Source organism: Rhizobium laguerreae (genome assembly GCF_002008165.1).
Taxonomy (GTDB): domain Bacteria; phylum Pseudomonadota; class Alphaproteobacteria; order Rhizobiales; family Rhizobiaceae; genus Rhizobium; species Rhizobium laguerreae.
Window position 1 is genome coordinate 171,679 of record NZ_MRDM01000009.1, and the last position, 230,686, is coordinate 402,364.

208 protein-coding genes and 4 pseudogenes (2 of these 212 running past the window's edge) are annotated in these 230,686 nt (G+C 61.0%); 120 read left to right on the plus strand and 92 right to left on the minus strand.

Annotated features, from left to right (window positions below):
- The 5 genes from BS630_RS07095 to BS630_RS07115 all read right to left on the minus strand — a co-directional run.
- Positions 1-815 carry the 5' portion of a GNAT family N-acetyltransferase gene (locus tag BS630_RS07095; protein WP_077976834.1) on the minus strand. 22 nt of this gene lie to the left of the window's left edge, so the window shows 815 of its 837 coding nt (coding positions 1-815); the start codon lies at positions 813-815; its stop codon lies off the left edge, out of view.
- A gap of 155 nt (positions 816-970) precedes the next feature.
- The gene (otnK, locus tag BS630_RS07100) at positions 971-2,257 is read right to left on the minus strand and encodes a 3-oxo-tetronate kinase (RefSeq protein WP_077976835.1); all 1,287 of its coding nucleotides are present in this window, start codon (positions 2,255-2,257) and stop codon (positions 971-973) included.
- Positions 2,258-2,260: 3 nt separating this feature from the next.
- Positions 2,261-3,037: a 2-oxo-tetronate isomerase gene (gene otnI / locus BS630_RS07105; RefSeq protein ID WP_077976836.1), complete on the minus strand. Its 777-nt coding sequence runs from the start codon at positions 3,035-3,037 to the stop codon at positions 2,261-2,263.
- 14 nt (positions 3,038-3,051) lie between these two features.
- On the minus strand, positions 3,052-3,996 hold the full coding sequence (gene ltnD, locus BS630_RS07110) for an L-threonate dehydrogenase (protein WP_077976837.1): 945 nt from the start codon (positions 3,994-3,996) through the stop codon (positions 3,052-3,054).
- 69 nt (positions 3,997-4,065) lie between these two features.
- Positions 4,066-5,382 (minus strand): MFS transporter, encoded by a 1,317-nt coding sequence (locus tag BS630_RS07115; RefSeq protein ID WP_077976838.1) that lies wholly within the window; start codon positions 5,380-5,382, stop codon positions 4,066-4,068.
- A 242-nt stretch (positions 5,383-5,624) separates the two neighbouring features.
- Here BS630_RS07115 and BS630_RS07120 point away from each other — a divergent pair, with 242 nt between their 5' ends.
- From BS630_RS07120 to BS630_RS07135, 4 genes are all read left to right on the plus strand, one after another.
- Positions 5,625-6,623, plus strand: coding sequence for a LacI family DNA-binding transcriptional regulator (locus BS630_RS07120; protein ID WP_077976839.1), 999 nt, complete (start codon positions 5,625-5,627; stop codon positions 6,621-6,623).
- A 16-nt stretch (positions 6,624-6,639) separates the two neighbouring features.
- On the plus strand, positions 6,640-7,308 hold the full coding sequence (gene otnC / locus BS630_RS07125) for a 3-oxo-tetronate 4-phosphate decarboxylase (RefSeq protein WP_077976840.1): 669 nt from the start codon (positions 6,640-6,642) through the stop codon (positions 7,306-7,308).
- 163 nt (positions 7,309-7,471) lie between these two features.
- Positions 7,472-8,140 carry a haloacid dehalogenase type II gene (locus BS630_RS07130; protein ID WP_077976841.1) on the plus strand — a complete coding sequence of 223 codons (669 nt, stop codon included), beginning with the start codon at positions 7,472-7,474 and terminating at the stop codon, positions 8,138-8,140.
- Between the two features lie 13 nt (positions 8,141-8,153).
- The gene (locus BS630_RS07135) at positions 8,154-9,428 is read left to right on the plus strand and encodes an NAD(P)/FAD-dependent oxidoreductase (RefSeq protein WP_077976842.1); all 1,275 of its coding nucleotides are present in this window, start codon (positions 8,154-8,156) and stop codon (positions 9,426-9,428) included.
- 77 nt (positions 9,429-9,505) lie between these two features.
- Here BS630_RS07135 and BS630_RS07140 read toward each other — a convergent pair whose 3' ends face one another.
- The 13 genes from BS630_RS07140 to argE form a co-directional block, all read right to left on the minus strand.
- On the minus strand, positions 9,506-9,811 hold the full coding sequence (locus tag BS630_RS07140; RefSeq protein ID WP_027664660.1) for a DUF982 domain-containing protein: 306 nt from the start codon (positions 9,809-9,811) through the stop codon (positions 9,506-9,508).
- 105 nt (positions 9,812-9,916) lie between these two features.
- On the minus strand, positions 9,917-10,138 hold the full coding sequence (locus tag BS630_RS07145) for a hypothetical protein (RefSeq protein ID WP_003549783.1): 222 nt from the start codon (positions 10,136-10,138) through the stop codon (positions 9,917-9,919).
- Between the two features lie 9 nt (positions 10,139-10,147).
- Complete coding sequence (locus BS630_RS07150) at positions 10,148-11,092, minus strand: ThiF family adenylyltransferase (protein WP_077976843.1); 945 nt, start codon at positions 11,090-11,092, stop codon at positions 10,148-10,150.
- Positions 11,089-12,534 carry an aKG-HExxH-type peptide beta-hydroxylase gene (locus BS630_RS07155; protein ID WP_077976844.1) on the minus strand — a complete coding sequence of 482 codons (1,446 nt, stop codon included), beginning with the start codon at positions 12,532-12,534 and terminating at the stop codon, positions 11,089-11,091. Before BS630_RS07155 ends, BS630_RS07150 begins: the two co-directional genes overlap by 4 nt.
- Positions 12,535-12,772: 238 nt before the next feature.
- Positions 12,773-14,479, minus strand: a complete 1,707-nt coding sequence (locus tag BS630_RS07160; RefSeq protein ID WP_077976845.1) for a S8 family serine peptidase — start codon at positions 14,477-14,479, stop codon at positions 12,773-12,775.
- A 33-nt stretch (positions 14,480-14,512) separates the two neighbouring features.
- On the minus strand, positions 14,513-15,541 hold the full coding sequence (locus BS630_RS07165) for a phosphatase PAP2 family protein (RefSeq protein WP_077976846.1): 1,029 nt from the start codon (positions 15,539-15,541) through the stop codon (positions 14,513-14,515).
- A gap of 40 nt (positions 15,542-15,581) precedes the next feature.
- Positions 15,582-17,537: an SARP family transcriptional regulator gene (locus BS630_RS07170; RefSeq protein WP_077976847.1), complete on the minus strand. Its 1,956-nt coding sequence runs from the start codon at positions 17,535-17,537 to the stop codon at positions 15,582-15,584.
- 226 nt (positions 17,538-17,763) lie between these two features.
- Positions 17,764-19,221: an NAD-dependent succinate-semialdehyde dehydrogenase gene (locus BS630_RS07175; protein ID WP_077976848.1), complete on the minus strand. Its 1,458-nt coding sequence runs from the start codon at positions 19,219-19,221 to the stop codon at positions 17,764-17,766.
- A 15-nt stretch (positions 19,222-19,236) separates the two neighbouring features.
- Positions 19,237-20,280 carry a tartrate dehydrogenase gene (locus tag BS630_RS07180; RefSeq protein ID WP_077976849.1) on the minus strand — a complete coding sequence of 348 codons (1,044 nt, stop codon included), beginning with the start codon at positions 20,278-20,280 and terminating at the stop codon, positions 19,237-19,239.
- Positions 20,281-20,289: 9 nt separating this feature from the next.
- Complete coding sequence (locus tag BS630_RS07185) at positions 20,290-21,753, minus strand: aldehyde dehydrogenase family protein (RefSeq protein ID WP_077976850.1); 1,464 nt, start codon at positions 21,751-21,753, stop codon at positions 20,290-20,292.
- 129 nt (positions 21,754-21,882) lie between these two features.
- Positions 21,883-22,236, minus strand: a complete 354-nt coding sequence (locus BS630_RS07190) for a cupin domain-containing protein (protein WP_018245974.1) — start codon at positions 22,234-22,236, stop codon at positions 21,883-21,885.
- Positions 22,237-22,262: 26 nt separating this feature from the next.
- Positions 22,263-23,186 carry a 2-hydroxyacid dehydrogenase gene (locus tag BS630_RS07195; RefSeq protein ID WP_077977046.1) on the minus strand — a complete coding sequence of 308 codons (924 nt, stop codon included), beginning with the start codon at positions 23,184-23,186 and terminating at the stop codon, positions 22,263-22,265.
- Positions 23,187-23,212: 26 nt separating this feature from the next.
- Positions 23,213-24,334, minus strand: coding sequence for an acetylornithine deacetylase (gene argE, locus BS630_RS07200; RefSeq protein WP_077976851.1), 1,122 nt, complete (start codon positions 24,332-24,334; stop codon positions 23,213-23,215).
- Positions 24,335-24,671: 337 nt separating this feature from the next.
- On the opposite strand from argE, the gene BS630_RS07205 reads away from it, so the two are divergent.
- Positions 24,672-25,574: a GNAT family N-acetyltransferase gene (locus tag BS630_RS07205; protein ID WP_077976852.1), complete on the plus strand. Its 903-nt coding sequence runs from the start codon at positions 24,672-24,674 to the stop codon at positions 25,572-25,574.
- 31 nt (positions 25,575-25,605) lie between these two features.
- Here BS630_RS07205 and BS630_RS37895 read toward each other — a convergent pair whose 3' ends face one another.
- Complete coding sequence (locus BS630_RS37895) at positions 25,606-25,830, minus strand: hypothetical protein (protein ID WP_041472584.1); 225 nt, start codon at positions 25,828-25,830, stop codon at positions 25,606-25,608.
- A 290-nt stretch (positions 25,831-26,120) separates the two neighbouring features.
- Positions 26,121-26,432: a hypothetical protein gene (locus tag BS630_RS07215; RefSeq protein WP_077977047.1), complete on the minus strand. Its 312-nt coding sequence runs from the start codon at positions 26,430-26,432 to the stop codon at positions 26,121-26,123.
- Here BS630_RS07215 and BS630_RS37295 point away from each other — a divergent pair.
- From BS630_RS37295 to BS630_RS07230, 4 genes are read left to right on the plus strand one after another with little or no spacing between them, the layout of a single operon-like run.
- A complete protein-coding gene (locus tag BS630_RS37295; protein ID WP_167383826.1) occupies positions 26,377-26,676 on the plus strand; it encodes a hypothetical protein in 300 nt (99 codons plus the stop codon). The two genes, BS630_RS07215 and BS630_RS37295, sit on opposite strands and share 56 nt — an antisense overlap.
- Before the next feature lie 22 nt (positions 26,677-26,698).
- A complete protein-coding gene (locus tag BS630_RS07220; RefSeq protein WP_077976853.1) occupies positions 26,699-27,604 on the plus strand; it encodes a LysR substrate-binding domain-containing protein in 906 nt (301 codons plus the stop codon).
- A 53-nt stretch (positions 27,605-27,657) separates the two neighbouring features.
- Positions 27,658-28,788 carry an HPP family protein gene (locus BS630_RS07225; protein WP_077976854.1) on the plus strand — a complete coding sequence of 377 codons (1,131 nt, stop codon included), beginning with the start codon at positions 27,658-27,660 and terminating at the stop codon, positions 28,786-28,788.
- A 35-nt stretch (positions 28,789-28,823) separates the two neighbouring features.
- The gene (locus BS630_RS07230) at positions 28,824-29,102 is read left to right on the plus strand and encodes a DUF6522 family protein (RefSeq protein ID WP_077976855.1); all 279 of its coding nucleotides are present in this window, start codon (positions 28,824-28,826) and stop codon (positions 29,100-29,102) included.
- Between the two features lie 56 nt (positions 29,103-29,158).
- Here BS630_RS07230 and BS630_RS07235 read toward each other — a convergent pair whose 3' ends face one another.
- From BS630_RS07235 to BS630_RS07245, 3 genes are all read right to left on the minus strand, one after another.
- Positions 29,159-29,395, minus strand: a complete 237-nt coding sequence (locus BS630_RS07235; protein WP_077976856.1) for a hypothetical protein — start codon at positions 29,393-29,395, stop codon at positions 29,159-29,161.
- 53 nt (positions 29,396-29,448) lie between these two features.
- The gene (gene groL / locus BS630_RS07240) at positions 29,449-31,077 is read right to left on the minus strand and encodes a chaperonin GroEL (protein ID WP_077976857.1); all 1,629 of its coding nucleotides are present in this window, start codon (positions 31,075-31,077) and stop codon (positions 29,449-29,451) included.
- Positions 31,078-31,232: 155 nt separating this feature from the next.
- Positions 31,233-31,547: a co-chaperone GroES gene (locus BS630_RS07245; RefSeq protein WP_027664694.1), complete on the minus strand. Its 315-nt coding sequence runs from the start codon at positions 31,545-31,547 to the stop codon at positions 31,233-31,235.
- A gap of 322 nt (positions 31,548-31,869) precedes the next feature.
- On the opposite strand from BS630_RS07245, the gene BS630_RS07250 reads away from it, so the two are divergent.
- The 4 genes from BS630_RS07250 (at position 31,870) to BS630_RS07265 (ending at position 33,434) form a co-directional block, all read left to right on the plus strand.
- Entirely contained in the window at positions 31,870-32,160 is a 291-nt protein-coding gene (locus BS630_RS07250; protein ID WP_020047251.1) for a hypothetical protein, read from the plus strand.
- 109 nt (positions 32,161-32,269) lie between these two features.
- Positions 32,270-32,626: a hypothetical protein gene (locus BS630_RS07255; RefSeq protein ID WP_077976858.1), complete on the plus strand. Its 357-nt coding sequence runs from the start codon at positions 32,270-32,272 to the stop codon at positions 32,624-32,626.
- A gap of 56 nt (positions 32,627-32,682) precedes the next feature.
- Entirely contained in the window at positions 32,683-33,009 is a 327-nt protein-coding gene (locus tag BS630_RS07260) for a DUF2934 domain-containing protein (RefSeq protein WP_025397142.1), read from the plus strand.
- 5 nt (positions 33,010-33,014) lie between these two features.
- A complete protein-coding gene (locus tag BS630_RS07265; protein WP_077977048.1) occupies positions 33,015-33,434 on the plus strand; it encodes an HD domain-containing protein in 420 nt (139 codons plus the stop codon).
- A gap of 150 nt (positions 33,435-33,584) precedes the next feature.
- Here the strand turns inward: BS630_RS07265 and BS630_RS07270 are convergent, their stop codons facing one another.
- The 4 genes from BS630_RS07270 to BS630_RS07285 form a co-directional block, all read right to left on the minus strand.
- Positions 33,585-33,854 (minus strand): cyclase, encoded by a 270-nt coding sequence (locus BS630_RS07270; RefSeq protein ID WP_077976859.1) that lies wholly within the window; start codon positions 33,852-33,854, stop codon positions 33,585-33,587.
- Positions 33,855-33,900: 46 nt separating this feature from the next.
- Entirely contained in the window at positions 33,901-34,164 is a 264-nt protein-coding gene (locus BS630_RS07275) for a hypothetical protein (RefSeq protein WP_077976860.1), read from the minus strand.
- A 231-nt stretch (positions 34,165-34,395) separates the two neighbouring features.
- Complete coding sequence (locus BS630_RS07280; protein ID WP_077976861.1) at positions 34,396-35,040, minus strand: RES family NAD+ phosphorylase; 645 nt, start codon at positions 35,038-35,040, stop codon at positions 34,396-34,398.
- Positions 35,037-35,864, minus strand: a complete 828-nt coding sequence (locus BS630_RS07285; RefSeq protein ID WP_077977049.1) for a hypothetical protein — start codon at positions 35,862-35,864, stop codon at positions 35,037-35,039. Before BS630_RS07285 ends, BS630_RS07280 begins: the two co-directional genes overlap by 4 nt.
- Before the next feature lie 205 nt (positions 35,865-36,069).
- Here BS630_RS07285 and BS630_RS07290 point away from each other — a divergent pair, with 205 nt between their 5' ends.
- Positions 36,070-36,576 carry an HIT family protein gene (locus BS630_RS07290; protein ID WP_077976862.1) on the plus strand — a complete coding sequence of 169 codons (507 nt, stop codon included), beginning with the start codon at positions 36,070-36,072 and terminating at the stop codon, positions 36,574-36,576.
- 46 nt (positions 36,577-36,622) lie between these two features.
- Here the strand turns inward: BS630_RS07290 and BS630_RS07295 are convergent, their stop codons facing one another.
- The 7 genes from BS630_RS07295 to BS630_RS07325 all read right to left on the minus strand — a co-directional run bounded on the left by BS630_RS07295 (position 36,623) and on the right by BS630_RS07325 (position 44,733).
- Positions 36,623-38,473 carry a DUF2264 domain-containing protein gene (locus tag BS630_RS07295; RefSeq protein WP_077976863.1) on the minus strand — a complete coding sequence of 617 codons (1,851 nt, stop codon included), beginning with the start codon at positions 38,471-38,473 and terminating at the stop codon, positions 36,623-36,625.
- Between the two features lie 77 nt (positions 38,474-38,550).
- Entirely contained in the window at positions 38,551-39,825 is a 1,275-nt protein-coding gene (locus BS630_RS07300) for an ABC transporter substrate-binding protein (RefSeq protein WP_077976864.1), read from the minus strand.
- A 40-nt stretch (positions 39,826-39,865) separates the two neighbouring features.
- On the minus strand, positions 39,866-40,591 hold the full coding sequence (locus BS630_RS07305; RefSeq protein WP_077976865.1) for a DUF624 domain-containing protein: 726 nt from the start codon (positions 40,589-40,591) through the stop codon (positions 39,866-39,868).
- A gap of 20 nt (positions 40,592-40,611) precedes the next feature.
- Complete coding sequence (locus BS630_RS07310; protein ID WP_077976866.1) at positions 40,612-41,721, minus strand: ABC transporter ATP-binding protein; 1,110 nt, start codon at positions 41,719-41,721, stop codon at positions 40,612-40,614.
- Between the two features lie 15 nt (positions 41,722-41,736).
- A complete protein-coding gene (locus BS630_RS07315) occupies positions 41,737-42,909 on the minus strand; it encodes a glycoside hydrolase family 88 protein (RefSeq protein ID WP_077976867.1) in 1,173 nt (390 codons plus the stop codon).
- Between the two features lie 4 nt (positions 42,910-42,913).
- Positions 42,914-43,750, minus strand: a complete 837-nt coding sequence (locus BS630_RS07320) for a carbohydrate ABC transporter permease (RefSeq protein ID WP_077976868.1) — start codon at positions 43,748-43,750, stop codon at positions 42,914-42,916.
- On the minus strand, positions 43,747-44,733 hold the full coding sequence (locus BS630_RS07325) for a carbohydrate ABC transporter permease (protein WP_183594541.1): 987 nt from the start codon (positions 44,731-44,733) through the stop codon (positions 43,747-43,749). The genes BS630_RS07320 and BS630_RS07325 overlap by 4 nt, the downstream gene beginning before the upstream one ends.
- 131 nt (positions 44,734-44,864) lie before the next feature.
- On the opposite strand from BS630_RS07325, the gene BS630_RS07330 reads away from it, so the two are divergent.
- A complete protein-coding gene (locus BS630_RS07330) occupies positions 44,865-46,658 on the plus strand; it encodes a heparinase II/III domain-containing protein (protein ID WP_077976869.1) in 1,794 nt (597 codons plus the stop codon).
- 124 nt (positions 46,659-46,782) lie between these two features.
- A complete protein-coding gene (locus BS630_RS07335; RefSeq protein ID WP_077976870.1) occupies positions 46,783-47,610 on the plus strand; it encodes a carbohydrate-binding protein in 828 nt (275 codons plus the stop codon).
- Here the strand turns inward: BS630_RS07335 and BS630_RS07340 are convergent.
- From BS630_RS07340 to BS630_RS07355, 4 genes are all read right to left on the minus strand, one after another.
- The gene (locus BS630_RS07340; protein WP_077976871.1) at positions 47,605-48,615 is read right to left on the minus strand and encodes a GlxA family transcriptional regulator; all 1,011 of its coding nucleotides are present in this window, start codon (positions 48,613-48,615) and stop codon (positions 47,605-47,607) included. The genes BS630_RS07335 and BS630_RS07340 overlap by 6 nt on opposite strands.
- Complete coding sequence (locus BS630_RS07345) at positions 48,612-49,190, minus strand: isochorismatase family protein (RefSeq protein ID WP_183594543.1); 579 nt, start codon at positions 49,188-49,190, stop codon at positions 48,612-48,614. The genes BS630_RS07340 and BS630_RS07345 overlap by 4 nt, the downstream gene beginning before the upstream one ends.
- A gap of 185 nt (positions 49,191-49,375) precedes the next feature.
- Entirely contained in the window at positions 49,376-50,104 is a 729-nt protein-coding gene (locus BS630_RS07350; RefSeq protein WP_077976873.1) for a FadR/GntR family transcriptional regulator, read from the minus strand.
- A 196-nt stretch (positions 50,105-50,300) separates the two neighbouring features.
- Positions 50,301-51,308 (minus strand): LacI family DNA-binding transcriptional regulator, encoded by a 1,008-nt coding sequence (locus BS630_RS07355; protein WP_077976874.1) that lies wholly within the window; start codon positions 51,306-51,308, stop codon positions 50,301-50,303.
- Between the two features lie 206 nt (positions 51,309-51,514).
- Here BS630_RS07355 and BS630_RS07360 point away from each other — a divergent pair, with 206 nt between their 5' ends.
- The 6 genes from BS630_RS07360 to BS630_RS07385 all read left to right on the plus strand — a co-directional run bounded on the left by BS630_RS07360 (position 51,515) and on the right by BS630_RS07385 (position 59,329).
- On the plus strand, positions 51,515-52,837 hold the full coding sequence (locus BS630_RS07360; protein WP_025397160.1) for an alpha-L-fucosidase: 1,323 nt from the start codon (positions 51,515-51,517) through the stop codon (positions 52,835-52,837).
- 49 nt (positions 52,838-52,886) lie between these two features.
- A complete protein-coding gene (locus tag BS630_RS07365) occupies positions 52,887-54,110 on the plus strand; it encodes an ABC transporter substrate-binding protein (protein ID WP_077976875.1) in 1,224 nt (407 codons plus the stop codon).
- Between the two features lie 81 nt (positions 54,111-54,191).
- A complete protein-coding gene (locus tag BS630_RS07370) occupies positions 54,192-55,166 on the plus strand; it encodes a carbohydrate ABC transporter permease (RefSeq protein WP_183594545.1) in 975 nt (324 codons plus the stop codon).
- Positions 55,156-56,040 (plus strand): carbohydrate ABC transporter permease, encoded by an 885-nt coding sequence (locus tag BS630_RS07375; RefSeq protein WP_077976876.1) that lies wholly within the window; start codon positions 55,156-55,158, stop codon positions 56,038-56,040. Before BS630_RS07370 ends, BS630_RS07375 begins: the two co-directional genes overlap by 11 nt.
- Positions 56,041-56,238: 198 nt before the next feature.
- The gene (locus BS630_RS07380; RefSeq protein ID WP_077976877.1) at positions 56,239-57,168 is read left to right on the plus strand and encodes a substrate-binding domain-containing protein; all 930 of its coding nucleotides are present in this window, start codon (positions 56,239-56,241) and stop codon (positions 57,166-57,168) included.
- Between the two features lie 16 nt (positions 57,169-57,184).
- On the plus strand, positions 57,185-59,329 hold the full coding sequence (locus tag BS630_RS07385; RefSeq protein WP_077977052.1) for a methyl-accepting chemotaxis protein: 2,145 nt from the start codon (positions 57,185-57,187) through the stop codon (positions 59,327-59,329).
- A gap of 75 nt (positions 59,330-59,404) precedes the next feature.
- Here BS630_RS07385 and BS630_RS07390 read toward each other — a convergent pair whose 3' ends face one another.
- Both BS630_RS07390 and BS630_RS07400 read right to left on the minus strand, forming a co-directional pair.
- Positions 59,405-60,667: a DUF3422 domain-containing protein gene (locus tag BS630_RS07390; protein WP_077976878.1), complete on the minus strand. Its 1,263-nt coding sequence runs from the start codon at positions 60,665-60,667 to the stop codon at positions 59,405-59,407.
- Between the two features lie 358 nt (positions 60,668-61,025).
- The gene (locus tag BS630_RS07400; protein WP_077977053.1) at positions 61,026-62,312 is read right to left on the minus strand and encodes an ABC transporter substrate-binding protein; all 1,287 of its coding nucleotides are present in this window, start codon (positions 62,310-62,312) and stop codon (positions 61,026-61,028) included.
- A gap of 191 nt (positions 62,313-62,503) precedes the next feature.
- On the opposite strand from BS630_RS07400, the gene BS630_RS07405 reads away from it, so the two are divergent.
- The 6 genes from BS630_RS07405 to BS630_RS07430 are packed head-to-tail and all read left to right on the plus strand — an operon-like array spanning position 62,504 to position 70,639.
- Positions 62,504-65,026, plus strand: coding sequence for a hypothetical protein (locus tag BS630_RS07405; protein ID WP_077976880.1), 2,523 nt, complete (start codon positions 62,504-62,506; stop codon positions 65,024-65,026).
- Positions 65,027-65,043: 17 nt separating this feature from the next.
- Positions 65,044-66,138: a beta-galactosidase BglB gene (bglB, locus tag BS630_RS07410; RefSeq protein WP_077976881.1), complete on the plus strand. Its 1,095-nt coding sequence runs from the start codon at positions 65,044-65,046 to the stop codon at positions 66,136-66,138.
- Positions 66,135-67,499 carry a polygalacturonase PglB gene (gene pglB / locus BS630_RS07415; protein WP_077976882.1) on the plus strand — a complete coding sequence of 455 codons (1,365 nt, stop codon included), beginning with the start codon at positions 66,135-66,137 and terminating at the stop codon, positions 67,497-67,499. The genes bglB and pglB overlap by 4 nt, the downstream gene beginning before the upstream one ends.
- Positions 67,487-68,593: an ABC transporter ATP-binding protein gene (locus tag BS630_RS07420; protein ID WP_077976883.1), complete on the plus strand. Its 1,107-nt coding sequence runs from the start codon at positions 67,487-67,489 to the stop codon at positions 68,591-68,593. The genes pglB and BS630_RS07420 overlap by 13 nt, the downstream gene beginning before the upstream one ends.
- A 2-nt stretch (positions 68,594-68,595) precedes the next feature.
- Complete coding sequence (locus BS630_RS07425) at positions 68,596-69,591, plus strand: carbohydrate ABC transporter permease (protein WP_077976884.1); 996 nt, start codon at positions 68,596-68,598, stop codon at positions 69,589-69,591.
- Position 69,592: 1 nt separating this feature from the next.
- The gene (locus BS630_RS07430; RefSeq protein ID WP_077976885.1) at positions 69,593-70,639 is read left to right on the plus strand and encodes a carbohydrate ABC transporter permease; all 1,047 of its coding nucleotides are present in this window, start codon (positions 69,593-69,595) and stop codon (positions 70,637-70,639) included.
- 248 nt (positions 70,640-70,887) lie between these two features.
- On the opposite strand, the gene BS630_RS07435 is transcribed toward BS630_RS07430, so the two are convergent.
- Both BS630_RS07435 and BS630_RS07440 read right to left on the minus strand, forming a co-directional pair.
- On the minus strand, positions 70,888-71,964 hold the full coding sequence (locus tag BS630_RS07435; protein ID WP_170269047.1) for a LacI family DNA-binding transcriptional regulator: 1,077 nt from the start codon (positions 71,962-71,964) through the stop codon (positions 70,888-70,890).
- A 75-nt stretch (positions 71,965-72,039) separates the two neighbouring features.
- A complete protein-coding gene (locus BS630_RS07440; RefSeq protein WP_077976886.1) occupies positions 72,040-72,672 on the minus strand; it encodes a TetR/AcrR family transcriptional regulator in 633 nt (210 codons plus the stop codon).
- A gap of 109 nt (positions 72,673-72,781) precedes the next feature.
- On the opposite strand from BS630_RS07440, the gene BS630_RS07445 reads away from it, so the two are divergent.
- The 6 genes from BS630_RS07445 (at position 72,782) to corA (ending at position 82,279) form a co-directional block, all read left to right on the plus strand.
- Complete coding sequence (locus tag BS630_RS07445) at positions 72,782-73,855, plus strand: efflux RND transporter periplasmic adaptor subunit (protein WP_077976887.1); 1,074 nt, start codon at positions 72,782-72,784, stop codon at positions 73,853-73,855.
- Positions 73,852-74,937 (plus strand): efflux RND transporter periplasmic adaptor subunit, encoded by a 1,086-nt coding sequence (locus BS630_RS07450; protein ID WP_077976888.1) that lies wholly within the window; start codon positions 73,852-73,854, stop codon positions 74,935-74,937. The genes BS630_RS07445 and BS630_RS07450 overlap by 4 nt, the downstream gene beginning before the upstream one ends.
- Positions 74,934-78,008, plus strand: a complete 3,075-nt coding sequence (locus BS630_RS07455) for an efflux RND transporter permease subunit (protein ID WP_077976889.1) — start codon at positions 74,934-74,936, stop codon at positions 78,006-78,008. Before BS630_RS07450 ends, BS630_RS07455 begins: the two co-directional genes overlap by 4 nt.
- 263 nt (positions 78,009-78,271) lie before the next feature.
- A complete protein-coding gene (locus tag BS630_RS07460) occupies positions 78,272-79,357 on the plus strand; it encodes an alpha/beta hydrolase (RefSeq protein WP_231285738.1) in 1,086 nt (361 codons plus the stop codon).
- Between the two features lie 146 nt (positions 79,358-79,503).
- On the plus strand, positions 79,504-80,955 hold the full coding sequence (locus tag BS630_RS07465) for an NCS1 family nucleobase:cation symporter-1 (protein WP_077976891.1): 1,452 nt from the start codon (positions 79,504-79,506) through the stop codon (positions 80,953-80,955).
- 280 nt (positions 80,956-81,235) lie between these two features.
- Positions 81,236-82,279, plus strand: a complete 1,044-nt coding sequence (corA, locus tag BS630_RS07470; protein ID WP_077976892.1) for a magnesium/cobalt transporter CorA — start codon at positions 81,236-81,238, stop codon at positions 82,277-82,279.
- Between the two features lie 57 nt (positions 82,280-82,336).
- Here corA and BS630_RS07475 read toward each other — a convergent pair whose 3' ends face one another.
- Complete coding sequence (locus BS630_RS07475) at positions 82,337-83,107, minus strand: phosphotransferase (protein ID WP_077976893.1); 771 nt, start codon at positions 83,105-83,107, stop codon at positions 82,337-82,339.
- Entirely contained in the window at positions 83,104-84,009 is a 906-nt protein-coding gene (locus tag BS630_RS07480; RefSeq protein ID WP_077976894.1) for an MBL fold metallo-hydrolase, read from the minus strand. Before BS630_RS07480 ends, BS630_RS07475 begins: the two co-directional genes overlap by 4 nt.
- A gap of 335 nt (positions 84,010-84,344) precedes the next feature.
- On the opposite strand from BS630_RS07480, the gene BS630_RS07485 reads away from it, so the two are divergent.
- The 3 genes from BS630_RS07485 to glgB are packed head-to-tail and all read left to right on the plus strand — an operon-like array spanning position 84,345 to position 93,058.
- Positions 84,345-87,569 carry an alpha-1,4-glucan--maltose-1-phosphate maltosyltransferase gene (locus tag BS630_RS07485; protein ID WP_077976895.1) on the plus strand — a complete coding sequence of 1,075 codons (3,225 nt, stop codon included), beginning with the start codon at positions 84,345-84,347 and terminating at the stop codon, positions 87,567-87,569.
- On the plus strand, positions 87,570-90,851 hold the full coding sequence (gene treS / locus BS630_RS07490; protein ID WP_077976896.1) for a maltose alpha-D-glucosyltransferase: 3,282 nt from the start codon (positions 87,570-87,572) through the stop codon (positions 90,849-90,851).
- Entirely contained in the window at positions 90,848-93,058 is a 2,211-nt protein-coding gene (glgB, locus tag BS630_RS07495; RefSeq protein ID WP_077976897.1) for a 1,4-alpha-glucan branching protein GlgB, read from the plus strand. Before treS ends, glgB begins: the two co-directional genes overlap by 4 nt.
- Positions 93,059-93,064: 6 nt before the next feature.
- Here the strand turns inward: glgB and BS630_RS07500 are convergent, their stop codons facing one another.
- Together BS630_RS07500 and BS630_RS07505 are read right to left on the minus strand one after the other, a co-directional pair.
- Positions 93,065-94,693 carry a thiamine pyrophosphate-dependent enzyme gene (locus BS630_RS07500; protein WP_077976898.1) on the minus strand — a complete coding sequence of 543 codons (1,629 nt, stop codon included), beginning with the start codon at positions 94,691-94,693 and terminating at the stop codon, positions 93,065-93,067.
- On the minus strand, positions 94,690-95,865 hold the full coding sequence (locus BS630_RS07505) for an amino acid aminotransferase (RefSeq protein ID WP_077976899.1): 1,176 nt from the start codon (positions 95,863-95,865) through the stop codon (positions 94,690-94,692). Before BS630_RS07505 ends, BS630_RS07500 begins: the two co-directional genes overlap by 4 nt.
- Before the next feature lie 152 nt (positions 95,866-96,017).
- On the opposite strand from BS630_RS07505, the gene BS630_RS07510 reads away from it, so the two are divergent.
- On the plus strand, positions 96,018-96,485 hold the full coding sequence (locus BS630_RS07510) for an Lrp/AsnC family transcriptional regulator (protein WP_077976900.1): 468 nt from the start codon (positions 96,018-96,020) through the stop codon (positions 96,483-96,485).
- 9 nt (positions 96,486-96,494) lie between these two features.
- Here BS630_RS07510 and BS630_RS07515 read toward each other — a convergent pair whose 3' ends face one another.
- The 6 genes from BS630_RS07515 to BS630_RS07540 all read right to left on the minus strand — a co-directional run bounded on the left by BS630_RS07515 (position 96,495) and on the right by BS630_RS07540 (position 101,111).
- Positions 96,495-97,256 (minus strand): ABC transporter ATP-binding protein, encoded by a 762-nt coding sequence (locus tag BS630_RS07515; RefSeq protein ID WP_077976901.1) that lies wholly within the window; start codon positions 97,254-97,256, stop codon positions 96,495-96,497.
- Complete coding sequence (locus BS630_RS07520; RefSeq protein ID WP_025397193.1) at positions 97,253-98,293, minus strand: FecCD family ABC transporter permease; 1,041 nt, start codon at positions 98,291-98,293, stop codon at positions 97,253-97,255. Before BS630_RS07520 ends, BS630_RS07515 begins: the two co-directional genes overlap by 4 nt.
- Positions 98,290-99,315, minus strand: coding sequence for an ABC transporter substrate-binding protein (locus BS630_RS07525; RefSeq protein ID WP_025397194.1), 1,026 nt, complete (start codon positions 99,313-99,315; stop codon positions 98,290-98,292). Before BS630_RS07525 ends, BS630_RS07520 begins: the two co-directional genes overlap by 4 nt.
- Positions 99,316-99,470: 155 nt before the next feature.
- Entirely contained in the window at positions 99,471-100,334 is an 864-nt protein-coding gene (locus tag BS630_RS07530; RefSeq protein ID WP_077976902.1) for an alpha/beta fold hydrolase, read from the minus strand.
- Positions 100,335-100,336: 2 nt separating this feature from the next.
- Positions 100,337-100,618 carry a hypothetical protein gene (locus BS630_RS07535; protein WP_025397196.1) on the minus strand — a complete coding sequence of 94 codons (282 nt, stop codon included), beginning with the start codon at positions 100,616-100,618 and terminating at the stop codon, positions 100,337-100,339.
- 28 nt (positions 100,619-100,646) lie between these two features.
- Positions 100,647-101,111 (minus strand): hypothetical protein, encoded by a 465-nt coding sequence (locus BS630_RS07540; protein ID WP_077977055.1) that lies wholly within the window; start codon positions 101,109-101,111, stop codon positions 100,647-100,649.
- 211 nt (positions 101,112-101,322) lie between these two features.
- Between BS630_RS07540 and BS630_RS07545 the strand changes: the two genes are divergently transcribed.
- Both BS630_RS07545 and BS630_RS07550 read left to right on the plus strand, forming a co-directional pair.
- Positions 101,323-107,622, plus strand: a complete 6,300-nt coding sequence (locus BS630_RS07545) for a HAMP domain-containing protein (protein ID WP_077976903.1) — start codon at positions 101,323-101,325, stop codon at positions 107,620-107,622.
- Between the two features lie 10 nt (positions 107,623-107,632).
- On the plus strand, positions 107,633-109,309 hold the full coding sequence (locus BS630_RS07550) for a response regulator (RefSeq protein ID WP_077976904.1): 1,677 nt from the start codon (positions 107,633-107,635) through the stop codon (positions 109,307-109,309).
- 347 nt (positions 109,310-109,656) lie between these two features.
- On the opposite strand, the gene BS630_RS07560 is transcribed toward BS630_RS07550, so the two are convergent.
- Positions 109,657-109,938 (minus strand): type II toxin-antitoxin system ParD family antitoxin, encoded by a 282-nt coding sequence (locus BS630_RS07560; RefSeq protein ID WP_077976905.1) that lies wholly within the window; start codon positions 109,936-109,938, stop codon positions 109,657-109,659.
- Between the two features lie 202 nt (positions 109,939-110,140).
- Between BS630_RS07560 and treZ the strand changes: the two genes are divergently transcribed.
- The 11 genes from treZ (at position 110,141) to BS630_RS07615 (ending at position 117,252) form a co-directional block, all read left to right on the plus strand.
- Positions 110,141-111,910, plus strand: a complete 1,770-nt coding sequence (gene treZ, locus BS630_RS07565; RefSeq protein ID WP_077976906.1) for a malto-oligosyltrehalose trehalohydrolase — start codon at positions 110,141-110,143, stop codon at positions 111,908-111,910.
- Between the two features lie 29 nt (positions 111,911-111,939).
- Positions 111,940-113,853 carry a 4-alpha-glucanotransferase gene (gene malQ / locus BS630_RS07570; RefSeq protein WP_077976907.1) on the plus strand — a complete coding sequence of 638 codons (1,914 nt, stop codon included), beginning with the start codon at positions 111,940-111,942 and terminating at the stop codon, positions 113,851-113,853.
- A gap of 308 nt (positions 113,854-114,161) precedes the next feature.
- Positions 114,162-114,377 (plus strand): hypothetical protein, encoded by a 216-nt coding sequence (locus tag BS630_RS07580; RefSeq protein ID WP_077976908.1) that lies wholly within the window; start codon positions 114,162-114,164, stop codon positions 114,375-114,377.
- Positions 114,378-114,388: 11 nt separating this feature from the next.
- Positions 114,389-114,571, plus strand: coding sequence for a hypothetical protein (locus BS630_RS07585; protein WP_077976909.1), 183 nt, complete (start codon positions 114,389-114,391; stop codon positions 114,569-114,571).
- Positions 114,572-114,580: 9 nt separating this feature from the next.
- Entirely contained in the window at positions 114,581-114,769 is a 189-nt protein-coding gene (locus tag BS630_RS07590; protein WP_077976910.1) for a hypothetical protein, read from the plus strand.
- Between the two features lie 83 nt (positions 114,770-114,852).
- On the plus strand, positions 114,853-115,014 hold the full coding sequence (locus tag BS630_RS37300) for a hypothetical protein (protein WP_165503757.1): 162 nt from the start codon (positions 114,853-114,855) through the stop codon (positions 115,012-115,014).
- A 375-nt stretch (positions 115,015-115,389) separates the two neighbouring features.
- A complete protein-coding gene (locus BS630_RS07595; protein ID WP_077976911.1) occupies positions 115,390-115,680 on the plus strand; it encodes a hypothetical protein in 291 nt (96 codons plus the stop codon).
- A 41-nt stretch (positions 115,681-115,721) separates the two neighbouring features.
- Entirely contained in the window at positions 115,722-116,138 is a 417-nt protein-coding gene (locus BS630_RS07600; protein ID WP_077977056.1) for a hypothetical protein, read from the plus strand.
- Positions 116,139-116,201: 63 nt separating this feature from the next.
- Positions 116,202-116,450: a hypothetical protein gene (locus tag BS630_RS07605; protein WP_077976912.1), complete on the plus strand. Its 249-nt coding sequence runs from the start codon at positions 116,202-116,204 to the stop codon at positions 116,448-116,450.
- A gap of 177 nt (positions 116,451-116,627) precedes the next feature.
- Positions 116,628-116,858 (plus strand): hypothetical protein, encoded by a 231-nt coding sequence (locus tag BS630_RS07610; RefSeq protein WP_025397207.1) that lies wholly within the window; start codon positions 116,628-116,630, stop codon positions 116,856-116,858.
- Positions 116,859-116,991: 133 nt separating this feature from the next.
- Positions 116,992-117,252 carry a hypothetical protein gene (locus tag BS630_RS07615; RefSeq protein ID WP_077976913.1) on the plus strand — a complete coding sequence of 87 codons (261 nt, stop codon included), beginning with the start codon at positions 116,992-116,994 and terminating at the stop codon, positions 117,250-117,252.
- 8 nt (positions 117,253-117,260) lie between these two features.
- On the opposite strand, the gene BS630_RS07620 is transcribed toward BS630_RS07615, so the two are convergent.
- Entirely contained in the window at positions 117,261-118,331 is a 1,071-nt protein-coding gene (locus BS630_RS07620) for a LacI family DNA-binding transcriptional regulator (RefSeq protein ID WP_077976914.1), read from the minus strand.
- 179 nt (positions 118,332-118,510) lie between these two features.
- Between BS630_RS07620 and BS630_RS07625 the strand changes: the two genes are divergently transcribed.
- From BS630_RS07625 to BS630_RS07640, 4 genes are all read left to right on the plus strand, one after another.
- Positions 118,511-119,338 carry an ABC transporter substrate-binding protein gene (locus tag BS630_RS07625; RefSeq protein WP_077976915.1) on the plus strand — a complete coding sequence of 276 codons (828 nt, stop codon included), beginning with the start codon at positions 118,511-118,513 and terminating at the stop codon, positions 119,336-119,338.
- A 99-nt stretch (positions 119,339-119,437) separates the two neighbouring features.
- The gene (locus BS630_RS38405; RefSeq protein ID WP_077977057.1) at positions 119,438-120,973 is read left to right on the plus strand and encodes an amino acid ABC transporter permease/ATP-binding protein; all 1,536 of its coding nucleotides are present in this window, start codon (positions 119,438-119,440) and stop codon (positions 120,971-120,973) included.
- A gap of 95 nt (positions 120,974-121,068) precedes the next feature.
- Positions 121,069-122,205: an NAD(P)/FAD-dependent oxidoreductase gene (locus BS630_RS07635; protein ID WP_077976916.1), complete on the plus strand. Its 1,137-nt coding sequence runs from the start codon at positions 121,069-121,071 to the stop codon at positions 122,203-122,205.
- A gap of 74 nt (positions 122,206-122,279) precedes the next feature.
- Complete coding sequence (locus tag BS630_RS07640) at positions 122,280-122,789, plus strand: hypothetical protein (RefSeq protein ID WP_077976917.1); 510 nt, start codon at positions 122,280-122,282, stop codon at positions 122,787-122,789.
- A gap of 23 nt (positions 122,790-122,812) precedes the next feature.
- Here the strand turns inward: BS630_RS07640 and BS630_RS07645 are convergent, their stop codons facing one another.
- Entirely contained in the window at positions 122,813-123,541 is a 729-nt protein-coding gene (locus tag BS630_RS07645) for an endonuclease/exonuclease/phosphatase family protein (protein ID WP_077976918.1), read from the minus strand.
- Between the two features lie 170 nt (positions 123,542-123,711).
- Here BS630_RS07645 and BS630_RS07650 point away from each other — a divergent pair, with 170 nt between their 5' ends.
- The gene (locus tag BS630_RS07650) at positions 123,712-124,674 is read left to right on the plus strand and encodes a lysylphosphatidylglycerol synthase domain-containing protein (protein ID WP_077976919.1); all 963 of its coding nucleotides are present in this window, start codon (positions 123,712-123,714) and stop codon (positions 124,672-124,674) included.
- On the opposite strand, the gene BS630_RS07655 is transcribed toward BS630_RS07650, so the two are convergent.
- Positions 124,621-126,126 (minus strand): phospholipase D-like domain-containing protein, encoded by a 1,506-nt coding sequence (locus tag BS630_RS07655; RefSeq protein ID WP_077976920.1) that lies wholly within the window; start codon positions 126,124-126,126, stop codon positions 124,621-124,623. The two genes, BS630_RS07650 and BS630_RS07655, sit on opposite strands and share 54 nt — an antisense overlap.
- Positions 126,127-126,237: 111 nt before the next feature.
- On the opposite strand from BS630_RS07655, the gene BS630_RS07660 reads away from it, so the two are divergent.
- On the plus strand, positions 126,238-127,488 hold the full coding sequence (locus tag BS630_RS07660; RefSeq protein ID WP_077976921.1) for a DUF763 domain-containing protein: 1,251 nt from the start codon (positions 126,238-126,240) through the stop codon (positions 127,486-127,488).
- A 3-nt stretch (positions 127,489-127,491) separates the two neighbouring features.
- On the opposite strand, the gene BS630_RS07665 is transcribed toward BS630_RS07660, so the two are convergent.
- Positions 127,492-128,406: a DMT family transporter gene (locus BS630_RS07665; protein WP_077977058.1), complete on the minus strand. Its 915-nt coding sequence runs from the start codon at positions 128,404-128,406 to the stop codon at positions 127,492-127,494.
- A gap of 262 nt (positions 128,407-128,668) precedes the next feature.
- Positions 128,669-129,385: an SDR family oxidoreductase gene (locus BS630_RS07670; RefSeq protein ID WP_077976922.1), complete on the minus strand. Its 717-nt coding sequence runs from the start codon at positions 129,383-129,385 to the stop codon at positions 128,669-128,671.
- A 258-nt stretch (positions 129,386-129,643) separates the two neighbouring features.
- Here BS630_RS07670 and BS630_RS07675 point away from each other — a divergent pair, with 258 nt between their 5' ends.
- A complete protein-coding gene (locus BS630_RS07675) occupies positions 129,644-130,456 on the plus strand; it encodes an AraC family transcriptional regulator (RefSeq protein WP_376774217.1) in 813 nt (270 codons plus the stop codon).
- Positions 130,457-130,501: 45 nt separating this feature from the next.
- Here the strand turns inward: BS630_RS07675 and BS630_RS38630 are convergent.
- Together BS630_RS38630 and BS630_RS07680 are read right to left on the minus strand one after the other, a co-directional pair.
- Positions 130,502-130,587: pseudogene (locus tag BS630_RS38630) on the minus strand (type II toxin-antitoxin system VapC family toxin); the annotation flags it as partial.
- 120 nt (positions 130,588-130,707) lie between these two features.
- Positions 130,708-131,631, minus strand: coding sequence for a LysR family transcriptional regulator (locus BS630_RS07680; RefSeq protein ID WP_077976924.1), 924 nt, complete (start codon positions 131,629-131,631; stop codon positions 130,708-130,710).
- Positions 131,632-131,732: 101 nt separating this feature from the next.
- On the opposite strand from BS630_RS07680, the gene BS630_RS07685 reads away from it, so the two are divergent.
- The 12 genes from BS630_RS07685 to BS630_RS07740 all read left to right on the plus strand — a co-directional run bounded on the left by BS630_RS07685 (position 131,733) and on the right by BS630_RS07740 (position 143,539).
- Positions 131,733-132,758: a YeiH family protein gene (locus BS630_RS07685; protein ID WP_077976925.1), complete on the plus strand. Its 1,026-nt coding sequence runs from the start codon at positions 131,733-131,735 to the stop codon at positions 132,756-132,758.
- A 100-nt stretch (positions 132,759-132,858) separates the two neighbouring features.
- Positions 132,859-134,409 (plus strand): acyl CoA:acetate/3-ketoacid CoA transferase, encoded by a 1,551-nt coding sequence (locus tag BS630_RS07690; protein ID WP_077976926.1) that lies wholly within the window; start codon positions 132,859-132,861, stop codon positions 134,407-134,409.
- Positions 134,406-135,212 carry an SDR family NAD(P)-dependent oxidoreductase gene (locus BS630_RS07695; protein WP_077976927.1) on the plus strand — a complete coding sequence of 269 codons (807 nt, stop codon included), beginning with the start codon at positions 134,406-134,408 and terminating at the stop codon, positions 135,210-135,212. The genes BS630_RS07690 and BS630_RS07695 overlap by 4 nt, the downstream gene beginning before the upstream one ends.
- Positions 135,209-136,057, plus strand: coding sequence for a MaoC family dehydratase (locus BS630_RS07700; protein ID WP_077976928.1), 849 nt, complete (start codon positions 135,209-135,211; stop codon positions 136,055-136,057). The genes BS630_RS07695 and BS630_RS07700 overlap by 4 nt, the downstream gene beginning before the upstream one ends.
- Positions 136,054-136,821, plus strand: a complete 768-nt coding sequence (gene hutC, locus BS630_RS07705) for a histidine utilization transcriptional repressor HutC (RefSeq protein WP_077976929.1) — start codon at positions 136,054-136,056, stop codon at positions 136,819-136,821. Before BS630_RS07700 ends, hutC begins: the two co-directional genes overlap by 4 nt.
- Positions 136,818-138,323 carry an HAL/PAL/TAL family ammonia-lyase gene (locus tag BS630_RS07710; protein ID WP_077976930.1) on the plus strand — a complete coding sequence of 502 codons (1,506 nt, stop codon included), beginning with the start codon at positions 136,818-136,820 and terminating at the stop codon, positions 138,321-138,323. Before hutC ends, BS630_RS07710 begins: the two co-directional genes overlap by 4 nt.
- Positions 138,324-138,437: 114 nt before the next feature.
- Positions 138,438-139,325 carry a glycine betaine ABC transporter substrate-binding protein gene (locus tag BS630_RS07715; protein ID WP_032990827.1) on the plus strand — a complete coding sequence of 296 codons (888 nt, stop codon included), beginning with the start codon at positions 138,438-138,440 and terminating at the stop codon, positions 139,323-139,325.
- 118 nt (positions 139,326-139,443) lie between these two features.
- A complete protein-coding gene (locus tag BS630_RS07720; protein WP_077976931.1) occupies positions 139,444-140,448 on the plus strand; it encodes an ornithine cyclodeaminase family protein in 1,005 nt (334 codons plus the stop codon).
- 6 nt (positions 140,449-140,454) lie between these two features.
- Positions 140,455-141,273, plus strand: coding sequence for a phosphate/phosphite/phosphonate ABC transporter substrate-binding protein (locus BS630_RS07725; protein WP_077976932.1), 819 nt, complete (start codon positions 140,455-140,457; stop codon positions 141,271-141,273).
- Positions 141,274-141,310: 37 nt separating this feature from the next.
- On the plus strand, positions 141,311-141,943 hold the full coding sequence (locus BS630_RS07730; RefSeq protein WP_003550062.1) for an ABC transporter permease: 633 nt from the start codon (positions 141,311-141,313) through the stop codon (positions 141,941-141,943).
- Positions 141,940-142,575, plus strand: coding sequence for an ABC transporter permease (locus tag BS630_RS07735; RefSeq protein WP_077976933.1), 636 nt, complete (start codon positions 141,940-141,942; stop codon positions 142,573-142,575). The genes BS630_RS07730 and BS630_RS07735 overlap by 4 nt, the downstream gene beginning before the upstream one ends.
- A gap of 22 nt (positions 142,576-142,597) precedes the next feature.
- Positions 142,598-143,539: an ABC transporter ATP-binding protein gene (locus tag BS630_RS07740; protein WP_077976934.1), complete on the plus strand. Its 942-nt coding sequence runs from the start codon at positions 142,598-142,600 to the stop codon at positions 143,537-143,539.
- Between the two features lie 97 nt (positions 143,540-143,636).
- On the opposite strand, the gene BS630_RS07745 is transcribed toward BS630_RS07740, so the two are convergent.
- Together BS630_RS07745 and BS630_RS07750 are read right to left on the minus strand one after the other, a co-directional pair.
- Positions 143,637-145,214 carry a PQQ-dependent sugar dehydrogenase gene (locus BS630_RS07745; protein WP_077976935.1) on the minus strand — a complete coding sequence of 526 codons (1,578 nt, stop codon included), beginning with the start codon at positions 145,212-145,214 and terminating at the stop codon, positions 143,637-143,639.
- On the minus strand, positions 145,214-145,648 hold the full coding sequence (locus BS630_RS07750) for a DUF2231 domain-containing protein (protein ID WP_077976936.1): 435 nt from the start codon (positions 145,646-145,648) through the stop codon (positions 145,214-145,216). Before BS630_RS07750 ends, BS630_RS07745 begins: the two co-directional genes overlap by 1 nt.
- A 343-nt stretch (positions 145,649-145,991) precedes the next feature.
- On the opposite strand from BS630_RS07750, the gene BS630_RS07755 reads away from it, so the two are divergent.
- The 9 genes from BS630_RS07755 to BS630_RS07795 all read left to right on the plus strand — a co-directional run bounded on the left by BS630_RS07755 (position 145,992) and on the right by BS630_RS07795 (position 157,400).
- The gene (locus tag BS630_RS07755) at positions 145,992-147,020 is read left to right on the plus strand and encodes a substrate-binding domain-containing protein (RefSeq protein ID WP_077976937.1); all 1,029 of its coding nucleotides are present in this window, start codon (positions 145,992-145,994) and stop codon (positions 147,018-147,020) included.
- A 68-nt stretch (positions 147,021-147,088) separates the two neighbouring features.
- Positions 147,089-148,627, plus strand: coding sequence for a sugar ABC transporter ATP-binding protein (locus tag BS630_RS07760; protein ID WP_077977059.1), 1,539 nt, complete (start codon positions 147,089-147,091; stop codon positions 148,625-148,627).
- 28 nt (positions 148,628-148,655) lie between these two features.
- Complete coding sequence (locus BS630_RS07765) at positions 148,656-149,648, plus strand: ABC transporter permease (protein ID WP_131627437.1); 993 nt, start codon at positions 148,656-148,658, stop codon at positions 149,646-149,648.
- 1 nt (position 149,649) lies between these two features.
- Complete coding sequence (locus BS630_RS07770; RefSeq protein ID WP_077976939.1) at positions 149,650-150,654, plus strand: sugar-binding transcriptional regulator; 1,005 nt, start codon at positions 149,650-149,652, stop codon at positions 150,652-150,654.
- Positions 150,651-151,646, plus strand: a complete 996-nt coding sequence (locus tag BS630_RS07775) for an aldo/keto reductase (protein WP_077977060.1) — start codon at positions 150,651-150,653, stop codon at positions 151,644-151,646. Before BS630_RS07770 ends, BS630_RS07775 begins: the two co-directional genes overlap by 4 nt.
- 12 nt (positions 151,647-151,658) lie before the next feature.
- On the plus strand, positions 151,659-153,404 hold the full coding sequence (locus BS630_RS07780) for a glycerol-3-phosphate dehydrogenase/oxidase (protein WP_077976940.1): 1,746 nt from the start codon (positions 151,659-151,661) through the stop codon (positions 153,402-153,404).
- The gene (locus BS630_RS07785; protein ID WP_077976941.1) at positions 153,377-154,219 is read left to right on the plus strand and encodes a class I fructose-bisphosphate aldolase; all 843 of its coding nucleotides are present in this window, start codon (positions 153,377-153,379) and stop codon (positions 154,217-154,219) included. The genes BS630_RS07780 and BS630_RS07785 overlap by 28 nt, the downstream gene beginning before the upstream one ends.
- Positions 154,220-154,251: 32 nt before the next feature.
- On the plus strand, positions 154,252-155,778 hold the full coding sequence (locus BS630_RS07790) for an FGGY-family carbohydrate kinase (RefSeq protein WP_077976942.1): 1,527 nt from the start codon (positions 154,252-154,254) through the stop codon (positions 155,776-155,778).
- A gap of 2 nt (positions 155,779-155,780) precedes the next feature.
- Positions 155,781-157,400, plus strand: a complete 1,620-nt coding sequence (locus BS630_RS07795) for a GMC family oxidoreductase (protein ID WP_183594548.1) — start codon at positions 155,781-155,783, stop codon at positions 157,398-157,400.
- A 346-nt stretch (positions 157,401-157,746) separates the two neighbouring features.
- Here the strand turns inward: BS630_RS07795 and BS630_RS07800 are convergent, their stop codons facing one another.
- Together BS630_RS07800 and BS630_RS07805 are read right to left on the minus strand one after the other, a co-directional pair.
- Positions 157,747-157,950 (minus strand): cold-shock protein, encoded by a 204-nt coding sequence (locus tag BS630_RS07800; RefSeq protein WP_017956647.1) that lies wholly within the window; start codon positions 157,948-157,950, stop codon positions 157,747-157,749.
- Between the two features lie 112 nt (positions 157,951-158,062).
- Positions 158,063-158,575: a hypothetical protein gene (locus tag BS630_RS07805; protein WP_077976944.1), complete on the minus strand. Its 513-nt coding sequence runs from the start codon at positions 158,573-158,575 to the stop codon at positions 158,063-158,065.
- A 514-nt stretch (positions 158,576-159,089) separates the two neighbouring features.
- Here BS630_RS07805 and BS630_RS07810 point away from each other — a divergent pair.
- Positions 159,090-159,536: a GNAT family N-acetyltransferase gene (locus BS630_RS07810; RefSeq protein WP_077976945.1), complete on the plus strand. Its 447-nt coding sequence runs from the start codon at positions 159,090-159,092 to the stop codon at positions 159,534-159,536.
- Positions 159,537-159,734: 198 nt separating this feature from the next.
- Here BS630_RS07810 and BS630_RS07815 read toward each other — a convergent pair whose 3' ends face one another.
- From BS630_RS07815 to BS630_RS07855, 9 genes are all read right to left on the minus strand, one after another.
- Positions 159,735-160,478, minus strand: coding sequence for an ABC transporter ATP-binding protein (locus BS630_RS07815; RefSeq protein WP_077976946.1), 744 nt, complete (start codon positions 160,476-160,478; stop codon positions 159,735-159,737).
- The gene (locus BS630_RS07820) at positions 160,475-161,329 is read right to left on the minus strand and encodes an ABC transporter ATP-binding protein (RefSeq protein WP_077976947.1); all 855 of its coding nucleotides are present in this window, start codon (positions 161,327-161,329) and stop codon (positions 160,475-160,477) included. The genes BS630_RS07815 and BS630_RS07820 overlap by 4 nt, the downstream gene beginning before the upstream one ends.
- Positions 161,326-162,261 (minus strand): ABC transporter permease, encoded by a 936-nt coding sequence (locus BS630_RS07825; protein WP_077976948.1) that lies wholly within the window; start codon positions 162,259-162,261, stop codon positions 161,326-161,328. Before BS630_RS07825 ends, BS630_RS07820 begins: the two co-directional genes overlap by 4 nt.
- 4 nt (positions 162,262-162,265) lie before the next feature.
- A complete protein-coding gene (locus BS630_RS07830; RefSeq protein ID WP_077976949.1) occupies positions 162,266-163,363 on the minus strand; it encodes an ABC transporter permease in 1,098 nt (365 codons plus the stop codon).
- A 6-nt stretch (positions 163,364-163,369) separates the two neighbouring features.
- The gene (locus tag BS630_RS07835; RefSeq protein WP_077976950.1) at positions 163,370-164,956 is read right to left on the minus strand and encodes an ABC transporter substrate-binding protein; all 1,587 of its coding nucleotides are present in this window, start codon (positions 164,954-164,956) and stop codon (positions 163,370-163,372) included.
- Positions 164,957-164,998: 42 nt separating this feature from the next.
- Complete coding sequence (locus tag BS630_RS07840; protein ID WP_077976951.1) at positions 164,999-165,949, minus strand: dihydrodipicolinate synthase family protein; 951 nt, start codon at positions 165,947-165,949, stop codon at positions 164,999-165,001.
- Positions 165,950-166,031: 82 nt separating this feature from the next.
- The gene (locus BS630_RS07845) at positions 166,032-166,922 is read right to left on the minus strand and encodes an SMP-30/gluconolactonase/LRE family protein (protein ID WP_077976952.1); all 891 of its coding nucleotides are present in this window, start codon (positions 166,920-166,922) and stop codon (positions 166,032-166,034) included.
- On the minus strand, positions 166,919-167,749 hold the full coding sequence (locus tag BS630_RS07850) for an NAD-dependent epimerase/dehydratase family protein (protein ID WP_077976953.1): 831 nt from the start codon (positions 167,747-167,749) through the stop codon (positions 166,919-166,921). The genes BS630_RS07845 and BS630_RS07850 overlap by 4 nt, the downstream gene beginning before the upstream one ends.
- Before the next feature lie 20 nt (positions 167,750-167,769).
- Complete coding sequence (locus BS630_RS07855; protein WP_077977061.1) at positions 167,770-168,483, minus strand: FadR/GntR family transcriptional regulator; 714 nt, start codon at positions 168,481-168,483, stop codon at positions 167,770-167,772.
- A 317-nt stretch (positions 168,484-168,800) separates the two neighbouring features.
- On the opposite strand from BS630_RS07855, the gene BS630_RS07860 reads away from it, so the two are divergent.
- From BS630_RS07860 to BS630_RS07885, 6 genes are all read left to right on the plus strand, one after another.
- Positions 168,801-170,738 carry an ABC transporter substrate-binding protein gene (locus BS630_RS07860; RefSeq protein WP_077976954.1) on the plus strand — a complete coding sequence of 646 codons (1,938 nt, stop codon included), beginning with the start codon at positions 168,801-168,803 and terminating at the stop codon, positions 170,736-170,738.
- Positions 170,739-170,862: 124 nt separating this feature from the next.
- On the plus strand, positions 170,863-171,849 hold the full coding sequence (locus tag BS630_RS07865) for an ABC transporter permease (RefSeq protein WP_027664799.1): 987 nt from the start codon (positions 170,863-170,865) through the stop codon (positions 171,847-171,849).
- 9 nt (positions 171,850-171,858) lie between these two features.
- Complete coding sequence (locus BS630_RS07870; RefSeq protein ID WP_077976955.1) at positions 171,859-172,980, plus strand: ABC transporter permease; 1,122 nt, start codon at positions 171,859-171,861, stop codon at positions 172,978-172,980.
- Between the two features lie 7 nt (positions 172,981-172,987).
- Positions 172,988-174,709, plus strand: a complete 1,722-nt coding sequence (locus BS630_RS07875) for an ABC transporter ATP-binding protein (RefSeq protein ID WP_077976956.1) — start codon at positions 172,988-172,990, stop codon at positions 174,707-174,709.
- Complete coding sequence (locus BS630_RS07880; protein ID WP_077976957.1) at positions 174,706-175,917, plus strand: mandelate racemase/muconate lactonizing enzyme family protein; 1,212 nt, start codon at positions 174,706-174,708, stop codon at positions 175,915-175,917. Before BS630_RS07875 ends, BS630_RS07880 begins: the two co-directional genes overlap by 4 nt.
- Before the next feature lie 12 nt (positions 175,918-175,929).
- A complete protein-coding gene (locus tag BS630_RS07885) occupies positions 175,930-177,117 on the plus strand; it encodes a galactarate dehydratase (RefSeq protein ID WP_077976958.1) in 1,188 nt (395 codons plus the stop codon).
- A gap of 72 nt (positions 177,118-177,189) precedes the next feature.
- Here BS630_RS07885 and BS630_RS07890 read toward each other — a convergent pair whose 3' ends face one another.
- The 7 genes from BS630_RS07890 to BS630_RS07920 form a co-directional block, all read right to left on the minus strand.
- Positions 177,190-177,762: an NADPH-dependent FMN reductase gene (locus BS630_RS07890; RefSeq protein ID WP_028743053.1), complete on the minus strand. Its 573-nt coding sequence runs from the start codon at positions 177,760-177,762 to the stop codon at positions 177,190-177,192.
- 84 nt (positions 177,763-177,846) lie between these two features.
- Positions 177,847-178,512, minus strand: coding sequence for a nitroreductase (locus tag BS630_RS07895; RefSeq protein WP_077976959.1), 666 nt, complete (start codon positions 178,510-178,512; stop codon positions 177,847-177,849).
- Between the two features lie 325 nt (positions 178,513-178,837).
- Positions 178,838-179,188 carry an ArsR/SmtB family transcription factor gene (locus tag BS630_RS07900; RefSeq protein ID WP_077976960.1) on the minus strand — a complete coding sequence of 117 codons (351 nt, stop codon included), beginning with the start codon at positions 179,186-179,188 and terminating at the stop codon, positions 178,838-178,840.
- 194 nt (positions 179,189-179,382) lie between these two features.
- Positions 179,383-180,075, minus strand: coding sequence for a response regulator transcription factor (locus BS630_RS07905; protein WP_077976961.1), 693 nt, complete (start codon positions 180,073-180,075; stop codon positions 179,383-179,385).
- Between the two features lies 1 nt (position 180,076).
- Positions 180,077-180,454, minus strand: a complete 378-nt coding sequence (locus tag BS630_RS07910; protein ID WP_003550117.1) for a response regulator — start codon at positions 180,452-180,454, stop codon at positions 180,077-180,079.
- A 2-nt stretch (positions 180,455-180,456) separates the two neighbouring features.
- Complete coding sequence (locus tag BS630_RS07915; protein WP_077976962.1) at positions 180,457-181,098, minus strand: response regulator transcription factor; 642 nt, start codon at positions 181,096-181,098, stop codon at positions 180,457-180,459.
- Positions 181,095-184,730, minus strand: a complete 3,636-nt coding sequence (locus BS630_RS07920; protein ID WP_077976963.1) for a PAS domain-containing protein — start codon at positions 184,728-184,730, stop codon at positions 181,095-181,097. Before BS630_RS07920 ends, BS630_RS07915 begins: the two co-directional genes overlap by 4 nt.
- A 352-nt stretch (positions 184,731-185,082) precedes the next feature.
- Between BS630_RS07920 and BS630_RS07925 the strand changes: the two genes are divergently transcribed.
- The 11 genes and pseudogenes from BS630_RS07925 to BS630_RS07980 all read left to right on the plus strand — a co-directional run bounded on the left by BS630_RS07925 (position 185,083) and on the right by BS630_RS07980 (position 197,035).
- The gene (locus BS630_RS07925; RefSeq protein WP_077976964.1) at positions 185,083-185,835 is read left to right on the plus strand and encodes an SDR family oxidoreductase; all 753 of its coding nucleotides are present in this window, start codon (positions 185,083-185,085) and stop codon (positions 185,833-185,835) included.
- A gap of 741 nt (positions 185,836-186,576) precedes the next feature.
- A pseudogene (locus tag BS630_RS07935) lies at positions 186,577-187,294 on the plus strand (hypothetical protein).
- Positions 187,295-187,566: 272 nt separating this feature from the next.
- On the plus strand, positions 187,567-188,760 hold the full coding sequence (gene repA, locus BS630_RS07940; RefSeq protein ID WP_003562607.1) for a plasmid partitioning protein RepA: 1,194 nt from the start codon (positions 187,567-187,569) through the stop codon (positions 188,758-188,760).
- A gap of 4 nt (positions 188,761-188,764) precedes the next feature.
- A complete protein-coding gene (gene repB / locus BS630_RS07945; RefSeq protein WP_077976966.1) occupies positions 188,765-189,766 on the plus strand; it encodes a plasmid partitioning protein RepB in 1,002 nt (333 codons plus the stop codon).
- A 154-nt stretch (positions 189,767-189,920) separates the two neighbouring features.
- A complete protein-coding gene (gene repC, locus BS630_RS07950; protein WP_077976967.1) occupies positions 189,921-191,222 on the plus strand; it encodes a plasmid replication protein RepC in 1,302 nt (433 codons plus the stop codon).
- A 113-nt stretch (positions 191,223-191,335) separates the two neighbouring features.
- On the plus strand, positions 191,336-192,220 hold the full coding sequence (locus BS630_RS07955) for a dihydrodipicolinate synthase family protein (protein WP_077976968.1): 885 nt from the start codon (positions 191,336-191,338) through the stop codon (positions 192,218-192,220).
- A 7-nt stretch (positions 192,221-192,227) separates the two neighbouring features.
- The gene (locus BS630_RS07960; protein ID WP_170269071.1) at positions 192,228-192,905 is read left to right on the plus strand and encodes a GntR family transcriptional regulator; all 678 of its coding nucleotides are present in this window, start codon (positions 192,228-192,230) and stop codon (positions 192,903-192,905) included.
- Between the two features lie 55 nt (positions 192,906-192,960).
- Positions 192,961-194,289, plus strand: a complete 1,329-nt coding sequence (locus BS630_RS07965) for an ABC transporter substrate-binding protein (protein WP_077976970.1) — start codon at positions 192,961-192,963, stop codon at positions 194,287-194,289.
- Complete coding sequence (locus BS630_RS07970; protein WP_077976971.1) at positions 194,289-195,227, plus strand: carbohydrate ABC transporter permease; 939 nt, start codon at positions 194,289-194,291, stop codon at positions 195,225-195,227. The genes BS630_RS07965 and BS630_RS07970 overlap by 1 nt, the downstream gene beginning before the upstream one ends.
- Positions 195,227-196,042 carry a carbohydrate ABC transporter permease gene (locus BS630_RS07975; protein WP_077976972.1) on the plus strand — a complete coding sequence of 272 codons (816 nt, stop codon included), beginning with the start codon at positions 195,227-195,229 and terminating at the stop codon, positions 196,040-196,042. Before BS630_RS07970 ends, BS630_RS07975 begins: the two co-directional genes overlap by 1 nt.
- 18 nt (positions 196,043-196,060) lie before the next feature.
- Positions 196,061-197,035 carry a sugar kinase gene (locus tag BS630_RS07980; RefSeq protein WP_077976973.1) on the plus strand — a complete coding sequence of 325 codons (975 nt, stop codon included), beginning with the start codon at positions 196,061-196,063 and terminating at the stop codon, positions 197,033-197,035.
- A gap of 94 nt (positions 197,036-197,129) precedes the next feature.
- Here BS630_RS07980 and BS630_RS37910 read toward each other — a convergent pair.
- Both BS630_RS37910 and BS630_RS37915 read right to left on the minus strand, forming a co-directional pair.
- Positions 197,130-197,465 (minus strand): annotated as a pseudogene (locus BS630_RS37910) (anion permease); the annotation flags it as partial.
- Positions 197,423-197,515, minus strand: a pseudogene (locus BS630_RS37915) (nuclease PIN); the annotation flags it as partial. The pseudogenes BS630_RS37915 and BS630_RS37910, both read right to left, overlap by 43 nt.
- Before the next feature lie 259 nt (positions 197,516-197,774).
- Between BS630_RS37915 and ugpB the strand changes: the two are divergent.
- The 7 genes from ugpB (at position 197,775) to BS630_RS08025 (ending at position 204,396) form a co-directional block, all read left to right on the plus strand.
- Positions 197,775-199,097 (plus strand): sn-glycerol-3-phosphate ABC transporter substrate-binding protein UgpB, encoded by a 1,323-nt coding sequence (ugpB, locus tag BS630_RS07995; protein WP_077976975.1) that lies wholly within the window; start codon positions 197,775-197,777, stop codon positions 199,095-199,097.
- Between the two features lie 64 nt (positions 199,098-199,161).
- On the plus strand, positions 199,162-200,046 hold the full coding sequence (gene ugpA / locus BS630_RS08000; RefSeq protein WP_077976976.1) for a sn-glycerol-3-phosphate ABC transporter permease UgpA: 885 nt from the start codon (positions 199,162-199,164) through the stop codon (positions 200,044-200,046).
- A 12-nt stretch (positions 200,047-200,058) separates the two neighbouring features.
- A complete protein-coding gene (gene ugpE, locus BS630_RS08005) occupies positions 200,059-200,907 on the plus strand; it encodes a sn-glycerol-3-phosphate ABC transporter permease UgpE (RefSeq protein ID WP_025397277.1) in 849 nt (282 codons plus the stop codon).
- Between the two features lies 1 nt (position 200,908).
- A complete protein-coding gene (locus BS630_RS08010) occupies positions 200,909-201,955 on the plus strand; it encodes a sn-glycerol-3-phosphate import ATP-binding protein UgpC (RefSeq protein WP_077976977.1) in 1,047 nt (348 codons plus the stop codon).
- Positions 201,956-202,009: 54 nt separating this feature from the next.
- Positions 202,010-202,759, plus strand: coding sequence for a glycerophosphoryl diester phosphodiesterase (locus BS630_RS08015; protein ID WP_077976978.1), 750 nt, complete (start codon positions 202,010-202,012; stop codon positions 202,757-202,759).
- 9 nt (positions 202,760-202,768) lie between these two features.
- The gene (locus BS630_RS08020; RefSeq protein WP_077976979.1) at positions 202,769-203,554 is read left to right on the plus strand and encodes a DeoR/GlpR family DNA-binding transcription regulator; all 786 of its coding nucleotides are present in this window, start codon (positions 202,769-202,771) and stop codon (positions 203,552-203,554) included.
- Complete coding sequence (locus tag BS630_RS08025; protein ID WP_077976980.1) at positions 203,551-204,396, plus strand: HAD-IIB family hydrolase; 846 nt, start codon at positions 203,551-203,553, stop codon at positions 204,394-204,396. The genes BS630_RS08020 and BS630_RS08025 overlap by 4 nt, the downstream gene beginning before the upstream one ends.
- Here the strand turns inward: BS630_RS08025 and BS630_RS08030 are convergent.
- From BS630_RS08030 to BS630_RS08040, 3 genes are all read right to left on the minus strand, one after another.
- Positions 204,354-205,199: a carbohydrate ABC transporter permease gene (locus tag BS630_RS08030; protein ID WP_077976981.1), complete on the minus strand. Its 846-nt coding sequence runs from the start codon at positions 205,197-205,199 to the stop codon at positions 204,354-204,356. The genes BS630_RS08025 and BS630_RS08030 overlap by 43 nt on opposite strands.
- 3 nt (positions 205,200-205,202) lie before the next feature.
- Positions 205,203-206,141: a carbohydrate ABC transporter permease gene (locus tag BS630_RS08035; protein WP_077976982.1), complete on the minus strand. Its 939-nt coding sequence runs from the start codon at positions 206,139-206,141 to the stop codon at positions 205,203-205,205.
- 88 nt (positions 206,142-206,229) lie between these two features.
- Entirely contained in the window at positions 206,230-207,477 is a 1,248-nt protein-coding gene (locus BS630_RS08040) for an ABC transporter substrate-binding protein (RefSeq protein ID WP_077976983.1), read from the minus strand.
- Positions 207,478-208,050: 573 nt separating this feature from the next.
- On the opposite strand from BS630_RS08040, the gene BS630_RS08050 reads away from it, so the two are divergent.
- Positions 208,051-209,085, plus strand: a complete 1,035-nt coding sequence (locus tag BS630_RS08050) for a LacI family DNA-binding transcriptional regulator (protein ID WP_025397284.1) — start codon at positions 208,051-208,053, stop codon at positions 209,083-209,085.
- Positions 209,086-209,100: 15 nt separating this feature from the next.
- Here BS630_RS08050 and BS630_RS08055 read toward each other — a convergent pair whose 3' ends face one another.
- Entirely contained in the window at positions 209,101-210,036 is a 936-nt protein-coding gene (locus BS630_RS08055; protein WP_077976984.1) for an alpha/beta hydrolase, read from the minus strand.
- Entirely contained in the window at positions 210,033-211,181 is a 1,149-nt protein-coding gene (locus tag BS630_RS08060; protein WP_077976985.1) for a Gfo/Idh/MocA family protein, read from the minus strand. Before BS630_RS08060 ends, BS630_RS08055 begins: the two co-directional genes overlap by 4 nt.
- A 278-nt stretch (positions 211,182-211,459) precedes the next feature.
- On the opposite strand from BS630_RS08060, the gene BS630_RS08065 reads away from it, so the two are divergent.
- Positions 211,460-212,278, plus strand: a complete 819-nt coding sequence (locus tag BS630_RS08065) for a sugar phosphate isomerase/epimerase family protein (protein ID WP_077976986.1) — start codon at positions 211,460-211,462, stop codon at positions 212,276-212,278.
- A gap of 92 nt (positions 212,279-212,370) precedes the next feature.
- Here the strand turns inward: BS630_RS08065 and BS630_RS08070 are convergent, their stop codons facing one another.
- Positions 212,371-213,132 (minus strand): DeoR/GlpR family DNA-binding transcription regulator, encoded by a 762-nt coding sequence (locus BS630_RS08070; RefSeq protein WP_077976987.1) that lies wholly within the window; start codon positions 213,130-213,132, stop codon positions 212,371-212,373.
- 242 nt (positions 213,133-213,374) lie between these two features.
- On the opposite strand from BS630_RS08070, the gene BS630_RS08075 reads away from it, so the two are divergent.
- The 8 genes from BS630_RS08075 to BS630_RS08110 all read left to right on the plus strand — a co-directional run bounded on the left by BS630_RS08075 (position 213,375) and on the right by BS630_RS08110 (position 221,152).
- Positions 213,375-214,175, plus strand: a complete 801-nt coding sequence (locus tag BS630_RS08075; protein WP_003562561.1) for a beta/alpha barrel domain-containing protein — start codon at positions 213,375-213,377, stop codon at positions 214,173-214,175.
- A gap of 3 nt (positions 214,176-214,178) precedes the next feature.
- Positions 214,179-215,120 (plus strand): PfkB family carbohydrate kinase, encoded by a 942-nt coding sequence (locus tag BS630_RS08080; RefSeq protein ID WP_077976988.1) that lies wholly within the window; start codon positions 214,179-214,181, stop codon positions 215,118-215,120.
- Between the two features lie 339 nt (positions 215,121-215,459).
- Positions 215,460-216,605 carry an ABC transporter ATP-binding protein gene (locus BS630_RS08085; RefSeq protein WP_077976989.1) on the plus strand — a complete coding sequence of 382 codons (1,146 nt, stop codon included), beginning with the start codon at positions 215,460-215,462 and terminating at the stop codon, positions 216,603-216,605.
- 133 nt (positions 216,606-216,738) lie between these two features.
- On the plus strand, positions 216,739-217,815 hold the full coding sequence (locus BS630_RS08090; RefSeq protein ID WP_077976990.1) for a Gfo/Idh/MocA family protein: 1,077 nt from the start codon (positions 216,739-216,741) through the stop codon (positions 217,813-217,815).
- Positions 217,815-218,660 (plus strand): sugar phosphate isomerase/epimerase family protein, encoded by an 846-nt coding sequence (locus BS630_RS08095; RefSeq protein ID WP_077976991.1) that lies wholly within the window; start codon positions 217,815-217,817, stop codon positions 218,658-218,660. Before BS630_RS08090 ends, BS630_RS08095 begins: the two co-directional genes overlap by 1 nt.
- Positions 218,657-219,466, plus strand: a complete 810-nt coding sequence (locus tag BS630_RS08100; protein ID WP_077976992.1) for an alpha/beta fold hydrolase — start codon at positions 218,657-218,659, stop codon at positions 219,464-219,466. Before BS630_RS08095 ends, BS630_RS08100 begins: the two co-directional genes overlap by 4 nt.
- Before the next feature lie 4 nt (positions 219,467-219,470).
- Positions 219,471-220,172, plus strand: a complete 702-nt coding sequence (locus BS630_RS08105) for a ribulose-phosphate 3-epimerase (RefSeq protein WP_077976993.1) — start codon at positions 219,471-219,473, stop codon at positions 220,170-220,172.
- A gap of 14 nt (positions 220,173-220,186) precedes the next feature.
- Positions 220,187-221,152, plus strand: coding sequence for an ROK family protein (locus BS630_RS08110; RefSeq protein ID WP_077976994.1), 966 nt, complete (start codon positions 220,187-220,189; stop codon positions 221,150-221,152).
- A gap of 57 nt (positions 221,153-221,209) precedes the next feature.
- On the opposite strand, the gene BS630_RS08115 is transcribed toward BS630_RS08110, so the two are convergent.
- Positions 221,210-222,223, minus strand: a complete 1,014-nt coding sequence (locus BS630_RS08115) for a substrate-binding domain-containing protein (protein ID WP_077976995.1) — start codon at positions 222,221-222,223, stop codon at positions 221,210-221,212.
- Between the two features lie 269 nt (positions 222,224-222,492).
- Between BS630_RS08115 and BS630_RS08120 the strand changes: the two genes are divergently transcribed.
- From BS630_RS08120 to BS630_RS08145, 6 genes are all read left to right on the plus strand, one after another.
- Positions 222,493-223,758, plus strand: a complete 1,266-nt coding sequence (locus tag BS630_RS08120; protein WP_077976996.1) for an ABC transporter substrate-binding protein — start codon at positions 222,493-222,495, stop codon at positions 223,756-223,758.
- A gap of 69 nt (positions 223,759-223,827) precedes the next feature.
- Positions 223,828-224,814 (plus strand): carbohydrate ABC transporter permease, encoded by a 987-nt coding sequence (locus BS630_RS08125; RefSeq protein WP_077976997.1) that lies wholly within the window; start codon positions 223,828-223,830, stop codon positions 224,812-224,814.
- A complete protein-coding gene (locus BS630_RS08130) occupies positions 224,814-225,644 on the plus strand; it encodes a carbohydrate ABC transporter permease (protein WP_077976998.1) in 831 nt (276 codons plus the stop codon). Before BS630_RS08125 ends, BS630_RS08130 begins: the two co-directional genes overlap by 1 nt.
- An 11-nt stretch (positions 225,645-225,655) precedes the next feature.
- Positions 225,656-226,681, plus strand: a complete 1,026-nt coding sequence (locus BS630_RS08135; RefSeq protein ID WP_077976999.1) for an ABC transporter ATP-binding protein — start codon at positions 225,656-225,658, stop codon at positions 226,679-226,681.
- Positions 226,682-226,743: 62 nt separating this feature from the next.
- Positions 226,744-227,529 carry a ThuA domain-containing protein gene (locus tag BS630_RS08140; protein WP_077977000.1) on the plus strand — a complete coding sequence of 262 codons (786 nt, stop codon included), beginning with the start codon at positions 226,744-226,746 and terminating at the stop codon, positions 227,527-227,529.
- Between the two features lie 128 nt (positions 227,530-227,657).
- Complete coding sequence (locus tag BS630_RS08145) at positions 227,658-228,695, plus strand: Gfo/Idh/MocA family protein (RefSeq protein ID WP_077977001.1); 1,038 nt, start codon at positions 227,658-227,660, stop codon at positions 228,693-228,695.
- Positions 228,696-228,840: 145 nt separating this feature from the next.
- Here the strand turns inward: BS630_RS08145 and BS630_RS08150 are convergent, their stop codons facing one another.
- From BS630_RS08150 to BS630_RS08160, 3 genes are all read right to left on the minus strand, one after another.
- Positions 228,841-229,236: a DUF4112 domain-containing protein gene (locus BS630_RS08150; protein WP_011648837.1), complete on the minus strand. Its 396-nt coding sequence runs from the start codon at positions 229,234-229,236 to the stop codon at positions 228,841-228,843.
- A 171-nt stretch (positions 229,237-229,407) separates the two neighbouring features.
- Positions 229,408-230,481, minus strand: coding sequence for an alcohol dehydrogenase family protein (locus tag BS630_RS08155; protein WP_077977002.1), 1,074 nt, complete (start codon positions 230,479-230,481; stop codon positions 229,408-229,410).
- Between the two features lie 14 nt (positions 230,482-230,495).
- Positions 230,496-230,686: the final stretch of an aspartate aminotransferase family protein gene (locus BS630_RS08160; RefSeq protein ID WP_077977003.1), read on the minus strand. 1,189 nt of this gene lie beyond the right edge of the window; only the last 191 of its 1,380 coding nucleotides appear in the window; its start codon lies beyond the right edge, outside the window; its stop codon occupies positions 230,496-230,498.

Sequence of the window (230,686 nt, forward strand, 5' to 3'; positions counted from 1 at the left end):
AGGGCAAAGGTGGTGACGGCCGGTTCGGCGGCGTGGTGGACGAAGGGCTTTTTCATCGTGATTCCGCCGCCGACATGGGCGAGCCCATGGTCGGCGAGCCATGGGGAAAGCCCGGTCTCGTCGGTGGTGTCGACCCTGAGGAACCGCCCGGGCCGTCTGGCGATGAAATGTTCGATGAGTTTCCTGGCCTCGCCGACGTCGGCGGCCACCACCGGTCCGATCACTTCGCCGCGGCCGAAAGGACGCAGGCAAGCGAACCCGGAAATGCGGTCGTCGCGGCGAGTGACGGCGAATTCGCCGATCCCGGCGAGATAGGAGAGCAGCCCTTCGCGGTCGGCGCCGAAGGCAAGTCGGTCAAGCTCCGCGATGCCAGCGAGGTCGGCATCGGTGGCGGCTTCCGTTTCCGCCGGCGCGACAATTTCTCCGCCAAGGCCCTGGTGCTGTAGCACGGTTCCCGTCTCGTGGAAGCCAAGCTTCTGATAGAGCGGCAGACCTTCCGTCGTCGCCACCAGCCTCAACGGCCGGTCTCCCGCTGTCAGCAAAGCGGCGTCCATGAGTTTTCGGCCGAGACCCCTGCCACGCATCGTCTCGTCGACGATGACCATGTTGATCGTCGCACAATCTCCCTTATACGGCGTGACGAGGACGGTGCCGACGACCCTGCCATCCTCGACCGCAACCATCCCTTCGCTCAAGGCGAGCGCCAGCTGCCAGTCTTCCGTCCGATGCGGCCAGCCCGCCTGTCTTGAGAGCGCGACAGCGGCTTCCAGATGGTCGGGGCCGAACGGGACGATTTCGATCTGACTTGCTTGCATGGGGGCGTCCTTCATATCGTGCCCGCCAGTCTGCCGGAGCGCCGGCGGGCAGATCGTCTGAAGGCCGTGGTTCAGGCAGTATCTTATGGCTTTGCTATCATCGGCCGCCGCATCTTATGCTAGAACCAACCGATGTTCATCGAATCCAGATCCTGTCAGTGCATCATCGCCAGCGCTGCCGCAAAGAAATCTTCACCTCCGAAGTTTCCTGATTTCAACGCCAGCAGCATATCGCCCTGGGCATTGCCGACTGTGCGCAGCACCGGCACGCCGGGCGCAATCTCCGGGCCGATCAGAAATGCCGGAACGGCGAGCCTGTCGACCGCCGCGCCCGAGGTTTCCCCGCCTGCGACCACCAGGCGCCGCACGCCTCTCTCCACCAGTTCTGTGGCGATGATCGACGTCGCGGCCTCGATCGCGTGGCCGGAGGCTTCTCGTCCATAGATCGATTGCAGCCGGGACACGGTTTCAGGCGCAGCACTCGCGGCGATGACGACGGGGCCGGCGGAGATGCGTTCTCCGGCCCATGTAATCGCCGCGGCGATCTCGTCGGGACCGGCAAGCAGACGCTCAGGGTCGAGCCGCAGGACGGGCATCGATCGTTCGGCGATGTCGAGCTGATGGAGCGTAGCCTTGGAGCAACTGCCGGCAACGATCGCGGAAAGCCCGCCCACCGGGCGAATGGCGTCCGCCGTCGTCGCGCCCCCGGACGAAATCCGGCCGGAGCGGACGAGCGCGCGGGCAAGGCCGAGGCCGAGGCCGGACGCACCGGTCGACACCGGCGTTTCGAGAGCGACCTCGCCGAGCGTTTCAAGATCCCGTTCGAAAATCGCATCGGCGATAACAGCAGTGACGCCTGCGGTGCGAAAGGAAAAGGAATCGAGCCTCATTTTGACGGCGCCGGGTCCGGCCGCGATGGTCGTCAGATCGACTAGCCCGACAGCATTGCGCGACTGGCGGGTCAGAACCCGCACGAGATTGGCGTCATGCATCGGATTGAGGGGGTGGTCCTTGAGCGGGCTTTCGTTCAACGGTTGTCCGCCGACGAAGAGATGGCCAAAATAGACGGTGCGTCCCGTTTCCGGAAAGGCGGGCGTCACCAGCACGACGCCGCCGCCGGCAGCATCGCTCAAGGCCTCGGTGACCGGACCGATATTGCCGGCATCGGTGGAATCGAAGGTCGAGCAGATCTTGTAAAGCACATGGCCGGCACCCCGCTGGCGTAGCCATCGCTCGGCGCTCGTCGCCGCCGTCACGGCCTCCGAGGCCGGGACGGAGCGGATCTTCAGGGAAACGACGACGGCGTCGACATCCGGCAGGGCGAGCGACGGATCGGGGATGCCGACCGTCTGCACCGTGCGCAGGCCGTTCTTCGTCAAGGTGTTGGCGAGGTCGGAGGCGCCCGTATAGTCGTCAGCGATTGATCCGAGCAAAATAGCCATCGTCTAGCTCCGTGCAAAAGGTTTGAACCAGCCAAGACCGTCCAGTGTGTGGCCGCGCGGGATGTATTCGCAGCCGACGAAACCGTCGTAACCAAGGCGATCGATTTCGCCGAACAGGTAGGGATAGTTCAATTCCTCCCCATCCGGCTCGTTGCGGGACGGCACGCTGGCGATCTGGATGTGGCCGGCAATCGGCAGCAGGTGTCGCAACGCGATAGTGACGTCGCCGTGGATGATCTGGCGGTGATAGATGTCGAACTGGAGCTTCAGGTTCGGCAGACCGCATTCGGCGATCAGCCGCTCGGCGGCGCCGAAGTCGTTGAGGAAATATCCAGGCATGTTTCGGCCGTTGATCGGCTCGAGCAGCAGATCGATGCCCTTTTCCGCAAGCCGCCCGGCAGCATAGGTGACGGAGCGCCGATAAGCGGAGGAGGCGTCTTCGTCATGACGGTCGGCGATGCCTGCCATCAGGTGCAACCGTCTGACGCCCGTTGCCGCCGCATAGTCCAGTGCCCGCTCGACATCCGCTTTCAGCGCATCGAACCGTCCGGGAAGGGCGGCGATGCCGCGCTCGCCTGCTGCCCAGTCGCCCGGCGGCAGGTTGAACAAGGCCTGCTGCAGATTGTTGCGGGCAAGCCGTTCGGCGATTGCCTCGGGCGTGGCTTCATAGGGAAAGAGGTATTCGACGGCGGCAAAGCCGGCCTCGGCTGCGGCGTCGAAGCGGTCGAGGAAGGCCCATTCGTTGAACATCATCGTCAGGTTGGCGGCGAAAACCGGCATGTCTGGCGTTCCTTCTACAGGCTCTGCGGTTCTTTGGTGGAGCTGGGCAATTCAGCGCCGGAAAGCTTGGCATAGAGCCGCGCCAGCGAGGAATCGTCGTCACGGCCCATGCCCGCCCCGGAGGCGGCCAGGTACATCTGCAGAGCTGCTGCCGCGAGCGGTACGGGATAACGCTCGGAGCGGGCCATGTCTTGGACGATGCCGAGATCCTTGACGAAAATCTCGATGCTGCTGAGCGGCGTATAGTCTCCGGCCAGCACATGCGGCACGCGATTTTCGAACATCCACGAGTTGCCGGCCGAAGCGGTGATCACCTCATAGACCTTGTCGAGGTCGAGGCCCTGCTTGGCGGCGAACGTTATCGCCTCGCATGCGGCCGCGATGTGCACGCCGGCGAGAAGCTGGTTGATCATCTTGAAGGCAGCGCCTTTTCCGGCCTCGTCGCCGAGTTCGTAGACCTTGGCGGCCATGGCGTCGAGACCCGGGCGCGCCGCGCCGAAGGCCTGTCTGGAGCCGGATGCCATGACCGTCAATTCGCCACGCGCCGCCCTGGCCGCGCCGCCTGAAATCGGCGCGTCGAGATAATGCAGGCCGAGAGCTTCCACCCGCTGTGCCAGATCGCGTGCGACGGCGGGATCCATGGTGGCCGACGAGACGAAGACGGCGCCGGGCTTCATCGCATGCGCAACGCCTTCAGGCCCGAACAATACGGCCTCGGTCTGCGCGCCGTTGACGACCACGGAGACGACAATGTCGGCGTCCTTTGCCGCAGCGGCAGGGGTCGCCACCCCACGTCCGCCATCGGCGATGAAGCGGTCTACTGCGGCCGGCGTGATGTCATATCCAACGACGTCGAGACCCGCGCGCTTCATCGACTGGGCCATGCCAAGCCCCATGGAACCAAGACCGATGACGGCCGCGATAATGTCGGGACCTGAGTTGTCAGCAAGCGGTGACATGAGGAGCTTCTCCAGTCTTGTGAGGAAAGGTCTGCGCCCCTCCGGGTATCATCCCGGAGGGGCTGTAGCTCAGCGATTGACGCTTTTCGCCGGAACCGTCAACACGGCCAGCGAACCAATGACCAAGGCAGCCGCCAAGAGATACATGCCGGCGCTGTTGGTGCCGGTGAAGTCTTTGAGATAGCCTACCAGAAACGGCCCGAGAAAGCCGGCGAGATTGCCGACCGAATTGATCCAGGCGATGCCGGCGGCAGCACCGGTGCCGGCGAGAAAAGCCGTCGGAAGCGACCAGAACAGCGGCGCGCAGCTGATGGCGCCGGCAGCCGCCAGCGAGAGGCAGGCAATCGAGACCGCCGTGCTCGTCGCCATCGTCGCTGAGACGAAGCCACCGGCGGCGATGAGGGCCGGGACGACGAGGTGCCAGCGGCGTTCGCGCCGCCTGTCGGCGGAACGTCCGAGCGCCAGCATCACAACGAATGTGCAGATATAGGGGATCGCCGAAATCAGGCCGATATTAAGGTTTCCTTTGACGCCCGAGGCCTTGACGATGGTCGGCATCCAGAAATTCAGGCCATATTGCCCGAGCACGAAGCAGAAATAGATCAGGCACATCAGCCAGACGCGGCGGTCGGTCAGCGTTGCACCGATGCTGTGCGGGCTTGCCGTCTTGGTCCGGTTCTCCGCCTCGATATTGGCCGTCAGCACGCGCTTTTCCTCATCGTTCAGCCATTTCGCGTCCTGGATCGTATCATCAAGGTAGAAGAACGTCGCGACGCCGAAAAGAATAGCCGGAATGGCTTCGATCAGGAACATCCACTGCCAGCCGGAAAGTCCGTGCGTGCCGTGAAAACTTTCCATCAGGAGACCCGAAAGCGGATTGCCGAAAATGGCGGAGATCGGGATCGCCGACATGAAGGTGGTGATGATCCTGGCGCGGCGATGGGCCGGATACCAGGCGGTCAGATAAAGAATGATGCCAGGGAAAAATCCGGCTTCGGCCACGCCCAGCAGGAAACGCAGCACATAGAAGACGGTTTCCGATGAGGTGAACATGAAGGCGGCGGAAATGATGCCCCAGGTGAGCATGATGCGGGCGATCCACACCCGTGCGCCAACCTTGTTCATGATGATGTTGCTCGGCACTTCAAACAGAAAATAACCGATGAAGAATATCCCTGCGCCGATGCAATAGGCGGCTTCCGAGAGGCCGAGTTCGCTTGACATCTGCAGCTTGGCGAAGCCGACATTGACGCGGTCGAGATAGGCGACCACGTAGCACAGCATCAAAAAGGGTACGATGCGCCAGAATACCTTGCCATAGGCGCGGTCTTCGAGCGTCTGGGCGGGATGTATGCCAACAACTGGCGCTTGCGTCTGCAGCGTCATGATTTTCTCCTCCGATTGTTGCCGCGGTCTCCTTGAGGTCCTCCCGCGGCACGCCGTGCCATCTTTTTGGCAGCGCTGCCATTCTCGTTAAATCATTTTGGCAGCGCTGCCAACAAGCAAATTGGTAGCGCTGCCAAAAAAACCTTGCTTCTTGGCGACAGCGGTGAAAAATGGTGGCAACGCGGTGGTCATCGGGCGGGCAGGCCGGGCAACCACCACAACAGTCGGGTTCAAACGCAACGATGGAATTCAAACATCAACCGACGGTAACGCTTGCCGAGGTCGCGGAAGCGGCCGGTGTTGGCGAGAGCACGGTGTCGCGGGTACTGCGCAACCACGGTTCGTTTTCCGGCAAGACGCGGGAGCGAGTGATGGCCGCCGTCGAGCGGCTGGGCTATGTGCCGAACCGGATCGCGGGAACGCTTGCCTCTACCGGTTCGCGTCTCGTTGCCTTCGTCATTCCCTCGCTGTCCAACATTGTCTTTCCCGATGTGCTGCGCGGTGCCAGTGCCGTTCTGGAGGAAAACCGGTATCAGGCGGTCTTTTCCGTGACCGATTATGATCCGGGCAAGGAGGAAGCGCTTGCCGCGGCGATGCTCGCCTGGCGGCCGGCGGCGGTCATGCTGGCTGGATGCGAGCATACCGAGGGTACGGTGAAGATGCTGCGCGCCAGCGGGTGCAGGGTTGTCGAGCTGCTCGATCTCGACGGCGATGCTCTCGATATCGCGGTCGGCTTCTCGAACCGCGCGGCCGGGCGGGAGAGCGCTGCCTTCCTGCTGAAGCGGGGCTATCGCCGAATTGGCTATGTCGGTCACGACCTGAACCGCGATACCCGTGCCGGCAAGCGGTTTTCCAGCTTTTGCGAAACGCTCGATGGGCATGACACCCCGCTCGTCGCCCACGAAATTCTCGCCGGCGCTTCGTCCGTGGAAAATGGCAGGTTGGGGCTGGAGCGGCTTCTCGCCCGGACGACCGATCTCGATGCGGTCTATTTCTCTAACGACGACATGGCGCTGGGCGGCTATTTTCATTGTCTGGCCGAGGGAATCGCGATCCCCTCGAAGCTCGCCATTTTCGGCTATAACGGCCTCGATATCGGCCGGGCAACACCGCAGCCGTTGTCGACCATCCGAACGCCGCGAGTCGCGACCGGGGAGATCGCCGCGCAATTGGTCGTCGCTAATGCGCCGCCGCAGGCCGTCGATCTCGGCTTTGAACTGATCGAAGGGGCAACCGCCTAATATTGGAGGAACTGTCATGTCCGACGCGCGCCTGCGTGAGGAAATCTGCCGATACGGCCGCTCGCTGTTCGAGCGCGGGCTGACGCCTGGTTCGTCGGGCAATATTTCGTTGCGGCTGGAGGATGGCGGCTGGCTGGTCACGCCGACCAACGCTTCGCTCGGCTTTCTCGACCCGGCACGGATCTCCCGGCTCGATGCCGAAGGCCGGCTCCTGTCCGGAGACAAGCCGACCAAGGAAATTCCGCTGCACACCGCCCTTTACGATACGCGCGGTAGCGCCCGCGCCATCGTCCATCTTCACTCCACCCACGCGGTGGCATTGACCATGCTGCCTGAGATCGATCCGCGCGCCGCCCTGCCGCCGATGACGCCATATTATCTGATGCGCGCCGGCGAAACCGCGCTGGTGCCCTATTATCGTCCCGGCGATCCGGCGGTGGCCGATGCGATCCGCGGACTGGCGGGCAAGTATTCGTCGGTGCTTCTGGCCAATCACGGACCTGTTGTCGCTGGCGACAGCCTGGAAGCGGCGGTCTTCGCGACCGAGGAACTGGAGGAAACGGCGAAGCTCTATCTGCTGTTGCGTAACCTCAATCCCCGTTTCCTCAGCCCGGCGCAGGTGGCCGATCTCGTCAACACGTTCGGCCTCGACCTTCCGTCGCATCACGATCACAACGGCGATTGAAGGCGTCACTCCGCCGGCCGTTGACGGCGGGCAAGCGCGCAACCTTCTGCCAAACCCTGCTTTCGATACGATAGATTCTGCTTCCGATACCGGCAATTCAGGTGAGCGGCGGGTGAAGCGGTGCCTATGATTGTGATAGTTCCGATTGTTCAAGGATACGCAGATGACGACGTTCCGTCCGAAATACATCACCTTCGACTGCTACGGCACGCTGACCAACTTTCAGATGGCGGAGGCGGCGCGCGACCTCTACGGCGAAGAGCTCGACGAGCCACGCATGGCGGAGTTCATCAAGAATTTCGCCGCCTATCGGCTCGACGAGATCCTGGGCGACTGGAAACCCTATGCCGAGGTGGTGCACAATTCGCTCGAGCGGACATGCAAACGCAACGGCGTGACCTTTCGCGATGAAGCCGCCCGGATGATCTATGAGCGGGTTCCGACCTGGGGGCCGCATTCGGATGTCCCGGCCGGTCTCGCCAAAGTCGCCGAGGAAATCCCCTTGGTGATCCTCTCCAACGCCATGAATTCGCAGATCATGTCGAACGTCGAAAAACTGGGCGCGCCCTTCCACGCGGTCTATACCGCCGAGCAGGCGCAGTCCTATAAGCCACGCTTCAGGGGCTTTGAATATATGCTCGATATGCTGGGCTGCGGGCCGGAAGACGTGCTGCATTGCTCGTCATCCTTCCGCTACGACCTGATGTCGGCCCACGATCTCGGCATCAAGAACAAGGTCTGGGTCAATCGTGGCCACGAGCCGGCAAATCCCTATTATGGTTATGTCGAAATCCCTGACATCTCGGGCCTTCCTGGTGTCGTCGGGCTCTGACGGAGACACGCGGATGCAGTTCGAATCCTACTGGCACGACACGGCCCAGCCCTTTGCCGGCGGCGCTCAAGGCCCCGTCGACGGACATTATGACGTCGCCGTCATTGGCGCCGGCTTCACCGGGCTTGCCGCGGCGCGCCAGCTTGCAAAGGCCGGCGTCAAGGTTGTCGTGCTGGAGGCCGAACGGGTCGGCTGGGGGGCGTCCGGGCGCAATGGCGGCCATCTCAACAACGGGCTCGCCCACAGTTTCCTGTCAGCTAAATCCGCACTCGGCGTGGAGCGGGCCGTCGCCCTCTACAAGGCGTTCGACGATTCCATCGACACGATCGAGGCGATCATCGCCGAAGAGGGGATCGACTGCAATTTCCGCCGCGCCGGAAAGCTGAAGCTTGCCTCCAAGCCGCAGCATTTAGATGCCATTGCCCGCAATTTCGAGGCGGTTCATAGAGAGGTCGATCCGGACACCGCACTTCTGACGGCGAGTGACCTGAAAAGCGAGGTCGGTTCGCCCTTCCATGGCGCAATGCTCTCGAAGAAGAGTGCAATGATGCATATGGGCCGTTATGTCGCCGGGCTCGCCACGGCCGCCGCCCGCCATGGCGCCGTCATCTTTGAAAGCTCGGCGGTGACCGCGCACCGGCAGGGCAACGGTCGCCACAGCCTGACGACCGCCCGCGGCACGATCACCGCAGATCACGTGCTGGTCGCGACGGGCGCCTATACGCCGTCGCTCTTTAATTATTTCCGCCGCCGGATCATTTCCGTCGGCAGCTTCCTCATCGCCACCCGTCCGCTGACCGACGCCGAAATCGCCGCTACGATGCCGGGCAACCGCACCTGTGTCACGTCGATGAACATCGGCAATTATTTCCGGCTGTCGCCCGAGAAGCGGCTGATCTTCGGCGGTCGCGCCCGGTTTTCCGCCACGTCGGATCAACAATCGGACGCAAGGAGCGGCGACATCCTGCGGGCCAGCCTGGCTGAGATCTTCCCGCGGCTTGCCGGCGTCGAAATCGACTATTGCTGGGGCGGGCTCGTCGACATGACCAAAGACCGCTATCCGCGCGCCGGCTATGTCGATGGTGTCTGGTATGCCATGGGCTATTCCGGCCACGGCGCCCAGCTCTCCACCCATCTCGGCATGATCATGGCCGACGCCATCCTCGGCAAGGTCGACCGTAATCCGATCAAGGGGCTCGAATGGCCGGCCGTTCCCGGCCATTTTGGAAAGCCTTGGTTCCTGCCGCTCGTCGGGCTCTATTACAAGACCCTCGATCGCTTCCAGTAACGGACCGGATCAGTCCGATTGCAGCCGAAACGGCTCGATGGGGGCAGGATTGCGATGAGCGCCTGCGCGGCGGTCAACTATCTGGCCTCGCTGACTGGATAGATCCTGAGAATGCCAAGGCGGTTATCAGTCGTGATCGCTGCAATACCCGCTTCATATGCCGCGCGGACGATTGCCTCATGCAATTGCTCGGGTTCGCTCTCCCCGGTAAGGACCTCCAAACAGATTCTCACCGCCGTGAGGAATTCCTCACCATCGTCGGTGGGCCATTCCTTCAGCAACAGTTGGGCAGCCTCGTGAACGGTACGGATCACCTTGCGGTCTTTCCCTTCGGCAAAAACAAGAATTATCGTTGGGAACTTTCTCACCATATCGAATCTCATTGCCCCTGAACTCCGCGGGACGGCCAATGCCGAGTCATGGTTTGGACCGGGATTGGCCACACATGCTCGTCAACCATCTCCCGTGTCGTTTCGACAATCACGTGCCTATCCTCCTGTTGGTGGGAAGGAGGAGTTCGCTAGATTGGCTTTTAGCTCGCGGGCTGCCGCCTCAAGGAGTCGCTTGAATTCTTCGGAGGTCACGCCATCCGCGCGCATCACGATGGCGATCAGTGGATCACGAAGAGCTTCGGTTATCGTCAGCTCATCGTTCTTTCCGGCAGTTGCGCCAACGGGGCAACAATATTCCGAGGAAAATAGCGCGATCATGGACATACCTTACATTCGGGGTGTTTTAAGAGAGTGCAGCTCGGCTTGATCGCCTTTGAGGTCCAATATCCATTGGCGTCCCCGGGCGACCGAGTGTCTCGAACGGCAGTTTTGGGCGATCTGCGACACGGCAAGGCCGGCGACCAATGGGTTGTCGACGGTGGCCGGCAGGGTGCGAAAGCTGCCGTCGGTTGCGACTTGGGTGGCGCAATGGCAGACGGAACAAGCGTCCTCATGCACCAAGACCAAAGGACCTGCCATGCAATAGTTTGCAGAGCGGCCCACATGCAGATGCGGCGGCAGGCCGGCTTCCAATGCTCGGCAGGCCGACAGGAGATCTTGGGCTGGACGAGAATCGTCGCCGGCGAAAATGAAGAACGGGTTATTAGCGTAGTCTGCGATTAACCGCAGCGCCGAGGCGCCTTCCGCAAATTCCGGCAGCGCGAAGACATAGGCCGAGAAACCCGCGGCCAGATGGGTCGCCAGCCTGTCCGTCTTCAGCCAGCCGAGATTCGCCTCGCTTGCCCATGGCAGACGGTTCAAATCCTTCTCGTCGATACGATCCGCATCCATGAGAAGGAAATGGCGCGCGCCGAGGGCCGCAAGCTGGATGGCGATCTGCGAGCCCAAGTCGCCGCATCCGATGATGACGAAGTCGATATCGCCAAACCGTGCGACGTCGTGTTGATGGCAAAGAGGCGTCAGGATGGCGTCGTGGTGATCGATTGCGGCGGAGTCATATTCGTCCTCCGCCGGCATATCGGAAGCCTTCAACGAGACGACGAATGCAGACCGGGTAACATAGGGGCTCTGTTCCTCGACAGAATCGGCACTATTGCCGGTGAACAGAGCCCCCCGGCCGCCCCGCCCAAGGCTGTGGGTGACGAGGTTCGGGAAGTCGACGGACGCCGTGGCGGTCGCTGACAATCGTTTGGACCGATCATTGACCATCACATCGCCTCCATCTCGCTGGGCGCATATCCGCGGATGGTCTCGGCATAGCGACCGTAGTCCTTGCCCATCGCATGGTCGGCGGCCTTCGCGATCACGTGGAATTTGCCGTCGTACCAGAGGTTGACATTGTCGCCGCTGTCATCGATCTCTCGCCGGCCCATTCGAGGATCGACCGGCTCTTTGCCACGCAGCAGCATCTGTCCGATATCCCAGGCTTGGCGATCGAGAACTCGCTGGCGCTCGGCAAAGTGCGCCTGGCGGTGCGCAATAGGCTCTTCGGCAAGCAACTGGCCCACGAGGAACAAGATCCGGCTACTCCAGGAAGGAATGGCGGCGATGTCTGGGAGGTCGAGGAGGACATCGCCGCCGAGACGTTCGATTCCTTTCCGAGCGATATCGATGAGCGGGACCTGCCGCGCGGCATAGGTAATTATGAATGCCGTCTTCCAGGCGCGGCGCTCAGGATCCACCTCGTTGGATAGGCATGCCATGCCGAAGGCGCACTCCCAGGGAATGGTGTACACCACGTGCAGGATGCTCTCGAGCGTCTGTAGATCCTCCTTGTATGGGGAAACATATTGGAATTCGCCAGGCAGGGATGCCGCCGCCGAGGTCGTATAAAACCCCAGCAGGATATGCCCCGCTTGGTGAAGCAGTTGGGCCGCGGTCGCGGCATGATCGCCGTCGCGCAATCTTTCTCTGGAAAGGACGATGATCGCGCTGCCCGGCAATTCGTTCGAACTCAAGAACGAACACGGCGATTCGCGTCGCACGCCAACGTGAAGCGTGTGCAGGCCAGCGATCAGGCGCTGATAGCCGTACATGTCCAATTCCGCGATTAGCGCGAAGGCTCTCTCTAGATGATTGGCGATGTGATCCAATTCCGCGTCGTCAGTGATGGGATAGTTGGAACCGTGATAGTTCGGCATGCATTGGCGGAGGAGGGGCTGCATGACGCGGCTCCGCGCCAGGCTTTCGATGCGGACGAGGCCGATGCCGCAAGAGAGCCGGCGCGCCGGCTGACGTTCGAGTTCAAGATCCGATGCGATGAGATCCGACTGCAGATAGCCGCTGACGATCTGCGCATCGGGGCCTCCCGCCTGCCATTCCAGACTCCGCGCGAGCCCACTCATCCAGGCTGCGAGCACGGACGAACGATAAGGGTCGGAGCTGACCGGTTCGGCGATCGCTGGGGGAAGCTCCAGCAGGCGAGTGTATCCGCCATCTGCAAGGTCGGGAAAATATCGTGACAGCGTCTCCGCCCCGGCCGAACAATCGGTAAGCTTCGAAGCAGCTGCGAGCGTGCACCCATATTGGAAGCGTCGCTTTAACAGATTGCGAGTTGCGATGCGCTGCAGGGAGGCGGTGCTTGCCATCAGGGGATTGCCCCTGAGCAGGTAGCGCGCCTCATCTGCCAATTGTTGAATGCGAGACGCGGACATCGAGGCCTCCGTGGGTTTGTCTTCTGGTGGATCAAGGTTGCATGTCGGGCGAAGATGCCCCGGTTCGGGCCGGCTTCGTCGGGGAACGGTATGTGCCGTCCGTTGAGAGGCACTATTGCCCAAGGGCGTCAGTCGCCCGCCAGTACCGCGTTAAAAATCCGTAAAAAGGAGGGTAACCAAAGAAAAAGCCCCCTCGATAAAGGGGGCTTGGAATCTCGGAATAGCATCCCCCGGGCGTTCAGATGGCCAGGGCTGCCTGCACCGCCGCCCGCGCATTTGGCAGTCCCGATCCAAAGAAATAGGCCATCTCGACGGCGTCCTCGCTTTCGGCGTTCATGCAATCCGCCGTCAATTTCCTCGTTCCGGGCGCGACAATGGCGTCCAGGCGCGATGCGGTCTTCAGAATTGATTTCACTTGAGGCCCCGAGAGGCGGTCGCCGGGATTGTGGCGGCTTTTGTAGGCCCGCTGTATAAGGGCACATAGCCCGCCCACCTGCGCCGACGCGCCTGATGTGCCCCCGAATGTGGTATAGTATCCGCCCCCGATGCCGAGATTGGTTCCGAACGGCACGATGGCCGACCACGGATCGGAGCCACGATCATAGCCGAAAATCCCCGATAGGTCCGTCGTCAGCAGCGAGAAGTGCGAATAGTAGTATTCCCGCGTTCGAAAGGCGCTGTAGTCGTGCTGCGCGGCAAATGGAGAAAGCCGGTCGAGGCGCAACTGATGCCTGTTGAACACCTCCCCGTCGTCGGAGGGGGAGACAACCGTCAACCCTTCGCCGTAATTGCTGTAGCCCGAACGGAAACCTTCGACGGTAACGGCTCCAACGGCTATGATGCCGTTGTCGTCGGCGGCAAGACTTGCCGGATAGATCAGCTGGCTCTCGCCACTGTTTCCTGCGGCGCAGACAATCGGGATGTGCCGGCTGATGGCGAGGATGAGTTGTTTAAGGACGTGCCATGGGCGATCCGGATTGGAGCCTTTCTGCGCGGCCTTCGGCTCCAGTTCAGGCCCACCTTGATCAGCAAGAGCAATGCGCGTGAACAGGTTGGCGGCATCCTGGTTTTTCCATAATTCCAGGTCGGCCTTCAGCTCGTTCTTCGGTTCAACGATGCTGCGTTTCGGGTCAGGCAGACCGCGCGGCAAGACGATCACGTCTGCTTTCTGAAGGTAGGCATAGAGGAAGGCCGCAATGAATTGCCTGACATCGTCTTCGAACGATGTTCTGATCGAGATGAGCCTTGAGAAAGGATCAACGCCGAAATAGGGGATGACATTGCGATTGCCGCTCGTACGCAGCTCGTCGTCATTCCCGTAGAAGGCTCCTTCCGGCGGAAGGCTTGACGTGCCTTCTTCCGCAACAACGGCGGGTTCGCCGACGATCAGCCCAGCGCAGCAGGTACCATGCGACGCAAACAGCGATTCCGGATTGTAGAGCCGCCGCATAACACCCTCCGACGCGGCGTATTCGGCAACCAGATCACCGAGATAGTCTCGGTCGTCGTTCGAAAGGCCCATATTGCCGAGCGGAGCGATGTCGAGCCCGGCAAAGAAGGCATGTCTTTCCTCGCGGTCCAAGGACGTGGTCGTATCGAGAATTTCGAGCACGCGGGCGCCGTAACGATGGGTTGTCAAATCGATTGACGCTTCCCGGTCAAGCCGGGTTGCCAGATTGGGATGATCGGGAGATACGCCGACATCGATCAGCGCGACCCGTGCTGGTCGCAGCGGGCCGGCGGAAGCGCTGGCGGAAGCTATGGTATCCCAGACCGTGCCGGTGATGAGTGGATCGGGGAGTGCGCGTGTGGCGCTCGCATCGAGCGCTGGAGGCGCCGGCGGAGCCGATCCGTATTCCGCGTCGACTACGCCAAGAGCAGTCAGGTGCCAGAGATAGTAGTAGTTGATCGGCGCGGGCTCAGGCATTTTTATTTGATCCGTCATGGTTGTAACCCTGTTGAGCAGCAGCTGGAGAATTCAGGCCCATTCGTCGTGTACGGCCTGGAACAGAGGACCGAACGCGTCGTGGAGGTAGGGAGCGAAGCGTCGGGCAAGATCTCGCCCTGCCTGTGTGTCGCTCGGATAGTGCAGGCCGGCCCATTCGCGATTTTCGGCGACGTTCTGGGCGATGCGGGCAAGCTCGTCGGTGGCCGGATGTTCCGGCAGGATCGTCGCAAACGCCAAGGCGATCGAAAAGCACTGGAACGAATGGTTGCTGGGATAAGATTCGTGGACCGGCGCGGCGAGCAACGGCCGCAGCATGGGCTCAAACTGGTTTGGCCGCAGCCGATTGAACTGGCTCTTGTAGATCAGTCCGACATATTCGCAGGCCGTCAGGATCGCCTGGAAAAGCCCTTCCGTTTGCTCGAAACCGCCGAGATCCTCGATATGCAATGCGCGGGTAAATTCCCCCACGGAGATCGTCGACTCGATTTGGATGTCGGGCAGCCGCCGCACACGTTCGCGGTCGCGGCGTTGCATAGAGAGCAGCACCGTCGTTTCGAGGCGGGTATAATCGGGGCCGGGCGGCGGAAGTATATCCAGCATTTCCCAGGTGAAGCGCCGCGCCGCGGTATAGGCGTTGCGTGACGGCTGCTGGTGCAGCCTGCGTAGCTCGAAGGAGGGGATAAGCTGCGATACGCCGAGGCTACCGCCATCCATCGTCGACTTGTTCTTATTCTTATTCTTATTTTTGTTCTTGTTTTTGTTCAGCGACGCCTTGTTGAGCACCGACTTGTTCGCCACGCTCTTGTTGAGGACCGAGGCTACGGCCATCGTCGCCATCATGGGCCTGGCTAGAGGCGATGCATCTTCACCCGTGCCGGGGAAAAGCGCAGGTTCGGAGGCTGCATCAGGTGCAGCCGGCGACGCACCGGCGAGAGGATCAGCACCGGCATCGTCCCTCGGTTCGCATGGAAGGACCGTATCCGGCTCAATCCTGAATTTATAACTGTTTAGAAATAGAACTAATTTTGATTGCGATTCGTGGGCAGTGTCCGCTTCCATTGCAGCCTCCTTGCGCGATGATGTGAAGAATTGTCCGGGTTCAGCGCAGCTTGGCGCCGGCCTTGAGCAGACCGTCGACTAAGATCTGGCCGCCGCCTGTGTCGAGCAGCGGATAACCGCTGCCGCGGAAGGCGTTGATGGAGAAGTCGCCCTCGACTGCTTCAAGACGCTGGAGGTAGTGCCGCGCGCCGACGAGATCGTTGGAATGGGCATGACTGGAGACAAGATAGCGCAGCAGACTGTTGAAGTTCGGCCGTGTCCGCAGGGCTTCTTCGCCTGCCGCTATGGCTGTGGCATGATCGCCTGCAAGCGCTGCGGCAATGCATTTGGTCGTATCGAAGTAATATTTATGCGGGCTGTAGACGCCGAGCTCTTGTACCCAACGCGCCATGGCCACCGCCTTGTCGGGCTGGCCGGCATAGCAGTGCAGCATCGCGTAGAGGTCCCAACTGAGTGGCAGGGCCGGGTTCAGGCGGATCGATTTTTCGAACAGGTTGGCCGCGTAGTCGTATTCGCCGAACAGGAACGAATGGACGTGGCCGACGAGCGCGAGCGACACGGAATTCTGCGGATCGAGTTCCAGCGCCTTGCGTGCATAGGCCTGGGCTTCCTCGATCAGATGCGCGTCCAGTGCGTTGAAACGTTGACCGACCTGGAAAGTCCGAATGAATGACAGCCAGGCGAAAGTCGATGATCGCGGCTGATACTGGATCTGTTCTTCCAGCCGCCGTTCCGCGTTATCGAGGTCGTCGCGCGACAGCCGAAAGATCGCATTGACGGCGTCGATCAGGAGACCGTCTTGCGACAATCGGCTGTCGGTTGCCTGGATCTCCTGGAAATAGGCCAGCTGATCGACGGCCTGGCTGATCAGCGCAGCGGCGATGCCGAACTCGCCACGCTCGAACTGCGTGCGGTTGATTGCCTGACTGCCCAGCCAATGAATGCGGTTGTTGATCAGGTGCTTCATCACCAGCTCGATCAGCACCATGTCACCATCAAACGTCAGGCGAAGCTGTAGGCATATGGGAAGGCTGATCTGCTGTTCGTTCTCTTCAATATGCGGCAAGGTGAAGGAGAGGTCGGTGACGCCAAAGCCCAGCCCATCGATGATGGCTTTTGCAATGAGGTTCTGGAACCGTGTCGCAGCAATTTGTCCGCCCTCTCCGGCACCCACTATGATGGGGGACAGAAGAGCCATCATCCATTGCCAGTCACCGCCAACCCGCCGCCCATATGGGGCGCTGCTGGCGATGTCCACGGGCTTGCCTGTTCTCGATGTATCCGGGGCGCCCGTTAAAGGCAGCAGGGCGGATTGTTTGGCGATATCGCGGCTCGGCTGCTGTCGCGGCTCGAATACATCGTGGACTTGTCCTTCATCGAGGCGGCGATACCAGTTTTGCCGTTCCAGCGCCAACCAGTCCTCGAATTCGGGATCGCGGATGTCGATGCCTTCGAGCAATTCGTCGGTGACTTGATCCGGAGACCGCTCCGCCCGAACCACCAGGTCGGTATCCAGCACGAGTCGGTCCGTATCCAGCCAAACGGTATTCTTATCCGCAATCAAGAGATCACGTGCCGGCCCCAGACTCTTATGAATGTCCAAAAGCGCCTGGCGTAGACTGGCTGCCGCCTGGTCGTCGGAGCGATCGCTCCATAACTTGTCCCTAAGCCAGATTCTCGAGCGCGAGCCCCGGGCGGACAATGCAAGCATCGCCAGAAGAGCCTGTGCCTTTTTGGATTTCGGAGTAACCGACCGCCCCCCGGCGTCCACAAGGGCAAAAGGCCCGAGCAGGAACATCCGAAACGGATATTGCTCCTTGTTCATGCGATCCACCGGCCCCGCCCCCGCTGCCTCCGATACGCTCGTTTGGCGGCCGGAAGACCTAGCATCTAGGGGCCAGTCTGCCACAACTTCGGCTCCTGGCAAGCAACCGGGAAGGGAAACCGGGATGGCGAAATGTAAATCTATGCTATGACGATGATCGAACTGAAGCATAACCGGTTGAAATCCCTCTGCGTAACTTCGCAAACCGGCCGTAGCATCCCGCCGTCAAAGCAGCGTCAAAGAAATGTTGTTTGGGCACCGTAATTTTGCGGGCATCCGCCAAAGGCTGCGGAGTACTCAAAACGACGTGTCGGAGTTACTCCAGCAGGAGCATCGACAATCGCTCCGATCATCCAGCGCCGGGATAATGGCCCGGCGCTCTTTTATTTTCCTTTAGTCAGGCGAGCCCACCGATGTGGAAGCTCTTCATTTCGAGATATTCCTCCATGCCGCATTGCGCGCCCTCGCGGCCAAGACCGGATTGTTTGACGCCGCCGAAGGGAGCGACCTCCGTCGAGATCGCCCCTGTGTTCAGGCCAACCATCCCGAATTCGAGCGCTTCGGCGACACGCCAGGAGCGTTTCAGGCTTTCGGTGTAGAAATAGGCCGCAAGGCCGAAGGGCGTGGCGTTGGCGATGCGGATCGCCTCGTCCTCGTGGTCGAAACGGAAAAGCGGGGCAACGGGTCCGAAGGTCTCTTCGCTGGCAAGCTGCATTTCGGTCGTCGCATCGCCGAGCACCATCGGCACCGCATATTGATCGCCTTCAGGCACGGAACCCGCGGTGGCAAGGATCTTCGCTCCCTTTTCCACCGCATCGTCGACATGACGCTTGATTTTCTCGATCGCCGCCCTGTTGATCATCGGCCCAATATCCGTGCCTGCATCCGTCCCGGCCCCGACCTTCATGGCCGATACGCGCGCGGAAAGTTTGGCGGCAAAGGCCTCGTAGACGCCGGACTGGACGAGAAGCCGGTTGGCGCAGACGCAAGTCTGCCCGCCATTGCGGAATTTCGAGGCGATTGCGCCTTCCACGGCAAGATCGAGATCGGCATCGTCGAAGACGATGAAGGGCGCGTTGCCGCCGAGTTCGAGGCTGAGCCGCTTGATGCTGTCGGCCGCGCCGCGCATCAGCAGCGAGCCGACGCGGGTCGAGCCGGTGAAAGAGATCTTGCGGACGGTGTGGTTTGCCATCAGTTCGTCGCCGATGCCGGCCGGCATGCCGGTAACGATATTGATCACCCCCTTGGGGATGCCGGCGCGCTCCGCCAATACGCCGAGCGCCAGCGCCGAAAAGGGGGTGAGGTCCGATGGTTTGACGACGACGGTGCAGCCCGCGGCGAGCGCCGGCCCGACCTTGCGGGTGATCATCGCATTCGGAAAATTCCACGGCGTGATGATCGCCGACACGCCGACGGGCTCCTTCAGAACGACGATCCGCCGATCTGCCGTCGGCGAGGGAATGGTCGTTCCGCCGATGCGGCGCGCCTCCTCGGAAAACCATTTGATGAACGAGGCGCCATAGCGGATTTCACCGCGCGCTTCCGTCAGCGGCTTGCCCTGCTCACGGGTGAGGATCAGCGCCAGATCCTCGATATTGTCGAGCATCAGATCGTGCCAGGCTTCCAGCAACGCACCGCGTTCGGCATTGGTCTTTGCGCGCCATGGAGCAAAGGCCTTTTCCGCCGCCGCGATTGCCGCCCTCGTATCGGCTTCGTCCATGTCGGGCACCGTGCCCAGCACATGCTGGGTCGCCGGATCGATCACCTCGATCGTGTGCCCGGCCGCGGCCCCCCGCCATTCTCCGTCGATCAGTCCCTGCTGACGAAGCAGGCTGCTATCCTTTAACCCGTTCATTCTGTTCTCCATTGATCAGCCAAGTGCCGAAAGCACCGATGCCGTGATCGCGTCGGTCTTGTCCTTGCCGGGAATTGCGCCGATGCCGCGTGCCGTCGTCGCCTCGATTGATGCCATCACCCTTGCGGCGGCAGCCGTTTCTCCGAGATGCTCCAGCATCATTGCGCCCGACCAGATGGCGGCGATCGGATTGGCGATGCCGAGATCAGCGATATCGGGCGCCGAGCCGTGGACCGGTTCGAACATCGACGGCGCCGAGCGATCGGGATTGATATTGGCGGAGGCGGCAAAGCCAAGCCCGCCCTGGATGGCGGCGCCGAGATCGGTCAGGATATCGCCGAACAGGTTGGAGGCGACCACGACGTCGAGGCTATCAGGCGCCATGACCATGCGGGCGGCCATGGCGTCGATATGGTAGCTGGTCACTTCGACATCGGGATATTGCGCTGAAAGCCTCTGGGTGATCTCGTCCCAGAAGACCATCGAATATTTCTGCGCATTGGACTTCGTCACCGAGGCAAGCGTGCCGCGTCGCGCCCGTGCTTGCTCAAAGCCGAAACGCAGAATGCGCTCGACCCCTTTGCGGGTGAAAATCGAAGTCTCGACCGCCACCTCATTATCGGTGCCCTGGTGGACGCGGCCGCCGGCGCCAGAATATTCGCCCTCGGTATTTTCACGAATGCAGAGGATGTCGAAGCCATCGGACCGCAACGGCCCCTGCACACCCGGCAGCAGCCGGTGCGGACGGATATTGGCGTATTGCACGAAGGCCTTGCGGATCGGCAGCAGCAGCCCATGCAGCGACACGGAATCCGGCACTTTGCGAGGCCAGCCGACGGCGCCGAGCAGGATGGCATCGAAGGATCTGAGCGTTTCGATGCCATCGGCGGGCATCATGCTGCCGTTCTCCACATAGTAGTCGCAGGACCAGGGATAGCTGGTTGCGTCAAGAGAAAATCCGTTCAGGCGAGCTGCCTTTTCGAGCACGGCCCAGGCTGCTGCCGTCACGTCACGGCCGATGCCGTCTCCGGGCAGAAGGGCGATCTTGTAGGTTTTCATCGCAGATCCTCACAGGCTGATGAGCACACTCTTGCTCTTGCGGTTGGCGAGATAGGCGTCGCGGCCGAGATCCTTGCCGATGCCGGACTGCTTGTAGCCGCCGGTCGGCAGGATATGGTCGCGCGAGCGGCCGTAGCGGTTGACCCAGACGGTGCCGGCCTGCAGGCGGCGCGTCACGCGGATGGCACGCGAGAGATCGCGGGTGAAGAGGCCGGCGGCTAGCCCATAGGCCGGATGGTCGGCGAGCCCCAACGCTTCCTCCTCGTCCTCGAAAGTCTGAATGGTCAGCACCGGTCCAAAAATTTCCTCAAGAACCGCCGGCGATGTTGCCGTCACGCCCGAAATCAGGGTCGGTGCGTAGAAATAACCTTCGCGGTCGAGGCGGCGGCCACCGGTGAGGCACTCGGCGCCACCGTCGATCGCGGCACGGATGATGCCGTCCATGCGGGCGATCTGTCGTTCGGAGATGACGGGCGAATAATCGGTCGCTTCATCCCAGGTGGGGCCGGGGCGGATGGCGGCCAGCTTCTCGATGAGTGCGGCTGCGAGCGCGTCCGCCACCTTCGCTTCGACGATCAGGCGGGATCCGCAAACGCAGGCCTGACCGGCGTTGGAGAGAATGCTGCCGGCGATTGCGCCGGCTGCAAGCTCGAGATCGGCATCGGCGAAAACCAGTTGCGGGCTCTTGCCGCCGAGTTCCAGCGTCATCGGCTTCACGCCGGTGCGGGCGATGTTGGTCATTATTGCCGCGCCGGCCGCAGTCGAACCGGTGAAGCTGACCTTGGAGATGCCCGGATGTCCGGTGATCGCATTTCCGGTGGTCGGGCCGTCGCCGAGCACGATGTTGACGAGACCTGCCGGCAGGCCGGCCCGCACCGAAAGTTCGGCGAGATAGAGCGTCGAAAACGGCGTCATTTCCGATGGCTTCAGCACCACCGCATTGCCTGCCGCCAGCGCCGGGCCGAGCTTCCAGCCGGCCATGGACAAGGGAAAATTCCAGGGTGTGATGGCGCCGACGACGCCATAGGGTTCCGTCATGATCATACCGAAGTTTGCATCGTCGGTCGGGACGAGGTCGCCGCCCTCCTTGTCGGCGAATTCGGCAAAGAAGCGGATCTGTTCGGCGGTGACGGCGATGTCGCCGGCGACGAGATGACCGACGGGCCGTGTCGAGGAAAGCGCCTCGAGCTTGGCGAGGGTCTCCGCCTCGGCTTCGATCAGGTCCGCCCAGCGCTGCAGCGCCACGGTGCGCTCGCGCGGCCGCATGCTGCCCCAATTGCTCGTCTTCAATGCGGTCCTGGCGGCTTCGACGGCCTGGTCGACAAGCGCCTCGTCGGCCAGCGGGCAGCCGGCATAGGCCTTGCCGTCGGATGGGCGATGCATGTCGATGACGGCCTCGGCCGGAACCAGCCGGCCGCCGATGAAATGTCCGACGGGCAGGGAAATCGTGTTCGGATCGAAGCTGAGTGTCATCGCATGTCCTCGGGATGGGCTGAGACAAGCCTAACTGGAGAACGCGAGCAGCATGCGTCGACCGGTGATGCCGCAGCGGCGATAAATTGCGTTTTCGCCGCCGCCGCAGTCAAATCTACGGCGTCGGCTTCACGACACGGTGACGTAGATCTTGCGCACCGTCTCGATCGTCTTCCAGACGCCAACGAAGCCCGGCTTCATGACGAAGCTGTCGCCGGCCTTGTAGACCACCGGTTCGCCACCTTCCGGCGTGAGTTCGATCAGGCCGGAAAGGATATGGCAGAACTCGAACGTCTCGCCCTTGATCGAGCGCGTCTCGCCGGGTGTCGCTTCCCACACGCCGCTATGAACCGTCTCGCCGCGGGCGACATCCTGCGCCCAGGTCTTGAAGGCAGGATTGCCCGAGATCAGTCGTTCGGGGAGGGGGCCGGATTCGCGCGGGGCGAAGGATGGGTTGGTGTCGATCGTCTTGAGGAGGGACATGATTTTTGCTTTCCTGGATTGAGAACTCAGTAGCCGCGGTTGCGATCGACCAGGCCGATCGGATCGACGCCCGCCTGGTGCCGTTTGATGTTGCCGATCACCGCCGCCGCGGCGGTTTCAGGCTGGGTGACGCTCGCAATGTGCGGCGTCAGCAGGATCTTCGGATGGTTCCAGAAGGCGTGGTCCGCAGGCAGCGGTTCCGGATCGGTGACGTCGACAACGGCGCCGGAGAGATGCCCGGCGTCGAGCGCGTCGACGAGCGCCTGATGATCGAGATGAGGGCCGCGGCCGACATGGACGAGTGCTGCGCCGGCCGGCAGTCCGGCGAAAAGCTTGGCATTCAGGAAGCCCCGCGTCTCGTCCGTCAGCGGCAGCAGGCAGACCAGAATGTCGGTGGTTGCAAGCAGAATGTCGAGGCCGTCCCGGCCGCTCAGGCATCGGATGCCGTCGATCTCCCGCGGGCTGCGGCTCCATCCCGAAAGCGGAAAGCCGAAGGGTTGCAACCGTTCGAGCACGGCGCTCCCCAGCATGCCGAGGCCGAGCACGCCGATGCGGCGTTCCGAGGCCTGCCTAGAAGCGATTGTCTGCCAGGTCCGGCGCCGCTGCTGGTCGAGATAGGCCGGCAGGTCGCGATGCAGCGCAAGGACGGCCAGCGTCACATATTCCTGCATCATCCTGACGATGCCGTCCTCGACCATGCGCACCACCTTCACCGACGCCGGCACCGCATCGATATGGAACTGGTCGATGCCGGCGCCGATCGAAAACAGGATTTCGAGATTGCGATAGCGCGCGAGATCCTCCGGTACGGTCCAGGTGATCAGGTAGCGCACAGCGTCCGGTTCGACCGACTGGGGATCCATGGAAAAAAGAATGTCGGGCAGTTCGCGCGCGAAGGCTTTGGCGAATATGGCGCCGCGCTTCGCATCCGAATTGAAGAGAAAGGTCATGGCGTCGGCTCCTTGATCCGATGTCATCAGGCGCAGCGGCGGCCAAGCGCCTCGACCATCGCCTGGCAGGCCAGCAGTTCGCCGGCGAGGATGAATTCGTCCGGCTTGTGGGCACGGCCGATGTCGCCCGGTCCGCAGATGATCGCATCGATGCCGGCGCGCTGGAAAAGGCCGGCCTCCGTTCCGTAGCTGACGGCGGCGAGCGGCTCGATGCCGGTCAGTTCGCCGAGCAGCGCCGCAAGCGGCGCATCGGCGGCCAGCGAAAGCGCCGGATAGGCGCTGAGCTCGCGCCACTCTATCTGGAAGCCTCGCCGCGATAGCGCTTCGGCCGCCGCTCGGAGTGGGGCAAGCAACGTGATCGGATCGACGCCGGAAATGGCCCGCGCTTCGAACTCGGCCTCGCAGGTGTCGGGAATGATGTTGACCGCCTGGCCGCCCTTCAGCGTGCCGACCTGAAGGGAGGAGTAGGGCGGTTCGAAGACAGGTTCGAATGGGCCGGAGGCGAGCCGTTCGGCTTCGGCGCGAGCGCAGGCCAGAACATCGGTGATAGCATGGATTGCGTTCAGTCCCTGGTCTGGACGCGAGGAATGGCCGGACCGGCCCTTGACCGTCAGCCGGGCGGCGGCCTTGCCCTTGTGAGCGCGGATTGCCCGCAGGCCGCTCGGTTCGCCGATGATCGCGCCAAGCGGAGTTGCACAGAGCTCCGGCAGGCGGGCGATCATGTGCGGCACGCCGCGGCAGCCGGCCTCCTCGTCATAGGAAAAGGCAAGATGGACGGGGCGGCGAAGCGGTGTTTCCGCCAGCGCGGGGACGGCCGCGAGAACCGCGGCCAGGAAGCCCTTCATATCCGTGGCGCCGCGACCGTAGAGGCGGCCTGCTTCGGCGCGCAGGCGGAACGGGTCGCTGGTCCAGCCGCCTTCGGCGGCGGGAACCACGTCCATATGGCCTGAGAGGATATAGCCCGGCGTCTCCTTCGGGCCGATCGTGGCAAAGAGGTTCGACCGGTCGCCCTCCGGACCGGGAAGCTCCGTGACGATAGCGCCGTGGCTTTGCAGATAGTGCCGGATCCATGCGACGATCTCGCCGTTCGGCGTGCCGACGACGGAGGGGAAGCCGACGAGCCTTTCGAGAATTTCAATGGCCTGCATCGGGGACCTCACAAGCATGCCCTGCTTGTCGAGACGGGCGGCGATGCCGCCGACGGAAACGACAATTCGGCCCAGCGAGATGTTAGAGGTGTTTGCAACTGGACTGAGGGAGGTGACATTTTCCGGGCTCTCACAGTGAACAGCGACTCCGGCCGCTGGATCTGTCAATGAGTCTAGAGGGAGGCGCAGGCGTTACTTGCCGAAAGCGCATCGGGATTTGGTCGATTGTTGTGTTTGCGCAGGCTTCAGCGGTGAATTGTATCGAACGATCTGTTCTAGTCTTGGCGGAGAAGTTTCCGGGCGCAGACTTGGCCAAAAATGCGGCAGGAGGGCGGGAGTGAGTGAACTGATATCCGAATCCAGGTTCGTCGATAGTTTCGAGACGCATATCGCCGGGATCGACAGCGTTGCCCTCGACCAGTTGCATGCACTGTCGATGACCGTCGCCTGGCCGCATCGTGGCGAAGACTGGCAGTTCCTGCGGGAGTTCGGCCAGGGCATCGTGGCGATCGATGAAATCGGCCGCATCCTTGGCTCTGCCATGTGGTTTCCCTATGACGCGCAATTTGCCACGGTCGGTATGGTCATCACCTCGCCGCGTCTTCAAGCCAATGGCGCCGGGCAATGGTTGATGGGACACGCGCTGAATCAGGTCGCCGGGCGGAACCTCGGGCTGAATGCGACGCGCGCAGCGCGCCGTCTTTATCGGTCCCTGAATTTTGTTCGGGAGGCGCTCGTCTTTCAATGCCAAGGCGAAGCGATCTTGCCGCCGGATGTGGCGCCGCCATCCGGCGCCGTGATACGGGCCGTCGAGGCTGGTGATCTTGAAGCGATCGCCGAATTGGATTGCGTGGCTTTCGGCACGGATCGCAAACTGCTCCTGGCCCGGCTTCTGGCAAATTCCAAGGGCATCGTGTTGAGCCGCGCCGGTCGGATTGAGGCATTCTCGCTTTGCCGGCGGTTCGGGCGTGGCCATGTCATCGGTCCCGTTGTGGCGCGCAGTGACGCAGACGCGATCGCCGTCGCCCGCCCGCATGCAGCCGAGCACGCAGGAGCGTTCCTGCGCCTCGACACACGCGAGCAGGGCGGAGCCTTTTCCGATTTCCTCTCCCGCTGCGGTCTTCCTGTCTACGATATCGTGACGACCATGTCGCTCGGTGGCCCTTGGCTTCCTGTTGCCGGACGCGCGGTGGCGCCGGAGCCGAAGACCTACGCACTCGTCAGCCAGGCGCTCGGTTGACGCAATCCTACCTAGGGATCGATATCGGGTTTTAAGCGCCGGGACAGACCGGTATGTCGGTTAGAGCCTGCCGGCGTTCAACCTCGGGCCGGAACGAACGATATTGCCAGAGACCTTCCGGGCTTTCCCTTCGGTACACGGTCTCGAGCCAGAACACTGTGTCATCGATCGGCAAGACAGGATGCCACGCATACCACTCCGACCAGATTTTTCCTGCCGGGTCGCTCTCCATGATCGCCACTCGCCTCCTCATCATCGGCGTAACTCGAACATTCGTGCGGCACGGGAGCCGCTGCGATCCCGGCGTGTCTCGGAAAATGTTCTACGATGGAGAATAACAGCAAGTGAATATTCTTCAATGGAGATCATTTCCCGTTTTGCGCGAAGTCTTTCTTGTCCGCGGTAGGGGGATGTTTCAGGTTGTAAGATGTGGCTCTGTTGACGAATAATTTCGTCGGTAGATGCAACGCCTCGATTGGGCTTCGACACCTGCGATGAGCTGCGGTGTTCAATCACCACGGATCTGTTTGCGTGAAGATCGGATGCTCAGCTAATCGAACGCAGCCCGAGATAGGCTGCCAAACTGATGGCGGAGAGGGCAATCGTCAGCCTGGGTCTCGCATCGTCGAACATCGCCGCCAGCGAGAGGCCGAGTATCAGGATGACGGATTTTGCCCAAACATCCTGATCGGAGACGGTGAAAGCGATTGCCGCCAGAAAGACGGCGCTTGCGACGATTGTCACTGGGGCGGATTTCTCGGCGAGGTCGCCGCCTGCGAAATACGGCAGCAGAAAACGCCGCATGCTCAAGCCCGAAGCGACGCTCAGGAGAAGACAGGTCAAGACAAGGTGCAACATGGGGTCGTCGCCGATCGATCTGCAGATGGCCTTGCGGATGCAAACCTCATGCCAGCCCCAAACCCGCAAATCCCCGTCCGACAGAGGCATGTCGCCGCTTGCATGGCTATTTCCTCGGCGTCGCGATCCTTTTTTCGGCAATCGCTTGCTTGTCCGGTCCCCGGCTTGCTTTTTTTCGTCCAATGCCGAAACCGGCTTGAGTTGGCATAATGATTTTTATATAGAGAATTATCTGCCGTCTTAATTCCGGAAACGAGATCTTTTCATTGGACCTTTCATCGATCGAGATATTCCTCGCTGTCGCCAGCGACCGCAGCGTGACGAAGGCTGCCAAGGCCGTAGGGCGAGTTCCGTCGAATGTGACGACGCGTATCCAGCAATTGGAGGAGGACCTCGGCGTTTCCCTCTTCAGCCGTGACGGCAAGAAGATGACGTTGACGCGGGAGGGTGAGACGTTTCTCGGCTATGCCAACCGGCTTATGACGCTTGCGCTCGAAGCGCGCCAGGCCGTGCGGCCTCTCGCCCCATCGGGGACGTTGCGGGTCGGCACCATGGAGAGCACGGCGGCAAGCAGGCTGCCGGCGGCGCTAACGCAATTCAATCAGATGTGGCCTGATGTGTCGCTTCATCTGACGATGGGAGCGTCCCGCGATCTGACCCGCGACGTTCTCTCCGATGTCCTGGATTGTGCGCTGATTGCCCGCCCGCCGAAGACGATGCGGGAGGAAGACTCGAGCTTCGATGCCGAACTCAAGGCACTGGAAATGGAGCCGGTCTTCGTCGAGGACCTGTTGATCGTGTTGCCATCCGGGCATCCCTCCATCAAATCCGCCGCAGACCTGCGTGTCGGATCGCTCGCCGCTCTCGAGCCCGGCTGCACCTATCGCAGGATCGCCGAAAACTGGGCGCGCAAATCGAGCGCCCTGCCGACGAGCGAGCTCGGCTCCTACCACGCGATCCTGGCGAGCGTTGCGACCGGCAACACGGCGGGTGTCATGCCGCGATCCGTCCTTGATCTCATGCACTGGCCGACGCCTGTCCAGACCCATCAGCTAGGCCCTGTCGAGACGCTGCTCGTCTACCGCAGGACTGATCGTCCCAGCGCGTTCAACGCATTCCACGAAGTCCTCAGCGCGACAAAGGGCAGAGATGTCAGGCTGGCGACAAACTAGCTCTCACATTTCCCGTTCGCCCTCCACCTAATCCTCGCTTAATTGGTCTTGTCATGCAGTATCCCGTTTCCCCGAAGGTGGGACCGAGCCGCTTCCGCCGCTTCCGTTTGTTTTCACCTATTCTGGCCGGTGCGACCTTACGAGAGCGATTGATTGCATGTCTCGGCGCTTTGCTGGCCATTGGTTTCACCGGCGTCATCAGCGGCTATCTGTTTGGCCAGGGGCCACATCTTCCTCTGATCGTCGCGCCGATGGGAGCGTCCGCGGTGCTTCTTTTTGCGGTGCCGGCAAGCCCGCTGGCGCAGCCATGGTCGATCATCGGCGGCAATACCATTTCCGCTCTGATGGGAATCATTGCCGCCTATTTCATTCGCGATCCGATCATCGCGACCGGCGTCGGCGTTTCGCTTGCCATCGGCGCGATGTCCTTCACGCGCTGCCTTCATCCACCCGGCGGAGCCGCCGCACTGACCGCCGTGCTCGGCGGCCCTGTCGTTGCCGGCTGGGGGCTCCTCTTTCCCTTCGTGCCCGTCGCTTTGAACTCCTGCATTCTCGTCGGCCTTGGCCTGCTGTTCCACAAGGTGTCCAAGCGGAATTATCCGCATGTCGTTCCGAAAGCGGCAGAGAACACCCATCAGACGATCGACCTGCCATCCATGGTGCGGGTGGGTTTTCGCGAGGAGGATGTCGATGCGGCCCTCGAAGCGCTTGACGAAACCTTCGATATCGACCGGGCAGACCTTAGCCGGCTGTTGCAGCAGGTCGAGCTGCAAGCGGCCATCCGCTCAAACGGCAAGATCAACTGTGCCGATATCATGTCGCGCGACGTGATCGCCATTGGCGAAGCTTCGGAGCCGGATGCCGCACGGCATCTTCTCTTGAAGCATAATATCCGCACCTTGCCGGTGAAGGACCCAGAGGGCCGCCTCGTCGGCACCGTCGGCTTGCGGGAATTGTCCATGAGCACCGAGACAATCGCGCATGCGATCGCGAGACCGGCGGTAGCGAGGCCCTCGGACCCCGCTCTGTCGTTATTGCCGGTTCTGACGGACGGGCGCACGCATGCCGTCATCATTGTCGATGACGATTACCGGATCCTCGGCCTGATATCGCAGACGGATCTGCTGAGCGCAGTGGCGCAGCTACTGCCAAAGGAAGACAATGAGATCCCGGCGGTGGCCTGAGTGGTCGGCGTGGAACGTAGCTGGAGAAAAAGTCGGTGCTGATCGAGCGCGATGCAAATGGCGATTTCATCCTGGAATCATCGGAATTGGCGGAGCGGTTCGGGCTGTCGCTTGCCGATCTTCGCCGCCACATGCGCCATGGTTCCGTCGTCAGTTCCGTGGAAATCGGGACAGCTGAACACGAGGGGACGAAACGGGTGTCGCTTCGGCTCGGCAACAGGCTTTGGCAAGCCGTTTTGAACGATGAAAATGAAGTGCAGCAGGAGCAGATGACCGTTCTTCGGGGTAAATCCTCCGGACGGCGCCCACGCTGACACCATCATTATGTGTGGTCCCGCGCGGTACTTATGACGCGCAGGCGCGGCATTCCCTACCGCTCGCTCGTTTCGAAGAGGCCGCGGGCCGCCTCGACCATCGACTGCAGGTGATTGGCGTCGCGCACACCCTGCCGGTAGAGTTCGATGACGATGCTCGCCATTCGTTCGGCTTCGTCGCTGTCCTTTGCCACCTGGTAATCGGATCTGATCTTGTCGAAGACCTGCTGGCAGATTTCGAGATCGCGGGAGTCCAGCGGTGCCTGCGATCGAGTTTTGATCGTTTGAACCATCTCTATTCCCTCCGAAAGGGCCCGCCGGCCAAGCCGGCGGGCCGGTAGCGGTCTTAGAAGTCCATGCCGTGGCCGGCGGGCAATGGCGGCGGCGCGTCCTTCTTGGGTTTCTCGGCGATCATGGCCTCCGTCGTGACGAGAAGACCGGCGATGGAGGACGCATCCTGCAGCGCGGTGCGCACCACCTTGGCCGGATCGATAACGCCCTGGGCATAGAGGTCGCCATATTCGCCCGTCTGAGCGTTCCAGCCGTAGGAGAACTCGGTCTTCTCGCGCAGCTTGCCGACGATGATCGAGCCTTCCGCTCCGGCATTTTCGGCGATCTGGCGAGCCGGGGCCTCGACCGCGCGGCGGACGATCTCCACACCGACGCGCTGGTCCTGGTTGGCCGTGTTGAGATTGTCGAGCGCCTTGACGGCGCGCAGCAGCGCCACGCCGCCGCCAGGCAGGATGCCTTCCTCCACCGCCGCGCGGGTTGCATGAAGCGCGTCGTCGACGCGGTCCTTCTTCTCCTTCACTTCGACTTCCGTCGAGCCGCCGACGCGGATAACGGCAACGCCGCCGGCGAGCTTTGCAAGGCGTTCCTGCAGCTTCTCGCGGTCGTAGTCGGACGTGGTTTCCTCGATCTGGGCGCGGATCTGGGCAATACGGCCTTCGATGTCGGACTTGGCGCCTGCCCCATCGACGATCGTGGTGTTTTCCTTCTCGATCGACACCTTCTTGGCACGGCCGAGCATGTCGAGCGTAACGGATTCGAGCTTGATGCCGAGATCTTCGGAGATCACGGTGCCGGCGGTCAGGATGGCGATGTCTTCCAGCATGGCCTTGCGGCGGTCGCCGAAGCCAGGCGCCTTGACGGCGGCGATCTTCAGGCCGCCGCGCAGCTTGTTGACGACGAGCGTCGCAAGCGCCTCGCCTTCGACGTCTTCAGCGATGATGAGCAACGGCTTGCTGGATTGGACGACGGCTTCGAGAACCGGCAGCATCGACTGCAGGTTGGAGAGCTTCTTCTCGTGGATGAGGATATAGGGGTCTTCGAACTCGACCCGCATCTTGTCGGCATTGGTCACGAAGTAGGGGCTGAGATAGCCGCGGTCGAACTGCATGCCTTCGACGACTTCGAGTTCGGTTTCGGCGGTCTTGGCCTCTTCGACCGTGATGACGCCATCATTGCCGACCCTTTCCATGGCTTCCGCCAAAAAGCGTCCGATTTCGGCATCGCCATTGGCAGAGATCGTGCCGACCTGGGCGATTTCGGAATTGTTGGAGATCTTGCGGGCGTTGGCCTTCAGTTCCGCGACGATGGCGCCGACCGCAAGATCGATGCCGCGTTTCAGGTCCATCGGGTTCATGCCCGAAGTAACGGCCTTGGCGCCCTCCTTGACGATTGCCTGGGCGAGCACCGTTGCAGTCGTGGTGCCGTCGCCGGCGATGTCGCTGGTCTTCGAGGCGACTTCGCGGACCATCTGTGCGCCCATGTTTTCGAACTTGTCTTCGAGTTCGATTTCCTTGGCGACCGAAACGCCGTCCTTGGTCATGCGCGGTGCGCCGAAAGACCTTTCGATCACGACGTTGCGGCCTTTCGGGCCGAGGGTCGCCTTCACGGCGTTGGCCAGGATGTCGACGCCACGCAGCATCTTCTCACGGGCTTCGGTGCCGAATTTGATTTCTTTAGCAGCCATTGTCCTCACTCCTTCATAGGCAGCCAGAGCAATTCCTGGAAAAGTGCGACGTGGTTTTCCGTTTGGAATTGCGTCAGAAATAAAAGGTTGGAGCGGTTCTGCGTTTCCATGAAAAGCCGATGCGCTCCTGCATCGACGGATGCCCCGCAGGAATCTCAGGCGGCCTGCTTCTTTTCGCCCCGGGTTTCGATAATCCCCATCACGTCGCTTTCCTTCATAATCAGCAGATCTTCGCCATTGATCTTGATCTCGGTGCCGGACCATTTGCCGAACAGGATGCGATCGCCGGGCTTGACGTCGAGAGCCTGAATCTGTCCGGCGTCGTTGCGTGCGCCGGGGCCGACGGCGATAACCTCGCCTTCCTGCGGCTTCTCCTTGGCGGTGTCGGGAATGATGATGCCGCCCTTGGTCTTTTCCTCTGAATCGACCCGGCGGACGAGAATACGGTCATGAAGCGGTCGAAACGACATGTCTTCCTCCATCGATGAACAATGATGACGTTGTTCCCGTGGCCGGACCGGATAACCAATCCGGGCGGGTGCAGGTTCGCGCGCGCCTTGCGCGAATGATCTGGTTCGAGGGTTTAGCAATTTCAAGAGGCGACGAAAGAAAAATTAGCACTCTCCGCCGGAGACTGCTAACGCCCAACAGGGAACAGACAATCGGCTCCTGCGTTCGAATAAAAGGGCGAACGGCATTGAGGCTTGAATCCGTATTTCGGCATTCCTAGTTCTTTGGTGGCCGAGGCTTGATGAGCTCGGTCACCGTCCCACGTCTTTAGGAGTGAGTGACATGGAAGAGAACACCAAACTAATCAAAGACCTCAGTATCGAGGAACGCGAGGAAATCCTCGTCGATATCGCTCGTACGCTGGAGGACACGGCGCGTGAGGCCTTTGTCGAAGGCAATACGCAATTTGCGGCAATCTCCAACAACATGGCTGAAGCGATCCGCGTCAACGCCGATGAGCTCGCCCGTGATGATCCGGAAAATGCCGAGCTCGTATTGCAGCAGGCAACGGCGATGATCTCGCAATTCGAAGCCGTGCACCCCTATCGGATGGTGAGCATGGCCGTCCATTGATCGCCGGATGCGTGGCTCCGCCTCGATCCCCCGCTCAAATCAATCGCCACCCACGCGGAACTCTCACTGCTTGCGAAGGTTATTGGATCACAACATCGAAAGGTGATCCATGATGACTTCCAGATCCAACGTGCCGCCAGAGAGCGGCACCGACGATGCGCGGTCCGCCGATACCGAACGGGCCGAAACCGATCGCAAAAGGGCATTGGAGACCGCCCGGCGCAATGTGAGTTCGGTATTAAGTCGCGATAGCGGCACCGAAACCCCAAGCCTGAAGCTTGCGAAAAAATATCTCAGTCTCGGCGGCCACCGCCGGTCGATGATCGATGACAATATCACCGATGTTCGCCACTGGGACAAGGATCCGCCGGAGGCCGAACGGTTCTGGAAGGAACGGGTGGAGACGCTTCCAAAGGATCAACGCAAGCAGGTGGAGGATTTTCTTCCAACCATCAACACGCCCTGAAAAGGGCGGCCGAGCCGCTCTTCGGGCGGCTCGTTCCAATGCGCTTGGAGGCGATCATGGCTATAGACAAGCACGAGCAAATCCGTCGCCGTGCCTACGAAATCTGGGAGGCCGAGGGCCGCCCGGATGGCGCTGACCAGCGCCATTGGCTTCAAGCCTGCGACGAACTTGCCGGCGAGGATGAGCATGAGACGCTGCAGAACCTGCTCGATGAAGACGACAGGGATGATGCGGCATTGCTTCAAGGGGCGGGCGAGAGCGGCGATTTCGATCGGCCAAGAACGTGGCCTGTTGAGGCCGCCAAGGCTCCCGTGCCTGACATCGAGATGACGACGGGCGAAAAGCCTTCCTGGCGGAAGATCAGGAAGACCGAAGGGCCGTGATCGCCATGCAGCATCTCGACCATGCCATCCAGATCGCTCTTACGGCCCACGAAGGCCAGGCGGACAAGACCGGCCGGCCGTTCTTCGAGCACTGCCAGCGAGTAGCGCTTCTCGTTTCCGGTGAGGAGACGCGAACGGTCGCCTACCTTCATGACGTCGTCGAGAAGGGCAGCGGCTGGACGCTCGACAGGCTGCGGGAAGAAGGGTTTCCGCCGGCGATCATCTCCGCGGTGAATGCTCTGACACGGCGGCCGGACGAGCCGGATGACGATTTCGTCAGACGTGCGGCATCAAACGCGCTGGCCTTGCCCGTCAAACGGGCCGATCTCGAAGATAATCTCCGACAGGCCGAACAAGCTGGCAAGAAAACGGAAAAATACCAGCGCGGCCTGGATCTCTTGCGCGACATCAGGAACGGACAATAGGACCGCGGACGAATTTGCGCAGTTCGCCTGCAACTGCCACCAAAGGTCGGCAATCGGCGCAAGGGCGCACTCCTCGCCTTCCATGTCACGTGCAGAGCGCGACCGCAACCTGGCCTCCGCTTGCAGCGGCGGAGGCCGTTTGGCGGCATTTCATGCTTTGTTGGCAAACCACACCGTCGGCGCGCCGAGCACGCCTCCCGTGCGCATCGCCGTCTTCAGCTCGTCCAGCTTGCTAAATGCCTGCGCCGCTTCAAGCGTGGCAAACTCGTGGGTGACGGTAATATCGTTCGGATTGTCGTTGGCGCGATAAACGGCTTGCGCCGTTACCCCATTGACCTTCTGCACCGGCGAAAAGCCATCATATATCTTGCGCCAGGCGGCATAATCGGAGACCTCGTGCCTAACGAATAATGTCGTCATATCATCCTCCCGCGTTGCATTTCCAAGTCTCGTCGAGATGTGTGTGTTACGATTGAACGAGGAACGTCATGGTCTCGGGCAAGACGCCGTCACTCGCCATCGCATCGGCCGCTGCCTTGGTCTGCATGAAGGCCATCAACTTTTCCATGTCTGCAACGTCCATGACCAAGCCGACGCGGTTGGAGTTTTGAGGGTCTGTAAACGTGCGAATGTTCGTGACGCCAACGGGTTCCAATACCTGCTTGCGGATCGGTGAGGCGAGCCAGTGTTTCGTGTCTTTGACGTCGTGGTAGATCATTATGGTAGGCATTGCGTCCTCCTCTCAAGATCTCGGAAACTGAAAGCTGAGTATGCTGCTGCGCTTTGCCGGATTTCATTACAGCAATGTTGCGAAGAGTGGGTTTTTCTTATTCATTAGTTGAGGGTGTAAATATAATTATCGAGTAATTCGAAAATATTATGCGGCGGCGGCGTTGGGCGCGCATTGGCTTTTCGAGAATAGCTTTGGTGACGGTTCCGAAGTCAGCGAGCGTCATTGGTGCTAAGATATGATCGTGATGCCCGCACGGCGCCCATAGTCCCGCAGTTCGAGAAGGAGATCGGCGTCCGCACCGGCGTCAATGGATTGAACGACGTCGAGCCGGTCCTCTGCCAGGCGATCCTCGAACAGGATGATGCATTGCTCGGGATCGCACTGGCAGGACGTCCAGATCAACCCGTCGACGTCGGCGCGCGTCCGATGAATGGCTTCGGCCCACAGGACGGTCTCGCCATATGTCGTCTTCGGCGTTTCGATGAGATCCGTTCGATTGAGTTTCCAGGCTTTCAAATCGGGTGCGAAAAGGCTTGCCAACCGTAGATCACGCTTTGGCGCGATGACGCTCACCGTCCGCGCTTCGACGACGGCAAGCCGGACGGTGTTGAAAGCGGCGGCCGGTTCGATGTCGTGAAAGATCGACTCGAAGGCGGCCGCCTCTCTGCTCGTTGCCGCATAGAGCGTCGCGACACAATTGCCGTGCGCGTCGTTGAACGGTGCAAAGCGCGTCGGCTGTCCCTTGCAGGGATTGAATTGCCCTGCCCGGAACGAAGACAGATGGGTCCGATGAAGCGCCGTACCCGCCTTGATCATCCGGATGTTGATCGTTGCAAAAGGAGATGGCGGGCATGGCAGAGGAGGGTGGCTCACCCAATGACCTCTTGCCGTTCACGGGCCGCGGCAGCAGCCACCGCGTCGATATCGTCAAGCGCATCCATGGGCGCCTTGTCGTCCAGCCAGCCGTTCGTTGAAACGAACCAGAATGCACGCTGCCATGGAGACAGGTTTTCCGGAAGCGCCACAAGCGCCTTCTTGATCGCAGGATGCGGCCGTCCGTCCCGGAGCTGAAACGCCGGAAAATATTCGGTGCCGCGATGATGTACTGAGAAAATGTCGCCGGCTTTCTTCCAGCGCGCCGCAGTCGCGTAGAGGTTTCTCGCGCTTGAGCCGGCGCGGTTTCCGATCTCCGCGCTGGTGAGCTGCGGCACCTCAGCGATGAAGCGATCCCTGAGCTCCAGATTGTCCGCTGCGAGCACGCCGCGCGCCTCGCCAAGCTCATCAGGCAGTATAACATCCGCGAGCTTGTTGATCGCGTCTTCCAGCCGGCTTTCTTCCAGCGAGCCGCTGACGCGGACCATCGTCTGGAAGAAGGTCTTGACGGATCTGCGATGTCCTTCCGGAAGATCGGGTTTTAAGCGGATTACCACGGAATCCCCGACCGCAACATTTGCCATCGCCCTGGCGAGCTTCGCGAGTTCGGGGTCCGCGTTCCCAGGAAAAGCAGATCGATCGACGGCGAACTTCGTCAGGGTCTGCAGGAAGGCATCCGCGAACGCATCACGCAGAGCGTTTTCATCCGAGGCCCGTTCTGGAACAACGCCTTTGCGCCGGCGGCCAGCCAATGGCACGGTTCGTCCGTCGTTGGCGGACGACCGATCAATCATGAGAAATTCGGAAAAGAGAGCTTCGGTCATTTCGGCCACGTGAGATTGGTGATAAGCATCACAATATCACCTAAATCATGCAAAGTCGATTGCAATGGGAGTGTCAGGACCATCACCTCGCATATGCGCCAGTGGACAGATTTGATGGCAGGATCGATTTGACTTCCCAATATCGGTGGTCGCACCAATTTGACGATCGGATACGCCTCGGCGCGTGAGACGACAGAGGTTTAGAATGATCGAACGCCAACCATTTGATCTCAAGGCCTATGTGCACGACATCGGAACAAGGCCATGCTTTATCTGTGGCTTGGTCAGGAATGACCCTGACTTCTTTCATCATCGCGTTTTTGAAGACGACGAGACGACCATTTTCCTGAGCAAATACCCCACTCTACCGGGCTATTGCCTCGTCTGTCCGAAGGAGCACCGGGAGGATCTGGCGCGGGACATGTCGACAGATGAATATCTTCGACTACAGGAGAAGGTGCATGTCTTGTCGCGCGCCCTCAAAAGCCTGTTGGACGCCGAGCGAATTTATGTGCTTTCGCTCGGCAGCCAACAAGCCAACAGCCACCTACATTTTCATGTCGTTCCCTTGCCCTCAGGTGTGCCGCTCGAAAAGCAGCAATACCATGCACTGATGGCGGAGTACGGGGTTTTACAGATACCCGACGATCAAATGGCACAGCTGGCGCAGCGCATTGGTGAAGCATACCGTTCAGAGTTGACCGCACGATAATCAACCGTCTGGCCGGCGGTCGAAACCCGGAAGCCAGTCCTCCAAGCTACGTCCCGAGGGCGAATGCCGGCACGCGTACGCCTTTTTCGCGAAAGAACCGCTCCACCTCGTCGAGGCGAGGACAGGCCGGCGGGTTGTCGAGCGCCTTTGCCCAGTTTTCACGGCGGGGCAGGGCCATCGCGGCGGTCACCAGCACGGTGGTTCCGGGGCCGCTTTCGCCGCGCAGCTGCGGCAGCAGGGTCTTGGCGTGGATGAGATTTGTGTTTGGTATCGGGCTCATCGCATGGCCGGCCCTTCGATTTGGCGATAGATCGACGATCGCGCTGATATCAGTCTGTCCGTACCAGACGGACCGACCATCGCTTACATCGGAGCGATCGGCATTGAAATCCGCGCGTTCGATCGCAAAGCCGCCCTCGATGGTGCCAAGGGTGCGCGGCGTGGCGATGCGGTGGATGCGAATGTGCCACGGGTTTTCGGGAAGCAGCCAGGATTCGATGGTGACATCGCTCCAGGGGCGCCAGCGCGAATAGAGCAGGTCGCCAGCGATCAACGCCTCTTCGAGAGATTCCCGCATCCGGAAATGGACGCCGTCATCGGAGAGGCCGAGCATGCCGTCGAAGCTCGCGGCGGAGAAATTCCGGTCGTCGGCTTCGATGTTGAAGGCGTAGCGCGTGGAGTAGACGAATTTCGAATATTTCTCGTTTGCGCCGAGCATCTTGTCGTGCTGCTGCCCTGAGGAGAGTACGACCACGTTTCCCGGCGTGTGCATGGCGACCATTCCCGCCGGCTTCAACGCAACCGGCTCCGGAAATTCCGGCTGCGGTGCCTCCTCGGCCGCCCAGAACGGATGATCCCCCGGAAGGGCGAGCGGCAGGAAGAATTTCAGCGCCCAATAGGGCGAGCCGGGAGAGTTGTAGCTCTCGCTCATGAAGAGGTTCGGATAGCCGTAGCCGACCGAAAGAACGCCGTCGCGATCGGCAATCGGCATCGCCGACCACCAGCGGATATGGCGCATGTAATAGCCCTTGATCTCCGCCCAGGGCAGGGCTTCGACGCCGGCAAAGGCAAGCGCGCCCCAAAAACCTCCCGCCGCGAAGCGGTAGGTCTGGCTGCGGCCGAAGGCAAGGGCTGCACCATCGGGGCCGAACCAGTGGCGGACGTCCCTGGCGAAGATCTCGGCACGATCGCGGAAGCGATCCTTGCGCGCCTCGTCGCCCTTGGCCAGCACCGCATAGATCAGGCCGTAGAAATGCATGGCGAAGGGAATGTAATGATCGACCCGCCGAACCGGCCCGTCGCGATACCAGCCTTCCCCGAGGTCGAAGGCCTCCACTTCGTCGAGATAGGCGAGGGTTTTCCGGTGATCGAACGCCACGCTCACGCGTTCCAGCCCTAGATCGATGAGCACACGGAAGAATTTCCAGTTGTTGTCGATGAATTCCAGCTCGCGTGCTCTGAGAAGATAGGCGGCGACCGTCTTCTTCTCGCTGTCGTCAAGCGGTTCCCAGATGTGCTCGGGCACGAGCGCCAGGGCGAAGCCGACGGCGGCGAGTTCGACCAGCCGCTGATTGCGGTCGGCAAGATCGCCCCAATATTCGGGATGAGCGGGATTGGTGCCGTTTGCCAGCCCGCCGCGATAGAGATCCCAATGCGGAAACACGCCGCCGCCCGCAACGAGCGGAACGATTCCCCAGAGCGGCCGCGCAAATCCCTCCAGATCCGCTGCCGCCCGATCGAAGATCGCGCCGGCCGCGCCGAGGCGCACACGGGCGCCGCCTTCGGAAAAATACGGCAGCAGCGGCTCGAAGAGATCGATGACGGCCCTGGCGAGGTCGTCGCGTGTCTTCAGGGGGTTGCCGAAAAGCGGATTGGCCCGGGCGGGATCATATATCATTGTCAGGCTCGAAATTCATGAAAAACAGGATCGGCCGCGGGCAGACATTGCCCGCGGCCGTCGATATTTCTGGACGCTTACTTGATGGCCTTCACGCCTTCGGTCATTTCCTTCAGCCCGTCATCGACGGAGGTGCTGTCGGTCATGATCGCGTCATGCGCGCGATTGAGCACGACCTCGATCTTGGCGGCGTTGGGGTTGACCGCCATCTCCAGGTAGGTTTTCGACGGCTTCAGCGCCTCCTTGCTGGCCGCATCCTCAGGAAAACCGGGTGTTGCCGCGATCTTGGCGCTGACATCATCCGTCTTGAGCGCAGGGAAAGTGCCCGTCGACGCGATGACTGCTGCGCCCTCAGGACCGGTGACGAACTTGATGAAATCGAGAGCGGCATCCTTGTGAACGGAGTTGGCGTTGACCGCCAGGCCCGAGATCTGCGCAGCGGTCGTGCCGATTGCCACACCGTCGGGATGCGGGAACTTCACGATGCCCCAGTTCTTGCTCTTCGATTCACCCGATTTCACCTTGGTGATCTGGGTGCCGACGAACCAGGTTCCCATCGGCAACATGCCGATCGTGCCATTAAAGAAGAGCGCCGAATAATGCGTGTTCGACGTCTTCAGGAAAGCATAGGAGGGAATCGCGCCATCCTTCTGCAGGGTCAGCGCCCGCTCGTACCAGGGCTTCAGGAAGCCGTAGTCGCCGTCGACCAGCGTGTGTTTTCCATCGAGGATGCCGGGCAGCTGAACGGTCGACCGCCAGGTGTGCAGAAGCGCGCCGTAGGTCTTGTTGGTGCCCATGCCGCCCGAAAGCTTCTCGGCGGTCTCGTCGAACTGCGCCCAGGTCATGTCATTGGTGGGGTAGGGGACGCCTGCCTTGTCGAATATATCCTTGTTGTAATAGACGACCCAGAAATCGGAACGGAACGGCAGGGAGTAGATCTTGCCATCGATGGTCAGCTCCTCGATCAGGCCGCCATAGGGGGCCGGGTCGATCTTCTGATCCTTCACGAAGCCGCTGAGATCGGCAATGTTGCCGGCGCGCACCAGATTGGTGTAGCCCGGCACGTCCTTGACGGTGACGATGTCGATATCCTTGGAGCCGCCGGTCAGCTGCGTCGAGATCATCTGCTGATAGTCCTGCGAGCCGAGGTCCATCGGCTCGAACTTCACGTTGGGGTGCTTAGCCTGATAGGCCTCGATCAGCGGCTTGTAATAGGCGGTCTTGTCCCAGTCCCACAAAGCCCATTTGAGCGTCACGGCGTCCTGGGCAAGCGCAGCCCCGGCCGTCATCGCCGCCAAGGTGAACCCCGCCACGGCAAGTTTCACCGTCCCCCCGAATTTATCCAAATACATTCCCGTTCTCCTTCCCTGGATCATCTCTGGATCAGTTGTTTTATAAAGCGTCTCGTGCATGCGGTTCGCGGTGCGGCTGCGTTGCGTTTGGCAGGTCTAGAACCATCACCGCCGCCCGATGGACGCCGAATGCGACGGCGAACATTCCGAGTGAAAAATTGACGGTTGCCGGCATGAACACCGAAACCGGATAGAAGAGGATATGCGCCAGCCAGAGACTGGCGGCGAAGGCGAGCGCGGCAAGCGCCGGGAGCGGACGGATGACCGAGGCGAGCGCGGCGAGGCGCAGCAATCTCAGAGCCGGCAGATCGCGCATCACCATCAGAATGACGAGATGGCAGGCGAGGACCGCGACGAAGGCGGTGGCGACGAGCGCGATCGTCAGTGGTGCGCTCAGCAACAGATTGTCCCGCGCGCCGGCGCCATAGGTTGCGATCGCGTAGAGGCAGACGGCGAGAGCGCCCGCCAGCGCCAGGCCCCAGGCGGTGGCGCGCCAGAAGTAGCGCAGAAAGGCTTCCGTGAAGTCCCGCACCAGATAGGTATTGCGGTCTTCCACGAGGGCCACCGAGACCCGGGCCATGGCGGCGAGCGCTGCCGGCAGCGTCACGACGAAGAGGCCGGCCAGGATGAAGAGGATGTTCAGCTTAACCATCTCCCACCATTCGCGAACGAGGATCTCGGCGAACAGGGCAAGGCCGTTCTTCTTCGGCGCATCCTTCGGAATGCCCGGCCCCTCCCTCGTCCACATGTCCCGCAACCACTGCATAGCCGTCTCCCGCAGGCGCCTCAGTATAGAATCGAGCGTTCCGTTTCCTTGTCGAACAGCTGCGCATTGGTCATATCGGCGACCAGCGTCGCTTCCTCGCCGATATCGGGCCGGTAGCGCGGCGAGACACGAGCGATCAGATTGCGCCCGCCTGCCACCATGTTCAGATGCACTTCCGAGCCCATGGGCTCGGCAAGTTCCACGACCGCCTTGAGGGGCGCCAGGTTCTCCGGTGCGATGTCGGCCGGCGGCAGCTCGTGAAAATTCTCCGGACGGATGCCGAGCACCAATTCGCGGCCCTCGTAGGGGGCGATCCTGCCCTTGTCGAAATGGGCGGGCAGCGGCAGCTCCCGGCCGTCGAAGACGGCGATGTAGCCGTCGCCCCGGCGCAGAATGGTCGAGGGCAGCATGTTCATCTGCGGCGCGCCGATGAAGCCGGCAACGAACATGTTGACGGGGCGGTCATAGAGGTTCTGCGGCGTATCGACCTGCTGGATATGCCCGTCTTTCATCACGACGATCCGGTCCGCCATGGTCATCGCTTCCACCTGGTCGTGGGTGACGTAGATGAAGGTGGCGTTGAGGCGCTTGTGCAGCTTGGTGATTTCGGAGCGCATCGTGCCGCGCAGCTTGGCGTCGAGGTTGGAAAGCGGCTCGTCGAGAAGGAAGACCGCCGGATTGCGCACCATGGCGCGGCCAAGCGCGACGCGCTGGCGCTGGCCGCCCGAAAGCGCCTTCGGCTTGCGGTTCAGGAGATGAGAGATGTCGAGGATCTTGGCGGCGTCCTGCACCTGGGCATCGATGAAGTCGCGCGACACCTTCCTGAGCTGCAGGCCGAAAGCCATGTTCTTGTAGACGGTCATATGCGGATAGAGCGCATAATTCTGGAAGACCATGGCGATATCCCGATCCTTGGAGGGAACGTCGTTCATGACGTCGCCGCCGATCCTGAGCTCTCCGCCCGATATTTCCTCGAGGCCGGCGATCATCCGCAGCGTCGTCGATTTGCCGCAGCCCGAGGGGCCGACCAGAATGATGAATTCCTTGTCTGCGATCTCGAGGTCGATGTCATGGACGACGGTGAGCGCACCGTAGCTCTTGTTCAGCTCTTTAAGCGAAATGCTGGCCATCGGGTTCTCCTGAATTCACCAATAGGAAGACCATCTGCGCGAAAGGCGCGTCAAAGCTTCCATGTAATAATAATCTCCCCAGGAGACGCATTCATCGACACCCTCTCCGCGGCAGGTGTTGAACGGCGATTTCTTCGAATAGGTGGCGTGCAGCACCAGGCCATTCGAGACGCTGGGATCCTTGACCGCATAGTGATCCGCAAGGCTCTTCATCATGCGCCGCGCCAGCGTGCGATAGCGTGCTGCCGGTTCCGGCTCGACGAGATCGGCCATCTCCAGAAGGCCGCAGGCGGTGATCGATGCCGACGAACTGTCGCGCGGCTCGCCGTCGCCGTCTGAAAAGACGAGATCCCAATAGGGCACCATGTCGGCCGGCAGCCGGTTGAGATAGAAGGCGAGCAGCCGGTCGAAGGTTTGGCCATATTCCTCGAGCCGCTCATAACGATAGGACAGCGCCATGCCAGCGATTGCCCAGGCCTGTCCGCGCGCCCAGGCGCTGTCGTCTTTGTAACCCTGCTTGGTGGCGCCGCGCACCGGCGCTCCGGTGACCGGGTCCATATAGAAGGTGTGATAGGTGGAATCATCAGGCCGAACCGAGTTGGCGAGTGTGGTGCGGGCGTGAATGAGCGCGATATCGCGATATTTCGGGTCGCCGGTCTCGCGGCTTGCCCAGTAGAGAAGCGGCAGGTTCAGCAGGCAGTCGATGATGTAGCGGTATTCCTCCGCCACCCCCTTGCGGCCCCAGGCCTGGATGAACTGGCCGATGGGCTGGAAGCGCTCGATCAGCTGGTCGGCGGCCAGGATGGCGGCCTTGCGGCCATCCTCGTCTCCGACGAGCTTCCAGGCGGCGATGCAGGAGGGCGAATAGAGAAAGCCCATGTCGTGATGATCCGTCTCGATGCTGTTCACGATCCGATGCAGGAACGACTGGACCTGGATCTGCGCAGCATCCCGGAAAACCGCGTCGCCGCTATGCTCGAAAGCGAGCCATAGCTCACCGGGCCAGAAACCTGCGGTCCATTGGTCGTTCGCCACCGCGGGATAGAAATTTCCGACGCTCGAATGGTTCTGCGAGGCATGGGTGAACTTGGGCAGGTTGCGCCTGATCTGCTCGACGGCAAGATCGAGCGCAGCTTTGACCTCCGGATCGGTGATCGGCTGCGGGGCGACGGACGAGACGGCGTTCATGGATTTAACCCTTCAGTCCCGTCGAGGCGATGCCCTCGACGAAGAAACGCTGGAGAGAGAGGAAGACGACGAGAACCGGAATGAGGGCGACGACGGAAGCCGCCATGATGAGCCCGTATTCGGCCGAATATTGCGAGATGAACATGCGCAGGCCGATCTGGACGGTCTTCAGCTCGGTCTTGGTCAGGTAGATCATCGGCCCGAGAAAATCGTTCCAGGTGGTGACGAAGGTGAAGATCGTCAGCGTCGAGAGCGCGGGCTTCGACAGGGGCAGCATAATGCGCGCCCAGATCTGATATTCGTTCATGCCGTCGATGCGGGCCGCCTCGCAGAGCTCGGTCGGGATCGACATGTAGAACTGCCGCATCAGGAAGACGCCGAAGGCGGTGAAGGCCTGCAGGCAGATCAGCGCCAGATGCGTGTTGTTGAGGCCGAATTCACGCATCAGCAGGAATTGCGGCACCATATAGACCTGCCAGGGCATGGCGATGGTGGCGATGTAGCCGAGGAACAGGGTGTTCTTGTAGGGGAAATTTAGTTTCGCGAAGGCGTAGGCCGCAAAGCTGGAGGTCAAAAGCTGCAGCAGCGTGACGATGATCGTCAGCTTCGACGTGTTGTAAATGAACAGCGCAAGCGGGATCTTCGTCCAGATATCCACATAGTTCTGCCATTGCGGCTCAGACGGTATCCACTCGATTGGGAAAGCGAATACGTCGCGGCTGAGCTTCAGGGATGCCGAAAGCATCCAGGCAAAGGGCATCAGCATGACGAGCGTGACGGCGATGACGATGGCGTAGATCGCGATCGATCTGACGGTCACCTTGCGTCCTGCGATCCTCATGCCTCGTCCTCCCTCTGGCGCCGGAACTGGAAGACGGTGACGGCGAGCACGAGGAAGAACAGCACGAGCGAAACCATGCTGGAATAGCCGAGATCCCAGGAAATGAAGGCCTCGTTGTAGATGTGGTAGACGAGGACGAGCGTCGAGGTGCCAGGCCCGCCCTGGGTGATCATGTAGATCTGGTCGAACACCTTGAAGGACTGGATCGTCAGCATCACGGTGACGAAGAAGGTCGTCGGCCCGAGCTGCGGCACGGTGACATGGATGAACTTCTGCCAGGCATTGGCCCCATCGAGATCGGCGGCCTCATAGAGCTCCGAATTGATGCCCTGCAGGCCGGCCAGATAGATGACCATGTAATAGCCCATATTCTTCCAGATGCCGAAGAGGATCACCGTCACCATCGCCCAGTGGCGATCGGCCGCCCATCCCGGCATATTCTTCGGGTCGAGGCCGAGTGTGTAGAGGATCATGTTCACCGGTCCCATCTCGGGATTGAAGATCATGTTCCAGACGACCGCGACGGCCACCAGCGAAGCGACATAGGGAAAGAACATTGCCGTGCGGAAGAAGTCGCGCCCGGCGATCTTCTGGTTGAGGAGAACGGCGAGGCCGAGCGCGCAGATGAGCGTCGCCGGCACGGAGGCGACCGTGTAGATGACCGTGTTCCAGAACGCCGCGATGAAGGCCTTGTCCTCGAAGAGCCGCCAGAAATTGTCCAGCCCGGCGAATGTGATCGCATTCGAGCCGTCCCAATGCATGAAGGCGAGCGCGAAGGCGAACAGGATCGGGCCGAGCGTGAAGACGGCAAAGCCGATGAAATTCGGGGCAATGAAGGAATAGGCGACGAGCGCGCTGCGCATCCTGCGCTGGCGCTTGGACAAGGCCGCGACTTTTCGGCTTGAGATTGCCGGAGCGCCATCCGTCGCGATGACCGAATTCGATATGGACACCGATGCCTCCTCTTCCTCCCGCAACCACATAGCACATATCCGGTATTGGTCAAACAAGTTCTGAATAGGTCATACGAATTTCATGGAAAGCGTAGAACACATATGATAGGTGAGCATGAAGACCAAGCGCTCATCGATGCTTTTCCAATGCGGGGAGGGACATGTTCAGCGAGATTTCAGAGCTGCCGGATGTGCTGGGCGATTTCACGCCTGGGGCGGTCTGCTCCGATCGCGCCAGATGGAGCGCTGTGCCGCAGGCGGTACGGGAGCTGGTCATTGGCGAGGCCGAAGAGACGCTTGCGCGCACCTTTCCGCTGATCACGGCGTCGGATTACCGGGAGTTCACCGCGACAGGCAATCGCGCGCACTTCGAGGAGCTATATTTCACGCGGCGCCGGATGCTCAACAATCTGGTGCTCGGCGAACTCATCGAAGGCGGAGGGCGATTCCTGCCGAAGATCGTCGATGGCATCTTCCTGATCGCGGAGGAGAGCGGCTGGCAGCTTCCGGCGCATAACGCCTATGAACGAAGCGGTGCGCGGCTGCCGCTTCCCGACAATTCGCAGCCGGTCGTCGATCTCTTCGCGGCCGAAACGGCGGCGCTGCTTGCCACCATCGTCGCATTGCTGGGCGACGAGCTCGACGACATCAGCCCCGAGATTACGGCACGCGTCGAGCGCGAGATCGAGATCCGCATCCTCTCGCCCTATCTCGCCCGGCATTTCTGGTGGATGGGCCGCGGCGAAGAGCGGATGAACAACTGGACGACATGGATAAGCCAGAACATCCTATTGACGGCCTTCTCCCTGAAAACGGATCAACCCACGCGTCACGCCGTCGTCAAAAAGGCGCTCGGCAGCCTCGACGCCTTCCTGACAAACTATGCCGAAGACGGCGCCTGCGAGGAGGGCGTGCTCTATTACCGCCACGCCGCGCTCTGCCTGCATGGTGCTTTGACCATTCTGGATAGGGTGGCGCCGGGCCTGTTCGGCCGATTTTGGCAACAGCCGAAGATCCGCAACATGGCTGAATATATCGCTCACATGCATGTGGCCGGCCGCTATTATTTCAATTTCGCGGATTCTTCCGCGGTGGTCGAACCCTGCAGTGTGCGGGAATATCTGTTCGGACAGGCGGTCGGCTCTGAGATGCTGGCTAAGTTCGCAGCGGCCGACAGGGCCGCTTCCGGCAATCCGCACCTGCCGGGGGAATGGAACCTCTGGTATCGCGTGCAGGAACTGCTGGTCGGCCCGACGCTTCCCGCTGCCGCCGGGCCGCATCCCGCATCCCGACGCGATATCTTCTATCCCGGCATCGGCCTGTTCATCGGCCGCGACGAGCAGTTTTCGCTTGCCGTCAAGGGCGGCAACAATGGCGAGGGCCACAATCACAACGATGTGGGGAGCGTGACGCTCTACAAGAACGGACATCCGTTCCTGATCGATGTCGGCGTCGAGACCTATGCCGCAAAGACCTTTTCGGCGCGGCGCTACGAGATATGGACGATGCAGTCGGCGTTCCACAACCTGCCGACATTCGCAGGCGTCATGCAGTCCGCCGGCGAAGCTTTTGGCGCGCGCGATGTCGAGGTCGGGTTCGACGAAGGGAGCGCGCGCATATCGCTCGATATTTCAGACGCCTATCCCCCCGAAGCGCAGTTGCACAGCTATCGGCGCGTCGTTTCCCTGCTGCGCGGCCGCCATGTCGAGATCGTCGACACCTATGACGGGGGCAAGCCGGCGGTCCTGTCGCTGATGACATGCCTGGCGCCGACCGTCAGCCCGGACCGGATCGATCTGGCAGATCTCGGCAGCATTTTCGTCGACAGCGCCGGCGAGATCGAAATCGACGAGATCGTCGTGGAGGACGCCCGGCTGAGATCGGCCTGGCCCGAAAAAATCTATCGGCTGCGCGTGAGCTTTGCCGGCAGGCTGCTGAGATTGCGAATCGTCTAGAACAGGATGATTTCAGGCCGGGTCGGCCTAAAATCTGAATCCTGTTCTAAATTAAATAGTTAGAGCATGATGTCGTCCGAAAACCGCTCACACTTTTCGGCATCATGCTCCGGGGAGGGCGAGCATGGCATTGACACTGAAGATCGTGGATGCCGATGGGGCGGTGCTGGCGCGTTCCACAGGCCGGGACGAGACGTTCCTGGTCTATCGCCAGAGCTATTGCGAAGGCGATCGCGTGGTCGTGGAGGTCTCCGAGCCCGGACATGTCTTCCTCTCCCTTGATGGCGCGATCCAACCCGGCCTGGTCTATATGAAGGAATGCGCCTATTCACTCGCCGTACCCTTCGGCGATAAGCGCAAGCCCTATTCGCCGAATGCCTTCAGGGGCGATATCCACCGGCTTTCAGCGCGAAGCATACGCCCTGACGAGATTGTCCATCGGCGCAATCTCGCCCTCAACCCCTGGGACGATCACGCCAATCGAGCTCTGTTTCCGCATGCGCGCGCCAATGTCGAGACCCGCGGCGAAGCGGTCTTCGCCGCGCGCAACGCGATCGACGGCGAAAAGGCCAATGACGATCACGGCTTCTGGCCCTATACGAGCTGGGGAATCAATCGCGATCCGCAAGCAGCACTGACGGTGGAATTCGGCAGGCCGGTCAGGATCGACGAGATCGTTTTCTATCTTCGGGCTGACTTCCCGCATGATTCCTGGTGGGAGGAGGCTAGCGTCACCTTCTCGAACGGCAGGACCTCCTGCTTTCCGCTGGTGAAATCGGGCGCCGCCCAGGCCTTTCCGATAGAGCCCTGCATCATCGAATGGGTGGAACTGCACGGCCTGATCAAGGCCGGGGACGCCTCGCCCTATCCGGCGCTGACCCAGATCGAGATCTGGGGAACGGAAGTGCCGGAGACCGGGCTCAGCCGGTCCGCCCTTCCTATCGCGCTATGAGCCTGTAGACAGCCTTGCCCGTGCCGCGCTCGGCGGGCCGTCGTTCAGACGGTTCCAGGCGCGGCGGAGCTGCCGCGCCGAGCCGAAGCCGGCGCGCATCGCGACGGCCTCCATGTCCAGCCTTGAACCGGCGAGCATCTCGCGGGCAAGGGCCACGCGCATAAGGTTGACGAAATCCGTCACGCTCATGCCCGTCTGCTCGTTGAACAGCCGTGAAAGGTTGCGCGGGCTGGCGCCGCTGAGGCGGGCGAGCGACGCCACCGACCAGTCCTCAGACGGGTTGGCGGCGACGGCATCCTGTGCACGGTGAATGACCGGGTGGATATGGTTGCGACCTTCGAGCCACGGCGAAAGCTGCGGATCCGAGCCGCCGCGCCTGAGATAGACGACAAGATATCGCGCCACCGCAAGCGCGCAGGCATGTCCCGCCGCTTCGGCAACGATATGCAGCATAAGGTCTATGCCGGCGGTGATGCCGGCGCTCGTGAGGCGGTCTCCATCCTCGACATAGAGCCGGTTATCCCGGACGCGCGCGGTGGGCGCGAGCCTCGCCAGGTCCTCTATGCAGGCATGATGGGTGGTGCAATCGCGGCCGTCGAGCATGCCTGCCTCGGCAGCGAGCAATGCGCCCGAGCAGATCGAGATCAGACGAATTCCCGGAAGAATGGCGCGCTTCAGCCATGCGACGATGGCGGCCTGGTCGGCGCGCTCCTGTTCGTCCCACGGGCGGTTGGTTTCCATCGGGGCGTCGGCGCTGCCGGCAACGACGACGAGCGCGTTATCGGGCAAGCGCTCGGGTAACGCGGCGACGCCCGTAACGGCAAGACCGATTGAACTGCCGACCGTCGCCGATGGGCCGATATAGGTGACGGTAAAACGCACCGTGCGCTGTTCGAGGTTCGCCTTGCGCAGCACTTCGATCGGGCCGGCGACGTCGAGCAGCAGCACGCGCGGCGGCACGACGACGAATACCGGAATATCGAAGGGCTGCGCGGCGTCGGTCATGCGGCGAGAGACTTTCCGCTCCCCGCCAAAGCCTGTTCGACGGTTGTGATGCGAGCGAAGCGGCCCGACAGGACCAGCTCGGTTCGATCCCGGATTTCCTTGGCGCTCCAGGTGCGTCCTGCGCCGTCGGTCATCGGGAAGGTCAGGGTCGCCTCGCCGACATAGTCGACTTGATAGCCGAGATCCGAGGCATGGCGGGTCGTGGTTTCGCAGCACTGTTCGGTGCGGATGCCGGAGACGAGGATACGACGAACGCCGTTCTCGGTCAGCCACACGTCGAGACCCGAACCGACCAGAGCGCTATGGCGCCTCTTCCTAAACGTCGCCTTGAGAGCGATCCTGAGCGGGGCGAGTGTGCTGACGAACCCGGATGCTTCCGAAAACGGCCCGTTTTCATCGACATGGAAGATCTGGATGATGGGTATTCCATCGGCTTCCGCGCCGTCGATCAGAGCCTGCTGACGATCGATATAGGCGGAAGCGAGGGTTTCATCCCAGTAATCCCGGTGTCTGAAGGACTCCTGGGCGTCGATAACGAAAAGGACAGTATCATGGCCGGACATTTTTTGCTCCATGCAGGTTGATCATGAAGTCATATTCGGCGATTTGAAGACAGGGGAAAATGCGCGCGTCGGACAAATAGCGGACAATTCGCGCCAATATCCACACTCGGGGGCGACCTTGCCCCAAGGGCCTCGGGCCACATCCAGCACCTGCCGGTCGGGCGTACATAAACGGCCACGCAATTCCGGATCAGGTCTCAGCTTGTAAAGCTGCGCAGATCTCTTAGCAGGTTGCGGTACCTGGCTTGGCTGCCGACCAGATGGTCGCGCATCGCGTTGCGGGCGGCCCGATCATCTCTGTCAGAGATGGCGACGACAATTGCCTCGTGCTCCTTGTGGATCAGCTTTCGATAGGCGGTCTGTTCGGCGGTCCTCGTTTCCGGAACGAGCCTCGACTGCGGGATGATCGCCGAGCCCTGCGATTCCAGGAACTGCCTGAACAGCGGATTGTTCGTGGCTTCGGCGATTGCGGCATGGAGCTCGAGATCAGCCTCGCGAATGGATTGATCGCTCTCAATACATTGGAGGATTTTCCGGTGGCATTCGAAAATCGCCTCCTCCTGTGCGGGCGAGCGGCGCAAGGCCGCAAGACCGGCGGCCTCGATTTCGACAGGTGTTCTGATCTCGAGGACCTCAAGATCGGAGGCGACGCGGGCCTTGTCGACTTTCCGCGCGGAGAGCGAGGGATCGGCGCCGAGTACGAAAATCCCGGCCCCTTGGCGCACCTCGACAAGCCCGTCGGAGCGAAGTGCTGCCACTGCCTCGCGCACGACGGTGCGGCTGACGCTGTGGGTTTCGGTCAGTTCGTGCTCGCTCGGAAGCTTGTCGCCAGCAGAATACTGGCCGCTCAATATGGCTTGCCGGAGACTTTCGCCAACCTGTGAGACCAGCGAGCCGGAGCCTTTGCTGCGATCCTTCATCTGCATAGCCACGCCTGACCCCCGCATCGGCTCTTGATCCGAATGCCGCTCAAATGCGCGGCACTGCGAATTCACGATTCATCACACATGTATGACAAATTTGCCCGCCTTTCAATGGACAAGGGCCAACCAGCGGAATCCGGCACCGCGCTGGCGTCTTTCGACGCGGCTTTGGCATAGGTGTGCGGATCTGGAGAAGCACTCACAACCGCTTGGTCGACTCCCCGCGCACGAACTTCGGCGTCAGGATAAAATCCTGCGGGGGTGCTGCGGCAGCCTCCGGGCTTGCTATTCTTGCCAGGAGGCGCTGGGCCGCCAATTCCCCGAGCTTCTGCGCATCCTGCACGACCATGGTGATGCGAGGGGTGATGACATTGCTCCAGGGCACGTCGTCGACCATCGCCAGCGACACGTCGTCAGGGCAGCGGAAGCCCATCTCCTGCATCACCTGCAGTGCTGCGAGGCCGGTCATGTTGTTGGCTCCGATGATGGCGGTCGGCCGGTCGCGACGGGTCAAGAGGCGCATCGCCTGCGCATGACCGCCGGTCCTGGTGTAGCCGCCTTCGACTACCAGCGAAGGGTCGATGTCCACGCCGGCGCCGGCCATTGTGTTGATGAAGCCCTTCAGGCGCTCGTCGGCGGTGTGCAGGCCACTCGGTCCGGAGATGAAGCCGATGCGCCTGTGACCGAGCTGCAGCAGATGTTCCGTCAGGATGGTGGTGGTTAGCGGGTTATCGGAGCCGACAAAATCGCGTTCGGCGCCTTCCAGCTTCTGGTCGAACATCACGATCGGAGTCTTGAAGTCGCGCAGGAAGGTGGCGTACTCCTCGCCGCGCCCGTTTGCCGCCAGCGCAATGCCGGCGATCTTCTGCGCCTCCAGCCGCTCCAGCAGCGCCCGTTCGAGATCGGCCCTGCCGGAGGAGTCGGCGATCAGGACGAAATAACCGTGATCGAGCGCCTGGTGCTCGATCTCTCGACGGATGTCGCCGAAGAACATGTTGCCGAGATTGGCCGAAACGAAACCGATCAGCGAGCTGCGTCCGCGCGCCAGCGTCTGGGCCACCGGGTCGATGCGGTAACCGGTCGATTTTATCGCCTGCTGAATGCGGTCGAGCGTTTCGACGCCGACCCGCTTCGGGCTGTTGAGCGCGAGCGAGACGGTCGAGATGGAAACCCCCGCAAGGCGCGCTACGTCTCGTATCGTGGTCATGTTTGTCGAACCGGTTCTAATGCTTTGTTATGTCCGATTTTGTCGGTGGACGCAACCTGCATGCTCCAAACTGGCTGGTTGCAAGGCTTGTCTTCCTGATCTTGCGATCGAAAATTTCAGCTTGACAGGCGTCGGATCAGGTCGGATTATCACGTACCGAACCGGTTCGATATGATGTTGGACCGGAAAACAGGGAGGAGAAACCTGTGATGAGTTCGGAACGCCAGCCGGAAAATCCGGCGTCGGGAGGGGCGGGCAAACACGCCTGGTTCAGCCACGATCGCCTGGGCATGTTCATTCATTGGGGCCTCTATGCGCTGGGCGCCCGGCACGAGTGGTTGAAGAACCGGGAAGAGCTGACCGACGAGCATTACCAGCGCTATTTCGACAATTTCGATCCTGATCTCTACGATCCCAAGGAATGGGCTCGCCGGGCACGTCTCGCCGGCATGAAATATGTCGTGGTGACGACCAAGCATCACGAGGGTTTCTGCCTCTGGGACAGCAAGGTGACGGACTACAAGGCGCCGAATACGCCCTGTGGCAAGGATCTGCTCACGCCGCTGGTCGACGCCTTCCGTGCCGAAGGGCTGAAGATCGGCTTCTACTATTCGCTGCTTGACTGGCACCATCCCGATTTCCCGATCGACGTTCACCATCCCTTGCGCAATCATCCGGACGCCAAGGCACTGAATGCCGGCCGTAACATCGCCAACTACGCTGCCTATATGCGCGAACAGGTGCGCGAACTTCTGACCGGCTTCGGCCGCGTCGACATCATCTGGTTCGATTTCAGCTATCCGGGGCGCGAATATCATGGCCTGCCCGGCAAGGGGCGCGGCGACTGGGAGAGCGAGCGGCTGGTCGATCTGGTGCGCGAGCTGCAGCCCGGCATCATCGTCAACAACCGCCTCGATCTGCCGCCTGGCACCCTGCCCGACGTAACGACACCGGAGCAATATACGCCGCGGGTCGCCCCCGCCATCGCCAGCCAGGGGGTGCTCTGGGAAGCCTGCCACACCTTCAGCGGTTCCTGGGGATATCACCGTGACGAGGATACCTGGAAGAGCCCGGAACAGATCATCCAGCTGCTCATCGATTCCGTCTCGCTCGGCGGTAACCTCCTGATGAATGTTGGCCCGACCGGCCGGGGCACGCTCGATGCGCGCGCCATCGCTGCGCTGGAGGTCTACCAGAACTGGATGGCCGTCAACGGGCGCTCCATCTATGGGGCGGGGCCGTCCGACTATCCGGTGCCGGCCGGCTGCCGCTATACCCAGCGCGGCAACCGTCTTTATCTGCACGTCTACAATTGGCCTTATCGCCACATCCACATCGAAGGTCTCGCCGACAGGATCGCCTATGCGCAGTTCCTGCATGACGCCAGCGAAGTGCGCTGGCTCAGCCAGACGAAGGAAGTGGATTCCAACATCGGCGTGATGGTGCCGGAAGGCATGATCACGCTCGAACTGCCGGTCCGGCAACCTGACGTTACCGTCCCGGTGATCGAGATCGTCCTCAAGGCGTGAGCTCGATCGCACCGCGTGTCCTTTGCGTTCATGGAGGGAGGAGAAACCCATGAAGGTTCTGAAGAAAACGCTTTTGCTTGCCGCTATCGGCAGCAGTCTTTTTGCCACAGCCGCATCGGCCGAGCAGGTCAATCTGACCTGGCAGATGTGGACCGGCTCCGAAACCGACACCAAGAGTTGGCAGCACCTGGCAGAGATGGTGACCGCCAAGTATCCCGACATCAAGGTGACGCTGACGACGACGGGCTGGGTCGACTATTGGACGCGGCTGCCGGTGCTGGCGGCATCGGGACAGCTCGCCGACATCGTTTCCATGCAGTCGCTGCGCATGCCGAACTTCTATTCGCTGCTCGAGCCGCTGAATGACCGGATCGAGGCCGATAAGTTCGACGTCGGTGCCTTCACCCCCTCGATCATCGGAGGCATGTCCGTCGACAAGCAGCTCTACGGTCTGCCTTACGACGTTGGTCCGTGGGTCATCTATTATAACCAGGACGCGCTCGAAGCCGCCGGCGTTCCGCTGCCGAAGCCGGGCTGGACGCTTGCCGAGTTCACCGATGCCGCCAAGAAGCTGACGAAGGACGGCAAGTATGGCTTCGGCATCACCCCGACGAACTATTCGGTCCTGGCCGCGGCCTGGGGCGATAAATACGTCAACGACGCCGGCGAGCTTGACTTGACCAGTGCGAGCGCAGTTGCTGCCGCCGACAGGCTGATCGGCTTTGCAGCCAAGGATAAGATCGCGCCGCTGGTTCCATCAGGTGGCGCGAATCCCGGTGATGTCGTCCAGGGCCGGTTCAATTCGGGTAACGTCGCCATGTATATCGACGGCCCCTGGTCGATCATCGGCATGAAGGGCCAGGCCAAGTTCAAAATCGGCCTCACCACCCTGCCGCGCGAAGAGGGCGAACTTTCGGCCGTGACCGCAGGCTCCGGCTTCGGTATTTCCACGACGAGCAAGAACAAGGACGCGGCCTGGAAGGCGATCCAGGTGCTGACCAGCCCGGAAGCCTTGTCCTATCTCGCGGAACAGGGCCGTGCCTTGCCGGCGCGCACTGCGTCGCAATCCGCCTGGTACAAGGTGGCGGCCAAGGACATCACCAACGGCGGCGAGGCCATCGACTATTCCCTGGCGCACTCCGTGCCTTACGTGATCACCAACAACTGGGCAGCGGTGGAAAATCTCTTCAACCAGTATTTCCCGCCGGCTTTCGCCGGTAGCGTCGACGCCAAGCAGACGATGGAGTCCATCCAGAGCCTCGCGCAGCAATAGAGCCAGCGCGTCCGGCAGGACGCGCCTTGCTTTGAAATCTGCGTCTGATCCTTTCGGAAAATCCATTCCGATCTTCGGGTCATGCGCCAGCTCTCGCTGCGGCAGGACCAGCCGCGCATGGAGGAAGACATGTCGCAAAGCGCTGTTGCCGAAGTTCCCTTGCAACCCGGTCAACCACGGCGCTTCCTGAAGCCGGAGACGCAGACAGCCATGCTGTTCCTGCTGCCGAGCTTCCTCGGCTTCATGGTCTTCATGGCCTTGCCGATTGTGGCGTCGCTGGCGCTCAGCTTTACCAACTGGCAGCTGATCTCGACGCCATCCTTCGTCGGCTTTCAGAATTACATCAGGCTCTTCACTGTCGATCCGGCCTTCTACACCGTATTGAGCAACACGCTGTTCTTTGCCGTCGAGTATCTGGCGCTGAATATCATCGTCTCGCTGACGCTCGCGGTCTGGATATCGAGCCTGAAGCGCGGCAAGGCGATCTTCCGGGTGATCTTCTTCCTGCCGACCTTTACACCGACCATCGCGGCGTCGGTGGTGTGGTTGCTGATCTTCACGCCGGACGGCCTGGCCGACACCATTATCCGCGCGCTCGGCCTCGGCCTGCCGAATTTCCTGCTGAGCTCGACTTGGGCCATGCAGGCGGTCGTGCTTGTCACCTTGTGGGCAAATGTTGGCTATAATGTCGTGATGTTCAACGCCGCCCTCGACCTGGTGCCGAAGCACTATCTCGAGGCGGCGACGATCGACGGCGCCAACGCCTGGCAGCGCTTCTGGCGCATCCGCCTGCCGCTCATCTCGCCGACCATCTTCTTTGGCACTGTTATGACGGCGATTACCTCGCTGCAGGTCTTCGACGAGATATTTGCCATGACGCGCGGCGGCCCGGGCTCGGCGACGGCCACGCTCGGTTTCGCCATCTACCAGAAAGGCTTCTCCAACTTCCAGATGGGCTATGCCTCCGCATTGGCCTGGGTGATGTTCGTCATGATCATGGCGCTCACCATCCTGCAATTCCACATGCAGCGCAAATGGGTGCACTATGACGATTGATCAGACCTCGCGGCATCCGCATTCCGTGTCCCAGCGTCGTCACCGCATATTGCGGCGCGTCGGCACCTTCGTCAGCTACACGGCACTTTCGCTGATCGCGCTGCTTTTCCTCTTCCCCTTCTTCTGGATGGTGTCGAACGCGGTGCGCTCCAATGCCGAGGTGATGGCTGTGCCGGTCCGCATCTTCCCTGAGGAGTATCATTGGGGAACATTCGTCGAAGCCCTGGTTTCCCTGCCATTTGGAACCTTCCTGTTGAATTCCTTCGTGGTCGCCTGTGGCGTTACGGCGATCGTGATTGCAGTCTCCTGCCTGTCTGCCTACGCCTTCGCCCGGCTGAGATTTCCCGGACGGGAGGGGCTTCTGCTTACCTATCTCAGCACGCTGATGATCCCGCAGGTGATGTTGGTCATCCCGCTCTTCCTCGTCGTCAGCAAGCTCGGCTGGATCAACACCTATCACGGCATGATCCTGCCGGTCGCCTTCAGCTCCTTCGGCACCTTTCTGCTGCGGCAGTTCATCCTCGGCATTCCCAAGGATCTCGACGAGGCGGCGATGATGGACGGGGCTTCGCGCCTGCGCATCCTGGTCACGGTCATCGTTCCACTTGCCATGCCGGCCATCGGCCTGCTGGCGCTGTTCACCTTCATCGCGCAGTGGAAGAGTTTCCTCTGGCCGCTGATCGCCACCAGCGGCGTCGAAATGGCCACGCTGCCGCTCGGGCTCACCCTGTTCCAGACACAGCAGGGCACAGCGTGGAATTACATCATGGCCGGTGCGACGATCTCCATGGTGCCCGGCGTCATCCTGGCCATCGTGTTGCAGAGGGTGATCTACAAGGGCATCACCGTCAGCTCCGGCTTTGGTGGGCGCTAATCTTCATAAGAACAAAGATTTAAGCGCATCGCATCAAGTTTGCTGTGATGCGCTTCAAGTCCGGTCTATCGCCGCCGAAGAAGGTTCTCGTGCCGCCGCAACCATATCCCCGCGGTTAACTTTTGCTCCTGGCCGAAAAGTAAAATTTAACCAAAATTTGAAATAACCCCTTCATATTCGAATTGCGCAGGGGAATTCATGAAAACGGCTACGCTTGCATCCATCGCCTTGGCGATATCGATCTCTGCTGCCCATGCCCAGACGATCGGTGTTTCGATGTCCGATCTCGACAAATTCAGAACGGCACTTCTGAACGGCGTCGTCTCGCATGGACAGACGATATCGGGCCTCAAGCTCGTCACCGAAAGCGCCAAGGGCGACAACGAGCTCCAGAAGCAGCAGGTGCAGAAGCTCATTGCCGACAAGGTCGACGCCATCATCCTTGCAGTTTCCGATGGCGATCTCGGGCCGCAAATGACCAAGATGGCGGCAGATGCCGGTATTCCGCTGGTCTACATCAACAATGTTCCTTCCAACCTACTGGACCTGCCGGATAATCAGGTAGTGGTCGCCTCCAACGAGAAGGAATCCGGAACGTTGGAGACCAAGCAGGTCTGCGCGCTCCTCAAAGGCAAAGGCCGTGTCGTCGTGCTGATGGGCGAACCCTTCCACGCGGCCGCCCGCGCCCGCACCCAGGACATCTCCGACGTCATCGCCACCCCGGATTGCAAGGGTCTTCAGATCGTCGAGCGGCAGGCGGCCTATTGGTCGAGCGATTATGCCGATCAGCAGATGCAGGAATGGCTGTCGGCCGGCGTCAAGTTCGACGCGGTCATCGCCAATAATGACGAGATGGCGCTCGGCGCGATCCGGGCCATGAAGAAGAACAATATCCCGATGAAGGACGTCGTCGTCGCCGGCGTCGACGCGACCGATGACGCGCTCGCCGCGATGGTGGCCGGCGATCTCGACGTGACCATTCTCCAGAGCGCCGTCGGACAGGGTGCTGCCGCTGTCGACGCTGCCGTCAAGCTGATCCGGAAAGAGAAGGTGCCGCGCGAAAACAACGTTCCCTTCGAACTCGTCACACCTGAGAACATTGCCACCTATCTGCCGAAGAGCCAGTGAGCATAAGAGGACTATGATGTTGCATTTCTGGAATAAATTCGGCATTCGCGCACAGATCACCTCCGGCTTCGTGCCATTGATCCTGTTGATGAGCCTGCTCACGGTCAGCGCGATCTCGGGCATGAACGGGCTCGCCTCGATCTTCTCGTCCTATCGCGCCACGGCCGGCCAAAGTCTCGCCATCTCGGACTACAGCGACCAGCTGAACGAGATTCAGATGTCGGCGGAAGCCTTTCGCTCCACGCCGACGCAGGATGTCGTCGATCGCTTCCGCGCCGGCGTGAAAGCGTTCGACGCCGACGACCCGCGTTTTGCCGGCAACAAGGACCTGCAGTCCGGCCTTGCTGCGATCCGCCAGGACATCGCCACCTATGGCAAGGCTTTCGAAGAAATCGTTGCGCTGCAGGCCAGGCGTGATGCCTTGATCTCCAAGGTCACCGAATTCGGCCCCTGGACCAGTATCGCGCTCAACGACGTCGTGCGCAGCGCCTGGCGCCAGAACGATGTGGCCCTGCTGCAGATGACGGCGGCGACACTGGAGGCCCTGAACCGCAGCCTCTATTTCTCCGAACGCTTCGTGCATTCCGATGATTTTGCGGCCTATGACACGGCGCAGGCGGCACTCGCCGAAGCGGTCGCGCTCAACGAAGCCGCCGCCAAGGCCGCAAAGAACGAGCTGCAGAAGAAGCGCCTGATGGGCGCCGGCCAGCTCATGCAGAACTACACCGCTCGTCTCGTCGACATGAAGGACGTGCTGCAGGCCTCGGGCAATATCCGCCAGACGCAGCTCAGCGTGCTTGCACCGAAAATCTCAGGCGGCTTCAAGGATCTGCAGGCAACTGTTACCGGTGCGCAGAAGACCCTGGACGGTTCGGTGGATGCAACGGTTGCCTCCGCGACCAGCGCGACGCTCGTCATCAGCGGCCTGCTGATCGTCATCGGCCTCGTCCTTTCCTATTTCGTCGGCCGATTGATTTCCTCGGCGGTGCGCAACATGGCCCAGTCCATGGAGCAGCTTGCCCGTGGTGAGGAAGGGATAGCGATAACCGGCGTCGAGCACCGCCACGAACTGGGGGCCATGGCGCGTTCGCTGAAGGTTTTCCAGGAAACGGGGCGCGCCAAGTTGATCGCCGAAGCCAATGCCGAACGCGCCCGCCTGGCGGCCGAAGAAGAGCGGCTCCGGCAGGAAGCCGAGCGGCTCAGCGATGCGCAGGTGATGGAGCACGCGTTCCGCCAGATCTCAGTCGGGCTGGACGCACTCTCGAAGGGCGATCTCACCGTTCGCGTCGGCGAAGTCGACCACCGCTATGTTAGGATCCGGGATCATTTCAACAATTCTGTCGCGAGCCTCGAAGAGGCGGTCGACTCCGTCATTCGCGCGGTCGCCACCATCCGCTCCGGCCTTGCGGAAATCTCCACCGCCTCCAACGATCTCGCCCGCCGCACCGAGCAGCAGGCAGCCTCGCTGGAGGAGACCGTCGCGGCGCTGGGTGAAGTGACCCGCGGCGTCAATGGAACGGCGGAGGGCGCAAGCCGTGCCCAGGGTGTCGTGGCAACCGCGCGTACCAATGCGGAAGAGGGCGGCGAGATCGTTGCCCGCGCCATCGATGCGATGACGGAAATTCAAAATTCGTCGTCCAAGATCGGCAACATCATCAGCGTCATCGACGAGATCGCCTTCCAGACCAACCTGCTGGCGCTGAATGCCGGCGTGGAAGCGGCCCGCGCCGGCGAGGCGGGCAAGGGTTTTGCCGTCGTCGCCCAGGAAGTCCGCGAGCTCGCCCAGCGCTCCGCCAACGCGGCAAGGGAGATCAAGCAGCTGATCTCCACCTCCTCGGCGCAGGTCAAGACCGGTGTCCAGCTGGTGGGCGAATCCGGCCTCTCGCTCGAACAGATCGTCGAGCAGGTCACCGCCATGAATGCGACCGTGGCCGAGATCGCCGTTGCCGCCCGCGAGCAGGCGACAAGCCTGCGCGAGGTCTCGGCTGCCGGCGACCAGATGGACAAGGTGACGCAGCAGAACGCCGCGATGGTCGAAGAGACGACGGCGGCCGCCCAGAGCCTGACTCATGAAACCGAAAGCCTTGCCGAATTGCTGCGGCGGTTCAGAACGGGCAGCGGCCGGGCATCGGAACATCGCCACTACGCAATGGCATCCTGACGTCCTGTCGATGCAGCCAGGAAAACGCCGCCGCCTCGAAAGGGCGGCGGTGAGCGATCATCGGCCGGCGTCACCTTAGTGGCTCTCCGATGCGGGAGCGGGAGAGTGGCCGGCAATGCTCTTGCGAACGTGACGAACTGCCGCCCAAACGGCGAAGAGCACGAGCGGGATGGCGCCGAGAACGGCGAGCTTCGTCACGTGCGGATCGACCCCCAATTCGGAGATGCTTTCCAGGCAGATCTTTGCGAGGCCAACGGTGTAATAGGTGATGGCGATGACGGAGAAGCCTTCGACCGCCTGCTGGATATGCACCTGGATGCGCGCCCGCTCTTCCATTGATGTCAGCAGCGACGCGTTCTGATCTTCGAGTTGAACCTGCACGGTGGTTCTGAGCAGGTCTCCAGCTAGGCTCACACGTTCGGCCAGTTCATCAAGGCGACGTTCGGCGGCGTGAACCGCGCGGACGGCCGGCTGAAAGCGCCGGTCGATGAAGGTGCCGATCCGCTGGCGCTGCTCGACGCGCTCCTCGCGCAGCTCCGACGATCTGCTTGCGACAATCTCGGCATAGGCTTTCGTCGCACCGAAGCGGTGACGGGCGAGAGCGGAGAAATTGAGCACATCCGACGAGAGCTTGGTGACCTCGGAAAGCAGGGCTTTGTCGACCTTGACCGCACTCTGCATATGCGAGATCAGCAGGTCGAGGCGCCGGTCGAAGACGGAAAGCTTCGACACCGTCTCGCGTGCCATCGGCAAGGCCAGCAGCGCCATCATCCGGTACGTCTCGATCTCCAGGAAACGCCTGACCATGCGGCCGGTGCGATAGGCGTTGAGGTTGCGGTTGAAGAACAGGAATTCGACGAAGCCGCTGTCGGTCAGCCGGAAGTTCGAATGCACTTCCGCATCGCCGCCGCCGACCTGCGAGGCGACATAGTCGAGCTTCGGTTTTTCCGGGCGCTGCCCGTCCTTTTCGTCCCGCACCAGTACCCGGACCGCCGCGATGACCTTGCCGTCGATCTGACGGCAGCAGGCCTGAAACGCTTCGGGGGGATTGCTGCCAGGTTCGGCCGATGCGGGAACGACGAAAGTAAGGGTCAGGAACTCGGTATGCGCCTCCCACTTCAGCCGACCGTCGCCGATGCGGCCGATACCGTGGTTGCCCTCGCGAGTCGTGGAGACATCCTCCAGTCCCGGCAGGGAATTGGGTATCTGAGGAGGGGCATTCTCGCCGACGATGGCGACGTGCCACACATCCGTGTCGCCGTCGAAGTAAAGCGACGGCCGCGCGTGGAGCTCGTTGTGAAGTTCCCTTCGCAGCGGATGCTCGGAGCCCATCGGCATGGAAATGCACCTCTATAAGGTAGACAGTCGGTGGGTCGCCGGATGTAACCGGGTTGCCGGCATGTGTGAGTTGACCATGGTGCCTGCGAGCCGGCGAAGGCTGACAACGCCTATAACCTCTCTCGAACCGCGTGTCACCATACCTTCGCCAGTCGCCGCCGTTCCCAGCATCGCGTCGCGGAACTGGCGACGCTACCTTTCCTTGCGGCAGTTGTAGCGTGGTTCAGATCGTCGACAATTGGAAACCGATCAAAGTTTCGGAGAGGACGCCAGGCAGAAGCAAAAAACGATCAGCCACGGCCCGTTGCGAGGCCGTGGCTGATGCAGCGCGCAATCTGTGGGAGACAGGCGCGGCCGGTTACTTGTTGGCGGCGAGCGCCACGTTGACCTTGTCGACGTCCGCGCTCATCGCCTTGAAGGTCTCGTCGAGGGAAAGCTCGCCGACGATCAGCTGGCTCATCCTCTGGACGATGAGCTGATAGATGGCCGAGGATCCCTTGAGGCGTTCCAGGTCTCGAGCTGCCTGCGGCACGCTATTGCGGCTTGCAAGGAAGACGGCCATCGCCTCCTTGGCATTCTTGCTCTCGAGCTTGTATTGCGGGTCCTTGATGTCGGCGCCCGTCAGGACGACGTAGTTCTCAGCGATTTCACGCTGGACCTTTTCAGAGCCGAGGAACTCGATGAAGGCGGCCACGGCCTCCGGAGACTTGGTGCGCTTGAAGCCGACGATCGCGGTGCCACCCGGCATCGCGTAGCAACCGGCATCGCCGCAGGGGGCGCTGATCGCCGTCCAGTCGAAGGCGTCGCCGATCTTCTTCTGGAACGGATTGACCATCCAGTTGCCCGCGAGATAGGTCACGACGTTGCCGTTGACGAATTCATCGCCCATGTTCTTATACTGGGTTCCGCCGGCAGCACCCCACATTTCCTTGGGGAAGGAGCCGTCCTTCGTCCAGCCGTAGAGATCCGTGACATAGCGCTTGGCGGCATCGTCGGGGAAGAAGAACTTGCCGTCCTTGACGTAGTTCGAACCGTAGGAGAATGCCGCGCCGGAGAAGCGATGGCCCGAGCGATCCATCGTGAAGGGGATCTGAGCGCCGGTCGCCTTGGCGACGCGCGCCGAGGCTTCGACGATATCCTTCAGCGTGGCGGTGGGCTTCGGAAGCGGTTCGCCGGCCTGTTCGAACAGCGTCTTGTTGACGAAGGGCAGGTTGAAGGTTTGCGACGCGATATAGCCGTTGATCGACTGCGGATCGTTGACGCCGGGGAAGCGAAGCGTGTTCAGGCTGTCGCCGTGCAGCTTGGCGAAACCGTCCGGGTCCTTCATGTAGGGACGCATGTCGAGGTAATAGGGCGCAAGCTGCCAGTCGGTGATCTTGGCGATGTCAGGGCCTTCGCCGACGGCAAGCTGTACCGGCAGCTGTTTGGCGACCGCATCATAGCCCGAAGAGACGAAGTTGACCTTGACGTCGGGATGCGCCGCCTCGAATTCCTTGCTGAGCGCTTCCATCCGCTCGACGTAAGCCTGGTCGTCGTCGGTGAACAGAAAGGTGATTGTCTTGGTTTCTGCCATGGCCGCGCCGGCCCATGCGAAAGAAACGGTTGCCAACGCCAGTGCGACGGCCCCTGAGAGATAGGTTTTCATTTTCATCCTCCCATGAAAACATTTTCATCAATCGCGGCATCAGCCATCGATAAATCAATTTCATATACTTGACATTCGTTCCGTCAAGCTATTTTCTGCGGCAATAGCGATGTTTTTGAGCAATTTGCAAAATTAGCGCGCACAAATAATCTAATGAAAATATTTTCATAAGATTGCGGAGGAGGCGGTCTGTGAAAACGGAATACATCAAGCAGCCGGATGGGATGGCGCCAGCATACAGCGTGGCCGAGGGGCAGACGATCACGGCATGGGCCGTTTCCGGCCTCATCGCCAGCTATTTTCCCGGCGAGCCGGCGCCGGCCGAAGACCGCGTGAACTATCGTTTCATCAACGGCTTCGTCGATGTCGGCGACCTGCCCTGCCGCAAGGCCTTCTGGTCGAGCATGGTGGGGCGGCCGCTACTACCCGACACCGCTTGGCCGACCGAAAGCCTCAATCTTCCCGGCTCGAACCGCCGTGTCGAGTTCACCGGCTTCTGGCACGTGCCGACGCATCTCAGGCGATGGCTGAAGGGCACGTTCAGGACGGAGACTGCGCGAACGCTCAATCTCAGACTGAAGACCTGCGGCGGCGTCCGCATATGGGTCAACGGACAGGAGGCGGTGCGCTTCGAACCCTTCAAGCGCAACACCGAGAGCACAACCGACATAAAGCTGGCGCTGGACGCCGGCGACAACCAGATTCTCGTCCACACCGAAGACCTGGCCGAGCGCGACACGACGTGGTTCTTCGAGCTCGAGATGCTGGACGGCGAGCCGCTTAGCGTGCTGCTGCCTGTATCGCTTGATCAGGATGAGGTCCGCGAGCTGGAAGCCCTTGCGCCCGGCGTGCGTCCGGCCCGCGACGTCTTCGTCAATCAGCCGCTGGAGATCATCTTCGGCACCGCGCCCGAACGCGACTTGCCTGTCGAGATCAAGGTCGTCGGCCATGGCCACGAGCGGCCCGTTCTCGCGCACTCCCGATTGACGCTCAAGGCCCATCAGAGCAGTCTCACGGCCGACGATGTCTGCGGCATTCCGGACGGTTATCACGGCGTGCATATGATGATCGGCAGCGGCACGGGTTCGGTTACGCGGGTCATCGATGCCGCCTTCATGAGCAGCATTTCTCCGTTGCCATCAGAGGCGTCGCTTGCCGCCCGCAAGCGGCAGGCGCTGGAATACAGCGCCCGCTTCGGCGCCAACCGCGTCGGGCGCCTGATCGCCATGATGGAAACCGGCCATCACGACCAGGAAAGCTTCGACCGCATCATCGACGCGACGCTCGCCTCCATCGATGCGCGGGAGGATTGCTCGGATTTCATCATGGTGCCGCTGTTGTGGCTGCTCGGCGCCTATGCCGACCGGATGCCCGATGCCGTGGTCGCTCGCATCCGGCATTCCGTCCGCTCCTATCGTTACTGGGTCGACGAGCCGGGCAACGACGCGATGTGGTTCTGGAGCGAGAACCACGTGCTCTGCTTCCATGCGAGCCAGCTGCTGGCGGGACTTCTCCTGCCCGACGAGGTGTTTTCGGCCTCGGGCAGGACGGGGCGTCAGCAGGCGGAACTTGGCCGCGAGCGGCTCGGGCGCTGGTTCGACAGCGTCGAAGCCCATGGCTTGGCGGAGTGGAACTCGGCGGCCTATTACCCGATCGACTTTATCGGCCTGCTGGCGCTGGAGCGCTGGGCCGAGACAAAGATATCGGCGCGCGCCCGCGCCCAGATCGATCTCATCTTCCGGATGATCGCCCTTCATACGCTCGCAGGCGTTCCGGCCGGATCGCAGGGCCGTGCATACGACAAGGAACTGCGTGCCGGCCCGCTGACCGAGCTTGCGCCTTTTGCCCAGGTCGCATTCGGAACCGGCTGGCTGAACAATGGTGTCGCGGCATTGACCATGTTCTGCGCCGGCGGCTACGAGCCGCCCGCCGATCTGGCTGAGCTTGCGGCGCTCACCCGGGCAAGAAGCGTCGAGGCGCGTTACAGCCAGGGGCTTGAGAGCGCAAAACTCGCGCTGTTCAAGAACGAGGCGGCGCAGCTTTCGACGGTCGTCGATCACAAGACCGGCCAGAAGGGCCACCAGCAGCATGTCCTCGACATCCGGCTGGCCGGCCATCCGATGGCGAGGCTGTGGGTCAACCATCCCGGCGAGGACGACCCCTGGGGCAATCAAAGGCCGTCCTATTGGGCCGGCAACGGCATCCTGCCGCGCGTTGCCCAGCATCGCGACGTCGCTCTGCTGATCGAGGATACAAGCGACGCACGCCACGCATGGACGCACGCCTATATCGGCCGCGACGGGCTGGACGAACTCATCATCGAAGAAAAGTGGCTCATCGCGCGATCGGGTGGGGGATTTTCCGCCCTCTGGGCGTCGAACGGCCTGGAGCTGATCACCGATGGCCCGACCGCCGGCCGCGAGGCGCGCTCCTACGGGCCGCTTTGCGGCTGGGCTGGTATCGTCGGATGCGGCAACGACGATGCCTTCAAGACGTTCGTCGAACGCCTGGGCCAGACGACGGTTTCCTTCGATCCCGAGCTTCGGCGTCTCTCCCTGACGCCGCCGGGCGGCCCGGCGATCGACCTCTCCTATGCCGACGGTCTTACGATCGGCGGCGAGGCGAGGCCCTTCACGCATGATCAGCCGCACCCGATCCTCACCTACGACAGTGCAGCCTCCGGCACCGGCACTGACGGGCCGTTCTACTCCTAAAAACATAGGTCTCCAGCATGAACACAACATCTGTCGATAACGCCGCCCTCCTGACGACGATCGATCGCGTGGCAACGGCTTTCAGCCGGCTCAGAGGCATCAAGGAAGGTCTCGTGACGGGAAATTCCGCCTCCGGAATCCAGTTCGACGAATGGGACTGGGAAGTCGGCGTCGGCCTTTACGGCTTCCTGCGGCGCGCCATTTCCACCAATGATCAGAAAGCGCTGCAGGAGCTCGTCGCCTGGTATGCCGGCCAGATCGAACGCGGCCTACCGCCGCGCCAGATCAACAGCACGGCGCCGATGCTGCCGCTGGCGATCCTCGTCCAGCATGTCGACCGTCCCGATTTTCGTGCTCTCGTCGAGGACTGGGCCGAATGGCTCGTCAAGGAACTGCCGAAGACCGAAGACGGCGGCTTTCAGCACGTCGTCAAGGAGCGTCTCAATGACGGCGAATTGTGGGACGATACGCTGTTCATGGCCTGCCTGTTTCTCGCCCGGGCCGGCGTGCTCTGCGAACGCAGCGAATGGATCGACGAAGCCGTCTATCAATTCGTGATCCACACCCGCTACCTCTCCGATCCGGTCAGCGGGCTCTGGTATCACGGCTGGACCTTCAACGGACGGCACAATTTTGCCAATGCCTTCTGGGCGCGCGGCAATGCCTGGATCACCGTCGCCATCCCCGAACTCTTCGATCTTGTTCCGACGCTCGGCGAGAAGGACCGGCGGTTCCTTTCGAATGTCCTCGTCAGCCAGGTGCGTTCGCTCAAGGCATACCAGCGGCCGGACGGGATGTTCACGACGCTTCTGGACGATCCGTCCTCGCCGCTGGAAACCTCGGCCACGGCAGGCATCGCCTATGGCATATTGCGCGCCGTCGATGCCGGCATTCTCGACAAGGACGACAGGGCCTATGCGGAGCGCGCGCTTGCGGCGGTGCTGGCGCAGATCGACGAGGAAGGTGTCGTCCACGGCGTCTCCGACGGCACGCCGATGGGTCATGACCTCGATTTCTACCGGCGCATCCCCAATGTGCCGACGCCTTACGGCCAGGCGCTGACCATGCTGCTCCTGACGGAAGTCCTCCTCGAGAACGGCCATCGCCAATGAGCCCCGTGTCTATTGTCGCGATCGAACCGGCGGAGGGCGACGATACGGTCCGCCTGCAGGCGGCCATCGACGGCCTGTCGGCTTCGGGCGGCGGACGCATGGAGCTCATGGCCGGCATCCATGTCTGCCGGGGGCTCCAGCTCAGATCCGGCGTCGAACTGCATCTGGCCGCCGGCGCGATCCTGCGTCCCGTTCCGGACTATGCCGCCTATGCGCATACGAGTGTTTCGGTGATCGCCGAAAAATCGGACCGCGCCATGATCGTCGCCAAGGATGCGCGGCGGATCAGCCTGACGGGGGCCGGCCGCATCGAAGCCGGCTGCGACAGCTTTATCGTGGGAGACGACGAGATTGTGGGAACCTTCATTCCGGCCGAATTTCGGCCCCGCGTCGTCGTCTTCGAGGGCTGCGCCGAGGTCGAGATCAGCTCCATCCATATCAGCCGCTCGCCGATGTGGACGCTGCACTTCGTCAACTGCACCGATGTCGCGGTCAGGAACGTGACCATCGATAACGACCGCCGTCTTCCCAATACCGACGGCATCGTGCTGGATGCCTGCCGCGGCGCCGTCATCGAGGACTGCCGGATATCGACGGCCGACGACGGCATATGCCTGAAGACGAGCATCGGTCCTGATCGCGTCGCCATCGGGCGATGCGAAAACATTCTCGTCCGCCGCTGCGCCGTTCAGAGCCTCAGCTGCGCGCTGAAGATCGGCACGGAAACGCATGGCGACGTCACCAATGTCGTGTTCGAGGACTGCACCGCCTCATCCTCCAACAGGGCGCTGGGCGTCTTTTCGCGCGACGGCGGCCGGATATCGAACGTAAGGTTTTCGAGAATTGCGGTAGAGTGCCGCGAGACCCCCGATGGCTTCTGGGGCTCGGGGGAGGCGCTGACCGTCAATGTCGTCGACCGTGTTACGGAACGCACGGCAGGCGCCATCGAAAATCTCATCGTCGAGGACATCACCGGCCGGATGGAGGGGGCGATCACCGTTATTTCGACGTCGTCGGCCGGCATCCGGAACGCATCGCTGGCGCGTATCGCCATCGATCAGCAGCCTGGGCAGCTCGGCACGGCGCGATCCTACGACCTGCGTCCGACGAACGCGGACCTTTCCCCAAAAGCCGATGGCGGCGGCCGTGCGAATGCCTGGACCCTCGGGTCGGACGGCCGGGTGATTGGTCTTGAGCACTATCCGGGAGGAATGCCGGCCGTCTACGTGGCTGATGTCACCGGGATCCTGATGAACGAGGTGCGGATCACGAGGCCGACACCGCTGCCGCAAGGCTGGAACAAAAACGACGCCGTCTTCGAAACGGCGGCACCTGATGGGAGTGGGACATGGCAGAACTGAAACTTTCCAACGTCAACAAGTCGTATGGCTCGGTCAAAGTCCTGCATGACGTCGAACTCGATATCAAGGACGGCGAGTTCGTCGTCTTCGTCGGTCCGTCGGGATGCGGCAAGTCGACCCTGCTGCGCGTCATCGCCGGCCTCGAAGAGGTGACGTCAGGCGCAATCGCGATCGGGGCGCGCGACGTCAGCGCACTCTCGCCGGCCGAGCGCAAGATCGCGATGGTCTTCCAGTCCTATGCGCTCTATCCGCATATGAGCGTTCGCAAGAACCTTGCTTTCGGGCTGGAGAACCTGAAGTTCAAGCGTGCCGAGATCGAGGCGCGGATTGCCGAAGCTGCCAGGATGCTGGCGATCGAACCCTATCTGGATCGGCGTCCGAAGCAGCTTTCGGGCGGCCAGCGCCAGCGCGTGGCGATCGGCCGGGCCATCGTGCGCGAACCTGATATTTTCCTTTTCGACGAGCCGCTGTCCAATCTCGACGCTGCGCTACGCGTCCAGACCCGGGCCGAGATCACCAAGCTCCACCGCGACATCAAGACGACGATGATCTATGTCACGCATGACCAGGTCGAGGCGATGACGATGGCCGACAAGATCGTCGTGCTGCGCGCCGGGCGGGTCGAGCAGGTCGGAGCACCGCTGGACCTGTTCGACAGCCCGCGCAATCTCTTCGTCGCGGGCTTCCTCGGCTCGCCGCGCATGAACATCATCAAGGGCAAGGTATCAGGCGTCAGCGAAAGCGGCGTCACCATCGATGTCGGCAACGGCGGCAGCATCGTCAGCGATGTCGATCTCGCCGGCATTGCGGTCGGCCAGGCCGTTCTCGCCGGTATCCGGCCCGCGCATTTTTCACGCTCCAGCGAGCAGGGCCTGCCGTTCATCGTCCAGTATCACGAGGGCCTCGGCACCGAGACCTATGTCTATGGCAACCTTGCAGGTCGGGATGAGCAGATCATCATTCATGAGGCCGGCCATTTCGCGCCGGCGCCTGGTGATCACATCGTGATCGATGCCGCCCCGGGGCGGGTTCATCTGTTCGATCCCGAAAGCGGCCTGGCTTTTGCCCGGCGGCCCGGACAGGGGAGGCGCTGAACATGGCGGCGCTCAAGGCAGGTGCATTGCTGTCCCAGGCAGGGGAAACGGCGATGAGAGTGGTCGAAACCCCGATAAATCTGATCGAGCGCGTGTTCGGCCGCAAGCGTATGCCATGGCTGTTCCTGGCGCCGAACCTCGTTCTGTTCGCTATCTTCACGTTCCTTCCGATCGCGATCGCGATCGGTTACGCCTTTACCGGCGGAACCAATCTTTTCGTGTCGGAGCGCCCCTTCGTCGGCCTGGACAATTTCCGCACGCTGCTTTCCTGCGGCAATTATCTGCAGCCGGGAACCTGCCAGGAATCGCTGTTCTGGACGGCTGTGTGGAACACGCTCTGGTTCGTGGCCTTCAATGTCGTCGCCACATTGCTCGTGGCGCTGATCACGGCGCTGATCCTCAATCGGGCGATCGTCGCGCGCGGCTTCTTCAGGGCGATGTTCTTCTATCCCGTCCTGCTGTCACCCGTCGTCATCGGTCTCATCTGGAAATGGTTCCTCGATCGCAACGGGCTGTTGAACGCCTTCTTCCAGATGATCGGCGTTCCCCCTGAGATCTTCCTGCTCGACGTCGGCTGGTCGCGCTTCTTCGTCGTCGCGGTGTCGGTCTGGTTTCACATGGGGTTTTATACCCTGATCCTCCTCGCTGGCCTCCAAGCCATCCCGAAGGAGCTCTACGAGGCTGCCTCCATCGATGCCGCCTCGCCGCGCCGCACGCTGTTCAGGATCACGCTTCCCCTGCTGGCCCCGAACCTCTTAGTCGTGTTCATTCTTTTGATGATCAAGTCCGTCCAGATCTTCGACGAGGCCTGGGTTCTGACCAATGGCGGCGGCCCCGGCACGGCCAACAGCTTCATCGTCCAATATATCTACCAGATGGCATTCGGCAGCGATCTTCGCCTCTTCGGACTGGCCTCCGCTGCCTCGGTTCTCATGGGGCTGGTGCTTCTGGTTCTCACCCTCATACAGCTGCGCATCGGCAAGCGAATGGAGTCCTGAGATGAACCCGATCAGCTTTTTCACGCGCACACGCCGGGCCGGACGCATCGATATAACCGACATATTGTCATGGGTCTGGCTGATCGGCGGAACCTTCGTGGTGTTGCTTCCGGTCCTCTGGGCAGGCCTCTCCTCGCTGAAGCCGGCGGCTGAAATCACCCGGTTTCCGCCGACACTGCTTCCCCGGGCCGCCGTCGAACAGACCGTGCCCGGCTTCGACAAGCCGCTTAGCCTCTGGCAGGTCAATGTCGATGGCCAGATGCGTGAAATGGCCATGGTCCGCCGCATCGGCCTCAAGGCCCAGATGATCGATCCCGCAAATCCGGGACCACCCGTCAGCGTCGACGTCAAGGGGATGACGCCGGTGCAGAAGCTGACGGTTGCCACGCAGAATTACACCGATCCGCTGACGCGTTTCAACTTCCTGACATTCCTCAAGAATTCAGTGTTCGTCACCTTCGTCGCAACGCTTCTGACGCTCATCGTCAACGCCATGGCGGCCTTCGCCCTGTCGAAATACAAATTTGCAGGTGATACGACTGTCTTCGTCATCATCATTTCGACGCTGATGATCCCGCTCGCCGTCGTCATGGTGCCAGCCTATCTCGTCATTGTCGGGGTAGGGCTTGCCGACAACCTCTGGGGCGTCATCCTGCCGACGGTTGCCTCTCCGACCGCCGTCTTCCTGCTGCGGCAATATATGCTCACCATACCCGACGAGCTGATAGAGGCGGCGCGCGTCGATGCGGCGAGCGAATTCTGCATCTTCTGGCGCATCATCCTGCCGCTGACGGCGCCGGCGCTCGCGGTGCTGGCGATCTTTTCCGTGCTCTGGCGATGGAACGATTTCCTCTGGCCGCTCATCGTCCTCAACAGCCGCGAGAATTTCACCCTGCAGGTCGGCCTGAATGCATTCCAGGGAGAGTTCTCGGTGCAGTGGCACTATATCCTGGCGATGACGTTCCTCAGTCTGCTGCCTGTCACCGTCGTCTTCCTGTTCCTGCAGAAGTACATCACCACTGGCATCGCCGGAACAGGCATGAAGTGAACGGCGAGGCGTGGAGATAGACCTCCCCGCAATCGCCGAACGACCATACCACGTCTTCCTCCCGGCTGAGGCGCGTCGCATTGAACCTGGTTCATGCGGCGCGTTTCGGTTTTTGTCTTTGCCCAGAGCCCTCATTCGTCGGCCACGTTGTGACATGCATCCTTGACTGGCACCGAGGTACCCCAATTGATCGCCTGGATCTCTCCAATTCATCTCCAATGCCGGAATAAAGCATCAGGCCGCGACATCTAACGCGGCGGCCCGATGCTGCCGCGCAGGACGAGGTGGCATCCAAGTTCCAGGCGATGGGCCGGCCGCTGCGGATCGTTGGCGATCAGGCGCTGTTCGATCAGCGCCAAGGCGGCGGCGCCGAGCCTGTCTGTGGGAACGCTGACCGTCGATAACGGCGGGCGGCTGAACTCGCCGGGAACGATGTCGTCGAACCCCAGCACTGATATCGCTTCCGGCACGCGGATGTCCCGATCGGCCAATGCCTTCAGACAGCCGAGCGCCAGATTGTCGGCGGCGCAAAAGACGGCGGTCGCGCCTTTCATCGTGGCATCGCGGTCGAGCAGCGCGTTGATCGCAGCCTCGCCGTGCTTGGGCTCATACCCCTCGGCCTCGACGATCATATCGTCCGGCACCGGAAGCTGGGCGGCGAAATAGGCATCGGAAAAGCCGTCATATCGGCGCTGGATCGTCGTGCGTCCCTTCCAGGTCAGGTGCAGGATACGGCGATGCCCGAGCGCCAGCAGGTGCTCGATGCCGAGCCGCGCTCCGAAGCGGTTTTCGGGGGTGACCGTATCGACCAGCATGGCGGGGTCTTCGCCGTTGACGATGACGACAGGCATATCAGGGGAGGCGAGGCTTCGGATCAGTTCCGGCTGATCGTCGTTCAGGACCACGATGCCGTCGGCGCGTTCCGAGAGCGCGATCTGCCTGACTTGAGCGCCGTCGATACGCCGGCCGGTGCTGACGAAGGGTACGATCCTGATGCCGCGGCGTTCGCACTCCCTACGGAGACCGTTGAGGATCGTCCAGCTCACCAGATTGAGGTCGCTCTCGGGCGCGGCATCGTCGGGAATGGCGAGAAGCAGGACGCGCAAGGTCGCGATCGTTGCCTTCTTCCTCCGGCGGTCGAGGTAGCCTAAGCGTTTGGCCGAATCCAGAACCCTTTCGCGTACCTCGATCGTTAGCGGTGCGGTTCCGTTGAGCGCGTGCGAGGCCGTGCTCAGCGACACGTCCGCATCGCGCGCGACATCCTTGAGATTGACTTTGCGTTCCACTTTTTCCGTCACGAATTGAGGTCGTGCCTTCGAAGGCATAGGTAACTCGATGTTTTCACATAAAAACTTGAGAAAAGCTACGTGCCTGGTGCGGTATTTTTTGTCATTTGGCGATCAGTGAGGTTTGGCAAGCAGGCCATTGAGCAGCAGGTCGAAATAAGTCCGCAGGAAGGCCTCCTTGTTGGGTGTGGGCACGCGGCGGTCGTCGAATATCAGCCGCAGAACTGTCGTCGTCAGGATGGGCGCGACCACGATGTCGGAGAATTCCACCGGAACTTCGCGAAACTCCCCCGACGTCACACCCTCCAGAATGAGAGCGTCGACCTTGGTGATGATTGGCTCAATGAACTGATCGTGGTGGCGGTCGATCAGGTCGGGGAACCGGTGTCCTTCGGCGATGACCAGCCGTGTCAGTTCGCGGGTCGTACGATCCTCGGCGATTTGTTCATAGAGCAGGCCGAGAATGGAAATCAGCCGGTCGGTGGCGCTGCCGCTGAGGTTCTCGGTGATCCCCAGCAGTTCTTGAAACGGCACCGAGAAATGGTTGATCATAGCTTCGAAAAGTTTCTCCTTCGTCTCGAAGTAGACATACACCGTACCCTTGGTGACGCCGACCCTGTCGGCGATGTCTTCGACGCGCGTGCCGGTGAAACCGCTTCTCACGAATTCCTCGAAGGCGGCATCCAGGATCTGGATGGGCCGCAGCGCTTTCTGTTCCGCGCGTGTGATCTTCTTCTGAGCTGCCATTTGCCTCGCCTCCCTTGTTGCGCTCGCCCTGATCCCGCGGCACAAAGTTTCATTGACTAATCCGTCAGTCAATTATATAGGAGCTGCCGTTGAGAGCAAGAGGTCAACTATGAGAACCATTCTGGTCGCCACAGCGATCGTATGCGCCATCGGTCTCGGATCATGCAGCGATGCAAGCGGGCCGACCGAGCCCACCCCGCGGCAGATCTCCGTCGTCGTCGCCAAGCCTGAGCCGCTGGCTCAGGGCGGCGCGGTCACAGGAGAAGTGCGGGCGCGTGTTCAGACCGATCTGTCCTTCCGCGTCAGCGGCAAGATCATCGAGCGGCTGGTGGAAGTCGGACAGTCCGTGAAGGCGGGGCAGCTCCTCGCGCGGATCGATCCGGAAGAGCAGAAGGCCGAGCTGGAGGTGGCGGCAGCCAATCTTCAGTCGGCTGAGGCGCAGCAGACCCAGGCACAGCTCGCATACGACCGCCAGCAGAGCCTGTTTCGAACGCAGGTGACGACGCGTGCGGCACTCGACCAGGCGCAGGAAGCGCTTCTGACCGCGCAGGCATCGACGAAGTCGGCGCAGGCGCTGTTGGAAACCGCTCAGGATACCTTGTCTTACACAGAGCTGAAGGCGGACGCCGACGGGATGATCACTGCCCGCAATGCCGAGGTCGGGCAGGTGGCGCAGGCCGCCCAGGTCGTCTTCACTCTTGCCCATGACGGTGACCGCGATGCCGTCTTCGAAGTGGTCGAAAGTGCGTTCCTGCGCCCGATCGACGGCGATGGCACAGTGGCCCTGCTATCTGACCCGACGCAGAAGATCGCGGCGAAGGTTCGCGAGATTTCGCCGACGATCGATTCCTCCACCGGAACCATCAAGGTCAAGGTCGCGATATCGAGCGACGCTCCGATGCCTCTCGGCGCTCCCGTCGTCGGAAGATTCAATTACGTCTCGCAGGACGTCATCCAGCTTCCCTGGTCCGCCATGACATCCAAGGACGGCAAGCCGGCCGTCTGGATCGTCGATCCCGCATCGTCTGCGGTTTCGGTTCGGGCGGTGGATATCTCCGGCTATGAGACCGGCAGCTTCATCGTCAAGTCGGGCGTATCGCAAGGTGAGGTCGTGGTGGCAGACGGAACCAAGTTCCTCAGGCCGGGTGAAATCGTGTCTTATGTCAAGGAAGTTTCCAAGTGAGAATTCGTCTCAACATAGTCGCTCTGATGATGGGTACGGCCCTGATCTCCTCCTGCGCGCCGCAGGATGAGGAGAAGGGGGAAACGCCCCGTCCCGTGCTGTCGATGACAGTCAAGCCGACATCGGCCTCGAGCTTGAGCCTCACCGGCACGATCGAACCGACGATCAAGACCGAACTCGGGTTCCGGATTCTCGGGCGGATGATCGCCCGCAACGTCAATGTCGGCGATCTCGTCAAGAAGGATGACGTCGTTGCCGCCATCGATCCGCTGGCGCTGGAGCTTGCCGTACGCAACGCTCAGTCGGACGTCGAGAACAGCGACGCCCAGCTCAGAAACGCGGTGACCACGGAGCAGCGCCAGCGCGCGCTGCTGACGTCGCGCTCCGGCACCGAAGCCTCGCTCGAAGAGGCCGAGCAGGCAAGGCGAACCGCCGCAGCCGCCGTCGCCAAGGCGCAGGCCAATCTCGACAAGGCCAAGGAGCAGCTCGGTTATGCGCAGCTTCGGGCGGAGTTCGACGGGGTGGTGACGGCGACCTCGGCCGAGGTCGGGCAGGTGGTGTCGGCCGGCCAGACAGTCGTGACCATTGCCCGGCCGGACAAACGCGACGCCGTTGTCGATGTCCCGCAGGCGGCCGCCCAGAAACTGAAGATCGGCGCGCCCTTCGAAGTGACGTTGCAGCTCGATCCGACCATCCGCACGTCCGGGATCGTGCGCGAAATAGCACCGGAGGCGGAGACCTCTACCCGCACGAGCAGGACCAAGATCGCGCTCACCAATCCGCCCGAAGCCTTCAGGCTCGGCTCGGTCATCACAGCCGCGGCAACCATTGCCGCCGATCCGCAGATCGTCCTGCCTTCCTCGGCAATCCTTGCGAGCAGCGACGGCCCGAGTGTCTGGATCGTCGATGCACCTGCCGGAAAGGTATCGCTTCGCCGCGTGAAGATCGACGGCGACGTCGAAGACGGCGGCAGCGTCCGCGTCACCGAGGGGCTCGCCCCCGGAGAAAGGGTCGTCGTGGCAGGCGTGCATAAACTTGAAGATGGCCAGGCCATCAGGATCGACCAGGAGATCAGCCAGTGAAGTCCTTCAATCTTTCCGACTGGGCGCTCGAACACCGTTCGCTCGTCTGGTACTTCATGATCGTCTTCATTCTCGCAGGCGCCTTCTCCTACGTGAAGCTCGGCCGCGAGGAAGACCCGAACTTCACGATCAAGACGATGGTAATCACCGCCCAGTGGCCCGGCGCCTCCGCCGAAGAAGTGACGCGGCAGGTGACCGACAGGATCGAGAAGAAGCTCCAGGAACTGGAATCGCTGGACTATACCAAGAGCGAGACCGTTGCCGGCCAGACGACCGTCTTCGTCGAGCTGCTGCCGACGACCAAGGCAAGGGACGTGGCGCCGACCTGGCTGCGCATCCGCAACATGATCGCCGACATCAAGGGTGATTTCCCGACCGGCGTCGTCGGTCCTTTCTTCAACGATCGCTTCGGCGACGTTTTCGGAAACATCTACGCCTTCACCAGCGACGGCCTTACTCAGCGGCAGCTTCGCGATCTTGTGGAAAACGCCCGCTCCGAGGTCCTGACCGTGCCCAATGTCGGCAAGGTCGATGTGGTCGGCGCCCAGGACGAGGCGATCTATCTGGAATTCTCAACGCGCCAGATCGCAGCACTCGGGATCGACCAGCAGTCGGTCATCCAGACCCTGCAGGCGCAGAATGCCGTCACGCAATCCGGCTTCGTCGATGCCGGGCCAGAGCGTATCGCCTTGCGGGTGAGTGGACAATTCACCTCCGAGGAAAGTCTGAGATCGATCAATCTTCGGATCAACGACCGCTTTTTTCCGCTGACCGACGTCGCCACGATCAAACGCGGCTACGTGGATCCGCCGTCGGCGCTGTTCCGATTCAACGGCCAGCCTGCCATCGGGCTTGCAATCGGCATGAAGCAGGGCGCCAATCTTCTGGAGTTCGGCGAGGGGCTCGACGCGCAGATGAAGCGTGTCGTCGCCGACCTCCCGATCGGCGTGGATGTCCACCGCGTTTCCGATCAGCCGGCCGTTGTCGACGAAGCGGTGTCCGGATTTACCCGCGCGCTCTTCGAAGCGATCGTCATCGTGCTGATCATCAGCTTCATCAGCCTTGGTCTTCGCGCCGGCATGGTGGTGGCGATCTCCATACCGCTCGTGCTCGCCATCACCTTCGTGGTGATGGAGTATTCCGGCATTTCGCTTCAGCGCATCTCGCTCGGAGCTTTGATCATCGCACTCGGGCTGCTTGTCGACGACGCCATGATCGCTGTCGAGATGATGGTGGCCCGCCTGGAGGCGGGCGACGATCTCAGGAAGGCCGCCACCCACGTTTATACGTCGACCGCCTTTCCGATGCTGACGGGAACGCTCGTGACCGTAGCGGGCTTCATTCCGGTTGGTCTCAACAACAGCGCTGCCGGTGAATTCACCTTCACGCTTTTCGTCGTCATCGCGGTTTCGCTGATCGTCTCCTGGGTGGTGGCGGTGCTGTTCACGCCGCTTCTCGGCGTCACGATCCTGCCGAAGACGATGAAATCGCATCACGAGAAGAAGGGCCGCTTCGCCTCGGTCTTCTCCTGGCTCCTGGGCCTGGCGATGCGCTGGCGCTGGGTCACCATCATTCTGACGGTCGGCGTTTTCGGGCTTTCGATTGGCGGCATGGGGCTGGTGCAGCAGCAGTTCTTTCCCAGCTCGGACAGGACTGAGCTCATTATCGACTGGAACCTCCCCCACAACAGTTCGATCGCCGAAACCAATAGGCAGATGGCCAGGTTCGAAAAGGAGATGCTGGCCGACAACAAGGATATCGATCATTGGACGACCTATGTCGGCCAGGGCGCCCCGCGCTTCATCCTATCCTTCGACGTGCAGACGCCCAACGTGTCGTTTGGACAGACGATCATCGTCACCAAGGGGCTCGACGTGCGCGACAAGGTGCGAACAGAGCTGCAGGACTATCTGACGAAAACCTTCCCGGGCACCGACGCCTTCGTGAAGCTTCTCGACATCGGTCCGCCGGTCGGCAAGCCGGTCCAGTACCGGGTCAGCGGCCCTGATATTCAAAAGGTCCGCGATCTCTCGCAGAAATTTGCCGGCGTCATCGGATCGCATCCGCTTCTGGCGAACATGGTCCTGGACTGGAACGAGCCGTCCCGCGTGGTGAAGGTCGATGTCCTGCAGGACAAGGCGCGCCAGCTCGGCGTATCCTCCGAAGACATCGCCACCGCCCTCAACGGCATCGTCGAAGGCTCGACGGCCACCCAGGTTCGAGACGATATCTACCTGGTCAATGTCATCGGCCGCGCCAGGGCTTCCGAGCGCGACTCCATCCAGACGCTGCAGAACCTGCAGCTCTCCACCTCCAATGGCAAGGTCGTGCCGCTCTCCGCCGTGGCGAATTTCCGCTACGAGCTCGAGCAGCCGACCATCTGGCGTCGCGACAGGCAACCCACCATAACGATCAAGGCGGCCGTCGTCGGTCCGACGCAACCGGCCACGGTCGTCGAACAGCTCAAGCCGAAGGTCGAAGAATTCCAGAAAGGCCTTCCAGTGGGATACAAGGTGGAAGTGGGTGGCGCGGTCGAATCCAGCGCCGACTCACAGGGGCCGATCGTGGCTGTGGCTCCGCTGATGCTGTTTGCGATGGCGACGATCCTGATGATCCAGCTGCAAAGCTTCAGCCGCCTGTTCCTGGTGTTCGCCGTCGCGCCGACGGCCCTGATCGGCGTCGTCGCGGCCCTGCTCCTCAGCAACGCCCCCATGGGCTTCGTCGCGATCCTGGGCGTGCTCGCGCTCATCGGCATTCTGATCCGCAACTCTGTCATCCTGGTTGTCCAGATCGAGCATTTGCGCAGCGAAGGAATGGCGGCCTGGCAAGCGGTCATCGAGGCCACCGAACACCGCATGCGGCCGATCATGCTGACGGCCGCGGCAGCCACGCTGGCGCTGATCCCGATCTCGCGCGAGATCTTCTGGGGGCCGATGGCCTACGCCATGATGGGCGGCATCGTCGTCGGAACCGCACTCACCCTGCTGTTCCTGCCTGCGCTCTACGTCGCGTGGTTCAGGATTCCGAGGGACGAAGGCGTTCGGGCCGAAGCCGCGGCGGCAGAGGTGTGACGCAGTCTTCGACGGCCATCGCCCACGGCCGCCGCGGCGGCCGCTGCAACACGGGCCGCGATAAAATGTGTGGGGTGGCGCAGGCGATGCCATCCCACGCGGGAACGAGAACGACATGCCGTATGACGAGATTGGCGCCCGAGAGCCTTGATCCCAGGGGAAATTTATCGATGACGGAACGATATTCTCCGGAGCCCTCGAAGGCAGATCACCGAGAGCTCCTGAAGACCGGGCCGGCCATCATTGCCGCGATCGGCCTGGCGATGCTCGCAGGCTGTGCGACGAGACCATCGCCGGACGTATTGAAGCCAGTTCATCTGAGTCAACCGACTCATGCCGAAAAGACCCCGGTCAGCGTGAAGGTGCTCGTAGCGACCAACAGAACCCCCGATAGCATACGGGGCGGGTTCGGCAGCACCTGGGCTGACAATCTTACCTACGAGCAATATGCGTTTTCGGTCCCTCCCGGCCGGAAGGACACCGCGATCACATATCCGACCTCGAGACCGGATCCCGAACGCCAATTTGCTGTCATCAGGCGCAAGCAGCTTGCAAAGGACGCCTTCGTAGAGGAGGCGCTCCGCTCGACGCAGTCCGACGGCACTGTCGGCATCTTCGTGCATGGCTATAACTATAGCTATCAGGAGGCGCTGTTTCGCACCGCGCAGATTGCCGCGGACGCCAAAATTCCGGGTTCTCCAGTTCTGTTTTCGTGGCCTTCGGCCGCTGCCGTCGCCGGCTATGTCGCCGACCGCGATGCGGCTCTCTCCTCGCGCAGCGACCTCGACTCGCTTGTCGCCGCGCTCTCGGCTTCCGGAAAGGTGAAACGCATTATCCTTTTCGGACATAGCATGGGCGGATTCCTGGTGATGGAAACGGTGCGCCAGCTCAAACTACAGCATCGCGACGACGTCATCGGCAAACTGGCGGTGATCCTCGCCGCCCCTGACATCGACGTCGATGTTTTCCGATCCCAGCTGAAGGATATCGGTCGGATGCCTATTCCCATATGTCTTCTCGTTTCGAAGGATGACCGGGCGCTGGTGGCCTCGAGCTTCATAGCGGGGGAGCGGGCGCGCGTCGGACGCCTCGATATCGACGATCCCGTCATCAGGGAGGCTGCCTTGAAGGAAAGGCTTCGGGTCATCGACATCACGTCGATCCAGGCATCCGACGGGCTGGGGCACGACCGCTACGCATCGCTCGCCAAGTTCGGAGCGCAGCTTGCCTCCTTCGAAAGCGGCAGGCGTTCGACCGCCGGCGACGTTGGCGCCTATGTCTTCGATGCCGCCGGCGCTGCGGTCGCAAGTCCGTTTCGTCTAGCCGGGCGTGTCGTCGGCTCGCAATGACCAGACGGAGGTCAGGGCGGCGATGGCTAATCCTCAGGCATCACCAAGACATGTGCATAATGTGACTATTAAATTGTCACATGCATAAATGGAGAGCAGACTTCCCCCCGTGGTCAAATTGACCTCGAGGATATGGGAGGGCATTCATGAGCGTAAAAAATCCGTCTCCCTCGTTGTACAACGAGGATCTCGCACCTGCCGAGGAGCGCAAATGGGGTGCATTCAGCATCTTTAACGTCTGGACATCAGACGTCCACAGCCTGTGGGGCTATTATCTGGCGGCGAGCCTGTTCCTGCTATGCGGCAGCTTCGTCAATTTCGTCATCGCCATCGGCATCGGATCTCTGGTCATCTTCTGCCTGATGAGCCTGGTCGGCAATGCGGGCGTGCGCACCGGCGTCCCCTTTCCGGTTCTGGCGCGCGCCTCCTTCGGCACGTTCGGGGCGAATGTTCCAGCACTGGTCCGGGCGGTGGTTGCCTGCTTCTGGTACGGGGCGCAGACCGCTGCCGCATCCGGCGCGATCGTTGCTTTGCTGATCCGCAACGACAGCCTGCTTGCCTTTCATCAAAACAGTCACATGCTCGGCCACTCGACCCTCGAGCTTATCTGCTACGTTGTCGTCTGGGCGCTGCAGCTGCTGATCATTCAGCGCGGGATGGAAACGGTTCGCAAATTCCAGGATTGGGCCGGACCCGCCGTCTGGATCATGATGCTGGTGCTCGCGGTCTATCTGGTCGTCAAGTCAGGCACCTTCTCCTTCGGGTCTGAAATCCCGCGCGACGTGCTGATCGAAAAGACCAAGGATGCCGGCGTGCCGGGCGAGCCCGGTTCGATCGCAGCCCTTGCTGCCGTAGCCGCCACCTGGATCACCTATTTCGCAGCGCTCTACCTGAATTTCTGCGATTTCTCGCGCTACGCAACGAATGAAAAGGCGCTGAGGAAAGGCAACCTCTGGGGACTGCCGATCAATCTCCTGGCGTTCTGCCTCGTCGCAGGTGTGACGACCACCGCCGCCTTCACCGTCTACGGAGAGGTGCTGCTGCATCCGGAACAGATATCGGCGAAATTCGACAGCTGGTTCCTGGCGCTGCTTGCGGCGCTGACATTCGCGATCGCAACGCTCGGCATCAACGTCGTGGCGAACTTCGTGTCTCCGGCCTTCGACTTCGCCAACGTCTTCCCGCGGCAGATCAACTTCAAGCGCGGCGGATATATCGCCGCCCTGATCGCTCTCGTGCTTTACCCGTTTGCTCCGTGGGAGACGGGTGCCGCGCATTTCGTCAATTTCATCGGGTCGACGATGGGGCCGATCTTCGGAATCATGATGGTGGACTACTATCTCATAAGGAAGAGCCAGCTGAACGTCGAAACGCTCTACGATGAGAATGGCGAGTTCCGCTTCCAGAACGGATGGCACGGCAATGCCTTCATCGCATTTGCGGTGGGGGCGTTGTTTTCCTCGATCCTGCCGACTTTCACCACCATCCTGCCGGACTGGTGGGGCACTTACGGCTGGTTCTTCGGCGTCGCCATCGGCGGAGCGATCTATTTCGTGTTGAGAATGGGCGCGCGGCGCAATCCGGCCTTCGCGTCCTGACCGAATGAAAAGCGCCCGGCAATCGCCGGGCGCCTTTTTATGTCGGGGATTCCTGTCTCCGCCCGTTTCAGCGGCGAGCGGCAACCGCATGGACGATATTTCCACGGACACATGAGTCTGCCCGGCGCCTGGCCGGATGAAGGCGGCTGGTCAAACCCGGCACCGACGCAGTGATGCATGTTTTACGAAATAGCATTATGATCGGCTGAGCGCCTGACCGGCGAAGGGATTGACCCCGCGGATATATGATCCCGTGCGGCCATGGAGAGGATAGCTGGATTTGGAACGGCTGAAGGATCTGAACGGTATTTCCGCGCTGGCAGACGGGGGTTCCACATCACCGCCGTATGAACGGCCCGGCGTCGTGGCCGCCGCCGTTTATCAGCAGGGGCAACGCATTCGCGACATCAGGGTAGAGGAGGCCGGCGAATGGCGAAGCCGGGAGAATGCCGTCGTCTGGATCGGCCTGCACGAGCCGGATGAAGTGCTGCTGCATCAGGTCCAGGCCGAGTTCAATCTCCATGCCTTGGCGATCGAGGATGCAGCACAGCCTCACCAGCGCCCGAAACTGGAAATTTACGGCGACGCGATGTTCATCGTCGCCCGGACCGCCCATATGAAGGATGACGAAATCGTCTTCGGCGAAACGCATCTGTTCGTCGGTCGCGGTTATGTCGTTTCCGTCCGCCACGGCGACTCGTCCTCCTATCTGGCGGTGCGTCAGCGATGCGAGGCCACGCCGGCAGCACTTGCCCATGGCGAGAATTATATTCTCTATTCCATCCTCGATTTCATCGTCGACAACTACATGCCTGTCATCGAGGTCGTGCAGGAGGAGGTCGAGAAGCTCGAGGATCTGGTGCTGCGTGAACAGCTGGAAAAGTCCGACATCGAGCGGCTTTACCTGTTACGGCGCAAGCTGCTGCGGCTGCGCAACGCTGTGGTGCCGCTGGTAGACGTCTGCCGGCGATACGAGCACATCGATCTTCCCGGGATGGATCCGACGCTCCAGTCGCTGTTTCGCGATGTGACCGATCACGTGCGCCGGGTTCAGGAAGATATCGATGCACTGCGCGAGGTCCTCGCCTTCGCCTTCGAGGCCAGCGTGATGATCGGCCAGACGGAGCAGACGGCGATCGCCCGCAAGCTCGCTGCCTGGGCGGCGATCCTCGCGGTTCCCACCGCGATCGCCGGTATCTACGGAATGAATTTCAACGATATGCCGGAGCTGAAATTCCAGTACGGCTATTTCGTCGTGCTCGGCGTCATCGTCACCTTGTGCCTGGGCCTCTTCACTTTCTTCCGTCGGAAGAAGTGGCTCTAAATATGTGATGCAGGGGCGGGTATGCGGTAGACGGACACGCGGCTTGGCGAAGGTACGTCAGCACAAGGCCTTCAGCAGCCGGTCCCGATTGCTGCGAACGTAGTCCATATCGCTGAGATACAACCGGGCGTCTCCGGCAACCACGTCCTCCATGAACGTCTCATCTCCGGCGGCCGCACCTGCCAGCATGAAATCTACGAGCGCCTGCAGCCGCCTGCAGATCATCTCAGGGAGCTGGAGCCGGTCTTCCATCGTCGCCCCATATGCCGTGCAAAAGATTTCCGCGCGATGCAGCTGTTCGTCGAGGCCGAAGGCTACGTCCGGATTGGCGGGATCGGAAAGCGGCGCCCAGCGGTAGACCGAATAGGCCAGATCCCATAGGCGCGGTGCGGGATGGGCGGTATCGAAATCGATGATCCCAACAGCCTCATGGTCTACCGTCGCGACATTGTAGGGCGCATAGTCGCCGTGGCATATGATCTCGCGCGGCTCCTGTGGCGGCAGCATCCATGTCTGGACCTCGCGATCCGATTCGAGAAACCCTTGAGATGCCGAATGAAATTCGCGCAGGAGCCTGGCTGCGGAAAGCAGCATGCGCTCCGACCCGACAAACTGGTCGCTCAGGTCTTCGCAGACGCGCCCGGCGACATAACCGACGACTTCCTGGTTTCCGGTTATTTCAATCGGATCCGGCGCTCCTAGAAAGCCTCTGCTCCTGAGATGGCGCAAAAACCGGTGCACCGTCGGCGTCCATGCGCCGGAAGGCCGTACGACGGTATCGCCGTCCTGCCAGATCTGCCCGGTTCGTCCGCCCTCCAACAGTTTCACGTTCCGGCCCCCTGACGTTCCTTATGCGAATTCAGTTTTTCGATATGGGCCTGAACCGTGGCGCCAAGGTTTGTCTCATGGCAGTTCCGGTAGAACGCCACGACGTCGGAGGCCATTCCGTCGGGGATGGGGACGAAGTCTTCAAGCCGCAGGCCGCTTGAACTGCCGAGTTGCGGATCGGCCAGCTGGCTCTCACTCAAACTGCCGACACGATCGGCCAGGGCTCGGAAATAGGCGAGGTTGCCATCCACCGCCGAAGGAGAGTGCGTCCGGCCATGCGCAGGGATGACCAGTCTTGCATTGAGGTCACGTATCCGCTCGAGCGAGGAGCGGATCAAGCGCAGGTCGCCTGCATTTTTGCTCCAGACTTCGGGGATGGGATATTCCACCGCGTCGACGGCCAGGCAGATGCGAAGTTCGGGAATCCATACGGCGATATGGTCGGGCGTGTGTCCCGGCGTATGAATGAGTTCCAGCGTCAGATCACCGCCATTGAGGGTCATCGAGCCGGAGAAGGTAATATCGGGACCGATGAGGTCGACGTTTCGAAACCTCGACTCCCGGCTCGCCTTGTCCCTCAGGACCTCCTGTGCGGAAGGGTCGCGTAAACGGTCGAGCGCGGCGGCATGCGCGATAATCGGAGCGCGCGCAGCAATGGCGGCATTTCCCCAGAAATGATCCCAATCCATGTGCGAATTGATGACGATCAGCGGACGAGTGTTCGTCTGTTCCCCGAGCAGGTCCAGCGCCGCCGTGCAGAGTTCGGGCGTGCCGAGCGTATCGATCAGCACATTGAACCTTTCGGTCCGGACAAACACGGCATCAACCTCGTCCCCCGCCCTGACGATCACGATTCGATCATCGAGTTCGGGATATGAACACAATTCCACCGATGGATTCATGTCTGGCCGCCTCTATTGCAATCGCAGTGATTTCATTCGGATACATCAAGTCTCGTTCGGGCGCCTGATCTTTCAGAACGGTGCGGGGCGGCGAGGGGGCTTCCGTCGGCAACCAAATGGGTCATCGTCCCAGAAAGCGCAAGACTATTCAATTATGTCGCGAACCTTCAAGGTCCGTCTGCGCAGTTCAAGGCTTTGACGCGCGTATCGAGCGCGTTCCATCGGTCCCGCGCCGGTACGGTCGGCGATGTCTGGCGCAACCTGAATTGAAACTTTCGGTGGAACAACGTCGGGCAACAGAAGTTTGCCTTCAAACCAAACTCGAGCGGCGGCCGATGTCATTCTCTCCAAACCAGGGTGTGTTGAGCGCCCCACCCCGGATCTATTATGTCAATCCACTCCTTCTTCAGGGTATCGACGCGTGGCGCGAGGTATTTGACCACGCGGCGGATACCGGTTTCGACCGTGTGCTGACGGCACCTCTATTCGATAGGGGCGGGGAGCGCAGCATCTTTGCCTCCCAGGATCTGAATCGCCTTGATCCTCAACTGTCGCTCGGAAGCGCAATCGAGGATGGGGTGGGACGCTTGGCGGAGGCCGCCCGCAAGAGCGGCATCGCCTTGATGATGGACCTGATGCTCGACGGCAAGGCCCGGAATTCCGAGGCGGGCTTTCGCCCCGTCGATCCGAGACGCTCACCATTGGATCCGGAAGAGCCGATGATCGCGATGGAAGCGGAGTCTCGATCCCGACTGTTAGAAGAGTGGACAGAACGGTTGCAAGAACTTGCCGGTCTCGGCCTCTCCGGCTATCGGGTGCTCGGGATCGATCGCATTGCGCCGGCGGTTTTCAAATCGCTGATTGCGGCGGTGCGCCAGAAGGCGGACGCGCAATTCTTCGCCTGGACGCCCGGCACTGATTTTGGGGCGAGGAGCGCGGTCAAGAATACAGGCTTTGATGGATGTTTTTCATCGATGGCCTGGTGGGATTTTGACGAGAGATGGTTCATCGAAGAACACCGCGTCCAGAAGCAGCTAGGCTGGCAGATCGCTTTTCCGGAGCCGCCATTCGCCAGGCGGATCGCGCACGGAACCGAGAGCCGCGAAATCGTTGAACGGCGCGCCATAAGGGCGCTGCGCCTAGCTGCCTCGCTCGGCGGCGGCCTGATGGTTCCGATGGGCTTCGAATATGGCGCAGCCGCGCCGCTCGATCCGACCCATGGGAATGGAACGGGTTTGCGGGGACTGCGGCATGACCTTGCTTTCGATATCTCCTCCGAAATTCGCCTTGCGAACACCGAGATCGGCAATAAACCCCATGCGCCGACCGCATCGCTTCGGCTCATCCGCAACGCCAACGGACCAGTCTCAGCGCTGCTGCAGTCTGAGGCGGAAGACCTTCGTAGCACCGAGAATGTGCGGTTCATCCTGCTCAACAGGGATCTTCGGAAAAGTGCGCCCGCTCCAGTGACCGCACTGCGCGAAGCGGCCTCCGGTTTTCTGCCCGCCGCAGCCGACGGCACGGCTCTGCGGCTACGGGCAGGGGAGACCCTGGTGGTCGAAGGCAAGGCGCCGGCGCCGATCACATCCCAGCTGATCCTCGACGCTGAGCAGGCGACGGCGTCGCCGCGGCTCGCCATCGAAAACATCACGCCGCGGGTCGATGACGGGCGCTTTCCCGTCAAGCGGGTGGTCGGCGACATCGTCACAGTGGAGGCGGATATATTCGCCGACGGCCACGACCCGATCGCCGCGGTCCTGCTCTGGCGGCCGCTCGATGCGGCGGACTGGAACGAGACGGAGATGCAATTGGTCGAGAATGACCGCTGGCGCACCGAATTCCTATTAGAACGGGTCGGGCGCTATGAATTTGCCGTCGAGGCATGGAAGAACCCGTTTGCGATTTTTCGCTACGAACTGACGAAGAAGAACGATGCCAGGCTGGATCTGAAGCTTGAACTCCAGGAGGGGATAAAGCTCGTCCGTTCGGCCGAGATGCATGCAGGTGACACGCTCCGCGCCGAATTAAAGGCGCTGCTCGCCAATCTCGAGAGCGCCTCAGATGCCGAGCGAACGGCGATCCTTCTCGATGCCGGAACATCTGAATTGATGAACAAGGCGGACAGGCGGCCGTTTCGGCTTCGCTCGACGGCAAGCGCCGTCGATGCCGAACGCAAGGAGGCTGCCTTTGCCAGCTGGTACCAGATCTTCCCGCGATCGCAGAGCGGCGATCCGAACCGACACGGCACCTTCGACGACGTCATCCCGAGATTGCCCGCCATCCGTGACATGGGCTTCGACGTGCTCTATTTCCCGCCCATTCATCCGATCGGTTCGACCAACCGGAAAGGCCGCAACAACAGCCTGAAAGCAGGGCCAGATGACCCCGGGAGCCCCTATGCCATCGGTTCCGAGGAGGGCGGCCATGATGCCATCCACCCCGAGCTCGGCGAGTTCGAGGATTTCCGCCGGCTGGTGGAGGAGGCAAGCCGGCACGGTCTGGAGATCGCTCTCGACCTGGCGATCCAGGCGTCGCCGGATCACCCCTGGCTGAAGGAGCATCCCGGCTGGTTCGACTGGCGTCCCGACGGCACGATCAAATACGCCGAAAACCCGCCGAAGAAATACGAGGACATAGTCAACGTCGATTTCTACACAAAAGATGCGCTGCCTTCACTATGGCTGGAGCTCAGGGATATCGTCCAGCTTTGGGTAGACCAGGGCGTCAAGCTGTTTCGCGTCGACAATCCGCACACAAAGCCCTTTCCGTTCTGGGAATGGCTGATCGGCGATATCAGGGCCCGTCATCCCGATGTGATCTTCCTATCGGAAGCCTTCACCAAGCCGAAGGTGATGTACCGCTTGGCGAAGATCGGCTTCTCCCAGTCCTACACCTATTTCACCTGGCGCAATGCCAAGTGGGAACTTGAGCAATATATGCGGGAGCTGACGGAGACGGCGCCGAAGGAATTCTTCCGCCCGCATTTCTTCGTCAACACGCATGATATCAATCCGGATTTCCTGCAGAACGCGCCGCGCCCGGCCTTCCTGATCCGCGCAGCACTTGCCGCCACCCTGTCGGGATTGTGGGGCGTTTATAACGGTTTCGAACTTTGCGAGGGGCGTCCCGATGCCAAGCGCAAGGAATATGCCGACAGCGAGAAATACGAAATCCGCGCCTGGGACTACGACCGCCCGGGCAATATCATCGCTGAGATCAGGATGCTCAACCGCATCCGGAACGAAAATCTTGCCCTGCATTCGCATCTCGGGCTGACGCTGCTAAACGCCTCGAATGACAACATTTTGTTCTTCGAGAAGGCGAGCCGCGCCCGCGACAATGTTTTGTTGATCGCCATCAGTCTCGACCCCCACAATTTCCAGCAGAGCGACGTCGAGCTGCCGCTCTGGAAGTGGTCGCTCGGAGACGGTGGAGCGCTCGACGCCGAAGACTTGGTCGCTGGGCATCGGTTCAGATGGAATGGCAAGTGGCAGAGAGTGAGCTTCAACCCTCAGATCCTGCCCTTTGCGATCTGGCGCGTTCGCGCAGCGGAGGCATGAATGGACACCTTGAATCCTGATGGTATGAACCAGCCGCTCTGGTACAAAGACGCTATCATCTACCAGCTGCACATCAAGTCGTTCTACGACGCCAATGGCGACGGGGTCGGCGACTTCGCCGGCCTGCACCAGAAGCTCGATCACATCGCAGCCCTCGGCGTCAATGCCATCTGGCTTTTGCCCTTCTTTCCCTCTCCGCGCCGAGACGACGGCTACGACATCGCCGACTATGGCAGTGTCAGCTCCGATTACGGAACGGTGGAGGACTTCCAGGCTTTCGTCGACGCCGCCCACCAGCGCAATATCCGCGTCATCATCGAACTCGTCATTAATCACACCTCCGATCAGCATCCCTGGTTCCAGCGCGCGCGCCAGGCGCCGGCGGGATCGCCAGAGCGCGACTTCTACGTCTGGTCCGATACCGATCAGAAATTTCCGGAAACGCGGATCATTTTCATCGATACGGAAAAATCCAACTGGACATGGGACGCGGTCGCCGGCGCCTATTACTGGCACCGTTTCTATTCCCATCAGCCCGACCTCAATTTCGATAGCCCCCTTGTCATGGAGGAATTGCTGAGGGTGATGCGCTTCTGGCTGGAAACCGGCATCGACGGATTTCGTCTCGACGCGATCCCCTACCTCGTCGAGCGCGAGGGGACGATCAACGAAAACCTGCCGGAAACCCACGCGATCCTCAAACGCATACGCGCCGCGCTCGATGCCACCCACCCCGGCGTGATGCTGCTTGCCGAGGCCAATCAATGGCCGGAGGACACGCGCGAATATTTCGGAGAGGGTGACGAATGCCACATGGCCTTCCACTTCCCGCTGATGCCGCGCATGTATATGGCCATCGCCAAGGAGGACCGGTTTCCGATCACCGACATCCTGCGCCAGACGCCTGAAATTCCCGACAACTGCCAATGGGCGATCTTCCTTCGCAACCATGACGAGCTGACGCTCGAAATGGTGACCGACGCCGAGCGGGATTATCTCTGGGAGACCTATGCATCCGACAAACGTGCCCGCATCAATCTCGGCATAAGGCGGCGCTTAGCGCCGTTGATGGAGCGCGACCGCCGGCGGATCGAGCTGATGAACGCGCTTCTTCTGTCGATGCCGGGAACGCCTGTCATCTATTACGGGGACGAGATCGGCATGGGTGACAATATCTATCTCGGCGACCGGGACGGGGTGCGGACGCCGATGCAATGGTCGCCGGACCGTAACGGCGGCTTCTCCAGGGTAGACCCGGCGCGTCTCGTCCTGCCGCCGGTCGCAGATCCCCTTTACGGTTTCGAGGCGGTCAACGTCGAGGCACAGAGCACGGATGCGCATTCGCTGCTCAACTGGACGCGCAAGATGCTGGCGCTGCGCGGCAGGCATCCGGCCTTCGGGCGCGGCTCATTGCGGTTCCTCTCGCCTGAGAACCGAAAGATTCTCGCTTATCTCAGGGAGTATGAGGGCGAGACGCTGATGTGCGTCGCAAACCTCTCGCGGCTGCCCCAGGCGGTCGAGCTCGACCTCTCGGCTTTCGAGGGCCGCGTACCGATCGAATTGACCGGCATGTCGCCCTTTCCGCCGATCGGCCAGCTGACCTATCTGCTAACATTGCCGCCCTACGGTTTCTTCTGGTTCCAGCTGGAGGCCGATGCCGACCCACCGGCATGGCGCACCGCGCCGCCGGAGCAGCTTCCCGATCTGGTGACGATGGTCATCCGCCGCGGCCTGCTCGATCTTGTCGATGAACCCAAGCTTGCGCGCACCCTCAGCACCGAAATCCTGCCGGCCTATCTCGCGAAGCGGCGGTGGTTCGGGGCGAAAGACCAGGCGCTTCAGGCGGCACGTCTGATCTCCGCAACGCCGATCCCGTTTGCCGACGGCATCGTTCTCGGCGAATTGGAAGCCGTGCTGCCGAACCACAGCGAATCCTACCAGCTGCCGCTGGCGGTTGCCTGGGACGATGCGCAACCGTCCGCGCTGACCCAGCAGCTGGCACTCGGACGGATTCGCCAGGGCAGGCGCGTCGGTTTCCTGACGGACGGATTTGCCGTGGAGGCAATGGCGCGTGGCATCCTGCGTGGGCTTGGAGACCGCTCGCGCATCACCGGCCGCACCGGCACCCTCGAATTTCTCGGCACCGAGCGGCTCGACCGCCTCGAAGTCACCGACGACCTTCCGGTCCATTGGCTCTCGGCCGAGCAGTCCAACAGCTCGCTGATTGTCGGCGACCTCGCGATGATCAAGCTGATCAGGCACATCTTTCCCGGTATTCATCCGGAGGTCGAGATGACGCGCTATCTGACGCGCGCCGGCTATGACCACACGGCGCCCCTGCTCGGCGAGGTCGCGCATACGGATTCCAGCGGACGCCGTTCGACCTTGATCATCGTCCAGGGCGCGATCCGCAATCAGGGCGACGCCTGGAACTGGATGTTGAACAATCTGCGCCGTGGGGCAGACGAACTCGTGCTGAACGACCCGGCTGTCCAACCGGGCGATGACGTCTTTCGGCCGTTGATCAGCTTCGTCGCGATGGTCGGCCTCAGGCTCGGCGAACTGCATGTCGTGCTCGCCGGGGATACCGGGGACGAGGCCTTCAGCCCGGTGGTCGCTGGCGACAGTGAGGTCGAAGCGATAAAGAAGGCGGTTGCCGGCGAGGTCGCCTATGCCCTGTCGAAGCTCGACGAACGCGCAGAGAATGCCGATCCCGCCATCGACCTGCTTGCGGCACCGCTTCTCGAGCGCCGCTCCGAACTCGTCGAACTCGCCGCGACGCTGGCGGAAAGCACCCGTGATATGCTGATGACGCGCACGCATGGCGATTTTCATCTTGGCCAGATCCTCGTCAGCGAAGGCGATGCCGTCATCATCGACTTCGAGGGCGAGCCCGCGAAAAACCTGACCGAGCGCCGGGCCAAGACAAACCCGCTGCGTGATGTCGCCGGGCTTTTGAGATCGCTGAACTACCTCGTAGCCACCGCCCAGCTCGATAACGACGCGGTCATCGAACATGAGAACGAAGTCCGGCGCGAGGCGATCGCCCGCTTCGGGCGCCATGCTGAGGAGGCCTTTCTCGATGCCTATTCGCAGGCGGTCTCCGTATCGAAGGAGCTTGACATGCCACCCGATCAAAGACGGAGGGTTCTCGATGCCTTTCTTCTCGAAAAGGCCGCCTATGAGATCGCCTATGAGGCCCGCAACAGGCCGAAATGGCTTCCGATCCCGCTATCCGGCTTTACCGAAATCGTATCGCGTCTGGCGGGGGTCAAGGCATGAATGTTGAGCGCTCGGAACTCCTGGCGGGCATCGGACAGGATGCGCTATGGGCCTTGATCGAGGGCCGCCACGGCGATCCCTTTTCGATCCTCGGTCCTCACGAAAGCGGCGGCATGACGATCGTGCGGGTATACCTGCCTGGCGCCGAAGCGGTTGATCTCATTGATGCGACGAGCGGCCGGGTGGTGACGCCGTTCAGCATCGCCCACCCGTCAGGCCTGTTTGCCGCGGCCGCCGCCTCGAGGACGGGATACCGGCTGCGGATCACATGGCCGGATGCAGTCCAGATCACCGAGGACCCCTACAGTTTCGGTCTGCTGCTCGGAGAGCTCGACCTCCATCTGATATCGGAGGGCACTCACTATAGTCTGAGCCGGACGCTCGGCGCGGTGGCGATGTCGATCGACGGTGTACCGGGCGTTCGTTTCGCCGTGTGGGCGCCAAATGCGCGCCGCGTCTCGGTTGTCGGCGACTTCAACGCCTGGGACGGACGGCGAAACCCGATGCGGCTGAGACCGTCGGCGGGCGTCTGGGAACTGTTCATGCCACGCCTCGCCCCGGGCGAAAGATACAAGTTCGAGATCGTCGATGCGCAGGGGGCCTGCCTGCCGCAGAAGGCCGATCCGGTGGCGAGGGCGAGCGAGGCCGCTCCGTCCACAGCCTCCATCGTCGCATCGTCAACGCCGTTTCGATGGACCGATGACGGCTGGATGAAGGGCCGGTCCCGGCAAGACAGGCTGGAGGGCGCGTTCTCCGTCTATGAGGTGCACGTCGGCTCCTGGTTTCGCGATCAAAAGGACGGCAACAGGTCGCTCGACTGGGTCGAACTCAGCCAGCGGCTGGTTCCCTATGTCAGCGACATGGGCTTTACCCATATCGAGCTGCTTCCGATCATGGAGCATCCGTTCGGCGGCTCCTGGGGCTATCAGCCGCTCGGCCTTTTCGCTCCAACCGGCCGATATGGGACGCCTGAGGATTTCGCCTATTTCGTCGACCGGTGCCATGGCGCCGGGCTCGGCGTCATTCTCGACTGGGTGCCCGCCCACTTTCCCACCGACGTATGGGGGCTTGCCCGCTTCGACGGCAGCGCGCTTTACGAGCACGAAGATCCGCGCGAAGGCTTTCACCGCGACTGGAACACGCTGATCTACAATCTCGGCCGCAACGAGGTGAAGGGTTTCCTGATCGCCAGCGCGCTGGAATGGCTGGAGCGCTACCATATCGACGGTTTGCGGGTCGATGCCGTTGCCTCGATGCTTTACCGCGACTACAGCCGCAACGAGGGCGAATGGATTCCCAACCGATATGGCGGCCGGGAGAATCTGGAAGCTGTCGAATTCTTCAAGCACCTGAACAGCATCATTCACGAGCGCTGCCCGCACGCGGTGACGATCGCCGAGGAATCGACGGCCTGGCCGGGGGTGACGAAGCCGCCGGAGCAAGGGGGGCTGGGCTTCGACATCAAATGGAACATGGGCTGGATGCATGACAGCCTGAGTTACATCGAGAAGGATCCGATTTACCGGAGTTACGCCCATGGCACGATGACCTTCGGCATGATCTACGCCTATTCCGAACGCTTCATTCTGCCGATTTCACATGACGAAGTCGTCTACGGAAAGGGCTCGCTGCTGACGAAGATGCCGGGCGACGAATGGCAGAAATTCGCCAATCTGCGCAGCTATCTCGCCTTCATGTGGGGCCATCCCGGCAAGAAGCTCTTGTTCATGGGGAGCGAAGTCGCTCAGCCTGGCGAGTGGAACCATGACGGGTCGGTGACCTGGGATGTGCTGGACCGGCCTCAGCATGCAGGAATTCAGCGGCTGGTGAAGGATCTGAACGGCCTTTACGCGGACGAGCCGGCATTGCAGTTCGGCGACTTTCATCCCGAGGGTTTCGAATGGGCGGCAGCCGACGACGCCGTCAATTCCGTCCTCGGCATGCTCCGTTATGCGCCCGATGGCGCTTCACCGGTGCTGGTCATGTCGAACTTCACGCCGGTGCCGCGTTACGGCTACAGGATCGGCGTGCCGCAGGACGGGGTGTGGATCGAGCGGATTACCACGGATGCGCGGGAATATGGCGGCTCGGGCCTTGTCAATGGCGCCGTGTCGAGCGAGCCCATTCCCGCACACGGCAGGCCCGTCTCCCTGTCGCTGACGCTGCCGCCGCTGGCGACGATCTTTCTCAAGGGACCGTCATTTTGATCGGTTTCATTCGGTGTGCGGAGCCGGATGAATGAAAGGCCAAGGGCTCGCCTCGGATCCCTTCTCGATGGGAACCTCGATGAGAACAGGTTCGTCGAGAGATAGGGCTTTCTCGATCGCGTCTTTCAATTCGCCAGGGCTCGTCACCTTGAATGCTCGAATGCCGAAGCTCTCGCCAAGCGCGACAAAATCTGGATTGGTCAGCTCCGAGCCAAGATAGCGGCCTTTATACGCCTGCTTCTGGTCACGCAGTACGTTGCCATAGGCCGAATTGTTGAAGACGATGGCGATGACATTGATCTTATGCTGGACGGCGGTAGCGAGTTCCTGAACCCCGAACATGAAGCCGCCATCGCCGGAAACAGAAATAACGGCCTTGTCGGGATTGGCGACTTTCACGCCCAAGGCCGTGTTGAAGCCGAAACCCAGATTGTCCTGATAGCCGCATGTGACGTACTGACGAGGGGCATAGACCGGGAATGCAAATCGGGCGGTAAAGCCCATCTGGCAGATTTCCTCGACGAAGAAGCCGTCCCTTGGCAGGGCTTCGCGAATGGCATCGAGATAGACGAGTTGCGGCTGCACTGCCGAGAAGCGAGACCTTGCCTTTTCGTTGAGCTCGGCAAATTCGCGCGTGCGATCCTTGCGGCTGGAACCTGCCAGCGCATCGAGCAGAGCCTGCGTTCCCTCCTTGGCATCCGAGACGATGCCGACATCGGGCTTGAGACGGACCATCTCGGTTGGATCGATATCGATGCGGATCACCTTGAGATCCTTGGGAAGCCACTTCCATCGCATGAACTGCAATTCCAGCCGGCTGCCGATCCCGATCAGAACATCAGTATTCTTCCAATATTCGTAGGCGGCGACGAAATTCAGGTAGTTGGGATGGTCGTCGGCGACGATGCCCTTGCCGGAGCGATGGGACGTGACCGGCGACTGCAGCAATTCCGCAAGAGCAGCGATTTCCGCTCCAGCATCCACCGCGCCGCCACCAACCATGATCATCGGGTTGCTGGCACCTGATATCAGTGACGCCGCGGCAGCGACCTGATCAGGGTTGACGGCCGGATGAGGTGCTCTCGTGCCAACCGGCAGATCGGTTTCTGGGCCGAATTGCCCGAACACGTCCCATGGCGCTTCGACCGCTCCTGGACCCTGGCGGCCGGAGAGCATTTTGGCGACGACCTCGGCCGTGACAGGACCGGTTTCGGACTGGTGATTGATCCGCTCCGCCGTTTTCGTAATCCCGCGCATCGTCGCGAGCTGATCCGGCAGTTCGTGCAACTGTCCTCTGCCTTGACCGATCAGGTGGGACATGATGTTGCCGGTGATGCACAGCACCGGGGCATTGGCGCCGTAAGCGGTGCAGAGCGCCGCGCCGGAATTGAGGACGCCTGGGCCTGGAACGACGGTATAGGCGCCGATCTGGCCGGTGGATTTGGCATAGCCATAGGCCATGTAACCGGCGCCCTGTTCGTGTCTGGTGTGAATGAACCGAATTCTGTCACCGGCACCGTAGAGGGCATCGTTAAAATCATACATGTGGGCGCCGGGGATGCCGAATACGGTGTCGATCCCATGGGCGACGAGTGAACGGGTCATCGCCTGACCGGTCGTTTCTTTCCTGCTCATTTCAGGCAGCCTTCGGCCCGGAGCGCCGCGACGATGGCGTCGGCGTCTGCCGGTTGCATGCCCGCGAGATTCATACGCCCGGAATCCGCCATGTAGATGCCGTGCCTGGCCCGGAGGGCCGCAGCCGTTTCTTTGGACATGGAAAGATTGGAAAACAGGCCGCGTTGCCGGCGGATGAAGGTCAGATCGAGAGCCGCGGCGGCCAGCGCTGCACGATTGCCGTTGACGCGCAGGCAGATCTCTTCGAGCTCAGCGCGCCACATGGCCGACATCTCTTCGCTTTCGAGGATGGACCTGACGACCGCGGCTCCATGATCGGGCGGCATGGACCAGTTGACTCGAGCAAGTGCCGCAATGTTACTTTCGGCCTTCCTGAGGGCATCCTCATTGCGGGTCATGACATAGAGCGCGCCGACACGCTCGCGATAAAGACCGAAATTCTTGTCGCAGGAATAGGCGATCAGCGCCTCATCAACCGCCTCGAGGATCATGCGCGTCGGCGCGGCGTCCTGTTCGAGGCCGTCGCCGAGGCCCTGATAGGCGAGATCGATGAACGGCACCAGCCGATGCGCAACGAGAATCTCGGTAATCTGCCGCCACTGTTCCATGGTGAAATCGATGCCGGTCGGGTTGTGGCAGCAACCGTGAAGCAGCACGACGTCGCCTTCCCGAGCGGAAGACAAGCAGGCGACCACGCTTTCGAATTTCACCTGCTGCGACATCAGGTCAACGAAAGCGTACTCCTTTACCGGCAAGCGCGCCGAGCTGAAGATCGGCGCATGATTTGGCCAGCTTGGCGTCCCGAGCAGAAGCCTGGCCGATGGATTTGCCGCTTGGATGAGCTCAGCACCGAGACGCAGGGCGCCGCTTCCACCGGGTGTCTGAATGCCGACAAGGCGTTGAGCAAACGTCGGCGATTTTCCGAAGATGATGGGCTGCAGGAGGCGCACGAATTGCAGGTCACCTTCCGGGCCAAGATATTTCTTGCTGTCCTGGGTCTCCAGGAGAAACTGCTCCGCTGCCTTTACGGCACGCATCACCGGCGTGCGTCCCATGGAGTCACGATAAACCCCAACCCCCAGGTCGATTTTCCCAGGGCGATCGTCGGCCTGGAAGGCCTTGATGAGAGCAAGCAGGCTGTCGGCTGGCCGACTCTTCAGTTCGTCAAACACAAGTCCACCTCGTTTCCGTAATTCTGGCTCGCAGACTAGCGGACTTTCGCGACGAATTTCTGCGATTATCTCCCTGTAACGACGCATCTATGCAGACAATCAGCGCGATATGGCTATGATGTGCAGAAATTCACCGTCCGAGGAGGGTGGCGATGCTTGACGCATTCGATATCAAATTGCTCGCCGCTCTCCAGCAAAACAGCGAGCTGACGCAGAACGAACTCTCTCTGAAGGTCAATCTCTCCGCGACCCAGTGCGCACGCCGTTTGGAAAGGCTGCGCAACGAGCAATATATCCAGAGTGTCGTCGCCATCCTCAATCCCGTGAAACTGGGTTTCACCGTCGTTGCCCATACGCTCGTCAGCTTGAGAGCGCATACGGAAGGCGGAAACGAGCAGCTTCATCGTTTCATCGAGACCGCGCCGGAAATCCTGGAGTGTTATTCGCAGACCGGTGACGCCGACTTTCTGATGAAGGTCATGACGCGCGACCTCGAACATCTCAGCCAATTTCTGGAAAGAATGATCCGGGTCACTGACAATCTGGCATCGGTGAAGTCAAGCATCGTCCTCAAGACACTGAAAAAGACGACCGCTTTGCCGCTGCAGATCGTGACGTGAGAGCCTCTCTCACCTGAGATAATGGATATGCGGGCGCGAGTGATAGGGTGAGGCTTCGATGCGGGCTTCGACGGAAAAGACATCCTTTAGAAGCTCCTCGCTCAACACGTCCTGCGGCGCGCCGGAGGCGACGATCCTGCCATGCTGCAGGATGATCAGCTCATCGCAGAACATGGCGGCATGGTTGAGATCGTGCAGGGCGACGATGCTGGTGATCGGCAGGCCGGAGACGAGCCGCATCAGCCCGATCTGATGCTGGATATCGAGATGATTTGTAGGCTCGTCGAGGATCAGCTCCTGCGGCGACTGGGCAAGCGCCCTTGCGATATGCGTCCGCTGCTTTTCGCCGCCCGACAGGTTCTGCCAGCGATCGTCGCGCTTCTCCGCCATGCCGGCGCGCGTCAGCGCCTCTTCAACCGCCTCTTCGTCGGCCCTCGTCCAGCCTGAAAACATAGACCGGTGCGGGAAACGGCCGAGCTTGACGACGTCGACGACCCGCAGATTGGCATTCGTCGTGGCGTGCTGCTCGACGAAGGCGATCCGCCGGGCGATCGAGCGGCGGCTGATCGTGCCGATGTCGCTGCGGTCGAGCGTGACGCGGCCGGAATGCGGCCGTTTTAGGCCGGCGAGAAGCCGCAGCAACGAGGTTTTGCCCGAGCCGTTCGGCCCGAGCAGGCCGAGCATCCTGCCGGGTGGCGCCTCCAGGGAGACACCCTCCAGGATCGCCTTCCTGCCAATTTTCCAGGTGAGGTTGTCGGCCTTGATGCTCATGACGCGCGCTGGAACCGGTAGAGGATAATCGAGAAGAAGGGAACGCCGACCAAGGCCGTGACGACGCCGATCGGCAGGATCTGGCCGGGAATGAGGGCACGTGCGGCGATGTCGGCGAACACCATGAAGATCGCCCCCGCGATGGCGCAGGCCGGCAGGAGACGAATGTGGAGCGGCCCGACGATGAAGCGGGCGACATGCGGCACGACGAGGCCGACGAAGCCGATCGAGCCCACCATGCTGACGATCGTCGCCGTCATCATCGCGGTCAGCGCGAAAAGTGCCATGCGGGCGCGCCCGACATTGACGCCGAGCGAGGATGCCGCTTCGTCGCCGAAAGCGAAGGCGTCGAGCACGCGGGCGTAGAACAGACAGGCGGCGAGGCCGAACCCGACGACGACCGAGACCAGCGCGAATTCCGGCCAGCGCACGCCGCCGAAACTGCCGAGCAGCCAGAACATGACGTCGCGGGCCTGCTGCGCATTGGCCGAGGTGGTGACGATGTAGGAGGTCGAGGCGTTGAAGAGCTGCGATGCGGCGACGCCGGCAAGGATGGTGCGATCCGCGCCGCCGCGCGTGCCGTTCGAGAGCAGCGCCACGAAGAAGAAGGCTGCGAAAGCGCCGGCAAATGCGCCGGCCGAGAGCGACACCGCGCCCGAGCCGATCCCCAGGATGACAATCGCGACGGCGCCGGTAGAGGCGCCGGCGGAGATGCCGAGCACATAGGGTTCGGCAAGCGGGTTGCGCAGCAGCGACTGCATGATGGCGCCCGACAGCGCCAGACCCGCGCCGCAGAAGGCGGCCACGAGCGCCCGGCTGAGCCGATAATCCCAGATGACGGTCTCATGGATGCGGTTCAGTTCGACCGCGGTCCATCCCAGCCGGTTGGTGACGGCCGAAAACGTGGTTGCAAGCGGGATCGGCAGGTCGCCGATCCCGACGCTGACGCCGATGGCGATAGCGATGAGGCAGAAAGAGGCGAGGAGCAGTGCGAGGATGGCTCCCAGCTGCCGGAAGATACGGCCCGCTTCCGTCACTTCAACAGACCGAGAGCCTTCAGCTGGCCGGCCACCTGCTCAGCGCCGTAGACCGTGCGGACGGTCGGGTTCATGGCCTGGCCGTCCATGATCACGATCGCCTTGTTCTTGACGGCAGCGATCTGGCTGACGGCCGGATCGGTGTTCAGGAAATTGATCTTGGCCTCCGGCTTATCGAGCTCCCAACGGTTGCGGTCGAGACTGGCGACGACGATGACGTCGGGACTGGAGGCGATGATGCCTTCCCAGCCGAGCGTCGGCCATTCCGCTTCCGCTGATATCGCGTTGTGTCCGCCGAGCAGGTCGGCGATGAAGCCGGACGCGCTGTTCTTGCCGCCGAGATAGGCGTCGGCCGACGGGCTGGGGCTGGAGAACCAGAAGACGTAGGAAAGGTTCTTGCCGTCCTTCGAAACGCTCCCACGAAGTTTGGCTTCGCGCGCCTTGAAGTCGGCGATCAGCGCCTGACCGCGATCGGCGACGTCGAAGATCTGCGAGAGTTCGTCGATCTCCTTGTAGAGAAGATCCATGTTCCACAGCTCGGCGCGGCTGCCGTACTGGTCCTTGACGTCCTTGGTGCTGAGGCAGGTGCTGGGCGAGAGATAGGTCGCGACGCCCACCTTGTCGAAATCCTCGCGCTTGGCGACCTTGCTGTTCGGCCCGACCAGGCTCGGCAGAGCCACCGCCACGAAATCGGGATTTTCGGCGAGGATCGATTCGAAGGTCGGCATCTCGACGGTCAGAAGCTTGACCTTGGCATTGGCTTCTGCAAGCTGCGGCAGGACCTTGCTCGGCCAGAAGGCCGTGCCGGCCATCTTGTCCTCGAGGCCGAGCAGCAGCAGGATTTCAGCGCTGTTTTGGCCGAGGCCGATCGCCCGTTCGGGCGCCTTCCGGAAAGTCACCTGCGCGCCGCAGTTTTCCAGGATCAGCGGGTAGGTCGTCGAACCGGCCAAAGACGGATTTGCGGCAAGGCCGATGATGGCGGAGAGGCCGCAGGCGGCCAGAAGCGATTTGAGGCTGGTCACGAAGAAATTCCCGGTGCGTGAGTGTGTGCCGCCGGGGTATAGCCGCAGGAGCCGCCGAGAAACAAGACCGAATGGATCAACTTATAGCAAAAACCGACAGCGCTGAACATTCTCGCCGGATGGCGCACTACCGAAGCGCGTCTCGATCTCCGGCTCTATCGGCGTTCGAGAAACTCCCGGATCGCCTGCGAGAGCGCTTCAGGATTCTCCTCTGCCACGTGATGGCCGCTGTCTATGCCGAAGCCGTGCACGTCATCCGCCCAGTTCCGCCAGATGGCGACGGGATCGCCACAGATCTGTTCCATGTCGTCCCGTAGTGACCAGAGGCATAGCATGGGGCAGGTTACTTTCCGACCGGCGTCGCGGTCCTCGCTGTCGTGCAGATGGTCGATGCGGAGGCCGGCGCGGTAATCCTCGATCATCCCGTGGATCACGGCTGGATCGTGGATGATGTCGACAAGATCGTCATAGGCCTGCTTTCCCATCAGCGCCGGCGAGAGTTTGTCGTACCATGCCAAAGGATCGGCCGAGATCGCCCGTTCCGGCTTTTCCGGTTGAGCGAAGAAGAACCAGTGGTACCAGTCTCTCGCAAATTTCCAGTCGGCGCGTTCGAGATGTTCGATCACGGGAATGCCGTCGGCGATGATGAGTCTCTGCACACGGTCGGGATGATCCATCGCCATGCGGAAGGCAGTCAAGCTTCCGCGGTCGTGGCCGGCCACCGCGAAGTTCTCGTGCCCCAGCCTCAGCATCAGTTCAACGAGGGCTTCCGCTTTTGCGCGCTTCGAAGAGCTGCGGCTGTCGGGAGCATCGAGCGGCTGGTAGGAGCGGCCGAAACCGGGAAGGTCGGGGCAGACGATCGTGAAGTGGGGCGACAGCAGATCGCCCACCTTGCCCCAAGTCATATGTGTCCTGGGATGGCCGTGGAGAAGCAAAACGGCCGGTCCCGTTCCGCCGTGACGGACGCGAAGCGATCCCGGCCCGGCGTCAACGGTATCGAGAGAAAAGCCTTCGAACATGCTCAGCTGAGCTTCCCCACACGTTTGGCATAGTCTGAAAACGTTGCCTCTTCGCCCTTCCGATTGGATTCGCCGGCAAGCTGCAGCACGCGGATCGGAAACAGGATCGCCGCCAGATTGGCGCCTGACAGCTCATGGTCGTCATCCTCCTCGATCGCCTTTTGAGCCTTCGAGAGCGCAGCGTCGATCTCCCCGCGCGTAAGCAGTTGCTTATCGACGATCGCCTCACATATCGAGGCCATCGCCATGATCAGGCCCTTGAGCTGCAGATTGGCGGTATTCATGAGAACTCCCCAGGTCAAGAAAGGATTTCTAGTCCGGTTCGACCGGTCGGATCGTGTCGACCGAGACCGTACCGTCGAGGATACCGCGCTTTATATCGCGTCTGTTCCGATCGATTTCGATCACGGTGTAAAGCTTATCGTCGCGGAAGGCGCTGGCATTGGCTGTCGTCACGTCCTCGGCGGGCGCCGCGTCGACTTCCATGAAATCGAGTTCGCGCGCCGCGGCAACGATCCTGGCATCGCCGGGCGTCCTGGCCGCAACGACGATGACGCCGTGGTTAGGAGCATTGTCCCATCTTGGATCGTCGGGTTCGGCGATGGGCTCCAGCCGATAGATGTTGAGCATCTCGCCGTCAGTGTCGGGCGACGCTTGCGCGGCCGCGTCCTCGATTTGCGCCTGGCTCTCGACCGACTTTCCGAAAGTGGTCGGGCTGGTCGCGTTGTTGATCTCTTCCTTGCCTGTCCGTGAGACGTTCGACATGTCGCTCTCCATTGTCAGGACGGAAACGACAGCCGGCAGCAAAGTGTTCCCGCGCAAGAAAAACCGCAAAGTCCGCCGAGACGGTTTCCGGCGAGCATTTCCGATATCTGCAACTATCAGGCTCATTTTGGGCGGTGAATCATGTTAGGATGGACGCCGGGACGGCCCATACCATTTTCTGAGTTGAGCGCTAAATTACCGATCGTCGAAGAGGGGGATTTTCGTGAGCAACCAAACCAGCGAATTCGCGCGCGACAGCGTTGCGATAGACAGCCTCAATGGGCACGACCCAAAAACGATGGCGTTCGACGACGCCAGCGCGCTTCTGGAAGTCCTCGTCGCGGTCAGGCGCGGCGACTTTTCCGTGCGAATGCGGTCCGACCTGACGGGTCTCACCGGCAAGGTCGCCGATGCCCTCAACGACATCATCGCCGCCAATCAGCGCATGGCCCAGCAGCTCGAGCATGTCGGGCAGGTGGTCGGCCGGGACGGGCGAACGAGCACACGCGTACGCTTCGGCCTGTCGGACGGCTCCTGGTCCGAAATGGAAGGATCGATCAACGGTCTGATCGACGATCTCCTATGGCCGACGACCGCCGTGACGCGCACAATCACAGCGGTCGCCAAGGGAGATCTCTTGCAGACCGTGCCGCTGGATGTCGACGGGCGGCCGCTCAAAGGCGAGTTCCTGCGCTCGGCCGATATCGTCAATACGATGATCAAGCAGCTGAGCGTCTTCACATCGGAAGTGACACGCGTCGCCCGCGAGGTTGGCACGGACGGAAAACTCGGCGGACAGGCGCAGGTTCCGGAAGTGACGGGCGTCTGGAAGGACCTCACCGAAAGCGTGAACTCGATGGCATCGAACTTGACGGCGCAGGTGCGCAACATCGCCGACGTCACGATTGCCGTTGCGAACGGCGACCTTTCCAAGAAGATCACCGTCGATGTACGCGGCGAAATCCTGCAGCTCAAGGAGGCGATCAACACCATGGTCGACCAGCTGAGGTCCTTCGCCTCGGAAGTGACGCGTGTTGCCCGCGAGGTCGGCACCGAAGGCAAACTCGGCGGACAGGCGCTGGTGCCTGGCGTTGCCGGCACCTGGAAGGACCTGACCGACAGCGTCAACGCCATGTGCGGCAACCTGACGGCGCAGGTCCGCAACATTGCCCAGGTGACCACGGCCGTGGCGCGCGGCGACCTGTCGCGCAAGATCACCGTCGACGTCTCGGGCGAAATCCTCGAGCTGAAGGAGACCATCAACACGATGGTCGACCAGCTGAACGGCTTTGCCGGCGAGGTGACGCGCGTGGCGCGTGAAGTCGGCACCGAAGGTCGGCTCGGTGGCCAGGCGCAGGTGCCAGGCGTCGCCGGCACCTGGAAGGACCTCACTGATAACGTCAATTCCATGGCCTCGAACCTGACCGCGCAGGTGCGCAACATTGCCGAGGTCTCGACTGCGATCGCCAATGGCGACCTGTCGAAGAAGATCACGGTGACAGTGTCGGGTGAAATCCTCGAGCTGAAGGAGACGATCAACACGATGGTCGATCAGCTGAACGCCTTCGCTTCAGAAGTGACGCGCGTGGCCCGCGAAGTGGGCACCGAAGGACGGCTCGGCGGCCAGGCCAATGTGCGCGGCGTCGCCGGCACCTGGAAGGATCTGACCGAAAACGTCAATTCGATGGCCGGCAACCTGACGGCGCAGGTCCGCAATATCGCGGACGTCTCGACCGCCATTGCCAATGGCGACCTGTCGAAGAAGATCACCGTCGACGTGAAGGGCGAAATCCTCGAACTGAAAGAAACCATCAACACGATGGTGGACCAGTTGAACGCGTTTGCTTCGGAAGTGACCCGTGTTGCCCGCGAAGTCGGAACGGAGGGCCGGCTCGGCGGCCAAGCTAATGTGCGCGGCGTTGCCGGCACCTGGAAGGACCTGACCGACAGCGTCAACTCCATGGCCTCCAACCTGACCGGGCAGGTGCGCAACATCGCCGAAGTCGCGACCGCCGTCGCCCAAGGAGACCTTTCCAAGAAGATCACCGTCACCGTGTCGGGGGAAATCCTCGAACTGAAAGAGACCATCAACACGATGGTCGATCAGTTGAACGGCTTTGCCGGCGAGGTGACGCGCGTGGCGCGCGAGGTCGGCACCGAAGGGCGGCTCGGCGGCCAGGCGAACGTGCTCGGCGTCGCTGGCACCTGGAAGGACCTGACCGACAGCGTCAATTCCATGGCGGGCAACCTGACGGCGCAGGTGCGCAACATCGCCGAAGTTTCGACCGCGATCGCCAATGGCGACCTGTCGAAGAAAATCACGGTTTCGGTCTCGGGGGAAATCCTTGAGCTCAAGGAAACGCTGAACACCATGGTCGATCAGCTGAACCGCTTCGCTTCCGAAGTCACGCGCGTCGCGCGCGAAGTCGGCACCGAGGGCAAGCTCGGCGGCCAGGCGCAGGTGCCGGGTGTTGCAGGCACCTGGAAGGACCTCACTGAAAACGTCAACTCCATGGCCTCCAACCTCACCGGTCAGGTCAGAAACATCGCCGAAGTCACCACGGCCGTGGCGCGCGGCGACCTGTCGCGCAAGATCACCGTCGACGTGAAGGGGGAAATCCTCGAACTGAAGAACACCATCAATACGATGGTGGACCAGCTCAACGCCTTTGCCGGTGAAGTGACGCGCGTCGCCCGCGAAGTCGGCACCGAAGGCAAGCTCGGCGGCCAGGCGCAGGTGCCTGGTGTCGCCGGCACCTGGAAGGACCTGACCGACAGCGTCAACTCCATGGCCGGCAACCTGACGGCGCAGGTGCGCAACATCGCCGAGGTGGCCACCGCGATCGCCAACGGTGACCTGTCGCGCAAGATCACGGTCGACGTGCGCGGGGAAATCCTGCTCTTGAAGGATACGCTGAATACCATGGTCGATCAGCTTCGCTCCTTTGCCGGCGAAGTGACGCGTGTCGCCCGCGAAGTCGGGACCGATGGCAGGCTCGGCGGCCAGGCCGTCGTTCCCGGTGTCGCCGGCACCTGGAAGGACCTTACAGATAACGTCAACCTGCTCGCCGCCAATCTGACGACCCAGGTTCGAAACATCGCCGAAGTCACGACGGCCGTGGCGCGCGGCGACCTGTCGCGCAAGATCACCGTCGACGTGAAGGGGGAAATCCTCGAACTGAAGAACACCATCAACACGATGGTGGACCAGCTCAACGCCTTTGCCGGCGAAGTGACGCGCGTCGCCCGCGAAGTCGGCACCGAAGGCAAGCTCGGCGGCCAGGCGCAGGTGCCTGGTGTTGCCGGCACATGGAAGGACCTGACCGACACCGTCAACGTCATGGCCGCCAACCTGACCGAGCAGGTCCGCGGCATCGTCAAGGTGGTGACGGCGGTGGCGAACGGCGACCTCAAGCAGAATCTCACCGTCGCATCGAAGGGTGAGGTGGCCGCCCTTGCCGAAACCATCAACAACATGACCAACACGCTCGCGACCTTTGCCGACCAGGTGACCACGGTTGCGCGTGAGGTGGGCGTGGAAGGCCGCCTCGGCGGTCAGGCGAATGTTCCAGGCACCGCGGGAACCTGGAAGGATTTGACTGGCAACGTCAACCTGCTTGCGGCCAACCTGACGACGCAGGTGCGCGCCATCGCCGAGGTGGCGACCGCCGTCACCAAGGGCGACCTGACGCGCTCGATCAAGGTCGACGCGCGCGGCGAAGTGGCCGAGCTCAAGGACAACATCAACACGATGATCGACAACCTCAGGCTCACCACCGAGCGCAACACCGAGCAGGACTGGCTGAAGACCAACCTTGCGCGCTTCACCAACATGCTGCAGGGGCAGCGCGATCTGACGCTGGTCGGCAAGATGCTGCTGTCGGAGCTGGCGCCGCTGGTTGGCGCCCATCAAGGGGTCATCTACCAGGTGGATGCCGACGAGCGGCAGCCGGTCCTGTCGCTGCTGTCCGTCTACGCGAAAGGCGGCGAGGCGGCGCATCCGGCCCGGCTCGAATTCGGCCAGGGACTTGTCGGCCAGTGCGCCAGCGACGCCCGCCGCATCCTGGTCACCGACCTTCCCGACAACGTCGTTCCGATCAGTTCCGGCGTGTTCACGACCCTGCCGAGAAGCGCCATCGTGCTGCCGGTGCATTTCGAAGGGCAGGTGAAGGCGGTGATCGAGCTTGCCTCCGTAGGCGAATTCACCGAATTGCAGCTGTCCTTTCTCGACCAGTTGACGACATCGATTGGCATCGTCCTCAACTCGATCGAAGCGACCATGCAGACCGAAGGCCTGCTCAAACAGTCCCAGCAACTCGCCGCCGAGCTTCAGACGCAGCAGCGCGAGCTGCAGCAGACCAACGAGCAGCTCGGGCAGAAGGCGCAGCAGCTGGAGGAGCGCAACGTCGAAGTCGAGGCGAAGAACCAGGAGATCGAGCAGGCCCGGCGCGCGCTGGAAGAAAAGGCAACCGAGCTGGCGCTGACATCGAAGTACAAATCCGAATTCCTCGCCAACATGTCGCACGAGCTGCGCACGCCTTTGAATTCAATCCTCATTCTCGGCCAGCAGCTGGGGGAAAACCCGGATGGCAACCTCTCGGGCAAGCAGGTCGAGTTTGCAAAGACGATCCACGGGGCAGGCACCGATCTGCTGAACCTGATCAGCGACATCCTCGACCTGTCGAAGATCGAGTCCGGAACGGTCTCGGTCGATGCCGAGGAGATCTCCGTCAGCAACCTGCTCGAAGTCATGGCCCGGCCGTTCCGGCATGAAGCCGAAAATCGCAACCTGTCGTTCGCAGTCGAGGTCGGCGCCGATATCACCAAGAGCATCATCACGGATTCGAAGCGCCTGCAGCAGATCCTCAAGAACCTGCTGTCGAACGCCTTCAAATTCACCGCACAGGGCGGTGTGACGCTTCGCGTCGCATCGGCAACGAGCGGCTGGTCGTCCGACCATCCCTCGCTCAAACACGCGCCTTCGGTCATCGCCTTCGAAGTCGTCGATACCGGCATCGGCATACCACCTGAAAAACAGCGCATCATTTTCGAGGCGTTCCAGCAGGCGGATGCCTCCACAAGCCGCAAATATGGCGGCACCGGCCTTGGCCTGGCGATCAGCCGCGAACTGGCAAACCTGCTCGGTGGCGAGATCCAGTTGCGCAGCACCCCTGGTGTCGGCAGCACCTTCGTTCTCTACCTGCCGCTCACCTATGTCGGCGCCGGCGCGGTTGCGCCGAAGGCCGTTCCGCCGGCAAATGTCGTGGAATTCGCCGAGGCGGCAGCAAACCGCCGTGCCGAAAAGCCGGCTGAACATGTCGAAGACGATCGCCATCAGATAGCGGCCGGCGACTCGGTGCTGCTCGTCGTCGAGGACGATGCGCATTACGCCCGCGTCCTGGTGGATCTTGCCCGCGACAATGGATTCAAGGTTCTGGTGGCGATGCGCGGCAGCGATGCGCTCGCACTCGCGCAGGACTACAGGCCGGCGGCGATCTCGCTCGACATCTTTCTGCCCGACATGCTCGGCTGGACGGTGCTGAGCCAGCTCAAGCAGAATCCGCAGACGCGGCATATTCCGGTCCAGATCATCAGCCTCGACGAGGATCGTCAGCACGGGCTGACCCGCGGCGCCTTCGCCTTCATGAGCAAGCCGACGACGCCGGAAGGCCTCGGCAAGGCACTGTCGCGATTGAAGGCCTATGCACAACCGCGCCGCAAGCATCTGCTGCTCGTGGAAGACAACGAAGCCGAGCGTCTGAGTGTCACCGCCCTTCTCGGACATGACGACATCGACATCACCAGCGTCGGCTCCGGATCCGATGCTCTCGCCGCCCTTCGGCAGAATTCCACCGACTGCGTGGTGCTCGACCTTTCCCTTCCCGACATGTCCGGCTTCGACGTGCTGGAGCAGATACGCGACGACGCCGAGATCGGCGAGGTGCCGGTGGTCGTGTTCACCGGCCGGGAGCTTTCCGCCGAGGAAGACGCGGCGCTGCACAGCATGGCGCGCAGCGTCGTGGTGAAGGGGGTGGAGTCGCCCGAACGTCTCCTGGATGAGACGGCTCTGTTCCTGCACCGGGTGGTCGCCGACCTGCCGGCCGCAAAGCAGGCGACGCTGCAGGAACTGCACAGCTCGGACGAGGATCTGGTCGGCGAGACCGTGCTGCTCGTCGACGACGACGCCCGAAACATCTTCGCGCTGAGCAGCGTTCTCGAACGCCGGGGAATGAAAGTCCTGACCGCGACGACCGGCAGTGAAGCCATCGACGTCATCAACAACGAACCCTCTGTGGCGATCGTGCTGATGGACATCATGATGCCTGGAATGGACGGCTACGAGACGATGCAGGTCATCCGTTCGGAGCCCCGGTTCCGGCGGTTGCCGATCGTGGCGCTAACGGCGAAGGCAATGAAGGGCGACCGCGAGAAATGCCTGGAAGCGGGCGCGTCCGACTATCTGGCGAAGCCGGTCAATACCGAACAGCTTCTGTCGGCTCTTCGCATGTGGCTGCATCGCTGAGGATCTGGCCATGAACCCCGTCAACATCCTCCTCGTCGACGACCAGCCGGCAAAGCTCCTGAGTTACGAGGTCATCCTCGAAGAGCTCGAGGAAAACCTCATCAAGGCGCAATCCGCTCGCGAAGCTTTCGAACATCTGTTGCGCACCGAAATCGCGGTGATCCTCGTCGATGTCTGCATGCCCGAACAGGACGGGTTCGAACTCGTCAGCATGATCCGGCAGCATCCGCGCTATCAGAACACGCCGATCATCTTCGTCTCCGCCGTCATGCTGGCGGAACCCGACCGGCTGCGCGGCTATGCGGTGGGCGCGGTGGACTACGTTTCCGTCCCGATCGTCCCCGAGGTGCTGAGAGCCAAGGTGCGGGTCTTTGCCGATCTTTACAGGAAGACGAGGGAACTCGAACGCCTGAACGCCGAGCTGGAGGCCCGCGTTCACCAGCGCACCGCTGAGCTCGAGGCCTCGGCAGCGCAGTTGCGTGAGCTCAATGAGGAACTCGAGCACCGGATCGATCAACGGACGCGGGAGCGCGAAGAGGCGCTTGCGCAGCTGTTCGAGGCGCAGAAGCTCGACACGATCGGCCATCTGACGGGTGGCGTGGCCCACGACTTCAATAACCTCTTGATGGCAGTTCTCGGCAGCCTCAACCTTCTGAAGAAGCGGCTTCCTGCCGATGAACGCAGTGAACGCCTGGTGACGAATGCGATACAGGCGGCCGAGCGCGGCACCGCGCTGACCCAGCGCCTGCTTGCCTTCGCACGACGCCAGGAACTCAAGCCGCAGGCGGTCGACTTCTTCAGACTGTTCGAAAACGTCGAGGATCTTCTCGCCAAGGCGGTAGGGCCGCGCATCGAAATCCGCAAAAGCATACCGGCGGATCTGGCGCCCCTCCTGGTCGACAGCAACCAGCTGGAACTGGCGCTGCTCAACCTGTTCGTCAATGCGAGGGATGCGCTCGAAAGCGGCGGAGCCGTGACGGTTGCCGCGGCGGTAGCCGAAGACGCCCGGCCGGCCGGGCTCGCGGGCGGAAATTACATCAGGATATCGGTGTCGGACGATGGCGAGGGGATGGACGAGGCAACGGTCTCGCGTGCCGCCGAACCGTTTTTCACCACCAAAGGGGTCGGCAAGGGCACCGGCCTCGGCCTGTCGATGGTGCATGGCCTGGCGGCGCAATCCGGCGGCTCTATCCAGATATCGAGCGTCAGGGGCAAGGGCACGACCGTTTCCCTATGGCTGCCCGTTGCCGAAACCTTCGTCAAGGTGCAGCCGGCCGTCGAGCCTCCGGCAATGGAGGCTTTGAAACCGGCGTCGCGGCCGCTTGCCATTCTGGTCGTCGACGACGATGCGCTTGTCAGGACCGGAACCGTGGCGATGCTGGAGGATCTCGGGCACCTGCCGCAGGAAGCGTCTTCCGCCTCCCAGGCTTTGGAATTCTTTGCCGACGGGCAGGGTTGCGATCTCGTCATCACCGATCATGCCATGCCGGGCATGACGGGCGCCGAGCTTGCGCGTCACCTTCGCTCCTCCTTTCCAGGCCTGCCCATCATCCTGGCCTCGGGCTATGCCGAGTTTTCCGAAGACCATGGTCTCGGCCGGATGCTGCGGATGAAGAAGCCATTCACGCAGGAACAGCTTCAGACAGCGATGGATCAGGCGCTCTCGGGCAAAGTCGCGGCGGCTTGATCGAAGTGGGGGTGTACCGGGCGTATTGCGTTCTGGGCCGGCTCTAACTCTCGTCGCTTTCAAACCGCTGCCCGGCATAGAGGATGCGCAGAACAACAACCTCGGTGGGCTCAACCACGAACGCCACGCTTACACGGCGCTCGAAACCGACAATGCGTAACCCGGGTCGGACATGATCGCGGACGCTGCCGCGCTCAGGGTGCGTTTCGAATCCACTTACAAAGGTCTTGATGCGGGCCACGTAATCGCGGGCGACGATAGAATATTCGGATGTCTTGCGGACGAAATTGTAGATACCGCCAAATCCAATTCCGCCTCATCGGTGAGGCGGATACTATAGCGCTTCATCAAACTTCTTCCCGATCGATTTCCTCCATGCGCGCTTCGAGGCGCTTCCAGACCACATCGAGGGGCTTGGCCTTAGTGGGATCGGCCTTGTAGGCATCATAGGTGGCCGCAACTTCTGTTTGCAGCCAATGCTCGACGGCATTCTCGCGTTCCTGCAAAGCCCGAAGTCCCTCGCGTATGACTTCGCTCTCCGAGGCGTAATCACCGTTAGACACCCGCTGTTTAACGCGCTTCGCCATTTCCACGGGCAACGTGATGCTCATTTGTTGCGTCGAACGCATCGATTACACTCCTATTTGTTGCAGGTTTATAGCACGTGATAGGATAAAATCCTACTCCGGATAGGATGGAATCATACTCTTCGGGTATGTGCCGGCGGGGCACCTCGCGACGGTGGCCGCTTTTGCGCTCTCCGTGCCTGCGAAACTTTTTGCCCTGACAAAAGTTACCTAGATCCTATCCCCATTTCATCGAAGGCTTCCTTTGACCAAAATGACGTTCGGCCCCGCATTCACCGAAGAGGGCATTCTGTTTCGCCTCTGGGCTCCCCTGCATGAAAGCGTGTCGCTGAATCTCGAAGGCGCTGATCCGCGGCCGATGCAGGCGGCCGAAGGCGGCTGGCATCATTATACGGTCGCCGACGCTCGTCCCGGCACGCGTTACCGCTTCGTCCTGCCGGACGGTCTTGAAATTCCCGATCCCGCCTCGCGGTTTCAGCCGCAGGATGTGCACAGGCCGAGCGAAGCAGTCGACCTTTCCCTCTATCGCTGGAAGAGAAGCGATTGGACCGGACGGCCTTGGGAAGAGATGGTGATCTACGAGATGCATATCGGCTGCTTCACGCCGGAGGGTACTTTCAAGGCCGCGATCGAGCGGCTCGACCATCTGCAGGCGCTGGGCGTTACGGCGCTGCAGATCATGCCGCTGAGTGAATTTCCCGGCCGTTACAGCTGGGGTTATGATGGCGTGCTTCCCTATGCTCCAGACAGCAGCTATGGCCGGCCGGAAGATTTCATGGCGCTGGTGGACGCTGCGCACCAGCGCGGCATCTCGGTTTTCCTGGACGTGGTCTACAATCACTTCGGGCCTGATGGGAACTATATCCCCGCCTATGCGCCGCTCTTTACCGACCATCACAAGACGCCCTGGGGCAACGGCATCAACTACGATGGCGACGGATCGGAGATGATCCGCGAGTTCATCATCCAGAATGCCATCTACTGGATCACCGAGTTCAGGCTCGACGGTTTCCGCTTCGATGCCGTTCACGCCATCAAGGATGACAGCGCCGAGCATCTGCTTCACGCGCTTGCCCGCCGCGTCAGAGCCGCGGCCGGCGACCGGCATGTTCATCTGATCGTCGAAAACGAGGAGAACGACAGCGACCTGTTGACGCGTGACGAAAACGGGGAAGTGAAGCTGTTCACCGCTCAGTGGAACGACGACGTGCACCATGTTCTGCATATCACCGCCACCGGCGAAACCTTCGGCTATTATGCCGATTACGCCGGTGACGCCGGCAAGCTCGGCCGGGCGCTGGCGGAAGGCTTCGTCTTTCAGGGGGAACACATGCCCTACCGCGGCGCAAGCCGCGGCAGGCCGAGCGGCCATCTCCCGCCCACCGCTTTCATTTCCTTCATTCAAAACCATGACCAGATCGGCAACAGGGCGCTGGGGGATCGGGTTCTGGCTTCGAGCCCTGCTGATGTTGTCAAGACTGTCGCCGCCATCTATCTGCTGGCGCCGGAGATCCCGATGCTGTTCATGGGGGAGGAATGGGGTGCCAGAGAGCCTTTCCCCTTCTTCTGCGATTTCGACGAGGATTTGAACGAGAAGGTCAGGAAAGGCCGTCGCGAGGAGCTTTCCCGTCTCCCGGGCTTCGACGCCGACGACCTTCTCGACCCGACGGCGCCATCGACCTTCGCCGCCGCCAAGCTGGACTGGTCGAAACTCGCCTCTTCCGAGGTCCTTGATTTTTACAGGGCGCTTCTCGACCTCCGGCACCGCAGGATCGTGCCTTTGCTGAAAGGCGCTGGCGCCGGGAACGCGGTCTATCGCTCGGCGGGAACTGCGCTCGCGGTGGATTGGACCCTGGCGCAAAACCGGCGTCTTCATCTGCACGCCAACCTCGGCGCCGAGGCGGCGCCGCTAGTCTCGCAACGAGATGACGGCGAGACGATCTTCCGTCTTGGCGGCAGCGACGGTGGCAATCTCGCGCCCTGGACGGTGATCTGGAGCATCGGCGAGGCTTGATGGCGCGCTGATAGGAAGGCGATCGAACGATGAAATCTGCTGAGCTCGAGAAGCTCGCCCGCCGGCACGGCATCAGCCTGACCAGGCCCAGTCCCGACAATCGGGAGGTGGCGATATCAGGCGAGACCAAACGCAAGATCCTCCAGGCACTGAAGATCGACTTGCCGGCAGCGGCCGATCCCGGGAACGGCGCGCCGCGGCGGGAGCTCAAGCCGGCGGCTAAGAAGATCGCCAGGTCATTTCTGCCGGATTTCCTTTCCGGCACGCGGGTTTGGGGCGTGAGCCTGCAGCTTTACGAACTCCGTTCGGCGCGCAACTGGGGCATAGGAGATTTCGAAGATTTGTCGGATATGGCGGATCTCGCGGGATCGCTGGGCGCCGACTTCATCGGCCTCACCCCGCTTCACGCGCCGTTTCTCGCCGATCCCGACCGTTGCAGCCCCTATGAGCCCTCGAGCCGCCAGCATCTCAACCCGCTCTATATCGCGATCGACCGGGTGCCGGGTTTTGCCTCCAGCCCCGAACTCGAACAGCAATGGACCAACCTTCGCCAGACCGATCTCGTCGACTACATTGGCGTCGCACAGATAAAGCTGAGGGCCCTACGCGATCTCTGGCCGGCCTGGCGACAGCGCAGCGTGATCGACGGCGCCTATGATCCGGCCGATTTCGATGCCTTCGCCGCGCAAGGCGGAAACAGCCTGCGGCTGCACGCACTTTTCGAATGCCTCTCATTTTCCATGGTCGAGCGCGGGGCAGGCGCCGGCTGGCACCGTTGGCCGGCCGATTTCCAGCGCTTCGATAGCGCCGCCGTCGCCGAATTCGAGCGTGGACACGCGGACGATGTCCGTTTCCACATGTGGCTGCAATGGCTCGCCCACCGGCAGCTGACGCAGGCGGCGGACCGGGCGCGGAAGGCCGGCCTGCGGATCGGGCTCTATCTCGATCTAGCCGTCGGGGAGGCGGTCGACGGCTCGGCGACATGGAGCGAGCCGGATACCTATATCTCGAAGGCCACCATCGGCAGTCCACCCGATCCATTCGCCGTCGACGGGCAGGACTGGCACCTTGCCGGATACTTGCCTTCCGCGATCGCGGCTGGAGAAATGTCGCCTTTCCGCCGCATGGTGAGCGCTGCCATGCGATATGCGGGCGCCATCCGCATCGACCACGCCGCAGCACTTCGCCGCCTCTTCCTGGTGCCATTGGGCAGCAGGCCGGACGGTGGCGCCTATGTCCGCTATCCTGAGGAGGCGCTTCTGCAGATCCTCGCAGAAGTGTCCGCCGAGCATCGGTGCCTGGTTATCGGTGAAGACCTGGGACTGATCCCCAAGGGATTGCAGGACGATCTGGCGGCGGCCCACATTCTCTCCTACCGCATCCTTTCCTATGAACAGGACGAGAAGGGCTTCAAGCCGGCGGACGTCTATCCCGTTCTGGCTTTGGCCTGCATTTCGACGCACGACCACCAGACCCTTGCCGGCTGGTGGCGCGGCGCCGACATTCAGGCCCGGTGCGACCACGGCATCGTGCCGCCAGATCTTACCGAAAGACATCTCGAACACCGTAAGCGCGAGCGGAGCAGCCTAAAAGCGGCGCTCAAGACGGCCGACCTCGACCTGCCCGCCGGGCTTACCGCGCGGGCAAGTCGCGAAACGCTGCGGGAACTGACCGTCAGCGCCTATCGCTTCATTGCCAGGACTCCGTCGCTTCTCGTTGCCGTCCGCCTTGCTGATCTCACCGATGAGAAAAAGCCGACCAATATCCCAGGCACGAGCGACAGCTATCCGAACTGGAGGCCGAAGCTGTCGGTGTTGCTCGAGGATATGACGTCGAGCCCGCTACTCGAGCGCGTAACGGCGGCGATGCGAGAAGAAAGGCCACAAAATCGATTGGGGAGGGAACGACTGGAAGGCGGGCGGATTCTGAATAGGCAAGGATAAGGATCGTCGAGATGATTTCTAAGAAACAGCTGGTCGAAGTCGCCGTGGATACCGAAGAAGAGCGAGTCGCGCTGGGGATCATGAACGCCAAACAGGCGCTCGCGTTTTCCTGATGATCTCGATGTGGAGGTTTCGCATCCCGATCCGGGCAAAACCGATCGTTTCATTCACAAGGACGAACTGCACCGGCGTCTGGACAAATCGTAGGAAAGCCCGCCCTTTTCGCTTCCGCTGTCGCGGATTTCTCTTTCAGGCGGAACCTCCGCGGCTTTGGATTGTTTGACCTGATAACCGAAGGGAGAAAGACCATGGCACATGCCGACCGGAAACATATTGGCGCCGGCGCGAAAGGAAAGCGCGATGGCAGCGGCGCGATGACGGACCTCAACGACGAGCAGGTTCCCGAAAATGCGGTCCTTTCGAACCGTGACAAGACGCAGCACTCCAAGGAGCGCGGCCTCGACGGCAAGTCAATTCAAACCGAACAATATTCGGATCACAGCTCCAATCGAGATCCAGACTGAGGAGAGGCGCGATGAGCAGCAGGTTACCCCCTGTTCCAGCCGAAAATGCCAGCAGTAAGGGTGCAGGCAAGCCGGTAAAGACCAACGCAGAGGATGCCGTGACGGCAAGCGGCGGCGAGAATCCCGACAAGAAGGGCCAGCAAGGAAACACCAAGATCAACACGACCCATCAGGGTTACCAGCAAGACCGGTAGGAGGCACCGATGTCTACATCGAAGAAGAGCCCGTCGACCATCCGTCAGGGCGGCCCCGGCGCGTCGCATGAGAACGCCAAGGCTCCGCTCGAAATTCCGAAGCCGCCGGCGGAGCCGGACAGGCGCACGCAAAGCAAGGTCTCCGGCGGTGGGGGTGAGCATGATCGCCACCACAGCCACGACCCGCAGCGAAAGTGAGGGGCAGGCGTAGCGGCGGAATCTGATCAGCCGAAGGCATGAGGTCCTTCCGCATCACATGACCAACATGATGGAAACAGACCATGACGACCGCATTCATTATTGTTGCATTGGCTCTCATCGTTATCTTCGCCGGCCCGACATTGTTGTTTATCTGTGTCGGCTATGCCGATTATATGCTTGAGCGGCGCAAACATCTGATTGCGCTGAAGCACGCTGTGAAGCGTCGCAGCGATGAGCTTTAGCGGCTGCGGCTGACGCCACTGCCGACTCGGTCCTGGCGCCAGCACCGCCGGGACGCTCATGCTGCGTGCGGATGTTCTTCCTGCGGGTCCCTTGTTCAAACCCTATTCTTTCATCGATACAATTCTTGATCTGACCCCGCTGACAAGTCCCAGCGCCTTGGCGCCCTTACGAATTGTAGATTGCTCTGTGGCAGTCAGGACCCTGCAACAGCGTATCTCCGTTCTACCAAGCTACGCGATGACGTGGTTGTTCCGGTTCAATCGGGGCTCGCCTGTCTCATGTCTCCGGCAAATTCTGGAACAATGTCCCTCAACCCTGGTTACCTTGGCGAAAGGCGAGCAACACCTGAGGGACAGGAAGCAGTGAAGGTTCCGATGCAGCTAAGGATAGGATTTGCGCTGGTTTTCGCGCTTGTGTTGACAAGCTGTACGACCAGTGCAGGCGGTTATTCGTCGTCAGGCCTCGCTCCTATTCCTGGCAGCATCACTTATGGTGGCCAGCCCCGCACCAAGCTGACAAAGTCGCCCGCAGGCTCGTCCTTCCCGCACACCTTCACCGATCAATGGGGACGCGAGGTTGAGGAAATCTACGTCATCCGACCCGACAGGAGCTTGCTTATCGCGCAGCGCCATTACCGCCCGGTTTTCTCGCTCGACGACGACTAAACGAGCAGTTTCCACTTGAGAGATTAGGAAGGAGAATGATCATGCCGCCCCGCAAGAGCGCAGAAACGAAAACACTCGACACCACGGGAGCCAAAATTGGCGAGCCGGTGCCGAAGGCCATCATTGATACAAATACCGCCTCCGTCGGCGTTCCACGGCAGGCAGCGTCCGATCTGCACGAAGACCTGAGCGCGTTGCGAAAACAAATCGACGCGCTCCAGCAGCGAGTGGCAACCGCCGCCCGATCGGCCAAGGGGAATGCCGACGACGCAATGCGCCAGACGCAGGCGGCGGTGAAGCGTCATCCAGTCTCGACATTGGTCGCGGTGGCGGCTGTATGCGGCGCGTTTGCGCTTATCCTCGCCGGACGTCGTGCGGAGCCGCCGCGGCGCTATCTTTATCGGTCTGCACTGGACGAATTGCGCGACCTCTATGACTCGGTCCGCGACCGGCTCTAACAAGATTTCAGGATTGCGAGAATCATCAATATGCCCGACGCTCCATCATCAGCGAGGGATTACATGTTCGATATTATCGTGAGAAGTGCACTTGATATCGTTGGGCAGACGGAGCGTCTGATTGAGGCAATGCGGCGGATGCTGCAGAGTGAAGAGTTTGACGAGGTAGAAGTGTACGAACTCGACTATGAGATTGAGCGACTCGGAGACGTTGTTTTCAACGTGGACGAGGCCGTCCGCTCGCTTGTCCGCTCCGTCGAATATTCGCTAAAAGGTGCCCACGTGCACGCAATCTGCAGAACGTTGCACTGACGGCTAATCGCCAGCCTTCCGACCGACGGCTACGAGACCCGCGGCCTGGATTTGAATATCTCGATTCTGCGTGTCACGCCGATGTCACGCGACCGTCGCAGCAATATGTGCTTGATAGGCGCCGTTGGGCTCAGCCATCGGTCGGGCCGAAATTTCTATTGTTGCTGAGGCATCGCGATGACCTTGAAAACCACCGGGCCGGAAATTGGCCCCGACGAATTCATTTTTCCGGTTCACACCCGAACGATCGCACAGATCAGGTACGATATTCTCAACCAGGTCATGACCGTGGTCTATCACGACGGTCGTTCGCGTACCACTAGTGGCATCCAGGGCCCCGCAATGCTGAGGATTCTTGCCCAGCGTCCAGTGGAGCGCTCTCCGTTTCTATTGCAGACCGTCATCTGACGCGGGAAAGACATCATCGACCCTTTTCGGTTGGATACGAACCAGCTTCCGCGGGCTAAATCACCATAGTCGTGCATCCATTTCCCGCGGTCTGCGTTCACCTCCAACTGCCAGACACATGGAGGGAACGCCGATGACCTTTCCACCACCGAAGACCGAATTCCCCGCGCAGCGCTTCGAAGAGGCGACCGCTGCCGCACGCGACGCTTTGGAACGGGTGATCGCAGCTGCCAATGAAGCGGGATGGGGCACCGAAGAAATCACCGCGGCACTGCTTAAGGCCGCGCAGTTTCTGAGCGATGCCAACAAGAGAGATCCCGATCCGGCCGACGACCCCTCAATCAGCGATGCACCCGCCAGGGAGCAGATTGGTCATGGCGAGCTCTACGATTAGCCTGGATCTCACCGGCCGATCGTCGCGACGGAGCCGCGCAAGACGAGGCTCGTGCTGACGCGCAGGCGTTCGACGGCAAGAGGGGTGCGTTCGATACGGGCGATGAGCCGCTCGCCGGCGAGCTTGCCCATCTCGTAGACGCGCTGGTCGACGATGGTGATCGGCGGAACGGTGACGCTGGTCCAGTCGGCGTCGAGAAACGAAATCATCGAGACGTCCTTGGGGATCGACAGGCCGAGCGATTGCAGCGATTTGAAGATCCGCAAGCCCACGAGGCTGTCTGAAGCCAGCAGTGCCGTCGGCGGAGCACTGTCGGAGAGCAGGCGTTTGATCACGCCGTCCGTCTGTTGCTGGTCCGTGGCGCCGAGCCTGATATAATGAAGAGGGTTCGGCAAACCCGCCTCTGTCAGGGCGCTGACAAAACCTTCGACGCGTTCGCGCACGGCGGAATTCGAGATTCGCCCGATATCGGTGAACCCGCCGCCCTCGGCATCCATGGCAGAGACGTAGGCGAGGCGGCGATGTCCTTGCTCGATCAGGTGCCGGGTCGCGGTGATGGCCGCATCCCGGTCGTCGCCGGTCACGGCGTCGACATCGAGTTCAGGGATGGCCCGGTCGAACAGGACGAGCGGAACCCCGGCACGGCGGACGTGCTGGAGATGATCGATACTGTCGCAGCGGGCCGGCGTGACGATCAGGCCATCGACGCGTTTGCCGATAAGGAGGTCGACGGCTGATTTTTCCGCATCGAACTCTTCACCCGAATTCGCGATGATGACGTTGAAGCCCGCAAGACGGGCCGCATCGCTGATGCCGCGCACAGCCAGGCTGAAGAAAGCGTTTTCGATATCGCCGACCACGACCCCGATGATGCCGGATCTTCCGGTGCTCATGCTTCGGGCGAGTTCGTTCGGGCGGTATTCGAGGGCGGCCGCCGCCGCAATGACCTGATCTGTGATCTTGGCACTGACCACGCCGTAGCCGCCGAGCACGCGGGCGGCCGTCGCCTTCGAGACCTTTGCGGCCTTCGCGACGTCGGCGACCGTGACTGCACGTTTCGGATGAGCGGAATCTTCCATGGACCGAGGACTACAAGAGTTGTTGACGGCCGGTCAATTGACGAGTATCAAATATGTTGTGAGACCGGTCTCTTTTTGCTGGAGACCGGTATCTTATTCAACACTCCCAGCCAGGAATACAAAGGCAGGGTGACCATACAGTGCCGACAAGAGCATTCCTTTCAGAGCGGAGAACGACGATGAAGCTTTTCAACTCACTTCCGACCATTATGGCCCCGGTGCGGGCCGGCCTCTTGACATGCCTTCTGGCGATGGCGGCAGGCTCTGCGGCCGCAGCCGACAATCCCTATAACCTGATCGAGCCCGGAACTATCAGCGTCGGCACGATGGGCGATTCCAAGCCCTATACGTTTGCGACGGCGGACGGCCAGTTCACAGGTTTCGATATCGAGCTGTTTCTCAATGTCGTCTCCCGCCTCGGCTTTCAAAAAGAAAAGGTGACGTTCACGGGCCAGGAATTTTCAGCACTCCTGCCGTCGGTGGCAAACGAAAGGTTCGACGTTGCCGTTGCTGCGATCGGAACCACTGAGGCCCGCAAGAAGACCATCGACTTTTCCGACGGCTATCTTGCCGGTTATCTCTCCGTCCTGACCCCGGACGCCGGTATCAAGGATGCCGATGGCCTCAAGGGTAAGCGTCTCGGCGTCGTGCAGGGGACCTTGCAGGAGGTCTATGCAGCCAAGAATTTCGGGGGAACCGATCTGGTGAAATTTCCCGACAACAATTCCGCCGTGGCCGCCCTCAACAACGGAACGGTCGACGCGCATTTTCTCGACTACGAGGCCGCCAAGCAATATGGCGAGCGCTATCCCGCGCTGAAGGTTGCCGTGAATATACCGTCCTTTGATGCGCCTGCTGGCTTCGTCATCCGAAAAGGAAATGATGCCTTCCGCACGGCGCTGAACGGCGCGCTTCACGACGCTATGCAGGATGGCACCTGGAAGACCCTTTACGAAAAGTGGTTCCCCGGCTCACCGATGCCGGAACAGTATCTTCCCAAGAAGTGACGCCGTAAGCCGCCTGCTCATGGCGGGCGGCTTACCAAGGCATTGCTGCTCGGCAGCCGGACGGCGGTGTCTGCCTGGCCAAAATTCATGGGGATCGGAATGAACTGGCTTGAAAATCTGCGCCGCAGCTTCCTCGACTGGGACGCCATGGCGGAAGTTCTGCCGAGCATGATCAGCGTCGGCCTGAAAAACACGCTGATCCTCGCCGCCGCCTCGACCGTGCTCGGCGTCATCATCGGTATGGCGCTCGCGGTGATGGGCATCTCGCAATCCCGCTGGCTGCGGCTGCCGGCGCGCATCTACACCGATATCTTCCGTGGGCTGCCGGCGATCGTCACGATTCTGATCATCGGCCAGGGTTTTGCCCGGATCGGGCGCGAGATCTTCGGTCCGTCGCCATTTCCGCTCGGCATCCTGGCGCTCAGTCTGATTGCCGGAGCCTATATGGGCGAAATCTTCCGGTCCGGCATTCAAAGCGTCGAGCGCGGTCAGATGGAGGCCTGCCGGGCGCTCAGCATGAGCCATGGGCAGGGCATGCGCCTGATCGTCATCCCACAAGGCATCAGGCGGGTTCTGCCGGCGCTGGTCAATCAATTCATCGGAAACGTCAAGGATTCCAGCCTTGTCTATTTCCTCGGATTGCTCGCTTCCGAGCGGGAGATCTTCCGGGTCGGCCAGGATCAGGCCGTCGTCACCGGCAATCTGTCACCGCTGCTGCTGGCGGGCGTCTTCTATCTCGTCATCACCGTGCCGCTGACCCACTTCGTCAACTATATCGATGCGAGACTGCGGCTCGGAAAACAAGGCCGCGGTTCGGGTGCTGCGAGCGGACTGGTCGAGGTGAGCGAGTTGCAGGCCGCTGCCGGCCCCCATCCCACGGGCACGGTCGAGGAAAGTACGCCGCGCTTCAAAGGCGGCGCGCTGAACATCCGCGACCTCACCATGGCCTATGGCGATCTCGACGTGCTGAAGGGTGTCGATCTCGACATCGCCGCCGGTACCGTCACCTGCATTATCGGCCCTTCCGGCTCGGGTAAATCGACGCTGCTGCGCTGCATGAACAGGCTTGTCGAGCCCAAGGGCGGCGACATCCTGCTCGACGGCGAGAGCATCCTGGCGATGAAGCCGGAGAGGCTGCGCCGGCGTGTGGGCATGGTGTTCCAGCACTTCAACCTGTTTCCCGACCACACGGCACTCGAGAACGTCATGCTTTCGCTGACCAAGATCAAGAAGATGCCGAGGCAGGAGGCGCGGCGCATCGCAGAGGTGCGTCTGGCCGATGTCGGTCTCGCAGAGCGTCGGGATCATCGGCCCGCAGGTCTGTCTGGTGGGCAGCAGCAGCGCGTCGCCATCGCCCGCGCGCTGGCCATGGATCCGGAGGTCATGCTGTTCGACGAAGTGACGAGTGCGCTCGATCCCGAACTGGTGAAGGGCGTGCTCGACCTGATGGCCGCCCTCGGCCGCCAGGGCATGACGATGGCCGTGGTGACGCATGAGATGGGATTTGCGCGCAGGGTGGCCGATCAGGTCGTCTTCATGGATGAGGGCCGCATCGTCGAGGCGGGCTGCCCGCAGCAGATCTTCGACAATCCCCGAAGCGAGCGGCTGAAGCGCTTCCTTGCCGAAGTTCTCTGAAGCGCCTGAGGCAACGAATGGCGCCCCGGTCGTCCTCACGCCGGGCGTGCCGGATTTCAACCGATCCAGCAAGAGCAGACAACAAGGTTATCGACATGAATGCTTCCTCCAAACCTTCGAACGTCGTCGTCATCGGCGGCGGCATCTTTGGCGTCTCAACCGCTGTGCATCTGGCACGGCTCGGGGTCCGTACCGTGCTCATCAATGACGGCCCGCTTGCCAACGGTGCCTCCGGCCGTTCGCTCGCCTGGCTCAACTCGGCGCGCAAACGCACCGATGCCTATCACCGGCTGCGGTTGGCCGGCATAGATCGCTACCGCACGCTGGCCGTCCGGAACTCCGACGCGCCGTGGCTGCGCTTCGACGGCGGCCTGACCTGGGATGCGGACGATGCCGGCAACGAGATTGCCGAAATCTTCGACTATGAGCGCGATCTCGGCTATCACGCGCAATGGCTCGCCCCGCAAAATATTGCCGGGGTGACGCCGGGTGTCGATGCCAGTACTGTGACGCGCCAAGGCGCGATCTTCAATCCCGGGGAGGGGTGGGTCGATCTTCCGTCCTTGATCGGCGTGCTCGCGCAGGAATTCCGCACGCTGGGCGGCGAGATCATCACGGACGCGGGTCGCGCGACGGTCGATGTCGAAAGCGGGCGTGCCCGTGGCGTTATCACAGCAGGCGGCATGCGCCGGGATGCAGATGCCGTGCTGCTTGCTGCCGGCGGCGAGGTACCGGCAATCGTGGCCGAGGCCGGTCAGCATATTGGCGATGCAACGCCTGTCGCCCTTCTCGTCCGGACCAAGCCGATCCGCCATCCGCTGAAGGCTGTGCTCAACACTCCTCGCGTCGCCATCCGGCCGACGCCCAACGGCAGCTTCGCGGTCGATTCCGCCTGGTCCGAGGAAGAGGTGAGCGTGAAGCCCGACGGCAGTTATGATGTCAGGCAATCGACGCTGGAAGGATTGCTGCGCGAGGCTTCAAACGTTCTCGAAGGCAATCCGGTGCTGGAGGTCGAAGATTATGGGGTCGGCCCGAAGCCCATCCCGGGCGACGGCGAGCCCGTCTTCGGCGAACTGCCATCGATCTCGGGTTATTTCGTCGCCTTCAGCCATAGCGGCGCCACCCTCGGCCTGATTGCCGGCGAACTGCTGGCGGACGAGATCGTCAACGGACGCCGCCATCCGCTGTTGGCGGACTTTCGGCCGGAGCGTTTCAGCGCGTCGAGAAGATGAAGGCAGCAGCGGAGGCCGATGCATCCTTCTGAGCCGTCGAGCGTTCTATCGCCAGGAACAACTGGAGACGCATCATGTTCAAGGACGAACTTGGGGACACCGGCACAAACAAGGATATGCGCGACGGCGTGGAAACCGCGCCGGCCTGCTTCGAAGAGGCGAGCATCAACCCTGATCTTATCAGACCTGAGGGTTTCGCCAGCGAGGCCGAATATCGGGCATATATTGCGACGCTCGGCGGTGGTTATGCTTCCGTTGGAGACACCGTCGAGGAGCCCCTCCCGATCTACGAGGGTCATGTCCTGGAAGGCCGTCTGCAAGAACTGAGAGAAGAACTCGAAAACCTCCGCGCTCGCCTTCACGTGATCCAACATCAGGCCGCGACCGTCGTGACGGAGAACGTCCGATGGGCCGATGCGAGCGCCCATGCGCAGCTCGGCAATCAGCCTTGGCTCAAGCTGGCAGGCGCAATGGCGGCGGCCTTCGTCGTCACGAGGGGCATCATGCGTTTGCCTTTGGGAGCCGTGGCGACGACGGCGCTACCGTTGGTGGCGGCGGCAATGAACCGGAAGCTCGCCCGATGAAAGTCGTCGGCTTCGATGACTGTTCAGGCGAAGCCGATTTCCGCGAGCAGAGGCAGGTGGTCCGAGGCGATCCTTGTGAGGCGGTTTTCCAGGACCGCCGCCTGTTTGACGATGAGATCGTCAGTGACGAAGATGTGGTCGAGGCGCATCAGCGGGTAGCGCGACGGAAAGGTCGCTCTCGGCGCGGCGCCGCCTGCGACCTGGGCATCTTTCAATGACCGTGCGGCAAGTCGGTAAGTCGCCGATGACGGGATTGCATTGAAATCGCCGCAGAGGATGGTCGGAAGAGGCTCATCCGCCGTCCCGTGCAGCCAGCCGGGATTCAGCAACGTCGTCATCTGCCGGATGCGCTCGCGGCCACGAAGGCCGAGATGGGTGTTGACGACCAGCAGTTTTCTGTCGCCGACCATTATTTCGACGGAAATGGCACCGCGCTGTTCCCCGATGGATGGCAATGGTCCGGCCTTGACCGCGCCTGTCGGCAGCGAGGTGATGATGGCATCGCCATACTGCTCCTCGGCAATCGACAGCGCCGGATGGAAATGAGCCTGCATCTTCAAAAGCGAGGCGATCGCATGGGCCTGGTCGACGCCGCCGGTCCTGCGCCTGAGAACGTCGACCTCCTGAAGAGCGACGATATCAGCCTCAGCCTCGGCGATGACAGAAGCGATGCGGCCGGGATCGAGCTTCCGGTCGCCGCCGATACAACTGTGCACATTATAGGTCAGGAGTTTGATTGATTTATCCGGCATAGACCCGCTGAAAGCTCGTTCCCCCAGGACATAGAACTTGTCCTTCGGGGGAACACAGAACTCGTTTGATCGTTCCGGATAATCTAGCCTGGAGCGCCGTGCATCTTCGGACGCACAAATGACGCTTCAGCTCTTTCAATCCTCGTATCGCGCTTCGGAATGGATAATCGATGAGCTGGAAAAGCATAATCTGGAATGGACTGCTGGTTGCCGCCCTGTGTCTTGCGGTCTTCCTTCTCTATCGCATCTTTCAACGGTACAGCCTGGATGAGATCGTCCAATCGGTTCGCAGTATTCCATTCTCGACCTTCTGCACAGCACTTCTGTTTACGGCGGCATCTTATCTCTGCCTCAGTTGCTTCGACCTCCTGGCGATCCGCTCGCTCGGCAAATCCTTGCCCTACAGGAACATCCTGCTCGCCTCTTTCGTCAGCCTTTCGCTCGGCCACAATATCGGGTTTGCCGGGTTAAGCAGCGGCGCCTTCCGCTATCGGTACTATTCGCGCTGGGGGCTGACGGCGGAAGACGTGGCGAAAGTCATCCTGTTTTGCGGTGTCACCGTGGGGCTCGGGCTCATCACGCTCGGCGGCCTTGCCATGATCATCAATCCTGGCGATGCCGGGCGCCTGTTGCGCATCGACCCTGCAAGCGTCCGTATTTTCGGTTCCCTGGCACTGGTCGTGCCGGTCGTCTATACCGGCCTGGCGTTTTTCATTCGCGGCACCTTAAGGCTGTGGCGCTGGTCGTTTCAGCTGCCGCGGTTTTCGATCTCGGTTGCGCAGGTCGGAATTGGGACGATCAACTTCATGTTCGTCTCCGCCTGTCTGCACCAGATGCTTTCCACCTTCGGCGATGTGGCCTTCTTCAGGTCGGTAACGGCTTACGTGCTTGCCAATTCGGCAATCCTTGCAACGCATGTTCCGGGCGGTCTCGGCGTGCTCGAGGCCACCGTTTCTTATGTCGTGCCGAAGGAGGCCTCGATCGGCGCGCTGATTGCATTCCGCTGCGCCTATTTCTTCATTCCGCTGGCGCTCGGCACGACGCTTCTCGTTATCAGCGAGGTGATCTTTCGGCGGAAATCACGCGGGGCGGATGAGGAGGCGGACCAGCGCGCCGAGGCCCAGTCGGTCTAGGGGTGCGAAAGGCCGAGCCGGATCGAAGAGGCCGGTGCCCGGAATCGGTGAGATGCTGCCCGACAGCTCGACGGCGAATTCCCGCAACCCCCGCGGCCCGTTGTTGAGCGTGTCGATCGCCTCGATCACCGAGCCGCTTCGCATGAAGGCTGCGGCAAACCTTTCCGGGGTGGTTCCGAGATATTCCGCCAGAAGCCGGTTGCGCAGATCAGCGATCGCGCGGCGGTGCTCGCCGTTACCGGCCTCGAACAGCATGTCGCATTCGCAATCCAGCCCTTCCGAGCGATTGTTGAGATTGGAGGAGCCGATGCGGATCAGCTCATCATCGGCAATCATTAGCTTGGAGTGGATGAGCACCTCCGCCTCTTTGTCCTTTTTCGGCACTGGCCCGGGCACGACGGGATAGTAGACGCGCAGGCGGGCTGCGCGATCGGCGCGTTTGAGGCGGCGGATGACGCGGTCGCGATTGCCGCCCATGACGATCTTTTCGATCAACCCGTGAGAGCTCCGCGTGCAGATGATGATGACTTCGGGCCCGTCCTCCTCCTGCAGCCGCGCGGCGATGGCGTCGGCGACGCGGAAGGAGGCGAGATACTGTGCCTCGATGTAGAGCTGCCGTCGCGCCCGGGCGATGACGTCCAATGTCATGGCGATGCCGTCGCTGATACCGGTGCGAAAAGCGGTTGACGGCTCCGTCAGCGCCAAGGTGACTGGGATCTCCTGCATGGAAACGGCGAGATTGGCGGGCCAGGTGAAGGGAACGCTTTCGGTCAACGGCAGGTGGCTTTCGCCTGTGGCGTCTTCCCAGCGCCGCCTGGCGACGTCGCCGATCATCCGGGCGGCATCGCCAGTGAGCATCGCCTGAACGTCATGCAGAGGATCGTAGGGCTCGCCACCGGGGTCGCGCCGCCACCTGTCCATGACGCGATGACGCCTCGTGTCCCATCGCCGCGACGTCAAATCGATGCCGCCGATGAAGGCGACAGCATCATCAATGCAGACGAGCTTCTGATGATGGCAGCCGCGCACGGTGCCTGGAAAGTCGAAGCGCAGATCAATCCTGGCATTTTTTGGAAAATCCTTCTTACGAAGCAACTGGATTGATTTGTCCGAATAGATCGGCCCGAGCGCCCAAATGAGAATGCGTATTTCGAGGTCGGGATTCGTCGCCACTGCGGAATGCAGCAGGTCAGCCAAGGTTTCGTCGGATTTTTCGGGTGCGATCCGAATGTCGGGATGGAAATCCCACCCTATGATCCACACAGTGCGTCGCGCCTGCCGCAACGCACGCGCCACTTCCGAGAAATAGCGGTTACCATTGATCAGGAAGGCGGCCCTTTCCGCATGTCCTTGCAGGAGCCATGCCATGCTTTCCTGTTTTTCGCCGCCCGGATGTTGCGCTTTTGTTCGGGTCAGGTAGGATTGATCGGACATGGTTTCAAATGCGGTCATGTTTGCCTCAGCCTCTCGACTGAGACCAAACGCGTGGAATTTAACCGGGTTCCCGATTGCAGACGCGGCTGCCGCAATGGGCGGCCCGACACACAGGATTGACACAGCAAAATGTCACAACGAGCAGGCAGCGCCGATCTTCCTCTTCACGGGGGACGCGTGCCGCATTGGCTCGGCGACCGAATGACGCGGCTCGGGACGCTGATCACCGAGGCGATCGTCCATCATTATGGCCGCGACGAATTCCTGCGCAGGCTCGCCCATCCATTCTGGTTCCAGTCCTTCGGCGCGGTCATGGGCATGGATTGGCATTCCTCCGGTATCACCACCAGCGTTCTCGGCGCGTTGAAGCGCGGGCTGAAGCCGCGGGCCGGCGAACTCGGCCTGCATATCTGCGGCGGCCGCGGCGCGCATTCGCGCAAGACCCCGCAGGAGCTCGTCTCGATCGGCGAGCGTGTCGGTCTCGACGGCGAGGGGCTCGCGACCACGAGCCGTCTCATCGCCAAGGTCGACAGCGCCGCCCTTCAGGATGGGTTCGATCTTTATCTGCACGGGTTCATTGTCGCCGATGACGGCCATTGGGTGGTCGTGCAGCAAGGCATGAACGGCGACAGGCGGCAGGCCCGGCGCTATCACTGGCTGTCCGAAGGGCTGGAGAGCTTCGTGGATTCGCCGCATGCGGCCATCGAGGGACGGAACCAGGGCGAGATCGTCAACCTCGCCGACCGGCGCGCCGAACGCTCGCGGCGTGGTCAGCTTGATCTGCTCGCGACCCTCGGGCCCGACCGGATCATCCGCGAAGCCGCTGCCTTGCTGCGTGCCGAAGAGCCGGCGCCCGAACCTGCCGAACAGCCGATGCTGCCGCACCTGATCATGCCTGCCCATCATGATGTCCGCGAGAGCGACGTCAACATGCGGCGCCTGCATGGAAATCTGGCTGCCGCGGCCGACCGCGGGCCGGCGGATTTCGAAGAGCTGCTGCTCGTTCCAGGCGTCGGCGCCCGCACAGTGAAGGCGTTGGCCATGGTGGCGGAAGTCGTTCACGGCGCCCCCTGCCGCTTTTCCGACCCGGCGCGCTTCTCGATCGCCCATGGCGGCAAGGATCGCCATCCTTTTCCGGTCCCGCTCAAGGTCTATGACGAGACGATCGCCGTGATGAAATCAGCGGTGCAGAAGGGCAGGCTGGGACGCGAGGAGGAGTTGCAGGCGCTCAAGCGTCTGGACGATCAGTCCAGGCAGATGGAACGCTATGTGACAGGTCCCGACCTCAAGGAAATCATCGCCGGAGAATTCCGCCAGTCTGCCGATTTCGGCGGCCGGAGCGTCTCCGGTTGGGAGGAGCCGGAAACCCATGGGAATTAGCTTTCAATGGCCGTCGGGCGGGACGGCAGCTGGAACCGTCTCTTTCAGATTCTTCCGGTGGAAGATGAAGAGCCCTGCAACGACGATGATTACGGCGCCGATGATGATCTGTGCATCGGGAATATCGTCGAAGAAGAGGTAGCCGAGGACGATCGCCCAGAGCAGCAGCGTATATTGCAGCGGCGCGAGCAGCGATGCCGGTGCGAGCTTCAGCGAGCGCGTGATGAGCAGATGTGCGCAGGTGGCGACGATGCCGAGCAGCAGCATGCCGGACCAATCGATGAGCGTTGCCGGCTGCCAATGACCGATGCTCAAGACGATGCCGGTGATGAGCGCGGCGATCGTCTGCCATGTTACCAGCGTCGTGTCGCTGGTCGAGCGCAGATAGCGGCTCATCACCAGCGACAGTGCAAAGGCGAAGCTGCCCGCAAGGCCAAAGAGCGATGGAAGCGACAGCATCGCCGTGGACGGACGCAGCGCGATGACGACGCCGGCAAAGCCGATCAGAACGGCAAGCCAGCGGCGCCAGCCGATCTTCTCCCCGAGAAAGAAATGCGAAAGCGCCGCGATATAGATCGGTCCGGCCATATAGAAGGTCATGACGTCTGCGAGCGGCAGATAGGCGACGGCGGCATAGAATAGGGCGACATCGCAGGTCGCCATGAAAACACGGATGAACTGCAGGCCTTTCTGCTCGACGCGAAACAAGGCCATCGGCCCTTGCCGGAGGATCATTGGTCCGAGCACGATGAAAGCGCCGACCGAGCGGATCACCAGCACCTGGCCGACGGCAAAGCTGGCGACCAGCCATTTGCCCATTGCATCGTTCAGCGCAAAAAGCAGATCGCCAATCAGCATCAGCACGACGCCTGTTATGATCAGGTTTCCGGCATCGGCTACGCCAGTCTTGGTCGTCATCTTTGGCATCCTCGCAAAACGGCCGCGCATGCGCGGCCGAGTGCGGCTTCTGCCTTAACACTGCCGATGTCAATGGTCAGTTTGAAGCGCCTGTACCCGAATTTGTCATAGGGGTATGGCGAGCGACCGTCTTCGTTCACCTTGACCGACAGCTTACCTCTCTGATCGGGGCGCCGTGCCGTACAGTCGTGGAGCCAGCGATTAAATTGGCCGTCTTTAGGAAAAGGGCGCACCGCCGCCCGCCCTAAACATTAAGTCAGGCTCACCAAGGTAGCGTGCCCTTGTCATTGATGAAGGCACCCGTCTGGCCGTCGTTCGCGACTGCAAGCTGGACAATGATCTCAGCCGCCTGCTCGACCGTCCGATAGCCTGTATTGCCGTTAAAATCGGTCTTCGTGTATCCGGGATCCGCGCTGTTGACCCTGATGCCGAACGACGCGAGGGCCTTGGAAAACGATACGGTCACTGCGTTGAGGGCCGTCTTCGAGCTGTTGTAGCCCAGGCTGTTCACACCATAGAATTCGCTCTCCGGGTCTGTCAGGGCGCCAAGCGAACCGAGCTCGCTGCTGACGTTGACGACATTGGCGGAACCCGCTGCTTTGAGCAGAGGCAGGAAAGCTTGCGTAATTCGAATCGGCCCGAACACGTTGATCTCGTAGACCTGACGGATGTCGTCTACGGTCTGATCCGCCGGGTCGATGAATGCTCCGGGTATGCCCGCATTGTTGACCAGTGCGTCGAGCTTGCCGTCTTCCTGTCTGACACGATCCGCGGCTGCCTTCACACTTGCGTCGTCCTCGACGGCAATTTCAAGGAAGCGCACATCGTGACCCTGAGCTCGCAAAGCTTCCGCCGCACTCTCACCGCGCCCCGCATCGCGGGCACCAAGCCAAACACGATAACCCATTCCCCCGAGCCGTCGAGCGGTTTCAAAGCCGATGCTCTTGTTGGCGCCGGTGATCAATGCATTCTTCAACATGGTGGTTCTCCATTCTGGTTGCCCGTCCAATATGAGCAGGCGCCTTTCCGGCCGCGTGCCAAATTCTATTGAACTCTTGCCTAATCCTGCTGAAAGACTTGCGCGCGTTGGAGGAGGGTGCAATTTAACAGCATGGACAATGTGGGCGAAGAACTAAGGTCCCTGATCGAGAGGCACTCGCGTGGCGGTCGTACGACGACCGCCATTCCACGCGTCGGTTTGCTAAGAGCAGAACGCACGACTGAGCCGACGGCAGGCATGACGGAGCTTGTCATATGCTTGGTGTTACAAGGCGCCAAGGCAATCACTTGCGGCGAGAACGTATTGCACTATGGAGCGGGCAGCTACTTCGTGGCCTCGGTCGAGGTTCCTGTCTTTGGCAGAATATCCGAAGCGAGCCTCCAGAAGCCATTTCTCGGCGTCGGGTTCAGCTTTGACGCCCGTAACATCGCCGACCTTCTGATTGAGATGCCTGATGTTCACGATCCGGAATTCTTGTGTGGCCTCGGCGTGAGTCCGACCGATCCTCAGCTCGAGGAAGCGTTTCTACGGATGATGCGACTTCTCGATAGGCCAAACGAAATTTCCGTCATGGCACCAATGATTGAGCGGGAAATCCTGTTCCGCCTATTGCGGGGACCGCAGGGAGCGAAGCTGCGGCAGATCGCACAGATCGACGGCCGCCAGTCTCAGGTCAGGCGGGCGCTCGCCTGGATTCGCGAAAACTTCACGGAATCTTTCAAGGTCGAAGATCTGGCGCGGATGACGGGAATGAGTGCTTCGGTGTTCCACCGCCATTTCAAGGCGGCAACGACCATGACGCCCATCCAGTATCAGAAGCGGTTCCGTCTCCACGAGGCACGCCGCCTGTTGCTCGAGACTCCGGGCGACGCCGCCCGTGTCGCTTTCGCCGTCGGCTATGAAAGCGCGTCCCAATTCAGCCGGGAATACGGGCGGCTGTTCGGACTTCCGCCCGCCCGCGACGCAAGCCGGCTTCGCGCGAAACCTGTTGCGCCGGTGACGTCGGACGCATCAGACGATGCGGTGACAAGTTTCGGACGCGCAATCTAGCGAGCCTCGTGATAGCATTGTTTCAGGATTTGGCTGGCATGTCATCCATAAGCCCGCTCGCTGATCAAGGAGCACCGATGGCAGCAAGTGGGCATCCATGAAGCCATGCCCATGATGAAAATGTCATGACGTCGTGCGTGGCGACCACCATAATGCCATGAAGCAGGCCAAGCCGTTCCCGCGGGCGTGGGAGAGTACCGCTGACGCGCCTTTGAGCAGCAACGACAAAGACCGTCGGCGGCTTGGATCAGCTAGAGCGCCCAATCATCCCAATTCTGGACTTCGGCAGCTTTGTCCTCGCGGCAAATGGTTTCCAGCGCCAGCGAGGCACGACTGGAGTGTCTTTGTTTATGCCGCAGGATCGCAAATTGGCGGGACGGCAGAGGGAAGCGCGCCTTTACCAGCAGACCTTGCGTCAAGAGCGGTGCTGCCACGGCTCCCGAAACGACTGTGGCGCAGAGGCCCTCTCTTGCTGCCGATATGACTGCCTCGTTCGACGGCAGTTGTAGCGCGACAGCCAGGTCTGCGGGGTCTATGCCGAGATTGGAAATAGCCGCCTCGAAAGCCGATCGGGTTCCGGACCCCTTTTCCCGCATGACCCATTTTGTGCCCGAAACCAGATCTGCCGGTGCAATTGGTTTGCCACGCGCCCAGGGATGGCGCGGACCGACGACGACAAGGAGTTCGTCCTCGGCAAGCGGCTGAACGTGCAGCGCCGGCTCATCAACGCTCCCTTCGACGAAGCCGACTTCGGCCAATCCATCGAGAACCGCTTTTGCCGCCGTGGTGGTGTTGCCAATCATCAGCTTCAGGTCAATGCCCGGATAGCGGATCTTGAAACGCATCAGCATCGCCGGTAGCCAATAGCTTGCGATCGTCTGGCTTGCAAAAACGACCAGTTCACCCTTTTGCAAGCCGCCGAGATCGGACAGGACGAGCGCTGCGGCCTTTGCGCGCGCCAGCGTCGCTCTAGCCTCTCCCAGAAACACCCGTCCTTCATATGTCAGCTCTATGCGGCGTCCGACGCGATGGAAAAGCTCGACACCATAGGAGGTCTCGAGATTGCGGATAGCCGAACTGACGGCCGATGGCGTGAGCCCGATCGCAAAGGCGGCTTTGGTCAGATGCTCGCGTTCGGCAACCGCTACGAAAATGGAAAGCTGTTCAAACGTCATTGACTCGATCGTTCGATTTTACCGAATGAAATGTACTAAACTATTCAATGGAAGTCGACAATTGAGTGTGGGAGATTGCAGTCTTCCGCAAGGTCTAGCCGATGATCGTTTCCGCCTCACGTTCCCTGTCGCTTCCTGCCGTCCTGCCGGGACTCGTCCTGTGTGCAGCAGTCACGCTCTCGGCGTCTCTCGTTGAACAACTGCAGATGATGATTTTCGGCTCGCATTGGATCGAGAGCCTCGTGCTAGCCATTCTGATCGGCATTGCCGTGCGCTCATCGATCTGCCTGTCGCCGACCTTCATTCCCGGCATCCAATTTGCCGCCAAGACGCTCCTGGAGATTGCGGTCGTGTTGCTCGGCGCCTCGCTCAGCACGGCTGCCATCAGGCAGGCTGGACTGCCGCTTGTCGGCGGAATTGCCGTTCTGGTTGCTCTGTCTTTGGTCGGCAGCTTTGTTATCGGGCGGCTCTTCGGGCTGTCGGCCAGCCTGGCGACGTTGGTTGCTTGCGGCAACTCGATCTGCGGCAATTCCGCGATTGCCGCCGCAGCGCCGGTGATCGGCGCCAAACCGGACGATATCGCGGCCTCGATAGCCTTTACCGCAGTGCTTGGTATCGGCGCTGTGCTGACGCTGCCGCTTCTTCACCTGCTCTTTGGTCTCAGCGCAATGCAATACGGCGTTTTCGCAGGACTGACAGCCTATGCCGTCCCGCAGGTCTTGGCGGCCACGGCCTCTGCCGGAGTGGTCAGCACCCAGGTGGGCACGCTCGTCAAACTGATCCGCGTGATGATGCTCGGACCCGTCATCCTAGTGCTCGGCGCAGTTCATGGCCGCCGCCCTGGCGGTTCGCCAGTCAATCTCCGCCATCTTCTCCCATGGTTCATCCTCGGTTTTGCAGCCATGGCGACGCTTCGTTCCCTCGACGCGATCCCGGCACCGCTGTTGCCCGGAATGGCGGCTGTCTCCGCCGCCTTCACCGTCACCGCCATGGCCGCGTTGGGCCTCTCCGTTGATGTCAGATCCGTCGCCCATACCGGCGGCCGTGTGCTTTCAGCCGCAGCGCTGTCGCTGTTGGCGCTCGGGGCTCTCGGGCTTTGCCTGATCGGGCTGCTGAATATCGTCTGATCGAGGCGATATGCCCAAAATACTTGCAAAGATTCCGGTTGCCTTCCAAACGATCAGCGACTAGCCTGTATATACAGGTAAGGCGGAAGCATAGATCGTCATGCGGGTCATCTCTTCACAACAAGCTGCGGATCTTCTCGAAGACGGGATGACTGTCGCTGCTTCCGGTTTTGGAGGATGCTGCCATCCCGAGGCCATCACGGCCGCCGTCGAGGAGCGTTTCCTCGCCTCTGGAAAACCCCGCAACCTGACGCTTCTGTTTGCTGCCAGCACGGGCGATCGTCAGACGCGCGGCATGGGGCACTTCGGTTATGAAGGTCTGGTCGCCTGCGTGATTGCCGGGGGATGGCGCGGAACGCCGCGCCTTGGAAAACTTGCGATCGAGGAAAAGATCGAAGCGCATTGCTGGCCGCAGGGCGTCATCGCGCAACTCTATCGAGCGATTGCCGCCGGTCAGCCTGGAGTGGTCACCCATATCGGGCTCGGCTCTTTCATGGATCCGCTTCATGGCGGCGGTCGCATGAATGCGACGACGCCGCGCCCGCTTGTCGAGCGTGTGTCGTTGCGCGGCAAGGAATGGCTGCTTTATCCGTCGATGCCGCTCGACTGTGTGCTCTTGCGCGGAACGACGGCCGACGAAGATGGGAACATCACCCTCGAGGACGAGGCCTTCCCCCTCGACGTGCTCGCCATGGCGCAGGCGGGGCGAAACTCCGGTGGCATTGTCGTCGTGCAGGTCAAACGGATTGCCGAACGCGGCTCGCTGCAGCCGAACGATGTTCGTATCCCGGCGGCGCTCGTCGATTATGTCGTCGTCTGCGATGATCCGGCCCAGCACGGCATCAGTTTCGCCGAGACCGACAATATCGCCTATACCGGACGCGTCCGGGTGGCGGCGAGCCGCTTGCTGCCGGCGCCGCTGTCGGTCGATAAGATTATTCAGCGACGCGCCTTCCTGGAACTGGCGCCGCTGAATCGCCCGACGATCAACCTCGGCATCGGCATTGCCGCCGGGATCGGCCGTATCGCCAGCGAAGAGGGATTCGACGATTATACGGTGACGATCGAATCCGGCGTCATCGGCGGCGTGCCGGCCGAAGAGCTGTCCTTCGGCGCTGCCGTCAATCCGACCGCCATCGTCCCACAGGCATCGCAGTTTGACTTTTACGACGGCGGCGGCCTGGATATCGCCTTCCTCGGCATGGCAGAGGTGGATCGGCATGGGGCGGTCAATGTCAGCCGCTTCAATAATTCCATCGTCGGGGTCGGCGGGTTCACCAATATCTCGCAGACGGCCAAGCACGTCGTCTATCTCGGCGCATTTTCGGCTGGCGGTGCTGAAATTGCGGTTGCCGACGGCAGGCTCGACATCATCCAGGATGGCCGCCTTTGCAAGATCGTCGAGGATGTCGACCAGATCAGTTCGAACCCGGCCTTTGCGCCGGAGGGACAATCACAGCTCGTCGTCACCGAGCGGGCGGTTTTTCGGGTGATCGGCGGATGCTTGACGCTGACGGAGTTTGCCCCCGGCATCGATCTTGCCGCTCATGTTCTCGACCGCCTGCCGAAGGGCATCGCGGTGTCGGACCAACTGAAGCAGATGGATGCGCGCCTGTTTTCGACCCATGTCATGAAGGACTTTGCCCGATGAAAATCGATGGAGCCACCATCATCGTCACGGGCTCGGCAACGGGTGTCGGGGCTGCATGCGTGAAGCAATTCGCCGAGGGCGGCGCCCGGGTGGTCATCAACTACAGCCGCAGCAAGAAAGAGGCCGATGAGACCGGCGATATCTGCCGCAGCCTGGGCGCGGAGGTCGAGATCGTCCAGGCCGACGTTGCCGATGACGCGGCTTGCCGCCGGATGGTGGCGATTACCGTCAATCGATGGGGGCGGCTCGACGCCCTGGTGAACAATGCCGCAATGACGGTCAAATCCGATCCTTTCGATCTGGAGACATTGTCGGCCGAAGATTTTCAGAGCGTTTTCGGCGTCAACGTCATCGGCGCTTATCAGATGTGCCGGGCGGCGGTGCCTGCGATGCGGGACAACGGCGGCGGCGCGATCGTCAATGTCTCATCCAACGTTGCCTTTACCGGCGGCGGCAGCTCGCTTGCCTATACGGCTTCCAAGGGCGCGCTCAATGCGCTGACTTTGGCCTTGGCGCGCACCTGCGGTCCCGATATCCGCGTGAACGCGGTTTGTCCCGGCATCATCGATACGCGCTGGATGCGCGACACGCTCGGGCCGGATGCCTATGGAGCCATTGCCAAGCGATTTTCGGAAACCGCGCCGCTCGGCCGGGTCGCAACACCGGAAGACGTTGCCGGCGCCATCGTCTGGCTTGTTCAGGGTGCCGACTTCGTCACCGGCGAATTGCTTTCCGTTGACGGCGGCATCCGCCTGTCTGGTGGCGCTCGCAAACCCGCGACTTCAGGGGGAGCCGCATCGTGACGCTGTCGGCTCAATCCATCCTCGACTTTCCGGTGCCGCAGGCGACACATGTGGTTACCGCAAGGGATGCCATCCTTTACGCCCTGTCAGTTGGCTACGGCACCGACGCGCCCGACGCGGCATTGAAGTACGTCTATGAACGCGATCTCGCGACCGCGCCGACCCTTGCCAATATCGTGGCGCATCCAGGCCCATGGATGCAGCAGGCAGGCGTCGACTGGGCCCGTCTGGTGCATTCTGAACATCGCCTGACGATCCACCGGCCGGTCCCGCTCGATGTGCCGCTCATCTCTCGCGCGCGCGTCCTGTCGGTGGTCGACCGCGGCGTGGAAAAAGGAATGTTCGTCAGCTTCGAACGGCTGATTGCAACCGTGGACAGTGATGAGCCAGTCGCGACCATCGTCCAGACCAATGCGTGCCGCGGCGACGGTGGATGCGGCTCAGTGGGATCTGCACCCGAACCCTTGTCGAAAGTCCCGGACAGAGGCCCGGACCTTGAATTCAGTGTCTACATCCCTGACAACGCCGCACTGCTATATCGCCTGAACGGCGATCTCAATCCGCTGCATGTCGACCCGCAGGCAGCCCGCAAAAGCGGCTTTGACCGACCTATCCTGCATGGGCTCTGCAGCTTCGGTTATGCTGGCTACGCCATTGTCGCTGCCATCGATCCAAGCATGGCCAGCGGCTTGAGCGCCATCGCGGCGCGTTTCAGCGCGCCGATCTTTCCCGGCGAAACGATCACCGTGCAGATATGGCGCAACGATGCCGAGATTCGCTTCCGAGGCCTCGTTGTTTCTCGCGGCGCGACCATCCTCGACAATGGCATGGCGAGGTTGTCATGACGAAAGCGCTCAAGCCTGCCGCCGGCGAGGCGCGCCATTATATCAGGATCAAGGAGCAGATCCTGGCCGAGATCGCCGAGGGCAAGCTGCAGCCGGGAGACCGGGTATCCTCTGAAAGCGAATTGGTGGCGGCATTCGGCGTCAGCCGCATGACGGCGAACCGGGCGCTGCGGGAGTTGATGTTCGAGGGTGTTCTCAAGCGATCCGCCGGGATCGGAACCTTCGTTTCACCCAAGCACCTCGACGTCGATCTGCTTCAAATCCGCAACATAGCCGACGAAATACTGGAACGGGGCCACAAGCATCAGGCAGCGGTCGTCAAGGCCGGCTTGATGAAGGCGGATGCCAACGTCGCCGATGCGCTTGAACTCATCCTCGGCGCTGAAGTGATGCATTCGCTGATCGTGCACATGGAAAACGACCAGCCGATTCAGGTCGAGGAGCGCTACGTCAATCCGCTGGTGGCGCCCGACTATCTGTCGAACGACTTCCGCAGCATGACGCCGCACGAATATCTGACGAAGGTGGCTCCGATAACGGCGTTCGAACATATCGTCCAGGCCGTCAAGCCGGATACGACGATACGCAAATATCTTGGCCTCAGGAATGATCACCCTTGCCTGCGCGTCTTTCGAAGAACCTGGTCAGGCGAGGCCGTCGTGACCTGTGCGCTGTTATATTACCCCGGCGCGCAATATCGGCTGGAAGCACGGTCCACCAAGGGTCCCTCCAGGCCCGTCGCCATTCTCGGAGAGAAACAGTGAGCGCCACCAATTCTCCATCGATCATCCTCAGTGCGGCGCCGCCGACGATCGAGGACATCGCGGCAATTGCCCGTCGGCACGCAAGGATCGAGGTATCCGCCGAGGTCGATGCTCGGATTGTGGCCGCGCGCGCCGTGGTCGACCGCTATACGGAAAGTGATCTGCCGGTCTATGGCCTGACGACGGGACTTGGGGCGGGGGTCGATACACGACTTGCAACGGAAGATCTGGTGGCGTTCCAGATGCGGGTGCCGCAAGCCCGCTCCGTCGGCGTCGGAGAACCGCTTGCCCGGGAATCCGTGCGGGCGATGATGGCCGTCAGGGCCGCCGGCATGGCGGCGGGCGGCTCCGGCGTTTCGCTGAAAGTCTTCCACGGTCTGATTGCCGCCATCAATGCCGGTGTTCACCCTGTCGTCCCGTCACTGGGCTCGATCGGTGCCGCGGATTTGGCGCCGCTTGCCCATATGAGCCGGGGCCTCCTGGGCTTCGGTGAGATCGAGCTTGGCGGCGAAGTGCTGCCGGCCGCCATCGCCCTTGAAAGGGCCGGCCTGAAGCCTCTCGAATTCGCGCCGAAGGACGGCCATGCGCTTGTTGTTGCCAACAGCCTCTCCATCGGCCTCGCCTGCTTGACGCTCGTGGATATCGAGCGGCTCTTCGATTGGTCCCTGAAGGCGATTGCCGTTAATTTCGAAGCGTTCCGGGCTAATGTCAGTGCCTTCGACGACCGCGCTCTGGCTGCAAGACCGGCCTTTGGGCAGCGCCGCGTCGCAGCTCGGCTGATGGAGCTTCTTTCGGGCAGCTCCTTGCTTGCCGCCGATGCAGCAAGGCGTCTGCAGGATCCATTGAGCTACCGCTGCACACCGCAGGTCTGGGGCGCGTTGAGGCATGCGATCGATGAGGCAAGGCAGGCGACTGACATAGAGCTCGTCAGTTCCAGTGACAATCCTGTCGTGATCGCATCCGAGGGCGTCATTCTTTCACACGGCAATTTTGACATGACCGCCTTTGTGCTCGCCTGGGAAAGGCTGGGGCAGGCGATGGCGCATTGTGCGGCAGGCACTGCCTATCGGATCATGAAGATCATGTCGCCTGGCATGTCCGACCTGCCACGTTTCCTGACCCCGATGGGTCAGAGCCGTACGGGTTTTGCGACGGTGCAAAAAACCGTCTCGGCCATGGAAGCCGAAATCCGCCATCTGGCCACGCCTGTTTCGCTTTCGCCCATTCCTGTTGCCGATGGCGTCGAAGACCAGGCATCGATGGCTCCGAGCGTTTTGGCAAAGGCGCAGGCGATCGTCGAGCGCCTGCGCTATCTCACCGCCATCGAACTGATTGCTTCGGTACAGGCCGTCGAGCTCAGAGGCGTCTCAGACGAATTGGGCAAGGGATCGGCGGAAGCCTATGCCTTTGTCCGCAGCCACGTCCCGCCGCTTGAAGAGGATCGCGCGCAAGGGCCGGATTTTGCGACGATTGCCGCATTGATCGGGCTCGGCCCGCAATAAGCCGGTTCGCCACTGCCCCGGCAAGAAGGGCAGGGCGCCGACCGGTCATGCCGACGGTTATTCCGGGGAATGCCGTCGGTTCGTTCATTGAAAAGTCAACAAGAGGGAATGACTATGAAAAATTGGACAAAAGGCATTTTTGCAGCCGGCATCATGGCAGCCGCCATGTTTCAGCCTGCATCCGCAGAGACCATCAAGGTCGGCAGCAAGAACTTCACCGAGCAGTTCATCCTCGCCGAAATGTACGCCGCCGTTTTGGAAAATGCCGGCATCACCGTCGAGCGCAAGATCAACCTCGGCGGCACGCTGATTGCTCACCAGGCATTGGTGGCCGGCGAGATCGATCTCTATCCGGAATATACCGGCACGGCGCTCGCTTCTGTCGTCAAGGGTGAGATGTCGACCGACGCCGAGAAGGTCTACACGCAGGTCAAGGACTTCTACGCCAAGCAGTTCAACCTCACCTGGCTGAAGCCGAGCGGCATCAACAATGGCTACGTCATCGTGGTCCGGCAGGAAACGGCGCAGGCCAACAATCTGAAAAGCCTGTCGGATCTCGCCAAGGTTTCCAAGACCCTGGTCTTCGGCGGCGGCGCTGAATTTCCGGACCGCGCCGATGGCCTGCCCGGCCTAAAGCGTGTCTATGACGCCGAGTTCAAGGAGTTCAAGCAGTTTGCCAAGCTTGGCCTTCGTTATGATGCGCTGGAACAAAAGGACATTGACGTCGCCAATGGCGCCGCGACCGACTGGCAGATCGGCTCGAAGAACCTCGTGCCGCTGGCAGACGACAAGGGTCTGTTTCCGCCCTACTACGTGGCCCCCGTCGTCCGCCAGGACGTGCTGAAGGCCAATCCGAAAGTTGCCGAACTGCTGGAAGCGGTCGGCACCCATCTCGATAACGAGAAAATGCGCGTCCTCAATGCCAAGGTCGAGACCGATCACGAGGAAGCCAAGGACGTGGCGGTCGAATTCCTCAAGGAAAACGGCCTGCTGCCGAAATGATTGTCACGCCCGCGGCCGGGTATCGATCCGGCCGCGATCTGGTGTGGCGATCTTCTTACGGTGTTTGTTCGAAAATCCGTCCGTTCAGCAGCCGGACAGGAATGTGGAGAAGCGGGAAATGCAGGAAATCTGGATCGATTATCTCAACGCCCTCGATGCCAAGGCGCTGGCGCTGACAAATGACGAGATTCTCGATGCGGTGTCGAAAGCGCTGGATGCGCAGGGCAGGGGCGAAACCGTCATCGAGCCGCGTGTTCATCTTGTGCCGGAGAGCTCCGACAAGGGCCATTTCAACGTGCTTCGCGGCTATGTCAAAGCGCTGAACTATGCCGGCGTCAAGGTCGTCGGCGACTTCGTCGATAACTATAAGGTCGATCTGCCCTCGGAGCTTGCGGTCCTCAACCTGTTCGACCCGAACACGGGCGTGCCGAAGGCCATCATCGACGCAACTGCTATCACCGACATGCGCACCGGCGCCGTGACTGCCCTTGGCGCAAAACACCTAGCCCGCAAGAATAGCAAGATTCTCGGCCATATCGGTGCCCGCGGAACCTCCTATTGGAATGTCCGCCTTCTCGATCATCTCTTCGACTTCGATGAAATCCGCGTGCATTCGCGCCGCCCGGAAAGTCGCGCTGCCTTCGCAAAGCGTCTTGAGGCGGATCTCGGCAAGAAGATCGTCGTCACCGACAATTGGGAGGATTGCCTCAAGGGCGCCGATATCATGGTCGAGGCCAGCCGCCTGCCGGAACCGGCGCCGCTGTTCAAGACGGAATGGGTGAAGAAGGGAGCCTTCGTCGTACCCTATGGCACGATGAGCGCGCTTGAATTCGATCTCACCGATATCATGGACAAGATCGTCGTCGACGATTGGGGACAATGCGGCCCCGGCAAGCCTTTCGGAGCGCTTCGCCGTCACGTCGACGAGGGCAAGGTGACGGCCGAGAACCTGCATGCCGAAATCGGCCAGATCGTCTGCGGCATGAAACCCGGCCGCGAAAGCGACGAGGAGACGATCCTGTTCTGGCATCGCGGCCTCAGCACGACCGACGTGGCGCTCGGCGCCGCCATGGTGGCGAAAGCCAGGAAGATGGATATCGGCCAGCGCCTGCGGTTCGCATAAATAGCCATGGTCATGTTCAAGCCAATCGCCTGTTCGAGAATGTATGATCTCAGCCCGCGCATTCGCGGCCTGTGGGACGCGCTGTTCGCGCTGGTCAGCGTCCGTTCCGGCGTCGAGCTGGAGATCATCGCTCATGCCGCACCAGCACCCTTGTCGGAATTATGGGCGAGGCCGGACATGGGGGCGGTGTTCATGTGCGGCTATCCGTTTTCGCGCATGCCCGAGGCAGCGAGACCGACTGCCCTTGCTGCACCCGTCTCCAGCGAAGCATGGTCTGTGGACCAACCACTCTATGCCAGCCACATCCTCGTCGCCTCCACCGGGCCGGTGAGCGCGGTGGCGGATCTCGCTACGGCACGTTGGGGCTGGACCGTCCGCGATTCCCAATCGGGCTACCATGCTGCGCGCTCCTACCTTGCAGGCCGATTTGCAGGCACGATGAAGCAGGGCACGACGGTTGGACCACTGCTCAACCCCTCAGGCATCGTCGCAGCCCTCAAGGATGGCAGGATCGATGCGGGCGCGATCGACGCTTATGCCTTCCAATTGTTGTCGATGCACGAACGCGACGCGATCGATGGTCTTCGTATTCTGGCGACGACTGATCCGCTTCCCGCGCCGCTGTTGGTTGCCGCGCAAACGTTGCCCGCGGACATCGCCACAGCGTTACAGCGGAGCCTCGTGACGTTGCATGAAACGCCTGAGGGAGCGGCGGCTTTGGAACGGCTCGGCCTCAGGCGATTTTCGGCGGTCGCTCCGTCGGCCTACGATGTCCTGCCGCAGAGAGCCGACGACGCCGATCGCAGATTGGGGATCTCATGGTAGACAGGCGAACGAGCGCCCGGACGCGGAGGTCTCGACGATGAAATGGGTCCCTAAACACCTCGACCGACTGTTCGAAGCGCTGTTGGAGCACCTGTATCTCGTTTTTTCCTCGGTCGGCATCGCCCTGGTGATCTCACTGATCGTCGGGATATGGGCGGCAAGGCGGCCGCGGAGCTTCGCGGTTATCATCATCTTCACCGGTATCCTGTTCGCCGTGCCGAGCCTGGCGCTGTTTGCGCTTCTCATCCCCATCATGGGGATTGGGGCAGCACCCGCCATTACCGGTCTTGCCGCCTACTCGCTAATGATCCTGATCCGCAATATCGGCATGGGCTTTCAGGCAATTCCGCGTGACATACTCGAAGCTGCTGATGGCATGGGCTATGGCACGGCGCGCCGGATCTGGGAAGTCGAGCTGCCGCTGGCGATGCCCTATATCGTCGGCGGTATCCGCATTGCCATGGTGACGGTCATCGGCATCGCGACCGTTGCCGCCTATATCAATGCCGGCGGGCTGGGCGTCATTATTTTCGAAGGCATCGACCAGCGGTTCCCCGAAAAGATCATCGCCGGCGGGCTGCTGACGTCATTTCTGGCGCTCTTTGCCGACTACTGTTTTGCATCCTTCGAAAAGCTGCTGCGCCGGCGCAGTGGAGGTAAAGCAGCATGATCGTTATCGATGCATTCAGCTGGATCTTCAACAACTCCGGCACCTTCTTCAATGCTTTCAATCGCCATCTGCTGATGTGCGTCCTATCGCTCGGCATCGCCTTCGTCATCGCCGTGCCACTCGGATTTGCCGTCGCACGGGCACCTCGCGCCGCCTTTACCGTGGTCAATATTGCCGGCGCCTTGCGCTCCATACCGAGCCTTGCGATCCTGTCGGCGGCGATGCCGTTTCTCGGCATCGGATTATTGCCGTCGGTGGTCGCCCTCATCGTCCTTGCCGTGCCGCCGCTGCTGTTGAGCACGATCATCGGCATCCGCGAGATCGACGCCTCGGTGATCGATGCGGCAGATGGAATGGGCATGAGCGCCGGGCAGATGCTGTGGGAAATCGAACTTCCTCTGGCCGTTCCGTCGATTCTGTCGGGCGTCAGGACGAGTGCCATCCAGGTCATCGGCGGGGCGGCGCTGGCCTCCTTCATCGGCGGCGGCGGGCTTGGCGATTTCATCAATGCCGGCATTGCGATCATGAACATGCCGCGCCTTCTCGTCGGAGCGGTCCCGATAGCCCTGCTCGCGATCTTTGCGGAACTGGCGTTCGGCGCCCTGGAGCGCGTCTTCACTCAACGGCGCTAAGCGGCCGAAAGCGGATATCAGGATGATTCATCTCGACCATGTTACGAAGAATTACGACGGAAGCGGCCAGCATGCGGTCGACAATCTCGATCTCCTGATCGAGACCGGTACGACGGTTGCCCTGATCGGTCCGTCGGGCTGCGGCAAGACCACGACCATGCGGATGATCAATCAGTTGGAGACGCCCACGACGGGACGTGTGCTGGTCGATGGCAGAGATATCGCCCGGGTCGATCAGAAAGAGCTGCGCCGCAGCATCGGTTATGTCATCCAGCAAGTCGGTCTGTTTCCGCATATGTCGATCGCGCGCAATGTCGCGACCGTGCCGCGGCTTCTTGGTTGGGAAAAGGCGCGCAGCGATCGCCGGGTCGACGAGCTGCTGGATCTCGTGGGCCTTGATCCGGCCATCATGCGGCAGCGCCTGCCACACGAATTGTCGGGCGGGCAGCGTCAGCGCGTCGGTTTCGCGCGCGCGCTCGCCGCCGACCCTGCCATCATGCTGATGGACGAACCCTTCGGCGCGATCGATCCGATCACTCGCGTTCGGCTCCAGGACGAATTCCGCGATATTCTCAGGAAGGTGAAGAAGACCGTCGTCATCGTCACCCATGACCTCGATGAGGCGATCAAGATGGGCGATCGCATCGCCATCATGCGGGATGGGCGCCTTCTTCAGTATGATACCCCGCAGGAAATCCTCGCGCGTCCCGTCAATGAATTCGTCGAGAGTTTCCTCGGTCCCGACCGAGCCATAAAAAGGCTGAGCTTGATCGCCGTATCGATGATCATGACCGCGCCGGAACCGTCGAACGGCGATGCCGCGATTGCCGCTGATGCCACGGTTCACGACGCCTTGGCGCTTATCCTCTCCGGTGAGATGCCGGGCCTGCACGTCAGAGCCGCAGATGGGACACTTGTCGGGTATTTGTCTCGTGCCACCTTATTGCGCGCCAATCGGCTGTAGAGCAATTCCACAAAAGTGCCCAGCGGTCTCGCGCCCGGAATTGTGGTCGGAATGGCTGTAGGCACCATGCGAAGCGTCGGATTCTACACCTCCGAATTTAAGGACCGGTTGCAGGGGCAATCTGCATCTGCGCAGGCCGGCGCTCATCCTGTTGTTGGCCGGAAGGTGGTGGTGCCAGGCCGGTCGGGCGGTTATCGGGCGACGCAGGCGGCGTCTGGGATTGAGCAACCGACCCCGTCATTTCCGTTCCGATGTTCGGATCTACATCGGGGGTCTGATCTCTCGCGGAATTCGTCGAAACTTGCAATTTTACCTGGTCCGTGCCGATTGGCTGTGGCGTGATTTTGCCGTCGGACGACGATACGCGCCAGACGGTATTGCCGGCGTCATCGGCGACGAGCAGCGCTCCCGTCCCGTCGATCTCGACGCCGACCGGCCGCCCCTTCGCCTGGTCGCCCTGGATAAAGCCCGTGACGACGTCCTGCGCCTTGCCGGATGGCTTGCCGTTTTCGAATGGCACGTACACGACTTTGTAGCCGTTGAAGCTGTCCCGATTCCAACTGCCGTGCTCACCGATAAAGGCGCCGTTGGCGTAAGCGGCCGGCAGCGCTGAATTCATCGAGAAGGTCAGTCCGAGCGCGGCGACATGGCTCGACAGTGAATAATCCGGTGGGATCGCCCTTTCGACCATGTCGGGACGCGGCGGATGCACGCGCGCATCGACATGCTTGCCATAGTAGCTCCATGGCCAGCCATAGAAACCTCCTTCCTTGACCGAGGTCATGTAATCAGGAACGAGGTCTGGACCGAGTTCGTCGCGCTCGTTGACGACCGTCCAGAGCGTCCCTGTCTCCGGGTTGAAGGTAAGGCCGTTCGGATTGCGCAGACCTGAGGCGAAGACGCGCGCCGCGCCGGTGTGCCGGTCGACCTGCCAGATCGCCGCACGGCCCTTTTCTGCTTCAAGCCCGTTCTCGGCGACGTTGGAATTCGAGCCGACCGAGACGTAAAGCATCTGCCCATCGGGGCTCAGCGCCAGGTCCTTGGTCCAGTGATGATTGATCGGATCACCGGGCAAGGGCGTCAGGATTTTCGGTTGGGCAGTGATTCTATTCTGACCAAGTTCATAGGGGTAGGCGAGAATGGCGGACGTCGAGGCGACATAGAGCGTGTTGTCGACCCAGGCGACACCGAACGGCGAATCGAGTTTCTTCAGAAGATCGTGCCTCTCATCCACTTTGCCGTCGCGGTTCGCGTCACGCAGCAGTGTGATGACGTTGCTTTCCTTCTGCTCGCCGCCGCCACCACGAGCGATCGACATGATCCAGCCCCGGATCAAATCCTTCGGCCGTGAGGTCGGTTTGCCTGATGGGCCGCGCGACTGAATCACCAATACGTCGCCGTTCGGCAAGGTGTGGACTGTTCTCGGATTGGCGAGGTCATTGGCGTAAGCAGTGACCGTCAAACCGTTCGGGGCGGCCGGCGTCTCACCATCCTTCCAGCCAACGACATCCGCTACCTTCAGATCAGGCAACAGTGAGGCGGTTGGTTCCGGAAGGACGGGATTCGGTCCGATCTGCTGAGAGATATCAAAATCTCCGCTTTGAGCGTAAGCGGCAAGACCGACGCCAAGAGATATCGAAAGAAGCGAAGCGCCGAGAATCTGGGATTTTTTCATCATATCCTCCAGGCCAGTCTGGCATATTTTCGAGCGGAAACTGCTGCGGCCACCAGGCACAAGACAAAGGTGAGGGCCGAAAGCATCAGTCCATATGGGACTACGGCCGTCCATCCATCGCCGGCATGGACAAGGTTGTTGGCAAAGGCGATGCCCAGTATGATCAGATAGAGGAGCGCGGACAGGAGCGGCGGCCGCAAAGGGCGGGTGCGGTGACGCATCAGATCCATCAATCCGGCCAGAATTGCAAGCGAGCCCAACATAAGGCCGGCGAACAGCAACCATGCAGAGAAATTCTGCCACATCAGATTGCCGGTCTGCCAGAAAGCGATATCGGTCGCTAGCGCGAGCGTGAAGCAGACGAAGGGAAACGGGACAAACAGCGACTGCATCGGATAGGCGGCCGAGTCTCGATTGCTGGCGGATATAGCCATGGCATGCTCCGTGGGCTGAGAGCTTGAGGATGCCTATCCAACCCGCGGCGGGAGCAGATGGTTCCGCTGCCGCTCCTTCGAAAGAGCAACCTTCGTCACTCAGATAACTGCTCACCTGCTCTGTCCCCTGTTAGCGGTATTCGCCTAAGGCGCCATCGACATTCCGCCACACAGTCTTTTGTGAAATATATTTCACTGTATGAATTATATTGACAGAGCTCTGCCGTTGCGATTATCTGCCCATACCGGACTTCGAGGAGGAACTCCGGTCTTCAATGGATCATCGGCAGCCGCTGAGGCGCCGCCGGATATTTGGGAGGGGCTTCGGCCTCGAGGAGGAAACTTGCGCAAATTTCTAAGCACGACCGCATTGGCGGTCCTTGCGTCGACGCTTTTCGCCGGCTTTGCCAGCGCGGACACGGAAAATCCCTTCCGCTGCAAGCCCGGTGAAAAATACGTCATGAATGTCATGGTATCGGGCGTCGAATATTGGTTCCCGGTCTATGAAATGTTCAAGCAGGCCGGTCAGCAGCTCGGTTGCGAGACCGCCTATACCGGCACGCCGGAATATGACGTCAACAAACAGATCGCCACCTTCGACCAGGCGCTGGCCCAGAACCCGGCCGGTATTCTCGTTCACCCGATGAACTCCGACCCGTTCATCGAGCCGATCAACCGGGCGATCGACCAGGGCACGGCAGTCGTGACCTTCGCGGCCGATGCGCCGCTTTCCAAGCGCATCTCATTCGTCACGTCGGACAATACCCGCGAAGGCACCTATGCGGCCGACGCGATTGCCGAAAAGATGGGTGGCAAGGGTGAATATGCCGTTCTGGAAAATCCGGGCCAGGACAACCACGACAAGCGTATCGCCGCCTTCATCGCCCGTATGGAGGAAAAATATCCTGACATGAAGCTGGTCGGCCGCGCTGCGTCCAACCAGGACCCGAACAAGGCCTATCAGGGCTTGATGAGCCTGGTGCAGGCACATCCGAACATCGGCGCCGTCTTCATGCCGGAAGCGAACTCGGCCATCGGCGCTTCTCAGGCCAACAAGGAAAGCGGCGGCAAGATCCTCGTGATGTGCGCCGACGTCAACGCCAACATTCTAGACATGATCAAGGCGGGCGAAGTGTTCGGCTCGATCAATCCGAACCAGGGCATGCAGGGTTACATGGGCTTCATGCTCCTGTGGCTTGCAAAACATCCGGAACTCATCGACCCGATGAACGACGCCAAGCGCGTCGGCTTCAATCCGATGAGCATTCCGTTCGTCGACAACGGTCTGTCGATCGTCACGGCTGCCAATGCTGACGACTTCTACTGGGACAAGTATCTGAAGCGGAGGGGCACCAAAGGCATCGAGGAGTAAGCCTTTGTGCCGGCTGTCCGGGGCGTGAAGCGCCGGACAGCCACCGCGAGCGTGAGGAGGAGTCGATGATGGCGTCGGTGCCGGTTCTGGAAATCCGCAATGTCAGCAAGCACTTCGGTGCGGTGAAGGCGTTGACGGAGGTGAGCTTCAGCCTGGAAAGAGGCGAGGTTCATGCGCTTTGCGGCGAAAACGGCGCGGGCAAGTCGACGCTGATGAACATCATTGCCGGCGTGCTGCAGCCGACCGAGGGGGACGTTCTCGTCGACGGCGTGCCGGTAAAGGTGACGTCGCCGGCCGTGGCGCAAGCGCTCGGGCTTGGCCTCGTGCATCAGGAAATCGCGCTCTGCCCCGATGCGACGGTGGCCGAGAACATGTTCATGGCCGCGACCAACCGCCGCCGCTCGCCTTTCATGAACTATAACAGGCTGGAGCGGGATGCGCAGGTCGTGATGAACCGTCTGGCGCCGATCGACGTGCGCCGCAAAGTCGGCGACTTGTCGATTTCCAGCCAGCAGCTTGTCGAGATCGCCAAGGCGCTGACGCTCGATTGCCGGGTGCTGATCTTCGACGAACCGACGGCGGCATTGACGGAATCGGAGACGCAGATCCTGTTCGCAATCATCCGCGACCTGAAGGCGCAGGGTATTTCGATCATCTATATTAGCCACCGCATGGCCGAAATCTTCAGCCTGTGCGACCGGGTCACCGTGTTTCGCGATGGCCGCTACGTCTCGACGGAGAAAGTGGCGGACGTGACGCCGGATGATGTGGTGCGCCGGATGGTCGGGCGCGAGATCACCCAGCTTTATCCGGAAAAGCAGGCGCCGGCGGAGCGGACCGACGAGATCATTCTCAGTGTCCGCGATCTCGGCGACGGCAGCCGCTTCACGGATGTGAACTTCGACCTGCGCAAAGGGGAAATTCTCGGCGTCGGCGGGCTGATCGGCTCAGGCCGCACCGAAATAGCCGAAGGTATTTGCGGATTGCGGCTGGTAACCGACGGCGAGGTGCAGCTGCATGGACAGCGGCTGCGGGCGCGCTCCTATGCGCAGGCCGCGCAGGCGGGCGTCGTCTACCTGTCGGAAGACCGGAAAGGCTCCGGCATTTTCCTCGATCTTTCCATTGCCCAGAACATTGCCGTTCTCGATTTGAAATCGCTGACCGGACCGCTGGGGCTGTTGAATTCCAAGGCCGAGGCGGATCGTGCCCACAACCTGGTCCGGCGGCTCGGCGTGCGGATGGGTGGCATCGACATGCCGGTCTCATCGCTGTCCGGCGGAAACCAGCAGAAGGTGGCGATTGCCAAGCAGCTGGCGGTCAATCCCAAGGTCATCCTGATGGATGAGCCGACCCGCGGCATCGATGTCGGCGCCAAATCGGAAATCCACCGGCTGCTGCGCGATCTCGCGCGCTCCGGCATCGGCATCGTCGTGATCTCGTCGGAACTGCCGGAGCTTCTCGGCCTGTGCGACCGAGTGCTGGTCATCCACGAAGGTACAGTGGCAGGCGAGGTCGAAGGCGAGGCGATGACGGAGGAAGCGATCATGCGGCTCGCCTCGGGTATCGGCGGCCACAACAATTCAAAGGCATCAGAGCATGCCGCATAGGGAAAAAGCAGGGGCAGGAGACAGGGTCATGGCGGACGCTACATTGGCAACGGCACATCAGGCACGCGCGCCCGGCTGGAAACGGCTGGGGACGATGCGCGAGGCGGGCCTGATCGCGATCATCCTGACGCTCTGCATCGTCATGAGCTTCGCCTCGCCGCATTTTCTGACGCTCGGTAATTTCCGGGCGATGCTGATGTCGTTTTCGGTCGAAGGGATCGTCGTCGTCGGCATGACCATCCTGTTGATCGTCGGCGGCATCGACCTGTCGGTCGGCTCGGTCGTCTGCTTCTCAATGGTGCTGTCGGGTTCACTGTTCCTGATGGGGCTCGATCCCTGGAGCGCATCCCTGATCGGCGTTATCGCCAGCGGCCTGATCGGCTGTGTCATGGGCTTCTTCGTCACGATCGTCGGGCTCAACCATTTCATCACATCGCTTGCGGCCATGGTCATCGTGCGCGGTATCTGCCTGATCATCACCAAGGGCACGCCGCTGTCGCTGTTCACCTTGCCACCCTCGTTCAAGGCGGTCGGGCAGGGCACATTCTATGGCGTCCCCTATGTGATCCTGATTTTTGTTGCGGTCGTCGTGCTGTTCGATTTCCTGCTGCGCCGGGCAACTGCCTTCCGCAAGGTATTCTACACCGGCAGCAACGAGAAGGCGGCGCTCTATTCCGGCATCAAGACCAACCAGGTGAAGTTCTGGGTGACGGTGCTCTGCGCCACGCTATCAGGTGTTGCCGGGGTGATCTACATGTCCCGCTTCGGTGCCGCGACCCCGACCTTTGGCGTCGGCATGGAACTCAACATCATCGCAGCCGCGGTGATCGGCGGTGCGTCGCTGAATGGTGGCTCCGGCACGATCCTAGGAGCAATTCTTGGTATTGCCCTGCTGTCGGTCGTCACAAGCTCATTGATCTTGCTCGACGTGTCTGTCTATTGGCAAGATATGATCAAAGGCTGCATTCTGCTTGCCGCCGTCTCGATCGACCATTTCCTGCACAAGCGGAAGGCTGCCTGATATGCCGATAGCCAAGCTCAAACCCGCAAATGCGCCGCGCGAGGAAATCGTCATCGCCCGGCAGATGCACCAGGCTCTGGTCCTGCATTTCCTCGAGGGACTGACACAGGCGCAGATTGCCGATCAGCTCGGCATCTCGCACGCCACCGTCAACCGCCTGATCAAGCGCGGCCGCCAGCTCGGCCTGGTCGAGATCAAGATCAAGTCGCCGGTCGAGCCGCTGGTCGACATGGAAGAACGGCTCCAAGCGCTTGGCGGCATCGGCCGCGCCGTGGTGGTGCCGACAGTGTCCGACAACCCGCAGACGGCGCTTCAAGCCGTCGGCGAAGCGGCAGCAAGGTTGCTGCTGGAAGAGATCACCGATGGCGATACGATCTGCATCACCGGCGGCAAAGGGGTGAGCGCCGTCGTTGCCGGTCTGCAGCCGCCGCGTCGGTTCAATGTCGAGGTCATTCCAGTAACCGGCTGCGTCCAGGGTAAGCACTATACCGACGTCAACCATGTCTCGACCTTGATGGCCGACCGGCTTGGGGGGCGTTCCTACCAAATCCATGCGCCCCTCTTTGCCGACGATGCCGAGCAGCGGGCGATGCTGATCACCATGCGTTCCGTCGCAGACGTTTTCAAACGGGCGCGTGAGGCGAAGGTGGCGGTGGTCGGCATCGGCTCGATCCTCTCGGACGATTCGAGCTATTACGAGCTGCATCCGTCCTCGAGCACCGACCGCGCCGCGATCGAGCGGTCCGGTGCCTCCTGCGAGTTGCTGGCGCATCTGCTCGATGATCATGGCCAGATCTGCGACTACAGCCTCAACCGTTCGCTGGTGTCGCTGACGCTGCCGGAATTCGCCTCGATCCCCACCAAGATCGGTGTGGCGAGCGGGCCGAACAAGGCAGGTCCGATCCTCAGCGTTCTGCGCGGCAATCATCTGGATACGCTGGTGACCGATGAGGCGACGGGTGCGCGGGTGCTGGCATTGGCGAATGGGGAGAGAAAATGGGCATGAGCGGACAGCAATTGACACGTGAGATCGGCAAATCGGGCGTTTCCGCCTCGGCGGTGGGATTGGGCACCTGGGCGATCGGGGGCTGGATGTGGGGCGGGACAGACGAGGCCGAATCCATCGCGGCGATCCAGGCATCGCTCGATGCCGGCGTGACGCTGATCGACACGGCGCCGGCCTATGGGCTTGGACGTTCCGAGGAGATCGTCGGCAAGGCACTGAGCGGGCGCCGCGACAAGGCTGTCATCGCCACCAAATGCGGCCTTGTCTGGCATACGCAGAAGGGCCGTCATTTTTTCGACCAGGACGGCAAGCCGGTGCACCGTTATCTCGGCCGCGACGCGATCCTGCATGAGGTCGAGGAAAGCCTGAGGCGGCTCGGAACCGACTATATCGACCTCTACATCACCCATTGGCAAGATCCGACGACCCCTATCGGGGAAACGATGCGGGCGCTGGAAGACCTGCGCACATCGGGCAAGATCCGGGCGATCGGTGCAAGCAATGTCAGTCCCGACGACCTCAATGCCTATATCGCTGTCGGTGGTCTCGACGCGATTCAGGAGCGGTTCAGCATGATCGACCGGGAGATCGAGGCGGAGCTTCTGCCGCTGACCAAGGCCAACAGCATTGCAACGCTGAGCTACTCGTCGCTGGCGCTGGGGTTGCTGTCCGGCACCATCGGTCCTGACCGTGTCTTCTCAGGTGACGACCAGCGCAAGGGCAATCCGCGCTTTTCGGTCGACAACCGCCAGAAGGCAACAGCGCTGGCCGACGCCATCCGGCCGGTCGCCGAAAGACACGACGCCAGCATCGCCCAGATCGTGATTGCCTGGACGTTGGCGCAGCCGGGCGTCACCTTTGCACTTTGCGGGGCGCGCAATCCGGCACAAGCGCTCGACAATGCGCGGGCGGGGACGATCCGGCTGGATGCGGCCGAGCTTGCTGCCATCGATACGGCCATAGCGGCGAAACTGACTGACATGGACAGGTAGCGGATCGCCATCATGAATCGGCAAGAGATATTGGACGGGCTCCGCCAGAGCCCAAAGGTGGACGTCTGTGTCATCGGCGGCGGCATCAACGGCATCAGCGTTTTTCGGGAGTTGGCGCTGCAGGGGCTGAATGTGCTGCTCGTCGAGAAACACGACTATTGCTCCGGGGCCAGTTCGGCGCTGTCGCGCATGGTGCATGGCGGGCTCCGCTATCTTGAAAATGGCGAATTCAAGCTGGTGCAGGAATCGCTGGTCGAGCGGGACCGTCTGCTGCGCAATGCGCCGCATTACGTCGCGCCGCTGCCGACGACGGTGCCGGTGTTCGATATCTTTTCCGGCCTCGGCAATGGCATCGTCCGCTTCCTGGGCCTCAGCCGCCGCCCGAGCCGGCGTGGCGCCGTCGCCATCAAGGCGGGCCTGTGCATCTATGATTTCCTGACCCGCAAACGGGCGCTGATGCCGCGCCACCAGTTTCGCGGTCGGCGTGGAACGCTTGCCAAGTGGCCGGCGCTCAATCCCGACATCAAGAGTTCCGCCACCTATTTCGACGCTTGGGTGAGCCATCCCGAGCGGCTGGGCATCGAGCTTCTGCAGGATGGTCTTTCTGCAAAGTTCGGAGCGATGGCGCTGAACTATGCGGAACTGCAGCGGACAGAGGATGGTCGATACCGCGTCGAAGACCAGATCGGTGGCGCGTCCGTTGCCGTCGAACCGACGCTGATCATCAACGCCACCGGCGGCTGGATCGACATCGCCAATCAGACCCTGTTTTCGCCGGAAGCGCGGCCGGCTCCGTTGATGGGCGGCACCAAGGGCTCGCATTTGATCGTCGACAATGCGGATCTGCGCGACGCGCTCGCCGGTCACATGATCTACTATGAGAACGAAGACGGTCGGATCTGTATCCTGTTTCCCTATCTCGGCAAGGTTCTCGTCGGTTCCACCGATATCCGCGTCGACGATCCGGAAACGGTGCGCTGCGAGGCCGACGAGCGGGACTATATCCTGCAATCGCTCGCCTTCGTGCTGCCTGATATCGCCATCAGGCCGGAACAGATCGTTTTCCAGTTTTCCGGCGTGCGGCCGCTGCCGGCCAGCACCGACAGTTTTACCGGCCGCATCCCGCGCGATCATTTCTGCACTGTCATAGAGCCGAAGGATGGCGGCCCGCCGGTTCTGTGCATGATCGGTGGCAAGTGGACGACATTTCGGTCCTTCGGGGAACTGGCGGCCGACATGGCTTTGGAACGACTAGGCCGGCAGCGCCGCGTTGCGACAACCGATCGGCCGATCGGCGGCGGGCAGGCATTTCCGGCCAACGTGCCTGTCTGGCTTGCGCAGGCGGCCAGCAAAGGCCTTCCCGGTGGGCGCATGGCTGAGCTGTTTGCCCGGTACGGCACGGATGCCGAGGCGGTTGCCGGCTTCATCGTGGCAGGCCCCGATACAGTGTTGCCGCACGCCGGCTACTCGGTGCGCGAATTGCAGTTTCTGATCCGCGAGGAAGCGGTGGAACATCTCGACGACCTGCTTTTGCGGCGCACGACGCTGGCCGTTTCGGGCGAGCTTTCGCTCGACATGATGGATGCAGCACTCGACCTGCTGACGCAGGAAAAGCATTGGACGCTCGCGCATCGCACCCGTGAGCGCCACCGTTTTCTCACCCTTCTCACCGAACGCCACGGCGTCGACGAAGACATGCTTTCGGCAAGGAACGAACCAAGGAGCACAGAATGCGACACAACAGCAAAGTCCGGATGAACCGGCTGTTCGGCGGCGGCCGCTGCCTCGACGTGGCGATCGATCACGGCGTCTGCAACGAACCATCCTTCCTCAACGGGCTGGAGGATATTCAGGCCGTCGTCAAGGCCCTGGTTTCTGCCGGGCCGGATGCGATCCAGATGAATTACGGCCAGGCGGACCTGCTGCAGGACGTGCCCGGCAAGGACAAGCCGGCGCTGGTCATGCGCATCGACATGGGCAATCCCTATAACCGGATCCGCCACCGCGACATGTGGGCCGTGCTGCAGAACGAGGCCGAGCCGTTGATCGGCGCGATCGAAATGGATGCGGCCTGCGTCGTCGTCAACCTGTTCATGCTGCCGGACGAGCCGGACCTGTTCCGCCAATGCGTGCAGAATATTTCCCGTGTGCGGGCCGATTGCGACAAGTATGGCATGCCGCTGATGATCGAGCCGTTGGTGATGCAGCCGGTCACCGAAAGTGGCGGCTACATGGTCGATGGCGATGCGGACAAGATCGTTACCTTGACGCGGCTCGCGCGTGAGATAGGGGCGGATATCGTCAAGGCGGATCCGACCACCAATGCCGAGGATTTCCACAAAGTGGTGGAAGCAGCCCGTTGCCCGGTTCTGGTGCGCGGCGGCGGCAAGGAAGATCTTCGTGCCGTCTTCGACAAATCCGCAGCATTGATGCGACAGGGCGCAATGGGCATGGTCTATGGGCGCAACATCTATCAGCATGCCAATCCGAGTGCGGTGGTGCGCGGGTTGATGGCGATCGTGCACGAGGATGCGAACGGCGAACAGGCCTTTACGCTCTACCAGCAGGGCTGAGCAGCAATTTCGAATCTTGGGAGGGGTTCTGCATGGGAGAGTATCTTTTGGGGCTCGACGCCGGAAACACCGTCCTCAAGGCGGTGATTTTCGACCGGGCGGGCAACGAGATCGCGGCTGCGTCGGAAGAGGGACACAGCCGCATGCCAAGCCCGGGGCATGTCGAGCGGGGTCTGGACGAATTATGGGCGAATGCCCGGCAGGTCATCCGCGCCTGTATCGAAAAGGCAGGGATCCCTCCGGAGGAAATCGCCGCGATCGGTTGCGCCGGGCATGGCAACGGTCTCTATGCGCTTGATCGCGACGGCGCTCCGCTCATCGGCATCCAGTCGCTCGACACGCGGGCGGCCGGGCTGGTCGATGAATGGCGAGAAGCCGGCGTTGGTGACCGGACCTATCCGATTGCCCGCCAGCGCCCGTGGCCATCCCAGACGCCGACATTGCTTGCCTGGCTGAAGCGTCACCGGCCGGAACTGTTCAACCGCATCGGTACGGTGTTCTTCTCCAAGGATTTCGTCGTCAACCGCCTGACCGGCCGCCGCGTCAGCGAAGTATCCGACATGTCGGGTGCCGGTCTGCTCGATCTTGCCGCGCGCCGCTACGACAAGGCACTGTTGGAGGCCTATGGACTGGGCGATTGCATGGACCTGTTGCCGCCGCTTATCGAAAGCGCCGACATTGCCGGTACGATAACGGAAGAGGTGGCGAGGCAAACCGGGCTCGCCGCCGGTACGCCGGTGGTCGGCGGGCTGTTCGACGTCGTCGCCTCGGCGCTCGGCTCCGGCGTTTCGCGCACCGGCAGCGCCTCGATCATTGCCGGCACCTGGAGCATCAACCAGGTCGTTATAGACGGTCCCGACCTCGACGGGCCGGTCTTCATGTCCTCGACCTTCGATCGCACCCGCTACATGGCAATGGAGAACAGCGCCACCTCGGCTGCCAATCTCGAATGGCTGGTGCGGGAGTTCTTCGAAGGCGAGCATGCGGAAGGCGTGTCGCCCTTCGATGCCTGCTGCGCACTGGCCGGGGCGATCGAGCCCGCGGCAGACGACCCGCTCTACCATCCATATCTCTATGGCGCCCAGCAGGACGGCCACGCGCGCGCCGGCTTCTACGGCATTGCCGGCTGGCACACCAAGGGGCATCTCGTTCGCGCGCTTCTTGAAGGTGTCGCCTTCGGCCATCGCCAGCACATCGAGACGATCCGAAAGGCCGGTGCGGTGTTCAACGAGGCGGTGCTCTCCGGTGGCGGCTCGCGCAGCCTGATCTGGCCCCAGATCTTTGCCGATGTGCTCGGCGTACCTGTCACTGTTGCCCGCTCGCGTGAAACCGGTGCACTGGGGGCGGCGATCGCGGCCGGAACCGGCGTCGGCCTTTTCACAGACTTCGGCGCTGGTGCTGCGGCCATGGTCCGGACCGAGCGGCACTATCGCCCGGATGTCTCGCTTGAAGCGCATTATACGCGGCGCTACGCTCTCCATCAGGATATCGCCGAGGCGATGGCGCCGCTCTGGCGGCGTCTGACGGCGGTCCCACCGGCGGCAGCGGGGGCGGCGTGAATATGCGTGCGAATGATGCAGCCATTGATGCGGGAAGCTACGACTTCATCATCGTCGGCGCGGGATCGGCGGGATGCGTTCTGGCCAACCGGCTGTCGGCCGATCCGAAAACCCGCGTCCTGCTCCTCGAAGCGGGCGGCAGCGACCGGTATCATTGGGTACATGTGCCGATCGGCTATCTCTACTGCATGGGCAATCCGCGCACCGATTGGATGATGAGGACGGCCGCGGAAGCCGGACTGAATGGTCGGTCACTGCCCTATCCGCGTGGAAAAGTGCTGGGCGGCTGTTCGTCGATCAACGGCATGATCTATATGCGCGGCCAGGCGGCCGATTACGACGGCTGGCGGCAGGCGGGCAATTTCGGCTGGGGCTGGGACGACGTGCTGCCCTATTTCCTGAAATCCGAGGACAACTATCGGGGCCAGTCGCGGATGCATGGAGCAGGCGGCGAATGGCGGGTGGAAAAACAGCGGCTGTCCTGGCCGATCCTCGATGCCTTTCGCGATGCCGCCGAAGAACTCGGTATCCCGAAGACCGACGATTTCAACGATGGCGACAATGAAGGCTCGGGCTATTTCGAGGTGAACCAGCGCGGTGGCCTGCGCTGGAACACGACCAAGGCCTTTCTGCGCCCGGCGATGAAGCGGCCCAATCTGCGTGTGCTGATCGGCGCCGAAACCGAGCGATTGGAATTCGACGGCAGAATAGTGACCGGCGTACGGTTCCGGCTTAACGGGCAGAACCATCTGGCTCGCACCGGTCGCGAGGTCATTCTGTCTGCCGGTGCGATCAATTCGCCGAAAATCCTGGAGCTTTCCGGGGTTGGTCGACCGGATGTGCTGTTCGCTGCCGGACTGGACGTCGTCCATGAACTTCCGGGTGTCGGCGAAAACCTGCAGGACCATCTGCAAATCCGTACGGTCTTCCGCATCGAGGGCGCAAAGACGCTGAACCAGCTCTATCACAACCTGTTCACCCGGGCGGGCATGGGGCTTGAATATATGCTGCGCCGGTCCGGGCCGCTGTCGATGGCGCCGAGCCAGCTCGGTATCTTTGCCAAGAGCGATCCGGCTGTTGCGACCGCCGATCTCGAATATCACGTACAGCCTCTGAGCACCGACCGGCTCGGCGAGCCGCTGCACAAATATCCCGCCGTCACCGTCTCCGTCTGCAATCTGCGGCCGGAGAGCCGGGGGGCCGTGCATGTTGTCGGCCCGGACTTTTCCGTGGCGCCGGAAATCCGCCCGAATTATCTTTCGACCGTCGGCGACCGGATGGTTGCGGCGAAATCGATCCGGCACGCCCGCCGGCTCATGGAGGCCGGTGCGATCGCCAAGTACCGGCCGCAGGAGATGCTGCCGGGCACGGAATACCGGACTGACGAGGAACTGATCCGTCGCGTCGGCGATATCGCCACAACGATCTTCCATCCGGTCGGTACCTGCAAGATGGGCAGCGACACGATGGCGGTTGTCGATCCGCAATTGCGGGTGCATGGGCTGGAGAAACTGCGGGTGGTCGATGCCTCGATCATGCCGACGATCGTATCGGGCAATACCAACTCGCCGGTGATCATGATTGCCGAGAAGGCCGCGAAGAGCATTCTGTCAGGGGCGTGATGTGATCAGCTCATCGCATCGTCTAAAGCGAATGCGTGGAACATCTTTTGTCAGAGAGAAAATGCTCTGATTGCAGCCACTGCGCTGGCACGAGCGTCCTCACGCGTCATATTCGGGATTTCCAAGGCGCGGACATCAGACGACACGCCAAGGCTTAATCGTCGGCGTTTCGGCTTAAAGCATGTGGCGCAAACGGTGCAGCGGTTTTGCGCCAACAACATGCGTAGCACAAAGACCTAAAGCGCGAAGATCACGACGCGCTTTAGAGTACGAAGGCATTCGCGCCCGCGACTCGTGACGATGAGCCCAACCCGCTCAACGCAGGCTGGGCCATCTTCGATTTCGATCAGAGCGTCGAGACGTTCTCAGCCTTCGATTTTCCGGTCTTGCGATCCTGTCCAATTTCGAAACTGACCTTGTCGCCTTCGCGGAGCGACCCGCCGCTCTGCAGCGCAGACACGTGAACAAAAACGTCCTGGCCGCCACCCTCAGGGGTGATGAAGCCGAAGCCCTTGTCGTCATTGAAGAATTTAACGGTACCTGTCGGCATGAGATAACTATTTCCTTGTATCGTTCGACGATTTGCGAAGGCGAAACTATAGCTTCGGGGCTTCTCTATCAACCCTTTAGCACGTCAACGGCTCTTTGAATGTAAAAAGATATCAGCTCCGGCGAAGCTCAATGCGGCTCGTCACAACCGATCGACCTGTCGCAGGGTCGGTATCGACGGTTGTGAGACGCATGCCCGATGCCCCGGTTTTTTCGATCGTCATCTGCGCACGGCGATCGCCATTGACCTCTTTCGCCCATTTGATCGCGAGGTTTATGGCATTACCGGCGCGTTTTCCGCCAAGACCCGCGGTGCCGGTGCCTGCGCCGACGTAGGAGCCGGTATAGGTGTCACCGCTGGCCTTGAGGTTAGCGCTGATGACACGGGAAAAAACGACGAGACTGGTGCAGCGCCCATTGAGTGCAAGGGAACTTGCATTAGCGTCCGACTTGAAGCGGCAAGTGACTTTCATGGTGGGTGCATTTGTCCGCACTTTCACCGTACCCTTACCGCTCCAATTTCCCGCCAGTGTTTTGAGGAAGGCAGACTCGTCGGCTTTGGCGGCGCCGGCCATGAGCATTGACGCCGTCGCAGCGGCGATGGCGCAGGCAAGGACCTTGATCATCTGAGTAACTTTTGGGCCGCTTAACATCCACATCACGACGCTCGGCTCTTGGAGGAGGAGGGTGTCATATAACCACTCGGCGGTGAATTGGTTCCGTATGGGACATATTCGCTCGCCGCGGAGCACGCGTTTTCAACAGGATCAAACTTCCAATGCTGCCCATGCGCGCAGAAAGGGATTGCCGCATCCTCGATCTGCTCAGCATTCATCGGACGGTTCTGAACCAGTGCGTTAACTGCATCGCCCTCGGGTTTACCGAAAAGAAAAGATGCTGCCTGCGGCCGAGGGGATCATTCGTCCAGTCCCGCTTGGGATCTTGCGGCTTCACGTGAGGTGGAAATAGAGCATTCAATGCTGGCTCAGCCAGCGGACTGATCCGGACCTGCCTGGCGCAGCCGCGATCTTTACCATTTTAGGGACAAGCTCGGCGGAAAACCTGCGGATGCAGCCAACACGCCATTGCGAAACCAATAGCCTTCGGCGAATGTCACCTCACGTGGCGTGAGGCGAGTTTATGTCATTTCGGATCGAGCGTCTGGTTGAAAAACACATTAGCGGCGCGGCCGCCGTATTGGTAAATGCCTATGCCCTGCCGCCGTGGAATGAGAGCTGGTCGCTTGAGGCGGCTGCAGAAAATGTGACCTATGTGCTTGAAACTCCGAGGTCAATTGCACTTGCGGCAGTTGACGGAGACAAGGTGCTCGGCATTGCGCTCGGGATACGACAGCGGCGCCATACCGGCCCCGTCATTTATGTGGACGAGCTTTCAGTGCAGCCCGACGCACAGGGTAAGGGAATAGGGACTGCTCTACTTTCTGCAATGTTCGAAACAGCCGCAGTTGAAGGATGTAGCAGCGTCTGGCTGATCTCACAACGAGGAGGGGCGCTGTCGGAGTTCTATCAGCGTTGCGAATTTGCCGTGATAAGCGACCTTGGCCTGTACTCCAGATCAAGCGGATAACGCCAGATTGGGAATCTCCGATTCGCCAGCGAAAATCCTGAGCATGCCCGGGTGAACGTGCGAGTGGCCGAGTGTATTTCAAAGGTTACGCAACATCATCGGCGATCGATACTGCCTTTGGTCTAGGCAGCCGGATCGGCTCGATGTGGATGGCGGGCCTGCGACGACGCCGAGAAGCAGCCGCGTATCGATCGAGAATTACGCCCTTCCGTACATCCGGCTCGCGCGCAGCAGGCGTTGCGAGTAGGGGTGTTCGACCGCACCGCTTCGGAGCGCGCCGACATCGACCTGTTCGACGATCTCGCCCGCTTCCATGATGGCGACGCGGCTGCACATGTGCGAGACGACGGCGAGGTCGTGGCTGACGAGCAGATAGGTCAGCCCGCGGTTGGTGCGCAAATCCTGGAGGAGATTGAGGATTTCGGCCTGAACCGACACGTCGAGCGCCGATGTCGGTTCGTCGAGAAGCAGAACGTCCGGATCCAGCATCAGCGCGCGGGCGATCGCCACGCGCTGGCGCTGGCCGCCGGAGAGCTGGTGCGGAAATCTGTAGCTCAGCGCCGGATCGAGGCCGACCGATCTCAGGACGGCGTTCATGTCGACGGAATTCGTATCCAGGCCCTGGTTGCGCAGCGGTTCTTTCAGCTGCGAGCGGATGGTCTTGCGGGGATGGAGGGATCCATAGGGGTCCTGGAACACCATCTGCACTTGGCGGAAGAACGGCCGGCTGCGCCGTCGGTCCAGAGTCTCGCCTTGGAGCTCGATCCGGCCGTCATAATTGGCGTTGAGGCCGGAAAGCGCCCTCAGGACAGTGGACTTCCCGCAGCCGGACTCGCCGACCAGGCCGAAGGCCGTCCCCTTCTCGATGGAAAGGCTAAGATCTCTGACGACAGGCTGCTGGCTATGTCCGAAACGGATGGTGAGATTGTCGATTTTGATCACCGCGGCGGCTCCAATGCGGGTTCTTCAAGCCAGGCTGGATCCCGCTTCAGGATCGGCAGCCGGGCGGGTGGATCCTCGATCGTCGGCAGTGATGCCAGCAATCCTTGCGTATAAGGATGTCGGGCCTTGTCGAGGTCGCGCGCGTCGAGCACTTCCACGACCCGCCCCGCATACATGATGAGGACGCGATCGCAGAAATTCCTGATGAGATTGAGATCGTGGCTGATGAAGATCAGCCCGAGATTACGCCGCAGGACGAGCTCGTCGAGCAGGGCCAGGATCTCGAGCCTCACCGTCACATCGAGTGCTGACGTCGGCTCGTCGGCGATCAGCACTTCGGGTTCGGCAATCAACATCATGGCGATCATCGCCCGCTGACCCATGCCGCCCGAGATTTCGTGCGGATAAAGGCGGGCCACGCGGTCGGGATCACGGATCTGGACGGCTTCGAGCATATCGAGCGCTTGGCTATAGGTCTTGCTCTTGCTCACCCTCGGATGATGGAAGCGGTAGGTCTCGGCGATCTGTTCGCCGATCCGCATGAGTGGATTGAGCGAATATTTCGGATCCTGCAGGATCAGGCCGATCCGCCGCCCCCTGATCGTCATCATCATTTTTTCGTTCGCCTTGAGCAGATCGACGTCGCGAAAGCGCATCCGCTCGGCATGGACGATCGCGGTCGGTGGCAGCAGCTTCATGATGGCGCGGCCAACGGTCGACTTTCCGGATCCGGATTCACCGACAATCCCGAGCTTTTCCTGTCCAAGCGAAAAGCTCACGCCGCGGACGGCCCGCACCTGTCCACCGCCGAAGGCGATTTCAAGGTTTCGAATATCGATCAGGTCAGTCATTCCGAACCTCGCGGATCGAGAACATCGCGAAGCGCATCGCCGACGAGGTTGAAGGCGAGGCTGACGAGCGCAATGGCAATGCCGGGTGCTGCGATGACCCAGGGGCTGTCGAGCATGAACTCACGTCCGCTGGCGGCCATCGAACCCCATTCCGGCCATGGTGGCTGCGCGCCGAGGCCGAGGAAGCCGAGACCGGCGGCGGTGATGATGATGCCGGCCATGTTGAGGGTGACGCGGACGATCACCGAGGGAATGCACATCGGCAGGATGTGGCGGGTGATGATCGCAATTGACGTCGCGCCCTGCAGGCGTACAGCGGCGATGTAATCCGCCTTGCGGAGGCTGAGCGTCTCGGCGCGCGCAAGGCGCGCGATCGGCGGCCAGGCCGTCAGCGAAATCGCGATGATTGCATTGGTGATGCCCGGACCGAGGGCTGCGGCAAAACCAAGCGCCAGCACGAGGCCGGGGAAGGAGAGAAAAATATCGGTGACGCGCATCAGGATTTCATCGACGATGCCGCCGAAATAACCCGAGACGGTGCCGATCAGCAGACCGAGCGGGGCGACGATGACCGTGACGAGCATGATGATGTAGAGCGTCGTGCGGGCGCCATAGATCACCCGTGAAAAGACGTCGCGGCCGAAATTGTCAGTGCCGAGCCAATGGCTCGTCGATGGCGCGGCAAGCCGCCCGGCCATGTCCTGAACGATCGGATCGTAGCTCGTCAGCAGGGGTGCGGCCAGCGCCACGACGATCAGCAGTAGGATGATGGCTAGTCCGGCCAGGCCAAGCGGGTGCAGGCTGAATTTCCGCCAGCCCTGGTGAATTTGCTGCGCCGATGACTGGAACCAGCCTCGAGGCTCCGGTGCGAGCAGCCAGTTGCGAAGGCCGCCGGTGTTGACGCTGTCTGCGTGCTCAGAGGAGATCGTCATGGCGTCACCGTGTCCTCGGATCAAGAATGCGATAAAGGAAGTCCGACAGGATGTTGATCGTCAGGAAGACGGCGCCGATCGTCAGCACCGAACCCATGACCACATTCATGTCGTTCATCTGTAGCCCTCGGGTCAGGTACTGGCCGAGCCCCGGCCACCCGAAGACGGTCTCGATCAGCACCGCGCCTTCGAGCAGCCCGCCGAAGGTCAGCGCCATGATCGTTAAAAGCTGCACGCGGATGTTCTTGAAGGCATGGCGCCAGACCACCTTGCGGGTGCCGAGCCCCTTTGCCCGGGCGGTGATGATGTATTCCTGGCTCAGTTGCTCCAGCATGAAGCTCCGCGACATGCGGCTGATATAGGCGACGGAATAGTAGCCGAGGATTGCCGCCGGCAGGATGATGTGGCCAAGGGCGTTGTAAAACACGTCCCATTGGCCCTGAATCGCCGCGTCGATCAGGAGGAAGCCCGTCATCGGCGTGACGAGGCCTTCATAGAAGACATCGATCCGGCCCGAGGCGCCGACGAGCTTCAGCTTCGCATAAAAGACGAAGAGCGCCATCAGCCCGGTCCAGAAGATCGGGATGGAGTGGCCGGCAAGGGCGACGATCCGAGCGATGTGGTCGATAACGGTCCCGCGCCTGACCGCAGCGGTGATCCCTAAGGGGACGCCGACGATCGCCCCGATGATCATGGCGATGATCGCAAGTTCGATCGTCGCGGGAAAGATCGTCAGGAGATCGGTGAGGATCGGCTGGCCCGTCGTCGCCGACATGCCGAGATCGCCTGTGGCGATCTTGCCGACGTAGGACAGGAACTGCATCCAGATCGGCTGCCCAAGACCCAACTCGTTATAGACGCGATCGTAAACCTCCTTGCTGACTTCCGCCCCGGTGATTGATAGCACCGGGTCGGCGGGCAGCAGGCGACCCATCGAGAAGGTCAGGAAGAGCAGGCCGAGCAGCGTCGTCACGACGGCCACAATACGTCCTGCCAGGCGCCGCAGCAGGCTCAGTGCCGGGTGCGGGGCCGCCTCTGCGAACCCGCCCGCCGGGGAGTGCCGGCTGCTCCCCCCCTTCGATGTCATATCGGCGCTTGCCACGGCGTTCTACTCCTTGGTCACGTCATGCCAGCGCGTCGACCATGTCGTATGCCCGTGATAGCCCTTCACGTTGGCGCGCATGACATAGGGGTCGGTTCGCTGGAAGAAGATGACCAGCGGCGAAGCCATGCCGGCATAGATGCCGTCCATCTTCTTGAAGATGTCGGTACGCTTTTCCGTGTCGCGCTCCTTCATCGATTGGTCGATGAGCGTGTTGAGCTCGTCCACTTTCATGCCCGTGCGCCAGAGGTAATAGCTGCCGAGGCGTGCTTCGTCGCTATTGTCGGGGTTGAAGGCATATTGCGTGGCGACCGCGAAGGGATCGGGCAGACGGGCGCCGGAATTGCCGAGCAGCACTTCGAATTTGCGCTCGCGGAAGGCGGGCGTGAACTCGCCGGGCACGAGATCGAGATCAATGCCGGCGGCGCGGGCACTCGCCTGCAGCGCTTCAGCGAAGGGCAGGGTCGGGGCTCCCGACGGATTGAGCACCTTCTTCAGGCCATTGGGATATCCGGCCTCCGCCAGCAGTTGCTTGGCCTTGGCGGGATCGTAATCGTAGCGCACCGCCGCCTCGCCGGGAGCGCCGATCATGCCGCGCGGGATCATCGACTGCCAGGGAAAGCCCGTATGGCGCATGATGTTGCCGGAGATCGCTTTCCAGTCGAAGGCATGCTGGAAGGCCTCGCGAACCTTCGGCTTCTGCAGATCCGGGTCTTTCTGATTGAGGGCGATATAGTAGAAGCCGAGACCCGGGACATTCTCGATGACCATGTCCTTCTTGGTGGCGAGCGCATCGAGATCGCCGCTTGCCACATACTGGCCGACATCGACGTCGCCGGCTTCGAGCTGAAGCCGGAGATTGCCGGATTCCGGGATATGACGAGCGACGACGCGCGCCATGGCCGGCTTGCCGCCCCAGTATTTCGGCTGCGCATTGAAGATCGCGACATCGTTCGGCCGCCACTGCGCCAGGCTGAATGGGCCACTGCCGGCGGAATTGGCGGAAAGCCAGGCGCCGCCGAAATCGCCGTTCGCTTCGTGCGACAGCACCGTCTTCTTGTCGACGATCCCGATCGACGAGCCCGCCAGCGAATAGAGCACCAGATCGGTATTGACCGCTTGCGGCAGCTCGATCTCGAGCGTGTGTTCGTCTTTTGCGCGAACGAGCTTGTCGACGTTTTCAGGCGTGAAGCCCCAGAGCGCGACGTCGGTGGAGCCGACCTGGCCCATCTTGATGACGCGCTGGATCGACCAGGCCGCATCTTCGGCGGTCACCTTGTTGCCGCTCTGGAAGACCGCATCGTCGCGTAATGTCAGCGTGATGATCTTGCCATCCGCCGAGACGCTCCATTGCGTCGCGAGCATCGGCTTCAGCGTTTTGAGGTCGTCCGGCGACAGCTGCACGAGGTTGTCGTAGAGGTTCGAGATCAGTTCGGAAACCGTGCGGGCATTGTTCTGGGCTGGATCGAGCGTCCTTATACCCGTGAGATTGGTGCCGATCACCAGCATGTTGGGCGGCGACGCCGCGAAGCTGGGCTGCGCCGTCGTCAGGGCGCCGGCAATTGCGATCGTTGTCAGTACTTGTCTCAGCATCTCAAGACCTCCCAATCCTGTTGTTTGTGGATAATGTCGAAGTCAGCCGGCCGCCTTTACGGCCGGCTGGTCTGAATGAGTTTGAATGTCGCCTTCGGCCTCCCAGCCTTGAAGCAGCCGATGAAGCTCCTCGCGGTCATGCTGGTCGAGCTGCGGCAATCCCGGCACACGCACGGGACCGACATCGAGACCGGAATAGGAGACGGCTTCCTTGACGACGGTCACGTTCGCGCCATTGCGGAATTTGGTTCGCATCCGCTCGAATGGCTCGAGCTTGTTGACGATCGCCCTGGCGGCGGCAAAGTCGCCTTTTTCAAGCGCAGCATGGACCGCAAGCGATAGTTTCGGCGCGACATTAACGAGGCCGGACGTGAAGCCGCGGGCGCCGGCTGCGGTAAATGTCGGCGCCCAGCTCTCCGCCAGGCCGCAGACGAACAGCGCGCCGTCGGGGCTCGCCGCCGGGATCGCTCTCGACAGCAACATCAGATCGGTCGTGGCGAATTTGATGCCGGCAATATTGCCGTGATTTGCGAGGCGGACGATATCGGTGACGGCGAAACCATCCGCCCTGACATAGGCGATGAGCGGCAGGGCGGAAGCATCCGCAAGATTGCAGAAATAGTCGATCTGGGCCGCAGGTGCTGCGAAAGGATCGACGGGCTGATGCGACATGACGGCGGATGCGCCGATCGCAGCCGCATCTTTCGCCATGCCGATCGCCTCGCGCAGCGACCGGCCGATCGCCGCCGTCACCGGCGCCTTGCCGGCAACGCCTGAAACCGCCGCCTCGTGGACGATCCTGATCTCCTGCGGCGTCAGAGCATAGAATTCCCCGGTATTTCCGGCAGCGACGATGTTGTGAATGCCCGCTGCCGCCACCCGCTCATAGACCTTCGCGGTGATCCGGGGTTCGACTTCACCGTTGCCGTCATAGGCGGTGACCGGAACACCCGATACGCCTGTAAGCGCCTTGCGCATGGTTGCGATGCTCATCTTTCTTCCCCGTTATCTTTCCATCAATCCGCCGTTACCCGAAGGATGATCGGCACGCTGTCACCCGGTGATCGGCACGCTGTCATCCGACGGGGTGATTCCCGAAGCGGAAGGGCGGTAGGCCCTCTGCATCCACGTCGAAGGCGATCACCGTCCCCGCCTCGAAACGTCCGGTGCGGTCCGTCGACAGGCTCGTGACGAAGAGGGTGCGCAGATCCGGCCCACCGAAACACGGCATCGTCGGTGCGGGGACCGGCAGAATGTAGATTTCGACGATTTCGCCTTCGGGCGATATTCGGTTGAGGCGACCGGCGGACACGCCGGCACTCCAGTAGAACCCGTCACGATCGGTTGTCGCTCCGTCCGGTCGACCCTCGTCTTCCGTGAAGCTGCGAAGCCGGCGCCCATCGCCGAGGTCGCCCGTATCAGGATCGAAGTCGAATGCCTGCAGGAAGCATTGCCGGCTGTCGGAGTGATACATCCGCCGGCCGTCCGGCGACCAGGCAAGACCGTTGGAACTCGTCAGTCCGGTTGCAACGGTCCGCGTGCGGCCATCGGCGCCCACGCGGTAAAGTGCAGCCTCATTGACCGGCGGCTTGGCTTCGCTGAACGAGCCGATCCAGAAGTGCCCGTCGGGGCCGACCTTCCCGTCATTGAGGCGGCAATTGATGTCGCGTCCAACCGGATCGCACACAAACTCGAAATCTCCCGAAAGCGGATCGAAGAGATGGACGCCCGTCTGGAGCCCCACGACGATCCTGTGATCTCGGCAAAGCCCGAGCGCGCCGATTGCGGCCGGCATGTCGAAGCGGTCGATCTTTCCTGAATGCGAAAGCCGGACGAGTGCCGGCGCCAGAATATCGACGAACCACAAAGTGCCGGTCTCCTCGTCCCATACCGGCGATTCACCGACCGTGAGTGGTTGCTCGATAACGGAACGGACGTCCGGGCGGATGATCCGAGGCGCCGTCATTCAACCGTCTCCGGGCTCTTGGCCAAGCCATCGGCGTCGCGCATACGGATGGTGCCGTCGTGATTGATCTCACAGAACCCGCCACCCTGGAACGCCAGCGCGACCGGCCCCTCGGATCCCTCTTCGATCAGCGCATGGTCACGCGGCCGGTCCTGCGGCTGGTAGCCCAATCGTGTCGCCAGATCGTTCTCCCACCACATCTCCTCGGTGTCGGAAACGCCGTAGACCACTGTTGCTGCAATCAACGGGTGCGAAAGGCCGATCCTGACCAATTGCGCCAGGTCTCGCGCGCTGATCCAGATCGCAATGGATCGCTCGCTGTTGGGATAGGTGCCCGCATTGCCGATGCGAATGGAAAGAGAGCGAATGCCCGATGTGTCGTAATAAAGCCCCGCTACAAGCTCGCCCCAGCATTTGGAAAGTCCATATGGGCTGTCGGGGCGCATCGGGTCGAGCGGCGACACGAGCTGGCCGCGCGGATAAAAGCCGGTGGCATGATTGCTCGATGCATAGACGACCCGCTGAACCTTGTTGATCCGCGCCGCTTCGTAGAGATTGTATGTTCCAAGCACGTTCGCGTGCAGAATGGCGTTCATGTCCGTGCCGCTTGCGATACCCGCCAGATGGACGACGCCATCAATATCCTTCAGCGCAGCCGTCGCCTCGTCGAGCATTGTAAGGTCGGCCTTTACGAAATTCTCGTTTTCGCCAAGCCCGTCAGGTTCCTGGAGATCGATCAGGCTGAGGTGCTCGACATGCGACCGAAGAAGCGGACGCAGCAGCGTCCCTACACGTCCGGCAGCACCCGTCATAGCGACCCGTTTCATCGTCTCTCCTCCCATATCGCTCAAACGCCCTGGAACATGCGGGCGCGCGCATTCAGTATGTGTCTTTTCATCGCATCGTGCGCCTCGGTTTCCCGGTGCGCGAAAATCGCCTCGACGATCACCGCATGCTCATCCTGGACGCTGCGGATCTGTTCCGGCGTCCGCTTCAAGCTCAAGCTTCGCGTAACGGAATGCCCGATGGCGAAATGCGGCTTGAACCACTCGCGCAGGGTGATGTGGAACTGGTTACCGGTCGCCGTGGCAATTGCATCGTGCAGAGCCTGGTCCTCCTCGGCGCCAAGCTCCCCATTGCGCAAACATTGCTCGATCGAAAGAAGCGCTGCCGTTATGCGCTCCTTGTCGACCGGTTGCCAGTTTCGCGCTGCAAGCTCCGCCGCCTCGGCTTCGAGACCGGCGCGGAATTCGAAGAAGCGCTGGACATCGGCCAAGGAGCCGACCGGCACCATTTTCAGCATCGACGAATCCGGCCTTTGCCGGACATAGGAACCGGAACCCTTGCGCGAAACGACCAGGCCATCGGCTCTCAAGCGTTCGAGCGCTTCGCGCACGACGGGTCTCGATGCGCCGAAATCAGCGGCGAGCTTCGTCTCCGGCGGCAGCCGTTCGTTCACCGGAAAATTGCCGTCGGCGATCATCCCCACGATCTTCTCGTAGATGATGTCGCTGAAGCGCGTTGCGCCCCTGTTCGAAACGGCATCGACGGCGAATGTCATCATGGTCCTTTTCTCTCAACGCCGCGTGCACCGGGTCAACGGCCGCACCCTGGCTGTCGCCGACCACGATGTTCAGGGCGGTGACAGCATCTGACAGATTCAACGTTTTTCGTGCTATTGGCCGCGTCTCAGCGGCTCAACGTCGCATATCAATGCAGCATGGCTACAAAATTTGTAATTATCTGTCAACTCTTGTAATCATTTGAGAAGGTGTCTATGGTTTCGGTCGTAGCGCCGAGGAGGGCGCCAGCGTCGGGTCGGGAGCCCGCCGCATCAGCCGGTGCAAAGGCTGCGCCGGCACAAAAGGGAGGAATTCGATGGCCAAAGAAATACTGTCGCGTGGCGTCACCCGCCGCGCCGTGCTTGGCGGCATGGCTGGTGTCGCGGCGCTGTCTATCGCCGGTCGCGTCTCAGCCGCAGGCGGCGAAGCGCCGGCCCTTGCGCAGCTCGCCAAGGATGGAAAGCTGCCGCCGCTCGCCGAGCGCCTGCCGAAAAAGCCGATGGTCGTGACGCCGTTCGAGAAGGTCGGCACCTATGGCGGTTCGCTGCGCCGCGGCCTTCGCGGTTCATCCGACCATAACGGCATCCTGCGTATGGTCGGCAACCAGAGCCTTGTACGCTGGAACCTCGATTTTACCGCCGTGCAGCCGAACCTTGCCGAGCGCTGGGAAGTCAGCGACGACGCAACACAATTCACGTTCCATCTGATCGAAGGCGTGCGCTGGTCCGACGGTCATCCCTTTACGGCCGATGACGTCGTTTTCGCGATCGAAGACTGCGTCAAGAACACCGAGCTCTACAGCTCGACCCCGGCGCAGCTTGCTGTCGCCGGCAAGCCGGTCACGGTCGAGAAGATCGACGATTATACGGTGAGGTTCACCTTTGCTGCGGCCAACGCGCTTTACCTGGAAAACCTCGCCACACCGCTTGGCCAGCATCCGACGCTGTTCCCGAAGCATTATTGCAGCCAGTTCCTGCCGAAATATAATCCCAGTATCGAGGCCGATGCGAAGAAGGCCGGAGTTACCAGTTGGACGGAGTTGTTCCGCAGCCGTTGCGGCGACATCGAGATCCCGTCGCGATGGGGCAATGTCGACAAGCCGACGCTCGATCCATGGGTGGTCAAGGAGCCCTATGCCGGCGGTGCTACGCGCGTCGTCATGACCCGCAATCCTTATTTCTGGCAGGTCGATACCGAGGGCAATCAGCTCCCCTACATCGATGAAATCAACTTCGGCATCTCGCAGGACGTCGAATCGCTGATGCTGAACGTCATCTCTGGAAAGATCGACATCCAGGAGCGTCACATCAGCGTTCTCGCCAACAAGCCGACGTTGTCCAAGAACATGGAAAAGGGCGATTATCGGCTGCTGACGCTCGTGCCTTCGGCCTCGCAACAGTGCCAGATCTACTTTAACATCACCCACAAAGATCCTGCCATGCGCAAGATGTTTGCCGACAAGTCGTTTCGGCAAGCGCTCTCGATCGGCATCAATCGCCAGGAGCTCATCGACATCGTCTATTTCGGACAGAGCGAGCCCTACCAGGCCGGGCCGCGTCCGACCCATCCCTGGTATAACGAGACATATGCGCGCCAATTCACCGAATTTGACGCCGACAAGGCAGGCGCGATGCTCGATGAGGCCGGCTATAAGAAAGGCGGCGACGGTTTTCGCCTCCGGCCCGACGGCCAGAAAGTGTTCTTCTCGATCGACGTCATTCCGACCCTCTATCCCGACCTCGTCGATGCCCTGGAACTGGTCAAAGCGCATTGGGCTCAGATCGGTATCGACATGAAGGTCAACACGATCGAGCGGGCGCTCTATTACACCCGCGGCGACGACAACGCCCATGATGCGGCAGTGTGGCCAGGTCCTGGCGGTCTCGATCCGATGCTCGATCCGCGCGATTTCTTCGCCTTCCATCCGCAGGGTTCACGTTACGCCATTCCGTGGACGCTTTGGTACACCTCCAACGGTGCCCGCGGCGAAGAACCGCCGGAAAGCCAGAAGAAGCGCATGAAGCTCTTCGACGAAGCGCGTTCGACGGCCGATCTCGACAAGCGCGGCGCGATCATGAAGCAGATCTTCGACATCGCGGCCGAGGAGTTCGAGACCGTCGGCCTTTGCCTTGCCGTCGGCGGCTTCGGCATCATCCGCAATAATCTACGCAATGTTCCCGAGAAGGAGCCGGATAGCTGGTCCTGGCCCAATCCCGGCCCTGCAATGCCACAGCAATTCACCTTCACGAGCTGATTTTCGTCTTGAGCGCCGTACCATCAGGTACGGCGCTTTTTTTTCAGTTCGCCCTCCGAGATGCCTTGCCGGCCCTGACGGCCGACAGGGCCCGGAAGGCGGCGTTCAATGCAAGAGGCGCCTCATGCTGGTCTTTATCGCCAAACGCTTCCTATGGATGATTCCATCGCTGTTTGCTGTCAGCTTCCTGGCTTTCGTGCTGATCCAGCTGCCGCCGGGCGATTATGTCACCACCTATATTGCGACGCTGGCAGCCTCCAACGAGATCGTCGATCAGAACACGGCGGCGCAATTGCGCGAGCGCTTCGGCCTCGGCGATCCGATGCTCGTCCAATATTTCAAATGGATGTGGGGCATTCTCACGCGCGGCGATTTCGGCATCTCTTTCGAATGGCAGCAGCCGGTCTCGGACCTGATCTGGGAGCGCATGGCGCTGACGCTCGTTCTGGCCCTGTCGACATTAATCGCCACCTGGGCGATCGCGCTGCCGATCGGCGTCTATTCCGCCGTGCGCAAATATTCGATCGGCGACTATTTCTTCACCGCCTTCACCTTTTTCGGCCTGGCCGTTCCGTCCTTCCTGCTGGCGCTGGTGCTGATGTATGTCGCGGCGGTTGAATTCGGACAGGATGTCGGCGGGTTGTTTTCGCCGGAATACGAGAACGCGTCCTGGAGCTTCGCCAAGATGGTCGACCTCTTCTCGCATCTCTGGCTTCCGGTCATCATCCTTGCCGTCTCCTCGACGGCGAGCCTCATCCGCGTCATGCGCGCCAACATGCTTGATGAACTGCCGAAGCCTTACGTGACCACGGCACGGGCAAAAGGGCTCTCTGAGTTCCGGCTGCTGATGAAATACCCTCTGATGATCGCCCTCAATCCGTTCATCTCGACGATCGCCTGGTTGCTGCCCAACCTCATTTCCGGCTCGGTCGTCGTCGCCATCGTCCTCAATCTGCCGACGGCGGCACCTTTGCTGCTGCAGGCGCTGATGGCCCAGGACATGTATCTCGCCGGCGCCTTCGTCCTGCTGATCTGCGCGCTGACGCTGATAGGCTCTTTGATCAGCGACATCCTGCTTGCGCTGGTCGATCCCCGCATCCGGTTGGAATAGGAGCCTCACATGGCCGACATCACCGTTACGAACATTCCGCCGGATCGCGCTGCCGTTGCATCCCAGTGGCAGCTCATCTGGTGGGCTTTCCGCCGGCACCGGCTGGCCATGGTGGCGCTCGTCGTTACCGTGCTGATGTATATCGTCGCCCTCATCCCCGGCTTCTTCGCCATCAACGATCCGTACCTGCAAAATGCGCGGGCGACCTTTCACCCGCCGCAGAAATTGCATCTGATCGATACTGAGAACGGGTTCTCCTTCGGTCCGCATTATTATCCGATGAAGCTGACCCGCGATCCGGAAACGTTGGCCGCCATCTACAAGGAAGACACGACAAAACGTGTCGACGTCCAGTTCTTCGGGCGCGGCTATGAATATTCGGTGTTCGGCCTGTTCAGGACCAACATCCATCTGATCGCCTCGCCCGACAAAACGACGCCGCTGCTTCTCTTCGGTGCCGACAGGCTTGGGCGCGACGTCTTCAGCCGAACGGTGCAGGGCTCGCAGATTTCGTTGTCGATCGGCCTCGTCGGTGTCTTCTTCTCGCTGATGCTCGGCATCGTGCTCGGCGGCATCTCGGGGTATTACGGCGGCCGCATCGATTTCTTCCTGCAGCGGGTGATCGATTTCGTGCTGTCGCTGCCGACGATCCCGATCTGGCTGGCGATGGCTGCGGCCCTGCCGCAGGACTGGCCTGCGACGCTGCAATATATGATGATCACGATCATCCTCTCGCTGACAGGCTGGGCGCAGCTCGCCCGCGTCGTTCGCGGCCGCTTCCTGTCCTTACGCACCGAGGAATTCGTCGCCGCCGCGAGACTCGACGGCGTTCGCGAAAGGCGCATCATTTTTCGCCACATGCTGCCGAGTTTCGCCAGCCATATCATCGCGTCGATCACGCTTGCGGTGCCGGCGATGATCCTTGCCGAAACCTCTCTCTCTTTCCTGGGGCTCGGTCTGCAGCCGCCGACCATCTCCTGGGGCGTGCTTCTGCGCGAGGCCCAGAACATTCGCTCGATCGCCACCGCGCCATGGCTCTTCATGCCGGGCTGCGCCGTCGTGGTCGCCGTGATGGCGCTCAACCTTCTCGGCGACGGCCTGCGCGATGCGGCCGACCCCTACAACAAATGAGGCCGGCATGACCGATATCCTTCCTATTGCCGGCAGGCCGCTATTGCAGGTGAAAAATCTGACGGTCGAGTTCCCTCTGCGCACCGGCGTCTTTCGCGCCGTCAGCGATCTGTCTTTCTCGATCGAGCCGGGCAAGACCCTCTGTGTCGTCGGCGAAAGCGGATCCGGCAAGTCGGTGACGGCGCGTTCGATCCTGCAGATCGTCGATGCACCCGGCCGCATATCCGCCGGATCGATCACACTGAACGATCAGAACGGCGGGTCGATCGATCTGACCAGCCTCAATCCGCGCGGGCGTCAGATCCGAGCGATCCGCGGCCGCGACATCGCCATGATCTTCCAGGAGCCGATGTCGTCGCTGTCGCCGATCCACACGGTCGGCAACCAGATAGTCGAGGCGCTTCGCCTTCACACCCGGATGAGCAAGGCAGAGGCGCGCGCGGAAGCCATATCGCTGCTCAGCCAGGTCGAGATTCCCTCGCCGGAAAAAGCGCTGGACCGATATGCCTTTCAATATTCCGGCGGGATGCGCCAGCGCGCGATGATTGCCATGGCGCTCGCCTGCAAACCGCAGCTGCTGATCGCCGACGAGCCGACCACGGCCCTCGACGTGACGACGCAGGCCGAAATTCTCGACCTGATCGCCCGGCTGCAGAAGGCCAAGGGCATGGCCGTTCTCTTCATCACGCATGACATGGGTGTTGTGGCGCAGATCGCCGACGATGTGCTGGTCATGCACAACGGCGTCGCCAAGGAATATGCGCCGGTCGAGCAGATCTTTCATGCGCCGAAAGACGACTATACCCGCATGCTGATCGGCTCGGTGCTGAAGCTGGAAGCGAAGGCCGAAATCCGGCTGGCGCGCCCGCCGCTCGACACGACGGCGCCGCCGATCCTCGAACTTCGCAATGTATCAATGGATTTCGGCGAGGTGAAAGCGCTGGACGATGTTTCCATTTCGCTTCTGCCGGGCGAGACGCTCGGCATCGTCGGCGAGAGCGGATCCGGCAAGACGACGATGGGCCGCTCGATCATGCGACTGATCGATCCGACTGCAGGCGAAATCCTCTATCGCCGCGCCGACGGCGACATCATCGATCTGGCAACGGCAAAAGGTCAGACGCTTGCCGCAGCAAGGCGGGAATTGCGGATGGTTTTCCAGGATCCTTTCGGCTCCCTCAACCCACGCATGACCGTCTCCCAGATCATTGGCGAGCCGTTGCTCGTCAATGGCGTCGCAAAGGGGCGGGCGCTGGAGGAGCGCGTTTGCCATCTGATGGAGCAGGTTGGCCTCGACCCGAGGGCGCGCGAGCGCTACCCGCACGCATTCTCCGGCGGTCAGCGTCAGCGCATCGGCATTGCTCGCGCCATCACCCTCAATCCGCGCGTCATCGTTGCCGACGAGGCAACCTCGGCGCTTGACGTCTCGGTGCGCTCGCAGGTGCTCGATCTGTTGATGCGCCTGCAGGACGAACTCGGTCTCGCCTATATCTTCATCAGTCATGATATCGGCGTTATCCGCTACATGTGTGACCGTGTCGGCGTCATGTACAAAGGCCAGCTCGTCGAAATCGGTGATGCCGAGAAGGTCTGCCGCACACCCGAACATGCCTATACGCAGGCGCTCATATCAGCGATCCCGCGCCCCGATCCGCGTGATCGTGATCAATCGCGGCGTTTCCGATACGTCGCGCCGGACATTTTGAAGAATGGGAGTTTTCAGCGATGAAAATCACCGGGATCCGCACTTTTCTCATGCATGTCGGTCAGCCTGATCCGGCGAACTGGGCTTCCGACCAGCGGTCCAGTAGTGGCGCCTCGAAACAGTTCGGCGGCACCCGAAATTGGCTCTTTCTAAAGATCGATACCGATGAGGGCATTACCGGCATCGGTGAATGCTCCGGCTGGCCGCGCGTCGTCGAGACGGCGATCCATGATCTCGCCCCACTCCTCATTGGCGAAGATCCCGCCCATATCGAACGGCTATGGCAGAAGATGCATATCACGATGATGGGCCACGGCATGCTCGGAACGGTCGGAGGCGGTGCGATGACCGGCATCGACATGGCGCTATGGGACATCAAGGGCAAGGCGCTCGGCGTGCCTGTCTGGATGCTGCTCGGCGGCAAGGTGCGTGACCGGATCCCGATCTATTCGCATGCGAATACGCCCGAGCGCGCGCTTGCCATCAAAGCGCGAGGCATAAAGGCGATCAAATGCGGCGGCGTCGCCGATCCGGTCCGCAAGGTTGCTGCGCTGCGTGAGGCCGTCGGCGACGACATGGACATCGCCATCGATCTGCATGGACCGCCGTGGCTGACGCCTGCGGATGCCTGCCGGCTGGTGCGGGCGCTCGAACCCTATGAATTGATGTGGGTGGAAGATCCGATTGCGCCGGAGAATATCGACGGCTACCGACGCATCCGCGACGCAGCACATGTGCCGCTTGCCGCCGGCGAGCGCTCGGCGACCATCTTCGGCGAGCGTGAGCTCATCGAGAAGGAGCTGGTCGACGTGATCCAGCCGGACACCGGCCGGGCCGGGGGCATCACCCAGATGAAGAAGATCGCGGCCATGGCCGAAGCCCATCATATCCAGATGGCGCCGCATTCGGGTTCGCTCGGGCCGGTGGCGGAATATGCGGCTCTGCATCTGCTTGCAGCGATTCCCAACGCCCTCATCCTCGAGCGCCTCGACGACGACTGGGACGGCCGCCGCCAGACGATCGTGCCGCATCCGCAACAGGTCGACGGCTTGATCGCCGTTCCTGATGGCCCGGGACTTGGCTGCGATATCGACGAGGCCTTCGTGGCGCGCTTCCCCAGCAACGGCAATGTCTCGGTGCCGCAAAGTGCGGGTGCCTACAATCCCGGAACCGACAACGAGCATCTCTACGTGCAGACGCGCCAGTCGCGCCGCACCTATTTCAATCGCTAGAAGGACAGAAAGATGAAGATCGACCGCATGCGGGTTTTCATGACCCGCGACAAGGACCGTCCGCGCGTGATCGTCGCGCTCGACACCGATGACGGGCTGACGGGTTGGGGCGAATGCTACAATCACGGCCCCGACAAGGCGCTGCCGCCGCTGCTCGATTATCTCTTCGGATTTGTCTCCGGCCAGGACCCGACACGCGTGGAGTATCTCGTCAATCTGCTGATCCAGCAGAGCCGCTTTCCGCCGGGGGCGCTTGGCCTTGCCGCGATCTCGGCGCTCGATCACTGCCTGTGGGACCTTGCGGCCAAGGCGGTGAATGTCCCGGTCTACAAGCTGCTCGGCGGCGAAGTGCGCGACCGCATCAAGGTCTATGCCGGTGTCTATACCGCGCCGGATGCGCCGGCGGCCCGCGACGAATTCGACCGCCTGAAGGAGGGATGGGGGTTCACCGCCTTCAAGCTCAGCCCTTGGCGGATCGACATGCACTCCAACCGCTGGGGTAATGTCGTGAAAGCCTCGGCGGATTATTTCCGCTCGCTTCGCGAAACGGTCAATGACGAATACGAAATCGCCTTCGATGCCCATGCCAAGATTTTCGAACCGATCGCCGCTCGCCAGCTCGGCAATGCGCTGGCGCCTTATGACCCGCTGTTTTTCGAGGAGCCGCTGCGTCCCGAGAACATCGAGGCTTGGGGCGACCTGAAACAGGGGCTCAACTGCACACTTGCGACCGGCGAGTCGCTCTATAACAGAAACGAGTTCCTGCGGCTGCTGCAGGTCAAGGGCGCCGACCTCATCCAGCCCGACATCTGCGTCGTCGGCGGCATCAGCGAAATGCGCCGCATCGCCACACTCGCCGAAGCCTTCTTCGTCGGCGTGGCGCCGCATAACCCGATGGGTCCGCTTGCCACGGCGGTCAACGTTCATTTTTCGGCGGCGGCGCAGAATTTCCGCATCCTCGAATACCGGCTGCCAAAGGGACAGGCCTATGTCTATGGCGGCCTCGATATCGAGAAGCGGGAGGGGGAAACCCGCTATGTCGTCGATCCCTATCTGCCGAAGGACGGCTATCTGGAGCTGCGTCCCGACCGGCCGGGCTGGGGCGTCGAAATGGACGAGAAGGCGATGGAAGAGGAAGGCTACATTCATTGGCAGCGACGGGTGCCGAAGCGACCCGACGGCTCCTACGCCTTCGCCTGAGGGCATTGCCCGCTTTAAAAAACAGGAGCTGACCGCCCGGATGGCGCGGCCAGCTCCTGCAGGGCGACGGCTCTAGGCATCTTTCGGCAGCACTGAGCGAACCCTTGCGATGAAGACATGGAAGTCCCGCATGTAAGTGCGAAGGAAATCGGCGGTTTTGTCGTTGGTGACCTCGCCGTCATCGGTGATCAGCCCCGGTGTGAACTGGATGTAGGCTTCCGGGGCATTCATCTGGGGAGAGTTGCAGAAACTGAGCACACTGCGCAAATTCTGCTGGGCGACTGCCGTGCCTATCGCACCCGGCGACGTGCCGATCACCGCTGACGGCTTGCGTGTGAACGAGTTGGTGCCGTAAGGGCGGCTCGCCCAGTCGATGGCGTTTTTCAGCCCGCCGGGTATGGATCGATTGTATTCGGGCGTGACGAACAGCACGGCGTCGACGGCCGCGATTGCCGCCTTGAATGCCTTGCCAGCCGGAGGGTAGTCGGCGTCGTAGTCGTAGCTGTAGAGCGGCAGGTCCTTGAAGGATATCTCCGACATTTCAAGTTCCGGCGGCGCGAGCCGAACCAACGCTTTCGCGAGCTTGCGGTTGATCGAGCCCTTTGCGAGGCTGCCGATGAGATAGCCTACTTTATGCGTGGTCATGGCGGTCTCCAATATCTCGCATGATAAAGGATCTATCATACGCAAAAATCAAAGAAGGGTCTCTTGTCCTTCGATCGCAGGCAACTAATCGCCGACGAATGTGACCGTCTCGTCGAGCGGGGCGCGGCCTGTGCGGGTGTAACTGACCGTGGGATCCTCGTACCCGATCGACATGCCGCAGAAGAGGATGAGCTCGTCCGGGGGTGACAGGACTTCTGCGACCGTCTCGCGAACCTGCGACCACGCCATCTGCGGGCAACTGTGCAGACCTTCGGCGCGGAGCAGCAGCATGACGGTCTGCAGATACATGCCGACGTCGGCCCATTGGGCCAGGCCCAGGTCACGGTCGATGTAGCAGAACAGGGCGGCGGGCGCGCCGAAACAGTTCCAGTTGGCGATCGCTGCCCGCTGGCGCGTCTCCCAGTCCTCGCGCGCAATGCCGAGCGCGCTGTAGCGCTCCTTGCCGAAGGCGGATCGGCGCTCCCCGTAGGGGGACTTCAGCACGGGCGGGTACATCTCGTACTGCCGCTTGTCCCAGGCGTCGCCATGGGCCACGCGCTCGACGGCGGACGTCTTGAGCTCAGCCAGCGGTGCGCCGGTCATCACATAGGTGTTCCACGGCTGGATGTTCGATCCTGACGGCGACCAAGCTGCGGCGGACAGCACCCGCTCAAGCACCTCCCTTTTCACTGGCTCGCCTTTGAATCCGCGCACCGCCCGTCGGCTTGTGACTGCCTCATATACGTCCATACTCATGGTCGTCTCCTCCTGACAGTTCCCTTTCCTGATGTGGTTCATTATCTCCATTCGCAATGGAGGCGTAATCACACCGTCGTCTAGGAGGCGTACATCAATCGTACATCAGGGATCGAGGCGTTCGAGGGGAATGTGGGCGAAGCATCGCGGGACCCCGCGCGATTGCATCCAGGCCCTGGATTTACGCCCATTGAACGGCAGTCATCTTCTTCGAAACCGCGGTCTTCACCATTGCGGTGTTCTTCGTTGCCGCGGCGCCAATCATAAGCCGCAAGAGCAACGCTTCGCCTTTGTCAGGCGCCCACGGCTCGCGCACGTGCTATTCCACGGCTCGCGCACGTGCTATTTCGGTGTGAGGGTACCATCCGAAGATGTCGGCGAGCGTGTCGAGCATCGCTCTGGCCGCGTCGGATTGAAGTGAATAGTAGATCGTCTGGGCAGCCCTTCGCGTTTGCACGAGGTCCTGTTCTCGAAGAATTGCCAAATGCTGGGAAGTCGAAGATTGGCTCAATCCCACCTCGTCAGCCAGTACGGACACGGACATTTCGCCTTCGGCCAACAGATGCAGAATGTGAAGCCGTTTGGCATTCCCCATGGCCGACAGGAAATTAGCTTCGTTGTCGAAGGCGTTGGTTTCAGGGGAAGGCGCAGCTGACGGTTGATTGTTCAAGGCGAGATCTCCTTTAGGGAACCAAAGCCGGGCACCACCAGGTCATATCCCCGAACTTTAATTTAGAGATAACGCATGGGTGCGGGGCCGAAACCCATTATCGGCGCCGTATCGTCTTTTCCGGCGCGAATCGGATACGGGGCGCATCAAATGGACAGCGGCAGATCGTATTCGAGGCCGGCATCCTTCGCCTACTAGCGCGGGCCGACCTGGCGCATTTGTGCGGGCAGTGTTTCCCAGGCCCGGATCAGTTCGCCGATGGAGGTCGCCTCCATCTTGTGCATGACATTGCTGCGATGCAGCTTGACCGTCACCTCGCTGATGCCGAGGTCGAAGGCGATCTGCTTGTTGAGGCGGCCGCGCGCTACTTCATGCAGAACTTCGCGCTCGCGCTGCGTCAGTGTCTCCAGGCGCTTGATATTGCGCTTGGTGATCGCCGCTTCGGCCCGTCGTTCGGCATCCATCGCAATGCCGGCAGTCACGGCGTCGAGCAGCGTCTGGTCCCGCACCGGCTTCGTGAGAAAATCCACGGCGCCGGCCTTCATCGCCTGGACGGTCATCGGGATGTCGCCATGCCCGGTCAGGAAGATGATCGGCTTAGAAATGCCGTTTTCGGCCAGATGGCTCTGCAGGTGAAGGCCGCTTGCGCCTGGCATGCGCACGTCGAGGATCAGGCAGCCGGGGCAGTCCAAGATATCGGCGTCAAGCAATTCTCGGGTCGAAGCAAAACTGGTCGACTGGAAACCCGCCGACAGGATCAGCTCCGACAGCGCCTCGCGAACCGATGCGTCGTCATCGACGATAATGACAAGCGGCTGGGTCTCTTCATAACTGTACTGCAATGATAACGGCGCCGATCTCCGCGGCAACGGCTGGTCAACTCTCATGTCACCCTCCATCTGTCGATTTATGCAAAGCGTTGGCAATGGCCGCCAGCAAGGCCTGGGCATCGAAGGGCTTGCGGAAAAATCCGCTCGCGCCTTGAGCGCGTCCCTGATCCGCTATTTCGTGTCGGCCCGTGATCATGAATACCGGCAGCTCCGGACGCGACTTCCTCACGAGGTCGCGAAGTTCGAAGCCGTCGATGCCAGGCATTCCGATATCGGTGATGAGCAGGTCGAGGTCCGACAGCCCGTTGACGAGCAGCGATCCCGCCGATGAGAAGCTGCGGGCCACATAGCCCGCCGATTCCAGAAGGTCGCCCATCGATTCAAGCAACCTTGGATCGTCATCGACAATTGCCACGACATGTCTTGTCTTGTTCATGTTCAATTCCCTCCCACTCTGCGCGAGTGGGTTATCGGTATTTCCAATCTCTCCGCGATCCGCACCAGATCGGCGAGCGATGCCGCGGCCATTTTCTGCATCACGTTTCTTCTGTGGATCTGCAGCGTGACTTCGCTGATCCCCAGTTCGGCTGCGGCCTGCTTGTTGAGAAGGCCGCTGACGACGAGCGGCAGCACCTCGCGCTCGCGCGGCGTCAGGTCGAGATAGTGTTGTCTGAGCATGTCGATCTCGGCGCGCTCGGCTCTCTTTTCCCGATCCTGAGCAATCGCCGCGTGGATTGCCGCCATGAGATCCGCATCGCTGAACGGCTTGGTCAGGAAGTCCACCGCGCCATGCTTGATCGCACGCACGGAGGAGGGAATGTCGCCATGTCCCGTAATGAAGACGATCGGCGGATGATCCCTGTCGGCGATCTGTCTCTGCAGATCGAGACCGTTGATGTCAGGCAGCTCGATATCCAGCACGAGGCAGGCGGGCACATCCGGCTTGTCCGCTCTCACGTAGTCGCAGGCCGATTCGAAGGCGATGGCGTGCATGCCGTGCGAGTCCAGCAGCTCGACGAGCGCTTCCCGGATACGTTCATCGTCGTCGACGATGAAGACGATATGGTCGTCGGCCGTCATGGCGCCGCCTTCGTTTCAATAGGCAATGTGAAGATCAACGTCGCTCCGCACGGATTGTTCTTCTCGGCCCACAATCGTCCGCCGTGCAGTTCGACGATCGAGCGGCAGATGGCCAGGCCCATGCCCATGCCGTTTTCCTTCGTCGTGAAGAACGGCTCGAACATCTTTTCGGGAAATTCGATGCCCTGGCCGCGATCGCTGATCTCGGTCTGGAGGATATTCCCGATCTGGCGCACGCGGATTTCAATGACCCTGTCGCCTGTCGTGGCGTCCATTGCCTCGATGCCGTTGCGGATGAGATTGATGAGAACCTGCTGGATCTGGACGCGGTCGATTGCGATGAGCGGAAGGGCGGCATCGACCTCCACCTCCATCCGAACGTGACGACGCCAGGCCTCGTCGGCCATGAGGTTGCGCGCTTCGTTGACGATACCGGAGAGCGTCGATGGGGTCCTCCTGTCTACGGATTGCTTGAACAGAGCGCGAATGCGGCTGACGACATCCGCCGCCGAGTTGGCATCCCGGATGATGCGCTCGACCGTCCTCTGTGCCCGCTCCATATTCGGCGGCTCGGCCATGAGCCAGCGCTGGCAAGCGTGTGAGTTGGCCACGACGGCCGCGAGCGGCTGGTTCACCTCGTGCGCAATGGAGGCTGAAAGTTCGGCCAGGCTCGCCACTTGGCTCGCCCGTGCAAGACCCTCTCGCGCTCGACGCAGATCTTCCTCCGTGTGAACCTCACCGTCGATATCAAGGCAGATGACATTCCACTGGACGATGACGCCTTCGGCATTGCGCATCGGTGCCGCACGGGTCTCGACCCAGCGATATTCACCATCATGGCGCCGCAGACGGTGCCTACGCGCATAGGGCTCGCCAGTGGATAATGAATGGGCATAGTTTTCCTTGACACCTGCCAAATCGTCGGGATGAACACCGGCATCGAGTGTGCCGTCCAGCCGGGTTTTGTCCGTTCCATCCAGCTCTTCGAGATTATAACCGAGGAAGTCGCGCAGTTGCTGGCTGCGATAGATCGGTTCTCCATCAGGTGCTGCGCAATCGATCATTGCCGGCAGCGTTTCAACGAGCTGCCAAAGCGAACGCTCTCTCTCCCGCAGTGCCTCCTCGACGCGCAGTTGATCGTCGATGTCATGCGACAGACCATACCATTGGACGATCCGGCCGCTCTGATCCCGCAACGGCTCCGCGCTGCCTTTCACCCAGCGGTAGACGCCATCGGCGCGCCGCAGGCGATACTGACTGGAGAAGCGCTCCCCGGTGGCGAAGGAATGGTTGAGCGCTTGCTCGAGGCCGGCGGCATCGTCGGGATGGACGGCGGCCTCGATGAGCGCTGCCAGCCGGCTGACACCCGGCTTTTCCATGTCGGCGATGTCGAGACCCAGAAAATCGATCAGGCGCTGGTTGAAAAAAGTCGGAGCGCCTTCCGGATTGAGCCGCCAGAGCAGGCTCGGAACCATGTCCACGAGTTGCGAAAGCTCTCGCTCTCGGTCGCGCAATGCTTCCTGCGCGCGCATCTCATCGTCGATGTCGACGGATATGACATACCATTGCATGATCGCGCCGCTTTGATCGCGCAGCGGCTCGGCTCGGCCATCGACCCAGCGATAGGCTCCGTCGAAACGGCGCATGCGATATTTTATCGAGAAGGGCTCGCCGCTGGCGAGGGAATGATGAACCGTCTCCAGCAATCGTGATGCGTCATCGGGATGGACGAGGGTTTCAATGACCGACGAGAGGCGGCTCATGCCTGGCTTGTCCATATCGCCAACATCGAGACCGAAAAAGTCGATCAGGCGCTTGTTGAAGAAGACCGGCTCGCCTTCCGGCGTCAGGCGCCTGATCTGCACCGGGACCATGTCCACGAGCTGCGAGAGCTCGCGCTCTCGGTCGCGCAACGCCTGCAGCGCACGCACCTCCTCGTCGATGTCGAGGGAGACACCGTACCATTGCACGACCGTTCCGTGGTCGTCACGCCGAGGCTCCACTCTGCATTCCGCCCAGCGATAGACGCCGTCCTTTTCAAGCCAGCGGAACCGCATGGTGGTGCCGCCGCCGGTTTCGAAACAGGTGTGCAGCGTGCGCTGCACTTCGGACGCATCCTCGGGATGGACCAGGTGCTGCAGGAGTTCATCGATGCGCGGTTCGGCCTGCGCGTCAAAATTGGCGATGACGGCGTGGAAATGATCCTGGTAGCGTTTGTTGAAGTAGATCGATCCGCCTGTTGGTTCCACGCTCCAAATGCGGACCGGCACGGCATCGATCATCTGTTGAAGCTGCCGTTCGCTCCGGCGCACGGTCTCTTCGGCATGCACCTGATCGTCGATATCGTGACAAAGCCCGTACCACTGGACGATGTTGCCGGCCTGATCGCGCATCGGCTCGGCGCGGCTCGACATCCAGTGATAGAGACCGTCGGCGCGCCGCAGCCGATACCGCATGACGAAGCTCTCCCCGGTTGCAAGGCAATGGCGAAGGGCGTCCCTGAACCCGGCTGCGTCATCGGGATGAACGATGGCCTGCAGGACCGCCTCCAGTCGGCTGATGCCTGGCCTGTCCGAGTCCGCCACGTCGAGACCGAGGAAATCGACCATCCGCCTGTTGAAAAAGGTCGGCTCGCCGTCGGGCGTCAGACGCCAGACATGACTCGGCACCATGTCCACGAGCTGAGAGAGTTCCCGCTCCCGGTCGCGCAACGTCTCCACGCTTTGGCGCAACGTCAGCACCGCCAGCTGGTGCTGCCGGGATATGGCGGCAACGATAAGCGCCGAAAATGCCGAAATGGCCAAAAACAGCTGCAGCATGATCTGCTTGTGTTTCTGGGACTCGGCGTCGCCGACAAATTGGCTGGCGCCGGTTACCGTAAATACCGCCGTGATTAGAGCGAGCAGGGCGAGCGATACGGCAGCACCCTTGAACTCGAAACGGACCGCCGCCCAAAGAAGAGGCGGCATGATGATATAGGCGAAGGGAAGATAGCCGCTGAGCGAAAGAGCCGCGACACCGAGAAAGATGAGCCCCAGGACGCAGGCTTCCACCCATTGCGCGGTCGAGAACTGAGTCTTGCCGCGCCAGCTGTGAAAGAGCACCAGCGCCAGCGGCGCTACAATCAGAACCCCGGTTGCGTCTCCGATCCACCATAGTGGCCAGGCCGTCGCGAAGGATTGTGATTGGATCGCGAACCAGGCGAGCGTCGCACTTCCCACGGTCGCGCTCACGATCGGTGCGATTCCGGCAGCCAGGACGACGAATGTGAGAACTTCCTGCAGAGTTTCCATATGAACAGGGTGCTTCAAGGTCCGGTTCACCAGCCATGCCGCGACCACCGCTCCGAGAGCGTTGCCGACATAGATCAGGAAGGCCGCGGGCACGGGGCTGTAGAACCACAGGAAATTGCTGAACATCTCTGCCAGGCAAGCCGACAGGATCCACCATGGCCAGCTGCGCCTTGAGGCGAGGATGAGCGTAGCCACGAAAAGCCCGCCCGGAGGCCAGATGGAAATACCCGTTCCCGGCACGATTGCCAGCGACTGTGCGAAGCCGCAGGCGAGTACATAGGCGAGGAAGAAAAGCCCCAGATGCAGGAACTGGGGACGGTGCGACCAAACGCTCAGCATCCACTGCTCCTGCCGGACCGAGAGAACCGGGGGATCGTCAGCATTTCCTGAAGCGGTCGTTCTCGATTTCGGGGCGGGAGCGCTCATCTTCAAACCGTAATCCCGCGACACCACAACCGCAACTCATGGAAACCCATGCATTGCGCGGGAATGTAGCCGGAATTTTCGGGGGCGAACGCGCAATCCGAAGGCTCTTCCCTCCTTCCGATGGCACAGACTAGACCTTGGGCTGCCTCCGCTATGCCACAGGTCTAAGGCGCCGGACCTCAAGCACGATGGAAGGCGCGCGGCTTTCCGGCCATTGTCGATCCGCGCGAGGCATTGCGAACGAGATGCAACAGAGGATGCAGACATGAAAATCATGGTGGTGGGAGCAAGCGGTCTCATCGGAACCCGGCTCAGCGAGAAGCTGCGCCGCTCGGGCCATGACGTCACGGCCGCATCATTGTCGCTGGGCGTCGATACGGTGTCCGGCAAGGGTCTCGAAGCGGCAATGGCGGGAACCGAAATCGTCGTTGACGTAACCAATGCCGCATCGTTCGGTGACAGTTCGGCGTTCGATTTCTTCAAGGCGTCGACGAAGAACTTGCTCGCAGCTGTGGGGCAAGCCGGCATCCGGCACTATCTCGCACTCTCCGTCGTTGGCACGCCGCGCCTCGTGGAGAGCGACTATTTTCGCGCGAAAATGGTGCAGGAAAATCTGATCCGCGCTTCAGGTCGACCTCATACGATTCTCCGCTCCACGCAATTTTACGAGTCCATAAACGGATTGATCGACATCGGCGTTGAAGGCAATGTCTTTCGATTGCCATCGGCCTTGATGAGGCCGGTCGCAGCCGGGGATGTCGCCGCATTCCTGGCGGAACTGGCCGCCGGCGCTCCCTCGGGCGATGTCGTCGAAATCGGCGGCCCGGAGCAGTTCGGCATCGATGAAATCGCCCGGATCTATCTCGCCGCGAACGAAGACGAACGCCAGGTGATAACCGATCAATCCACGTCGTATTTCGGCGTCGAACTGACCGACGACGCCCTGATTCCCGGCGCCGATGCGCGCGTGGCGCGCCAGACGCTTTCCGACTGGCTCTACCAATCGATGGGGGAGTAGGCCGCGCGGCTTTTCTTCCGGCCGGTTGGAGACTTAAAATCGACCCGCCGCAGAACGTTCATCTGGCTGCGACTAGAACCCTCAAAGGCTCACCGCAATCTTTAAATAGAGATGAACGGGGGGGGGGAAGGCTTGCCTCCTGAAAGATTGGCGGCGGGTACAACAACGAGCGAGCATATTCCGTGTCGGTTGAGCAGCGTTTAGCCCAGCCGCCTAGATCAGTGTTTCGGGGATGCCCCAAGATTGACAAAAAGACATCCATTGCCGATCTCTATCTGGGTCAGAAGGTCGGCCCTTACCTCTTCGCCAACAACCGCTTTTATGTGCCGCCACTTTTGGCTCTTCGGATGTGCGGGCACCGGTACGCCCTCTCGCAAGAACAGCGTCACTTCAGGAGCTTCATCTGATTTGTAGATGCAAATTCTCACCGGCTCACATCCCTGTTAACAGCAAATATTGTGCACTGCAAAACAAGGGATGGCAAACATTCATTTGCCGGGTAAGTCAATGTTGGGCCGGTGTAGACCCGTGATCCTGAGGCGCACCCTGCCGCCCGATGCTGAGGACGGCGTCCGTCGGAAGGTCGAGGGGCGCGACGCCGGAGGTTCGGATGTTTTCACCTAAGTCGCCGGGGTTCACCACATCGAAGCATTCAGGAAACCTTCATGAAGCTCAGGGCTGAACTAGTCGCACCCCGCTCCAAATCCCGTCGGCAGCGGTCGAAAAGGAGGGGAGGCGCACATGGGCAACGCACAGATCGATCGGGTCGGTCGGGTGAGATCAGGCTTCGGTTTCATTCTCGTCCTCGTTTCCCTACTGTCCAGCCCTCAATCCTTCGCCGCACCCGCCGATATCGGCGGCTTGACGGTGACCCTGCCCGATGCCGCTTCCGGCTGGAGGAAAGCCGGCAAGGGCAATCTGTTCATGCTGCAGAAAGATTTTCCGGAAACGGAGGACGACAAGCGCGGCAATGCTCTAATTCAGATCACCAAGCCGCTCCCGGCAGCGCGCAGTTCCCTGCAGGCCGGCATGATTCTCGAAAAAAGGTGAGGACCTGTTGATTGTCGACGCAGACTACCGCGCCGTGCCGCCGTTTGATGAGGGCACGACGCTCGACGGCGAATGGGTATCCACCTTCGCCTCGAGCGGCATTGACTGCGACCTCATCGGGATTGGTGGCGTCCAGCCATACGCTGACGCTTCATCGAAACGGTACTTTCGAACGCACAGGCTGGTCGGGCGCCTCGATGGCGAACGAAATCGGCGGATCGCAATCGGGCGTCACTACGTCAAGCAACCGGCCGGGAGCAAGCGGACGCTACAAGCTTTCCGGTTATCGCCTCGATCTGACCGACGCCAGCGGTAGGACCAAACCATGAGCATATTCGAACCCGACAAAGGTTCCGACGGGCTTCTGGTGATCAACGGCAACAACTACCTGAAGGACGATGGGAAATAGAGATGTAGCGCCCAAGCTATTGATAAATATTGCTTATAGGGTGACATGATTGACCTCCGAGTGGTTGCAAAGCCACCGTAGTTATCAGTCACTTCGAGTCATCGGCAATGCGCGAATCACTTGAAATCTGGCTCATGTCGCAAGCTGTCTTGGCGGGCTGAAATGGGCGGTTTGGTTAAGCATTTGTAAATTGGTAACGAATCGAGGCATATAGTAACTGCGCAACTGAAGCGCTTTCGTTCAAAATTGCGCAGTTACCTGGGAAGAAGATCATGCAGCCGAGTCTTGCTCTTCAAGACGATCAAGAGCACCTCCCATCGCTTCTGGCTACAGATGCGAAGGAGTTATCCTATCAACTTCAGCAGCATCAGGCAAAAATCTTTCCCCCGCTCTCGCAAAAGACCATCAGAACATTTTCGCCGGCGGAAGCTGCGGCCTTCATCGGCATCGGCGAAGGTTATCTCCGCCAGGTGGCCGCGGACGGCCACGGCCCCGATCCGCTCGCAAACGGACGGCGGCTTTACAGTGCAACCGATATGGACCGGATTCGCCGGGTCCTCGACGAGCGAAACGGAACGCCGAAATATGTGCCGGCCCGCCGGCCGGGCGAAAAACTCCAGATCATCTCCGTCATGAATTTCAAGGGTGGCTCGGGCAAGACCACCACTGCGGCCCATCTAGCGCAGTTCATGGCGCTCAGGGGCTACCGCGTGCTCGCCGTCGACCTCGATCCGCAGGCCTCCTTGTCCGCCTTGTTCGGTCATCAGCCGGAGTTCGACGTCGGAGAGGGCGAAACGATCTACGGTGCGATCCGATATGAGGATCCGCGCCCCATCGCCGACATCGTGCGCGCCACCTACACGCCCAATCTGCATCTCATTCCGGGCAATCTCGAGCTGATGGAATTCGAGCACGAGACCCCAAAGGCGATGGCGTCGGGTACGGCGGAGACGATGTTCTTTGCCCGCATCGGCGAGGTCCTGACGGAGATCGAAAGCCTTTACGACGTCGTGGTCATCGACTGCCCGCCACAACTGGGGTTCTTGACGATGTCGGCGCTCTGCGCGGCCACCTCGGTCTTGATCACGGTCCACCCGCAGATGCTGGATGTGATGTCGATGTCGCAGTTTCTGACGATGACGAGTGAGCTGATGTCGGTCGTGGAAAAGGCCGGCGGGCGTACCAGCTATGACTGGATGCGCTATCTCGTGACGCGGTTCGAGCCGAACGACGGACCGCAAAGCCAGATGACAGGCTTCATGCGGGCGATCTTCGGCAATCGAATGCTCCACAACGCCATGGTGAAGTCGACGGCGGTCGCCGACGCCGGCGTCACCAAGCAGACACTCTACGAGGTCGAGCGGTCGCAGTTCACACGCGGAACCTACGATCGGGCACTGGAATCCCTCAACCTCGTGAATGGCGAGATCGAAGCGCATATTCGCTCGACCTGGGGAAGGAAATAGATAGATGGCGCGCAAGAACCTCATCGAAATTTCCGCTCCGAACCCGGCAAGGGCGGATGCGGTCGCGCCGCGCGACAATCGTCCCATCGCCGGATTCGTGCCGCAGGAGCGCAGTGCCGCGCCGGTCGGCGGCATTACCAAGACGCTTGGCAACATTACCGAGAAAATGGAGCGGGCGAGTGAGCTGGAACGGCAGCTTGCCACCGGCCAGACTATCGTCGAACTCGATCCCGGCCTGATCGACGCTTCCTTCGTCAGTGATCGATTGGCGATCGATGCGGCCGAACTCGCGCAGCTCGTCTTGCAGATCCGCGAGCATGGGCAGCAGGTTCCGATCCTTGTCCGCCCGCATCCGGAAACCAGGGGACGCTATCAGGTCGCCTACGGCCATCGGCGCCTGGCGGCCACCCGAGAGATTGGCATCCGGGTGCGTGCGGTCGTCCGCGATCTCACCGACGGTCAACTGGTCGTCAGCCAGGGACAGGAAAACAGCGCTCGAACCAATCTCTCCTACATCGAGCGCGCGCTCTTCGCATCGCGGCTCGAGGAACGCAGCTTTGGCCGCGATGTGATTATGGCGGCTCTCGGCGTGGACAAGGCGGCGCTGTCGAGAATGCTGATCGTCATCCGGCAGGTCCCTCTGGAGCTCGTCAACGCCATCGGTGCCGCACCTGATATCGGCCGCCGGCGATGGTTGGAACTGGGCGAGCGGCTTGAGAAAGCCGACGTCGAAAAGATCATCGCGGAGTTGTCCGCGGACGACGCGCGCAAAATTTCGAGCGACGAGCGGTTTCACCGGGCACTCGTTCTGGCGACGAAGAAGACGGCCGCGCCGAAGCCGGCGGTGGCCAAAACCCAGGTTAGCGGCGTGCCTGTCATGATCAAGAAGACAGCATCCGGTGCGACCTTCGTCTTCGACGGCAAGACCGCGCCCGGTTTCGATCTATTCGTCCAGGAAAGGCTGAAGGGCCTGTTCCAGGAGTTCAACAAGGACAGAGGAGCGTAGCGCGCAAAAGAAAAAGGCCCCCAACGACGACGCCGTGGAAGCCCTTCTCAGATCTTAAGCACATCAAGAATCGCATTTCCACGAATCACAGTCAAGCGTCTTAGGCACCAAATTGGTGGATGGTTTTCTTTTGCCTGAACGAAGGTGAAGGCAAATGGAGAGTGGATATGTGACGACGCCCTTCGGGCGGCGGCCGATGTCGCTTGGCATGCTGGCAAGCCAGCAACTGGCCGAGACCATCGAGCCGGGGATGAAACGCAGCAAATGGAAGCTGTTCAGGGCGATCTGCGAAGCACGGCCGGCGCTTGGCGTCACCGATCGGGCGCTGACGGTGCTCGACGCGCTTTTGACCTTCTACCCTGACGACGAGATCTCCGAGGAAAAGGGACTGATCGTCTTCCCGTCGAATGCGCAGCTTTCGTTGCGCGCTCGTGGCATGACCCCAGCCACCCTCAGGCGGCATCTTGCCGTCCTGGTCGAGGCCGGCCTGATCCTGCGCAAGGACAGCCCGAATGGAAAGCGCTATGCGCGCCGCGATAGAGCAGGGGCTATAGGCGAGGCCTTCGGCTTCAGCGTCGCACCGCTTCTGGCCCGTGCTGTCGAAATCGAAAGCCTGGCCGCTCAGGCGGTTGCCGACCGGGAGCTGTTACGGGTGACAAGGGAACGCCTGACGGTGTGCCGGCGCGATATCTCCAAGCTGATAGCGACCGCGCTCGAAGAAGGGATTTCCGGTGATTGGGAGGGCATTTCGGCGATGTTTCGAGCGCTTCTTGCCCGAATTCCACGCGTGGCGACCGCCGAAGACCTGGCGCCGCTGCTCGACGAGATGGGGCTGCTGCGCGCCGAGATCGTCAACATGCTGGAAAGACGGATAAAAGCAAAAAAAATGAACGCCAATGAGTCTCAAATTGAGCATCACAAACAGAATTCAAATCCCCACTCCCCTTATGAACTTGAACCAAGCTTCGAACCGAAGCAGGGCGAAAAGGCAGCGGCCGATAACGACCCGAACGCCGGGCCGTCAGACGAACGAAGATTGAAACAGCAAAAGCCTTCCGGCGGGACGAGCAGCGCGGGGGGCGCGGCCGATCCGGGCGCCGGACCAGGCCTGAAATCCTTCCCGCTCGGCCTCGTCCTCCAGGCCTGCCCCAGTATTCTCGATTACGGGCCTGGCGGAAGCATCGGCAATTGGCGAGACCTGATGTCGGCCGCCGTCGTCGTGCGGTCGATGCTCGGCGTCAGCCCCTCGGCCTATGAGGAAGCCTGCTCGGGCATGGGGCCGGAAAACGCCGCAACCGTGATCGCTTGCATCCTGGAAAGGGGAGGGCACATCAACTCGCCCGGCGGTTATCTCAGAGATCTGACACGAAGGACCGAGAGGGGCGAATTTGCGATCGGCCCGATGCTGATGGCGCTCGTGCGGGCGAACGGGCCAACGGCGAAGCATGCCAGTTGATCGTGAGAAAGCGACTGCCTCGATATTCGTGCAGCGAGGCAGTGCGCAATCACCTCTTTACATCTAACATGTTAGTTTGCTACACTTGATCCATTCTTTGGGAGGAAGCATATTTGACACAAAAATTCGGGCTCTCGGTCGCTCTCGCCACACCATTCGACAGCAATGGCGATATCGCGATTGGGGCGATCATCGAGCAGGCACGCCGAAGCCTCGCTGCGGGGTGCTCGAGTGTGACCCTGTTCGGGACGACGGGTGAAGGTTCTTCCATCGGCACGCGGGAACGTGAGCGTGTTCTCGCTTCCTTGCTCGATAGTGGGATAGCCGCAAAGCAGATCATCGTCGGTGTGCTGGTCGACGCGGCCGAGGATGCGGCGATGCAGGCCGGCCATGCGCTTTCCAAGGGAGCCCGCAATATCCTTCTTGCTCCTCCTTCCTACTTCAAGAACGTCAGTGACGATGGCGTCTTCCAGTGGTTCTCGGCTGTCTTCGCCATCCTTGGCGACAAGGCGCGAGACATTATCGTCTACAACATTCCCTCGGTCACCATGGTTCCGCTGACTGTTTCGCTGATCGGCCGCCTGCGGACCGCCTTTCCCAACGTGGTAACGGGCGTCAAGGATTCCTCCGGCGATTGGCCTTTTACCGAAACGCTACTGAAGGCGCATGGCGATCTCGTCATCCTGGTGGGGGACGAACGTCACCTGGCGAAGGGCGTGCGGCTTGGCGGCCAGGGTGCGATCTCCGGCATGGCGAATTTCGTACCTCGCGAAGTCAAGCTGATGGCGGAGAAAGGCATGGACGATCCTCGCGTCGAGAATTTCGTGGCCGAACTGCTGAAATTTCCGGTGACCGCCGCCGTGAAAGCGATGGTCGCTCACCTGACGTCGGATGAAATCTGGCTTGCGGTTCGACCACCACTCGTCTCAATATCCGGTGAAGGGCAGGCGCAACTCGCTCTTGCGTTCGACACTCTTTTCCGCTCGAAAGCGGCATAGGTCGGAGATGTTTCTGGGGGAGGCGATGGACGGAACGGACGAGCAGCCGACACTGCGGGAAAAGGCGTATGAGAGCTTCACACGCCACCTTCTTGCGCGTGACGTGCGCCCCGGCCAGTTCGTTTCGCAGCGCCGCCTCGTTGAGCTGACAGGGCTGACGCTTGGCGCCATCCGCGAACTCATCCCGAGGCTCGAAGCCGAAGGGCTGATCAAGACGGTGCCACAGCGGGGTTTGCAGATCGCTCATATCGACCTGAACCTCATTCGCGAGGCGTTCCAGCTGCGCGTCTTCCTGGAGAAGGAAGCGGTTGCGCTTTTCACCCGCTCTGCATCTGACGAGACCGTCGCCGGGCTCCTGAAGCAGCATCGGGATATTGCCGACGCCATTCGAAATGGCGATGGATCGCACGAACTGGAAGTGCACGCACAAGCTGTCGATTGGGGCATGCACGATGCCTTTATCGATGCTTTGGGAAATACCATCATCTCGAACGCCTACCGGGTGAACTCGATCAAGATGCGCCTGATCAGTCAGGACCGTTTTCGCATCGATGGTCACGTCGGACCTGTCATGGGTGAGCACCTGAAGGTGCTCGAGGCGATCGAACGACGATCGGCGGAGGACGCCGTCAACAGCCTTGTCGCACATATCAATCATGCAAGAGATCGTGCGCTCAGGATATAATCGGAAATAAACAGCCGGCGATGAGGAGATCGCCGGCAAAAGGAGGAGGAATCACATGTCATCGTTTTTGAACCCGACGAGACGCGGCTTTCTGGCAGTTACGGCCGCTTTTGGCGCCAGCAGCATGCTCGGCGTGCGGTTGGCATCGGCTGCCGTTGATTGGAAGCGCTTTGCCGGTACGACGCTGGAAGTCAACCTGGTCAAGAGCCCGCGCAGCGAAATACTTCTGAAGTACTTGTCCGAATTCGAGGAGCTCTCCGGCATCAAGGTCAATGCCGAAGCGACGCCCGAACAACAGCAGCGTCAGAAGACGACCATCGAGCTGAGCTCCGGCAAGCCGAGCTTCGATGTCGTGCACATGAGCTACCACGTCCAGAAGCGGCAGTTCGAAAAGGGCGGCTGGCTTGCCGATATCGGCGGTTTTCTCAAGGACCCCTCTCTGACCGACCCGTCTCTGGTTGAAAGCGACTTCGCCGAAGCCGGCCTGACTTTTGCCAGAGATCCGGACGGCGTTCTGCGTTCGCTTCCATTCTCGGTCGATTACTGGATCATCTACTGGAACAAGACGCTGTTCGAGAAGAAGGGGCTCGCCTACCCGACGACGTTCGAAGAACTCGCCAGTGCTGCGGAGGCGCTCACCGATCCTTCCACCAACACCTACGGCTTCGTCGCCCGCGGCCTGAAGAACGCCAATACGCCGGTCTGGACGTCGCTGCTGCTTGGCTATGGTTCGAGCCCGCTCGGTCCGGATGGCAAGCTGCGCACGACATCGCAAGAAGCGATCGATGCAGCCAAGCTCTATCAAAGACTGATGACCAAGACCGCCCCTCCCGGCGTTTCTGGCTTCAACTGGGCCGAGGCGCAGTCGGCCTTCCTGCAGGGCAAGATCGGCATGTGGCTGGACGGCGTCGGTTTTGCGCCGCCGATCGAGAATCCGGAAAAGTCACGCGTCGTCGGCCAGGTCGGTTACGGCATCATGCCGAAAGGTCCGAAGGCACAAGCCGCAGGCACTTTTGGCGACGGTCTTGGCGTCGTCGCGGCAAGCCAGAAGAAAGAAGCCGGGTACCTCTTCTGCCAATGGGCGATTTCGCATGAAATGGGCGCACGTCTGCTGCAGGCCGGCGCCGGCGTTCCTTTCCGCCAGTCCGTCCTCGAGGATGCGAAGGTCCGCGAAGGCGTCAAGATGCCGGGCGCCTGGCTGGATGCCGTCGTCGGTTCCGGCAAGATCTCGCAGCTCGCGCTGCCGGTCATCATTCCGGTCACCGAGTTCCGCGACGTCTATGGTGTCGGTCTCACCAACATGATCGGCGGCGCCGATCCCGAAACCGAGCTGAAGGCAGCGACGGCACAGTTCGAACCTGTCCTGGCGAAAAGCGAGGGATAATGGCCTCGACAAGCATCGAAACGGCCGCAGTGGCCAAGACGTCGAAAGGAAGGAGCAAACCGGATCGGTTTGCTCCTAACTACTGGCCTTTCGTTATCCCGGCGCTGATCGTCATTGCGGCCGTCATTGTTTTTCCATGGGTGTTTACCCTTTGGATGAGCGTCAACAGCTGGACGCTTGGCCAGTCCCAGGTCTTTGCGGGACTGGACAACTATGCGCGGCTGGTCGTGGACACGCGCTTCTGGGATTCGCTGTGGCATACGGTGCTCTATACGACGCTTTCCGTGGTCGTCCCCCTTTTTCTAGGGACGCTCGCAGCGCTCATCTTCGACGCTCAATTTCCGTTGCGCGGTCTTATCCGCGGCATATTCGTGATGCCGATGATGGCCACGCCCGTGGCCATCGCACTCGTTTGGACGATGATGTACCATCCGCAGCTCGGCGTCCTCAACTATCTCCTCTCCTTCATCGGCATCGGCCCGCAGGAGTGGATCTATAATCAGAGCAGCGTCATCCCGTCGCTGGTACTGGTCGAGACCTGGCAGTGGACGCCGCTTATCATGCTGATCGTGCTCGGCGGTCTGGCGGCGGTTCCGCGTGAGCCCTATGAAAGTGCTGAAATCGACGGAGCCAATGTCTGGCAGAAATTCCGCTATCTGACGCTGCCGATGATCGCGCCGTTCCTGATGATTGCCGTGATCATCCGCAGTATCGATGCGGTGAAAAGTTTCGACATCATCTATGCCATGACCCAAGGCGGTCCCGGCACGGCGTCGGAGACGATCAACATCTATCTCTACAACACTGCTTTCGCCTACTACGATATCGGCTATGGCTCAGCGATGGCGGTTGTCTTCTTCATCCTCATCGTCCTGCTCTCCTTCGTCCTTATGATGCTCCGGCAGCGCGTGAACTGGTCCGACGGGGAGGCACGCTGATGAAGCGCAAGACGCTCGATCGCGTCGGACTGCTGTTTGTTGCCCTGGTGATGATCTCGCCGGTCGTCCTGTTCTTCCTCTGGATGATCTCCCTGTCGCTGAAATATGAGATCGACAACGGCGCCTATCCGCCGGTCTTCATCCCGGAGCGCTTAGCCTGGTCGAATTATCTGAAGGTCTTCGAAGAGAACAACTTCTTCCTCTATCTCTGGAATTCGGTGCTGGTGACGGGGGCTGCCACGCTTCTGGCGCTGCTGATCGGCGTGCCCGCCGGATATGGCATCGCGCGGCTGAAGGCGGAGAAGTCCGCGATGGTCATCATGATCGCGCGCATGACGCCGGGCCTTTCCTTCCTGATACCGCTCTTCCTGCTATTCCAGTGGCTGAACCTGCTCGGCACGCTCCTGCCGCAGATCATCATCCATCTCGTCGTCACCGTACCGATCGTCGTGTGGATCATGATCGGTTATTTCGAGACGACGCCGATGGAGCTGGAGGAGGCTGCAAGCATCGACGGCGCAACACCGTGGCAGGTTTTCCGCTTGGTCGCCTTGCCGATCGCCAGGCCGGGCATCGTCGTCGCCTTCATCCTGTCAGTCATCTTCTCGTGGAACAACTTCGTCTTCGGCATCGTGCTCGCCAGCCGCGAGACGCGCACGCTTCCTGTCGCGGTCTATAACATGCTGTCTTTCGAACAGGTCAGTTGGGGTCCGCTCGCCGCAGCCGCATTGATCGTCACCTTGCCCGTGCTGATCTTGACGGTGTTTGCGCAACGGCAGATCGTGGCGGGTCTGACGGCCGGAGCCGTCAAGTAAGCGGGTGAGACAACGAACTTGACGACTTCTTCTGCCTTCGAAGCGCCTCCCGGCCCGGCGCGCCGCGTTCTTTGTGTCGGCGCGGCGGTGATGGATACCCTGTTTCGGGTCCGCTCTCTGCCCGCCGGCCAGGGCAAAATTCTGCCCTACGACATGCTGCAGATCGCCGAGGGCATGGCGTCGAGCGCCGCCTTTGCGGTCGCCCGGCTGGGCGGCAATGCCAGCCTCTGGGGCGCAGTCGGCAACGATGCCACCGGCGAACGCATCATTGCCGACCTCGGCAACAGCGGCATAGACACGAGCGGCATGCTGCGCGTGGACGGCGCCCGCTCGGCCGTCTCGACCATTCTCGTCGATGATCAGGGCGAGCGCCTGATTGTGCCTTTCTACGATGCGGGCCTGCACGAGACAGTCAAGCCGGTCACAATAGAGGACGTTTCTTCTTTCGATGCGGTGCTGGTCGACGTCCGGTGGCCGAAGCTTGCATTGCGGACGCTGTCTGCGGCGCGAGAGGCGGGCAAACCGGCCATTCTCGATGGCGATGTCGCAGCCGATGGCGTGATCGAGATGCTTGCACCGGCGGCCAGCCACATCGTATTCTCGCAGCCGGCCGCCGAGCGCCTTGCGGGTGCAGCCGAGCTGGTGAAGGTCGTCGGCCTTCTGAAACGAAAGTTCGAGCAAGCTTTCGTCAGCGTCACGGCGGGCGAAAATGGCTCTTTCTGGTTCGAGGACCGAACCGGCGAAATCGCCCATCTTGCCGCTCCGAAGGTGAGGGCGGTCGATACGCTCGCAGCCGGCGATATCTTTCATGGCGCTTTCGCGCTGGCTGTCGCCGAAGGCTTGCCGATCGAAGAGACGATGCGCTGGGCATCCATGGCGGCGGCGCTCAAATGCCAGGTATTCGGCGGTCGTACCGGCGCGCCCAGCAGAGTCGAGGTCTGCGATGGCCTGCGGGATTGGGACGTGCCGATGACCAAGATGAGGGATCGTTGATGGAAGCGGTCCGAAAGCCAATGGTCTATGGCTGAAAATGATCGCAGCGACGGGGAGTGTCACCCGACAACAACAATGTTGCCCGCCATATGTGGGTCGAAAACGGGATATCTGGCCAGGTTACGCCAAGCAATGTCAGAGCTCCGCCTGTTTCGGCGCAAAAGCCCTGCATTGGGTTGAGACGCGTAATCTTCGATCCCGTCGCGTGGACAATCCGCCATGGGATCGAAAAGCGCACCGAGTGCAGTTGCACTTTGGCATGAAAGGACGACCAAGGGCGGTACATGGAAATCACCGCCAATTATCCTTGCGAATATAGGACATTGTCTTTCGAGCGTCATTGCCCATGGCCGAGGGAATGGAGAGAGGCGGACAGAAACTGGAGGGCTTCGCCGCACCGACGACGGTCTTTGTGTGTTGGGCGAATAAATCGAAGAAGCGCTCTTCCCGCGGCATCAGTTTTCGGAACCAGGTGAGCATCTGCGCTCCATCGAGTGTCGCAAAACTGCCACAAAGCACGCCGCTGCCCGTGAAAGGCTGTTTCCCAAAGCAGGGCCAGCGCGCAAATCGATCGGCCACTCAAACTCATACTTCCAGCCAGCGGCCCCTTATGACCGTCGGGCTTGGTGTCATCAAATGTTCATATGAACATTTCATATTTGCAAAGTGAAACTCGCCTGTTACGATCGGCTCACGTTCGTAGCGGGAGGCTATGAACCGACAACAAGTGGGAGTGAGGATGAACAAGATCGCTTTTTTCCTGTCCGCAGGACTGACCAGCCTTTCGTTATCCGTCCCGGCTTTGGCCGCCACGAAGATCCAGTGGTGGCACGCAATGGGCGGCGAGAATGGCGCGAAGCTTGAACAGATCGCCAAGGGGTTCAACGCGTCTCAGTCCGATTATGAGATCGTGCCGGTCTACAAGGGCACCTATGACGAGACGCTGACCGGCGCGATCGCGGCGTTTCGTGCCAACCAGCAGCCGGCAATCGTCCAGGTCTATGAAGTCGGCACCGGCACCATGATGGCAGCACAGGGTGCGGTCTATCCCGTCTACCAGTTGATGAAGGACGAGGGGGAGGCCTGGGACCAGAGCAAATTCATTGCCCCGGTCGTCGGCTACTACTCGGACACCAGCGGCAACGTCTTGTCCTTGCCGTTCAATTCCTCGACGCCGATCATGTATTACAACAAGGATGTCTTCCAAAAAGCGGGGCTCGATCCGGAAACACCGCCGAAAACATGGGCGGACGTCGAGGCCTTCTCGCGGACGATCATGAAGTCCGGCGCTGCCAAATGCGGCTTTACCAGCGCCTGGATTTCCTGGATCCAGACCGAAAACCTCAATGCCTTGCACGACAAGCCATACTCCACCAAGGCCAACGGTTTTGGCGGCCTGGACGCGGAATTCACCTTCAACAACGATCTGACGATCCGCCATTGGGGCAATCTGAAGAAGTGGCAGGACGAGGGGCTCTTCAAATTCGGCGGACCTGGCGGCGGCGATAACGCTCCTCCGATGTTCTATTCGCAGGAATGTGCGATGTACATGAATTCCTCGGCCGGCCGGGCCGGTGTCATCAACAACGCGAAGGCTTTCAAGGTCGGGTTTGCGCCGCTTCCCTACTATGACGACGTCATTCCGCAGCCGCTCAATTCGATTATCGGCGGCGCCACGCTCTGGACGCTGAAAGGCCGCCCGGAAGAGGAGTACAAGGGGGTCGCGAAATTCTTCACCTACCTGCAGAAGCCGGAAGTCCAAGCCGATTGGCATCAGTTCTCGGGCTACCTGCCGATAACCGAGGCTGCGTATAAGCTGGGCCAGGACCAGGGCTATTACGAGAAGAATCCGGGAGCAGATATCGGCATCAAGCAACTGACGCGGGTGACACCCACCGACAATTCGAAGGGTATCCGGTTCGGCAACTACGTTCAGGTGCGTGGTATCATCGACGATGAGTTTGCAGCCTTGCTGGGCGGTAAGAAGACGGCGAAGGAAGCGGTTGATTCCGTGGTCGCACGAGGCAACGAACAGCTTCGCGACTTTCAGTCCGCCAACTAATGGGCTCCGCGACGGGGGCTGGTGAGAGCCGGCCCCCGTTTCCCATCCGTCAGTGTGAGGCTCCATGCAAACCAAACGGACCGTATTTCCCAACAAGCTTTTGCCTTACCTGCTCATCGCACCCCAAATTTTCGTGACCGTGGTATTTTTCCTCTGGCCCGCGGCGACTGCATTCTGGCAATCTTTCCTGCGCCAGGATGCCTTCGGCTTCAAAACGAATTTCGTCTGGTTCGAAAACTATCGCCGGCTCTTTGCCGATCCGATCTACATCAATGCCTTCGGCCACACGCTCGTCTTCGCTATTCTCGTGACGGTCCTGTCGACGGCGATCGCGTTGCTCCTGGCTGCAGCGGCGATGCGCGTGTTGCGCAACTCTCGAATTTATTCGACCTTGCTCATCTGGCCCTATGCCGTCGCTCCCGCGATCGCTGGCATTCTTTGGTGGTTCATGTTCAATCCGTCGATCGGTATCGTCGCCTATATGTTGCGTACGATGGGGATCAACTGGAACCACCTAATCAATCCCGACCACGCCATGGTCCTGATCGTGATCGCGGCGACGTGGAAGCAGATATCATATAACTTCTTGTTCTTCTTGGCTGCGCTGCAATCCGTCCCGCGCTCGCTTCAGGAAGCCGGGGCCATCGACGGAGCCGGTCCAGTGAAGCGTTTTTGGACGATCGTGTTCCCGCTGATCTCGCCGACGACCTTCTATCTGATTGTCATCAACATCGTTTACGCGATGTTCGATACGTTCGGCATCATTCATGCGACCACCCAGGGCGGACCGGCGCGGGCAACCGAGATCCTTGTCTACAAGGTTTATTTCGATGGCTTCATCGGACTGAATTTGGGCTCGTCGGCGGCGCAGTCGGTCATTCTCATGGTGATCGTCATCGCTCTGACCGCGGTGCAATTCCGTTTCATCGAACGCCGCGTGCAATATTGAGGAAGCCCGAGGATGGTTGAAAATCGCCCTTTCCTGAATTTCCTGGCGCACCTTGTCCTCATCATTGGCGTCACGATCGTCGTATTTCCGGTCTATGTGGCTTTCATCGCATCGAGCCACGGCCCAAACGACTTCCTGTCTGGCGTCGTGCCGCTGACACCGGGAAGCCATATCATCGAGAACTATTCGACGATGCTGTCGTCGGGAATGACAAGCTCCGGGGCGCCGCCGATCGGGCCGATGCTGATCAACTCGCTGATCATGGCTGTTGGCGTCGCCGTCGGAAAGATCGCTATTTCGATCCTTTCGGCCTTTGCCATCGTCTATTTCCGGTTTCCGTTCCGGACCCTGGCGTTCTGGATGATCTTCATCACGCTGATGCTGCCGGTGGAGGTGCGCATCGTGCCGACCTATAAAGTCGTCGCCGACCTTGGAATGCTGAACAATTATGGCGGCCTCATCATTCCGCTAATCGCATCGGCAACGGCAACCTTCCTGTTTCGCCAGTTCTTTCTGACTGTCCCCGACGAACTCATGGAGGCTGCCCGTGTCGATGGGGCAGGGCCGATGAAGTTCTTCCGCGATATCCTGCTGCCGCTGTCGATCACCAACATCGCCGCGTTGTTCATCATCCTGTTTGTGCTCGGCTGGAACCAGTATCTGTGGCCGCTCATCATAACGACCGACCAGAGCTTCTATACCGTTGTGATGGGAATCCAGCGCATGGCAGCGGTTGCCGATGCCGAGCCGCGCTGGAACCTTGTGATGGCAGCCGTCATTCTGGCTGCCCTACCACCCGTCCTCGTCATCGTCGCCATGCAACGCCTTTTCGTCAAAGGCCTGGTCGAAACGGAGAAGTGAAATGGCAACGATCAACATCATCGACGTCAAGAAGAATTATGGTGCCGTTCCGGCGGTCAAGGGTATCAACCTGTCTGTTGCAGACGGCGAACTCATCGTCCTCGTCGGCCCCTCCGGCTGTGGCAAATCAACCCTGCTTCGCATGATTGCCGGGTTGGAAACCATCAGCGAGGGTCATGTCGAGATTGCCGGCCGCAATGTCAACAAGGCAGAACCGGCCGACCGCGATATCGCCATGGTCTTTCAAAATTACGCGCTTTATCCGCATATGACCGTACGCGGAAATCTCGAATATGGTTTGAAAAATCGCGGCACCGAACGGGCGGAAATCAACCGCCGCGTGGCGGAGGCGGCCGAGATCCTCGAAATCGGGCCGATGTTGGATCGTAAACCTCGCGAACTCTCCGGCGGGCAGCGCCAGCGTGTTGCGATGGGGCGCGCCATCGTTCGTGAGCCGGCCGCCTTCCTTTTCGATGAGCCTTTGTCCAATCTCGATGCCAAATTGCGGGTGCAGATGCGCGTTGAAATACGCCGGCTGCAACGGCGCCTGAAGACCACCAGCATTTACGTCACCCATGACCAGCTTGAAGCGATGACGCTGGCAGACCGGCTGGTCGTGATGAACGGAGGACTTGTCGAACAGGTCGGCACGCCCGTGGCGGTCTACGATCGCCCGGCGAGCCTGTTTGTTGCCAGTTTCATCGGCTCGCCGCCTATGAATCTCGTGCCGATCGACGTCCTCAGGGCAGCCGACAGCGCAAGTGCCCTGGCATTGCCCGCCGGCACCGACATGGTCGGCCTTCGTCCGGACGCGTTGCTCGTCACCAAGCCGGCAGAGCCTTCCGTTCGTCTCAATGCGACGGTCGAATTGCTCGAGCCAATCGGGGGAGAAAGCCATCTGCATGTGCGATTGCGCGGAAGCCAGCAGACGGTCGTCCTGACCGTGCCGGGTCGTCCGGATTTTGCCGAGAATACAAATATCGACGTCTTTGCACGTGTCGGGGCGATGCACCCTTTCAACAGCGATACCGGAAAACGCACAGATTGACTCCGGTTTTTAATTCTTCATCCCACCCCAGATGACGACGAAAGAGATGAGACGATGACGACTGTAGAGCCGCGAACCGGCCCGAGACGCAGCGAGGTTCAGGCGCATCGAGGCGCCTCTGCCATTGCGCCCGAGAATACCATTGCCGCTTTCCGGGCGGCTGCAGAACAAGGCGCGGAATGGGTCGAACTCGATGTTGCACTTCTTGCCGATGGTACCCCGGTTGTCATCCACGACGTCTCCATCGATCGCTGTTCGTCGTCGAAGGGAAATCTTGCCGACCTCACCGCGTCGGATCTCGACGCCATCGACGCCGGCTCGTGGTTCAGCCCGAAATTCAAAGGCGAACCACTGCCGACGCTGGCTCGCGTTGTTTCCGCGCTGGGCGAACTCGGCCTCAACGCCAATGTCGAGATCAAACAGCATGCCCATCACAAGTCACTCGACCAGCTGGTCAAAGTCGTTGATCAACATCTGAAGGCGCGGGCGGCGCAAACCAAGATCATGATCTCGAGCTTTGATGCCGCTGCGCTGAAGGGAATGCACGAGCTTGATCCAAGCTACGAACTCGCCATGCTGTGGAGCAAGTTGCCTGCGGATTGGACCGATATCCTTCGGTCGATTCCCGCAAAGACCATCCATCTTGACTACAAGGCTCTGAGTATCGGGTTTATCGAAGAGGCCGTGCGTCGCGGCATCTCGGTGCGGGCGTGGACCTGCAATGATCCCAGACGGCTCGCATCGTTCTGGGATGTGGGTTTGACCGGCGTGATAACAGACGACCCCAGTGTCTACCTCACCTAAGGAGCGGCGATGGGGCAGCGGATCATATCGAGCCGGCAACGTGAGATCCTCGCGCTGATCGAGACCGAAGGTGTTCAGTACATCGAGGAGCTGGCACGCCGGTACGATCTGACGACGCAGACGATCCGTCGCGATATCAATGCATTATGCGATCTCGGGCACGCACGCCGCTTCCACGGCGGCGTTGATCTGCCGGTCGAAGGCAGCAACATCTCGCTCAATGCGCGCGCCCAGCTCAATCGGCGCGCCAAGAGGCTTATCGCCAAGCGCGTCGCCGCCGACATCGGGACAGACGCGACAGTGTTTCTCGGGATCGGCAGCACGGTTCGCTTCGTTGCCGAGGCGCTGCGTGATCACCAGGGGCTGACGGTGATCACCAACAACATCCACGTCGCCTTGAGCCTTTGCGACGCGCCGAGCGTCGAGGTCCATTTGACGGGCGGTCTTTTGCGTCACGATGACCGCGACGTGGTCGGCACGGATGTGATCAGGTTCGTCGAAAAATTCTATGCGACTTACGCAATTGTCGGCGCAGGCGCTTTGAGCCCGCTTAACGGACTGATGGACTTCAGCTACAGCGAAGCCCAAATCACCAATGCCCTGCTGGAGAATTCACAAACGCAGATCCTGGCCGCGGACGTCAGCAAGTGGACGCGCAACGCGGCCGTGCGTGTTGCGCCATTCAGCAAACTCACCCGTTTCTACACCGATCGGCTACCTGGCGACGCGGCCGCCACCAATGCTCTGGCCGAGAGCAGCTTGGACGTGGTCACATGCAGCGAGGATATGACATGAGCTATGTAGACCTGGCGCCATCAGCTCGTGAATTGCGGGATGTGCGCTATCTGTTCACCGACATCGACGATACGCTGACTACCGAAGGCAAGTTACTGCCGCGAACCTACGAAGCTCTCTGGGATCTCAGCCGGGCGGGCATTGCCGTCGTGCCGGTCACGGGCGGCTCCGCCGGTTGGTGCGAACATATCGTTCGTGCCTGGCCGGTGGCCGCGGTCATCGGCGAAAGTGGCGCATATTGCGTCACCCGTCGGGGCGGCGAAGTCGTCTTCGACTATTGGGAGGACGCCACCCTGCAGGCTGAGCGCCAACGCCGGCACCTGCAGGCGATCAAGGGAGTGATATCGCAAAAGAGCAGGGCGTTCAGAATTGCCCACGACCAGGTCTTCCGGCTGGCGGATGTCGCAATCGACATTCAAGGGCATGATCCCCAGGACGTCGACGATCTGGCATCCAGCATAAGAGCCATGGACGGAACGGTCGCGATCAGCTCCATCCACATCAACACGTGGCTCGGCGAATACAACAAGCGTTCGATGAGCGAGCGTGTTTTAACCGAGATGTTTGGTGTCGATCCCGATGAAACGGCCGCTGTGACCGCCTTCGTCGGCGACTCTCGAAACGATGCGCCGATGTTCGGCTTTATTCGCAACTCCTTCGGGGTCAACAATATCATCCCGGTTCTTTCACAATTGCAATACGCGCCGAAATGGGTCTCCTCGCAGCCCGCCGGCCTTGGCTTTGCCGACATTGCCCAAACGATCTTGGACGCGGCTGGCGCAGGTTCTGAGACGTCTCGTCAGCTTTTGACCGAGCCGGCGGTCATGCCTGCCAGGAAGTAGCGTTGGGCAACCAGGTAAAGGACCAGAAGGGGAAGCGAACCAAGCACGCTCATCGCCATCATCTCGTTCCATTCGAAGGCGTGCTGGCCCATCAGAAGCTGGATGCCGATCGGAACCGTCCGAAGGTCCATCGATTTCGTCAGCGTCAGCGCAAAGAGGAATTCGTTCCAGGCCAGCAGGAAGGTGTAGACCGCGGTGGCGACGATCCCGGGGATGGAAACGGGAACGATGACGCGCCAAAGCGCCGTCCAGCTTGAGCCGCCGTCGACAAGGACGGCCTCGTCCAGCTCTTTCGGCAGGGTGTTGAGATAGCCTGTCATCAGCAAGACGGCGTAAGGCAGAGTGAAGACCATGTAGGTGAGGATCAGCGCCAGATAGGTATCGAAGATCCTGAAGGCGACCACCATTCCGAAATAGGGGATGAGAAGGGTGATCGGCGGAACGGTCTGGGTGCTGATGATGAAGATGTTCAAGGTGTTCTTGAACCGGAACTGATAGCGGCTGAAGCCGTAGGCGGTTACGATCGCGACGATCAGGGTCAGGGCGGTGACGACGCCGGCGACGAAATAACTGTTGATGAAGAACCGCACTTTCACTGGATCGTTGAAGATCGTCAGATAGGCGGCCACCGTAAAATCATCGGGCAACAGCCGCGGCGGAAGGGCGAAGATTTCCGTATTCGATTTCAGCGAACTGAAAAACATCCACACGATCGGAAAGGCCGAAAAGACGAGGCCGATCGCCAGGCCGAGATAGGTCAGGATGGTCGGCAATACCGAGCTCTTGAAGGAACGCTTTGCCATGGATCACCTGCGCTGCTGGTGTTTAATGTAGAAGTAGGTGACGCTCATCGAGATGATGAGGATGATCATTGCGCTCGCCGAAGCCAGCGAGAATTCGTACTGGGAAAAGGCGAGCTTGTAGGTGAAGGTGGAGAGCACTTCCGTCGAATAGATCGGGCCGCCGCCCGTCGTCATCCATACGAGTGGAAAAACCTGCATCGTCCAGATGAAATCCAGGAGCGCGATGCTGATGATGATCGGCATCAGCTGCGGAATGGTGATGTACCAGAACTTTTGGAGTTCGTTCGCACCATCGATGCCGGCTGCCTCGTAAAGCTCCTTCGAAATACCCTGGAGGCCGGCGAGCAGGCTGACCATGTAGAGCGGATAGCCTGCCCAGATGTTTGCGAAGGTCAAAGCGTGGATGGCGGTGCGCGTCGAGGAGAACCACTCGACCTTGAAGTTGATGATATGGAGCGCCATCAGCACGCTGTTGACGACGCCGTTCGGGTCGAGCAGCAGGCGCCAGATGATGGCGATGATGACGGCCGTGAACAGCCAGGGCAGGATGAAGAGCACGCGCAGGATGCTGCGAATGAGCGGATCGACGCGGTTGGTGTTCAACAGCAGCGCGAAGGCCAGGCCGATGATGAAGTGGAAGATGACGCTCATGATCGTGAAATAAAGCGTCTGCACGACCGACTGCCAGAAGACCGGATTCTCAAAGATGGTCATATAATTCTGGAGGCCCGCGAAGGCAGCGTCCTTTTTCATGATGGCGCCGTCCATCAGTGAATACTTGAGGACCATCACCATAGGAAACAGCATCAGCAGGACAAGCAGCAGGGTCGCCGGCGAAACGTAGAAATACGGCACCAGCTTCCTCAGGGTGCTGTAACGAAGCCATCCTTTTCTTCGCGCTTTGGCTTGCGCAGCGACCAGAGCCGTAGCCGAATGATTCATGAGCTGTGACTTTCTATTCTGCCGAAATTTGACGACTTGCACCGGCAGCGCCTGGTTGCGCTGCCGGTGATCCGTGAAAGCGACGTGCTTAGAACTTCGCCAGCCAAGCCTTCTCGGTATTGGCAGCTGCCTCCTTGGCTGACTGCCCGCCGTCGAACATCTTCTGAACTTCGACGTTCATGTCGCGCATCAGCTCTTCGGCAACCGGAAGGCCGACGAATTCGTTCGCAGGATAACCGCTCTGGAAGATTTTGAAGGCTTCCGAGAAGATCGGGTCCGAGGCCACGAAGTCCGGCTTTGCATGGACGTTGCCGGGGAAGGCGTTGGCAATCGAGACGAGACGGCCGTTGACGTCAGGGCTCATCAGATATTCGACGAGCTTCCAGGCTTCTTCCTTGTGCTGGCTGCCCTCGCTTATGCCGATACCCCAGGATGCGTAGGGCATGCCGCGCTTGCCGGTGTAGCCGTCAATGGCCGGCAAGGCGGAGATGCCGAAATTGAGCTTCGGATTGCGCTCGCGGATGAGGTTCACATGGGCGAGGGAGTCGACCATCATGCCGACGCGGCCGTTGACGAATTCCTCGACCTTGTCCTGTTCCTTCTTGGCAAAAATGCCAGGAGAAATAACGCCTTCCTTGTTGAGCGAAGCGATATAGTCGAGAGTGCCGACGACGGCTTCATTTTCGAGGTCAGGCTTGCCGTCCTTCAGCATCGAGGCGCCGGAGGCCCAGACCCACGACATGACGTCGTTCTGGATTCCGCTCGGAGACTGCAGCGATAGCGGCAGGACCCAGCCGTACTGGTTCTTCGAGGCGTCGGTCATTTTCTTCGCGGCTTCGGCAAATTCCGTGCGCGTGGCCGGCAGCTTGTCGACGCCGGCGGCCTTGGCGATATCCAGGTTCACGAAGACCGGGTAGACGAAGGATGCCAGCGGGAACATCACGCTCTTGCCATCGATCTTAACGATATCGGTGATCTGGCTCTTGTCGTATTTCGCCTGCTCCATCAGCTCGTCCATGGAGGCGATCGCGCCCTGCTTGGAGAGCCCGTTTACCCAGGCACCATCCAGGCCCACCACGTCGCTCAGCGTTCCGGAGGCTGCGCCGACGACGATCTGGTCACGCGTTGTGGCATAGGGACCGCTGACCAGCGTCACCTTGATGCCGGGGTTTTTGGCTTCGAAATCGTTCATGATGCCGCGCAGAGCGCCCGACGGCATTTCGGGTTCCCACCATTGAATGAACTCGATGGTGGTGTCGGCAAACGCCGATGTGGCGCAGAGCGCCCATACCGCCACGGCAGCCCGCATCGTCACGCCGAATTTTCTGATATTCATCTGTGCCTCCCAAGATTTGTCAGTTAATCGATCCTCCTCAAGACCGTAGGCAAAGTAGGTTCCCTGAAGCCTCTATCTGTCAATGAAGAACTGCGATCAGGAAAAGATGGGAGGCCGGCATTGACAGTGCGCGTTACGTTAAATCATTGATAAAAAATCATAAAATTGATTGACATCATCAGTGTTTTTCTGCAGCATTTGTATTGCTTGTGACGCATTTTTTCTTTACTTTCGTAAACAAATGAAAGTTTACCCAACAAAAAAGCGTGGCACCCGGCTTCTTCACTGCAAATTTTCGAATTTTGGGTGCTGAAACAAACGCCTTTTGCAACCCCGCGGCGCAGACCGCACAAGTCGCAAATGAAGGGAATATTTCGATTTTCGAAAGGGAGGGCGGAACCTGCGCAAAAAATGACGGATCACGCCGGTCTATGCGTTGATTTTCGACGATCCGGAAAGCGAAGATCACCCTGTACAAATTGCCCTATGCGTGGTTTGGCGCGTCAGCGGAATTGCCGTTGACGCGAAATCATTTCGATCCGGAGCGTCGTGGCATCGCCAACAAGGAATTGAATGGCCAAGAAAAGTTATAAATCGATGGACGATTTCGCGAGCGCCTCCGGCGTATCGCGTCCGACCTTGTCGAAATATTTCGATGATCCCTCGCAGATCAAGGAGGTGACCCGCAAGCGTATCGAGGCGGCTCTCAAGAAGTCGCATTTCGAGCCGAACCTTTTCGCGCGGCATCTCAATCGCAAGCGGACCAGGAATATCGGCATTCTGGTCCCGACCATGTCGGATCCCTTTTATGTGCAGGTCGTGTCGCTGATCGAGCTGGAGTTGCGGGAAAAGGGATTCTGGCCTGTCCAGATTTCGTCGCACACGCGGCCGGAGCTGGAGGCGGAGGCCGTTCGGACTTTGCTCTCGCTGAAGGTGGCGGGTGCGATCGTGGCGCCGCTCGGAGCCGGTTCTCGCCGTTCCGCGCTGGAAAGGCTGAGGGATGCCATCCCCGTCGTCTGCTTCGACAATCCTGCCGACGCCGACCTTCCTTATGTCGGCAACGACAACGCGCAAAGCATGGCAGCGATTGTGCAATATCTCTGCCGGTCCGGTGAGCCGCCGATCTTCCTGGAAATTCCGCATATGACCGAAAATGCCGGCGAGCGGCAGGCGGGCTACCGCGCGACCATGGCGAGGGAAGGGCATTCCCCGCTCGTCATCGATTGCGACGTGCCGCCTTCCTGGGAATTCGAGCGTCTCGGATACGAGCAGATGCAGAGAATTCTTGCCAATGGCGGTCTTCCGGGCAAAACGCTGCTATGCGCCAACGACCGCTTTGCTTTCGGCGCGATGGCAGCCGCATTCGCGTCGGGACTGAAAATCGGCCGGAACGACGCTTGCGACGTGCGCATCGCCGGGCACGACGACCACCCGCTAAGCCGATATACCTGTCCGTCGCTGACGACGATGGCCCAGAACGCGCCCGAGATCGCCGCGAAATCCGTGGAGCTTTTGCTGGCGCATATCGAAAGTGAGGATGATGGAACGACCCCTGTGACGAACAAGGTAATCCTCGAGGCAACGCTGGTTATGCGCGAGTCGGCTTGATGCCGTGTTTTCGCGTCAACGGGCAAGCGCTGGGTCCATGGCGCGCCATCCCGTTGCGATGGCTTCCAGGGCCTCTTGCCCCTCCGGAATGGCCCGCCTCTTCGAGACGAAGCCATGGATCTGTCCGGGCCAGGTCCGGGTCGTTGCCTTCGCCTCGGTGCTGAGCCGCTCGGCATAAGCCGCCCCTTCGTCGAACAGCACGTCATGTCCGGCAAGGATCAGAAGGGCCGGCGCCACGCCCGCCAGCGACGCTACGCTCAACGGCGAGGCTCGCCAGTCCGACCGGCTTGCGGCGTCCGGCAGGTAGTGGTCTCGGAACCATTTCATCGCGGCTGCCGTCAGGCCGAAACCCTCTTCGTAACGTGAGTAGCTGTCGGTCGTCTGCAACTGGTCGGTCACCGGATAGATCAGCACCTGTCCGATGACAGGCGGCACCTGTCTGTCCCGCGCCAGCAGGGCGACGACGGCGGCCAGATTGCCGCCCGCGCTATCGCCGGCGACGACAACCCGCAAGGGATCGATGCCGAGCGCATCGGCCTGCTCCGTCATCCAGACGAGTGCGGCGGCGCAGTCGTCGATGGCAGCAGGAAAGGGATGCTCCGGGGCGAGGCGATAGTCGGGCGAAACCACGACGGCGCCTGCCATATTGGCGAGCGTCCGGCAGATATCCTCATGAGTTTCCGGCGCGCCGATCACAAAACCGCCGCCATGGAGATAAAGCAAGGCCGGCGCGCCCTGGCGCGGCGCAGCGCGGCCGCGCCATATCTTCAACCTGATTGCGCCTGCATGCCTTTCCAGGGTCTCGACCACGTGTTCGAGCGGCCGTTGAATGTCTGCGAAACTATCCAGATATTGCTGCCGCGCCAGCGCCGGCGTGCAGTTTTCGACCGGGGTCTGCGGATCGCCAGGCCATGCAAGCGCGCGTTTGGCGGATTCGTCCAGCTGTGTCATTTGAGCAAACTCCTCGCTTCGTCTTCCCGCAATTCCCTCGGCTGCGCGACAGTACCCGAAATGGTCTGCGCGATACCGGTTTCGCCGGCACGCAGGATCGCTTCCATGACTTCGAGCACGTGCAGCGCCAGATCGCCCGAAGCGCGCGGCTTACGGCCTTCGACGATTGCGCGTGCGAGATCGGCGAGGCCAAGCATGCGATAGTTGGCGCGATCCGGCGCTGCGATCGGCCAGTTGACGGCACCGAAGAGTTCGCCTGATGTATCCGTTTCCTGCCAGGGCGCGCCGCGGCTGGAGAGCGCGACGGAGCCGCCGAAATTGTCGGGGTCGGGCAGGCGCAGCGAGCCTTCGGTTCCGTGGAGTTCGATGGGGTGGTTGGAATGGCGGAATACGTCCCAGGAGGTGCCGAAGGTGACTGTCGCACCGCACTCGAATTCCAGTAGCGACAGCACGCTGGTCGGCGTGCCGACCTTGAACGTCGTGCCCTGCTTCGGTCCCTCCGCCGTGATGAGCCGCTCTTCCTGCCCGCTTGTGGCGACGGCCTGCACACGACGGATCGGCCCCATCAGATTGACCATCATCGTGAGATAATAAGGCCCCATATCCATCAGCGGGCCTGCGCCGGCCTGGTAATAAAAGCTGGGATCCGGATGCCAGTGCTCCATGCCGCGCCCCATCATGAAGGCTGTCCCGGTCACCGGCTTGCCGATGGCGCCGGCTTCCATCTGCCGCCGGGCATGGCGTCCGGCCGCGCCGAGGAACGTGTCTGGCGCCGAGCCAAGCATGAGGCCCTTCGCCGCGGCCGCATCCACCAAGCTGCGTCCTTCGGCGGCCGTGATGCCGAGCGGCTTCTCCGTGAAGACATGCTTGCCCGCCGACAGAGCCCGCATCGAAACGTCAAAATGCGCAGCCGGGATCGTGAGATTGAGGACGAGGTCGATGCTGTTGTCGTCAATGAGGCTATCGACGTCAGTCGCGCGCAGATTGAACTCCGCAGCGCGACGCTTGGCGGCGTCTGCGTTAAGATCGGCACAGGCGATGATTTCGACGCCGCAAAACAGCGGCGCGTTGCGCATATAGGCAAGCGAAATATTGCCGCATCCGACAACGCCGATCCTGAGTTTCATACCATTGGTCTGTGCCATCTAAGAGCCTGATTTTGCCGTTGCGGGTGCGAAGGGTTGAGGGGCGCGTTACATTTTAAACGCAAGGAATAAAATATATTGACGCACGATAACATTTGATCATACGTAATGGCAAGGCGCTGGCGTCGCAATCCCCGCTGAAGAGCCCGCCGTTCCGGTCCCGGCCACCTCTCCAGGCGGAAGGGATTTTCGGCAAGGCCGGCGAAGCTCCGAGGATTGCATACGCGGAAGCTGCTGCTCCGGTATCTGGGCATCAATGGATAGGTCAGGACTAAGATATGAAAAATGCTGAGCTGCAGATCGGCTGCCAGACATTCACCTGGGAGATGCTTGGTAGCGGTTGGGGCGGCGGTCCGGACGATCTGGTGCGCGCCATCGCCGATGGCGGATATGCCGGTATCGAAATCACCGACACGATGATCGGTCACTACGCGCTCAAGCCTGCCGACTTTGCCCGCGCCCTCACGGATGCAGGCTTGGCGCTGGTTTCCTTTGCCTTCGGCTCCGCCAGTGGCTTCACGGTAGCGGAAAAGATCGCCTCCGATCTCGACACGGCGCGGCGATGGATCGATTTCGCGGCGAATTTTCCCGGTGCGCTGGTATCGATGGGATCGGCGACGGTTGTCTCGGATGGTCCACGCGATGAGAAGTTCGCCATTGCGGCCGAGTGCTACAATCGTGCGACCGAGATCGGACAGTCGGCTGGCGTCACTGTAGCTGTCCATCCTTCCTCGCACCACAATACGCTGCTCTTCACGCGGAACGACTATGATCAGCTGTTTGCTCTCTTGGATCCACAAGTGGGTTGGGTGCCGGATACCGGCCATATCCTGCGTGGCGGCCAGCAGATCGGCGATACGCTGGCAGCCTACCGGGACCGGATCCGCTACGTGCATCTGAAGGATGTCGACGCCGGCGGGATCTGGGCGATGTTGGGCGAAGGCGTCTGCGACGTGCCTGCCGTGCTTTCGGCCGTTCGGGATGCGCCGAACTTTATCGGCTGGATCGTGGTGGAAGAAGAGTCGGACCATGCCGCAACCGATCCTGCAGCCGCCGTTCGCGCGAACCGCGAGACGCTTCGACGTCTCGGGTTTTAGCCCATCTCGTATTCCGTGGCGTCGGCCAAAGTTATCCGTCGACACCAAAGCCTCTCCTGTCTCTCTCGTAAATGGGAGAGGTGGACTGCAGGTCACGCGTAGCGAACCTCCACGCCCAGCTTGTCGAGCCTGTGGCGAATGCTGTGCGGCATGTTGCTGTCGGTGATGATCAGGTCGACGCGCGACAGCGAGAAGGCTTTGGAGGAAGCGCCGATGTCAAATTTGCTCGAATCCGCCACGAGGACGACACGCCGGGCCATGCGAACCAGGTTGCGCTTGGTCCGCGCCACGTCCTCAGAAACATCGACGACGTCAAACGCCTGATCGATCGCGTGGGCGCCGACAAAGGCCTGGTGGGCGACGAGGCCGCCGACCGCCCTGTCGGAATCCTGTACGATCGTGCTCACGGTGCTCGGAAACACGCGGCCGCCAATCATGTGCACGTCGAGCCCTGGTCGGTACATCAGATGCTGGGCGATATTCATTGCCGTTGTCGCGACCACGACGTTGTTGACCGGTGGCATCTGCATGGCCACCTGCAGCAGCGTCGAACCGCTGTCGAAGACGATCGACTGGTTATCGATGATCTGTCGCGCAGCCATCTGGGCGATGCGTCGCTTCGCATCGAAATTGCGTTGCATGCGTTCCTCGAAGGCCGCTGCCGGCGAGTCGGACGGCAGGGCGATTGCCCCGCCATGCGTTTTGATCAGCTGCTTCTTGGCGTCCATGATTTCGAGATCGGAGCGGATTGTCACTTCCGAGACCTCGAAGATTTCCGCGAGCTGGCTGGTGCGTGCCTGCCCGACCCGTTGAAGTTCCAGCATGATCTGCTGCCGCCTCTGTTCTGCAAGCATGTGTGATCCCGCCCGCTGTTATTTGCAACAATGCGACTTTTGAAAAACGAAAGTGCGCCATCTCATCCCACGTCTATTGCTGCAGAAATAGTCGTTCAATGGCAGAAATGCACGTTTAAAATTGAGCATCATGTAAAAACGAAAGAAATCGAAATATTGAATGTTTGTTTGTTTTCGAGTTAGGGTTTCGCCAGCATCGGCGCCAGCAATCGCAAAGGCTCCATCACAAAGGAAGCATTACCATGGGTCTCGGAACCAAAATCCGCCTCGCACGCCTGTTCTCGAACCCATCGGGTCATCTGTTCGGAGGCGCCGTCGATCATTTTGTCGGTTATGGCAATGTGCGTGAGGGAGGGCTTGCCGACCTGCCGGGTGCGCTGAGACGCGTCATGGCGGGAGGCCCCGACTATATCAGCATCCAGCCTGGCGCGGCGCGCCACCTGTGGTCGGAATATGCCGGAAAGGCAGCGCTCGTCATTCAGGGTGGTTGCTTCACCGCCGATGATCGCATTCGCCAGCTCATCGCGACCCCGGAAGACGCGGTGCGTTATGGCGCAGACGCTCTGGCTGTCGCCATTCCCGTGCGCGGCGCCACCGAAGGAGAGTATATCCGCTGGCTCACCGATACGGTCAACGCCGCCGCCCGCTTCGAAATGCCGGTCGTCGCCCATGTCTATCCCCGTGATTTCTCCGACGGCGGCAAGATCGTGTTCACGCCGGATGAGATTGCCTATGCAGTGCGCATCGGCTTCGAGGCCGGCGTCGACGTGATCAAGGTCGGCTACACCGGCGATTTCGAGTCCTTCCGCGAGACCGTTGCGACCTGCCCGATTCCGGTCGTGATCGCCGGCGGTCCCAAGACCGATACGCTGCTCGGAGCGCTCGTCCAGACGTCGGAAGCATTGCGCGCCGGGGCCAAAGGCGCGGTCGTCGGTCGCAATCTTTGGGGTCACGGCGATACGACCATGGCCGCACGCGCCTTCAAATTCGTCATTCATAAGGGGATGACGCCGGAGGATGCGCTGGCGGCGGCCGGTGCCTGAGACGTGTCGCGCCCTTTCCAGGTTCTGGGCTTCGGTGCCCTGGCAATCGATGACATCATCTACGTCGACCGGGGGCTGACGGCCGGCAAGGGGAAGGTAACGAAGCGCGCCACGGACCATGGCGGCAACGTGGCGACGGCCCTTGTTGCCGTCGCCCGGCTCGGCGGACGGGCCGGCTTCATCGGCTGGCTCGGCGATGAGCCGACGACCGACGTGGCGGGCAGCGAGCTCGAACGGGACGGCGTCGACGTGTCGATGGCTCCCCGCCACGCGGATGCCGCGCCGATCCGCTCTGTGATCACGGTCGGTCCCGACGGCGACCGGTTCATCGCTTATGATGATGATGTGCTGCACGGCACGTCGGATGCGCTGCCCGACGATGTTCTGATGCAGGCCCCGGTACTGCTGATCGATGGTTATGCCACGCACTCCGAAAGTGTCGTGGCGCGCGCACGCGCCTTGGGTCTGGCCGTGATTGCCGATATCGAATGGACGGTCGGTGCCGCGACCAACCGGATCCTGGCTTTCGCCGATCATCTGGTGCTGCCGCTCGCCTTTGCGCAGGAATACACCGGCGAGGCTGATCCAACGATGATCCTGGACAAGCTCTGGTCCGGGGATCGGTCTGCTGTTGTCCTCACCGATGGCGAACGAGGGACCTATCTCCGCCAGAAAGGTGATGCCATCCGATGGCATGTGCCGGCCTACCAGGTTCAGGCTGTCGACACGACCGGCGCCGGTGATTGTTTTCACGGTGCCTACGCTCTCGCCCTCGCGAGGGGCAAGAGCCCGCTTGATTGCACTGCCTATGCCACGGCGGCGGCCGCCATTTCCGTGACCGCACGGGGAGGGCGTAGGGGCTTGCCGGATCACCAGACGTGCCTGACATGGATGGCGGCGGAGAATGCGCCCGCGCCGCTCCCGATTCCCGGATGTCAAGAATGAGCGCGGGCGGCGATGGGTGCCGGCTCCGGTCGACCGCCCGAGCAGAGCCTCAGGCTGAAGTGTCATTGAATCGCATTGAGCGAACTCTCAACGCTGAAACTTCGATCATAAAAGTTACGCGCGGTAAAAAATATAATTCCGCAGTTTATTTTTAAATTATCCTAAAAGATTGCTATTTATCAAATAGATATGAAAAACCTACGGTGATCTGTGGCGATTTATCCCTCGATTCTTTGGTTGACTTTTAAGCCCAGGCCTGAGCTTCCTTGTCGAAAGGATCGGAGACGTCGGGGAGCGCCGTCGGAAGATGTGATCCGCGCTGGTACGGGAGGACGAGACGTGGCTGTGGTTGTACTCGACAAAATCTGCAAGACCTATGGAAACAGCTACCATGCGATCAAGGATCTGAGCCTGACGATCCATGATGGCGAATTTCTGATTCTGGTCGGGCCGTCCGGATGCGGAAAATCGACCGCTCTGCGCATGATTGCCGGGCTCGAGGAAATCAGCAGCGGAACATTGAGCATCGGCGGTCAGGACGTCGTGGATCTCGCGCCCAAGGACCGGGACATTGCCATGGTCTTTCAAAGCTACGCGCTTTATCCGCACATGACCGTTTTCGACAACATCGCTTTTTCGATGAAGCTGGCCGGAAAGAACAAGGCCGAACGCACCAAACGTGTCCATGAGATCGCCAAGATCCTGCAGCTGGAGCCTTTGCTGGGCAACAAGCCCGCGCAGCTCTCCGGCGGCCAGCGCCAGCGTGTTGCGATGGGCCGCGCCATGGTCCGCGAGCCCGCGGCGTTCCTGATGGACGAACCGCTCTCGAACCTCGATGCGAAGCTGCGTGTTCAGATGCGGGCGGAGATTGCAAGCCTGCAGAGACAGCTGGGCGTAACGACGATCTATGTCACCCATGACCAGACCGAAGCGCTGACCATGGGCGATCGGGTCGCGGTGCTGAAGGGCGGTGTCCTTCAGCAGGTGGATACGCCCAAGGCTCTGTATCACCGCCCGGTCAATGCGTTTGTCGCAGGCTTTATCGGTTCGCCGTCGATGAACCTTTTCGAAGGGCGTCTGTCGAGTGGGCGGATCCATCTGTCGGGCTTCTCCATTCCCTTGTCGGGCGGCGCCTTCGAGCGTGCTCCTGGTCTATCCGCTTTCGAGGGAAAGGACGTGATCTTTGGGGTCAGGCCCGAGGACCTCTACGACAGCCGGTTGCCATCAGGAGCCTCCCATCCGACGATCCCGGTTGTCGTAAAGTCGATCGAGGAGCTCGGCTCCGAGTTGATCGTGCATTTGAAGATCGACGCGGCCCGGATCGACTCGGGCGATCCCGATGCCGTCGAGGACCTGAGCGGGGCCGCCAACGCCGTCGCGCGATTCGAAGCGGTCAGCGCGGTCGAGACAGGCCAATCGATCAATCTAGCCATCGACCCGGCGAAACTCCACTTTTTCAATCCTCAAACACATATGGCGCTGTGAAGTGACGAGGGAGAGCCGACACGCCGGTGGCGGTCCGGCCAGAAGAGGTCGGCGACGTTCGATGTCTTGAAAGCATTCAATCCGACGCCGAAACCAGCATTCATCTTCAATATCCGATCCAAAGGGCTTATCGATGCCAGCAAAACAGGAACGACGTCTCCGCATCGGCGTGTTGGGAGCGGGCCAGATTGCCCAGGCCGCGCACTTCGAGAGCTGCACGAAGGCAGCCAATGCCGACCTCTATGCGATTTGCGACGTCGCCGAGGATCTCCGCGAACGCATGGCTATCACCCACGGGGCGGAAAAGACCTATGGCGATTACGATCAGATGCTGGCCGATCCCGACCTCGATGCCGTGGTCATCGCGACGGCCGATGCCTTTCACGTCCCGGCTTCCCTTCGCGCCCTTCATGCGGGCAAACATGTGCTGTGCGAAAAACCGGTCGGCGTCACCATCGAGGAATGCCTTGAACTGAAGGCCGCAGTCGACAAGTCTGGAAAGGTGTTTCAGGTCGGGCACATGAAGCGTTTCGACGCGGGGCTCCAAGCTGCCAAATCCTTCATCCGCGATGAAATGGGCGAGATGGTCGCCCTCAAAGCATGGTATTGCGACAGCACGCACCGCTATCCGATGACCGATGCGGTCCAGCCTCTGATCGTCACCAGCGCCGATGCGAAGAAACCCTCCACCAATCCGAAGGCCGACCTGCGGCGCTACTATATGCTTGCGCACGGTTGCCATCTGATCGACACGGCACGTTATTTCGCCGGCGACATCGTTTCCGTCAACGCTCGTCTGTCCGAGCGAGCCGGTATCTGGTGCTGGTTCGTGGACGTGGAATTTGCCTCCGGCACACTCGGCCATCTCGATCTCACCGTCCAGGTGCGCATGGACTGGCACGAAGGCTTTCAGATCTACGGCAAGAACGGCAGCATTTTGGGCAAGACCTATAACCCGTGGTACTACAAGACGAGCGAGGTGGACATTTTCCGGGAAGCGGACGGCGCCACCCATCGCGTCCTCGGTGCCGACGGCCATTTCTATCGCCGTCAGGTCGAAGGCTTCGCCCGCACCATTCTGGATGGCGCGGTGATGGAAGGCGCCGACATCGATGATGGCCTGGCATCGGTCCGCGCCATGGTCGCCGTTGCGCGCTCCGTCGAAACCGGCAAGGCGGTTGAGCTATCCGACGTCACGGGTGGCGTGTGATGAAACTCGGCATCTTTGCAAAGACATTCGAGGGAACGGAACCCTTGACCGTTCTCAATGCGGCCGCCGCAGCCGGGTTCACCTGCGCACAATACAATATGGCTTGCTCAGGCCTTCCGCCGATGCCAGAGACGATTACCGAAGCCCAGGCCCGCGCAGTCGGTGAAGCGGCGCGCGAGAGCGGCGTCGAAATCGTTGCCGTTTCGGGCACTTTCAACATGATCCACCCGGATCCCGCGGTGCGCGGGGCCGGCCTTCGCAGACTGGCGACACTGGCGGAGCGTTGCGCCGGCATGTCGACCGCACTGATCACGCTCTGCACCGGCACACGCGACCCCATCGACCAATGGAAGGCGCATGCCGATAACGACACGCCGGAGGCCTGGCGGGACCTCCTCGAAGCCATGGGCGCGGCCATCGAGATCGCCGAGCGTTACGAGGTCGATCTCGGCATCGAGCCCGAGCTTGCCAATGTCGTCAACTCGGCCGAGAAAGCCTGTCGGCTGATCGCGGCACTGAAGAGCCCCCGCATCAAGATCGTGCTCGATCCGGCCAATCTCTTCGAGGTCGCGACGCTGGATGAGCAGCGGAGCATTGTCTCTTCCGCCATCGAGCTTCTGGCCGATCGGATCGTCATGGCGCATGCGAAAGATCGCAATCCGGACGGCAGTTTCGCGCCCGCCGGCAAGGGTGTGCTCGACTACGCGCATTATCTCGGCCGTCTCAAGGCGATCGGCTTCAAGGGCAGTCTCGTCACGCATGGCCTTTCGGCTTCGGAGGCGGCCGGTGTGGCAACCTTCCTGAAGAATAGCCTCGACGGTAATTTTGCGGAGGCTGGCAGATGAGACGGGCGCAACCGTTCGAAACCAGCGACGGGACCATTCTCAATGTGGATGTGGCGGGCGAGGGCGCGTCCGTCATCTTCCAGCACGGCCTATGCGGCGACGCGGCGCAGACCGCTGAGGTCTTTCCGCTCGACGCAGGTTTTCGCCGGGTCACGATCGAAGCGCGGGGCCACGGCCATTCCCAAGCCGGCAATCTGGAGCAGCTATCGATCGCGACCTTCTGCGATGATATTGCCGCCTATTTGGAAAAAAACCTTACGCCGCCGATCGTGATCGGCGGCATCTCGATGGGCGCGGCGATCGCTTTACGTCTCGCGGTCAAGCGACCGGATCTTGTCAAAGCTCTGATCATCGCAAGGCCGGCCTGGCTGACGGCATCCGCGCCGGAGAATATGGCACCCAACGCCGAAGTCGGGCGGCGTCTGAAAACTCTGCCACTGGGCGAGGCAAAGACCGCATTCCTTGCCGGGCCGGTTGGCGTGCGGCTCGCCGCCGAGGCGCCGGACAATCTTGCCTCGCTCACCGGCTTTTTCTCCCGCACGCCTTTGGATGTGACCGCCGAACTGCTCACCAGGATTTCCAATGACGGTCCTGGTGTGACCGACGAGGAGGTCGGCAATCTCACCGTGCCGACGCTGGTTATCGGCCATGATCGGGACAGCATTCATCCTCTCAGCCATGCGCGTGCTCTTGCCGAGCGAATTGCCGGCGCGCGCTTCGTGCAGATCACGCCGAAGACCGAGAGCCGTACGCAATACGTTGCCGACTTCCGGCTTGCCATGGGCAATTTTTTGAAGGAGCTCTGAAATAATGACGACCCCCTCCAAGTCCTGGATCGCCGATCTTCCGAAGGATCACCTGATTGCCGAATTCTCGGTCTGGTCGGCCGATCTCATGCATCTGGCGGATGATCTGGCGCGCGTCGATCCTCACGTCGACATTCTCCACATCGATGTCGCCGATGGCCATTTCGCACCGGCCATGTTGTTTTTCCCTGATCTCGTTGCCGGCGTGCGCAAAGTGTCCTCGCGCCCGATCCACGTTCACCTGATGGTCGCCGACAGCATCCTCTTGTCGCAGATCGAGCAGTTCGCCGATGCCGGCAGCGACCTGATCAGTCTTCATGTTGAAAACGAAAGCGTCGCCGCCGAGGCGCTCGATCTTCTCGATCGCCGCGGCGTCGCAGCCGGCATGGTGCTCAAGGTAGGCACCCCTGTCGAACGCGTCGAGAAATATGCGTCCCGGCTGCGCTTTGTGACGCTGCTCGGCACGGCGATCGGCGTGAAGGGCCAGGGCCTCGACGAGAAGGCCGGCGCGCGGCTTCAGCAGGCAAAGCAAATCATCGCCGGTTGCGGCGCGGCGCATCGGATCGTGCTGGCGGCCGACGGCGGTATTCGCGAGCACACCGTGCCTCTTCTGCGCCAGTCAGGTGCGGAAACGGTTGTCCTCGGTTCCCTGGCTTTCAATGCGCCATCGCTCGACGAGCGGATGGCATGGGTGCGCGCACTCTAACTCATGGTCTTCACATGCAGCAGATTGCCATTGGAATCGACCTCGGTGGGACGCAGGTGCGCGCTGCCCTCGTCGACGAGCAGGGCAGGATCCTGGCGCGTGCAGCCGAACCGACGGATGCGCTGGCAGGCCCCGACCGGGTGCTCGCCCAAATCTGCGGCTTGACCGATGGACTGCTTGCAGCATCGAACCCTGCCTCGGTAGTGGGCGTCGGCGTATCCGCTCCGGGCCCGCTCGATACGGTCGCCGGTGTCGCCTCGAATATCCCGACCCTCTCCGGCTTTGTCGACTTTCCGCTGAAGGCGGAATTGCAGAAGCGGTTTCCGTTTTCGGTCGACCTCGAGAACGATGCGATTGCCGCTGCCATCGGCGAGTGGCAGTTCGGAGCCGGCAAGGGCCTCGATAATCTGGTCTATGTCACGGTGAGTACCGGCATTGGCGGTGGCGTTGTGTCGGACGGTCGCGTCGTGCGCGGCCGCAAGGGCATGGCAGCCCATGTCGGGCACATGTCGGTCGTGCCGAACGGAGAGCTTTGCCCGTGCGGCAACAGGGGTTGTTTCGAGGCCTACGGATCCGGAACAGCTTTTGCGCGCCGCGCTCAAATGCGGGCGATGGAATCCAGCGGGACGACGATCGGCAGCGATGGCGGCGCCATCGACAGCCGCAGCGTTTTCGCAGCCGCAAGAGATGGCGATCGGCTCGCAAATCAACTGATTGACGAAGAAGCGGAAATTCTCGGTCGCGGCTTCACCAGCCTGATCCATATCTTCAGTCCCGATATCATCGTGATGGGAGGCGGGCTTTCCCACGAGTTCGATCGTCTACAACCCGGCATTCAAGCCTACATCACGCAATGGGCAATGCCGGCATTCAAGGATGTCGGGGTGATGCTGGCCGCATTGGATCAGAACTCGGGCCTCGTCGGCGCAGCGGCTCTGGCGTTTCTGAGCGGCAAGGTTCCTGCGATCGATCAGCTTTAAAAAAGCAGGCCGATCCTGCGTGCGTCGGCAAACGCACTATCGAGAGGTTGCTCTCCGTCAGGGCGGCGGGGCGGTACTTTCCCTCAGGATCAGTTCGACTGGCCACAATTCGTGGATCTCATCGACGGCACGTCCAGCGATAAGCTGTAGCGTTAGCTCAGCGCAGCGCGTGCCCGCGGCACGCATGGACGATCGTGTTGTCGAGAGCGACGGCACCATGCTTTCGGCCGTTAGATATGGGAAGACGTCGTCATGGGCGATGACGGAAACATTCTGTCCCACCGTCATCCCAAGCGAACGGACAGCACGGTAAACACCAAGCGCTGTCATCGTGGAACCGGCAACGATGGCAGTCGGCGCGTTCGCCCTCTCGAGAAAAGAGCGGGCATGTCGAAAGCCGCTCTCGTCGGAGAATTTATCGCAGACCATTAGGTTGGGATCGGCGACGAGCCCACGTTCCTGATGCGCGACCCGAAAACCCTGCTCGCGATGGATCGAATACGTCTTGCCCCGCAGACCATTGATCATGGCAATGCGCCGATGCCCGAGATCGAGCAGATGTTCGGTGGACCGACGCACGGCATTTTCATTGTCGATATCGAGCCACGCGTGAACGTGCTCGGATTCCGATCGGCCGTGAACCAGGAAAGGCAGGCCTAAGCTGTTCAGCACTCCGATCCGCGGATCCCTCGGGCGAGGCGAATGAATGATCACCGCATCCACCCGGCGGCTTTCGACCAGGCGTCGGTAGGCCTGCATCTCGTCCTCATCATTGTGTGCGGTAATAGGCGTGATGAGAATATCGGTATCGGCCGTTTCTAGGCGCTGTGCCATACCCGACATGAATTCGGCAAAATGGATTTCTCCCGACCGCGCCATCATGACGCCTATCGCTCCGGCTCTCCCGGTCTTTAGCCGCACGGCATTGATATCGGGGCGGTAGCCAAGGCGCATTGCTTCGCTTGCAACCCGGGCGCGCGTGGCTTCGCTCACCTCGGGATAGCCACTGAGCGCACGGCTGACCGTCGTCGGAGAGAGCCCAAGCTGCTTTGCAAATTCACGAAGTTTCATCGGATGTCTTCTCTGTCCCGGCAATCAATGGACGAAGCTTTGGCGATGCGCAACGGGCAAGTGTCAGTCCGGCAAAAATTGAAATCGGTTTCAATTTTGTTACTTTGAATCTCTGCTCGTAGGGGTAAAAAATACCGCTACACACTGTATATCAGTCAATTTCTCTTCATAATGCAACTGCGGATCGCTAATCTTGGTGGGCTTGACGCCTCTGCGACCTTCTGCAATGGTCTGATCGCCAAATCGATTTCAATTTCTGGGAGGAGATCATGAAAAAATTTGCTTTGGGCTTGTCCGCGCTCGGAATCGCCATCGCGACCGCCGGCCCGATCCGTGCTGCCGAAATTTCCTTTGCCGCCAACACAACGGGAAAAAACGTCGAATTCTTGAACAAGCAGCTGGCTATTTTCGAGAAAGATACCGGCAATCAGGTCAAGCTCGTGACCATGCCGTCATCGAGCAGCGAGCAATTTTCGCAATATCGCCTATGGCTTGCTGCTGGAAACAAGGACGTCGATGTCTATCAGACCGATGTCATCTGGGCACCGCAGCTTGCCGACCAGTTCGTCGATCTGAAGGAGGCAGCCAAGGACGTTGTCGGCCAGTTCTTCCCGTCGATCATCGCGTCTCAGACTGTCAATGGTCGGCTTGTGGCGCTGCCGTTGTTTACCGATGCTCCTGCGCTGTTTTACCGAAAGGACCTGCTGGAGAAATATGGAAAACAGCCGCCGAAGACCTGGGACGAGATGGCCGCAACCGCCAAAGAGATTCAGGATAAGGAACGCCAGGCCGGACAGAAGGACCTCTGGGGCTACGTCTTCCAGGGCAATTCCTACGAAGGGCTTACCTGCAACGGACTGGAATGGGTGAAATCGTCGGGCGGCGGCCAGATCGTCGAGCCGGACGGGACGATCTCGATCAACAACGAGAAGGCGGCAGCCGCGCTTGAACGGGCCAAGGGCTGGATCGGCACGATCTCACCGCCAGGGGTGCTCGCATATCAGGAAGAAGAATCGCGCGGTGTCTGGCAGACCGGCAACGCCGTCTTCATGCGCAACTGGCCTTATGCCTATTCTCTCGGAAACGGTGCCGACAGCGTCGTGAAGGGCAAGTTCGACGTGATGACGCTACCGGTTGCAGCCGTCGGCGATAAGCCGTCTTCGGCACTTGGCGGCTGGAACCTGGCGGTTTCGAAATATTCCGAAAAGCAGGACGCAGCCATCGCGCTCGTAAAATTCCTGGCGTCGAAGGACGTTCAAAAGGCACGTGCGATCGAACTCTCCAATTTGCCGACCCTGACGGATATTTATGACGACAAGGATGTTGCTGCCGCGCAGCCCTTCATGCCGAACTGGAAACCCATTTTCCAGGACGCGGTGCCACGCCCTTCGGCGACGGCCAAGATAAAGTACAATGAGGTGTCCTCAAAGTTCTGGACTGCGGTGCACAATACCTTGTCAGGCAGCGGCTCAGCTGCCGATAACCTCGAGCTTCTCGAAGCCGACCTAACGACCCTCAAAGGCGACGCTTGGTGAGTATTCCGACCGGCGGCTGTCAAGCCGCCGGTCCGGTCTTCGGACGCGCTAACGACGGATAGACGTTTCATGAGCGAAATCGTAGTTCCACAAGCAGTCAAGCCCAGGGTTTCCCATTTCAGAGCCACCACGGAGTTGCGATCCGAGCGCGTTCGATCGGCATGGATGTTTCTGGCGCCGACGCTGTTGATCTTGGCAATCGTCGCTGGCTGGCCGCTGTTCAGAACGATCTATTTCAGTTTTACGAATGCGTCGCTGAACGACCTTGGCAATGCGCAGTTCGTCGGCTTTGACAATTATTTGTCTTGGGTGACACTGAAGAGCGGAAGGACCGTCTATCGCGGGCTGCTTGCCGATCCGGTTTGGTGGAATGCCGTCTGGAACACTGCCAAGTTTACCGTCCTTTCGGTGGTCATCGAGACCGGGCTCGGGCTGATCGTCGCCTTGGTGCTGAACGCACGGTTCGTCGGGCGTGGGATCGTACGGGCCGCAATCCTCATTCCTTGGGCGATCCCAACAATCGTCTCAGCAAAGATGTGGGCCTGGATGCTCAATGATCAGTTCGGCATTCTAAACGATATTCTGCTCGGCTTCGGTCTTATCAGCGAGAAGATTGCCTGGACCGCCAATCTGGAAACGGCGATGATCGCAGTGCTGATCGTCGATGTCTGGAAGACGACTCCCTTCATGGCGCTTCTGATTCTTGCGGGACTACAGATGGTTCCGGGAGACATCTATGAGGCTGCCAAGATCGATGGCGTCAATCCGGTCAAGGTTTTCTGGCGTCTGACGCTGCCGCTGATCCGACCGGCCATCATGGTTGCCGTGATCTTCCGGATACTGGATGCGATGCGCATCTTCGACCTGATCTATGTACTGACGCCCAACAATGCGCAGACGAAGACCATGTCGGTCATGGCGCGCGAGAACCTGTTCGACTTCGACAAGTTCGCCTACGGCGCCACCGCGTCAACGGTGCTTTTCCTCATCATTGCCTCCGTAACCGTCCTTTATATCTGGCTCGGTCGCGTCAAGCTCGGCGGGGAGGAACGTTGATGCTGCTTTCGTTCGCCAAGAATACGCTCTTCTACCTGCTCGTCACAATCATCGTCATCATTGCGGTATTTCCGTTCTACTATGCGATCCTCACGAGCCTGAAGACCGGCACGGCCCTTTTCAAAGTCGATTATTGGCCGACCTCGATCTCCTTCGGCAACTACACGTCCGTAATGGGCCAGGGCGGTTTCGTCCGCAGTCTGGCGAATTCCGCGATGATCGCCTGCGTCGTTGTTTCAGCATCGCTGCTACTTTCGATCACCGCTTCCTTCGCTTTGGCCCGGGTGCACTTCCGCGGGCGGGCACTGTTGATGTTGACCATCCTCTCGGTGTCGATGTTTCCGCAGATTGCCGTTCTTGCGGGCCTCTTCGAACTCATCCGCTGGATCGGCATCTTCAACACGCCCTTCGCGCTGATCTTTTCCTACATGATCTTCACGCTCCCCTTCACCGTCTGGGTGCTGACGACCTTCATGCGGGAATTGCCGATCGAGATCGAGGAGGCGGCGATCGTCGACGGCGCCTCACCGTGGGTCATCATCACCCAGGTGTTCATGCCGTTGATGTGGCCGGCGCTGGTAACAACCGGACTGCTCGCCTTCATCACCGCCTGGAACGAGTTTCTTTTCGCCCTGACATTCACATCGTCGGATACGCAGCGAACCGTCCCGGTTGCGATCGCCCTGCTTTCGGGCAACAGCGCATTCGAGATCCCGTGGGGCAACATCATGGCGGCTTCAGTAATCGTCACCGTACCGGTCGTCGTGCTTGTTTTGATATTCCAGCGACGGATCATTTCGGGACTGACCGCCGGCGGCGTCAAGGGTTGAGGGAGTAGGACATGGCAGAAATCCGACTGGAGAATATCCGCAAGAGCTTCGGCGCTTTCGAGGTGATCAAAGGCGTGACGATGGACATCCGCCGGGGCGAGTTCATGGTGTTCGTGGGGCCGTCGGGATGCGGCAAGTCCACGCTGCTGCGGCTTATCTCCGGGCTCGAGGACATCACGTCGGGAACCCTCTCCTTCGACAACAGGACGGTGAACCAGCACGCGCCGTCGAAGAGAGGGATCGCCATGGTGTTCCAGTCCTACGCGCTCTACCCGCATATGACGGTCTTCGACAACATGGCTTTCGGCATGAAACTTTCCGGGAGCACCAGAGACGAATGCCGCCAGCGTGTTGAACAGGCCGCCGGCATGCTGCAGCTCTCACCCTACTTGGACCGCTTGCCGCGACAGCTTTCCGGCGGCCAGCGTCAGCGCGTCGCAATCGGCCGGGCGATCGTACGCGATCCCAAGATCTTTCTCTTCGACGAGCCGCTGTCCAACCTCGATGCGGCGCTTCGCGTCGCGACGAGGCTGGAAATCGCGAAGCTTCATCGCAGCATGCACAACACGACGATGATCTATGTGACCCATGACCAGGTCGAGGCCATGACACTCGCCGATCGGATCTGCGTGTTGAGGGACGGCGTCGTCGAGCAGATCGGCACGCCGCTGGAACTTTACGAAAGCCCCAATTCGGTCTTCGTTGCCGGCTTCATCGGTTCACCGAAAATGAATTTCCTCTCGGGCGTGCTGGCGCAACCCTATGATAGCCATACGATTGGTGTGCGCGCAGAGCATGTTTGCATCACGCCCGAGTCGCCCGTTTGGAGCGGCACGGTCATCCATTCGGAAATCCTCGGCGCCGATAGCTTCGTCTATCTGGATATCGGGGCGGATGAGCCGTTCGTCGTGCGGGAAGCCGGTGTCTCCCGCCACGCGCCTGGCCAAACGCTTGGCCTTGTGCCGCTTGCCGGCCACGTTCACCGTTTCGACCGGTCGGGCCGGGCGCTTGAGCGAGCATCCATGCGGGCTGCCTGATTTTCCCAGGGTCGATGTTCCTCCCAAGGCTCGATCCGTTTTAACTATAAGGAGAGAACGACGTGACCATTCGCACCGTTGTGTGGGGTGAGAACATCCACGAGAATACCAATGAGATCGTCCGGGGAATCTATCCCGAGGGCATGCACACGACGATCGCCAATGCGCTGAACACCGATCCAAGTATCTCGGCGACGACGGCGACGCTGCAGGAGCCGGAACACGGCCTCAGCGAAGCCCGCCTTACTGAGACCGACGTCTTGACCTGGTGGGGCCACAAGGATCACGGCGCAGTTTCCGATGTCGTTGTCGAGCGTGTCGCCAAGCGCGTCTGGGAAGGCATGGGCCTGCTGGTGCTGCATTCCGGCCATTTCTCCAAGATCTTCAAGCGGCTGATGGGCACGCCCTGCGCGCTGAAATGGCGCGAGGCGGGGGAGCGCGAGCGTCTGTGGACGATCAACCAGCGCCATCCGATCGCCGCCGGTATCGGCGAGCATTTCGAACTTGAGAACGAGGAAATGTACGGCGAGCAGTTTTCGGTGCCGGAACCGCTCGAAACGGTGTTCATCTCCTGGTTCCAGGGCGGCGAAGTGTTCCGCTCGGGCCTGACCTGGCGCCGCGGCGCCGGCAACATCTTCTATTTCCGCCCCGGTCACGAGACCTATCCGACCTATCACGACGCCAATGTCCAGAAGGTGCTGATCAACGGCGTCAAGTGGGCCTATAACCCTGAGGGTGCATTGAAGAGCATTACCGATGCCCCAAATGTGCCGGTAGAAACAGCACTGGAGCCGATCGTCGAACGCGGCCCGAGACTGCACCAGGCCGGCGAAGCCGGTTACCGCTGAGAAATTGAAACGCCTTCCTTGGGCGTGGAGACCATGACAGACGGGCGCTATCGGCAAGGGTGTCTGGTGCTTGTGAAAGACGATCGATTTTGCTGCTAACAGTTCGATAAACGACCATGAGGACAAAAATGCGCTTGATCATTCTCGGAACCGGAGGATGGGCAAACACCCATGCCATGAATTTTTCCGAAATCGCCGACGTAAAAATCGTTGCTGCTGTCGATACGGACGAGGTCCGGCTTCGGGCCTTCGCGCTCAGGCATGGTATCCCACTTACTTTCACGTCGCTTGATGACGCGCTTGCCTGGGGAGAGTTTGACGCCGTGACCAATGTCACGCCGGATCGCGCGCATTATTCCACGACAATGAAGATACTCGGCGCCGGAAAGCATGTCCTCTGCGAGAAGCCGCTTGCGGTTAACTACCGCGAAGCCAAAGAGATGGCCGACGCCGCCGCTGCGTCCGGCAAGGTCACGATGGTAAACCTTACCTATCGTAATGTAGCGCCGCTGCAAGCAGCGCGTAAGATGGTGCTGGACGGACGCATCGGCGCGATCCGCCACTTCGAGGCGTCTTATCTCCAGAGCTGGCTGGTCTCAAAGGCGTGGGGCGACTGGACCAAGGAATCGCAATGGCTTTGGCGACTGTCGACAAAGCACGGCTCCAATGGCGTGCTGGGCGATGTCGGTATCCATATTCTCGACTTCGCGGTTTTTGCCGCCGGAAGTGACGTCAAGGCGGCCGCATCGCATCTCAAGGTGTTCGACAAGAGCCCCGGAAATCGGATCGGCGAGTATGATCTCGATGCAAATGACAGTTTCCTGATGATGGCTGAACTCGAAAACGGTGCCGCTGGCGTCATTCACGCAACGCGCTGGGCGACTGGCCATCTGAACGAATTGCGCCTGCGCCTGCATGGAGACAAGGGCGCGCTGGAGGTGGTGCATACGCCTGAAGGTTCGACGCTCAGGGCATGTGAAGGTCCCGACGCGGACAAGGCAATCTGGCGCACGATCGAGGTCGAACCGGTCATCACCAATTTCCAGCGATTTGCAAACGCCGTACAAAAGGGGCAGCCAGATGAGCCGGGTTTCGGCCACGCCGCCAAGCTGCAATTCGTTCTTGACCACGCAGTGAAGACGGCCGGCGCTCTGACTGAACTTTAAGCGAAAGCGCTCCAGTTCAGATCCACCTCTGCAGGTTGCTCGTCTTTTAAGGCGAGGGCACCGGTTACGCGGCCTCCTTGGGACCGGTGCCGACGGCCTCGTACAAATTCCTCGACAGGGAAGTTGCAAAGGGACGCCGGCTTGGTCAGATGCGCCGATTCAGCTCATCTTCGCTGATCCCAAAGTGGTCGAGAATGATGCCGACGTTTCGGCGATGAGATTTGAAATAGACGTCGAAGATATCGCCAAGTAGCGGAACGGTTCCGCCGGCGGCGTCGATCCCGAGATTGACGGCCATGCGTGCGAGCTTGTGGGTGGGAATGCCGAGGCGTCTTGCCTCATCGATGATGAAAAGACCGATGAGGGATGCGGCAATGTCGCCGACGGCCGGGATAAGGCCGAGAATCGAGTCTGCACCGATCCGCACGCCGATGACAGGCAATCTGACAGCGGTATCCATCAGGCGCGCTATGCCGACGGCGCGCCGAATTCTTCCAAGTTCGATGGACGTCAGGTGTTTCGTGCTGGCGGAGGCTGGCATCAGCGACCTTTCGGCGTAAACGACCGTACCGCCCCCTCCAGCGAGGGCGCGGGAAGGATGTCATCGCATTGCTGCGAAATATTCCGACGCAGCGAAAGCCCGGTGCCATGATGATATTCCATGGCCGTGAAACGCGGCAAACCCGATAAGGTTCGCCCTCGAAAGCAAGGATCATCTCTCGTCGGGAACCACGACCAATTTGCCCACGAAGTTCTTCGCCATGAAGTCGGTCTGCGCGCGGTGGAATTCCGACAGCGGATAGGCGCCGCCGACGAGAGGCCGGATTTTCCGGCTTTCGATGTAGCCGACGATCCGGCGGAAGTCGGCGCGGCTTCCCTGGCTCGAGCCGTGCAGCTCCAGCTGCTTCAGATACATGGTCCGCAAATCGAGCTGAACGACCGGACCGGCGATGGCGCCGGCTGTCGTGTAGCGGCCTTCGGGGCGCAGGATCTTCAGGAGATCGTTGAACAGCGGCCCGCCGACGAGATCGGCGACGACATCGATCGGGTGGCCACGGCTGGCGGAATGGACGGCTTCCACCAGATCGCCCTTGCCGCGGGTCACCACCGCCTCGGCGCCGATATCGAGCATCGCCGCCTCCTTGCCGGGGCCTGCGACCGCGATCGGGATGGCGCTGCGGGCACGTGCGAGCTGGATGATCGCCGAGCCGACGCCGCCCGAGGCGCCGGTCACGAGGACGCGTTCACCGGCGACAAGCCTTGCCCGTTCCAGCATGCGCTCGCCGGTCAGATAGGCGCAGCAGAAGGTGGCGAGTTCGACGTCGGTCAGATCGGTTGCGACGACATGGGCGTTCTCGGCCGGCAGTGCCATGTATTCTGCATAACCGCCGTCGCGGCCATGGCCCATGTAATCGATGTCGGCGAGGCTGTCGTCGTCGCGGTTATAGATCGAGAAGTCGACCATGACGCGTTCGCCGATGCGCGCCGGATCAACGCCGGTTCCGACGGCGACGATATGACCGACCGTATCGGTGCCCTGGATGCGCGGGAATGTCAGCGTATTGCCTTGCCTGCGCCACGTGGAGACGGCCGATGGATCATCCTCGGTGCCGTAGGCGCCTTGACGGACCCAGACGTCGGTATTGTTCATGCCGCAGGCCGTGACGCGGATCAGAACCTCGCCGTCCGTGGGTCTCGGAACAGCCACGTCCATGCTGTAGACGAGCTTGTCCAAACCGCCATGGCCGGTGAGCAATACCGCAGCCATCTTTTCCGGGATCGTCATGCCGCTCTTCTCCCTCAGATGTTCTTGAAGACGGTTTCGATCGCATCCGCCGCGGCCTTGACCACGATATCGGCCTCCTCGCGTGTCAGGCAAAGCGGCGGGGCGAAGCCGAGGATGTCGCCCTGCGGCATGGCGCGGCCGATGACACCGCGTTCGAGGACGGCGGAGGCGACCTGCGGGCCGATCTTGCGGCCGGCATCGAAGA

What these genes read in the sequence shown, in the direction of transcription:
- BS630_RS08020 (WP_077976979.1), top strand. Translation starts at nt 202,769, where the DNA reads ATGGGGCAGCGGATCATATCGAGCCGGCAACGTGAGATCCTCGCGCTG.
- BS630_RS07330 (WP_077976869.1), top strand. Translation starts at nt 44,865, where the DNA reads ATGTTCAGCGAGATTTCAGAGCTGCCGGATGTGCTGGGCGATTTCACG.
- BS630_RS07185 (WP_077976850.1), bottom strand. Translation starts at nt 21,753, where the DNA reads ATGACACTCAGCTTCGATCCGAACACGATTTCCCTGCCCGTCGGACAT.
- BS630_RS07500 (WP_077976898.1), bottom strand. Translation starts at nt 94,693, where the DNA reads ATGAGCAGGAAAGAAACGACCGGTCAGGCGATGACCCGTTCACTCGTC.
- BS630_RS07760 (WP_077977059.1), top strand. Translation starts at nt 147,089, where the DNA reads ATGGCGTCGGTGCCGGTTCTGGAAATCCGCAATGTCAGCAAGCACTTC.
- BS630_RS08060 (WP_077976985.1), bottom strand. Translation starts at nt 211,181, where the DNA reads ATGGCACAGACCAATGGTATGAAACTCAGGATCGGCGTTGTCGGATGC.
- BS630_RS07920 (WP_077976963.1), bottom strand. Translation starts at nt 184,730, where the DNA reads ATGCTGAGCGTTTGGTCGCACCGTCCCCAGTTCCTGCATCTGGGGCTT.
- BS630_RS07440 (WP_077976886.1), bottom strand. Translation starts at nt 72,672, where the DNA reads ATGGCAGCTCAGAAGAAGATCACACGCGCGGAACAGAAAGCGCTGCGG.
- BS630_RS07610 (WP_025397207.1), top strand. Translation starts at nt 116,628, where the DNA reads ATGACCTTGAAAACCACCGGGCCGGAAATTGGCCCCGACGAATTCATT.
- BS630_RS07715 (WP_032990827.1), top strand. Translation starts at nt 138,438, where the DNA reads ATGAAAAATTGGACAAAAGGCATTTTTGCAGCCGGCATCATGGCAGCC.
- BS630_RS07165 (WP_077976846.1), bottom strand. Translation starts at nt 15,541, where the DNA reads ATGGAAGCGGACACTGCCCACGAATCGCAATCAAAATTAGTTCTATTT.
- BS630_RS07650 (WP_077976919.1), top strand. Translation starts at nt 123,712, where the DNA reads ATGAGCTGGAAAAGCATAATCTGGAATGGACTGCTGGTTGCCGCCCTG.
- BS630_RS08070 (WP_077976987.1), bottom strand. Translation starts at nt 213,132, where the DNA reads ATGCTTGCAGAACAGAGGCGGCAGCAGATCATGCTGGAACTTCAACGG.
- BS630_RS07375 (WP_077976876.1), top strand. Translation starts at nt 55,156, where the DNA reads ATGACGATTGATCAGACCTCGCGGCATCCGCATTCCGTGTCCCAGCGT.
- BS630_RS08150 (WP_011648837.1), bottom strand. Translation starts at nt 229,236, where the DNA reads ATGCCAGCCTCCGCCAGCACGAAACACCTGACGTCCATCGAACTTGGA.
- BS630_RS07850 (WP_077976953.1), bottom strand. Translation starts at nt 167,749, where the DNA reads ATGAAACGGGTCGCTATGACGGGTGCTGCCGGACGTGTAGGGACGCTG.
- BS630_RS07435 (WP_170269047.1), bottom strand. Translation starts at nt 71,964, where the DNA reads ATGCCTTCGAAGGCACGACCTCAATTCGTGACGGAAAAAGTGGAACGC.
- BS630_RS07690 (WP_077976926.1), top strand. Translation starts at nt 132,859, where the DNA reads ATGCGGGTCATCTCTTCACAACAAGCTGCGGATCTTCTCGAAGACGGG.
- BS630_RS07605 (WP_077976912.1), top strand. Translation starts at nt 116,202, where the DNA reads ATGTTCGATATTATCGTGAGAAGTGCACTTGATATCGTTGGGCAGACG.
- pglB (WP_077976882.1), top strand. Translation starts at nt 66,135, where the DNA reads ATGAGCCCCGTGTCTATTGTCGCGATCGAACCGGCGGAGGGCGACGAT.
- BS630_RS07355 (WP_077976874.1), bottom strand. Translation starts at nt 51,308, where the DNA reads ATGACCACGATACGAGACGTAGCGCGCCTTGCGGGGGTTTCCATCTCG.
- repC (WP_077976967.1), top strand. Translation starts at nt 189,921, where the DNA reads ATGGAGAGTGGATATGTGACGACGCCCTTCGGGCGGCGGCCGATGTCG.
- treS (WP_077976896.1), top strand. Translation starts at nt 87,570, where the DNA reads ATGGACACCTTGAATCCTGATGGTATGAACCAGCCGCTCTGGTACAAA.
- BS630_RS07720 (WP_077976931.1), top strand. Translation starts at nt 139,444, where the DNA reads ATGCAGGAAATCTGGATCGATTATCTCAACGCCCTCGATGCCAAGGCG.
- BS630_RS07910 (WP_003550117.1), bottom strand. Translation starts at nt 180,454, where the DNA reads ATGAACAAGACAAGACATGTCGTGGCAATTGTCGATGACGATCCAAGG.
- BS630_RS07425 (WP_077976884.1), top strand. Translation starts at nt 68,596, where the DNA reads ATGGCGGCGCTCAAGGCAGGTGCATTGCTGTCCCAGGCAGGGGAAACG.
- BS630_RS07645 (WP_077976918.1), bottom strand. Translation starts at nt 123,541, where the DNA reads ATGCCGGATAAATCAATCAAACTCCTGACCTATAATGTGCACAGTTGT.
- hutC (WP_077976929.1), top strand. Translation starts at nt 136,054, where the DNA reads ATGACGAAAGCGCTCAAGCCTGCCGCCGGCGAGGCGCGCCATTATATC.
- BS630_RS07390 (WP_077976878.1), bottom strand. Translation starts at nt 60,667, where the DNA reads ATGCCGATGGGCTCCGAGCATCCGCTGCGAAGGGAACTTCACAACGAG.
- BS630_RS07880 (WP_077976957.1), top strand. Translation starts at nt 174,706, where the DNA reads ATGAAAATCACCGGGATCCGCACTTTTCTCATGCATGTCGGTCAGCCT.
- BS630_RS07670 (WP_077976922.1), bottom strand. Translation starts at nt 129,385, where the DNA reads ATGTTGAAGAATGCATTGATCACCGGCGCCAACAAGAGCATCGGCTTT.
- BS630_RS07965 (WP_077976970.1), top strand. Translation starts at nt 192,961, where the DNA reads ATGTCATCGTTTTTGAACCCGACGAGACGCGGCTTTCTGGCAGTTACG.
- BS630_RS37295 (WP_167383826.1), top strand. Translation starts at nt 26,377, where the DNA reads ATGCTCAAGCCCGAAGCGACGCTCAGGAGAAGACAGGTCAAGACAAGG.
- BS630_RS07780 (WP_077976940.1), top strand. Translation starts at nt 151,659, where the DNA reads ATGAATCGGCAAGAGATATTGGACGGGCTCCGCCAGAGCCCAAAGGTG.
- BS630_RS07975 (WP_077976972.1), top strand. Translation starts at nt 195,227, where the DNA reads ATGAAGCGCAAGACGCTCGATCGCGTCGGACTGCTGTTTGTTGCCCTG.
- BS630_RS07685 (WP_077976925.1), top strand. Translation starts at nt 131,733, where the DNA reads ATGATCGTTTCCGCCTCACGTTCCCTGTCGCTTCCTGCCGTCCTGCCG.
- BS630_RS08120 (WP_077976996.1), top strand. Translation starts at nt 222,493, where the DNA reads ATGAAAAAATTTGCTTTGGGCTTGTCCGCGCTCGGAATCGCCATCGCG.
- BS630_RS08110 (WP_077976994.1), top strand. Translation starts at nt 220,187, where the DNA reads ATGCAGCAGATTGCCATTGGAATCGACCTCGGTGGGACGCAGGTGCGC.
- BS630_RS07140 (WP_027664660.1), bottom strand. Translation starts at nt 9,811, where the DNA reads ATGAGATTCGATATGGTGAGAAAGTTCCCAACGATAATTCTTGTTTTT.
- BS630_RS07260 (WP_025397142.1), top strand. Translation starts at nt 32,683, where the DNA reads ATGGCTATAGACAAGCACGAGCAAATCCGTCGCCGTGCCTACGAAATC.
- BS630_RS07480 (WP_077976894.1), bottom strand. Translation starts at nt 84,009, where the DNA reads ATGAATCCATCGGTGGAATTGTGTTCATATCCCGAACTCGATGATCGA.
- BS630_RS07255 (WP_077976858.1), top strand. Translation starts at nt 32,270, where the DNA reads ATGATGACTTCCAGATCCAACGTGCCGCCAGAGAGCGGCACCGACGAT.
- BS630_RS37300 (WP_165503757.1), top strand. Translation starts at nt 114,853, where the DNA reads ATGACGACCGCATTCATTATTGTTGCATTGGCTCTCATCGTTATCTTC.
- BS630_RS07745 (WP_077976935.1), bottom strand. Translation starts at nt 145,214, where the DNA reads ATGAAAAAATCCCAGATTCTCGGCGCTTCGCTTCTTTCGATATCTCTT.
- BS630_RS08125 (WP_077976997.1), top strand. Translation starts at nt 223,828, where the DNA reads ATGAGCGAAATCGTAGTTCCACAAGCAGTCAAGCCCAGGGTTTCCCAT.
- BS630_RS07560 (WP_077976905.1), bottom strand. Translation starts at nt 109,938, where the DNA reads ATGCGTTCGACGCAACAAATGAGCATCACGTTGCCCGTGGAAATGGCG.
- BS630_RS07305 (WP_077976865.1), bottom strand. Translation starts at nt 40,591, where the DNA reads ATGCAGTGGTTGCGGGACATGTGGACGAGGGAGGGGCCGGGCATTCCG.
- BS630_RS07790 (WP_077976942.1), top strand. Translation starts at nt 154,252, where the DNA reads ATGGGAGAGTATCTTTTGGGGCTCGACGCCGGAAACACCGTCCTCAAG.
- BS630_RS07795 (WP_183594548.1), top strand. Translation starts at nt 155,781, where the DNA reads ATGCGTGCGAATGATGCAGCCATTGATGCGGGAAGCTACGACTTCATC.
- BS630_RS07290 (WP_077976862.1), top strand. Translation starts at nt 36,070, where the DNA reads ATGATCGAACGCCAACCATTTGATCTCAAGGCCTATGTGCACGACATC.
- BS630_RS07445 (WP_077976887.1), top strand. Translation starts at nt 72,782, where the DNA reads ATGAGAACCATTCTGGTCGCCACAGCGATCGTATGCGCCATCGGTCTC.
- BS630_RS07385 (WP_077977052.1), top strand. Translation starts at nt 57,185, where the DNA reads ATGTTGCATTTCTGGAATAAATTCGGCATTCGCGCACAGATCACCTCC.
- BS630_RS08155 (WP_077977002.1), bottom strand. Translation starts at nt 230,481, where the DNA reads ATGACGATCCCGGAAAAGATGGCTGCGGTATTGCTCACCGGCCATGGC.
- BS630_RS07530 (WP_077976902.1), bottom strand. Translation starts at nt 100,334, where the DNA reads ATGTTCGAAGGCTTTTCTCTCGATACCGTTGACGCCGGGCCGGGATCG.
- BS630_RS07295 (WP_077976863.1), bottom strand. Translation starts at nt 38,473, where the DNA reads ATGATATATGATCCCGCCCGGGCCAATCCGCTTTTCGGCAACCCCCTG.
- BS630_RS07265 (WP_077977048.1), top strand. Translation starts at nt 33,015, where the DNA reads ATGCAGCATCTCGACCATGCCATCCAGATCGCTCTTACGGCCCACGAA.
- BS630_RS07310 (WP_077976866.1), bottom strand. Translation starts at nt 41,721, where the DNA reads ATGGCCAGCATTTCGCTTAAAGAGCTGAACAAGAGCTACGGTGCGCTC.
- BS630_RS07640 (WP_077976917.1), top strand. Translation starts at nt 122,280, where the DNA reads ATGTTCAAGGACGAACTTGGGGACACCGGCACAAACAAGGATATGCGC.
- BS630_RS07905 (WP_077976961.1), bottom strand. Translation starts at nt 180,075, where the DNA reads ATGAGAGTTGACCAGCCGTTGCCGCGGAGATCGGCGCCGTTATCATTG.
- BS630_RS07860 (WP_077976954.1), top strand. Translation starts at nt 168,801, where the DNA reads ATGGCCAAAGAAATACTGTCGCGTGGCGTCACCCGCCGCGCCGTGCTT.
- BS630_RS07465 (WP_077976891.1), top strand. Translation starts at nt 79,504, where the DNA reads ATGAGCGTAAAAAATCCGTCTCCCTCGTTGTACAACGAGGATCTCGCA.
- BS630_RS07420 (WP_077976883.1), top strand. Translation starts at nt 67,487, where the DNA reads ATGGCAGAACTGAAACTTTCCAACGTCAACAAGTCGTATGGCTCGGTC.
- BS630_RS07865 (WP_027664799.1), top strand. Translation starts at nt 170,863, where the DNA reads ATGCTGGTCTTTATCGCCAAACGCTTCCTATGGATGATTCCATCGCTG.
- BS630_RS07740 (WP_077976934.1), top strand. Translation starts at nt 142,598, where the DNA reads ATGATTCATCTCGACCATGTTACGAAGAATTACGACGGAAGCGGCCAG.
- BS630_RS07660 (WP_077976921.1), top strand. Translation starts at nt 126,238, where the DNA reads ATGTCACAACGAGCAGGCAGCGCCGATCTTCCTCTTCACGGGGGACGC.
- BS630_RS07550 (WP_077976904.1), top strand. Translation starts at nt 107,633, where the DNA reads ATGAACCCCGTCAACATCCTCCTCGTCGACGACCAGCCGGCAAAGCTC.
- BS630_RS07170 (WP_077976847.1), bottom strand. Translation starts at nt 17,537, where the DNA reads ATGCTTCAGTTCGATCATCGTCATAGCATAGATTTACATTTCGCCATC.
- otnI (WP_077976836.1), bottom strand. Translation starts at nt 3,037, where the DNA reads ATGCCGGTTTTCGCCGCCAACCTGACGATGATGTTCAACGAATGGGCC.
- BS630_RS07120 (WP_077976839.1), top strand. Translation starts at nt 5,625, where the DNA reads ATGGAATTCAAACATCAACCGACGGTAACGCTTGCCGAGGTCGCGGAA.
- BS630_RS07890 (WP_028743053.1), bottom strand. Translation starts at nt 177,762, where the DNA reads ATGACCACGCATAAAGTAGGCTATCTCATCGGCAGCCTCGCAAAGGGC.
- BS630_RS07845 (WP_077976952.1), bottom strand. Translation starts at nt 166,922, where the DNA reads ATGACGGCGCCTCGGATCATCCGCCCGGACGTCCGTTCCGTTATCGAG.
- BS630_RS07885 (WP_077976958.1), top strand. Translation starts at nt 175,930, where the DNA reads ATGAAGATCGACCGCATGCGGGTTTTCATGACCCGCGACAAGGACCGT.
- BS630_RS07595 (WP_077976911.1), top strand. Translation starts at nt 115,390, where the DNA reads ATGCAGCTAAGGATAGGATTTGCGCTGGTTTTCGCGCTTGTGTTGACA.
- BS630_RS07515 (WP_077976901.1), bottom strand. Translation starts at nt 97,256, where the DNA reads ATGAGCATCAAGGCCGACAACCTCACCTGGAAAATTGGCAGGAAGGCG.
- BS630_RS08015 (WP_077976978.1), top strand. Translation starts at nt 202,010, where the DNA reads ATGACGACTGTAGAGCCGCGAACCGGCCCGAGACGCAGCGAGGTTCAG.
- BS630_RS08065 (WP_077976986.1), top strand. Translation starts at nt 211,460, where the DNA reads ATGAAAAATGCTGAGCTGCAGATCGGCTGCCAGACATTCACCTGGGAG.
- BS630_RS07325 (WP_183594541.1), bottom strand. Translation starts at nt 44,733, where the DNA reads ATGTGGTTGCGGGAGGAAGAGGAGGCATCGGTGTCCATATCGAATTCG.
- BS630_RS07835 (WP_077976950.1), bottom strand. Translation starts at nt 164,956, where the DNA reads ATGCTGAGACAAGTACTGACAACGATCGCAATTGCCGGCGCCCTGACG.
- BS630_RS07300 (WP_077976864.1), bottom strand. Translation starts at nt 39,825, where the DNA reads ATGTATTTGGATAAATTCGGGGGGACGGTGAAACTTGCCGTGGCGGGG.
- BS630_RS07820 (WP_077976947.1), bottom strand. Translation starts at nt 161,329, where the DNA reads ATGACTGACCTGATCGATATTCGAAACCTTGAAATCGCCTTCGGCGGT.
- BS630_RS08030 (WP_077976981.1), bottom strand. Translation starts at nt 205,199, where the DNA reads ATGGCAAAGCGTTCCTTCAAGAGCTCGGTATTGCCGACCATCCTGACC.
- BS630_RS08050 (WP_025397284.1), top strand. Translation starts at nt 208,051, where the DNA reads ATGGCCAAGAAAAGTTATAAATCGATGGACGATTTCGCGAGCGCCTCC.
- BS630_RS08115 (WP_077976995.1), bottom strand. Translation starts at nt 222,223, where the DNA reads ATGAAACTTCGTGAATTTGCAAAGCAGCTTGGGCTCTCTCCGACGACG.
- BS630_RS07925 (WP_077976964.1), top strand. Translation starts at nt 185,083, where the DNA reads ATGAAAATCATGGTGGTGGGAGCAAGCGGTCTCATCGGAACCCGGCTC.
- BS630_RS07335 (WP_077976870.1), top strand. Translation starts at nt 46,783, where the DNA reads ATGGCATTGACACTGAAGATCGTGGATGCCGATGGGGCGGTGCTGGCG.
- BS630_RS38405 (WP_077977057.1), top strand. Translation starts at nt 119,438, where the DNA reads ATGAACTGGCTTGAAAATCTGCGCCGCAGCTTCCTCGACTGGGACGCC.
- BS630_RS07145 (WP_003549783.1), bottom strand. Translation starts at nt 10,138, where the DNA reads ATGATCGCGCTATTTTCCTCGGAATATTGTTGCCCCGTTGGCGCAACT.
- malQ (WP_077976907.1), top strand. Translation starts at nt 111,940, where the DNA reads ATGAAATCTGCTGAGCTCGAGAAGCTCGCCCGCCGGCACGGCATCAGC.
- BS630_RS07785 (WP_077976941.1), top strand. Translation starts at nt 153,377, where the DNA reads ATGCGACACAACAGCAAAGTCCGGATGAACCGGCTGTTCGGCGGCGGC.
- BS630_RS07180 (WP_077976849.1), bottom strand. Translation starts at nt 20,280, where the DNA reads ATGAAAACCTACAAGATCGCCCTTCTGCCCGGAGACGGCATCGGCCGT.
- BS630_RS07130 (WP_077976841.1), top strand. Translation starts at nt 7,472, where the DNA reads ATGACGACGTTCCGTCCGAAATACATCACCTTCGACTGCTACGGCACG.
- BS630_RS07250 (WP_020047251.1), top strand. Translation starts at nt 31,870, where the DNA reads ATGGAAGAGAACACCAAACTAATCAAAGACCTCAGTATCGAGGAACGC.
- BS630_RS07235 (WP_077976856.1), bottom strand. Translation starts at nt 29,395, where the DNA reads ATGGTTCAAACGATCAAAACTCGATCGCAGGCACCGCTGGACTCCCGC.
- BS630_RS08145 (WP_077977001.1), top strand. Translation starts at nt 227,658, where the DNA reads ATGCGCTTGATCATTCTCGGAACCGGAGGATGGGCAAACACCCATGCC.
- BS630_RS07750 (WP_077976936.1), bottom strand. Translation starts at nt 145,648, where the DNA reads ATGGCTATATCCGCCAGCAATCGAGACTCGGCCGCCTATCCGATGCAG.
- otnK (WP_077976835.1), bottom strand. Translation starts at nt 2,257, where the DNA reads ATGGCTATTTTGCTCGGATCAATCGCTGACGACTATACGGGCGCCTCC.
- BS630_RS08100 (WP_077976992.1), top strand. Translation starts at nt 218,657, where the DNA reads ATGAGACGGGCGCAACCGTTCGAAACCAGCGACGGGACCATTCTCAAT.
- otnC (WP_077976840.1), top strand. Translation starts at nt 6,640, where the DNA reads ATGTCCGACGCGCGCCTGCGTGAGGAAATCTGCCGATACGGCCGCTCG.
- BS630_RS07315 (WP_077976867.1), bottom strand. Translation starts at nt 42,909, where the DNA reads ATGAACGCCGTCTCGTCCGTCGCCCCGCAGCCGATCACCGATCCGGAG.
- BS630_RS07840 (WP_077976951.1), bottom strand. Translation starts at nt 165,949, where the DNA reads ATGAGCATCGCAACCATGCGCAAGGCGCTTACAGGCGTATCGGGTGTT.
- BS630_RS07345 (WP_183594543.1), bottom strand. Translation starts at nt 49,190, where the DNA reads ATGGAGCAAAAAATGTCCGGCCATGATACTGTCCTTTTCGTTATCGAC.
- argE (WP_077976851.1), bottom strand. Translation starts at nt 24,334, where the DNA reads ATGCAGGCCATTGAAATTCTCGAAAGGCTCGTCGGCTTCCCCTCCGTC.
- BS630_RS07485 (WP_077976895.1), top strand. Translation starts at nt 84,345, where the DNA reads ATGTCATTCTCTCCAAACCAGGGTGTGTTGAGCGCCCCACCCCGGATC.
- BS630_RS07245 (WP_027664694.1), bottom strand. Translation starts at nt 31,547, where the DNA reads ATGTCGTTTCGACCGCTTCATGACCGTATTCTCGTCCGCCGGGTCGAT.
- ugpE (WP_025397277.1), top strand. Translation starts at nt 200,059, where the DNA reads ATGGTTGAAAATCGCCCTTTCCTGAATTTCCTGGCGCACCTTGTCCTC.
- repA (WP_003562607.1), top strand. Translation starts at nt 187,567, where the DNA reads ATGCAGCCGAGTCTTGCTCTTCAAGACGATCAAGAGCACCTCCCATCG.
- BS630_RS08035 (WP_077976982.1), bottom strand. Translation starts at nt 206,141, where the DNA reads ATGAATCATTCGGCTACGGCTCTGGTCGCTGCGCAAGCCAAAGCGCGA.
- BS630_RS07615 (WP_077976913.1), top strand. Translation starts at nt 116,992, where the DNA reads ATGACCTTTCCACCACCGAAGACCGAATTCCCCGCGCAGCGCTTCGAA.
- BS630_RS07600 (WP_077977056.1), top strand. Translation starts at nt 115,722, where the DNA reads ATGCCGCCCCGCAAGAGCGCAGAAACGAAAACACTCGACACCACGGGA.
- groL (WP_077976857.1), bottom strand. Translation starts at nt 31,077, where the DNA reads ATGGCTGCTAAAGAAATCAAATTCGGCACCGAAGCCCGTGAGAAGATG.
- BS630_RS07460 (WP_231285738.1), top strand. Translation starts at nt 78,272, where the DNA reads ATGCTCGCAGGCTGTGCGACGAGACCATCGCCGGACGTATTGAAGCCA.
- BS630_RS37895 (WP_041472584.1), bottom strand. Translation starts at nt 25,830, where the DNA reads ATGATGAGGAGGCGAGTGGCGATCATGGAGAGCGACCCGGCAGGAAAA.
- BS630_RS07625 (WP_077976915.1), top strand. Translation starts at nt 118,511, where the DNA reads ATGAAGCTTTTCAACTCACTTCCGACCATTATGGCCCCGGTGCGGGCC.
- BS630_RS07675 (WP_376774217.1), top strand. Translation starts at nt 129,644, where the DNA reads ATGACGGAGCTTGTCATATGCTTGGTGTTACAAGGCGCCAAGGCAATC.
- BS630_RS07895 (WP_077976959.1), bottom strand. Translation starts at nt 178,512, where the DNA reads ATGGACGTATATGAGGCAGTCACAAGCCGACGGGCGGTGCGCGGATTC.
- BS630_RS08055 (WP_077976984.1), bottom strand. Translation starts at nt 210,036, where the DNA reads ATGACACAGCTGGACGAATCCGCCAAACGCGCGCTTGCATGGCCTGGC.
- BS630_RS07225 (WP_077976854.1), top strand. Translation starts at nt 27,658, where the DNA reads ATGCAGTATCCCGTTTCCCCGAAGGTGGGACCGAGCCGCTTCCGCCGC.
- BS630_RS07155 (WP_077976844.1), bottom strand. Translation starts at nt 12,534, where the DNA reads ATGTCCGCGTCTCGCATTCAACAATTGGCAGATGAGGCGCGCTACCTG.
- BS630_RS07540 (WP_077977055.1), bottom strand. Translation starts at nt 101,111, where the DNA reads ATGGAGAGCGACATGTCGAACGTCTCACGGACAGGCAAGGAAGAGATC.
- BS630_RS07800 (WP_017956647.1), bottom strand. Translation starts at nt 157,950, where the DNA reads ATGCCGACAGGTACCGTTAAATTCTTCAATGACGACAAGGGCTTCGGC.
- BS630_RS07175 (WP_077976848.1), bottom strand. Translation starts at nt 19,221, where the DNA reads ATGAACGGGTTAAAGGATAGCAGCCTGCTTCGTCAGCAGGGACTGATC.
- BS630_RS08105 (WP_077976993.1), top strand. Translation starts at nt 219,471, where the DNA reads ATGACGACCCCCTCCAAGTCCTGGATCGCCGATCTTCCGAAGGATCAC.
- BS630_RS07665 (WP_077977058.1), bottom strand. Translation starts at nt 128,406, where the DNA reads ATGACGACCAAGACTGGCGTAGCCGATGCCGGAAACCTGATCATAACA.
- BS630_RS07810 (WP_077976945.1), top strand. Translation starts at nt 159,090, where the DNA reads ATGTCATTTCGGATCGAGCGTCTGGTTGAAAAACACATTAGCGGCGCG.
- BS630_RS08040 (WP_077976983.1), bottom strand. Translation starts at nt 207,477, where the DNA reads ATGAATATCAGAAAATTCGGCGTGACGATGCGGGCTGCCGTGGCGGTA.
- BS630_RS07190 (WP_018245974.1), bottom strand. Translation starts at nt 22,236, where the DNA reads ATGTCCCTCCTCAAGACGATCGACACCAACCCATCCTTCGCCCCGCGC.
- BS630_RS07765 (WP_131627437.1), top strand. Translation starts at nt 148,656, where the DNA reads ATGGCGGACGCTACATTGGCAACGGCACATCAGGCACGCGCGCCCGGC.
- BS630_RS07735 (WP_077976933.1), top strand. Translation starts at nt 141,940, where the DNA reads ATGATCGTTATCGATGCATTCAGCTGGATCTTCAACAACTCCGGCACC.
- bglB (WP_077976881.1), top strand. Translation starts at nt 65,044, where the DNA reads ATGAACACAACATCTGTCGATAACGCCGCCCTCCTGACGACGATCGAT.
- BS630_RS07320 (WP_077976868.1), bottom strand. Translation starts at nt 43,750, where the DNA reads ATGAGGATCGCAGGACGCAAGGTGACCGTCAGATCGATCGCGATCTAC.
- ltnD (WP_077976837.1), bottom strand. Translation starts at nt 3,996, where the DNA reads ATGTCACCGCTTGCTGACAACTCAGGTCCCGACATTATCGCGGCCGTC.
- BS630_RS07590 (WP_077976910.1), top strand. Translation starts at nt 114,581, where the DNA reads ATGTCTACATCGAAGAAGAGCCCGTCGACCATCCGTCAGGGCGGCCCC.
- BS630_RS07825 (WP_077976948.1), bottom strand. Translation starts at nt 162,261, where the DNA reads ATGACGATCTCCTCTGAGCACGCAGACAGCGTCAACACCGGCGGCCTT.
- BS630_RS07365 (WP_077976875.1), top strand. Translation starts at nt 52,887, where the DNA reads ATGAAGGTTCTGAAGAAAACGCTTTTGCTTGCCGCTATCGGCAGCAGT.
- BS630_RS07270 (WP_077976859.1), bottom strand. Translation starts at nt 33,854, where the DNA reads ATGACGACATTATTCGTTAGGCACGAGGTCTCCGATTATGCCGCCTGG.
- BS630_RS07870 (WP_077976955.1), top strand. Translation starts at nt 171,859, where the DNA reads ATGGCCGACATCACCGTTACGAACATTCCGCCGGATCGCGCTGCCGTT.
- BS630_RS07195 (WP_077977046.1), bottom strand. Translation starts at nt 23,186, where the DNA reads ATGACCTTTCTCTTCAATTCGGATGCGAAGCGCGGCGCCATATTCGCC.
- BS630_RS07430 (WP_077976885.1), top strand. Translation starts at nt 69,593, where the DNA reads ATGAACCCGATCAGCTTTTTCACGCGCACACGCCGGGCCGGACGCATC.
- BS630_RS07400 (WP_077977053.1), bottom strand. Translation starts at nt 62,312, where the DNA reads ATGAAAACCTATCTCTCAGGGGCCGTCGCACTGGCGTTGGCAACCGTT.
- BS630_RS07960 (WP_170269071.1), top strand. Translation starts at nt 192,228, where the DNA reads ATGTTTCTGGGGGAGGCGATGGACGGAACGGACGAGCAGCCGACACTG.
- BS630_RS07915 (WP_077976962.1), bottom strand. Translation starts at nt 181,098, where the DNA reads ATGACGGCCGACGACCATATCGTCTTCATCGTCGACGACGATGAACGT.
- BS630_RS07535 (WP_025397196.1), bottom strand. Translation starts at nt 100,618, where the DNA reads ATGAATACCGCCAATCTGCAGCTCAAGGGCCTGATCATGGCGATGGCC.
- BS630_RS08095 (WP_077976991.1), top strand. Translation starts at nt 217,815, where the DNA reads ATGAAACTCGGCATCTTTGCAAAGACATTCGAGGGAACGGAACCCTTG.
- BS630_RS08135 (WP_077976999.1), top strand. Translation starts at nt 225,656, where the DNA reads ATGGCAGAAATCCGACTGGAGAATATCCGCAAGAGCTTCGGCGCTTTC.
- BS630_RS07730 (WP_003550062.1), top strand. Translation starts at nt 141,311, where the DNA reads ATGAAATGGGTCCCTAAACACCTCGACCGACTGTTCGAAGCGCTGTTG.
- BS630_RS07275 (WP_077976860.1), bottom strand. Translation starts at nt 34,164, where the DNA reads ATGCCTACCATAATGATCTACCACGACGTCAAAGACACGAAACACTGG.
- BS630_RS07370 (WP_183594545.1), top strand. Translation starts at nt 54,192, where the DNA reads ATGCGCCAGCTCTCGCTGCGGCAGGACCAGCCGCGCATGGAGGAAGAC.
- BS630_RS07580 (WP_077976908.1), top strand. Translation starts at nt 114,162, where the DNA reads ATGGCACATGCCGACCGGAAACATATTGGCGCCGGCGCGAAAGGAAAG.
- BS630_RS07620 (WP_077976914.1), bottom strand. Translation starts at nt 118,331, where the DNA reads ATGGAAGATTCCGCTCATCCGAAACGTGCAGTCACGGTCGCCGACGTC.
- BS630_RS07775 (WP_077977060.1), top strand. Translation starts at nt 150,651, where the DNA reads ATGAGCGGACAGCAATTGACACGTGAGATCGGCAAATCGGGCGTTTCC.
- BS630_RS07725 (WP_077976932.1), top strand. Translation starts at nt 140,455, where the DNA reads ATGGTCATGTTCAAGCCAATCGCCTGTTCGAGAATGTATGATCTCAGC.
- BS630_RS08090 (WP_077976990.1), top strand. Translation starts at nt 216,739, where the DNA reads ATGCCAGCAAAACAGGAACGACGTCTCCGCATCGGCGTGTTGGGAGCG.
- ugpB (WP_077976975.1), top strand. Translation starts at nt 197,775, where the DNA reads ATGAACAAGATCGCTTTTTTCCTGTCCGCAGGACTGACCAGCCTTTCG.
- BS630_RS07970 (WP_077976971.1), top strand. Translation starts at nt 194,289, where the DNA reads ATGGCCTCGACAAGCATCGAAACGGCCGCAGTGGCCAAGACGTCGAAA.
- BS630_RS07805 (WP_077976944.1), bottom strand. Translation starts at nt 158,575, where the DNA reads ATGATCAAGGTCCTTGCCTGCGCCATCGCCGCTGCGACGGCGTCAATG.
- BS630_RS07695 (WP_077976927.1), top strand. Translation starts at nt 134,406, where the DNA reads ATGAAAATCGATGGAGCCACCATCATCGTCACGGGCTCGGCAACGGGT.
- BS630_RS08010 (WP_077976977.1), top strand. Translation starts at nt 200,909, where the DNA reads ATGGCAACGATCAACATCATCGACGTCAAGAAGAATTATGGTGCCGTT.
- BS630_RS07510 (WP_077976900.1), top strand. Translation starts at nt 96,018, where the DNA reads ATGCTTGACGCATTCGATATCAAATTGCTCGCCGCTCTCCAGCAAAAC.
- BS630_RS07115 (WP_077976838.1), bottom strand. Translation starts at nt 5,382, where the DNA reads ATGACGCTGCAGACGCAAGCGCCAGTTGTTGGCATACATCCCGCCCAG.
- repB (WP_077976966.1), top strand. Translation starts at nt 188,765, where the DNA reads ATGGCGCGCAAGAACCTCATCGAAATTTCCGCTCCGAACCCGGCAAGG.
- BS630_RS07215 (WP_077977047.1), bottom strand. Translation starts at nt 26,432, where the DNA reads ATGTTGCACCTTGTCTTGACCTGTCTTCTCCTGAGCGTCGCTTCGGGC.
- BS630_RS08130 (WP_077976998.1), top strand. Translation starts at nt 224,814, where the DNA reads ATGCTGCTTTCGTTCGCCAAGAATACGCTCTTCTACCTGCTCGTCACA.
- BS630_RS07855 (WP_077977061.1), bottom strand. Translation starts at nt 168,483, where the DNA reads ATGACATTCGCCGTCGATGCCGTTTCGAACAGGGGCGCAACGCGCTTC.
- BS630_RS07340 (WP_077976871.1), bottom strand. Translation starts at nt 48,615, where the DNA reads ATGACCGACGCCGCGCAGCCCTTCGATATTCCGGTATTCGTCGTCGTG.
- BS630_RS07350 (WP_077976873.1), bottom strand. Translation starts at nt 50,104, where the DNA reads ATGCAGATGAAGGATCGCAGCAAAGGCTCCGGCTCGCTGGTCTCACAG.
- BS630_RS07655 (WP_077976920.1), bottom strand. Translation starts at nt 126,126, where the DNA reads ATGACCGCATTTGAAACCATGTCCGATCAATCCTACCTGACCCGAACA.
- BS630_RS07770 (WP_077976939.1), top strand. Translation starts at nt 149,650, where the DNA reads ATGCCGATAGCCAAGCTCAAACCCGCAAATGCGCCGCGCGAGGAAATC.
- BS630_RS08025 (WP_077976980.1), top strand. Translation starts at nt 203,551, where the DNA reads ATGAGCTATGTAGACCTGGCGCCATCAGCTCGTGAATTGCGGGATGTG.
- BS630_RS07380 (WP_077976877.1), top strand. Translation starts at nt 56,239, where the DNA reads ATGAAAACGGCTACGCTTGCATCCATCGCCTTGGCGATATCGATCTCT.
- BS630_RS07680 (WP_077976924.1), bottom strand. Translation starts at nt 131,631, where the DNA reads ATGACGTTTGAACAGCTTTCCATTTTCGTAGCGGTTGCCGAACGCGAG.
- BS630_RS07635 (WP_077976916.1), top strand. Translation starts at nt 121,069, where the DNA reads ATGAATGCTTCCTCCAAACCTTCGAACGTCGTCGTCATCGGCGGCGGC.
- ugpA (WP_077976976.1), top strand. Translation starts at nt 199,162, where the DNA reads ATGCAAACCAAACGGACCGTATTTCCCAACAAGCTTTTGCCTTACCTG.
- BS630_RS07135 (WP_077976842.1), top strand. Translation starts at nt 8,154, where the DNA reads ATGCAGTTCGAATCCTACTGGCACGACACGGCCCAGCCCTTTGCCGGC.
- BS630_RS07285 (WP_077977049.1), bottom strand. Translation starts at nt 35,864, where the DNA reads ATGACCGAAGCTCTCTTTTCCGAATTTCTCATGATTGATCGGTCGTCC.
- glgB (WP_077976897.1), top strand. Translation starts at nt 90,848, where the DNA reads ATGAATGTTGAGCGCTCGGAACTCCTGGCGGGCATCGGACAGGATGCG.
- BS630_RS08075 (WP_003562561.1), top strand. Translation starts at nt 213,375, where the DNA reads ATGGGTCTCGGAACCAAAATCCGCCTCGCACGCCTGTTCTCGAACCCA.
- BS630_RS07585 (WP_077976909.1), top strand. Translation starts at nt 114,389, where the DNA reads ATGAGCAGCAGGTTACCCCCTGTTCCAGCCGAAAATGCCAGCAGTAAG.
- BS630_RS07160 (WP_077976845.1), bottom strand. Translation starts at nt 14,479, where the DNA reads ATGACGGATCAAATAAAAATGCCTGAGCCCGCGCCGATCAACTACTAC.
- BS630_RS07875 (WP_077976956.1), top strand. Translation starts at nt 172,988, where the DNA reads ATGACCGATATCCTTCCTATTGCCGGCAGGCCGCTATTGCAGGTGAAA.